The organism is Pararhodobacter zhoushanensis, assembly GCF_003990445.1.
Classification (GTDB): Bacteria; Pseudomonadota; Alphaproteobacteria; order Rhodobacterales; family Rhodobacteraceae; genus Pararhodobacter; species Pararhodobacter zhoushanensis.
Genome location: NZ_REEZ01000003.1, coordinates 282,635 through 507,805 on the forward strand (window position 1 = coordinate 282,635; position 225,171 = coordinate 507,805).

Here is a 225,171-nt window from a genome sequence, read left to right on the forward strand (position 1 = left end):
CCATTTTCTGTCTGAAAATATCCACGGGAGGAGTCCAGAGGAGGGGGCGTGCCCCCTCCTCTGGCGGGGGAGCGCGAGGGGCGCGCAGCCCCTCGCATTCCCCGGTCTCAGTCCATCCCGCGGGTGATGGTCCTGGGCGACAACAGCCCGCGCTGGATGGCAATCACCACGACCGCGATGACCAGCCCGCCCAGATCGGTCATCCAGCCGCCCTTGATCATCCCCAGCGCGCCGATCAGGGTGATCACCCGCAACACGGTGTTCAGCCGTCCGAACATCCAGCCCTGCACCGCCGAGGCCATCATGTAGATGCCGAACAACGCCGTGACAAAGACGTGCAGGATGTCGATCCATTCGCCCTGCATCAGCATCTCGGACGAATAGAAGAACATGAACGGCACGACAAAGGCAGCGAGGCCGAACTTGAAGCTTTCGACCGAGGTCTTCATCGGATCCGATTGCGCAATCGCGGCGCCGGCATAAGCGGCCAGCGCCACCGGGGGGGTAATGGCCGAGATCACCGCGTAGTAGAAGATGAAGAAGTGGGCGGTCAGCGGATCGATCCCCATGCGGATCAGGCCCGGCGCGATCACCGCAGCCGCCACGGCATAGGCCGCCGTTGTCGGCATCCCCATACCAAGGATGATCGCCACCAGCATGGCAAACATCATGCCAACCAGTTGGCTTTGCCCCGCAAGGCTCAGCAACAGCGACGAGAAGCGGGTGCCGATCCCGGTCAGCGCGATGACGCCGACGATGACCCCGGCTGCCGCACAGACGGCGACCATCTGCAGCGCCATACGGGCGGCGATCTCGAGACCCCAGAAGATCTCTTTGATGCCCATCTTGGTCGGGGTCAGCCAGCTGACCATTGCCGCCGCTGCCATTGACAACGTGCCTGCGCGGATCACCGAATAGCCCATGAACAGCGCGCCGATCAGGATGATGATCGGGATGAACAGGAACACCCGTTTCAGCATCAGTCGGAACGAGGGAAGCTGGTCGCGCGGCAGGCCCTTCATGTTGTGCTTCAGCGCTTCCTTGTCGACCATGAAATAGACCGACACGAAATACAGGATCGCCGGGATCAGCGCCGCGATGGCGATGTCGCGGTAGGGGATGGCGGTGATTTCCGACATGATGAACGCACCGGCGCCCATGATCGGCGGCATGATCTGCCCGCCGGTCGACGCCGCAGCCTCGACCGAAGCTGCCGTTTGCGGCCTGTAGCCGACCTTCTTCATCAGCGGGATGGTCAGCGAGCCCGTCGCCACGACGTTACCCGCCGAGGTGCCGTTAATCATCCCCATAAGCCCCGAGGCGAACACCGCCACCTTGGCCGGACCGCCCCGTGAGCCACCGGCGGCGGCGAAGGCGAAGTTGACGAAATACTCACCGACCCGCGACGCCTGCAGGAAGGCGGCAAAGGCGATGAACAGGATGATATAGGTCGACGAGATCGAGGTGGTGGGCCCGAGGATGCCGTTATCGGTATAGATAAAGGCGAAGAACCGCGCCGGTGCATAGCCGTTGTGGAACAACACGCCCGGCAGCCACGGTCCGAGGAAACCATAGGCGATGAACACCGCGACGATGATCACCAGTGCCAGGCCTGCCAGCCGCCGGGTCAGTTCCAGAATCAGCACGATCCCGGCGATCGAGGCCCACATATCATTGGGATGCGGAAAGACCTGAGCGCGGATGCGCAGGAAATCGGCGTGGAGGATAATGTAGAGCGCGACGATCACCGCAGCCAGCGACAGTAGGTTGTCGGCCCAGCTCAGCGTCGTGCGGCGGCGGGTCGGGGCGCTCCACGAGGCCCCCAGCGCCAGCAGCGTACCGCCGATCAGCGGATAGCCAAAGGTGAAGAGGTGTTTGGTCGCCGGTGCGCCCGTGGTCACCAGATCACCCATGATCCACATTGCCGCCAGTTGCCCGCCAGCCACGGCCAGCAGCACGGCCGCGCCGAGCGTCAGGGCGCGTTCGGTCACGCTGAGCGACGCATCCGCGCCGGTGTCGGGCAGCCCGCGCGCGGCGTAGAGCACAAAGCCAAGCGCCAGACCGCCACCGACGTGGATCAGGCGGTACACCCAGGGTTCCAGCGGGTAGACGTTCATCACGAAGATATGGAAGCTGGTATACAGCACGCAGAGCGCTGCCATAGCCAGGCCCAGATTGCCGCCGAAGACGCGCTGGTTGGACGAGATTACCTCATCATCGACCCCTTCAGCGATGGTCTCGGATGCGATTTCAGGTTCGGCCGCAGTGGCCGCAAGCTTGGTTGTCGACATGGGAATCCCTCCGCCCCTTATCAAAAAGGCCGGGGCAGTTGTTCTGCTCCCGGCCCCATGGTGTCTGGCTGCCGATCAGCCGCGCAGGTTTTCGGGGATCTCGATCCCGTGCTCTTGATAGTAGCGCACGGCTCCGGGGTGGAACGGCATGAAGGTGTTGTTCAGCACGTTGTCCATGATGGTTTCCGCAGCGGCACGGTGGATTTCCATCATGCGGTCGGGGTTCTCCATCACCAGCTTGACGATCTCATAGGCCAGGCTTTCCGGCATCGAGGCGTTGGCGATGGCGTAGTTCCACATCGAAACCGACTGCTGGTCATAGTCGTGACCGGGGTAGGTGCCCGCCGGGATGTTCAGCGGTGCGACTTCGGGATGAGCGGCCAGCAGGGTGGCCAGTTCGGATTCGGTGAAACCGAACATGCGCACGTCAGCCTCGGCTGCCAGCTGCGAGAAGGCCGAGATCGGCACACCGGCAGCAAAGGCGAAGGCGTCGATCAGACCGTCTTTCAGCTGACCGGCAGCATCGGCAGCCCCGGCGTTCGACACGTTGGCGTCAACGCCCAGCGTCTCCAGGAAGCGCGGCCAGTAGGTGCCGGGCGTGCCGCCCGCCGGGCCGACCGAGACGCGACGACCAGCCAGTTCGGTGACCGAGGTGATGCCCGAGTTGGCCATCGTGATCACCTGGAACGGCGTCTGGTACATCGGGAACAGCGCGCGCAGGTCGTGGTGCTCCAGCCCCGGGGCCAGTTCGCTGCGGCCGGTCCAGGCTTCATACGCCGGGCCCATGGTGACCAGCCCGATGGCGTGGTCGCCCAGCTGCACCAGCGTTGCGTTCTGCACCGGGCCACCGGTCACTTCGCCCGAAGCGTTGATGCCGAGGGCTTCACCGATATAGCCCGCCAGACCGTTGCCATAGACGAAATACGTGCCGCCCTGGCTGGCCGTGCCGATGGTGATCGACTGCGGCCAGTCCGTGCGATCCTGAGCGACGGCGGGGGCGGCGGTAATCAGCGCGGCAGCGGCCAGCGCCGTGAACTTGAACAGACTCATGATAGTCCTCCCATGGACTTGGTTTGCTTTTGGCAGGCCCCGTCCGGCTCCTCAGACAGCCGGGGCATGCAGGCATCAGGCGGATCACCGGGGCGTGAAGCAAGCACGCGCAACGGCGCCGCGCGAAAAAAGCGCGGGTCATGAGCGGGAAATGGGTGGATTCCGACACATCGGGCCGGGGCGTGGGTGGAATCCCGCCCGTTGGCAGGGTCAGCCGTCGGTGAAGTGGCTCTTGTCGATGCCCAGCTTCTGCATCTTCTCATAGAGCGTTTTGCGCGACAGCCCGAGCGATTCATACACCTGCTTGAGCGTCCCGCCCGAGGCGATCAACGCCCGCACGATCTCGTCCCGCTCGAACGCCGCAACCCGGTCGGACAACCGGCTGCCCGGCGCGGGGCCGGTGTCCGGCAACTCGGACGGCGCTTCGATCCCCAGCCCCAGCGCGCTGCGCTCGGCGGCGTTGCGCAGCTCGCGCACATTGCCAGGCCAGTCGCGACCCAGCAGCGCCTCGACCAGCGCCGGGGTCGGCATTGTCGGCTCGACGCGGTGACGGCCTGCGGCCTCGGCCAGCAGGCGGGCGAACAGAAGCGGAATATCCTCGCGCCGGGCGGTCAGCGGCGGCACGGTCAGGCTGACCACGGCGAGGCGGTAGAACAGGTCGGCGCGGAAGTGCCCGGCCTCGACCTCGGCCTCCAGCGGACTGCGCGAGGTGGCGATGAAGCGGATATCGACCGGCCTTGCCTCATTCGCGCCAAGGGGCTGGATCGTGCGCTCCTGAATGACGCGCAACAGCTTGCCCTGCACCGCCAGCGGCATCGAGCCGATGTCATCCAGCAGCACCGTTCCCCCGCGCGCATGCTCGAACCGGCCATAGCGCGCCCGCATCGCGCCGGGAAACGCGCCCGGCTCGTGGCCGAACAGCTCGCTTTCGATTTGCGCTTCGGGCAGGGCGGCGCAGTCGATGGCGATGAAGGGCTTGGCTGCTCGCGCCGACAGATCGTGCAAGGCGCGTGCGACGATCTCCTTGCCGGTGCCGGTCGCTCCGGTGATCAGCACATCGGTTTCCGCCGGGCCGATCGTGCGCATCCGGCGACGCAGGTCGATCATCGCATTCGAGCGCCCGACCAGCCGTTGCTCCAGATCGTCCTTTTGCCCCGCCGCCGCGCGCAACACCCGGTTTTCCAGCACCAGCCGCCGGTAATCGAGCGCCCGCGCGCAGGTTTCGGCCAGTTGCGAGCCGGAGAATGGCTTCTCGATGAAGTCATGCGCCCCTTCGCGCATCGCCCGCACGGCCAGCTGCACATCCGAATGCCCGGTGATCAGGATCACCGGCACCTCGCGGTCGATGGCGTGGATCTGGTTCATCAGGCTGATGCCGTCGAGCCGCGGCATGCGAATGTCGGTCACGACGATGCCGGTGAAGCCAAAGCCGATCAGGGCGGGCACATCCTCGGGCTGGTCGGTATCGGTGACGTCGAACCCGGCCAGATCGAGGCTCTGCGCGGTGGACAGGCGCAGGTCGGGGTCGTCATCGACCAGCAGGATACGTCCGCGCGTCATCGGGCCTCGTGCGCCAGCGGCAGGGTCAGGGTGAACTCGGCGCCGCCTTCAGGGCGGTTGCGCACGGAGAGGGTGCCGCCGAAGTCATGCACGATATTATAGGATATCGACAAGCCCAGACCCAACCCCTTGCCGACCCCTTTGGTCGAGAAGAACGGATCAAAGATCCGCTCGACCAGCTGCGGTGCAACGCCCGGTCCGCTGTCGGCGATGGTCATCACGGCGGTGCCGCCTTGGGCGCGGGCGCGCAGGGTGATGCGGCGCTGATCGGTGGATTCGACGGCGTCGATGGCGTTGGACAGGATATTCACCAGGACCTGCTGCAAGCGCACCGGCCCGGCGCGTACCCAAAGCGGTGGCAGATCCAGTTGCAGATCGATGCGTTGCGCGCGCAGCCGCCAGCCGATGATCTCCTGCACCGCTGCCACGGCCTCGGGTAGCGAGACATCCGAGAGCTGCGCATTTGGCTTGCGGGCAAAGTTGCGCAGATGTTTGGACAGATCGCCCATCCGGCCGATCAGCGCCAGAATCCGCTCGATATTGCTCTTGGCATCCTCGATCCGGCCCCGCTCGATCAACAGCTGCGCGTTCTCGGCAAAGTTGCGGGCCGCGCCCAGCGGCTGGTTGAACTCGTGGCTCAGCGCCGCCGACATCTGCCCCAGCGCGGCCAGCTTGCCCGCCTGCACCAGATCGGCCTGCGTCGCGCGCAGCTGCGCTTCGGTCGCAGTGCGCTCGGCCACCTCGCCGGCCAGCTGGTGGTTGACCGAGGCCAGCTCGCGCGTGCGCTCCTCGACCCGGCGTTCCAGTTGCGCGCGCGCTTCGGATTGCAGCGCCATCCGCTCGCGCAGCCGGGCGCGGCGTTGCAGCACAATGACCGCGCCCAGCACGGCCAGCCCGGCCAGCAACCCGGCCAAGGCCAGCCGCGTCAGTGCCTGCTGACGCGCGGGCAGGGTGTTGATGAGCACCTGCACGGTCCAGTCGGCCTCGGGCATGCGCTCGGACAGGATGCGGTATTCGGCGCTGCCACCGGGTTGGCTGATCCGCCAGAGCGCGCCGCCGTCTGTGCCCGACAGCCGCGTCAACGGCAGCTCGCGCAGCACGCGGTCGGCGTAGCGCCGGGTGCTGCGCGTGCGCGCCAGACGTTCGGGCGTCAGCGGGCGGGTGGCACCAAAGGTCCAGTCGGGCTCGGTCGACATGAACACGATGTCTTCGGGATCGGTGACGATCACCTCGGTGCCCGAGCCGCGCCAGCCCTGCTCGATGGCGTCCAGATCCAGCTTGATCACCAGCACGCCCGCGATCTCGTCATCCACATACACCGGCGCGCCATAGTAATAGCCCCGCACCAGCGAGGTCGTCCCCAGCGCGTAAAAGCGCCCGTCGCCCTGGCTCAGAGCATCGGTGAAATAAGGACGATACGCGAAGTTGTGGCCGATGAAGCTGAGCGGCTGGTCGAAATTCGACGCCGCCAGCGTGTCACCGTCGAGGTTCATCACATAGATGTCGGTCGCCTGCAGCAGCCGTGCGGTGTCGCGCAGATAGAGATTGGCCGCCTGTACGCGGCCGGTATTGACCGGCGCGCGCAGCAAGGTGTGAAAAACCGGGTTCTGCGCCAGCAACCCCGGCAGCCGGTCAAAGCGGCGCAACTGCCCGTTCAGCGCCGCCACCGCCAGATTGAGTGTGCTTGTCCCGCGCTCGGTCAGTTCGGCCAGCGCCGCGCGGTGCAGCCGCTGATAGGCCAGCGAGCCCAGTCCCAGCGCCAGCATCATCGCCAGCACCCCCAGAACAGCCCAGACGCCAGTGCGGCTGGGCGCGGGACGCAAGAGGCTGGGGGCGGGTGCTTGGGTCATACGACCCTCTTAACACGCAAGATCCGCGCGCCCATAGTCCCATCATCTTGTTCCAAATACTCAAAACACCCCGGCGCAGTCTGCGCCCCGCCGGGGTGGGGCGCCTACTCGTTCGGACGCACCCGCGCCGCGGACTTATCGGCAAAGGCTGCCAGACGCCCCCGGCTGGCCGGCTGGGTGTTGACGATGCCCGCGACCACGGACTCCATATAGGCTGCATCCATCGCCGACATGTTCTGCAGATGGCTGATCGCCGAGCAGATGGCGAAGTTCGAGAGGGGCGGGTTGGAAATGGCGGCGCGGGCCAGCTCATAGGCCTTGGCCTCGCTGTCCTCGACCAGATATTGCGCAAGGCCGAGCGCGATGGCTTCCTCGCCCTGATAGACCCGACCGGTCAGCATCATGTCGATCATCCGCGCCTTGCCGACCAGATCGGCGACGCGGATCGTCGCCCCGCCGCCGGTGAAGAGGCCGCGCTGGCCTTCGGGCAGGGCGAAATAGGTGGTGGCATCCGCCACCCGGATATGCGCCGACGAGGCAAGTTCCAGCCCGCCGCCCACGACAGCGCCCTTGAGCGCGGCAATGACCGGCACGCCGCCGTATTCCATCTTGTTGAACGCCTCGTGCCAGCGCAGGCAGACATGCATGAACTCTTCCGGGCGGCGGTCTTCCTGATGGTGCTCGACCAGATCGAGCCCGGCGCAGAAATGCGTGCCTGCGGCCTTGAGCACCACCGCCCGCACGCCTGCGCGCGGCACGGCGGTGAAAATGTCGATCAGCTCATCCACCGTGGCGGCGTTGAGTGCATTGCGCTTGTCGGGCCGGTTCAGGGTGAGGGTGGCGATGCCCTCGGCATCGACCTCGAGCGTGGTAAAGGTGAGATCGAGGTCGTCGAGACGTTTCATAATGGTCCTCCGCGTTGCCCAAAAGGGTAGGGGGCACGCGCCGGGCTTGTCCAGCGGCGACGTTGCGTTCTGCCATGCCGCGGGTTTTCGTCCGGCCTGCTCTTGTGATTGCCGACCGGCTGCGGCATTTTGCAAGAAACTTCGGAGCCTTGCATGACCGACACCTTTCTGCGCATGACCCGCAACGGGACCACGGCGAGCGAAAGCCGCCCGGCGCCCGAGAAACTGGTCTCGGGCAACCCGATCCATACCAGCTGGGATATCGAGGATCGTGACGGTCTTTATGCGGGCCTGTGGCAATCCACCCCCGGCGCGTGGCGTGTCAGCTATGACGAGTGGGAATATTGTCACATTCTGGCGGGTCACTCTGTGCTGACCGACGCCGAAGGCACCCGCCACGAATTGCGCGCCGGTGACAGCATCATCCTGCGGCCCGGGTTCACGGGTGTGTGGGAAGTGGTGCAGACCACGCTCAAAAATTACGTGATCAAGGAGTGAGCAAGGCCGGGGGGCTGCCGCCCCCCGGGCCCCCTGCCCAGAGGAGGGGGCACGCCCCCTCCTCTGGACTCCTCCCGTGGATATTTGAGGACAGAAAATGCACGGGCGTTGGCGCTTTTCCTTTACAGGCGGGGTGCTATGTATCTTCTGACCCTTAGAACGGACGACCGATGACCCAGCGTTTTCGCCTGACCCTGGCCCAGCTGAACCCTACGGTGGGCGCGCTTGACGCCAATGCCCAGACCGCGCGCCGGGTGTGGGGCGAGGCCAAGGCGGCCGGGGCCGATATGGTCGCCTTCACCGAGATGTTCGTCACCGGCTATCAGACGCAGGATCTGGTGATGAAGCCCGCCTTTGCCCGCGCGGCAATGGCCGCGGTTGAGGCACTGGCGGCGGATTGTGCCGATGGCCCGGTGATCGGGATTGGCGGGCCGCTCTTGGACGGCGGGCAGCTTTATAACGTCTATTACATTCTCGACGGGGGGCGCATCGCGTCGGTGGTGAAGAAGCACCATTTGCCCAACGAGATGGTCTTTGACGAAAAGCGTCTGTTTACCCCCGCCGATATTTCCGGCCCCTACCGCGTCGGCCCGTTGCGCATCGGCACGCCGATCTGCGAGGATGCCTGGCACGAGGATGTCGCTGAGGCGCAGGCTGAAAGCGGCGCGCAGATCCTGCTGGTGCCCAATGGCTCGCCCTATTCGCGCGCCCGTCATGACACGCGGTTGGGGCTGATGGTCAGCCGGGTGGTCGAGACGGGGCTGCCGATGGTCTATCTGAACATGGTCGGCGGGCAGGATGATCAGGTGTTCGACGGCACCTCGTTCGTCCTGAATCCGGGAGGGCAGCTGACCCACCTCATGCCCGGTTTCCTTGAAACCATCACACATGTCGACTTTGTCGAAACCGCCGACGGCTGGCGTGCCGAAGACGGTGAGAAAACCCCGCTCGCAGATGACTGGGAGCGCGATTACCACGCGATGGTCACCGGAACGCGCGACTACCTGCACAAGTCGGGCTTCAAGCGTGTGCTGCTGGGGCTCTCGGGCGGCATCGATTCGGCGATCGTGGCGACGATTGCGGCGGATGCGCTGGGGCCACAGAATGTGCATTGCCTGATGCTGCCGTCGGAATACACCTCGGCCCATTCGCTGGAGGACGCCGCAGCGGTGGCCAAGGCGCTGGGCACGAAACTGGACACCGTGCCGATTTCCGGCGCGCGCGCCGCGGTGACCGAGGCTTTGGCACCGCTGTTTACCGGCCTCGCACCCGATGTGACCGAAGAAAACATCCAGTCCCGCCTGCGCGGGCTGCTGCTGATGGCGATCTCGAACAAGACGGGCGCGATGTTGCTGACCACCGGCAACAAATCGGAAATGGCCGTCGGCTATGCGACGATCTACGGCGACATGAACGGCGGCTACAACCCGATCAAGGATCTCTACAAGACCCGCGTGTTCGAGACGTGCCGCTGGCGCAACGCGAACCACCGCCCGTGGATGCTGGCCCCTGAAGGCACCGTCATCCCGCCGCGGGTCATCGACAAGCCGCCCTCGGCCGAGCTGCGCGAGGACCAGAAGGACGAAGACAGCCTGCCGCCCTATCCGGTGCTGGACGCGATATTGGAAGGGCTGGTCGAGCGCGAATGTTCGGTGGCCGATCTGGTTGCCGAAGGGTTTGAGCGCGAGACGATCAAGAAGGTCGAGCATCTGCTGATGATTTCCGAGTGGAAACGCTTCCAGTCCGCCCCCGGCACGCGCCTTACCACGCGCGCCTTCTGGCTGGATCGGCGCTATCCCATGGTAAACCGCTGGCGCGATCCGTCCTGATCTCTCCGATGCAATGCGGGGATTTTTACTAAAATTGTCCGCATTGCGCGCCACGCCCGCCTCAACTTTATGCCCCAAATATCCTCAGGGGGTGAGGCCGCAGGCCGAGGGGGCGGAACGGCCCCTTCCGGGCGGCGACCCGCAGCGCGGGTCGCCGCCCGGGTCGCCCAGGGGCCAGCGCCCGCTTCGGGCGCTTGTCCGGGGGCGAAACGCCCGCCCGCTCGGCCCAATCTGCCTTGTTTTCGGCAAGTTGATGTCGCGCAGGGCAAGTCCCGCTGCCATCGGGCTTTTCTTGTGCCCCCGTTGGCGCTATCCTCACGCGCAAAGATCCGCGCCTGTTTGATGGGCGACAAGGACAAGCACGGGCAAGGGCCATCCGGCCGGGATCCTGCGCATAAGGGGCATGAGGGCAGAATGGATCGAACAGTCAGCACCGCATTTCCGCGACTGGCCGCTACGCCGGTCTTGGCGTTAGCGGCTGCTCTGTCGCTGGGCGCCTGCCAGATGACGCAAGGCGCCGGCGACGGGGCCGCGATGACTAGCGGCGTGCCGCAGGCGTCTGGAAACAGTGAGCGGGTGATCGAGCGCGATGTCGAAGCGCCCGAGGTATTTCAAGTCGATGAAGCGGGTCTCTGGGACGGTCGTCCGTCGCTGGGCGGCGTCTGGGTCGCCCACCCGACAGCCCATGACCCCGAGCGCGTGCTGATCCGAAACACCACCACCGGCGCTACGGTGATCGGCGCGCTGTTCCGACGCGAACGCGAGAATCCCGGACCGCGCTTTCAGGTCTCGTCCGAAGCCGCGAACGCCTTAGGCATCCTGGCCGGTGCGCCCACCGATATCGAAGTGACCGCCCTGCGCCTGCAGCGCGTCGAAATGGAGATCGACCCGGCCCCCGAACCCGCCACCGCAGCGGGCGAGACGCTGGCCATTGCGCCGGTCACCACCGCGCAGGCACCTGCCACGGCGGCGCCGGTTCCGGCGGGCGCACCGCAAGGGCAGGTGGCGATCACCGACGCCGATGAAGCCCCGCGCCGGGGTCTGCGCGATCTGTTCCGTCGCCGCGCGCCTGATCCCGCGCCGGTTGCCATTGCGCAATCCACGCTGGCACCGGCTGCGGGCACCGCTGCCGCCGCCGCTCCGCAAGCCGCCGCCCCTGCATCCGAGCGTCGCGGTCTCTTCGGTCTGTTCCGCCGCCGCGAACCCGAACCTGCGCCCGACACCACGATGATCGCCTTGCCGGATGTCACCGGCACGCAGACCGCCGCAACCGCGCCGTTGCAGGCACCGGCCGCAGCCCCCGTGCAGCCCGCGCCGCGCATCGACCGGCCCTTCGTGCAGATCGGTATCTTCAGTGTCGAGCAGAACGCGATCAACGCCCGCGCGCAGATGCAGCAAGCGGGTCTGACGGCGGATATCCGGCGCGGTCAGGTGGGCGAGAACCAGTTCTGGCGCGTCGTCGTCGGCCCGGCCAGCACCACAACCGAGCGCGGCCAGATGCTGCAACGGGTTCGCGGGCTGGGATTCGCCGATGCTTACGCGGTTGTGCGCTGAGCGGGTTTGAAACCCGCCCCCAAATAACGCTACACTCGCGCGCGACGGTCGGCCCTGATGGGCCGGTCCCTCGTGTGCTTGCCTCAAGGAGACACCCATGCCGCTGATGCGCCTGTTGACCGCTTGCGTTGTCGTTATCGCCAGCGCGACAGCCAGCCTGGCCCAGTCGCCCTATGGCGGCCGCGCGCCGAACTTCTACATTTACGACTTCGGTTCGGGGCAGGTTCTGGCCCAACAGAATGCTGATATCCCGCTGCCGCCGGCGTCGATGTCCAAGCTGATGACTCTGGCCATGCTGTACGACGCCCTGTCCGAGGGCCGCGTGTCGCTGGATACCACGTGGAACGTGTCGACGCATGCGCATGAGATGGGCGGCTCGTCGATGTTCCTCGAAACCCGCGACCGCCCCACGACCGAGGATCTGATCCGCGGGCTGGCGGTTGTGTCGGGCAATGACGCCGCCGTTGCGATCGCCGAAGGTCTTGGTGGCACCGAGGCTGCCTTCGCGCAAATGGCGCAGCTGCGCGCCGAGCAGATCGGCATGACGCAGACGACGATTGCCAATGCTTCGGGCTGGCCCGATCCGCGCCACCGCATGAGCCTGCATGATCTCGGTGTTCTGGCGACCTACCTGATCGAGGATCACGCCGATCTCTATCATTATCTGGGCGAAACCGAATTTACCTGGAACGGCATCACCCAGCCCAATCGTGTGCCGCTGTTGGGCTCGGGGTCGGGCGTCGATGGGCTCAAGACCGGCCATACCGAAGAAGCCGGGTACTCGCTTGCCGGTTCGGCGCGTCAAGGCAGCCGCCGCATCGTTTATGTCTTTTCGGGCCTGAACAGCACCGCCGAGCGGGCCGAAGAATCCGAGCGCATCATCACCTGGGCCTTCCGCCAGTTCGTTGAGCGTGACGTGCTTGAAGAGGGGCAGGCCGTCGCACAGGCGGATGTCTGGATGGGCACCCAGTCCACCGTGTCGCTGGTCGCGTCAGCCGATCTGGCCGTGCTAGTTCCGGCGATCCAGCAAGGCGATATCGTCTCGCGGGTGGAGTACGACGGCCCGCTGGCAGCACCGATCGCGCAGGGTCAGGAAGTCGCGCAGCTGATCGTCGAGGTGCCGGGCCTGCCCAACCCCTTCACGCTGCCTCTTGTCGCCGGAGAGGCGGTGCCTGAGGGCGGCTTCATGCCCCGCATGCGCACCGCCGCTTTGATTCTGGGCGAAAATCTGGGTCTGGTCACGCCGTGACATCCGGACATCGCGGGGTGTTTGTCACGTTCGAAGGCATCGACGGCTCAGGCAAGTCGACGCAGGCGCGGCTGCTGGCCGATGCCTTGCGCGCTCAGGGCCGGGATGTGGTGCTGACGCGTGAGCCGGGCGGCTCGCCGGGGGCCGAGGAGATCCGCAGGCTGGTGCTGGAAGGCGATCCTGACCGCTGGTCCGCCGAGACCGAGATCCTGCTCTTCACCGCCGCCCGCCGCGACCATCTGGAACGCACCATCGAACCGGCGCTGGTCGCCGGGCAGGTGGTGGTCTGCGACCGTTTCGCCGACAGCACGCGGATGTATCAGGGCCTGTCACGGGGCGATCTGCGCGCGCTGGTGGATCAGCTGCACCGCCTGATGATCGCGCGCGAACCGGATCTGACCGTGCTCATCGACATGGACCCCGAGGTCGGCCTTGCCCGCGCCAAGGGACGGCACGGGACCGAGGAACGGTTTGAGGATTTCGGCCCCGCGCTGCAACGTCAGATGCGCGCCGGCTTTCTGGCGCTGGCCGCTGAATTCCCCGACCGGTTTCGCGTGATCGACGGCGCGCGTCCGCTGGACGCAGTCGCCGCCGACGTGCTGGCGACCGTCGGCGCTGCGTTGGATATGCCCGCGCATGGCTGAGGCGGCCGAACCCGACCGCATCGACGGCGCGCCGCATCCGCGCGATACGCGGAAGCTTTACGGGCAGGAGGATGCCGAGCAACGCTTTCTCGACGCCTTCGCTCAGGACCGGCTGCACCACGGCTGGCTGATCACCGGCCCGCGCGGCATCGGCAAGGCAACGTTGGCGTGGCGGCTGGCGCGGTTTCTGCTGGCCACCGAGCCGGGCGGCGGGCTGTTTGGCGCGCCGCAGTCATTGGATGTGGACCCCGACCACCCGGTCTCGCACCGCATCGCGGCGGGGTCTGAGTCTGGCCTGTTGCCGATCCGCCGTGCCGTTGACGACAAGACCGGCAAGCTGAAAACCCAGATCACCGTCGATGAAGTGCGCAAATTGCGCGACTTTTTCGGGCTGTCTTCGGCCGAAGGGGGCCGCCGTGTGGTCATCGTCGATGCCGCCGACGAGATGAACCCCAACGCCGCCAACGCCCTGCTCAAGCTGCTCGAAGAGCCGCCGGCGGGGGCGATGCTGCTTTTGGTCGCGCATCAACCCTCGCGTCTGTTGCCCACCATCCGCTCGCGCTGCCGCGAGCTGCGGCTGCATCCGCTGAACCCCGATGCCATGTCGCGCGCGCTGGAGCAGGCGCTCGGAGAGGTCACGCATGCCGAGGCTTTGGCCGAGCTTTCCGGCGGCTCGGTCGGCGAGGCGATCCGTGTGCTCAACGGCGGCGGGTTGGAGCTCTATGCAGCAATTGTGGACATTCTCTCGGATCTTCCCCGCCTCTCGCGGCCTGCCGTGTTGAAAATGTGCAATTCTCTTGGGGGCCGCGAAGCCGAACCCCGCTTCGATCTGACCGTCCGCCTGCTCGACCTTGCGCTAGCCCGTCTGGCCCGCGCCGGGGCCACGGGCCAGCCCCTGATCGAAGCCGTGCCGGGCGAAGCCGCGCTCGCCGCGCGTCTGTCGCCTGACGCCCGCGCCGCCCGCCGCTGGGCCGAGCTCGCCGCCGATCTGGGCGCCCGCGCCCGGGCAGGACGGGCCGTCAACCTTGACCCCGGCGCGCTGGTGCTGGATATGTTCCTGCGATTGGAATCCGCGGCGCTCAAGGCGGCGGGATGAACTTCCGGAACGCCCGATGACCTCACAGACCGCCCCCGAAATCGTCGACAGCCACACGCATCTCGACTTCCCCGAGTTCGACGGCGAGCACGACGCGCTGATCGAGCGCGCCCGCGCCGCGGGCGTGTCGCGCATGGTGTCGATCTGCACCAAGCTGGAACGCGAACCGATCGTGCGCGCGCTGGCCGAAAAGTACCCGGAAGTCTACTACGCTGCCGGGATCCATCCCATGTCGGCTGACAAGCAGCCGGTCGTCGCGGTCGAGACCCTCACCGCACTGGCCGCGCATCCCAAATTCGTCGCCATCGGCGAGACCGGGCTGGACTACCACTACACCCCCGAAAGCGCCGGTATCCAGCAAAAGAGCCTGCTGGTGCATATCGAGGCCGCGCGCCAGACCGGCCTGCCGCTGATCATCCATGCCCGCGACGCGGACGCGGATATGGCGCGCATCCTGACGGCCGAGCACCGCGCCGGAGCCTATAGCTGCGTGATGCATTGCTTCTCGTCCGGGCCGGAACTGGCGCAGGCGGCGCTCGATCTGGGCTTTTACCTGTCTGCGTCGGGCATCGCCGCCTTCCCGAAAAGCGCCGAAGTCCGCGAGATCCTTGCCGCCGCCCCGCTGGACCGGTTGCTTGTGGAAACCGACGCGCCCTATCTCGCGCCGCCACCGCACCGCGGACGGCGCAACGAGCCGTCCTATGTCGCCCTGACCGCCCGGATCGTCGCCGAGAAATTTGGCCTGAGCTACGAAGACTTCGCCCGCCAGACGACCGAGAATTTCGACCGGCTGTTCACCAAGGCGAGGGCCGCCTGATGGCCTTGCTGCGCGCCACCATTCTGGGCTGCGGCTCGTCCGGCGGCGTGCCGCGTCTGGGCGGCGAATGGGGCGCCTGCGATCCCACCAATCCGCGCAACCGCCGCCGCCGCTGCTCGCTTTTGGTCGAGCGGATCACGCAGGAGGGTACCACGCGCGTGCTGATCGACACCACGCCCGACATGCGTGAGCAATTGCTGGATACCGGCGTCGGTACGCTGGACGCGGTGGTCTACACCCACAGCCACGCCGACCACGTCCACGGCATCGACGATCTGCGCATGGTGGTGTTCAACACGCGCAAACGGCTGCCGGTCTGGGCCGACCACCCGACGCAGGACGCGCTGTTGTCACGCTTCGGCTATGCCTTCGTGCAGCCCGCCGGGTCTCCGTATCCGCCGATTCTGGACCTCAACACCATCGACGGGGATGTGACCATTTCCGGCGCGGGCGGTCCGCTGGTGCTGACGCCGTTCCGCGTCGACCATGGCAGCATGGACGCGCTGGGTTTCCGCATCGCGGGGCTGGCCTATCTGCCTGATGTGGTCCGCATCCCCGAGACAAGCTGGCCGGTGCTGAACGGGCTCGATTGCTGGATCCTCGATGCGCTGCGCTATAAACCGCATCCCACCCATGCGCATGTCGATCTGGCCCTCGAATGGATCGCGCAGGCAGCCCCCCGTCAGGCAGTGCTGACCAACATGCACGTCGATCTCGACTACGAGCGCCTTGCGGCCGAGACACCCGCGCATATCACGCCGGCCTATGACGGCATGGTGCTGGAGTTCCCCCTGTGAACCGGGGCCGGGTGAAGGTCTGACATGGAAGCGCTGATCCAGGTCATCCTGCCCGTGTTTCTGGTCGTCGGGCTGGGGTATCTGGCGGCCTGGGGCAAGGTGATCTCCGAGGCTGGCATCGAAGGGCTGATGAAATTCGCCCAGAGCTTTGCCATTCCCATCCTGTTGTTTCTGGCGTTGGCCCGGCTGGATCTTGGGTCGGGGTTCGACTGGCGGATGCTGGTCAGTTTCTACACGGGCGCGTTTTGCGGGTTTCTGGCAGGGCTCTTTGGTGCGCGGTTCCTGTTCAAACGCGACTGGGAAGATGCGGTTGCGGTCGGGTTCGTGTGCCTGTTCTCGAACTCGGTCCTTTTAGGCCTGGCGATCTCCGAGCGGGCCTATGGCAGCGACTCGCTGGCGCCGAACTATGCGATCATCGCCCTGCACGCGCCGTTTTGCTATCTGGTCGGCGTGCTGGTGATGGAGGGCGTGCGCGCGCGCGGCGCGGGGCTGACGCGCACGGCGGGGCGGGTGGTCAAGAGCCTTGCCACCAACCCGCTGGTCATCGGCATCGGCGCAGGTGTGCTGGTCAACCTGTCGGGACAGGCGCTGCCGGGCGTGATCGCGGATGCGGCCGGTCTGGTTGCGCGCGCCGGCCTGCCGGCGGCGCTGTTCGGGCTGGGTGGCGTGCTGTTTCGCTACCGGCCCGAGGGCGATCTGCGGCTGATCGCCTATGCAGTGGCGATATCGCTGGTGCTGCACCCGTCGATCACCTGGGTGCTGGGCCGGTTGCTTGATGTGCAGCCGGGCCCGTTCCGCTCGGCGGTGGTGACGGCAGGCATGGCACCGGGGGTGAATGCCTATCTCTTTGCGAATATGTACGGGCGTGCGCGTCGGGTGGCGGCCTCGACCGTGCTGATTGCAACGGGGCTGTGCATCTTTACCGCCTGGGGCTGGATGACGGCGCTGGGGTAGGGGGGCCTCGGCCCCCCTCTTTGGCTAAAGCCAAATTCACCCCCCGAGGATATTTGAAGAGCAAAGAGGGGCGTTAACCTTTCGTTAACCGCCATTTTCTGTCTTCAAATATCCTCAGGGGTGAGGCCCGGAACGGGCCGAGGGGGGCGAGCCCCCCTTTCAGCGGTTTTTCTCTTTGCGTCGGCCTGATTGGCGGCTTACAGATCAGATATGCGAATTCTTTTTCTGGGCGATGTGATGGGTCGGTCCGGTCGCCGTGCGGTGACCGAGCGGCTGGGTGCGCTGCGGCGCGATTGGGGTCTGGATTTCGTCGTGGTGAACGGCGAAAACGCGACATCGGGGATGGGGCTTTCCCCCGATCATGCCACGGCGCTGTTCGACGCCGGGGCGGATTGCGTGACGCTGGGCGATCACGCCTTCGACCAGAAGACGATGATGGGCCATATCGAAAACGAGCCCCGCCTGATCCGCGCGATCAATTTCTCCAAGATTGCGCCCGGTATCGGGGCGCGGGTTTTCCCGGCAACAGAGGGCAGGCAGGTTCTGGTGGCGCAGGTCATGGGCCAGGTCTTCATGAAGCGCCCCTTCGACGACCCGTTCAGCGCCATCGAGCCGGTCTTGCGCACCCACACTCTGGGCAGCCGGGTGCAGGCCGCAGTCATCGACGTCCATGCCGAAGCGACCAGCGAAAAGATGGCGATGGGCCACTGGTGCGACGGCCGCGCTTCGCTGGTGGTCGGCACGCATACCCATGTGCCCACGGGCGATGCGATGATCCTGAACGGCGGCACGGCCTATCAGACCGATGCGGGCATGTGCGGCGACTATGACAGCGTCATCGGCATGCAAAAGGACGAGCCGCTGCGGCGCTTCATCACCGGCATGCCCAAGGCCCGGTTCGAGCCTGCCGCGGGCGAGGCAACCCTGTCTGGCGTGTTCATCGAGACCGACGACCGCACCGGCAAGGCACTCAGCGTCACCATGGTGCGACAGGGGGGGCGTCTGGCGCCGTCGGGGCCCGCGCCGAAAGTCGCGACACCCGCTGTCGGGCAGGCCAAACCGTGACATCAGCCGTTGAGGCCGGGTCTGCACAGCCGATAATCGGTGAGGCTATTCTCGGCGCTCAACCTGTGATCACGCCGTCGCTCATGGGGCGCCCGAACGCATTCTCACTTGCCGGTTGCTTTCGGAACAGTGTTTATGCGCGGTAGACGTGCAGCGGCTGGTGCGCAGATGAAGTGGGCGGTGTTGGTGATGGACGAAGCATCGGTAATCCGCGGCAAAGGAGCGTCGCATGCTGGGTGTTGAGAGCCTCGCGGCCTGGTCGCCGGTTGTGTCGATCGTCATCATGCTGGGCATGCTGGCGATGTTCATTCGCGAAACCTATCCGGTTGAGGTGGTTGCCCTGTCGGGCGCCGCTTTGATGCTGATTCTGGGCATTGTTCCCGAGACGCGCGCGCTGGCCGTTTTCGCCAACCCCGCGCCCTGGACCATCGCTGCGATGTTCTTGATCGTCGGCGGGTTGGTGCGCACCGGCTCGCTCGATTTCCTGTCGCAGCGCGCGGTCAGTCACGCCGCCGATCATCCGCGCCTGACGCTGGTGGTGCTGACGATGACCGTTCTGGCGATGTCGGCCTTCGTCAACAACACGCCCATTGTCGTGGTGATGATCCCCATCTTCATGAAGCTGGCCAAAGCGATGGAGGTGGCACCATCAAAGCTGCTGATTCCGCTAAGCTATTTCTCGATTTTCGGCGGTACGATCACGCTGGTCGGCACCTCGACCAACCTGCTGGTCGATGGGGTGGCGCAGGCGGCCGGGATGGAGCCTTTCGGCATTTTCGAGATGTCGCTGGTCGGCATCGCCGTGGCTGTCGTGGGTGTGACCTATCTGGCGCTGGCCGGGCGCTGGTTGTTGCCCGAGCGCGATTCGATGGCCGCGCTGCTGGGCGACCGCGCGCCGATGAAGTTCTTCACCGAAGTGGCGATTCCCGAGGGTTCGGCGCTGGTTGGCAAGCGGCTGGAAGATGCCGATGTGTTCAGCCGGGGCGGCGCGCGGGTCATTGACGTGCTGCGTGGCGACGCCTCGTTGCGGCGGGCACTGGCGGATGTGGTGCTGGAGGCAGGCGACCGCGTGGTGCTGCGTACCCAGATGTCCGAGGTTCTGGGCTTGCAACAAAACCCCGAGCTGCGGCTGGTTAACCAGCTGAGCACCGTGCGCACCTCAACCGTCGAGGTGCTGATCACCCCCGGTTGCCGGATGATCGGCCGCTCGTTGGGCAACATGCGTCTGCGCCGTCGTTATGGCGTCTACCCGCTGGCCGTGCACCGGCGCAGCCAGAACATCGGGCGTCAACTTGACGATCTGGTGGTGCAGGTCGGCGACACGCTGCTGTTGGAAGGCGCGATGGAGGATATCCGCCGTCTGGCCACCGATATGGATCTGGTCGATGTGACCCAGCCGTCCGAGCGCGCCTATCGGCGCAGCCACGCGCCCATCGTTATCGGCGTGCTCGCCGGGGTGGTGGGGCTGTCTGCGCTGGGTGTGGCCTCGATCCAGATGCTGGCGCTGATCGGGGTGGTGATTGTGTTGCTCACCCGCTGCATCGACGCGGATGAGGCCTTCGGCTTTATCGAGGGCCGTCTGCTTGCGTTGATCTTCGGCATGCTGATCGTGGGCGCGGGGCTTGAGGCCTCGGGCGCGGTGCAGCTGCTGGTCGACGCGATTGCGCCGTATTTGCAAGACCTGCCGCATTGGGCGCTGCTGCTGGCGGTCTATACCCTTGCCGGTGTGCTGACCGAGGTGGTCTCCAATAACGCCGTTGCCGTTATCGTCACACCGGTGGCGATTGGTCTGGCGCATACGATGGGCGTCGACCCGCGTCCGCTGGTCATTGCGGTGATGTTCGCGGCCTCGGCGGCGTTTGCCACGCCGATCGGTTATCAGACCAACACGCTGGTTTATGGCCCCGGCGGCTATAGGTTCGCCGACTTCCTCAAGGTTGGCGTGCCGCTGAACGTCCTGATGGCGATCACCGTTTGCACCATCGTTCCGTGGATCTGGCCGCTCTGACGCTGTGGTAGGGGAGCGATTCGGCCTTGCACTCAAGGGCTGGGCGCGGCATGTCCGGAGATCATGCATAAGTTAAGCACCTCCTCGCCCGCGGTTCCGATCCTTGAAACGACGCCCACGGCGGTCCGCGGCGACAAGCCGGTCGCCGGGGTTTTGTGGATGATTGCCTCGGGGCTGTGCTTTGTCGGCCTGACTGCCGGGGTCAAGCATCTGGGGCAAGAGATCCCTGCCGCGCAATCGGCCTTTCTGCGGTATTTTCTGGGCCTGATCTTTCTGTTGCCGATGGTGAACACCATGCGGCGCGAGCCGATGACGCCCAGCCTGTGGCGTGCGTTTGGCTGGCGCGGGGCGATGCATACCATCGGCGTGATCCTGTGGTTCTATGCCATGACCCGCATCCCCTTGGCCGAGGTGTCGGCGATGGGCTATCTGAACCCGATCTGGATCTCGATTGGCGCGGTGCTGTTTCTGGGGGAGCGCATACGCCTTCGGCGGATCGTCGCCATCGTCATCGCCATTCTGGGCGCGCTGATCATCCTGCGGCCGGGCCTGCGAGAGTTGAACGCCGGGCATCTGGCGATGCTGGTCACGTCGCTGTTCTTCGCTGCCTCATATCTGATTGCCAAACGGCTGAGCGATCAGGTCTCGCCGACGATGATCGTTGGCATGCTCTCGATCACCGTTACCATCGGTTTGGCCCCGTTTGCCATCGCCGTGTGGGAGCCGATCACCTGGACGCAGGCCGGCTGGTTCCTGTTGCTGGCCGGTTTCGCCACGGCCGGGCATTACCTGATGACCTTTGCCTTTGCCGCCGCGCCGATCTCTGTCACGCAGCCGGTGACCGCGTTGCAATTGGTCTGGTCTGTCACGCTGGGCGCGCTGTTGTTCAGCGAGCCGGTCGACATGTGGGTGGTTGGCGGCGGCGGGATGATCGTTTCGGCGGTGATCTTCATCGCCTTTCGCGAGCACCAGTTGCGCCGTGCAGAAAAATCGGCCAGCGTTTCGACATGATCCTGCGCGTTCTCACCCTGCTGATGATGTTTGCCACGCCGCTCTGGGCGGCGTGCGAGGTGCCGGGCAGCCTCGGCATCTTGCGCACCGAGCTGCTGGTGCTGACCAATGCCGAGCGTGCCGGTCAGGGCCTTCCCGCCCTGCGCATGGATGCCCGCCTGACCGAGGCTGCCCAGACGCAGGCCTGCCGAATGGCCGACCGTGGGCGGTTGTCGCATCGCGGCAGCTGGTTCGCCGGCTTGGGACGACGGTTGCGGCGCGAGGATTATCCTTATGCCACGGCGGTCGAAAATACCGGCATGGGCCACCGCGATGCGCCGCAGATCATTCACGGTTGGATGGTCTCGCCCGAGCACCGGGTGAACATGCTCAACCCGGCGGTGCGCGACGCAGGCTATGGCGTCGCACGGGCCGGGGATGGCCAGTTGCACTGGTCGATGGTGGCCGCCGCGCAGCAGTGACAGCGGGGTAGGGTGCGTTTCAGCGCACCGAGCTTACGCCTCTTCCTCGCTCGCCGTCTCATCACCGCGCTTGGCGACCAGCGCCGCAACCGCGCTGGCATCGGTCAGCATCCCCACAACTTGCCCGCTCTCGGTCAGCAGAATGCGCCCTCTTGCGTCGCTCAGGCTGATCATCGCGTCGCGCAGCGGCGTGTTGGCGGGCAGGGTCAGGCCGGTCGGCGCCGGGCGCGGGGCTGGCACCATGGCATCGCGCGCGGTCAGCACGCCCAGCGGGTTCATATGCGCGACGAACTCCGCGACATAGGCATTCGCGGGCCGGGTGTAGATTTCGGCCGGGGTGCCGCACTGGATGATGCGCCCGCCTTCCATGATTGCGATGCGGTTGCCGATCTTGAACGCCTCGTCCAGATCATGACTGACAAAGATGATCGTGCGCTTCAGGCGTTGTTGCAGGTCCAGAAGCTCATCCTGCAGCCGGGTGCGGATCAAGGGGTCGAGCGCCGAGAACGGCTCGTCCATCAAGAGGATCGGCGCGTTGGTGGCAAAGGCGCGCGCCAGCCCGACGCGCTGCTGCATGCCGCCTGACAGCTCGCCGACCTTGCGCTCGGCCCATTGCGACAGGCCAACCAGCGCCAGTTGCTCGTCCACCCGGCGGTTGCGCTCGCGGCGCTTGATGCCCGCCAGCTCCAGCCCGAAGCCGACATTATCGCGCACGGTCCGCCACGGAAGCAGGCCGAACTGCTGGAACACCATCGCCACCGCATCGGTGCAGATCTGGCGTTGCACCTTGGCGCTGGCCTTCGGCACGCTGACCATATCCTTGCCGTCATGCACCAGCACATCACCCTGCACGATGGGGTTAAGCCCGTTCACCGCGCGCAAAAGCGTGGACTTGCCCGAACCGGACAGGCCCATCAGCACGAGGATCTCGCCCTCGGCCACGTCGAGCGAGCAATCATGCACGCCCAGAACCTGGCCCGTCTCTTTCTGGATATCGGCCCGCGACTGGCCGGTTTCCATCAGTGGGATCGCTTTCCAGGGGTTGTCACCGAACACGATCGAGACATGCTGGAACGACACCACGGTCTTGGGGCCAGCGTCTTCGACGGGGGCCTCGGGGGCTGCAACGGTATCGCTCATGCTTTTTTCCCCACGCGCAGCATCCGGTCCAGAATGATCGCCACCACGACAATCACCATGCCGCTTTCAAAGCCCAGCGAGGTGTTCACCGTGTTCAGTGCCCGCACCACCGGCACGCCCAGCCCGCGCGCGCCGACCAGCGCGGCGATGACGACCATGGACAGGGACAGCATGATGGTCTGGTTCAGGCCCGCCATGATCTGCGGATAGGCCGAGGGCAGCTCGACCTTCCACAACACCTGCCGCTTGGTGCCGCCAAAGGCCTGCGCGGCCTCCAACAGCGAGGGCGGGGTGCTGGAGATGCCCAGATAGGTCAGGCGGATCGGGGCAGGGACGACGAAGATCACCGTGGCGATCAGGCCGGGGACCATACCCAGACCGAAGAACACGATGGCCGGGATCAGATAGACAAAGGTCGGCAGCGTCTGCATCAGGTCCAGCACCGGCGCGATCCACGCGTAAAGCTTGGGCCGGTGCGCCACGGCGATGCCGATGGGCACCCCGATGCCCATGCAAACCAGACAGGCAGTCAGCACCAGCGTCAGGCTTTCGGCGGTCTGCTCCCAATAGCCCTGATCCAGAATGAACACGAAGCCGATCAGCACCAGCAGGCAGACCTTCCAGTTGCGCTGCAAGGTCCAGGCGAGCAGCACGAAACCGGCGATGATCAGCAGGCTATGACGCTCGGGCGTCCACCAGTCGAAATAGGGCTCATACCGGCGACCGCCGTCGAACCAGTTGATCCCCGGTGCCCGCAGCATGACGGCCAGAATGAGGTCAATGATCGCTTGCAGCACGGCGGACAGCCCGTCGAAGAACGACTCGGCCCCGGCCTGCACATAGTCAAAGCCGCGCTCGGCGGTGTCGCCGACGGGAAGACGCTCGTCGGTCAGGCCCAGCAGCCGTTGCGGCAGCCATTGCACGAACCAGACCAGCGCGAACACCGCCCAGATCACGAAATCATAGAGCGCAACGGCGATCCAGATAACCGCATTGACCACAGCCAGACCGGCTGCCTTGATCCATTCCACCAAAATCTTCCCCCACGCGCCGGGCTTTGCGCCCTGTTAATGCTTGGGGCCGGCGCAAGGCCGGCCCCAAATCCTGTCTTATCCTGCCAGCGCGGCGGTTACAGCCGCCATCGCATCGCCACCGTCGCGGGTGGTCACCCCCTCAAGCCACGGGCCCAGCACATCGGGATGCGCGGCCAGCCAGCTCGCGGCGGCCTCGTTCGGATCGGTGCCGTCGTTCAGGATCGCGCCCATGATCTCGTTTTCCATCGCCAGCGTGAACTCAAGGTTGTTCAGCAGCGTGCCGACATTCGGGCATTCACCGACATAGCCGGCGCGGGTGTTGGTATAGACCTCGGCCCCGCCATAGTTCGGGCCGAAATAGTCATCGCCCCCGGCCAGATAGGTCATGTCGAAATTGGCATTCATCGGGTGCGGTTCCCAGCCCAGGAACACCACCGGCTCGTCGCGGCGGTCGGCACGCTCGACCTGTGCCAGCATGCCCTGTTCCGAGCTTTCAATGACTTCAAAGCCGTCAAGGCTGAACGCGTCGGCGTCGATCATGTCCATGATCAGCCGGTTGCCGTCATTGCCCGGCTCGATGCCGTAAATACGGTCTTCCAGCGCTTCGGCATGCGTCGCGATGCTGGCGAAATCGGTGATCCCCAGCGCGGCACCGGCGGCGTTGGTGGCCAGCGTGTATTTCGCGCCCGAAAGGTTCATGCGCACCGTGTCGACGGTGCCTGCCTCACGGTAGGGGGCAATGTCGCCCTCCATCGTCGGCATCCAGTTGCCCAGAAACACGTCGATATCGCCCGAGGCCATCGAGGTATAGGTCACCGGCACCGACAGAACCGTCACTTCGGTCTCATAGCCCAACGCCTCAAGAATGGTCGAGGTGGCAGCGGTGGTGGCGGTGATGTCGGTCCAGCCGACATCGGAAAAGCGGACAACATCACAGTTGGCAAGCGCAGGGGCCGAGGCCAGCGCGAGGGTAGCTGTGGTCATGCTCAAACGGGTTAGGGACATAAGGTCACTCCTGTTGGCGGTTTTTGTTGATTGACGAGTCAATAAACGATCGTCTAGCACAGAATCAACAGTTTTTCGGGGGCGGGCTTGTCTCGCGCCGGTTGGAAGGGAACGAAACATGCCCAAGATCGGGATGGAGCCTATACGACGGGCATCGCTGATCAAGGCCACAATCGCCGAAATCGGCCATGTGGGATCGCTGGAGGTAACGGTCAGCCGGATCGCCAAGCGGGCAGGGATGTCCTCGGCGCTGGCGCACCATTATTTCGGCTCGAAAGAGGCGATGTTTCTGGCCGCGATGCGTCATGTGATGACCGTCTACGGTGCCGAAGTACGCGGCGCGCTGGCCGCTGCCGACAGCCCCGAGGCCCGCGCCAAGGCTGTCATCCGGGCGTCGTTCACCGGGGCGAACTTTCGCCGTGAGGTCGTCGCCGCGTGGCTCAATTTCTACGTGCTGGCGCAGGGCCGGCCCGAAGCCCGCCGTCTGCTCAGCATCTACCAGCGCCGCATGGTGTCGAACCTGACCCACGCGCTGCGTCCGCCGCTGGGCGACCGCGCCGTCGATGTCGCGCATTCCATCGCAGCGATGATCGACGGGGCCTATCTGCACGCGGCTCTGGGCGATGAAGAACAAGACGCCCGCCGGGTGAAGGCCCGGATCGAGGACTATCTGACATTGGCGTTGAAAGGGACCTGAGATGCGCGCACAACCCACGGCCAGCCATTTCATTGACGGCGAGTATGTCGAGGACACCACCGGCGCGCCCATCGAGTGCGTCTATGCCGCAACCGGCGAAATCGTCGCCCGGCTGCACGAGGCGACGCCCGCGCTGATCGACCGCGCGCTGGCCGCCGCTGCGCGCGCGCAGGCCGATTGGGCCGCGCTGCGTCCGGTCGAGCGGGGGCGCGTGCTGCACAAGGCCTCGCAGATCATCCGCGCGCGCAATCAGGAGCTTTCCGAGCTGGAAACGCTCGATACCGGCAAACCGATTCAGGAAACGCTGGTGGCCGATGCGACCTCGGGCGCAGATGCGCTGGAGTATTTCGCCGGGTTTGCCGCCACCGTGACCGGCCAGACCGTGCCCGTCGGCGGCGGCGATTTCGTCTATACCATCCGCGAGGCGCTCGGCGTCTGCGTCGGCATCGGCGCGTGGAACTACCCCACCCAGATCGCCTGCTGGAAAGCCGCCCCTGCGCTGGCCTTTGGCAATTCGATGGTCTTCAAGCCATCCGAAGTCACCCCTCTTGGCGCGCTGAAACTGGCCGAGATCCTGATGGAGGCCGGTGCCCCGGCGGGTCTGTTCAACGTCGTGCAGGGCCGTGGCTCTGTCGGTGCCGCATTGGTCACCGACCCGCGTGTGGCGAAAGTCTCACTCACAGGCTCGGTGCCCACGGGCCGCAAGGTCTATGCCGCCGCCGCGCAGGGCATCCGCCATGTGACGATGGAACTGGGCGGCAAGTCGCCGCTGGTGATCTTTGACGACGCCAGCCTTGAGGACGCCATCGGGGCCGCGATGCTGGGGAATTTCTATTCCACCGGGCAGATCTGCTCGAACGGCACGCGGGTGTTTGTGCAAAAGGGCCTCAAGCAGCGCTTCCTGTCGCGCCTCAAGGAACGTACCGAAACCATTCTGATCGGCGAACCGCTGGACCCCGAAACGCAGATGGGCCCAATGGTTACGGCTGATCAACTCGACAAGGTGATGGGCTATGTCGAGGCCGGTGTGGCCGAGGGCGCGACCCTGATCACCGGCGGTAAGCGGCTTGACCGGGCAGGCAACTACATGCAGCCCACGGTCTTTGCCGATGTCACCGACCAGATGACCATCGCGCGCGAGGAGATCTTTGGTCCGGTAATGGTCGTCCTCGATTTCGACACAGAGGACGAGGTTATCGCCCGCGCCAATGACACCGAATTCGGGCTGGCGGCGGGGGTCTTCACTTCGGATCTGGCCCGTGCGCTCCGGGTTGTCGCACAGCTGCAGGCAGGCACCTGCTGGATCAACACCTATAACCTGACCCCTGTGGAAGCCCCCTTTGGTGGCTCGAAACTGTCGGGCGTAGGTCGTGAAAACGGTCACGCCGCGCTGGAACACTACACGCAGGTGAAATCCGTCTATGTGGCCACCGGCCCCGTCGACGCGCCGTATTGAGAGACTGAGATGAACGCGGATTATGTGATCGTTGGGGCCGGGTCCGGCGGGTCGGCTGTTGCCTACCGGCTGGCCGAGGCCGGGCATTCGGTGCTGGTGATCGAGTTCGGCGGCTCGGACGCCGGGCCGTTCATCCAGATGCCGGGCGCGCTCAGCTATCCGATGAACATGAAACGCTACGACTGGGGGCTTGCCTCCGAGCCCGAGCCGGGTCTGGGCGGTCGCCGTCTGGCCACGCCGCGCGGCAAGGTGATCGGTGGATCGTCCAGCATCAACGGCATGGTCTATGTGCGCGGCCATGCGCGCGACTATGATCATTGGGAAGAGCAGGGCGCCGATGGCTGGGGCTTTGCTGATGTGTTGCCCTATTTCAAACGCATGGAGCATTGGCACGGCGGTCAGGACGCGGGCGGCGGTGACGAGTGGCGTGGCAGTGACGGCCCGCTGCACATCAGCCGTGGCAAGCGCGAAAACGTGCTGTTTGACGCGTTCATCGAGGCCGGGAAACAGGCGGGCTATCCCGTCACTCCCGACTATAACGGCCAGCAGCAAGAAGGCTTCGGCGCGATGGAGGCGACGATCTATCGCGGCGAGCGGTGGTCGGCGGCCAAGGCCTATCTGAAACCGGCGATGAAAACCGGGCGGGTGAAGCTGGTCAAAGGGCTGGCCGCGCGGGTGGTGATCGAGAATGGGCGCGCGACGGGCGTGACGCTGGTTGACGGGCGCACGGTGAGCGCGACGCGCGAGGTGATCCTTGCGGCCTCGTCCCTCAATACCCCTAAATTGTTGATGCTTTCCGGCATCGGCCCCGCCGCGCATCTGGCCGAGCATGGCATCGCGGTCATCGCTGACCGCCCCGGCGTCGGGTCGAACCTGCAGGACCATCTGGAACTGTATCTGCAATTCGCGACAAAAAAGCCGATCTCGCTATTCAAATACTGGAACCTCTGGGGCAAGGCTTGGGTCGGGGCGCAATGGCTGCTCATGGGGCGTGGGCCGGGGGCGTCGAACCAGTTCGAAAGCTGTGGCTTCATCCGCTCGGCGGCGGGCGTCGATTATCCCGACATCCAGTACCACTTCCTGCCCATAGCCGTGCGCTATGACGGCAAGGCGGTGGCCGAGGGGCACGGTTTCCAGACCCACGTCGGCCCGATGCGCTCGAAATCGCGCGGCACAGTGCGGCTGCGGTCGGCGGACCCGTCGGATAACCCGCTGATCCGCTTTAACTATATGTCCCACCCTGACGACTGGACCGAATTCCGCACGGCAATCCGCCTGACGCGTGAGATCATTGGCCAACCGGCGATGGCCCAGCACGTCAAGCACGAGATCCAGCCGGGAAGCGCCCTTCAGGACGATGACGCGCTGGATGCCTTCATCCGCGAGCACGCCGAATCGGCCTATCACCCCTGCGGCACGGCGCGCATGGGTCGGGCGGATGACCCGATGGCGGTGGTCGATCCCGAGGGTCGGGTGATCGGCGTCGACGGGCTGCGCGTGGCCGACAGCTCGATCTTTCCGCGCATCACCAATGGCAACCTGAACGGGCCGTCGATCCTGGTGGGTGAGAAGATCGCCGACCATATCTTGGGGCGCACGCCCTTGCCGGCGTCAAATCTTGAGCCGTGGATCAATCCCGACTGGCAGACGGCCCAGCGTTAAGGTTTCGTTAGGCTTTGTCTTGCGAGACCGGGGCCGGCCCTCTAAACGGGGGGCATGTTAAGGATTTGTTCACTCTTCATCCTCATGATGGCCAGCGCGGTTCACGCCGCTGACCGCCTCTCGATTGAGGGTGCGGCGCGGGTCATCGACGGCGACACGCTTGAAGTGGCGGGCACCCGCGTGCGCCTGTTCGGGATCGACGCGCCGGAACGCTCGCAAACCTGCGCGGGACCGCAGGGCGACTGGGATTGCGGTCGTTGGTCGGGCGAGGAACTGACGCGGTGGATCGGTGGGCGGACGGTCCGCTGCGACGGTGTGGAATGGGACCGGTATGAACGACTGGTGGCGCGCTGCGATGCGGGGCAGGGCGATCTGGGCGCGGCGATGGTGCAGGGCGGGGCGGCGATCGCCTATCGCGCCTATGCGCGCGACTATATCTATCCCGAACGTGCAGCGCGCTATCGCCGCCGCGGGGTCTGGCACAATGGCGGCGAGAATTTCACCACGCCTGCCGAATACCGCGCCGAAAGCCGGGCTGCGCAGGCGCAACCGCCGCAACGTGCTCCAGCGCACGGCGCCTGTGCGATCAAGGGCAATGTCTCGGCTAGCGGACGGGTTTATCATATACCCGGCCAACGCGACTATGAGCGCACGCGGATCGACGAGACCCGCGGCGAGCGCTGGTTTTGCACCGAAGACGAGGCCCGCGCCGCCGGTTGGCGCCGGGCTGCCCGCTGAAAGGCCTGAGTTTGGACGATCTGGAACACCGCGCCGCGCTGCCCGACACCCTGCGCCTGCTGCTGGATGACTACCCGCGCGACATTTGGGAAAGTCACCGCAATTTCGACGGGTTGACCCGCTTCTGGCTGGACCGGCACCAGGGGTTTCGCACCCTGCTGCCGATGTTGCAGGCCCATACCCGCACCATCATCGAGCGCGACGCCGAGCCGGACCCGCGGCGGCTGATCCAGCTGGCGGGGCAGTTGCTCAATGAGCTGCACGGCCACCACCAGATCGAGGATCACCATTATTTCCCGATGCTGATGCAGGCCGAACCCAAGCTGGAACACGGCTTTACCCTGCTCGACGCCGATCACCACACGCTGGATGCGCGGATCAAAGACCTTGCCGACCGCACCAACGCCGTGCTGCGCACCGTGCACGAAGGCCAGCCGCCGCGCGAAACCGCCGCCCTGCTGGACGAGGCGCTGACGCCCTTCGCCACGTTCCTCGACCGGCACCTGTCGGATGAGGAAGAGCTCGTCGTGCCGATTATCCTGCATCACGCGCTCAGCTTATGATCCAGATCAAGGGGGTGCCCGGGCTCACAGGCTAGACTCTGTCCGTAACGCAAGACGGAGAAGACCATGTCCCACACCCCTCACGAACTGGCTGAAGAGTTTCCCGGCGACGTCGAGAAAATGCACGCGCTGAAAGCGGAAGACGCGCATTTCGCCAAGCTGTTCGATGACTACCACGCGGTGAACAAAACCATCCACCGCGCCGAGACCAAGGTCGAGCCGATGGCGGAAGAGCACGAGGAAGCGCTGCGCAAACAGCGTCTGGCGCTCAAGGACGAGATCGCGGCAATGCTGCGCACCGCCAAGTAATCAAAGCGGAAACGTGATTAGCCTCGGGCCGCCCTTGGGGCGGCCCATTCGCTTAAAGCGTCTGCCCGGCAATCGCGTAGGGCAGCAATCCGCGCTTGTCTGGGTCGATCATCAACCCCTGTTCCAACGGCGGGATCGAGCGTTGGTGGCAATTGGGCCGCGCGCAAATTCGACAGGAAATACCAATCGGCTCAAACGCTTGCGGGTTGGTCAGGTCCATGTCATCGGCATAGGTCAGGGCCTCGGCATGGCGGATCTCGCAGCCCAGCCCGATGGCATAGCGCTGCACCGGCGCGCGGAACGAGCCGCCGGTCTTGGACACATCGCGCGCGAGACAAAAGTAGCGCACGCCGTCCGGCGTCTCGGCGAGTTGACGCAGGAAACGTCCGGGCGTCTCAAAGGCCTGATGGACATTCCACAGCGGGCAGGCCCCGCCGTAGCGCGCGAATTGCAAGCGGGTGGCCGAGTGGCGCTTGGTGATCGTCCCGGCCTGATCGACGCGCACAAAGAAGAACGGCACGCCCTTGGCGCCGGGGCGTTGCAACGTCGAGAGCCGGTGCGCGACCTGCTCATAGGACGCGCCGAACTGGTCGGCGAGCATTTCGATATCGTGGCGGGTCTCTTGTGCGGCGGCCTGAAAAGCTCGGTAGGGCAGCAGCGCAGCTCCGGCGAAGTAGTTGGCCAGCCCGACCTTGGCGATGTCGCGCGCTTCATCCGTCTGAAACCGGGCAAGATCCAGCGTGGCTTCGAGCAGGTCGTTCTGGGTCAGCAACGCGATCTGGTGCAGGATCTGAAAGCGGCGCGTGGGGCCAGCCGCCTTGGTTGAAATTGTGAGAATACGGCGCTGCGCATCGTAGCGGCGCAGCATGGGATCATCGGAAAACTGCAAGGCTACGCCTTTGCGCTCCAGCAGCTTTGCGGCTTTGGTTTCGATGCTGTCAGGACCTTGGGCAAAATGCTCGGCGGCACAGTCCACGGCGTCGATGTAGTTGTCGCAGTAATGGAAGAAGTCGCGCACCTCTTCCCAAGGGGCGGCGCGCAGGGTCCGGTCTTCGCGTCCCAACGCCTCGTCCAGCGAGGCAAGGCGCTCGTGCGTCTGCCGGTAGGCCCGGTGCAACGCCAGCAAGGCGCGCGCCACGCCCGGTGCGTTCGAGGCGACCAGCCGCAGGTCGGCGGCTGACGGGCTTGGGGCGGTGAAGACCGGATCCGCGAGGGCTTCGCGCAAATCGGAGACCATACGCTCGCTGTCGCCGGTGCTCAGCTCGGTCACATCGGTGCCGAACTCACGCGCCAGTGCCAGAACCACCGCGGTCGAGACCGGGCGGTTGTTGTTTTCCATCTGGTTGAGATAGGGCAGCGAGACGCCCAGACGCGCGGCAAATTCCTTTTGCGTCAGCTGCAGACGCGACCGGATTTCGCGCAGCTTGGCACCGGCATACAGTTTTTGCACGGCCATTCAGTCGCTCCCCCAGTTTGCAACAAGGGAAGGCTAGCTTTGCAAAGCCGCGCTGCCAAGCAGTATCAGAGGCCCAGCTGGCGATTGCGCCGGATGACCAGCAAGATCGCCAGGAACGAGCCGAGCAACGAGGCACCCATGATCACCAGAAGCGGCCAGGCACCGGTTTCTTCGGTCAGCCAGGCACCAGACAGGGCTGACAAGGCCGCGCCGCCGCCGATCATGATCGCCCCGCCAAGCCCGGCGGCCGTGCCCGCCAGTTGCGGACGAACCGACAACATCCCGGCGTTGGAGTTGGGCAGCACCAGCCCATTGCCCACGCCGACCAGCAGGAAGGGAACAAAGAAGCCCGCCGCACCGCCCCAGCCCGTGGCAACACACAGCGCCTGAAGGGCGATGCCGCCGGCCATGGCTAAGTTGCCCAGCACGATCATGCGAATGACCCCCATCCGGGTGGAATACCGCCCCGACAGGTAGTTGCCCAGGCCATAGCCCAGGCCGGTGGTGCCGAAATACATCCCCAGCTCGCTGGCGCTGAGGCCATAGAGCACGGTGCCAATGAACGGCGCGCCGCCCAGATAGGCGAAGAACACGCCCGAGGCGAAGGCGGTACACAGCACAAAACCCCAGAAGCGTGGCGAGGTCAGCAGCTCGGGATAGTCGCGCATCTGTTCGCGAAAGCTGGTTTCCTTGCGCACCATGGTTTCGCCCAGATCGGCCCAGGTCAGCCATGTGACCATGACACCCAGCACGGCCAGCAGCGCAAAACTGGCCTTCCAGCCAAACACCTCGTCCAGCGCGCCGCCGATGATCGGGCCGATCATCGGGACGATCGACATGCCCAGCGTGACATAGGCGATCATCGAGGCTGCCTTGTCCTCGTCCACCATGTCGCGGACGATTGCCCGGCTCAGCGCCATGGAGGTGGCGACAGCGGCCTGCAGCATACGGAAAACAAGGAAGATTGCCGCATTGGGCGCAACCAGCGTGCCAAAGCTGGCGATCACGAAGATCACCAGCGACACCAGCAGGATATTGCGGCGGCCATAGCGGTCCGACAGCGGCCCGATGGCCAGCTGCAACAGGGCGCTGAAGCCCAGATACACCGAGACCGACAGCTGCATCAGCCGATAGTCGGTGTTGAAATACTCGGCCATGTTCGGCAGCGAGGGCAGGAACACGTTCATCGACAGGGCCGAAACCCCGGAGAGAAGGATCAGTGTTGCCAGATGCGGGGGAGAGTTTCTGTCCAGAAACTTGGGCGTGGAACCATTCATTTCACAAGCGTATTGTTGCACGCGTGCGGTGTCCATAGCTGCGATGCGGCTGTGTCCACTTTGTGGGCGATTGTTGCCCGCCCTCTGGTGTGCGTGCAGGCGTTGCTGCCCGGGTCGCTCAAGCTGCGAACCGGGCAGCTGCCTGTCTCACCGTGCCCGGCGCCAGCGCTTCAGCGGCGCGATCATCTGGGAGGCAACGATGGCAATCGTGGCCAGCAGCAGCCCGGCGCTGATCGGGCGGGTGACGAAGGTCAGGTAGTCGCCGCTGGCGAGCATCAGCGAGCGGCGGAAGTTTTCCTCGATCATCGGGCCCAGCACGATGCCCAGAACCAGCGGTGCGGTGGGGAACTTCAGGATGCGCAGCACATAGCCCAGCACACCGAAGCCCAGCAGCTGATAGATGTCGAACACCGACAGATGCACCGAGTAGGTGCCGATCACGATCAGCACGATGATGCCGGGATAAAGCAGCTTGTAAGGGATGCGCAGCAGGCTGACCCAGATCCCGATCAGCGGGATGTTGAAGATCACCAGCAGCAGGTTGCCGATCCAGAAGCTGGCGATCAGGCCCCAGAAGACCTCGGGCGTGTCGTTCAGCAGGCCGGGGCCGGGCTGGATGCCGTGCACGATCATCGCCCCCAGCATCAGCGCCATCACCGCATCGCCCGGAACGCCCAGGGTGAGGGTGGGAATAAAGGCGGTCTGGGCGGCGGCGTTGTTGGCCGCTTCGGGCCCTGCGACGCCTTCGACCGCGCCCTGACCCATCTGCGCACGGTTGCGCGCGACCTTGCGCTCGGTCGCGTAGGAAAAGAACGATGCGACGGTCGAGCCGGTGCCGGGCAATGCGCCAAAGAACGACCCGATCGCCGAGCCGCGCCAGATCGCCGGCAGGCTGTCGCGTATCTCGCGCCCCGTCGGGATCATCGAGCGCAGCGAGATCTTTTGTGCCAGCGGTGAGCCGCGCTCGCCCTTGCCGATATTGGCAAGGATCTCGGACAGACCGAACAGACCCATGGCCGAGGCGACCAGACTGATGCCGTCGACCAGTTCCATGTTGCCATAGGTAAAGCGCATGGTGCCCGAGATCGTGTCCAGACCGACGATACCCAGCGCCAGCCCCAGCACCACCATCGCCAGACCCTTGACCGCCGAACCTTCCGAGAGGGTGGATGCAGCGACAAGGCCCAGAGTCATCAGCATGAAGTATTCCTGCGAGCCGAATTGCAACGCAAGCTCGGCCAGCGAGGGGGCAAAGGCCGACATCAGCAGGATGCCGATAGACCCGCCGATGAACGACGCCACCGCCGACAGGAACAGCGCCGCCCCGGCGCGACCGTTGCGGGTCATCTCGTAGCCGTCCAGACAGACCACGGCGGACGAGGCAGTGCCGGGCAGCCGCAACAGGATTGACGCGACCGAGCCGCCATATTGCGCGCCGTAGTAGATGCCCGACAGCATCACCAGCGCGTTTGTCGGGGTGGTGTAATAGGTCAACGGCAGCAGCATCGAGATGGCGGCGAGGGGGCCGACACCGGGGAGCACGCCAATGAACATCCCGATGGAAACGCCCATGAAGCACCATGTCAGCGTTGAGAGCGAAAAGGCGACACCGAAGCCCAGGATCAGATTGTCGATCATCCGCGATCTCCGGGGTACATCTGCAATTGCAGGTTCAGGCCGAAGCGGAACACCAGCCAGACCATCGCCACCAGCACCAAAGCCAGCACCAGCACGCTCACCGGTTTGCGCCCGCTTTCAGCCAGTGCAGCCAGCACCACCAGCGCGACAATCGCCACGGCGGCGCCGGTTATGGGCAGCAGCAGGCCAAACACCGCCACGCTGGCAATGATCAGGCCAACCGGGCGCAGCGGGCCGGTGTCGATGGGCTCGTCGTCGGTGCGGGCATTGAGCAGCAGGATCGCGGCAAACAGCACAAACAGCCCGGTCAGGATCCACGGGAAATAGCCCGGTCCCATCATCCGCGCGCTGCCCAGTCGCAGGCTTGAGGCCTGCAAGCCGGTGATCAGCGCGCAGATCAGCAAGAGCGCCGCGCCGACACGATCCCGCGTGAGCAGCGCTGCGATCCGGTTTTGCGTCGGGGGTGAGGGCTGCGTCATGGCTGGGAACCTCCTGTCAGCGCCCGTTGAACACGGGCTTGCGCTTGTCCTTGAAGGCCGCCAGCGCGTCGGCGGCGTCTTGCGAGTTCAGCACCGTATCGACGCGCGACATCAGCTCATACTGTGTCTGCATCGGCGCGTCGCCCACCGCATCCAGCGCCATCCGCTTGAGCATCGTCACCACCAGCGGCGCATTCGCTGCGATCCCGGCTGCGAGCTTGCGCGCCTCGACCACGTGCTGGCCGGCAGGGACCAGCCGGTTGGCCAGCCCGACGGCATAGGCGCGCTCGGCGGTGAGGGGCTCGCCGGTCATCATCATCTCAAGCGCCAGCCGCAGGGGCATGCGCCGCGCAAGGATCGACACCGCGCCTTTGGCGACACCGACCTTGGCCTCGGGGTAGATCAGGCTGGCATCGTCGGTCATCACCACCAGATCGCACATCTGGGTCAGCACGACACCCGCGCCAATGACCTTGCCCGACAGCGCGGCGATGATCGGCTTGTCGCAGCGAAAGCCCAGTTCGGGCACGCCTTGCCAGAAATGTTCGGGCGGATCGTTCAGATCGGCCCCGGCGCAAAACACGTCATTGCTGACCGATTTCAGGATCGCCACGCGGGCGTCACCGGCGGCGAATGTGTCAAAGCAGGTGCGCAGATCGCGGAACATCGCGGCGGTCAGCGCATTCTTCTTTTCCGGGCGGCGTAGGGTGATTTCGACGATGCCATCGGCCTCGTCGTAGTCGATATTGTCAAACTGCATCGGGTCGCCTGTCAGATCAAAAAGGCCCCGCCAGCGCGGGCGGGGCCTGAGGGTGTCACTCGATCGAGATGCCAGCAGCGTCGCGGATCGCGCCGAAGGTGGTCAGGCCATCCGCAACAGCGGCGTCGGTTTCAGCCGGATCGCGGAACTGAGGCAGCAGGCCCATGCGCAGCACTTGCTCGCGGTACGCATCCGAAGCGACCAGTTCCGCCAGCGGTGCGGCCATCGCCTCCAGCATTTCGGGGTCGGTGCCATCGGGGGCGAAGACGCCGAACCAGCCGGTGATCGCCACATCCAGACCCTGCTCGCGGGCCGTGGGCATGTCGGGCAGGTTGGGGTGACGCTCGGCGGTCAGGGTGGCGATGATACGCAGATGGTCGGCGTCGGATTGCGTCGCGGCGACCGGGTCGGCGAGGAATTCAACCTCGCCCGACATCACGGCGGCCATCGCGTTGTTCGAACCCTGATAGGGGATATGCGTGGCATCGACGCCTGCGGCCATCAGGATCATCTCGGTGGTGAATTGCCCCATCGAGCCGACACCGGCGGTGCCGAACTTGGCCTCGTGATCGCCCAGATAGGCGATGAAGTCGTTCATGTTCTGGATCGGCAGATCGGCGTTCACGGCCAGAAAACTGGCGGCATCGGCGACGGTGGCGATGCCGGTAAAGTCGGCCTGCGGGTCATAGCTGACCGCCGGGTTGATCAGCGGCTGGATCACCTGCGTGGCGTTGTTGCCGAAGAAGATCGTGTAGCCGTCACCCTCGGCCTGCGCGGCCTGGGTTGCACCGACGACGCCGCCTGCACCGGGCCGGTTTTCCACGACGACCGGTTGGCCAACAGCAGCCGAGATCGCCTCGGCGGCAGCGCGGGCCAGAATGTCGGTGGTGCCGCCCGGATTGTACGGCACGATCATGGTGATCGGGTGATCCGGCCACTCGGCCAGAGCGGCGGTTGCGGTGATCGACAGGCTCAAGGCCAGCGCCGACGTAAAGGTCTTGTTCATGGTGTCCTCCCGTATGCACGCCCAATGGGGCGCTGTCCTCCCAGACGACTCAAAGGCTAGCACGCGGGAATTTGTCTCGCAATAAATGAATGGGTTCTGAATAATGGAACAAATCCCAATCCTGATCACATTGACGCTCGGCCCGGCTACCGCCTATCGTGAGGCGCGGGATACAGGGCGGATCATGGACAGCACACTTCTGAAAGGTCTGGATATTTTCGAGCGCGCGGTGAATGCCGAGCGCCCGGTGACGGTCTCGGAACTGGCCCGGGCCATGGGCCTGCCGAAAAGCAATATCCACCGCACTTTGACCACACTGACCGCTGCAGGCTACCTGCAACACGACCCGGTCGAGCGGCACTACACCCCGTCGCTCAAGCCGGTGATCCTGGGCCAGCAGGTCGCGGCGCGCTATCCGTTCCGCGCGTCGCTGATGCCGCATCTTGAGGCGCTGGCCGCCGAGACCGGCGAAACTGCCGCCTTCGCGCTGCCGATGGCGGCGGGGATGGTGTTTCTGGCCCACGCCCTGCCGGGCCGTTCGCTGGCCGCTGTCCTGCCCGAGAACGCACGCTATGATCCCGGCGATACCGCCTTTGGTCAGGCGCTTGAGCCGGGCGCGGGGCATGCCCTGCGCCCCGATCACCCCGAGCGCCACACGTTCGAGTTGGCGATCCCGCTGGCCGAAGGGGGATTGCCCGCGCTGGGCGCTATCGGGCTGGTGGGTCCGGCCAGCCGCTATGACGCGGACAAGGTTCCGGCCCAGCTGTCGGCGCTGATCGCCGCGCGCGCGCGGGCGATGGCGCAGGCCGAGCCGGTGGCGTCATGATCAAATCCGTCGAAAAAGCCTTTCGCGTGCTGGAATCCATGTCGCTGGCCGATGGCCCGCTGCGGCTGAGCGACATCGCGCGGATGAACGATATGACCCGCTCGAACGCCTTCCATCTGCTGCAAACGCTGCAAGAGCTGGACTATGTGCGGCAGGTCGAGGACAGCACGCTCTATGAGCTGACCCTGAAAACCTTTGAGGTCGGCGCGCGGGCGGTATCGCGCAACTCGCTGATTTCGGTGGCGCATCCCGAGCTGGTGCGGCTGTCCGACAAGGTGCCCGAGAATGTCATGCTCAACACCCGCGACGGGTTGATGAATCTGGTGGCCGACCGGATCGAAAGCCGCTCGGTGGTGCGCACGCTGGCCCATCTGGGCGCGCGCACGCCGTTGCAGCTGGTGTCGGGCGGCAAGGTTCAGCTGGCCTATGGGCCCGAGTCGCTGCTGGCCAAGGTCTGCGCCAATCTGGTCGCGGTGACCGAGCTGTCGGTGACGGATCCGGTCGTGCTGCGCGCGCAGCTGGCGCAGATCCGCGAGCAAGGCTACGCCGTCGCCATCGGCGAGGTGAACGAGGCCGCCAAGGGCGTATCCTGCCCCCTGCGCAACCGGCATGGCGATGTGGTCGCTGCCGTCAGCATCTCAGGCCCGATGGACCGGCTGGGCAACGACCTGATCGCGCATTACGTGGCGCTTTTGCGCGAAACGATCCTCTTGATCGAGGCCGCCTGGGCCGATGGCTGGCGCGGTCAGTCCAGCGTGGCGCGACCGTCGAGCGCATAGGCACCCTGCGGCGTGGCGCGCAGCGGGTTGACCTCAAGATCCACCAGCGCCTCGCCCAGATCGGCGGCCAGCCACGAGATCCGGCTGATCGCCTGACACAGCGACGCCAGATCCGCCGGGGCCTGCCCGCGCACCCCCGCCAGCAGCGGCCAGATGCGCAGGCGGCGCAGCATGGCTTCAGCTTCGAGAGGGGTCACAGGGGCGCTGGCCTGTGTGACGTCCTTGAGCAGCTCGACATGGATGCCCCCCGCGCCGACGACCAGCTGCGGGCCAAAGTCCGGCTCGTTGGTTACGCCGACGATCAGCTCAGTACCCGCGCCGATCATCTGCTGTACGTCGATGCGAAGGGCAGTGCCCGGCGCGGCCTGCGCGATCGCCCCGGCGATCGTGGCGAAGGCGGTGCGCACGGCATCGGCGCTGTCCAGACCCACCTGCACCAGCCCCAGATCGGATTTATGCACCACGCCGTCGGCCACGCCTTTGAGCACCACGGGATAGCCAATCGTCTCTGCCGCTGACACCGCGTCATCGGGCGTTGCACAGGGGGTCGCTTGCGGCACGGCAACGCCGTAGCCGGAGAGCAGGGTTTTGACCTCCGGCTCGGTCAGGAACCCACTGCGGGGCGCGTCAGGCACGACCAGTTCGGCAGGGCGCTCGGTTGCCGCCTCGCGGATACCCGTCTGCGCATCGCGCAGCGCAAAGGCGGTGCTCATCACCCGGAGCGCATCGTCAATGCGCGCCACAACGGGAACGCCCGCGGCCAGAAACATCTGGCGCAGGTCTTCGGCAAAGCGCGAGGTGTTGAGCACCACCAGCACCGGCTTTTCCTGCCGTTTCCACACATCAATGAGCGCCTGTGCGGTTTGCGGCATCAGCGGCTGGGGCGTGAGCACATAGGCGAGCAGCGCGACGCCCGGGTCATCATGGACCGCGTGGATCCCGCGCTCGAAAATGCCGAACTCAAGATCGCCGGTATGCGCGCCCAGATCCAACGGGTTGTTCTGATGCGCGCGTTGGAAGTCGGCGTCCATGCGTGCGCGCGTCACCTCGGCATAGCTGGCGACCGGCAGACCTGCCAGATCCATCCGGTCAGCCAGCACCGCGCCGCCACCGCCCGAGCTGCACACAACGCCGATGCCCCCGGGCCCCATCGCGGGCGCGCGGTCCAGAATACCGGCGACAAGGATCATGCTGTCGGGATCGTCCATCACCTGAATGCCCGTCTCGCGGCACAGGGTCTCGAAGGCACTGAACGACCCGGCCAGCGACGAGGTATGCGAATGCGCCAGCGTCGAGCCTGCATCCGTGCGCCCGGCTTTGACCGCCAGCAGGATCTTGCCCGCCGCACGGGCGCGCAGAGCAAGTGCGCGCAGGCGGGATGGGGATTTGACGCCCTCGATATAGAGGCAGATCACCTTGGTCGCGGGATCGGCAATGAAGCCCTCAAGGAAGTCGCACAGCTCAAGATCGGCCTGATTGCCGATGCTGACCATGCCCGCCAGCCCGACGCCGTGGTCATGCGACTGCACATAGAGTGAGCCCATCAGCGCGCCCGACTGGCTGATCAGTGACACGCCACCGTGGCGGAACGGCCCCGAATAGCGCAGCGTCGGGGTGGACGAGAGCGCCAGATTGATCGACGGCAGGATGAAACCCATGCAGTTGGGGCCGACCAACCGCATGTTGTAACGCTTGGCAATGGCGACGATCTCGGCCTCAAGTGCCGCACCCTCGGCCCCGAATTCGGCCATCTTGGCGGTGACGACGACGCAGACCCCGACACCGGCCTTGCCGCATTCCTCGATCATCGCCGCCAGCTTGGGCGCTGGAACGGCGACGAGCGCCAGATCCGGGGCCTCGGGCAGATCCATGATCGACGGATAGCAGGTCAGCCCCAGCACGCTCTCGCGGCGCGGGTTGATCGGGAAGATGCGACCTTTGTAACCGTGATCGACGATGTGGTGCAAAAAGCGGCCGCCGAATTTGGCGTAATCCTCGGTGGCGCCGATCAGAGCGATGGACTGCGGGGCGATGACCCGGTCGATGCCAATGGGCTGTGTGCGCGTCATGTCGAGCCTCCCCGCTCAATTGTTCCGCATATTGGAACGACGTCCAATGATACGAAATATTTGACCGACGCCACGCCGGTGTCAAGCACCGACGTGACAGGCGGGCGGGTCCCGCTGCGGAGCGCAGCAAGGTAAAGTCGTGACGGAAGGGGAGGTTTAGTGGTGCAGCAGCTTGCCCAGAAACTCGCGGCTGCGCTCGTGCTCGGGGTGGTCGAAGAAGGCAGCGGGCGGGGCGACCTCAAGGATCTGGCCGCGGTCCATGAACACCACGCGGTCGGCGACTTGCCGGGCAAAGCCCATCTCATGCGTGACGCAGATCATGGTCATGCCATCCTCGGCCAGACCGACCATGGTGTCGAGCACCTCTTGCACCATCTCGGGGTCCAGCGCCGAGGTGGGTTCGTCGAACAGCATCAGCCGGGGCTTCATGCACAAGGCCCGCGCGATGGCGACGCGCTGCTGCTGGCCGCCCGACAGCTGGCCAGGCAGCTTGTCAGCCTGATCGGCGATACGCACGCGGTCCAGCAGTTCGCGGGCATAGGATTCGGCCTGCGCGCGGGGCTGTTTGAGGCTGCGCATCGGCGCGAGGGTGCAGTTGTCCAGCACGCTCATATGCGGGAACAGGTTGAAATGCTGGAACACCATGCCGACCTGCCGGCGGATCGATTCTGTCTGGCGCGCGCCTTTTTCGGTCACGCCCTCCAGCACAATCGACCCCTGCTCGAACTGCTCGATCCGGTTGATGCAGCGGATCAGCGTCGATTTGCCCGAGCCGGACGGCCCGCAGACCACGATCCGCTCACCGCTGGCCACGCTCAGATCGACGTCGCGCAGGGCGTGATACTCGCCGAACCATTTGTTCAGCCCGGTGATGGTCAGCAGCGGTTGCGTCATGGGCGAGGGCCCCTTGTTCAGTTAGTCGCGCCGCGCGCGAGATCACGCTCAAGCCGGGCGCTGTAGCGCGACAACGAGAAGCAAAAGACGAAATAGATCAGCGCGGCAAAAAGATAGACTTCAATCCCGGCATTCTGCCAGAGCGGATCGGACACCGCCCGCTTGGCCGCCGTCATCAGATCGAAGATGCCGACAACCACCACGATCGAAGTCGCCTTGAAGAAGCCGATGAAGATGTTGACGATGCCGGGAATGACCATCCGCAGGGCTTGCGGCAGGATCACGTCGCGCATGGTCTGGGCGTAGTTGAGCGACAGCGCGGCGGCGGCCTCGTACTGGCCCGCCGGGATGGCTTGCAACCCGCCGCGAATGACCTCGGCCAGATAGGCCGCGCCGAACAGGGTAAAGGCGATCAGCACGCGCAGCAGTTTCGAGATTTGCCAATCGGCGGGCAGAAACAACGGCATCATCACGCTGGCCATGAACAGCACCACCAGCAGCGGCACGCCCCGCGCAAATTCGATCAGCCCGACCGAGGCCGCTTGCAGCATCGGCAATTTGCGCTGCTGCCGTGCCAGCGCCAACAGGATCGCCACGGGAAACGCCATGCCCAGCCCCAGCGTGGACAGGATCAGCGTCACCGGCAGGCCGCCCCATTGGTCATCGGTGACCGATGACAGGCCGAACACACCACCGCGCATCAGCACGATCACGGCCCCCAGAAACACCACCCAGATCAGCGCCAGCGAGGGCCGCCACAACCGGCGTTGCACCGACAACACGTAGAGCACGATCATCAGCACGCAGGCCACGGCCGGGCGCCATTGCTCGGCATAGGGATAGACGCCGAACAGGATCAGCCGCAGCTTGTCGCCGATCACCGCCCAGCACGCGCCAGTCACGCCGGGGGTGCGGCAGGCGTCGCTGGGGGACAGCTCAGCTGTGCCGGTGAACACCGCGTCGAGCAGCGCCCAGTTCAGCAGGTGCCAGCCCGCGAAGGCCAGCAGCGCCAGCATGCCCAGCGTCGCCAGCGTCGCACCGGGGGAATAGAACAGATCCTCGCGCAACCGGTCGTGCCATTGGCGCGGGTCCTGCGGGGCAGGGCGCGGGGTGGCGATGGTGGGGGCAAGAAAGCGGGTCATGTGCGGCTCGCCCAGGCCGTGCGGGTGTTGAGGAAGTTCATCAGGGCGCTGAAGGCCAGCGAGACCACGACAAAGAACGCTGCCAGCACCGCCATCACCTCAACCGCTTGGCCCGTGTCAAACAGCACTGTGTTGCCGATGCCGACGATCTCCTGATAGCCGATCACTACCGCCAGAGAGCTGTTCTTGATCACGCCAATGTATTCGTTCGACAGCGCGGGCAATGCCACCCGGATCGCCTGCGGATAGATCACCGAGCGGCGCACGGTGCGCAGGGGCAGGGCCAGCGCTTCGGTCGCTTCCCACTGGCCGCGCGGCACGGACTGGATCGCGCCCCGGATGATCTCGCCCAGAAAGGTCGCGGTGTAGAGGGTCAGCGCGGCGACAATCGCGATCAGCTCGGGTGACAGCGACCAGCCGCCATTGACGCGGAACCCGGCGACAGCCGGCGTCACCATCTCGGGCGCGCGGCCCAGCAGCAGCCAGGGCAGCGCCATCGCGGCCAGCGTCAGCAACACGAAGACCAACGCGCCCGGATGCCATCGCCCGCCGTGCCGCCGCCAGCGGGCGACGCCCAGCGCGGCGAGCACGCCGGTCAGGGCCGAAGCGAGCCAGAGCATGTCGGGCGCGGGATAGGGCAGAAAGAAGCCCCGGTTGGTGATCAGCGCGCCCATGAAGGGCGCGGTTTCACGCGGCCCGGGCAGGGACAGGGCGACGGCGTAGCACAGCGAGATATGGATCAGCACCGGCACATTGCGCACCAGCTCGATATAGCCCAGACACACGCCGCGCAGCAGCCGGTTGCGTGACAGGCGACCCAGCCCAAGGCCAAGGCCCAGCACCGTTGCCAGCACGATGACCAGCGCGGAAATCTTGAGGGTGTTGAGCCCCCCGGCAATCAGTGCAAGCGCATTGCTGTTCACGCCGGGCGTAAAGGTAAAGGGCGCGTTGGCGATGGCCGTGCGCGCCGGTTCAAACAGAAAGCCAAAGCCGGTTTCGATACCACGGGCGCGCAATTCGGCGCCCGTGATCGCAAAGAGCCAGAACAAGAGCAGCCCGACCGCCGCGAAAACAACTGCTTGCGCGCTTGCTACACGAAGCTTGCTGTGGGATCGGGACTGCGTCATGTCCTGTTTCGCTCAGCGCATCGGGTAGGGGTATTGCTGCCCGCCGTCACGCGCCAGACGGTTCGCGCCCCGGTCTGCACCCGACTGGCCAAAGCTGCGCTCCCACATCTCGCCATAGTTGCCGACCTGCGCGATGATGTCATGCGCCCAGTTGGGCTGCAGCCCCGACGCCTGACCCAGCGTGCCGTCGAGCCCGAGGAAGCGGCGGATGGCCGGGCTGGCCGAGGCGTCAAAACTGTCGACGTTTTCCGAGGTGATCCCCAGCGCCTCGGCGTTCACCATGGCGATATGGGCGTAGCGCGCGATGTCGTACCAGACCGGATCGCCCTTGCGCACCGCGCCGCTGAGCGGCTCGTTGCTGATGATCTCGGGCAGCACGACGTAGTTGGCGCTGTTCTCACCCAGCGAAGCGCGGAAGCTGATCAGCGCCGACTGGTCGATCATGTAGACATCACAGCGGCCGGCAAGGAAGGCCGCGCGCAGTTCCTGGCCTTCGGCGAAGAGCACCGGGGTGAACTCCATCCCGTTGGACGAGAAGAAATCACGCGCGGTCACTTCGCCCGGCCCCTGGATCGAGCAGACATTCGCGCCGTCCAGCTCCATCGCCGAGCTGACACCCAGCGCGGTCGGAACCAGAAAGCCGGTGCCGTCGAAATAGTTGACCGAGGTCATCTGCACGCCCGAATCCGTCTCACGCGACATGGTCCAGGTCAGCTGCGCGAAGAGCAGATCGACTTCGCCGGTCTGCAGCGCGGTCAGGCGCTGCGAGGGCACCAGTGGCACCCAGCGCACGGCATTGGCATCGCCCAGAACGGCAGCGGCCACAGCGCGGCACGAGTCCGCATCCATGCCCTGCATCACGCCCTGTGAATCGGGCAGCGAGAAGCCGAAGCTGCTGCCGATCACGCCGCAGGCCAGCTCGCCGCGTTCGCGCACGGCGTCCAGCGTGGGCGAGCCTTCTTGCGCAGCAGCGGTGCTGACCGACGCCAGAAGTGCCGCCCCGGCAAGCCCGTAGATCCCGGCGCGGTGGTAGGTGGTGGTAACTTTCATTGAGTGATCCCTCCCGAATGAGGCCTTCAGCGCGGCGGGTGCCGTGACTGAGGGCGTGTTGGACTCTTCGTCAAGTTTCTACATTTTGTCGAAAGTTCACATGGAATTTCACATCCGTCAACAAAAATTCAACAAATCGACCAATGCGGTCGGGTAACTTCACCCTTTGTCGAGATAGTTGTAGATCGTGTGCCGGGTGACCCCCAGCCGCTCGGCTGCCATTTCGACGCTGGAGCGCACCAGAAACAGCCCGCGATCATTCATCAGCCGCACCGCCTGCGCGCGCTCGTCTTTGGTCAACGCGCCAGTGGTCGCGGCGACGCTGGCGATGCTCTCTTCGATGATGCTGTGCACCATCACATCGACCGAGGGGCTTTCGTCGGGCTTCGGCGCAGGCTCGTCTATCGGGGCAAACAACCCTTCGATCAGCCCGCGCAATTGCAGCAGCCGGCTGCGGTCGGCATTGGCGCAGAGCGCGGCAAAGGCGCGGCCGTCCTGATTGCGAAACATCAGGCTGAGCGAGTCCAGCTCGCGCCCGTCGGGCAGGCGGGTGCGGTAATCGGCGACGACGGTGCAGGCCTCATTCGCGTCGCCATTCTCGATCAGCGCTTTCAGCCCCTTGTCGTCGAATGGCCCTGAAAAGATCGCACTGCCCACGCCACGGCCGCTGATCCGGCCATTGGCGATGGCGACGACCGAACTGTCTGGATGGGACAGATCATGCAGCACCAGCTCCAGATCGGGGCCGAGCAGCGCGCCGGTATGGTTGACCACCCATTTCAGGGTCGACAGGACAAGGGCGCATTCACGCGGGGTCGAGGGTACAATCACAGGGCCGGGCCTTTGTTGCAGGGTCATGGGGTCATCGCAACGATCATAGACACTTCCACGGGTAAGTTCATCGGCAATGCGGGGGTGGCGACCGCGGCGCGGGCGTGGCGTCCGGCATCGCCCAGAATGGCGACCAGCAGCTCTGAGGCCCCGTTGATCACCAGATGCTGGCTGAAGAAACCGGGGGCCGAGGCGACATAGCCGGTCAGGTTGAGAACCGCCTCGATCCGCGACAGTTCGCCGATCTCGGCCTTGATTGCCGCCAGCGCGTTCAGGGCGGTCAGGTGCGCGGCCTCGATCCCCTGTTCCAGCGTCACGTCTTCGCCCAGCCGCCCGGTGATTGTGGGCGCGCCGTCCCTGATCGGGCCTTGGCCGGACAGATAGAGCAACCCGTTATGCACCCGCGCCGGGACATACGCAGCCAGCGGCCCCTGTGCCATGGGCAAGGTCAGGCCCAAGGCGGCGAGCGTGTCTTCAGGGGTCATGGCTGGTTTCCTGCGATGGCGATCAGGGCCGCGCAGCAGGCGTCGAGATCGGCTTGGGTATTGTAGATATGCGGCGCGATCCGCAGCAGCGCGCCACGCGCGCTGAGCTTGATGCCGCGTTTGGCCAGATCGGCGGCCCAGCGTTCGGGGTCGAGCACCTTGACGGCGACCAGCCCGGCAGCGGCATCGCGGGGGGTGACCACCTCGAAACCGGCGGCACGCAGCTGATCCGCCAGCGTGCGTTGCAACAGGGCCACCCGCTCGAAGATCGCCTCCCAGCCAAGGCCGGTCAGATATTTCAACGCCGCCTCAAGCGCGGCAAGGCCGGGGTAGTTCACATGCGAGGGTTGCAGCAGTTTCGAGGGCGCAAGATTGGCATAGCCGCGCTGCTGCGGTGCCATCTGGGCACGCAGCAAGGGTGAGGTCACGCTCAGGCCCAGCCCGAAACCGGCCATCGTCCATTTGAAGAACGAGGTGACGTAGAGATCGGCCAGCGCCGCATCGACCGGCACCGCGCCAACCGCGTGCACGCCGTCCACCACCAGCACCACGCCCGCCGTGCGGCAGGCTGTGGACAGCGCGGCCAGATCGACCCGCGTGCCGGTTTCCCAATGCACATGCGACACGGCGACATAGCGCGCGCCAGGCAGGGCGGCGATCAGCCGGGCCGTTCGGTCGCGCTCATCGGGAATGTCGATCAGATCCAGCACCGCGCCGCGCGCGTCCAGCCCCTGCGCGACCGCCAGCACCGAAGGGAATTCGTCCGCCGCCAGCACCACCCGGTCGCCAGCCGCCACTGGCACCGCCTGCATCGCGCGGTTCAGCACGTCGGTGCTGCCGGAACCGAAATCGAGCCAGTCAGGCGAGACGCCGAGCAGCGCCGCCAGCTCGCCCTCAACCCGGGTGCGCATCGCCATCCATTCGGGGCGTCCGTCAAAGCCCCGGCTCTGCATCTCGTCATAGAAACGCGCCGCGGCGGCACCGGTGCCGGGCGCGGCCAGCCCGGTCGCGCCGCTGTCGAGATAGGTGCACTGCGCCAGATAGGGGAAATCCCGGCGCAGTGCCGCGATGGTTGAGTCGTTGAACATTTGTCCCCCTTGCCCTGAGCAGGCCTTGGGGGACAGATTTACACAGACCGTAGAGTAAATCTACAGAAAGTAGATGTCGGCTTCAGAGGTCGAGCATCCGGGGCAGGGCGCTGAGAATTTCCGGCCCGTCCTTGCGCAGTACGACGATCTCTTCCAGCCGCACGCCAAAGCGCCCGGCCAGATAGATCCCCGGCTCGATCGAGAACACATTGCCCTCTTCCAGCACGGTTTCGCTGGTCGCCGTGATATAAGGGCCTTCGTGCACGTCGATGCCCAACCCGTGACCGGTGCGGTGCACAAATTTGGGACCATAGCCCGCCGCCTCGATCACACCACGCGCGGCGGCGTCAACCTCGCGCGCCTTGACGCCCGGACGCGCCGCCGCCATCGCTGCCTTGACCGCGTGATCCACCGTGGCGCGGATCGTGCGGTATTCGTCAGGCTCGGTGCCGAACCAGAAACTGCGCGTCATGTCCGAGGGATAGCCGCCGATCCGGCAGCCGGTGTCGATCAGCACGGCCATGTTGTCTTCGAGCACCGCATCGCTGGTGTGGTGATGCGGGAAGGCGCCGTTCGCGCCAAAGCCGATGATGGTAAACTCGGGCTGTGCGCCATGGGCCTTATAGTAGTCGTGGATGATCGCCTGCACGTCACGCTCGGTCATGCCGACTTTCAGCTGCGCCATCGCGGCGCGCACTGCGTCATCGTTCAGCCGGGCCGAGGCGATCAGGGCCTCGACTTCGGCGGCGTCCTTGTGGCCGCGCAACCGGCCCACAGTGTCAGCAGTGAACCGGCGGCGCGGGCTGTCGAGCGCATCGAGCACCAGAAGCGCGAAGTCGGCGCGCATGGTTTCGTCCAGCACGACCGACAGGCCGGGCCGGGTTGCGCCCGCCTGGGTCAGGATGTCGGTCAGTGCCTGCGCGGGGCCATCGGCATCGCCCCAGCTGTGGAAAGGCAGCGCGGTGTTCTGGCGGGCGGCGTCTGCATTCAGCGCGGGCATCAGGAACCCGGCGTAGTCCTGCGACACGATCACCAGCACCGGGCGCTCATCGCCATGCGGGTCAACGCCGGTGAGCCACAGCATATGGCTCGACGGCCCCAGAATGCACAGGTCGGTGTCGGTCTTGGCCATCTCGGCGCGCAGAGCGCGCAGGCGGGTGTCGTGGATGCTCATGGGGGCCTCATTCGTGGAACGGGAAGGGCCGCCCGCACGGGTGGCGGGCGGCCCGGAAAGCGTCAGCGCGGGGCCGGGTTATTCGGCTTTTTCGACCAGACGGTAGTAAACGAAGTCCGAGGTCGCGCCATTCACATAACCGGTGACGTCATGCGCCATCGCGACCTGATACGCCGCCTGGAACATGATGACGATGGGCGAGTTTTCCTGCACCTGACGCTGCAGGTCCAGATACATCTCCTGACGCGCTGCCGGGTCTGCTTCGGTCAGCGCGGCCGTGGTCAGGTCGTTCATTTCCTGCGGCACGGCCCACGAGTTGCGCCAGGTGGTCGTGGCAGCATAGGCGTCCTGGCTGTTGTCGCTGTTATAGGCGAAGGCCTTGGCGTTCGAATGCGGGTCCATGAAGTCCGGGCCCCAATAGAGCAGCATCGCCTGATGGCTGCGCTCGCGGTAGCGGGTGATGACCTGGCTGCCGCTGCCCGGCAGGATTTCAAAGTTGATCCCGGCTTCGGCAAAGCTGGCCTGCAGCGATTGCGCCATATCGGTGAAGGGCGCGGCGTTGATCACATCCAGCGTGACGGTGATCGGCAGGTCCACACCGGCGTCGGACAGGATCTGCTCGGCACGCTCGGGGTCATAAGTATAGGGCGTGTCGTTCAGCGCGCCGGGGAAACCATTGGGCCAGAACGCCTGATGCACTTCCATCTGACCGGCGAGGAAGCTGTCGACCATGCCCTCATAGTTCACCAGATAGCGGGCGGCCTGCCACACGGCGGGGTTGGTCAGCTGTTCGTCGGCTTGGTTGAACGACAGGAAGTGGACGGCGGCCTGCGGGAAGGTTTCGACCGTCAGGGCGTCGGTGTCCAGACCGGCGATCTGGTCGGGCGTCAGGTTGCGCGCCATGTCGACGTCGCCCTGTTCCAGCAGCAGCTGCTGCGTGGCGGATTCCGAGACGTGGCGAATGATCACGCTGTCAATTGCCGGGGCGCCGTTGAAATAGGCGTCATTGGCTTGCAGACGGATCAGTTCAGCCGGGCGGAACATGCGCAGCGAGAACGGGCCGGTGCCGGCCGAGTTCGCGTTGAGCCAGGCGTTGCCCAGATCGTCGCCCTCAGCGTGCTCCATCACCGTCACTTCGTCAACGATGGACGCCGGACGCGCGGCCAGCACGTTCATCACGAAGGCAGGCGAGAAATCACCGGCGTAGCGGATGGTCACGGTGCCGTCGCCGGCGGTGATCATCTCGGCCACGTTTTCGGGCGTCCAGCCCAGCTGGGTCAGGATGAAGGCGGGCGTCAGGTTCAGCTGAACCACGCGCGACAGCGAGAAGACGACATCCTCGGGGCGGACCGGGTTGCCCGAGTGGAACGTCACCCCGTCACGCAGGGTGAAGGTGATGGTCTTGGCCTCGGCGTCGATCTCCCACGACGACGCAAGGCCGGGGGCCAGCGTGGTGGTGTCGGCGGCGTCATATTGCACCAGACGGTCATAGACGTTGGTGACCAGCTCACCCGAGGTGAACTCATAGGCCTGCGCCGGGTCGATGGCGACGATATCGTCGATGTTCTGGGCAACGACCAGCGTGTCGGCGGGCGTATCGGCCAGCGCGGGCAGGGGCATGGCCAGCACTGCGGCAAGCAGGGCGGGGCGGATAAGGGACATCAGGATAACCTCCGGGGTTGGGTCAGGTGTTGATATTGGCCGGGATCATTTCCGGCAGGCGAGACGACCGCCCGCTCTGCAAGACCGACAGTGTGCCGGTCCACAGGATGCGTGCAGGTGCATCGGTCGTATTGGCCCAGGAATGGGGGGTCGAGCCGCTGTAATGCAGGCTGTCCCCCGTCCTGAGGGTGAAGGTTTCGCCACCCAGCATCTGGGTGACCGCACCTTCTAGGATGAAGATGATCTCTTCGCCCTCATGCGAGGTGACTTCGGATTCAAAGCCCGGCGGGACGTGCAGTATGTAGGACGACAGCCCGGCACCCGGAAAGCTGGCGCCAAGCGTCTCGTATCCCAGCGCCGAGGTGTCGATGGAGAATTGCGGCCGCTCACCGGCGCGGGTCAGCTGATCGGCGGGGCGGGTTGCGCCGATGAAATGCTCCAGTCCCACGTCCAATCCCTGCGCGATCTGCGCCAGCGTGCCCAGCGACGGCGTGGCCAGCCCGCGCTCGACCTGACTGAGGAAACCGGGCGACAAACCGGCCTCGTCGCAGAGCGCCTGCAGGGTCAGGCCCAGCTGCTTGCGCCGCCGCCTGATATGCGCGCCAAGGTTCGGGTCGGTCTTGGGTTTGGGTCGGGCCATAGGGATTCGCTGTGTCCGTCCATCAAAATTTTTTTGATTTAAGCAAAGTTTTTTGCTAGAGCCAAGAAAATTGTTGCACGCTTTGCTGGAAACTGCCGACAGTCACCGGACGCTTTCAGACCCAGCGATCCAGAACAGGAGCCCCATGAAACCTCAACGCAGAGGCCCGTCCGCATGGTCCCGTCACCTTCGATCCGTGCTTGGATTCGCGGTGATTCTGGCGCTCACCTTTCTGGGCTTGCTGGCCATCACGTTCTTCATTGGCCGCATCATTCCGATTGATCCGGTGCTCGCCGTTGTCGGCGACCGCGCCACCAACGCCCAGTACGAGGCCGCGCGCATCGCCATGGGGCTGGACCAGCCGCTGCCGATGCAGTTCATCGCCTATGTCGGCGACGTGTTCAGCGGCGATCTGGGGCGCTCGGTCTCGACCAACCGCGAGGTTTCGACCGACCTGATCCGCGTGTTCCCGGCCACGCTGGAAATGGCGACCATCGGCATCATCATCGGCGTGCTGTTGGGTGTGCCGCTGGGTGTGCTGGCAGCGATCAAGCGCGGAAAGATCACCGACCAGCTGATCCGGGTGTTTGCGCTGTTGGGCTATTCGGTGCCCGCCTTCTGGCTGGGGCTTGTCGGTCTGGCGCTGTTCTATGCGGGTCTGGGCTGGGTTGCCGGACCGGGGCGCGTGGACATCTATTATGAGGGGCTGGTCGATCCGGTCACCGGCCTGTTGCTGGTCGACAGTCTGCTGGCGGGCGAGCCGGAGGTTTTCTTCAGCGCCCTGTCGCACATCATCCTGCCCGCCACGATCCTTGGCTTCTTCTCGCTCGCCTATATCGCGCGGATGACGCGCAGCTTCATGCTGGACCAGTTGGGGCAGGAATACGTCACCACCGCACGGGTCAAGGGTGTGTCGGAATGGCGGGTGATCTGGGTGCATGCTTTCGGCACAATCCGTGTGCCGCTGATTACCGTGATCGGCCTCAGCTATGCCGCCCTGCTCGAAGGCTCGGTGATGATCGAGACGGTGTTCAGCTGGCCCGGCATCGGCAACTACCTGACCACGGCGCTGTTCAACGCGGACATGAACGCCGTGCTCGGTGCGACGCTGGTCATCGGGGCGGTGTTCATCGTCATCAACAAACTGTCGGACGTGCTCTACCGCGTCCTTGATCCGCGGAGCCGCTCATGACCCTGACAACCTGGTTGACGGATGATGCCCCGGCCTCGCGCCTGCAGGCCAATCTGGGCCGCGCCTATGACGTGACCCGCCGCTTGCTGCGCAACCCGCTGGCGGCGCTGGGCGTGGCGATCCTGACCGTGCTGATCGTCTGCGCTGCCTTCGCGCCGTGGATCGCGCCCTATTCGCCCATCGGGCAGGATCTGGGCGCGCGGCTGATGCCGCCCTCGGCAACCAACTGGATGGGCACGGACGAGCTGGGCCGCGATATCTTTTCCCGGGTCGTGCATGGCGCGCGCCTGACGCTGCTGATCGTCGGTATGGTCGCGGTGATCTCGGCGCCCTTGGGTCTGATCCTTGGCGCGGTGTCGGGCTATTTCGGTGGCTGGACGGACCGGGTGCTGATGGGGATCACCGACGTGTTCTTGTCGATGCCCAAACTGATCCTTGCGCTGGCCTTTGTCGCCGCTCTGGGGCCGGGGATCGAAAACGCGATCATCGCCATCGCGATCACCGCCTGGCCACCCTATGCCCGCCTCGCGCGGGCCGAGACGCTGACTTTCCGCAACTCTGAATTCGTGCAGGCCGTGCGGCTGGCCGGGGCAAGCCATATGCGCGTCATCGGGCTGCACATCCTGCCGCTGTGCACCTCGTCCACCATCATCCGCGTGACGCTGGACATGGCCGGGATCATCCTGACCGCTGCCGGTCTGGGCTTTCTGGGCCTTGGTGCGCAGCCGCCACTGCCGGAATGGGGTGCGATGATCTCGCGCGGGCGCAGTTTCATTCTGGATCAATGGTGGGTCGCCACCATGCCGGGCTTTGCCATCATTCTGGTGTCGCTGGGTTTTTGCTTTCTGGGTGACGGGCTGCGCGACGTGCTGGACCCCAAGAGCGGGGATAAATCATGAGCGCGCCGCTGCTTGAGGTCGAAAACCTCACCGTCACCTTTCCCACCCCCAGTGGGCCGGTCAATGTGGTCGATGGCGTCAGCCTGACGCTGGGAACCGAGCGGCTGGGCATCGTGGGCGAAAGCGGCTCGGGCAAGTCGATGACCGGCCGCGCGATCCTTGGCCTGATCCGCCCGCCGGGGCGCGTGACGGCGGACAAGCTGGCGTTCGAGGGCACCGAGCTGCAAAGCCTGAGCGCCCGCCAGATGCGCAAGATCCGCGGCGCGCGGATCTCGATGGTGATGCAGGATCCGAAATTCTCGCTCAACCCGGTGATGACCGTGGGCCGCCAGATCGCCGAAGCCCTGCGCACGCACGAAAACCTGCCGCGCCGCGATGTGAAGGCGCGGGTGGCCGAGATGCTGCACTCGGTGCGCATCACCGATCCTGAGCGGGTCATGGGCCTGTACCCGCACGAGGTATCCGGCGGCATGGGGCAGCGCATCATGATCGCCATGATGCTGATCCCCCGCCCGCGCATCCTGATCGCGGACGAGCCAACCAGCGCGCTGGATGTGTCCGTGCAGGGGCAGGTGCTGGACCTGATCGACGATCTGGTGCGCGACAACGGCATGGGTCTGCTGCTCGTCAGCCACGATCTGCATCTGGTCGGACGCTATTGCGACCGGGTGATGGTGATGAACGCCGGGCGCGTGGTCGAAACGCTGGACGCCAGGAACCTGCACGCCGCCCAGCACCCTTACACCAAGGGCCTGCTCGCCGCCGTCCCCCGGATGAACGAAACGCGCGAGGTTCTGCCGACCCTCGACCGCAGCCAATGGGCCGCCACATGACCGCGATCCACCTTCAAGACCTCGACATCTACTACGGCGAAAGCCGCGCTGTGCAGGGGGTTAACCTCGACGTCGCCTCGGGCGAGAGCTTTGCGCTGGTCGGCGAAAGCGGCTCGGGCAAGTCCACGATCCTCAAGGCGATCATGGGGCTGGCCCCGGACTGGACCGGCACCATCGAAGTGGACGGCGCAGCCCGCAGCCACGGCACCGACCGCGCATTTTCGGCGCATTGCCAGATGGTGTTTCAAGACCCTTACGGCTCTCTCCACCCGCGCAAGACCATCGACGCGGCGCTGGCCGAGCCGCTCTTGATCCACGGCAAGCCCAACCGCGACAAACGGGTGGTCGAGCTGCTGGCCGAAGTGGGCCTCGACGCGCGCTTCCGCTTCCGTTTTCCGCACCAGCTGTCGGGCGGTCAGCGTCAGCGCGTCGCCATCGCGCGCGCTCTGGCGCTTGAGCCCAAACTTCTCTTGCTGGATGAACCCACCAGCGCGCTGGATGTGTCCATTCAGGCCGAGATCCTGAACCTTCTCAAACGGCTGCGGCGCGAGCGGGGGCTGACCTATCTGATGGTCACGCACAACCTGCCCGTCGTGTCTTTCATGTGCGACCGGCTGGCGGTGATGCGCCACGGCAAGATTGTCGAGACCGCTGACGTCGCCACCCTGCGCTCGGGCCAGTTCGACAGTGCCTATGCGCGCGACCTCTATCGCCTGAGCGAACCTGACCAAACGGAGCAGACCCCATGACCCCCACCGCCACTTTCACCGCCGCTCTTGAACAGGCGACCACCCGGACCGAGGCCTTCGAGGCGCTGGGCCGTCTGGTTGCCGACACGCTGGGCATCAAGCTGGTCACCGTGATGACCATGGACTTCACCGCCGGTGTCGCGCGGCGCGCCTATACCAGCCATCCGGTTGAATACCCGGTGTCGGGTGACAAGCCGATCCGCCGCGATGGGTGGTTCGATCAGGTGCATGGCCGTGGCCAGCCTTTCGTCGCCAACACCATCGAGGACATCGCGAAGGTGTTCCCCGACGCCGACACGATTGCCTCGCTTGGCTGTGCCTCGGTGGTGAATATTCCGGTGCGCGTACAGGGGCAGATCCTTGGTACGCTGAACATGCTGGACGTTGCTGGCTATTTTGACCCGGCCACCGTCGCCCGCTGCGAAGAACTGCTGCGCCTGCCGGCGACGGCGTGCTTCCTGCTGCCCGCCTGATGCGCTGAGCCGCGCGGGGCAGGGGGAAGCCTTGCCCCGCGGCGATGAAACTTTGCTGATTTGCAATTCGCATCTTCACATCTGCGGTGTCTTTGCAAATTTTCTTGTTTTTCCTTCCCTTGCTGCGCGTGCAAACGTAGATTGCGTCTCACATCCGAGGAGGCGTTGATGAAGGACATTCTGCAAGAGCTTGAGACCCGTCGCCAGACCGCCCGTATGGGCGGTGGTCAGCGGCGCATCGACGCGCAGCATGCCAAGGGCAAGCTCACCGCGCGCGAGCGGATCGAGCTGCTGCTCGACGAGGACTCTTTCGAAGAGTTCGACATGTTCGTCGCCCATCGCTGCACCGATTTCGACATGCAGCAGGACCGGCCCGCCGGGGATGGCGTGGTGACGGGGTGGGGCACGGTTAATGGCCGCATGGTCTATGTCTTCAGTCAGGATTTCACCGTCTTTGGTGGCTCGCTTTCGGAAACCCACGCGCAAAAGATCTGCAAGATCATGGATATGGCGATCCAGAACGGCGCGCCGGTCATCGGGTTGAACGACTCGGGCGGCGCGCGCATTCAGGAAGGCGTGGCCTCGCTTGCCGGCTATGCCGACGTGTTCCAGCGCAACATCATGGCCTCGGGCGTGGTGCCGCAGATCAGCGTGATCATGGGGCCCTGTGCCGGTGGCGCGGTCTACAGCCCGGCGATGACCGACTTCATCTTCATGGTGCGCGACAGCTCGTATATGTTCGTGACCGGCCCCGATGTGGTCAAGACGGTGACGAACGAGATCGTCACCGCGGAAGAGCTGGGTGGGGCCTCGACCCACACCCGGAAGTCTTCGGTTGCCGATGGCGCGTTCGAGAATGACGTCGAGGCGCTGGCCGAAGTGCGCCGTCTGATCGACTTCCTGCCGCTCAACAATCGCGAAAAAGCGCCGGTCCGTCCGTTCTTTGACGATCAGAACCGCATCGAAGCCAGCCTCGACACGCTGATCCCCGACAATCCCAACACGCCCTATGACATGAAGGAGCTGATCCTCAAAGTCGCGGACGAGGGGGATTTTTACGAGATCCAGGCCGATTTCGCCAAGAACATCATCACCGGCTTCATCCGCATCGAAGGTCAGAGCGTCGGCGTCGTGGCCAACCAGCCGATGGTGCTGGCCGGGTGCCTGGACATAGACTCCAGCCGCAAGGCCGCGCGCTTTGTGCGTTTTTGCGACGCGTTCGAAATCCCGATCCTGACGCTGGTCGACGTGCCCGGCTTCCTGCCCGGCACCGGCCAGGAATTCGGCGGGGTTATCAAGCACGGCGCGAAGCTGCTCTTTGCCTATGGTGAAGCGACGGTGCCGAAAGTCACGGTGATCACGCGCAAAGCCTATGGCGGCGCCTATGACGTCATGGCCTCCAAACATCTGCGCGGGGATTTCAACTATGCCTGGCCCACCGCCGAGATCGCGGTGATGGGGGCCAAGGGCGCGGTCGAGATCCTTTACCGCAGCGAATTGGCCGACAAAGACAAGATCGCAGCGCGCACCAAGGACTATGAGGATCGCTTCGCGAACCCCTTTGTCGCGGCCGAGAAAGGCTTTATCGACGAGGTGATCCAGCCCCGTTCGACCCGCCGCCGTGTCGCCCGTGCCTTTGCCAGTCTGCGCAATAAAAAGCTGACAAATCCCTGGAAAAAGCACGACAACATCCCGCTTTGACGGCGGGATGGCCTTACCAGCGGCTGCTATATTCCCGCTGGTTTGCGCTAGATGTTGTTTTTTGAACCCTGTCTCACCCGCGCCTTGGTGCGCCAAAACCACAGAACGCCTTGCAAGCCCCCATGTTTGAACACAAAAACTGGATTTGGCCCTTTGGATGGGTTATGGTCGCGAACAGCGCAACCGCCGTGGTTTGTGCAAATAAGAGCATCCGGCGCTTGGGGGCTTCCCGGCGACCGGACCGAAACGAGAGCAGGAGTAACGCATGTCCAAGTTTACCATCGCCGCCTTCGCGGGCGTCGTCGGCCTGTCGTTCCTGGCCGGTTGCAACCAGAACCGCCAAGAAGAATTCGTCATGGTCGAGCCCGCGCCCGAGCCGATTTACGTCGAGCCGGTCACGCCGAAATACCGTTGATTTCACGCCTTCGGGCGTAATGCGCCGGGCGGGGCCGCTTTTGGCCCCGCCCGTTCGCGTCCTGAACACTCTGTCCGCAATTCACATGGGGGGTGCCTCGTGCTGAAGCATCGCGGTTTTCCCGGGCGTTTGCCCAGCACCGACTTCCAATTCACCATCCGACGCGCCAACGTCAAGGAAGGGGCCTCGCCCCTGATCGAGCGCAAGCGCTTCAAGGATCGCCGCCCCGCAGACCGGCGGGCCGACACCGGCTTTATGGCAGCACTTTGGGAGCATTTCGGCGAAGAGCCGTTCGAGCGTGGCAATCTGGACGCCGGACGTCTGTCGTGGCTGTTTGGCCGCGAGGTCGTGCCCGCCGAAGATCCCTTCGATCCCAAAAGCTATGAAGCCCTGCTCCGGATCAACGTCGAGCAGGCGCGCATCTCTTTCCCCGAAATCTTCGACGAGGACGCCGAAGACTTCGACTGGGAGGATGACGACGAATGATCATCATCGCTGTGCACACACTTTTGGGGGCCCTGACGGGGCAGGGGGACTGAGCATGTTCAAGAAAATCCTGATCGCCAACCGGGGTGAAATCGCCTGCCGGGTCATCAAGTCGGCGCAGAAGATGGGCATCAAGACCGTCGCGATCTATTCGGACGCCGACCGCAATGCCTTGCATGTGAAGATGGCCGACGAGGCCATCCACATCGGCCCGTCGCCCGCCAACCAGTCCTATATCGTCATCGACAAGGTGATGGAGGCGGTGCGCAAATCGGGTGCCGAGGCCGTGCATCCGGGCTACGGCTTTCTGTCCGAGAACATGAAATTCGCCGAGGCGCTGGAGAAAGAGGGCGTGGTTTTCGTCGGCCCCCCCAGCCCCGCGATCGAGGCGATGGGCGACAAGATCACCTCGAAGAAACTGGCGATGGAAGCCGGGGTCAGCACGGTGCCGGGCTATATGGGCCTGATCGCCGATGCCGAAGAAGCCGTGACGATCTCGAACCAGATCGGTTATCCGGTGATGATCAAGGCCAGCGCCGGCGGCGGCGGCAAGGGCATGCGCATCGCGTGGTCCGAGTCCGAGGTCAAGGAAGGCTTTGAGTCCTCAAAGAACGAAGCGGCCAACAGCTTTGGCGATGACCGGATTTTCATCGAGAAATTCGTGACGCAACCGCGTCACATCGAAATTCAGGTGCTGGCCGACAAGCACGGCAACACCGTCTATCTGCACGAGCGCGAATGCTCGATCCAGCGCCGCAACCAGAAAGTCATCGAAGAGGCGCCCTCGCCGTTCCTCGATGAAGCGACCCGCAAGGCGATGGGCGAGCAGGCCTGCGCGCTGGCCAGAGCTGTGGGCTATACCAGCGCCGGGACGGTGGAATTCATCGTCGATGGTGAGCGGAATTTCTATTTCCTTGAGATGAACACCCGCCTGCAGGTAGAACATCCGGTGACCGAGCTGATCACCGGCGTGGATCTTGTCGAACAGATGATCCGCGTCGCGAATGGTGAGGAACTGCCGTTCAAACAGGAAGATCTGAAGATCAACGGCTGGGCGATGGAAAGCCGCCTTTACGCTGAAGACCCCTACCGCAACTTCCTGCCCTCGATCGGTCGCCTGACCCGCTATCGCCCGCCGGTTGAGGGTGCGACCCCGCGCGGCGGCATCGTGCGCAACGATACCGGCGTGTTCGAGGGTGGCGAGATCTCGATGTACTACGACCCGATGATCGCCAAGCTGTGCACCTGGGGCAAGGACCGCGCCTCGGCCATCGAGGAAATGAGCCTGGCGCTGGACACGTTCGAGGTTGAGGGCATCGGCCACAATCTGCCGTTCTGCTCGGCTGTGATGGACCACCCGCGCTTTGTCTCGGGCGAGATCACCACCGCCTTTATCGCCGAGGAATTCCCCGAAGGCTTCACCGGTGTGGCCTTGCCCGACGCCATGCTGCGCCGGGTTGCGGCAGCGGCGGCGGCTATGAACCGTGTGGGTGAAATCCGCCGCACGCGCATCTCGGGCCGGATGGACAACCACGAGCGGCATGTCGGTGACGATTGGGTGGTGACGCTGCAAGGTGTTGATTTCCCGGTCGCAATCAACGCCGACAAGGGCGGCGCGACCATCGCCTTTGCCGATGGTCAGGCAATGCGGGTTGAATCGGACTGGGTGCCGGGTCAGCAGCTGGCGCGCGTGCTGGTGGATGGCACGCCTCTGGTGCTCAAGGTCGGGCGGATCAGCGGCGGCTTCCGTCTGCGGCTGCGCGGCGCGGACCTGAAGGTGCATGTGCGCACCCCGCGTCAGGCCGAACTGGCGCGCCTGATGCCCGAAAAGCAGCCCGCCGATACCTCGAAACTGCTGCTCTGCCCGATGCCTGGCCTGATCGTCAAACTGAACGTGGCTGAGGGCGAAGAGGTGTTCGAGGGGCAGGCGCTGTGCACCGTCGAGGCGATGAAGATGGAAAACATCCTGCGTGCCGAGAAGAAGGGCATCATCAAGAAGATCAACGCCACCGTCGGCGGCTCGATGGCCGTGGACGACGTGATCATGGAGTTCGAGTGACCGCCAGCCCCGCCCCTTACCGGCCTGCCGGCCGGCGTTCGAGCATTTCGTCGCGCCGCAGCGGGAAGTGGTCGATGGCCGAGGCAATCTCGCGCACGCTGCGCGGGGCGGGGCGGCGTTGCTTGATCTCGCCGTCTTTCTCGATGATGGCCAGCATGAACCCGTGCGGCCGCAGCCGCAGCCGCAACGGGCTGCCCGACGCGCGGTCGCTGTCGAACATCACGACCACGTCGCGCAGCGCCAGCTCGGCGGCCCGTTCGCGGATGTCGCGCATCTGGCGCTGGAACGCGGGGTCGTTGGGCGTGTCGGCCAAGACGGCGACGATGCGCGCTTCCCACAGGAAACTCTCGGGGTCGATCCCGGCCGCGTCGAGAATGCGCAGCTCTGCCACCGGCGCTTCGGTGTCGAGCGCAAGGTCTGACGGCGTGGGGGTGATCAGCACCTCTTGCGCAAAGACGGGTGCGGCGGTGAGGCTCAACAGCAGCGCGTACAAGGCAAATTTCATCGGCGGCGGGTCTCCCTTCCGCTCTGATATAGGCGTTCGCGCCGACAATACACCCGTGACCGAACCGATTTCGCCCCGGCCCCTGTCGGCGGCGGCCTGACGAACCAAAGGAACGCACCATGTCCCACAACGACAAGATGGCCGCTTGGGAAGCGCTGGCGGCGAAAGAGCTCAAGGGCAAGCCCGTTGAGGATCTGACCTGGAACACGCTTGAGGGCATTCCGGTCAAGCCGCTCTATACCGAGGCCGATCTTGAGGGGCTTGAGCACCTCGGCTCGACCCCCGGGTCCGCCCCCTTCACGCGCGGCCCGCGCGCCACGATGTATGCCGGGCGTCCGTGGACGATCCGGCAGTACGCGGGCTTCTCGACGGCTGAGGAATCCAACAACTTCTACCGCAAAGCGCTGGCCGCCGGGCAGCAGGGCGTCTCGGTCGCCTTCGATCTGGCGACGCACCGCGGCTATGACAGCGACCATCCGCGCGTTGAGGGCGATGTCGGCAAGGCCGGGGTGGCGATTGACAGCGTCGAGGACATGAAGATCCTGTTCGACGGCATCCCGCTGGATAAGGTCAGCGTGTCGATGACGATGAACGGCGCGGTGATCCCGATTCTGGCGAATTTCATCGTGACGGGCGAAGAACAGGGCGTGGACCGCAAGTTGCTGTCGGGGACCATTCAGAACGACGTTCTGAAAGAGTTCATGGTCCGCAACACCTATATCTATCCGCCCGAGCCCTCGATGCGGATCATCGCGGATATCATCGAATACACCGCCGCCGAGATGCCCAAGTTCAACTCGATCTCGATTTCCGGCTATCACATGCAGGAAGCCGGGGCCAATCTGGTGCAGGAGCTGGCCTTCACGCTGGCTGACGGTCGCGAATACGTCCGCACGGCGATTGCACGCGGGATGGATGTGGATGCCTTCGCCGGGCGGCTGTCGTTCTTCTTTGCCATCGGCATGAACTTCTTCATGGAAGCATCCAAGCTGCGGGCCGCGCGGCTGCTGTGGCACCGGATCATGACCGAGTTCGGTGCCAAGAAACCCGGCTCGCTGATGCTGCGCACCCATTGCCAGACCTCGGGCGTGTCGCTGCAAGAGCAAGACCCCTACAACAACGTGGTGCGCACCGCCTATGAGGCGATGGCGGCGGCACTGGGGGGGACGCAGTCGCTGCACACCAACGCGCTGGATGAAGCTATCGCGCTGCCCACCGAATTCAGCGCCCGGATCGCCCGCAACACGCAGTTGATCCTGCAGGAAGAAACCGGCGTTACCCGCGTCGTCGATCCTCTGGCCGGTTCGTACTATGTTGAAAAACTGACAGCCGACCTGGCTGAAGCCGCGTGGGAACTGATCTGCGAGGTTGAAGAACTGGGAGGCATGACCAAGGCCGTCGCCAGCGGCATGCCCAAGCTCAGGATCGAGGAATCCGCCGCGCGGCGTCAGGCGATGATCGACCGGGGCGAAGAGGTGATCGTCGGGGTCAACAAATACCGGCTGGGTAAGGAAGACCCGATCGACATTCTGGACATCGACAACGTCAAGGTGCGCGACGGGCAGATCACCCGTCTCGCCGCCATGCGCGCCAGCCGTGACGAAGCCGCCTGTCAGGCCGCTCTGGCCGAGGTCGAGCGTCGGGCCAAAGAGGGTGGCAACCTGCTGGCCGCCGCCGTCGATGCCGCCCGGGCACGGGCCAGCGTAGGGGAAATCAGCATGAGCATGGAAAAGGTGTTTGGCCGTCACCGCGCCGAGGTGAAGACCCTCGCCGGTGTCTACGGTGCCGCCTATGAGGGCGACGACGGTTTCGCCGCCATCCAGCGCGACGTCGAGGCCTTCGCCGAGGACGAAGGCCGCCGCCCGCGCATGCTGGTGGTCAAGATGGGGCAGGACGGCCACGACCGGGGCGCCAAGGTCATCGCCACCGCCTTTGCCGATATCGGCTTTGACGTCGATGTGGGGCCGCTGTTCCAGACCCCCGAAGAAGCCGCACAGGATGCGATCGACAATGACGTGCACGTCATTGGAATCAGCTCTCAGGCGGCGGGGCACAAAACCCTTGCTCCCAAGCTGATCGCCGCGCTCAAGGCGGCCGGTGCGGGCGATATTCTGGTGATCTGCGGCGGGGTGATTCCCCATCAGGACTATGAATTCCTGTATCAGAACGGGGTTAAGGCCATTTTCGGCCCGGGAACCAACATTCCGAACGCGGCTCGCGACATCCTTCACTTGATCAGACAGGCGCGTTCCTGATAGGCAAGGGCACGAACCTGCGACATTTGGTTGCAACCCCGGGGAGGGGGGAGCGACCCCAAGGGGCGGTCAGGAGGATGACCGCCCCTTTCTTTATGCGCCGACCCCGCGCAGACTGCCGGTGCAGCACGTAGGGAGTTCTCATGACATCGAAACGACCCGTGATCGCCGCCTCGATGGCTTTAGGCATGCTCTGGTCGCTGGGGCTGGTCTGGCTGGGCCGCGGGCCGGGCGATCCGGTCAACAGCATCGCCTTGGGGCTGATGCCCGGCGGGCTGATCATGGCCGCGATGATCGGGCGGCTGGCGCAGCGGCGTTTCTTTGACGACGCGATCATTGACGGCCAACCCTTTGCCACCGGCTCAGGAGCCGAAATCGACCAGCGCGTCCTGAGTAACACCGCCGAGCAACTGGTGCTTGCCGCCGCGCTCTGGCCCTTTGCGGGTTGGGTGCTGGGCTGGGGCTTGCTGCCCGTGCTGGGCGTCAGTTTTGCTCTGACGCGGGTGCTGTTCTGGCTGGGGTATCACCTGTCACCCCCCTTGCGGGGCCTCGGTTTTGCCGCCAGTTTCTACCCCAGCGTGGTGGCCGTGCTCTGGGCACTGGTCGCGCTGTCCTGAGGACTCCTATGGCACTCTTCGATCATCTCGCCGTCGCTTGTGGCTCGCTTGCGGCGGACGCTCCGACCATCGAGGCCCTGCTCGGCGTCCCATTGGAGCCGGGCGGCAAGCATGCCCAGATGGGCACGCATAACCGGCTGTTATCGCTGGGCGAGGGGGAATATTTCGAGCTGATCGCCATCGACCCCGAGGGTCAGACCCCCGACCGCCCGCGCTGGTTTGCGATGGACAGTTTCGACGGCCCGCCCGCCGTGCGCAACTGGATCCTGCGCTGTGACGACATGGCCGAGACATTGGCACAGGCGCCAATGGGCACCGGCACGCCGGTCCCGTTTCGCCGCGACGCGCTGACCTGGGAATTTGCCCTGCCAGACAGCGGCGTGCTGCCCTTCGACAATTGCGCCCCGGCGCTGATCGCCTGGGGGCCGGGTGTGCCGCATCCGAGCACACGCCTGCCTGATCGCGGTGTGCGGCTGGTGGCGCTGACGCTCAGCCACCCGCGCGCCTCGGTCTTGCAGGCGGCGCTGGCACCGCTGATCGACGATCCTCGGGTCACAGTGATTACGGGGGCGCCGGGGATCTCGGCGACCTTCGATACACCAAGTGGGCGCAAGACGCTGTGATGATCCGGCCCGCCGTTCCCGGCGATGCGCCGGCCATCGCGGGTTTCTGGAACCCGTTGATTCGCGACACAGTGGTGACCTTTTCGCCGCTTGAACGCTCGCCCGACGAGATCATCGCGATGATCACACAGAAGCAGGTCTTTGTCGTCGCCGACCCGGGCGACGGCCCGGTGGGTTTTGCCACCTACGCGCAATTCCGCAGCGGTCCCGGCTATGCCTTTGCGCAGGAACACACCATCATCCTGTCGCCTCAAGCCAACGGCAAGGGCGTGGGCCGGGCGCTGATGGCGGCGATCGAGGGGATCGCGCGCGACCACGGCCACCGTGCCATGATCGCCGGGGTCAGTGGCTCGAACCCGGCAGGCATCGCGTTTCACGCGGCGATTGGCTATTTGGAGGTCGGCCGCCTGCCGCAGGTCGGCTGGAAACTGGGCAGCTGGCACGATCTTGTGCTGATGCAGAAAATGTTGTGATCGTCGCATGTTCAAACCGCGCGCGCGCGGCTAGAATGATCGCATGTCACTCTGGACCCGGATCACCGATGCAATTGAGGCTCTGCGCACGGGCGAACCGCTCAGCGCCGTGTTTGACCGCCTGCGCCAGCGCCCTGAGCGCACGGTCGCCTTTACCATCGGTGTGATCGCGCTGGGGGCCAAGCTGGCCAAGGCTGACGGCACCGTCACAAAGGGTGAGGTCGCGGCTTTCCGCGCCGTGTTCACCATCCCGCCCGAAGATGAACCCAGCGCCGCCCGCGTCTTCAATCTGGCGCGGCAGGACGTGGCCGGGTTTGACGCCTATGCGCGCAAGATCGCCGGGCTCTTTCCGCCGGATGATCCGGTGCTGCGCGATCTGATGGAGGGGCTGTTCCACATCGCGCTGGCCGATGGGGATTTCCATCCGGCCGAGGATGCGTTCCTGCGCGAGGTTGCCGGCATCTTCGGGCTGGGTGAGGCGTATTATCGCTCGATGCAGGCGCGGTTTGTGCCGGGTGCCAGCCCCGACCCACTGGATCTGCTGGAACTGCCACAGGATGCCACGCTGGATCAGGCCCGCGCCGCGTTCCGGCGCATGGTGCGCGAAACACACCCCGATCAGCTGCGCGCGCGGGGGGTGCCGGACGAAGCGGTGCGTCTGGCCGAAGAGCGGCTCAAGGCGCTCAACAGCGCCTGGGAAGAGGTGCAGCAACGACACGCGGCCTGAAGGGGAGGGGATCATGCACACACGCGCGATGATACTGGCACTGCTGGTCAGTCTGGGCACACCGGCCGTGGCGCAGGAGGCGGACGAACCCGGGCGGCTGGATCAGCTGTTTTCCGACATGCTGGGTGCGATTGACCCGTGGATGCGTGAACTGAGCGCTATGCTGGGCGATCTGTCCGGCTGGCACGCGCCCGAGGTGCTGCCCAACGGCGATATTCTCATCCGCCGCCGGCACGAGGATCAAGCGCCTTCAGAGCCTTCCGTCGAGGGTTCGGACGGCAGCTTGGAGCTGTGATTGCGCGCAACGCGCAGGTTGGTGGTCACGCCCAAGGTCTTGGCCAATGCCGCAAAGCGCTGTGCGGCAACCTCGCCGAAGAGATCCTTGCGCTCGGGTTGCAGGATCAGCTCCAGCACCTTTTTCTTGGGGAAGTAGCGTAGCTCACCTGCCGCTTGCGGTCCGGCCAGCGAGAACATCGCGCCAAAGCGCATGGCCTTGCCCAGCATGATCGCGTGGCGGATTTCTTCTTCGTCCAACAGAGTCAGCAACGGCGTGATCCGGCTGTCCGCGCCCGGCGATTTATAGCGGTTCATCAGCGCCAGACCTAAGTAGACCCGGCCCTTGTGATCCAGCCCGCCCAGATTGGCCCGCGTCGCCGTGTCAAAACAGCTTTCCGACCGGTAATCGGGGTGCGCGCGCCAATTCACATCATGCAGCAGGCAGGCCGCTTTGATCAGGCGCAGCCGCTCGTCCGAGACATTGCGGTACAGCGGCATCAGGAATTCATACAGCGCACGCCCAAAGCCCGGCATCCGCGCGTTGGTCGATTCCAGATGGCGACCGGCCTCGATCAACGGATCGCGGGCGCGCAACTCGTCGGGCATCTGTTCGAACAGGATGCCTTCACGGATGCCATAGCTTGAAATGAAGATCTCTTTGGGCCGGAAGATCGTCAGCATCTGGCGCAGCACCACTGTCGCCAATGGCACCAGCGCGATGCGCTCGGGTGAGGTGCCGGTCTTGTTGCGCAGGGTTTTCAGATCCTGCGTCGCCAGCCAGTCGATGGTCTTGCGGATCGACTTGGGCGTCATCTGGTATTCATGCAGCACGGTCAGCGGATAGCCGCGCCGCTCCATGTCCAGCCGGGCGAGGGCCCGCCACGACCCGCCGACCAGATAGAGCGCGTGGTGATCGGCGCCGACCTCTTCGCGCAGCTGTTTCAGCGTCTTGGAAATATGGTCGTGCAGACCCTTCTTGCCACCGGTGACCTGTTGCAGCCGGAACGGCCCCAGCGCCGAACTGACACGGCGGCCCACGGTGTTGTCGCCGATCTCGGCCAGCTCCATCGACGAGCCGCCGATGTCGCACACCAGCCCCCGTGCGCCGGGCCAGCCCAGCAGCACGCCCTGCGCCGACAGCCGGGCCTCTTCGGTGCCGGGGATGATCATCATCTCGATGCCGGTGGCGGCCTCGACCTCGGCCTTGAAGTCTTCGCCGTCCTCGGCCTCGCGCACGGCGGCGGTGGCCACCACCGTCATGCTGGTCAGCGCCATGTCGTCGGCCAGCAGTGCAAAGCGCTTGATCGCCGCCAGCGCGCGGGCGCGGCCTTCGGCGTTCAGGCGTCCGGTATCGGTTAGCCCACGGCCCAGACCGCACAGGATCTTTTCGTTGAAGAAATACGCAGGCGAGCGGGCAGCACCGTCAAACACCACCATCCGCACCGAGTTCGAGCCCACGTCGATCACCCCCACCCGGTCAAGGTGGCGCATGGCGTCATCGTCAAACAGGGGTGTCCCGCCGAAATAGCCACGGACGGGGGTCGGGGTGGTCATGGGTTCGTTACCGTCTTCCATGGCCTTCCTCTTCGATCTGGGGCGGCTGCTTGCATTTAGTCGGCGCTGCGGCGCGGCGTCAACCGCGCCTTCCGACATTCCTACCGCGTCAGTCAGATCCAAAGGGGTCACTCGGGCCCATGCGCCAATTCGGGAACGTCATGCGCCCCGGCCGAGCCGCGACCAGAAAGCGACGGGTTCTCCATGAAGAAGCGGTGACAGCTGAACATCGGCCGATCCTCGGCCCCGACATCCGGCGTGGCGCGCAGATAGCGGCCGTTGCCGTCCAGTATCCAGCTTTGTGCCTCGTCAAAATTGTTCGCGGCCATGATCTGACTGACGATCTGCGCCTTCACCGTGGCGTTCTTGATCTCGACCAGCGTCTCGACCCGGCGCAGCAGGTTGCGCCCCATCCAGTCCGCCGAGGACATGAAGACCCGCGCGTGTTCCGACGGTAGCCCGTGGCCCGAGCCGAAACAAACGATTCGCGAGTGCTCAAGGAAGCGGCCAACGATGGACTTGACCCTGATGTTTTCCGAAAAGCCCTTGATGCCGGGCCGGATCGCACAGATCCCGCGGATCACCAGACTGATCTGCACCCCCGCCTGACCCGCCGCATAAAGCGCGTCGATGACGTCAGGATCGACGACCGAGTTCATCTTGGCCCAGATCTGCGCAGGCCGTCCGGCGCGGGCGTGATCGGCCTCGCGCGCGATCAGCTCGATCAAACGGTCTTTCAGCGAGATCGGCGAAATCGCCAGATTCTCCAGCATCTCGGGCTGCGCATAGCCGCTCAGATAGTTGAACACCCGCGCCGCGTCGCGCCCCAGTGCGGGCTCACAGGTGAACAGGCTGAGGTCGGTGTAGATGCGCGCGGTGATCGGGTGATAGTTGCCCGTGCCCCAGTGCGTATAGGTGACCAGCTTGTCCCCTTCACGCCGGACCACCGCCGAAATCTTGGCGTGGGTCTTGTAGTGGATGAAGCCGTAAACGACATGCGCGCCCGCCCGTTCCAGACGGCGCGACTGGCGGATGTTGGCAGCCTCGTCAAAGCGGGCTTTCAGCTCGACAAAGGCGGTGACGGATTTGCCTGCCTCGGCCGCTTCGCACAGCGCGTCAACGATCGGGCTGTCGCGCGACGTGCGGTAGAGCGTCTGCTTGATCGCCAGCACGTTGGGGTCGATGGCGGCCTGCTTGAGGAAGCGCACCACCATATCGAACGTCTCGTAGGGGTGGTGCAGCAGCATGTCCTTTTGGCGAATCGCCGCGAACATGTCGCCGTCGTGGTCCTGGACACGCTCGGGCACGCGCGGGCTGAACGGCGGCCATTGCAGATCGCGCCGCCCGTCGACCACCAGTTCCTTGACGTCGGACATGCCGACCAGCCCGTCCAGTTCGATCACCTCATCGGGGGTGACACCCAGTTCATGCATGATCAGCGCGCGGAGCGACGGTTCGGCCCCGGCGGTCAGGGTCATGCGGACCACTTCGCCCCGGCGGCGGCGTTTGAGCGCGACCTCGAACTCGCGCACCAGATCCTCGGCCTCTTCCTCGACCTCCATGTCCGAATCGCGCAGCACGCGGAAGGCACAGGAATTACGGACGACATAGCCGGGGAAAAGGGCGTGCAACTGGTCGAGCAGCAGCTCTTCCAGTGGCAAGAAGCGGTAGGCCAGCCCCTCGGCGGGCAGGCGGATGAACCGGTCGATCTGCTGCGGCACCGGCAGCAGGGCGCTGCGGCGCAACCCGTCGGCCTTGCGCTCGATGGTCAGGGCCAGACAGAAACCGGCGTTCGGGATGAACGGGAAGGGGTGCGCCGGGTCGATGGCCAGCGGCGAGAGCATCGGGAAGACATTGGACAGGAAATATTCGTCCAGAAAGGTCCGATCCTGCGGCGTCAGCGCCTGCCGGTCGAGGATGAACATGTTCTCCTCTTCCAGCTTGGCGCGCAGCACGCCGAAGGTTTCCTGCTGGTTGGACAGCAGTTGCCGCGCGTCCTCGTTGATCTGGTCGAGTTGTTCTTGCGGCGTCAGGCCATCGGTCGAGGGCGTGGTGTTGCCCGCCCGGTACAGCTCGCGCAGGCCCGCGACGCGGACGGTATAGAACTCGTCCAGATTGGTCGCCGAGATCGACAGGAACCGCACCCGTTCCAGCAGCGGCACGCGGGGGTTTGACGCCTCATCCAGCACCCGCCAGTTGAACGCGACCCAGGACAGCTCACGGTTGAAAAACCGCGCAGGCGAGGCCGGGTCAAACCCCTCAGGAGGGTCGATCGGATCGGGGAACGGGCCGTGGAGGAAATCTGAGGTGCTCATAACGCTCCGATATCCCGGAATTGCGACAGTTTGGTGATGGTCGCTCATGATGCCGCGTCTGGGTCGGGATTGTCGAGATCCTCGGCCAGAACTTGTCGCGCAAGATCACGGGTGATGCGGCGCTTGGTTTGCAGCCCCAGCCGGTCAAGCCGGGCGACAACGTCACCGGCAGCGGCCAGAGAGCGCTCCATCCGGCTGAGTAGGAAGTCGATCAGCGCAGGCTCGACCCGCAACTGGCGGTCGGTGAACAGTTTGACCAGCACGGCGGCCAGCAGCCCCTCATCCGGTTCGGCCAGCGCTGGATGCGCGGCGGCGGACAGACGCGAGACCAGATCGGGCAGCAGCAGACCCCAGTCGCGCACCGGCACCGGCGCGGTCAGCAACAATTGCCCCTTGCCGCGCAAGTGGTTGACCAGATGGAAAAGCGCCTCTTCGCCCGGTGTTTGCGCCAGTTTCTGGGCGTCGTCGATCACCACGCAGCGAGGGGCTTCTTCGGACAGAAGGGCGGGCAGTGTATCGACCAGCGTCTCGGGTGTCTGCCAATGGGCGCCAACCCGCGCGGCCCAGACATGGGCCAGATGCGTCTTGCCCGAACCGGGGGGGCCGATCAGCACGGTCAGCCCGGCGGGCAATCCGCGCGGGTCGTCCAGCGCCGCCAGCGCGGTCGCGTTCGAGGGCGCGACAAGGAAATCCTCGCGCCCCATGGCCGCCGCGCTGGGCAGCGCGAGCGACAGTTGTTCGACGGGTTTAACCACGGGGATCGGGCTGATCCGCTACGCGCGGTGCGCTGACACGGACGTTGCGCCGACCGGCGGATTCGGTGCCCTCATAAAGCGAGCTTTCCTGATACACCTCGGTGGCATGGCGTACCATGACGCCGATGGCGGCAGCGACCGGTACAGCGACCAGCATGCCGACAAAGCCAAACAGCGCGCCAAACACGCTGAGGGCCAGAATCAGCCAGACCGGGTGCAAGCCTACCGATTTGCCCACCAGTTTGGGCGTCAGCACGTTGCCCTCGATCGCCTGCCCGCCAATATAGACCGCGGCGACAAGTCCGACCTGCACCCAATCGCCCCAGAACTGCACCAGCCCCAGACCCAGCGCCAGCGTGCCGCCGACCAGCGCGCCGACATAGGGGATGAAGGTGATCAGCCCGGTGATCGCCCCGATCACCAGCCCGAATTGCAGCCCCACCAGCCCCAGTCCGACGGCGTAGTAAACGCCCATGACCAGACAGACGGTGCCCATCCCGCGCACGAAAGCGGCGACGGTACGGTCGATTTCCGAGGCCAGACGCCGGATCACCGGGGCGTGGTCACGTGGCAGAAGTTCGTCGATGCGCGCGACCATATGGTCCCAGTCGAGCAACATGTAGAACGCTACCACCGGCACCACGACAATCAGCAGCACGATGTTGAGCACCGAGGCCGCCGAGCCCAGAATCGCCTGCGCCAGTTCACCGCCGCGCGACTGAACCGCTTCGCCCAGCGAGGCCAGCGACTGACGCAGGGTCGAATTCTCGTCCATCAGCGACGGGAAACGATCGGTCAGCAGATCGGTCAGCTGGGTTGTCCGCTCGGGGATCGAGGTGAACAGCGCCTGCAACTGCTGCGCCAGCGTCGGTACGATCAGCAGGATGCCGAGCACGAAGATCAGCGTCGCGCCCAGCGAGATGGTCACCGTCGCAGCGGTACGCCCCATGCCCAGCCTTTCCAGCCGGTCAGCGACCGGATCAAGGAAATAGGCCAGCGTCATGCCCAGCACGAAGGGCAGCAGCACATCGCCCAGAAACCAGAGCACCAACACCAGAAGGGCCGCAAAGACCCCCCAGAACTGCAACTGGCGTCGGACAGGCAGGGCCATGGATCAGATCTGCTTTTCCGGCATGCGCACGACCAGACCCTCAAGCGCGGGGGTCACCTTGATCTGGCAGGTCAGGCGCGACAGGCGCTGGTCGGGCTCGAAGGCGAAATCGAGCATGTCCTCTTCCATCGGGTCCTTGGCCGGCAGCTTCTCGACCCAGGACTCGTCGACATAAACGTGGCAGGTCGAGCAGGCGCAGGCCCCGCCGCAATCGGCCTCGATCCCCTTGACGCCATTGTCGCGCGCGCCTTCCATGACCGTCAGGCCGACGGGGACGTCCACGACATGCTCGGTGCCGTCGAATTCCAGATAGGTGATCTTGACCATAGGTGCCTCGTTCGTCCGTCGTGTGAAGGGGTCGCGTGTGGTTTGGTTCCGTTCCGACATAAGGCACGCGCCGGGCTTTTACCAGACATGCGCGCCGGGCGCTTCGCCGCAAAATCGTGCGGCAAGCGCCCGCTGCCCGCCGTTTCCTTGCCCGGAAAATGCCCGCTTTCAGCGGCAGATTGGGGGCAACAATAGAAACAATGCGCCGAATCGGTGCCCGGGGTCTCATGACACGCCTTGTCCTCCCTCTCATCTTGTCTCTTGCGCTGGCAGCCTGCCAGTCGACGCCTGTCCAACCCGAAGCCCAACGCGCCGAGGTCACGCCGCTGATCGGTCAGACGCTGACCCCGCCGGATGGCGCCTGCTGGGCGAATGACCGCATTCCCGCCGTGACCGAAACCGTGCTGGTGCCGGTGGCCGGCCGCGAGGGCGTTCATCCGCAAGAGCGGCTGGTTCATCCGGCCGAAGATCGCCTCTTCGCCGTGCCGTGTCCCGAGCAGATCGACACCGACATGATCGCGTCCTTGCAGCGTGCGCTGGCGGCACGGGGGCATTACGCCGGACCGATCACCGGCGAATGGGACAGCGAGACCTCGCAGGCCGTGCGCCGGATGCAGGCGCCGCAGGGGCTGGATAGTGGTGTGCTGTCGCTACAGGCGGCGCAGATGCTGGGGTTGGTGACGGTGTCGCGCGCGAATATGTGAGGGCGCGTGTCGGGGGGCTGCCGCCCCCCGACCCCCCTGCCCAAAGGGAGGAGCACGCTCCCCCCTTTGGAAGCCCCCCGTGGATATTTTTCAGACAGATGATGGGCGCAGCGGCAGGCTGCGCTTTTGGCGTTCAGCGCCAGAGGTGGGCGTAGCTGGCGAAGGCGCCTTGCAGTTTGGCCATCGCCCGCAGGCGGGGCGAACGGCGGCCGGTTTGGCCGCTGGCGAGGCGCTCGACGGCCAGTTCGGGCGCGCAGGGTTGGCGGGTCAGCGGGTCGAGATACCGCGGGTAGGCGATCAGCGCGGCATGGGTGAGGCGGGTCAGGTCAGGGCGAGGGAAGACGCTGGTGCGGCGTTCGGGCACGGTGCCACGGTCGTCGGTCAGGCCCCAGCCTGCGTAAAACGGTGCGCCAAGGGTGGTGACGGGGATGCCGCGCAGCAGGGCCTCGAAGCCAAGGCCCGAGGTGAGGGTCCAGACCCGGTCGGCGAGGGTAAGGGCGGATTGGGCGTCGGTATGGTTCAGGACCAGATCGGCGAGCGTTTCTGCGTCGTCCACCGTGCCGGGGCGCAAGCCCGCCTCGACATCGGGGTGGGGTTTGTAGAGCACGATGGCTTGGGGAGAGGCATCGCGCACCGCTTGCAGAAGCGCGCGGTTGGTGCGGATGTCGGTGGTGCCGAGGCGGATCGAGGCGTCATCCTCGACCTGACCGGGGACAAGGATCACCGGCGCGTCCGGGTGCGCGGCGCGCAGGGCGGCGACCTGGGCCGCGGTGTCTGACGACGCGGGGGAGAGGTTGTATTTCGTCACGCCGCTGGCCAGAATCGCGGCACGCAGCCGGTCGGCCCGCTCGGCGCCGCCGGGCGGCAGGGGCGCAGCGATCAGCGCTTCAAGGCGGCTCTCGCGCGTGGGATCGTAGTAAATGCCGCGATCATCGACGGCCAGCGACAGCGGCGGGACCAGATCGGCCCCCAACCCGCGCGAGCGCAGAAAGCCATCCTCGATGCGCAAGCCGTTGAAATCGGCAGGGGCGGTTGAGGCCCAGGCAAGCGTCGCGCCCTCATCACCAAAGCGCACCGGTGTCTCGCGGCCAAAGAACGCCTGAATCGCCCCACGCTTCCAGCGCCGCATGCCGCGGGCGATATGACCCTTGCGGTCCTGACGGTAGGCGGTGAGGCGGGCCTCCATCTGGTCGACGACCTCTTCGAAGGCGCAAAGCCGGTCGCGCAGCGGGTCGTACCAGAGCGGATACTCCAGCATCGCCAGCGCGAACAGCTGGGTGCGGGTCAAGACGCGTTGGCGGCGCGGCACGGGGTTTTCATCGGCGCTCAGCCCCCAGCCCGCGTAGAAGGGCGCACCAAAGACTCGTGGCCGGTGGCCTGCGAGGATCGCCTCGAACCCGACCTGAGAGGCGACAGTGTACACAGCCACGGCCCCTTCCAGCAGCGACCAGGGTGAATGGGGGCCGTCGACGAACGACACAAAGCCCTGCGCATCCTTGGCGCTGTAATAGCCGGGACGCGCGCCCGCCATGCTTTCGGGGTGGGCGCGGATCAGGATGCGCGCGCCGGGGTTTTCCTCTTGCGCGATGATCAGCATTTCGCGGAACAGCCGCTCGGCGGGTTGCGGCGCGCCGTGGGTGAGCGAGGCATCGCTGCGCACCTGATCGATGATCAGCACATAGCCCGGTTCCGGCGCGGGCAGGGCGAGGTCATGGGTGTTGTATTTTGACAAATGCAGCGCGCGCAGCCGGTCGATGCCGGTGCGGGCCCGGGCGATCAGCGCGCCGTCGTCCAGCGGGTGTGATGCCAGAAGGCGTTCCAGATCAGAGGGTTGTGCAGGGTCGTAGTGCATCCCGGCGCGGTCCAGCAGCAGACCCATCGGCGGCTCGCCGCGCAAACGGCCCGGGTTGATCGAGCGGATCCAGGCGTCCTCGATGCGCCACAGAGGCGCGCCCGAGCGCGCGGCGAGGGCTTCGGCCCGGTGCGCGCGCGGGCTGTGGCCCCAGGCGAGCACGGCGTCTTCCGCACGGGGCCAGCCCAGACGCGGGCGCGCAGCGGCCAGCTCAAGAATACGGCGGATGCGGCGGGCCTGAGCCGACGGCCCCAGAAATCCGCCGCTGGCGGCGAGCAGGCGTCCGGCAAAAGGAGAGGGGTCAGTAACCATGGCGAACCGGGCGCGCCACCAAGGGCGCGCCCGCTGCGATCACGGGGAGGTCGCGTCATTATACGCCGACACCGCCGATCCGGTCAGGCTGAGCGAACCGGACAGGGCTGCGATCTGACGGTTCCAGGTCACCGCCGAGGCTTCGGTGACATAAAGCGTGTCGCCATCGCGAATCTCGAAATCGCGGGCCAGGAACATGCCGTTGGGTGCCGTCAGGTCCAGAACATAGGTGATGCGCTGATCCCCCACGAGACCCTGCTGACCCAGCACGTTGCGCGCAATTTCCGCCGGTTCGTCGCGGAACACGAAAACGCCGGTCGGATCTGCGCGGGTGGCGTCCAGACCGCCGACCTGTGCCAATGCTTCGATCGCGGTGATGGTCGGTTGGTCGAAGGTGATCAGCGCCTGCGATCCGGTCGCGCCCAGCACGGTAAAGCGGCGGTTGTCGGCATCGACCGAAATCCGGTCGCCGCCGCGCATGGCAATGTCCAGTTCGGGGTGGGCGAAAAGATCGCTCAACCAGACGCGGTCGGTAATGCCGCCGCGCGCGACGGTGACAACGGCAGTTTCGCTTGGCACGCTGATGCCGCCCGCCGAAGCGATCATCGCCGTCAGGCGCAGGTTGGGCCGCGCGATGGGATAGACGCCCTGCGCACCCACGCGCCCGATGACGCTGACGGTTGCGCCATCGCCTGCGGTGCGGCTGACATAGACCTGCGGATCGGGCGTCTGCTGGTCGAGCTGGCGCGCGATGGCCGAACGCAGGGCTTCGGGCGACTGGCCCGAGGCGCGGACGCGACCGGCGAAGGGCACGTAAATATAGCCCTGATCGTCGACCTGCAGCTCGGTCAGCCGCGCACCGGGGGTGTCGGCCGAGGTCAGCAGACCTTCGGGCACGTTTTCGAACACAGTGACAGAGACGGTATCGCCGGTGCGGATGGTGTCGCCCGCAAGAACGCGTGCTGACCGCAACGCATCCGAAAAGCCAAGCGACAAGGGGACGTTGGCGGCACGGTTCACGCGGTCACCGACGGCGACGATATAGGCGTTGCCTTCGCGCAGGACCGAACCTGCGAAAATCTCGTTCATGCTGGGCCCGGGACGCGGTATGCCGCAGGCGCTGAGGCCCGCCACAAACACACCGAGCGCCAGCGCTGATGCGCGGCGATAATGTCTGACAGTCACTGCTCGGGCTCCTTTGGTGGATCTGCCTCAAGTTTTTTACGCAAGTATAGACAGAGATACAGAAATTTCCAAGTGGGATGTCGCGGACCCCGGCAGAGCACGCGCCGTAGTGGCGCAAGCGGTTCTCGGACAGTTCGCGCGTGACAGTTGTACGGCGCAGAGCAACGGCGCGGTGTAGCAAGATGAGGGGGGCTGAGCGCCGACAACAGCCCGGATGTTGTGGCTGGAGCCATGCGGCAATGGACTGACATTGGATGTCAGACGTTCTTCAGGGCACCAGCCGCAGGTGTTGCCGCGGAGCCGCACGTCCCGCGATCAGGGCGCTGTACGGGTCTTCCGGCGACAGGATCAGATCGACCACCTGCCGCAGCAACTGACGTCGCCCGGCTGCCGAATAGAATCCACCGGGAAGCTGCGATGTCTCCAGCAGGAACCGGCGATAGTCGCGATAGGCTTTCAGATCGGGCCGGGTCGGATGGGCAAAGAATTCAGGGAGTGGCTGGGTCGAGACGAACTCGGGCTTGTCATAGACGGCGCTGCCAAACACCTTGAGCGGCATGCCCCGCCAGAGCACCTGCTGGGCGGCGGTCGAGTTCACCGTCACGGCCGAACGCGCATGGTTGAGCAGTGCGGCCAGCTTGCCGCCCCGGATGAAATGCACCCGCTCCGCGACACCTGCCACAGCCGCCAGCCGCGCGATATCCGCTTTGAGCCGTGTGCGCCCGTCTTCCAGCGGGTGTGCCTTGAACACCAGATGATGATGCTGGGGCGCCCCACTGGCAAAGCCCTGAATCGCCATCTCCAGAAACTCGGTCATCGTGCGAAACGGGGAGTGCTGTTGGAAGCTCGCGTCATGCTCTAGCTGCAACAGGGCCAGATGATAGGGGAAGCCGCCAGTCCGCACGCGCCGGGTCGCCAGGCGGCGCTCGATGGCGTGGAAGGGCATGGCGATCAACCGGTTGAGGTGCAGGCGGAATTCCTGCGTGACACTCAATGCACGGTGCGGGCGGAAGCCGCGGTAGGCACCATTGGCCAGCAAGAGCCGCGCGTGATAGGCAAAGCCGTAGAAAACATGGTGCCGCATGTCGCCCCAATGCGCAGGCGCATCGATCAGGTCGGTTTCGCAGGCCTCAAGCGCATGGCGCATTTCGGGGATCGACAGGTCCATCAGCCGCGAATGCCCGTTCGAGCCGCCGCGCTCATAGCTGACCCACCAGGGGCGCAGATAGCCTTCTTCGAACACATGCACGGTGATGCCGCGCGTCTGGGCGCGGGCGACCGCCTCGGCATGGATAAAGCGCGTGTCGCCGTAGAGCACCAGATCGGTGATGGCGAGATTGTCAAAATGGGTTTCAACGGCTGCAGGCCAATCCTCTTGGCGGCCGGTATAGGGGATGTAGCCCTGCCGCCCCCAATAGGCCTGATCCCCCCGGTTGAAGCCGACGCGCCAAACCTCAGCCCCCGCCCGGCGCAACATCGCGCCCAGCTGGTTGAAAAACGGACCATGCGGCCCCTGCAAAAACAGGAAGCGCCGGTCATCGCCGGTCGTTCTGATCATAGGTTGGCCCGCCTGCTGCCCGTGGGGTGTTCCCCTTTTGCGAAAAGGATGCCAGAGATTGAGCCAAGCATAAAGCCCGAAGGTGACCAAAGCGTGGCCTCTCGGGCGTCGGATCGGGGAAATACGCTCATGTTTACAGGCATTGTAACGGATATTGGCCAAATCCTGGCGCTGGAAGAGCGCGGCGACCTGCGCGCGCGCATCGGTACGCGCTATGATGTCGAGGGCATCGACATTGGTGCCTCCATCGCCTGCGACGGGGTCTGCCTGACCGTTGTGGCACTGGGTACAACACCGCAGAACTGGTTCGACGTAGATATCTCGGCCGAGACGGTGAGCAAGACAGCCATCGGACCCAACAGCTGGGCCGCCGGAAAACGCGTCAATCTGGAACGCGCGCTGAAGGTGGGCGATGAGTTGGGCGGGCATATCGTGTCCGGCCATGTCGACGGGGTTGCCGAGGTGGTCGGTATGGCGCGCGAGGGCGATAGCACCCGCGTCACCTTCCGCGCCCCCGAGGCACTGGCGCGCTTTATCGCACCCAAAGGCTCGGTGGCGCTGAACGGTACGTCGCTGACGGTAAACGAGGTGAACGGGCGCGAGTTCGGCATCAACCTGATCCCGCACACGCAAGAGGTGACGACCTGGGGCGATGTGGTCGTTGGCGACGCGATTAACCTCGAGATCGACACACTGGCCCGCTACGTTGCCCGCATGCGCGACTGGGACGCCTCGCTCTGACCTGAGCGACCGCGCGGAGAGCCCTGCGGGCTCAAGCCTTTGCGTGCGTTTGAGGGGCGCTGCCCCTCTGGCGCGTGCCGCGCCATTCACCCCGGGATATTTAGCGAGCAAAGAGCGGCGTTAACGACGGGTTAACCGCGCTTTCTTTGCTCTTCAAATATCCTCGGGGGGTGAATTCGCTGAAAGCGAAGAGGGGGGCGGAAAGCCCCCCTTCTTCTTTCCATGCAAAAAGGCCCCGCGCGAGGGCGGGGCCTTTTGTTTGTGTCAGCCGATCAGCTCTTGGCGAGGTCGCGCAGCACATAGTGCAGCACGCCGCCATGCTTGACGTAGTCGACTTCGATTTCGGTATCGATCCGGCATTTCAGTTCGATCGTTTTGACCGTGCCATCCGCGAAGGTGATCGTGCAGGGCACCGTCGACAGCGGTTTGATGTCGTCGGACAGGCCTTCGATGCTCACCACTTCCTTGCCGGTCAGGCCCAGCGATTTGCGGGTGTCGCCGCCGGTGAACTCGAACGGGATCACGCCCATGCCAACGAGGTTCGAGCGGTGAATACGCTCGAAGCTTTCGGCGATCACGGCCTTGACGCCCAGGAGATTGGTGCCTTTGGCCGCCCAGTCGCGCGACGAGCCTGCGCCGTATTCGATGCCGCCGAAGATCACCAGCGGGGTGCCGGCGTCCATATAGGCCATCGCAGCGTCGTAGATCGAGGTTTGTGCCCCGTCCGGCCCGTTGGTGTAGCCGCCCTCGACGCCGTCCAGCATCTCGTTCTTGATGCGGATATTGGCGAAGGTGCCGCGCATCATGACTTCATGGTTGCCGCGACGCGAGCCGTAGCTGTTGAAGTCTTTCACCGCGACCTGACGTTCGGTCAGGTATTGGCCAGCCGGGGTCGTCGCCTTGAACGAGCCTGCGGGCGAGATGTGGTCGGTGGTGATCATGTCGCCCAGCACCGCCAGCACGCGCGCATCGGTGATCGGGGCGATATGCCCTTTCTCGGCCGACATGCCGCGGAAATACGGCGGGTTCTGGATGTAGGTCGAGGTCGGCGGCCAGTCGTAGGTTTCACCGCCCGAGACTTCCACGGCCTGCCATTTGGCATCGCCCTTGAACACATCCGCGTATTTCTCGAGGAAGGCTTCGCGGGTCACGACCCGGTCGACCAGTTCAGCGATCTCGGCATCGGTCGGCCAGATGTCTTTCAGATAGACATCCTTGCCATCCGGCGTCTGCGCCAGCGGTTCGGTGGTCAGGTCGATGTTCATGTCACCGGCCAGTGCATAGGCCACGACCAGCGGCGGCGAGGCCAGGTAGTTGGCGCGCACGTCGGGCGAGATGCGCCCTTCGAAGTTGCGGTTACCCGACAGCACCGAGGTCGCGATCAGGTCGTTGTCGTTGATCGCTTTCGAGATCTCGGGCTGCAGGGGGCCCGAGTTGCCGATGCAGGTGGTGCAGCCAAAGCCGACGATGTTGAAGCCGACGGCGTCGAGGTCTTCCTGAAGGTTGGCCGCTTTCAGGTATTGCTCGACAACCTGCGAGCCGGGGGCCAGCGAGGTTTTGACCCAAGGCTTGCGGTTCAGGCCCAGAGCGCGCGCCTTGCGCGCCACCAGACCGGCGCCGATCAGCACATAGGGGTTCGAGGTGTTGGTGCACGAGGTGATCGAAGCGATCACCACCGAGCCGTCACGGATCGCGTAATCCTCGCCCTCAACCGCGGCGGTTTTGCGGATGTCGACAGGTTTGGTCGCGACCGGGCCCTCATCGGCCATGTCCTTGGCCGCTTCGGTGATGTCGATGCCGCGGTAGCCGGCGACGACTTTCTCGAACTCTTCAGCCGAGGCGGTCAGCGCAACATAGTCCTGCGGGCGCTTGGGGCCCGAGATCGCGGGGACGATGGTGTCCATGTCCAGCGACAGGGTCGACGAGTAGATCGGCGCATAATCCGCGCCGCGCCAGAAGCCGTTCTCTTTGGCATAGGCTTCGACCAGCGCGATGCGGTCCTCGTCCCGGCCGGTCTGACGCATGTAGCGCAGGGTCTCGGCGTCGATCGGGAAGAAGCCGCAGGTGGCGCCGTATTCCGGGGCCATGTTGGCGATCGTCGCACGCTGGGCCAGCGGCAGATTGTCCAGACCTTCGCCGTAGAATTCGACGAATTTGCCGACAACGCCGTGTTTGCGCAGCATTTGCACGACTTTCAGCACCAGATCGGTGCCGGTGGTGCCTTCCATCATGCGGCCGGTCAGCTTGAAGCCGACGACCTCGGGGATCAGCATCGACACGGGCTGGCCGAGCATCGCGGCCTCAGCCTCGATCCCGCCGACGCCCCAGCCCAGAACGGCCATGCCGTTGACCATGGTGGTGTGGCTGTCGGTGCCGACCAGCGTATCGGGATAGGCGACCTGCTCGCCGTTCTGGTCCTTGTCGGTCCAGACGGTCTGCGCGAGGTACTCAAGGTTCACCTGGTGGCAGATGCCGGTGCCGGGGGGCACAACGCGGAAGTTTTCAAACGCGGTCTGGCCCCATTTCAAGAACTCATAACGCTCCATGTTGCGCTCGTATTCCAGATCGACGTTGCGCTGGAAGGCGCGGGGCGTGCCGAACTCGTCGATCATCACCGAGTGGTCAATGACCAGATCGACGGGGACCAGCGGGTTGATTTTCTGGGCGTCGCCGCCGAGGCCCTTGATGCCGTCGCGCATGGCGGCAAGGTCAACCACGGCGGGAACGCCGGTGAAGTCCTGCATCAGCACGCGGGCGGGGCGATAGGCGATCTCGCGCGCGCTTTTGCCGCCGTTGTCGGCCCAGTCAGAGAACGCTTTGACGTCATCGACCGAGACGGTGAAACCGCCATCTTCGAAGCGCAGCATGTTTTCCAGAACGACTTTCAGCGAAGCGGGAAGCTTGCTGAAGTCACCCAGGCCAGCGGCCTGAGCGGCGGGGATCGAGTAATACGCAATCGATTGACCGCCAACAGTCAGCGTCTTGCGCGTCTTGGCGGTGTCTTTTCCGACGAATACAGTCATTGGGGGAGGCTCCCTTCGGGTCAAGAGGGGTTTGGCTGAGGCTGCTCATGCCTTATCTGGCCCCGTCGATCAAGGGGGTGAGGGTGTTTTTGTATACCATTGTGCACAAAAAGATCCTGACGACCGGGGCGCAAGACCACCCCGACGGGACGCAGGGCAGGGCGCGAAACCCCGTCCTTGAAAGGGTATCGGGCGGTCTCCGGGTCACGCATCGTTGCCGAGCTGTCACAAGGCGGTGTAACGCAGCGCCAGGCGGTTGCCGTCGCTTGCACCTCGGCGCATTTGCCGGTTGAGTAGCCACAAGTTGCAGGAGTGGGGAATGACGCTGATCGCACGGATGCGGACAGGCATCGGATCGCGGACCAGAAACGGATCGATGCGCGCAGGCTTGGTCGGCGCGCGCCGGGTCTGTGGCTCGGCGGCGCTGGCTGTTGTTCTGGCCTCGGGCGCTGTGGCGCAGGGCACGCCGACAACCACGGTCGATCATCCTGTTCTGCTTGAGCTTTATACCGCGCAGGGCTGCGCCTCGTGCCCGCCCGCCGATGAGATGATGCTGGAGCTGGCCGGTCGCGACGATGTCGTCGCCCTGTCGCTGCACGTGGATTACTGGGATTATATCGGCTGGGCCGATACCTTCGCGCAGCGCGCCTATACCGAACGTCAGCAGCGCTATGCCCGCCGGTATGGCCACTCGACCATCTACACGCCGCAGGTGGTCATCAACGGCACGCAGATCATGGAAGGCTATCTTGTGATGCAGGTGATGGATGCCATCACCGCGCAGCGGGATGATCAGGCCGAGGTCTCGCTGACCCTTGCGCGCACCGAGGATGGCGCGTTGCAGATCACGGCCACGCCGACCAGTGCCGCCGCACCGCAGATCGCCATGGCCTCGCGCCGCTCGGCGATCACCGGGATGCAGACCAATACGGTTGTCGGCACGCTCAGCATGGGTGGCTCGGCGCAGGCCGGGTCGGAAGCACCGGGCGCGGTGCCGGCGCCACGACCGGCTGTCGGCCCCTACACGGTGCAGCTGGTGCGGTATCATCCGATGGAAACCGTCGATATCCGCGGCGGTGAAAACGCCGGTCGCGTGGCGCAATACGCCAATATCGTCACCAGTTGGGAACCCGTGTCGAGCTGGGACATGCTCTCGCCGCTCAGCCTGACGGTGCCGCTGGAAGGGGATGACCCCGCTGTGGTGATCATTCAGGAAAGCGGGCAGGGCGAGGTCATGGCGACGGCGCGCATCCGCTGATCGTCAGGCGGTGTGCCGCCAACGGCGGTGAACCCAGAACCATTGCCCCGGATGCGCACGCACCTTGGCCGAGACGCTGTCATTGATCGCTTGCGTCATGGTCACCGCGTCGCTGTGCGGGACCGGCTCTTCGACCTCGACCGTGAAGGTCAGCCCGTCAGGGTTGCGCGTTGCATAGAGCGGCACAAGCAGTGCGTTGTATTTCAGCGCCATCTTGGCCGCCGAGGTGGCGCTCGCGGCGGGCTTGCCCAGAAAATCCAGCATTTCGCCATGGGCCATGTGCTGGTCGCCCAGAAACCCCAGCATCCCGCCCGATTTCACAAAGCGGATCATCGCGCCCAGCCCTTCATTGCCGCGCGGAAACAGGGGGGTGGCAATGCTTTCGATGGTCGCGACGTACCGCTTGTTCGCCGCCGGGTTCGAAAGCGGCCGGTAAAGGCCCCCAACGCGAAAGCCACGTGCCGTCAGACCTGCGCGCAGCACGTCATAATTGCCGTAATGCGCCGAGGCCAGAATCACCGGGCGACCCTCGGCATGGGCCTGATCCAGCGCCGCCAGACCGGGGCCACTGATGGGTTGGGTGGCGACAAAGCGGGCGAACTCGGCGCCTGAATGCAGTTCGATCAGCGAACGGCCAAAGTTATCGGCCACGTCGCGGCAGATCTGTTTGACCTGCGCCTGCGGCATGTCGGGAAACACATAGGCCAGATTGGCCTTGATCCGCCGATTCATCGCCAGCGGTCCCAGAATGGTCCGGCTGAACCAACCCATCGCGGGGATACGCCGCCGGTAGGGCAGCACCAGAATTGCACGGAAGATTGCCGCCTCTGCCCGGTCTTCGACCCAATGGCGAAACGAAAGGCGGGCGGGGGCGGGGGCATCTGACATGCGCTCGTATCTAGTCACGGGGCGCGGCTGTGTCCAGCACGCCCGCCGCCGCGTCACGGATGCGAGCCCTTGCGGCGGTTGTGCCACCAGATCCACTGCTCGGGGTTCGCGCGGACCTGCGCCGCGAAAGCGTCGTTCAGCGCCTGCGTCATCGTCTCGGCGTCCGACGCGGGCACTGGTGCGTCGATTTGCACGCGAAAGCCCGGCTTGCCGGGCGTGCGGATGCCCCAGATCGGCACCAGCAGCGCATCATAGCGCAGCGCCATCTCGGCCATGGACAGCACGGTGCGGGTGGGTTGGCCGAGGAAGTCGAGCATCACCCCCTGCGGGCGGTCCAGATCGCACAGGATGCCCAGCATCCCGCCTCCGCGCAGAAATTTCACCAACCGCCGCAGGCCTTCGCCGGTATCGGGAAACATCGGCGCGCCCGAGGCCGAGACGGCCTCGACGTAGCGGGCATTCAGGGCAGGGCTGCCCAGTTCCTTGAAGTAACCGCCAATGGCAAAACCGCGCGCGATCAGCGCCAGCCGCCAGGCGTCGTAATTGCCAAAATGCGCCGAGACGAGAATCACCGGGCGGCCCTGCGCATGGGCTTCATCCAGCGCGGCCAGACCGGGGCCTTCCAGCGGCAGGGTGGCGGCAAGGGCGGCAAGGTCGGGGCCGGACAGAACCTCGGTGATCATCCGCGCCATCGAGCCGGGGACTTCACGCGCGATGCGCTGTACCTCGGCCTCGGGCAGATCGGGGCGGAAATGGTGCACAGCCTGCGCGACACGGTGCGGCATCGCGCCAAAGCGGCCGATCACGGTGCGCCCCAGCCAGCCCGCAAGCCGCACGCGCAATCCGAAGGGCAGGCGCATCAGCAGGCCCACCAGCGCCAGCGTGGCGCGGTCGCGCGGCGTTACGCGCCGGGGAGTGGGGGGTGGGTTCTGCGTCATACCGGGTGCGCCAATGAAAAACGCGGCCGATCCGGGTGGGGAACGGCCGCGCGATCATAGCGTCAGGGGTCTTGCGGCAGCAAGGCCGCCTGACCTCAGACCGCTTCGCTGATGAATTTCACCGCGTCGCCAAAGGTCTGGATGTTCTCGGCCGCGTCATCGGGGATCTCGATGCCGAACTCTTCTTCGAAGGCCATGACCAGCTCGACGGTGTCGAGGCTGTCAGCGCCCAGATCGTCGATGAACGACGCGTTCTCGGTGATCTTGTCTTCCTCGACGCCGAGATGTTCGACCACAATCTTCTTAACGCGATCAGCGATATCGCTCATGTTCTGTCCTCGTTTTCGTTCGGCGGAACCCGCCCTGATGTTGAATTGGCTCTCGCAAGCTGTGACGGCCGCGACGGCGAACAAGGCGGCGGGCCGGACCAGCACGGGCAGGCCCCGGCTCAATCAGCGCCGCCTATAGCACAAGCCGGCAGATAGGCAAACGCTTTCCCTCACCGCGTTGTGAGCCCTTTCCGGTGCCCTGCGAGACTCTAGTTGGGGTTGAAAACCGTGGATTTCAACGGCTGGGGGTGGAGTCCCGCCACCCCCTAACGCTGCCTGTCATCCTGCGCTTTGCAGGCCCGGCTGTCGAGGGTGAGTCTGTGACCCGCCCCGGCGTCACAGCATCGCCATTCCGCCGTTCACATGAATCGTGCTCCCGGTAACATAGGCTGCCTCGGGCGAGGCGAGATAGAGCACCGCTGCCGCGATTTCCTCGGGCGTGCCCATACGACCTGCGGGGATCTGGCCGTTGATCTTGGCTTTCTGGTCGTCGGTCAGCTTGTCGGTCATCGGCGTGGCGATAAAGCCCGGCGCGACGGCATTGGCGGTGATGTTGCGCGAGGCGACTTCAGCCGCGATCGACTTGGTCATGCCGATCATGCCGGCCTTGGACGCGGCATAGTTGACCTGACCCGCGTTACCCGTGGCGCCGACGATGGAGGAAATATTCACGATCCGACCCCAGCGCGCCTTCATCATCGGGCGCATGACCGCGCGGCACAGGCGCATGGTGGCGGTCAGGTTCACGTCCAGCACCGAGGCCCACTCGTCATCCGACATGCGCATGAAGAGCTGATCGCGGGTGATGCCAGCGTTGTTGACCAGAATATCCAGCCCGCCCATCGCCTCGATGGCGGCTTTCGGCAGGGCTTCGACCGCTGCCGGGTCGGACAGGTTGCACGGCAGCACATAGGCGCGCTCGCCCAGTTCGGCGGCCAGTGCCTGCAGCGGCTCTTCGCGCGTGCCCGAGAGGCCGACAGTGGCCCCGGCGGCATGCAGCGCGCGGGCGATGGCGGCGCCGATGCCGCCCGAAGCGCCAGTGATCAGGGCGCGTTTGCCGCTGAGGTCGAACATGGGATATCCTTTCGTCGTTGCGTCGGTGCCGGCCGGGCAGGGGGCCAGCCCCCTCTTGGCCATGCGGCCAATTCACCCCCGGCGTACTGGGGGCAAGGTGAGGGGCAAAGCCGGGGTGCCCGGACGTTGGGCCCGGTTTTAGCAGTCCGCCGGGCGGCACGCCAGCGGGCAGGGTTCCGCCACCCATTGCGGTCGGGCTTTTCCCGACGCTAAACAATGTATATGTCGCAAAGCGAAGCCCTAGTCGGAGGATGACAGATGCGCCGAGTCGTGGTGACGGGTCTGGGAATGGTGACACCGCTGGCCTGCGGGGTCGAAGAGACCTGGAAACGCTTGATTGCCGGGCAATCAGGTGCCGGGACAATCACCCGTTTTGACGCCAGTCATCTGGCGACGACTTACGCATGCGAAATTCCGCGCGGCGACGGCACTGACGGCACGTTCAATCCCGATGACTGGATGCAGCCCAAAGAGCAACGCAAGGTCGATGATTTCATCCTGTACGGCATGGCCGCCGCGACCATGGCCGTACGCGACTCAGGCTGGGAGCCCGAGGATGAAGAAGGCCGCTTGCGGACCGGCGTGATGATCGGTTCGGGTATCGGCGGTCTTTCGACGATTGCCGAAACAGCGCTGCTGATCAAAGAGCGCGGCCCCAAGCGGGTCTCGCCGTTTTTCATCCCCGGTGCTCTGATCAACCTGATCTCGGGCCATGTCAGCATCCGTTACGGGTTCAAGGGCCCGAACCACTCTGTCGTCACCGCCTGTTCGACCGGCGCGCATGCCATCGGCGATGCGTCCCGGCTGATCATGCTGGGTGACGCGGATGTGATGGTCGCTGGCGGGGCTGAATCCCCGATCAGCGAGATCGGCATCGCAGGTTTCAACGCCTGCAAGGCGCTGTCGACCAAACGCGGCGAATCGCCCGAAACCGCCAGCCGTCCCTATGACGCCGACCGCGACGGCTTCGTCATGGGTGAGGGCGCGGGCATCGTTGTGCTTGAGGAATACGAGCACGCCAAGGCGCGCGGCGCGAAGATTTACGCCGAGATCCTGGGCTATGGCCTGTCGGGTGACGCGTATCACATCACCGCCCCGGCCGAGGATGGCGACGGCGCGTTCCGCAGCATGAAAGCCGCGCTTGAGCGTGCTGGGGTCACCCCGGCGCAGGTGGACTACATCAACGCGCATGGCACCAGCACAATGGCCGACACCATCGAGCTGGCCGCCGTTGAGCGCCTGTTGGGCGACGCGGCGGAAAAGGCGACGATGTCGTCCACCAAATCCGCCATCGGGCACCTGTTGGGCGCTGCAGGCGCGGTCGAGGCGATCTTCTGCATTCTGGCGCTGCGCGACCAGATCGCCCCGCCGACGATCAATCTGGACAATCCCGCCGTGGCTCCACGTCTGGATCTGGTGGCCAACACCGCGCGTGAGCGCAAGATCGACATCGTTCTGTCGAACTCGTTCGGCTTTGGTGGCACCAACGCAAGCCTTGTGATGGGCAAGGTCCGCCCCTGATGTGGAAGCACGTCGTTGCGAATGTCTTCACGCTGCTGATCGTGGCGTTTGTCGTGCTGGGCGGTGTCGTGGCCATGGGGCAGCGCGCCTTTGTCGCGCAGGGCCCGTTGACCGAGGCAATCTGCCTGCGCGTCGATCAGGGGGCAAACCTGCGCACAGTAGCGGCCTCGCTTGACGCGCAAGAGGCCGTCAGCAGCCCGATGATCTTCCGCATCGGCGCTCAGTACGACGGGCGCGACGGGCGGTTGCGGTTTGGCTCGTATCTGGTGCCCGCCGGGGCGTCGATGGATGAGATCCTCGACATCGTGACGCGCGGCGGGGCCTCGACCTGCGGGACCGAGGTGGTGCTGCGTATCGGTGTGACACAGGTCAGCTATCTGGTGCGCGAGCTGGACCCGGCGACCAACCGCTTCGAAGAGGCGGTGACGCTGCCGCTGGAAACCGAAGAGTTTCCTGCCGAATATCAGACGGTTGCCAACCTGCCCGACACCCGCTTCCGCATCACCGTGGCTGAGGGCGCGACCAGCTGGCAGATCTGGAACGCGCTGACCAACGCCGAATTCCTTGAGGGGACGATCCCCGAGGTTCCGGCCGAGGGCGTGCTGTCCCCCGACAGCTACGAGGTCCGGCGCGGGGCTGACCGGGCGGCGCTGATCGCCGATATGGAAGAGCGTCAGGCGGGGATTCTGGCGACGGCGTGGGAAAACCGGGTCGAAGGCCTGCCCTTCGAAACGCCCGGGGAAGCGCTGATCCTTGCTTCGATCGTGGAAAAGGAAACCGGTGTGCCCGAAGAGCGGCGCGTGGTGGCCAGCGTGTTCCTGAACCGTCTGGCCGTGCCGATGCGGCTGCAGACAGACCCGACGGTGATCTATGGCATCACGCTGGGCCAGCGGGTGCTGGGACGCGGGTTGCGCCGGTCCGAGCTGAACGCGGACACGCCGTATAACACCTACCGCATCGACGGCTTGCCGCCGACACCCATCGCCAACCCGGGCCGCGCCAGCATCGAGGCGGTGCTGAACCCCGAGACGACGGACTACATCTACTTTGTTGCCGATGGCTCGGGCGGGCATGCCTTTGCGGTGACGCTGGCCGAGCATAACGACAACGTCGCGCGCTGGCGGCGGTTGGAAGCGGAGACGGATAACTAAACTTTTAGCGACTATCCCGGTGCCGCTGTTGCGGCCCCGGATTGACTTTTTGCACGCTAAAGTGTAGTAGTTATCGCACGCTGGAAGAAATGAACAACGGCCCGGGTCCTCCCCGGGCCGTTTTCGTTTTGCTCGCACGGGCAGCGAAACAGCGGAACGTAGCTATGACAGACGGGAAGACCCCTCAGGGGGAAGACCCGCCGCGGCACTTGGTGGCGCAGGCGGAACGGCAGCTGGCTGCCTGCGGTGCAGAGCTGGATGCGGTCATCGAAAGTATCAAGGCAGGGGATCTGGGACCGGCGCGCGATCTTGCGTCGGCGATGGCCGCCCTGCGCAAGGCATTGGAGGCAGTGTTCAGTGAACGCGCAAAACTTGAAAAGATCACCGAGCAGTCAGGAGCCCGAGACGGAGAGCTGGATCTCGCCGCTGCAGGCGCCGAGGTGCGACGCCGAATGGCTTGCCTGCGCACCGCGCAGTCTGCGCGAGGCGTTTCTGGCGGGGCTGAGTGACAGCGCCCTTACCGCGCTGCCCTGGCTCTTCGACTTCTGGGCACTGCCCCATCAGCGCGCGCCTGAAGGCGCGTGGCGCACATGGGTGTGCATGGGCGGGCGCGGCGCGGGCAAGACCCGCGCCGGGGCCGAATGGGTGCGCGCGCAGGTCGAAGGGGCAGGCCCGCGCGACCCGGGTGTGGCGCGGCGGGTGGCGCTGGTCGGCGAGACGCTGGATCAGGTGCGCGAGGTGATGATCTTTGGTGAAAGCGGGATCATGGCCTGCTCGCCGCCCGACCGCCGCCCGAAATGGGAGGCCACGCGCAAGCGGCTGGTCTGGCCGAACGGGGCGGTGGCGCAAAGCGTCTCGGCGCATGCGCCCGAGTCGTTGCGCGGGCCGCAATTCGACGCGGCCTGGGCGGATGAGCTGGGCAAGTGGAAGAAATCCGAAGAGGTCTGGGACCAGCTGCAATTCGCCCTGCGGCTGGGCGACGACCCGCGCTGCGTCGTCACCACCACACCACGCGCGCAAGGGGTGCTCAAGGAGGTGCTGGGCCTACCCTCGACCACGGTGACCCGTGCGCCCACCACCGCCAACCGCGCCTTTCTGGCCGCGTCTTTTCTGACCGAGGTCGAGGCGCGCTATGGCGGCTCGCATCTGGGCCGGCAAGAGCTGGAAGGGCAGCTGTTGGAAGATGCCGAGGGCACGCTGTTTCCCGTCTCGTTGCTGGCCGGATGCCGGGCCGAGCGGCTGCCCGCATTCTCCCGCGTCGTGGTGGCCGTCGACCCGGCAGTCAGCGCCGGGCCACGCTCGGACCTGTGCGGGATCGTCGTGGTCGGGGCGATGACGAAAGGCCCGGTCAAAGACTGGCGCGCGGTGGTGCTGGAGGACGCCAGCATCCGCGCCACCAGCCCGACGCAATGGGCCGAGGCCGCGATTGCCGCGATGGACCGCCACGGGGCCGACCGGCTGGTCGCCGAGGTCAATCAGGGCGGCAATCTGGTGGAAAGCGTGCTGCGCAGCGTGGACCCGCTGGTGCCGGTGACGCAGGTGCATGCGACCGCCAACAAGAAGGCGCGGGCCGAGCCGGTGGCGGCGCTCTACGAGCAGGGGCGGGTCAGGCATGTTGCCGGTCTGGCCAAGCTGGAAGAGCAGATGGCGCTGATGACCACCAAGGGCTTTCAGGGCAAGGGCAGCCCCGACCGGCTGGACGCGCTGGTCTGGGCGCTGCACGCGCTGATGCTGGAACCGGCCAGCAGGGCGCGGCGGGTGCCCAGCGTGCGCTCGGTCTGAGAGACGAAAAAGGGGGCCATCGGCCCCCTTTCTTGATCAGCTTTTCGGACGGAACGGCTTGCCGCCGGGACCACCCGAGCCTGACGGCTTGCCACCGAAGGGCTTGCCACCCGGTTTCCCGGTCGGCTTGCCGGCAGGCTTGCGCGCCGGCGGCTTGCCCAGACGGGCCGAGGGGTTGCGCGCGGCATCGGGGTCGATGCGCGGGCGGGCAGGCTTGGCGCTGTCACCCGCCGGACGCGGGGTGTATTTCGCCGTGCGCGGCGCACCTTCGCCCGCAGCAGCACGCGGCTTGCGCGGACGCTCGCCATCGGCATCCGCCGAGCGGGGCTTGTAACCCTCTCCAGCGGCCGCACGCGGCTTGTAGGGGCGATCACCATCGGCGCTGCGGGGCTTGTAGCCATCCTCGCGCGGGGCGCGGGCCTTGTAGGGCCTGTCGCTGTTCTCGCCAGCGGCGCGTGGCTTATAGGCCGGACGGTCGCTTTTCTCGCCCGCAGCGGCGCGGGGTTTGTAGGCGGGACGCTCTGAACCTTCGCCAGCCGCACGCGGCTTGTAGGCCGGGCGATCCGAGTCATCGCGCGGCGCGCGGGCTTTGTAGGCCGGACGTTCGGCATCGTCGCGCGGCGGGCGCGGGGTGTAGGCCGGACGTTCGCCGTCCTCACGCGGGGCGCGCGGCTTGTAGGCGCGCTCGCCGTCTTCGCGCGGCGCACGGGCCTTGAACGGGCGGTCACCTTCCGGGCGCGGACGCGGGGCAGGGCGGTCGCCTTCCGCCGGAGCCTCGGCGGGTTCCACCGGGATTTCCTGCTCAAGCGAGCGGGCTTCTCCCAGCGCGTTCCAGAACCGCTCGGCGCAATCGTCATGCAGCTGGGCCAGCGTGTAATCCGGGTAGATGCGGATCGCACCGATGTCGGCTTTGGTCAGATCGCCGTTACGGCACAGCATCGGCAGCAGCCAGCGGGCTTCGGCGCGACCCGTGTGGCCAACACCCAGACGCACCCAGAAGCTGCGCTCGAACTCGGTCCGGGCGCGCGGCTTGGCACCATCCGCCGACACGGCAACGACATCCTCAGGGGCCGAACGGGCGGCGAAATAGAAGCGCGAGACGGCAGCGGCCAGCTCACGCGAGCTGAAACGCTCGGTCAGCATGGTGATGATGGGCATCTCGTCGGCCTGCTCGGCAGCGCCCAGAATGGGGTCGGTCAGCAGACGTTCGGTATCGCGGGCCGAGACTTCGGCGGCCGTCGGGGCCGAAGCCCATTCGGCATCCAGCGCGGCCATGTTCAGCAGGCGCTCGGTCTTGCGGCGGGCCGAAGACGGCACGATCAGCACGCTGACCCCCTTGCGCCCGGCGCGTCCGGTACGGCCCGAACGGTGCAGAAGGGTTTCCTTGTTAGACGGCAAATCGGCGTGGATCACCAGTTCAAGACCGGGCAGGTCGATGCCGCGCGCCGCCACGTCGGTGGCCACACAAACGCGGGCACGCCCGTCGCGCATTGCTTGCAGGGCGCGCGAACGCTCTTCCTGCGCCAGCTCGCCCGACAGCGGCACAACCGAGAAACCACGGTTCAGCAGGCGGGCGGTCAGGTGGTTCACGGCCACACGCGTCTTGCAGAACACCAGCGCATTGGGCGCCTCGTAATAGCGAAGCACGTTGACGATGGCGCGCTCGGATTCCTCGGCCGCAACCATCAGCGCGCGGTACGAGATATCGCCATGCGCTTCGCGTGAGGTTTCGGTGGCAATGCGGTGCGCGTCGCGCTGATAGGTGCGGGCCAGACGCTCGATCTCGGGGCGGACCGTCGCCGAGAACAGCAGCGTGCGGCGCTCTTCGGGGGCGGCTTTCAGGATGAATTCCAGATCCTCGCGGAAGCCCAGATCCAGCATCTCGTCCGCTTCGTCCAGCACAGCGGTGGTCAGCGTGGTCAGATCCAGCGCGCCGCGCTCAATATGGTCGCGCAGACGGCCGGGGGTGCCGACGACGATATGCGCGCCCCGCTCCAGCGCCCGGCGCTCGGACCGGGCGTCCATGCCGCCAACGCAGCTGGCGATCACGGCACCGGCTTCGGCATAGAGCCATTCCAGTTCGCGGCGGACTTGCAGGGCCAGTTCGCGCGTCGGCGCGATGACCAGCGCGCGCGCGGTGTCGGGCGGGGGCAGCATGCCGCCATCGTCAAGCATGTTGTCGGCCATCGCCAGACCAAAGGCCACCGTCTTGCCCGACCCGGTTTGAGCCGAGACCAACAGGTCTTTGCCCGCGACAGAGGGGTCCACCACAGCCGCTTGCACCGGCGTCAGAGCTTCGTAGCCTTTTTCGGCCAGGGCACGGGCGAGCGGTGCGGGAAGGGGGGGAAGAGCGGCGGTCATGTGGCGGTATCCTTGAAACACAAGCCGCCCCCATACGCTCCGAGGGCGGCGCTGTATAGGGTAAGAATAGCAAGACATGCACAGGACGGCTATGCCAGAACGCCGCAAGAGAGGTGTGAATGACGGTTGATTACAAAGCAAGACTGAAAAGAGTCTACGCGGCAATTCACGATGACCCGGCGCGCGAGCACTCGCTCGATGAGCTGGCTGACGTCGCGGCGCTGTCACGGTTCCACTTTCACCGGGTCTTTGCGGCGATGACGGGCGAGACAGTGTCAGAGGCCGTTCGCCGCGTCCGCCTGAACCGCGCGGCGCATGCGCTGGCGCGCAGCGATGCGCCGGTGGCCGCTGTGGGGCGGGCCTGTGGCTATCCGAATGCCGCCAGTTTCACCCGTGCGTTTCGGGCGGCGTATGGCGTCGCACCCGGCGAATTCCGCAAGGCGGGGCAGGCGCTGCCGCTCAAACTCAGAACCATTGGCCAAGGAGGACACAGCATGTTTCCAGTCACCATCACCAACGAGGCCCCGCGCCGGGCCATCGGTCTGCCGCACGCGGGCCCTTACATGCAGATCGGGGCGGCCTATGATCAGCTGAGCGCCGAGCTGGCCTCTCTGGATTTATGGCCTCAGACGCGCGGTTTGGTGGGCGTTTATTTCGATGACCCGTCGATTGTCGCACCCGAAGCGCTGCGCAGTTTCGCCGGCGTGATCGTCGATGCGGACCTGCCACTGCCCGCTGGTTTGGATGAACTGGCGATTGCCGGGGGCCGCTATGCGCGCATGGCGTTCAAGGGGCCTTATACCGGCTTCGGTCTGGCGTATGAGTGGCTCTTTGGCGACTGGCTGGCGGCAAGCGGCGAGGCGATGCGCGACGCGCCGTCGTGGGAGTTCTACCTCAACACGCCGATGAACACCGCGCCCGAGGATCTGCGCACCGACATCCTGCTGCCGCTCGAGGACCGGGCATGAGCAAAGACCCGCTGTTGACTGGCAAGCCCGGTGTCATCCAGCGCGTTCAGGTGCCGCCGCTGCGCTTTTTCGCCATCGACGGGCAGGGCGCGCCGGGTGGAGACGTCTATGGCACCGCCGTGGCCGCACTCTATGGTCTGGCCTATGGCGCGCGGTTTGCGGGCAAGGCATTGGGCCACGACGAGAAGGTCGGCCCGCTTGAGGGGCTGTGGTGGGCTGATAATATGGCGGCGTTTCTGACCGGCGACCGGGCGGTGTGGCGCTGGACGATGATGATCCGCGCACCGGACTGGCTGGATGACGCCGTCTTGACGCAGTTGCGCGCGGCGGCGATTGCCAAGCGGCGCAAGGACAAGCCCGAGGTGGCAGACGCGCTGGCCGAGGTGACGCTTGAAGTCGTGGACGAGGGGGAGTGCCTGCAGGCCCTGCATCTGGGCGCTTATGCGGACGAGGCCCCACTGATCGCCCGCATGCACGCGCAAGCTGCGGAGCAGGGGTTCGCTCTGCACGGGCAGCATCACGAGATCTACCTGTCCGACCCCAACCGCACCGCGCCCGAGAAGCTGAAGACGATTATCCGGCAGCCGGTGAGAGCGAAGAGTTAGACTCTTTAAACATCCTGAGCGCTGGTTCTCGCTGTAAGAGCGAAATTTCTATCAATTTTCCAACATTGCAAAAATGTCAGACCTAAGTACCCGTTAACGGAAGACGCGCGCCAGTTGCCCGGCGCGCGTCCCTCCTCCGTAGCCCGCCAGCCCTCCCCGGCTTCGGGCCTCGGTACCTCTGTCCCGAGCTTAACCGCGTGCGATCAGCTCGGATTGTTTCACGATCACTTCGGCCTGCTTCATCGACGCGATGTCGATCAGCTTGCCCTTGTAGGTCGTCGCACCCTGACCGTTGGCCTTGGCCTCTTCCATCGCGGCCAGAATGGCGCGGGCATCGGCGACGGCCTCGTCGGACGGGGTGAAAACTTCGTTGGCCAGCGCGACCTGCTTGGGGTGGATCGCCCATTTGCCGACCATGCCCAGCGTCGCCGAGCGGCGCGCCTGCGCGCGGAACCCGTCATCATCGCTGAAATCGCCGAACGGCCCGTCAACCGGCAGCACGCCATGCGTCCGGCAGGCGGCGACGATGGCGGCTTGCGCCCAGTGCCAGGGATCGGACCAGTATTTCGCCCCCTCGCGTGCCATGTAATAGTTTTCCTGCGTGCCGCCGATGCCGGTGGTCTGCATCCCCATCGAGGCGGCGAAATCCGCAGCACCGAGGCTCATCGCCTGCAGGCGCGGGGACGAAGCCGCGATCTCTTCGACATGGGCAATGCCCGCTGCGCTCTCAATAATCACCTCAAGGCTGATCGGCTTGGTGCGGCCCTTGGCGCGCTCAACAGCCGTCACCAGCGCATCGACCGCATAAACATCAGCGGCGCAACCGACCTTGGGGATCATGATCTGGTCCAGCCGGTCGCTGGCCTGCTCCAGCAGGTCGACGACGTCCTTGTACCAATAGGGCGTGTCCAGCCCGTTGATGCGCACGCTGAGGTACTTGGTGTTCCAGTCCACGTCATGCGTGGCCTGAATGATGTTGGCCCGCGCGCTGTCCTTGTCCGACGGCGCAACCGAATCCTCAAGGTCCAGATTGATCACGTCCGCCGCCGATGCCGCCATTTTCTCGAACAGCGCAGTCCGTGAGCCGGGGCCAAAAAGTTGGCAGCGGTTGGGACGGGCGGGCGAGGGGGGCTGGATGCGAAAGGACATGCAGTTCCTTGAGTAAGGATATTACGTTTGACTCGGGGTGGTGGATATAATGTTGCGCACCTATGCGCAAGGGGGATTCTGCACCTGCGAGGTGCGATGCTGCCTGCGCAGCACGCGCGACATCGGTTCGATTGACCGAGCGACGCAAGCGGGTCTATGCGGTGAGGCGCTCAGCGAGAGGATCTGCGATGACCCAAGCCACCGTATCACCTGTGAACCAGAAAATCCGCGTGTGGATTTCCCGCGGTGTGGCTCTGGCCTGCATCCCCTTCATCGCTTTCATGCAGTCAGCTTGGTCAGACACCCTGGTGCAGCCGGTGTTCGAGGTTGTCGGCGCGCTGGTCGTTGTTGCGGCGGTGCTCGGGCGGTTCTGGTCGATCCTCTACATCGGCGGGCGCAAGAACAATCAGGTCGTGCAGGACGGCCCCTATTCGATGTGCCGTCATCCCCTGTATCTGAGCACGACAATCGGCGCGATCGGGCTGGGGTTGATGCTGGGATCTTTCGTGCTGGCGGCCTTGCTCGGGGGCGTGGCCTTTGTGATCCTGAGCATGACGGCGGCGCGAGAAGAGACTTTCCTGCGCGCCGAATTTGCACCGGCCTATGATCTTTATGCCCAGCGGGTGCCTCGGATCTGGCCGAAGCCGTCGATGTTCCAGACACCGGTTGAGGTGACCTTCGACGCTTTGGTCCTTCGCCGCAACCTCGCCGATGCGTTGGGTTTTCTGGCGCTGATCCCGCTGGCCGAGCTGATGGAAACGCTGCGCGAGAGTGGCGTTCTGGGCAGTTTCATCCTTCCTTGAAGGCAGGCTGCACGTTTCTTCTGCCGTATTGCTGAAAGATCGAACAATCTTCGATAACAGCCGCCATATTGACGCAAGAAATCAAAGACATTCGCCGCGCCTCGCTGCATTCTTCGATGAACCTGCGCGATGGAGTCCGCTATGATCGAAACCCCGTATCTGCTGTTTCTGGGCGACGCGCCCGACATGTTGGCCGCCAAGGTCGCGCAAGGCATCAAGGACTGGCGCCCTGAATACGCGCTGGGTCAGCTGCGGCTGGACGGCTGCAAGGCCGATATGGGCCTGCCCGACATGACGCTGGCCGAAGCCAAGGCGGCCGGCGTGAAAACGGTGGTTATCGGCGTTGCCAACCGCGGCGGGGTTATCAGTCAGACGTGGAAAAAGGTGCTGGTCGAGGCGCTGGAAGAGGGCTTCGATCTGGCCTCGGGCCTGCATAACCTGCTGCGCGACGAGGCCGATCTGGCCGCTGTCGCCAAAGCCACCGGCCGCACCCTGCATGACGTGCGCATCCCGTCGGTGAAATATCCCATCGCCAACGGGGAAAAGCGGACCGGCAAGCGCCTGCTGGCCGTTGGCACCGACTGCTCGGTCGGCAAGATGTACACCGCGCTGTGCATGGAAAAGGAAATGCGCGAGCGGGGCATGAAGGCCAGCTTCCGGGCGACCGGCCAGACCGGCATCCTGATCACCGGCGGCGGCGTGCCGCTGGATGCGGTGATCGCCGACTTCATGGCGGGCTCGATCGAGTATCTCACGCCGGACAACGACCCCGACCATTGGGATCTGATCGAGGGGCAGGGCAGCCTGTTCCACGTCAGCTATTCCGGCGTGACGCTGGCGCTGGTGCATGGCGGCCAGCCCGACGCGCTGGTGATCTGCCACGAGCCGACCCGCGCGCATATGCGCGGTCTGCCGGGCTATCAGTTGCCCAGCATCGAAGCGGTGCGCGATGTGGCGCTGACGCTGGCGCGGGTGGCGAACCCGGCCTGTGTGGCGGTGGGTGTGTCGGTGAACACGCAGCATATGTCGGACGCCGAGGCCAAGGCCTATCTGGCCGAGGTCGAGGCGCGTGTCGGGCTGCCAGCGACGGACCCGTTCCGCTATGGCGCGGCCAAGCTGGTGGACGCGCTCGAGGGGATCTGAGGGCAGCGTCGGGGGGCTGCTCGCCCCCCGAACCCCCTCGCCAAAGGGGAGCGCACGCGCCCCCCTTTGGAAACCCCCCGTGGATATTTTTAGACAGATGATGAGGGTGCGCATGATCACCGTGACCGCAGAGAGCTTTCGACTGGCCGAGGTGTTCACCATCTCGCGCGGGTCGCGGACCGAGGCGAAAGTGCTGACGGTGCGGGTGGAGCGCAACGGCATGGTCGGCTGGGGCGAATGCGTGCCCTATGCGCGCTATGGCGAGTCGCTAGAGTCGGTGGCGGCTCAGGTTGACGGCCTGCCTGCCGGGATCGACCGGGTGGCGTTGCAGGATGCGCTTCCAGCGGGGGCGGCGCGCAACGCGGTGGATTGTGCGCTGTGGGATCTTGAGGCGAAGGCGGCGGGCAAGCGGGTCTGGCAACTGGCCGGGCTGGCCGCGCCGGGGCCGATGATCACCTGTTTCACCCTGTCGCTGGGCTCACCCGAGAGCATGCAGGCGGCGGCGGCGCGGCATGCGCATCGGCCGGTGCTGAAGATCAAGCTGGGCACGCCGGATGACATGGCACGGCTGGAGGCGGTGCGCGCGGGCGCACCCAAATCGCGCATTGTGGTGGATGCGAATGAGGGCTGGTCGGCCGAGGTTTACACCGAGCTGGCACCGCATCTGCTGCGTCTGGGCGTGGCGATGGTCGAGCAGCCGATGCCTGCGGGCAAGGATGACCTGCTGGCCGAGATCGCGCGGCCGCTGCCCGTTTGCGCGGACGAGAGTTGCCATGACCGGGGCTCGCTGCCTGACCTCAAAGGCAAGTATGACATGGTGAACATCAAGCTCGACAAGACCGGCGGCTTGACCGAGGCGCTGGCGCTGCGCGCCGCCGCGCAGGCAGAAGGGTACCGCGTGATGGTGGGGTGCATGGTCGGCACCTCGCTGGCGATGGCACCGGCGGTGTTGGTGGCGCAGGGGGTTGAGGTGGTCGATCTGGACGGCCCGCTGCTGCTGGCCGAGGATCGCGTGCCGCCGCTGGCTTATGACGAGGCCGGTGTGCACCCCTCGACGGCGGAGCTTTGGGGCTGATGCGGATCGCGGCGCTGGCCGACATTCACGGCAACGCCGATGCGTTGCGCGCGGTGCTGGCGGATCTGACGGGGCAGGGGGCGAACCGGGTCGTCGTGCTGGGCGATCACTTCAGCGGACCGCTGGCGGCGGGTGAGACCTGGGCGCTGCTGGCGGCGCGGCCTGATCTGGAGTCCCTGCGCGGCAACCACGACCGCACTCTGCTGGAGACCCCGCGCGCGGCGATGGGGCGGTCGGACAGCGCCGCCTATGACGAGCTGGACGCGGACGCGCTGGACTGGCTGGCCAGTCTGCCGCAGACGCTGCGCTTTGCCGATGTGTTTTGCTGTCATGGCACCCCCGCCAGCGACGAGACCTATCTGTGCGAGCGTATCACGCCCGATGGCGGCGTCGCGCAGCGGGATGCACCGACCATCGCCCGGTTGCTGGCCGGGATCGAGGCCAAGCTCATCCTGTGCGCCCATTCGCATCTGCCGCGCGCCCTGCGCCTGCCGGACGGGCGGCAGGTGGTGAACCCCGGTAGCGTCGGCTGTCCGGCCTACACCGATGCCGAACCGGTGCCGCATGCCGTCGAGGCCGGTTTCCCCGAGGCGAGCTATGCGCTGCTCGACCAGACGCCCGGCGGCTGGGACGTGACGTTCCGCCGCGTGCCCTATGACAGCCGCCGTATGGCCGCGCGTGCCACGGCGCAGGGCCGTGATGAGTGGGCAAGCGCGGTGAAGACCGGCTGGATCACCGCGTGATCCCCTCTTGACGGGGCGACCCGCAAAACCGATGAAACCCGAAACCTGCTGCCAAGAAACCCTCTGACGGAGAAGACCCCATGACCCGCACTGTTTACGTCAACGGCGACTACCTGCCCGAGGATCAGGCGCGGGTCTCGATCTTCGACCGTGCCTTTCTGATGGCCGATGGCGTCTACGAGGTCACCTCGGTGCTGGGTGGCAAGCTGATCGACTTCGACGGCCACCTCAAGCGTCTGGCCCGCTCCTTGGGCGAGCTGGAGATCCGCAACCCGCTGAGCGCCGACGAATGGCTGGCGATCCACCGCGAGCTGGTCACGGTGAACGAGATCACGGATGGCATGATCTACCTGCAGGTCACCCGGGGCGCCCCCGGCGACCGCGATTTCGCCTGGCCGGACCCCGAGACCTGCCCGCCGACGGTGGTGCTGTTCACCCAGTCAAAGCCCGGTCTGGCGGAGAGCCCGGCGGCCAAGGTCGGCATGAAGGTGATCTCGATCCCCGATGTCCGCTGGGGCCGCCGCGACATCAAGACCGTGCAGCTGCTCTACCCGTCGATGGGCAAGATGATGGCCAAGAAAGCGGGCTGCGACGACGCGTGGCTGGTCGAGGACGGGTTTGTCACCGAAGGCACCTCGAACAACACCTATATCGTCAAGGGCAACAGCATTATCACCCGCGAGCTGTCGCATGACATCCTGCACGGGATCACCCGCGCCGCCGTGCTGCGCTTCGCGCGTGAGGCGCAGATGGAAGTGATCGAGCGCCCCTTCACCATCGCCGAAGCACAGGAAGCCGACGAGGCGTTCATCACCTCGGCCTCGGCCTTTGTGATGCCGGTGATCGAGATTGACGGCGCGGTGCTGGGCGATGGCAAGCCGGGCAAGGTGGCGGCGCGGATGCGCGAGATTTACCTCGACGAAATGCGCAAGGCGGCGATCTGAACCGCCGGGGTTAGAAGGCCCACGGATTTCTGCCGGCGACGCGCAGCTCGAGCGCGTCGTCCGGCAGGCTGGAGGTGCCCTGCACCACCAGCACCGGCTGGCCGTCGACCAGCACCCGCACCTGATTGTTGGCCGCGTCTTCCTCGATTGTGACCTCAGGCTCCGGATAGGTGATCGAGGGATCGTTGGAATCCACCGTGTTGTAGCCGATGGTTACGGCCACACTTTCGCCGCTCTCATAGTCGGTGATCAGGTTCGGTGCAAAATCTGGGGGCAAGCCATTGCCGACGCCGATGCGCGCGATGAAATGATCGGTGCCCTCGCCGCCGGTCAGGGTGTCGCCGTCCAGTGTGTCGTCGCCCTCGCCGCCGTCGGCGATCAGGGCCGTGATCGTATCATTTCCCGCGCCGCCCTCGGCGTAATAGCTGTCCAGGATCAGGTCGTCTCCGTCCCCGCCGTAGACCTCGTCGCCGTTCAGCGTATCGTTCCCGGTGCCGCCGAACACCGTCCCCTCGCCGCGGGTATCGATATCGACGCCGAAGCTGGTGGCGGAAGCATCGACTGATCCGACAATTTCAAAGGCTTCGAAATTCTCGAAGGAGGCGATGTTGCCGTCGGCATCGCTCGCAACGCCGGATCCGCTGTCATCGATCACCATCGAAAGCGGGCCGTTGCCAAAGAGATGCAGGCTATCCACGTCCTCGCCACCGTCGAGGAACAGGTCGTCGATGAGTTCGACACTGATCAAATCGTCACCGCTGCCGCTGTGGACCTGATGCGCACCCGCTGTGAGATAGAGCGCATCACTCCCGGCGCCGGTGTTGATCTGGAGGGCGATGTCCTCGCGGTGATATTCGACAACGTCATGGCCGGACCCCAGTGCATAGCGTTCGAATCCGTCCAACAGGACAGCGCGTTCGAAATGCGGGCTGGTGGCAAGGAAGTTTGTATTTCCTTCGGCATAGAGATGCATCGCTTGCGTCATGCCCGAGGCGTCGAGCAGGTCGCCCTCGGTCTCGCCGCCGTCGCCGCCGGAGAGTTCCGAGCGTTCCAGCAGCGGGCGACCGCCGTCGGGGTTGTCGACGGTGCGCATCTCGAAATCGTCGGATAGGGTGATCGTGTCGTCGCCCTCGCCGCCGTCCAGCGTGTTGATCCCAAGGCCCTGTTCGAGCAGGTCATTGCCCGCGCCGCCCCGCAAATCGTCGTCGCCGTCCCCACCCAACAACCAGTCGTCGCCATCGCCCCCGATCAGCGTGTCGTCCCCTCCGCCGCCAGCCAGCGTGTCATTGCCGCCCAGCCCGTCGATCAGGTCAGCACCGTCAGTGCCGGTCAGGCTGTCGTCGCCGTCGGTGGGGTCGACGGGGGGCTCGACCGGATCGGAATCGGCGTTCCCGCCGCTTCCAAAGGCGAAGGCGAGGCCGAAGAGAAGTGCGACAAGGGCGAAGGTCATGGGGAGCTCCGGATTGTTATGGCTGGGCCACCGCCGTCCTTAGGCTGGCGTGGCGTAGACGACCACCTGCGAGACATCGAAGTTCGCGGGTGCCTGAAGCTGCATCACCACAGTGCCGTTGATGGTGATCGACACATCGCCTGTGTCGGGATCTGTGCGTGTATCCAGGACGAGGTCAGGGGCCGGTTCGGGGGTATCCGAGTCGCTGGTGTTATACACGACGGTGAGTCTCAGCGTGTCTTCGCTGCCGTCGTAGTCGGTGACGGTGACTTCTGACAGCGTGGGGGTGATATTGTCGCTGTCGAGATAGATCTCCGTCCCGAATGCGTCCGTGCCGTCGCCGCCGGTCATGAACGTGCCGTCCTGACCGAACAGAAAATCGTTGCCGTCGCCGCCCTCAAGGCTGCTGGCGCCCCAGCTCGTCAGATGATCATCCCCTGCGCCGCCCTGCAACAGTGAGCCTTCAGCGTCATCGCCAGCGCTGTAAAGCCCCAAAACGTCGTCCCCCTCACCCCCGATCAGGGTCGAGTCGAACCAGCCTTCCAGCCTGTCGTTGCCCAGTCCGCCATCCATCAGGTGCCCGCCGATGAAAGTGTCGTCGCCGCCGCCGCCGAGTATGGTCGTGTCGCCGTAGGTGTCGGCCTGCGGGTTTCCTTCTTGCGGCCTGATGGTAATGCGGACGCCTTCGTTCAGGGCGGTGGCGTCGATACTGTGGTCACCCGGTCTGAGGGTATAGTTTTCGATATTCTCGAAGGTCACCACACCGTCGTCACCCCTGATGGTGCCGGAATTAGGCGTCTCAAGCGTCAGCGCCACAGTCTGCCGCTCGTCAATACTCAGCCTGTCGCTGCCCTCGCCGCCGTCGATGATACCATCCCCAAAGCCGCGGGTCAGGTAGAGCAAATCCGCGCCGTCGCCCCCGAGCATCGTGTCGGAGCCGCCGCCCGAGGTCAGCGTATCGCGGCCCTCGCCGCCTTCGAGCCAGTCGTTTCCGGCGCCGCCGTTCAGGGTATCATCGCCTTCGCCGCCAAAGAGCCGGTCGTCGCCGGGCCCGCCCTGCAGCTCGTCATCGCCTGCGCCGCCGTCAAGCTCGTCGTTGCCCTCGCCGCCGCGCAACCAGTCGTCGCCGTCGCCACCGATCAGCGTGTCGTCCCCGTCGCCGCCAGCCAGCGTGTCATCGCCGCCCAACCCGTCGATCAGGTCCGCGTCGCTGGTGCCGTTCAGGCTGTCGTTGCCTTCCGTCGGCCCTTCGTCGGGGTCGGTGGGGTCCACCGGGTCGGTGGCATCGGTCTGACCGCCCATTCCCAGAGTCAGGGCAAGGGCAAGCAACATAAAAGCGTAGATCATGGCACACTCCGGTTGTACGACACGGCGATGGTGGTTGCCGCAAAACGGCGATCATGTGGGCTGCAAGAGACAATCAGCACATCGGTGGCGAGGTTGGTCACACCCTCAAGCGCCATCGCGTGTTGGACGCGGACCCTGATGAGGGTCTGCTTGGTGTCGGGGTCGTCGATCATATCGCCACCAGGCAGAGAGTCGCCGCCGCACCGTCAGACACGCCGGTCATGCCGACCGACGGGGCAGGGGCGCGCAAAACAACGGCAGCAATCATCTCAAACTCCACACTATTCAGGTCGCGGCCATCAAGGCCTTTGGCTATTCGGGTCGGATGTCGTTGGCCAAGACCGACACGGTGAACGCGCCCTCTGGCAGGCTGTCGGTGCCTTGCAGGATCACAACCGGCTGGCCATCGGCCAGAATGCGGACCTCATGGGCAACGCTGTCTTGTTCGATGGTGATCACAGGCTCTGGGTGAGAGACGGTGTAATCCTCGGTGTCCTGCTCGTTATAGTGCAGGACCATGGTCACGCTCTCACCCGGCTCGAAATCGGTGATCACCAGCGGATCGTTGGGCGCGTAGCCGTCACGCATCGTGCGGTTGATGGTGAAGCTGTCAGTGCCCTCACCGCCGGTCATCCGGTCGGTGATCTGGCTGGCGAAAAGCGTGTCATCGCCCGCACCGCCGTCCAGGACCGTCCCGCGCAGCACGTCATCGCCATCGCCGCCGAACACATCGCCCCCCGCGAGTGTGTCGTCGCCGGTGCCGCCAAGGACCGTGGTCGCGCCCGTGATCTCGACGCCGAAGCCAGTGGCCGAGGCATCGGCCCTAGCGCCCATCACATCGAAGCGTTCCATGTTGGCGAAATGCAGCGTGCCGCCCTGCGTGTCGGTCAATACGCCCGAGCCGGTGGCGTCAACGACCAGCGCAGCCAGCGCGTGCCCCTCGTCGCTATTGACCTCCAGCAGATCGCGTCCGTCGCCGCCGTCGATGAACATACCCTCATCCAACGCGTCGCTCGCCCAGATCGACAGGTCGTCATCGCCGTCGCCCAGATTGACCTGATGGGCCGCGTTCGTCAGAGAGACCAGATCGCGCCCTGCGCCGGTATCAACCGCGACCCCGCGTTCCCAGAGGTCCATCTCGACCACATCCATGCCCGACCCCAGCGCATAGCGCTCGAACCCGTCCAGCGTCACCGCGCGATCCGACAGCGGTGACGTGCCGGCGTAAGCATTGGTTTGGCCGATATAGAGGTGCAGGTTCTCGCTCATGCCCGAGGCGTCGAACAGATCGCCATCGCCCTCACCGCCGTCGAGCAAGGATTGCTCGAACCCGCTGATGTTGCCGTTCGCGTCATAGAGCGTGAGGGCGTCGAAGCCGTCATTCAGCACCAGCGTATCATTGCCGTCGCCGCCGTGAACCTCGTTGATGCCCGCGCCGCCATCCAGCCAGTCGTCGCCGCCGTCGCCCATCAGGGTGTCGTCGCCAGCGCCTCCGATGATCGAGTCATTGCCGTCAAGGCCCTGAACCAGATCATTGCCGTCGCCAGTCTGGAGTGCGTCATCGCCATCGGTGCCGGTGATGTCTTCGTCGGTCTCGACGGAATCAGAGTCGCCGCCATTCAGGGAAACGGCGAGAACAAGGGCGAGAAACGCAAACGCAATAACCATCGGGAACTCGGAACTACACACCACACAGTTGCAGAATTGAGGACATTGCGCGCTTGAGTCAATTTAATTCAACATTATGAAATTGCGTTGCAAAATGCGATTGGAAGGCTGCAGCGGAAATTGTTTCCCTTGTGGAAACTGGATGGCCAAAGTTGGATAATTGTCGCGCGAAAGCCTCGAATCCCGGTGCGTCCGGCAACCGCTGTCCCCGCAAGACCCGCTTTTCGCCCGCGCATTAAAAAACGCGAAGGCGCTTGCGCTGCCTCCGCGTTTTGTCGTGATCGTGGCTGAGGGGCGTCAGGCCGCCGCTTGAGTCCAGCTTACCTGCAGGTCGGTATTGGCATCGAAGGTGGTCGTGCCATTCAACGTGGCCCACAATTGACCGCCGACATAGACGTTGACCAGATTGTTCTCGGCGTCGGTTTCGGTGGTCACGTCGGGCGCGGTGTCGCCGGTATGCTCGATGTTCAGCACCAGCGTATCGGTGCCAGACACGAAGTCGGTCACCACCAGAGTGTCGCCGCTGTCAGTGTCCGAAAAGCGCTCGTCCAGTTGGACGACATCCGCGCCGCTGCCAGTGGTTACAGTGTCCAGACGATCGGCAAGCAGCGTGTCGTCGCCGATGCCGCCATCCATCGAATCCGCGCCCGCGCCGCCGTCCAGACTGTCGTTACCGGCGTCGCCCATCAGCGTGTCAGCACCCGCGCCGCCCAGCAGCACGTCGTTCCAGTCGCCGCCGCTCAGGCTGTCGTTGCCGTCACCGCCGTCCAGCAGGTCCCGTCCGGTGCCGCCCAGAAGCGTGTCATCGCCGTTGCCGCCATACAGCGAATCGTCGCCCGCGCCGCCGTCCAGCAGGTCATAGCCGGCTTCGCCGAACAGCCGGTCATTTCCCTGACCCCCGTTCAGCGTGTCCATGCCATTGCCGCCATAGAGCGAATCCCAGCCGTTGCCGCCGTCGAGCGAGTCATCCCAGTCGCCGCCATACAGCGTGTCGGCACCGTCGCCCCCGTCCAGCGTGTCGCGGCCACCTTCACCCCACAGCAGGTCATTGCCTGCGCCGCCCAGAACCGAGTCGTCGCCACGCTCGCCGCGCAGGAAGTCATCGCCGTCGCCGCCGTCCACGGTGTCGTTGCCAGAGCCTGCGTTCACCTCGTCCTGACCGGCGCCGGCAGAGAGGTCGTCGTTACCGCCAAAGCCATTGATCAGATCATCGCCGTCGGTGCCGATCAGCGTGTCGTCGTCATTGGTGCCGTCCAGACTGTCAACGGTGTCGACTTCGCCACTATCGCTTCCCGTACTGCTCAGTCCCAGAACAACCGCGAGTAAGAGGAAAACACCGATGTAAGCCATTGAACACTCCAAGCGTTGCAGCGGCAGCGGGGGCTACCGTTATAAAATGGGACGTTAATCTTTCGTTAACCATTGGGATCGCGGCCGTAAGGTCAAGTGATTCCATGGATATACAACCGTAAGGGCATGTGCGCGCCCAAACGGGCATCTCCAATAGCATCAAATTGATCCTATTGTTGCGAAAATGGAAACGATTCGGGCTGTGCGCTGCAAGCGTCGGAAAAGCCGTGCAAAATGCGCGGCTCATCCAGCCTTTGCGGCGTCAGTCCTTCTTGCCCACATTGGCAGCAAAGCTCTGTTCGAACGCCTTGAGCTGATCGCCGGTCGCTTCGGCCTGATGCTGAGCGCGCCAGTCGTCATACGGCATGCCGTAGACCACTTCGCGCGCCTGCTCCTTGTTCAGCGCGATGCCTTCCCCGGCGGCGGCCTCGCCATACCAGCGGCTCAGACAGTTGCGACAGAACCCGGCAAGGTTCATCAGGTCGATGTTCTGCGCATCGGGGCGGTCCTGCATCAGATGCTGGATCAACCGACGATAGGTGGCGGCTTCAATGCGGGTGCGGGTGGCGTCGTCCATGAGGGCCTCGCGAGGTTGCAGATGGTTGACCAAGACCTGTGCTCTTCTCTGCATGGGGTCAAGCCGTCCAGCCCCGGGTGCGCTGCGTGCCTATTCATCCGGCAGAGACAGTATTTCGCGTTAGCGATACCGGTATTGCCCGCGGCACGGTTGCCGCTTGGTCATAATTGGGCGATACCAAGTGAAATTGACCCGTTTGAACGGGACTGGCTTTCAGAAAAGGACGCGCCATGCGCCGCAACCGCAATGTCAAGATCGTGGCCACGCTGGGCCCCGCGTCATCCGATCTCGCAACGATCCGCGCCTTGTTCGAGGCCGGAGCCGATGTGTTCCGCCTGAACATGAGCCACGGCACGCATGATGAAATCGCCGCCCGCCACGCCATCGTGCGTCAGGTTGAGCGTGAAGCAGGCCGCCCCATCGCGCTGCTGGCTGACCTGCAGGGGCCCAAGCTGCGCGTCGGCACCTTCGCGGTCACCTCGGTCGAGCTGGAAGAGGGCCAGAAGTTCCGCTTCGACCTCGACTCGGCGGAAGGCAACCACCAGCGCGTGACCCTGCCGCATCCCGAAATCTTCGCCGCGCTCGAACCCGGCGCGCGGTTGCTGGTCAATGACGGCAAGATCTGTCTGGTCGTCGATGACTGTGGCGCTGATTATGCCAATTGCACCGTGACCGTGGGCGGCGTCATCTCGAATCGCAAGGGCGTGAACGTGCCAGACGTCGTACTGCCGCTGCGCGCGCTGTCTGACAAGGACCGCGCCGATCTGGAATTCGTCTGCGAACTGGGCGTGGACTGGCTGGCGCTCAGCTTTGTGCAACGCCCCGAAGATGTGACCGAAGCCCGCGAACTGGCCAAGGGCCGTGCGGCAATCCTTGCCAAGATCGAGAAACCCGCCGCCGTCAAAGCCTTCGATGCCATTGCCGAAGTCAGCGACGGCGTGATGGTTGCGCGCGGCGATCTGGGGGTCGAGCTGCCGGTGCATTCGGTTCCGCCGATCCAGAAACGCCTTGTCCGCCGCGCCCGCGCCCTGGCCAAGCCGGTGATCGTGGCCACACAGATGCTGGAATCGATGATCGAAAGCCCGATGCCGACCCGGGCAGAGGTGTCCGACGTGGCCACGGCGATCTATGAAGGCGCCGATGCCGTCATGCTCTCGGCGGAATCGGCGGCGGGGAACTACCCGGTCGAGGCCGTGCGCACCATGCACAACGTCGCGCTGTCGGTTGAAGGCGACACCACCTATCGTCAGGTCATCGCGGCCTTCCGCACATATGAGCGCGTCTCGGTCGCTGATGCGATTGTCTCTGCCGCGCGCGAGATCGCGGAATCGACCGACATCAAGGCGATCTGCTGCTTCACCGACTCGGGCACCACGGCGATCAAGGTCGCCCGCGAGCGCCCGCAGGTGCCGATTCTGGCGCTCAGCCCGTCGATGCAGACCCTGCGCCGTCTGTGCCTTGTCTGGGGGGTGATCTGTGTCGAAACCGGCACCGTCGACCGCTTCAAATCAGCCGTGGTCAATGCGGCCCGCGCGGTGCGCGAACTGGGTATGGGCACAACGACGGATCAGATCGTGGTCACGGCGGGCGTGCCGTTCAACGTGCCGGGTACGACGAATATCCTGCGCGTCGCGCCCTGCGATGAGCGCTTGATTTACCGGGCCGAGGCGGATTGACTCGGGGGCCACAGGAGGCCCCCCCGTATGGACCGCGATCTGCTCTTTCTCACCGGCCTGATCTTTTTGCCGCTCGCTTTCGTGGCGCTTGTATCGGCTTGGGCCGACCGGCGCTTTCCGACGGCGGCGCTTGTCCTGACGGTGATCGGGGTCGGCGTGGCAGGCTGGGCCTATGCAACCAATCCGGGGGGCTACGACTGGCGTGGCCTCCCGGATCTGGCGGTCGAAACCGTCGCGCGCTACTGGCGGCGCTGATCAGCCCTTGGTGCGCGGCACAGGCCGGTCGATGACCGCCAGCGTCATGCGCGAGATGCACACCAGCTTGCCTGCTTCGTCAGTGATGTGGGTTTCCCAGACCTGACTGCGCTTGCCGATATGGATCGGGCGGGTGATGCCGGTGACCCAGCCGCCGAGGCCCGGACGCAGGTGGTTGGCGTTGATCTCCTGACCAACGACGCTTTGCGCGGCAGCGTCGATGACGAAATTCCCCGCCCAGGAGGCCAGCGTCTCGGCCAGCAGGACCGAGGCACCGCCGTGCAGGATGCCCGCCGGTTGCTTGGTGCGCTCGTCTACCGGCATGCGGCCGACCAGATAGTCGGGGCCGGCTTCGGTGATCTCGATTCCCATATGCGCGTTCGCGGTGCCCTGACCGTAACGGTTGGCCATCTCGATGGTGAAAGGTGTCTTCCAGATGCCGGCAGGGGCGGGGGTCTCGGTCATGGCGTGTCTCCGGTTTTGGTCTGGAAGTGCCCCTGCGGGTGCGCTAGGGCAAGTCCCTGGCAGAGATGACCCTGCGTCGGGACGTATTCTGGCGCGAATGGTGCTCATTGGCCTGCCAGCCCTTGCCAAGCCTTTGAACGCGCGGTAATGGGCAGCCTTCTTAAGCCCGCGTGGCCGGCCAGTGTGGCATGCCGAGTCGCGCGTTATCACCGCTCGAATAGACAGGAGACGGAAATGCCCAAGATGAAGACCAAATCAGCCGCGAAAAAGCGGTTCAAGGTCACCGCGACCGGTAAGATCAAATCGGCCCAGGCAGGCAAGCGCCACGGCATGATCAAGCGGACGACCAAGTTTATCCGTGACGCGCGGGGCACCATGGTGCTGAGCGAGCCGGATACGAAGATCGTCAAGTCCTACATGCCCTACGCTCGCTGAGGAGACCAGACATATGGCACGCGTCAAATCCGGTAAGGTCACCCACGCCCGTCACCGCAAGGTCGTCAAGGCAGCAGCTGGCTATTACAGCGCACGCTCGCGCAACTTCCGTACGGCGACCCAGGCGGTCGACAAAGCGAACCAATACGCAACCCGCGACCGCAAGACCCGCAAGCGCAACTTCCGCGCCCTGTGGATCCAGCGGATCAACGCGGCTTGCCGCGCCATCGATCCGGCGCTGACCTACTCGCGCTTCATCAACCTGCTGGCTCTGTCCGGGATCGAAGTGGACCGCAAGGTTCTGGCCGATCTCGCCGTGCATGAGCCCGAAGCCTTCGGCCAGATCGTGGCTCAGGCGCAGGCAGCGCAGGCCTGATCCTTTCACGGATCGGTTGAGAGTTCAGACAGGGCCGTCCTTCGGGGCGGCCCTTTCGCATGGGGGTGAGCGGGCAGGGGGGGGCTTTCTGCCCCCCTCTTCGGCTGTCGCCGAATTCACCCCCCGAGGATATTTAAGGACAGATGATGGCGCGCTCAGAAGGGCTTTGAGAGATGCCTTGAGCCGGGCAGGCCGAAGCGCATCGGCCAGTCGGCGGCTTTGGTGATGCCGATGCGGGGGCCGGTCAGCCAGGTCTGGGGCGGGTTCAGCGCAAGGTGGAAGTCCGGCGGGCCGAAGGCGCGGGCGTCATCGTCGCCGGTGATGCCGAGGGCCTGCGCGAGCATGCCGGGGCCTTTGCACAGCGCCTTTGCCGGGCCGCGGCGGGCCTGCATGGCGGGGAGGCCGCTCAGCGGCTCGAGCGCACGGATCAGGACGGCGTGGCCGGGCAGGCCGACGACGTTGAGGCACCAGTGCAGCCCATAGATCCGATAGACATAGGCGTGACCGGCGGGGCCGAACATGGCCGCGTTGCGGCGCGTGGGGCCGGGGAACGAGTGCGAGGCGGGGTCGTCGGGGGCGTAGGCCTCGGTCTCGGTGATACGGCCTGCGCAGCCGCGCACGGTGAGGACGGCACCCAGCAGGCGCGGGGCGAGCCGGGCGGCGGGAAGGGCGAAGCTCACCGCAACAGGGCGGCGACCTGACGCTTTTGCGGCCGCGTCCGGTGCTCGACCACGTAGATGCCCTGCCAGCTGCCCAGGGCGAGCGATCCGGTGATCACCGGGATCTGCAGGCTGACCGGCAGGTGGGCGGCCTTGATATGGGCGGGCATGTCATCAGGGCCCTCAAGCGTGTGGGTGATCCAGCGCATCGACGGGTCATTTGCCGGCGGCACCAGCCGGTTCAGCCATGTCTTGAGGTCGCGCTGAACGTCGGGATCGGCGTTCTCCTGGATCAGCAGACTGGCCGAGGTGTGGCGGATGAAGAGGGTCAGCAGGGCTTCGTCCACGGTCTGGCGGGCGAGCCATTGGGTGATCTGCGGGGTGATCTCGTAAAGACCGGGGCCCTGAGTTTGCAGGGTGAATTGGCTGTGCATGATGCGGCCCAGCCTAGCGGGTTTGCCCTGCGTCGGGAAGGGGGCGCAGAGGGGCTGTCCCACGATGGGACATTTTCCTGCGCGTTGTATTTCAGCGGGTTGCGGGGCACGATTTACCAATTGTTAGGGTTTGGCCGGGCAGGCGCGGGGTTTTGCACCCGACACAGCCCTTGATCCGCGTGCAAAACAACCGCAGCGTGGGGCCTGCCGCCGCAGGGGCGGCGCGCAGGCAGGGAGAGCGCCATGCATATCGGTCTGATCGGCGGCATCGGCCCTGCCGCGACGGTGGTCTATTACGAGCGGCTGGTGGCGGCGTTTCGCGCGCGCGGGCGGGTGCTGGAACTGACCATCGCGCAGGCCGACGTGCAGGTGCTGGCGCGCAACGCCGAGGTTGACGACCGCGCGGCGCAGGCTGCCGTCTATGCAAGGCATCTGGCGCAGCTGAAGGGGGCGGGGGCGGATTTCGGCACGATCACCTCGATCGGCGGGCATTTCTGCTATGCCGAGACCGAAGCGATCAGCCCCCTGCCGCTGGTCAGCGCGATTGCGCCGGTCGATGCCGGGCTGGCGGCGCGCGGCCTGCGCTGCGTCGGCGTGCTGGGGACGCGGCAGGTGACGGGATCGCTGCTTTATGGCCAGTTGGTGCAGACGCAGGCGCTGGCCCCGGCCGAGATCGAGGCGGTGCACAGCGCTTATGTCGGCATGGCGACCTCGGGCGCGTGCACGCCGGACGCGCGGGCGCTGCTGTTCGACGAAGGCGCGCGGATGATCGAGCAAGGGGCCGAGGCGGTGCTGCTGGCGGGGACCGATCTGGGGCTGGCGTTTGACGGGTATGATCCGGGCTATCCGGTGATCGACGCGCTCGATCTGCATGTGGCGCATCTGGTGGCTCTGGCGATGGGGTGAGGGGGCAACCGATGGACGGCAGGAGGGGAGTGTCGGGGTGAACCCCGACCTACGCGGTGGTGCGCTATGAATGCACACCCTACGGCTCGCTAACGGGAGACCTGACAACACGTCACAAAGGTTGGATAACGGCAGCCCGGCGTTAGCGCCGGGCAGCGCCCGACCCGCCCAGTCACGCAGGACCCGTGCCCGTGGCACGACGGCGGGAGCAGTCGCTCCAATCCTACGTGTCGGGCGCTGGCCTATTTGGGGGAGAAGGTGCGTAATGGATGTGCGCTTAGTTATGCCTAGCGCGTAAGCAGTAGTTCATCTTCGCAGACGCACAAAAAATTTTCAATTTCGTGAGGAGACAACCTTGCTAACTCAGGTAGGAAGTCGGAACTCGGCAAATAGCGCACTTTGATTTTCCGTGGCTTTTTCCTGATATGGACGAAAAAGTTCTTGGCACCACCAAGAGCGCCTCGTTGGACAAAAACGTCATTTGGGGAAACCTTGAGAAACGCACCGATCCTCAAAGCGGTGTCGTAGATCATCAATGGACCTACGTCAGGCACGCCTCCAATGGCCTTAGATACGATGCCATAGAGCTGCAAAAAATCTGTTGCGTCTTGCAAGATAAGTTCGTTAGCGCTTAGTTTATCGAAAACTGAAGTAATTGCAGTTTTCGGTAAGCGGTATTGGTGCGGATGCTTGATGTTTGGGCCTTCAAAATCCGCTCTGGATGCCCGAGCAATTGCTTCTCGAATGTCTGGCGCGCTTGAATAATGAGCTAAGTGACTCCGAAGTTTCGGACGGTGGTGAGATAAATAACCAATAATTAGTGCATCTAATGTAGCCACTGCGGACGCTTTCCTATAGCTGACAAGTCTGCCCTTTCGGGCACTAATTCATTGAAGATCCCGCACGGTGCTGAGATCATTTTTACATTCGGATCGATGACCTTGCGACGCGCGTTGGTCAAAATCCTGCAAAAACATTGGCACATCACTAGAAAGTCTGGCTGGCTTAATTGACCGTGATCTCGCATAGCATGCCAATAGCAACGCGCATGCACAAGGTGCTTTTCTTGCGGGCACGAACGTGCACAATATGTGCTTAGCAGGGTCACCAAGTTGCAGTAAGAGCCCGGAAGCAAGCAACAGAACGGGTACTATTTCGGCGGCAATTGTACGGACGAGCGATCATCTGGCTCGTCGAATTAACCCTGCGCGCAAAAGCTGCTAAGGCCTCAGCCCTTCCGCCGCGCCAGCAGCGGCGCGATGAACGCAATCACGGCGTTCGCGTTGGCGAGCGTGTGCAGGTTGGTCATCAGCTCGCCCGAGCTGTCGTTCACGTCACACTCGAAGCGGCGTTCGACGTCGGTTTGGTCGCAGAGGCCGGTGTCGAAGCATGGGCCGCGGAAGATCCAGCGCAGGTGGTCGCGGGCGCCGAGGAAGCCGAAGGGGCAGTCGGCGTATTTGCGCGAGACCGGGCGGGCGGCGAGGTAGATGGCCGACAGCGGCCCCCGGCTGAGCGGGTAGACGAAGACCCCGCGCGTCGAGTCGCACCACGCCATGAGGCGCTCAAAGGCGGCGAGAGCGTCTTCGCTCTCGATCCGCCCCTGAACGCGCTCGATGTGATAGCGGTCCTGTTCCGAGGTATTCACTGGTCCAGGAAGCTCCGCAGCTTGCGCGAGCGCGAGGGGTGCTTGAGCTTGCGCAGGGCCTTGGCCTCGATCTGACGGATGCGTTCGCGGGTGACCGAGAACTGCTGACCGACCTCTTCGAGCGTGTGGTCGGTGTTCATGCCGATACCAAAGCGCATGCGCAGGACGCGTTCCTCACGCGGGGTGAGGGACGAGAGCACCCGCGTTGTCGTCTCGCGCAGGTTCTCCTGAATGGCAGAGTCCAGCGGCAGAACGGCGTTCTTGTCCTCGATGAAATCGCCAAGCTGGCTGTCTTCCTCGTCGCCAATCGGCGTTTCGAGCGAGATCGGTTCCTTGGCGATTTTCAGGACCTTGCGGACCTTGTCGAGCGGCATCTGCAGCTTTTCGGCCAGTTCCTCGGGCGAGGGTTCGCGGCCGATTTCGTGCAGGATCTGGCGCGAGGTGCGCACCAGCTTGTTCATCGTCTCGATCATGTGGACCGGGATGCGGATGGTCCGCGCCTGGTCGGCGATCGAGCGGGTGATGGCCTGACGGATCCACCAGGTTGCGTAGGTCGAGAACTTGTAGCCGCGGCGGTATTCGAACTTGTCGACGGCCTTCATCAGGCCGATGTTGCCTTCCTGGATGAGATCCAGGAATTGCAGACCGCGGTTGGTGTATTTCTTGGCAATCGAGATCACCAGACGCAGGTTCGCCTCGACCATTTCCTTCTTGGCCTGACGCGCTTCGCGCTCGCCCTTCTGGACCTGAGACACGATGCGGCGGAATTCCGAGATGTCGACGCCAACGTAGCGCCCGACCTCGGCCATATCCTCGCGCAGTTCGACGACCTTGTCGCCGAACTTGTCGAAGATGGTCTGCCAGCCGCGACCCTTGGCTTTCGCCATGCGGTCGCACCAGGTCGGGTCCAGCTCATACCCGCGGTATTCGTCGATGAATTCGCGGCGGTTGATGCGGGCCTGATCGGCCAGTTTGACCATGGCCGAGTCGATGGTCATGATCTTCTTGTTGATGCCGTAGAGCTGGTCGATCAGCGCTTCGATCCGGTTGTTGTGCAGGTGAAGCGAGTTCACCAGCACGACGATTTCCGAACGCAGCTTCTGGTAGGCGGTCTCTTCCGAGGCCGAGAAGCGGGCCTGTTCCTGCAGGGTGGCCTGCATGCGCTGCTGCTGCATCTGTTCGAGCAGATCATAGTCATGGGCGATCTGGTCGAGCGTTTCGAGCACGCGCGGCTTGAGCGAGGCTTCCATCGCGGCCAGCGACATGCTGGTCTGGTCGTACTCGTCGTCGTCGTCGTCATTGTTCGACAGCGGGTTGCCGTCGGCATCCATCTCGGGATCGGCGCGGCGGGCAGGACGTTCGGACGTGGTGCCATCGGCGTTGAGGCTGTTGACGACGGGCTCGTCATCTTCATCCTCAAGCGAGTTGCCGAAGGTTGCTTCAAGGTCGATGACCTCGCGCAGCAGCACTTCTTCGGTCAGCAGTTCGTCGCGCCAGATGATGATGGCCTGAAAGGTCAGCGGGCTTTCGCACAGCCCGGCAATCATCGTGTTGCGCCCGGCCTCGATGCGCTTGGCGATGGCGATTTCGCCCTCGCGGCTCAGCAGTTCGACCGAGCCCATCTCGCGCAGGTACATGCGCACCGGATCGTCGGTGCGATCCAGCGTTTCACTGGTCGAGGCGGCGACGACAACATCGGTCGTCCCCGACGCGGTGACGTCGGGCACCGAGGGGCCTTCGCCCTCTTCGGTTTCTTCTTCCTCGACGACGTTGATGCCCATTTCCGAGAGCATCGACATCACGTCTTCAATTTGTTCCGACGAAACCTGATCCGGGGGCATCACCTGATTGAGTTGCTCATAGGTGATGAAACCGCGTTCACGCGCAGCTGCGATCATGCGCCGGACCGAAGCCTGGCTCATGTCGAGCGTGAATTCGTTTTCCTGGTCTTCGGGTTTCGCGTCGTCGTTATCTTTGGCGACCATGGTTCCTCCGGCAGGGGGCGCGGCGTGATTCGTGTTGGTCCAGAGATAGCGTTCCGATGGGCCGAATCACAGGGGTATCGGTTAAATTCAGTGAGTCGCGGGGCGAATCACCTCTAAGTTGGTCCGTCTCGTCGCTTTTTCTTCAGCCAGATCTGCGAATCGAGCATGGATTGAAGCTGTGCAGACAGGCTGGCGCGGTCTTCGCCCAGGTCTGTGGCTGATTCGCCCAGATCGCCGCGACCCGCGCGATCCATCCGGGCCGAGGCATCGCCCAGCCGGTAGGTCAGCGTTTCATCGGCGATCCGGTCGACATCGGCGGTCAGTTCCGCCAGCTCGCGGCGCAGGGCGCGGCGGCTGCGCAGGATCTGGAAATCCTCGGCCAGACAGCGGCGCACGAAGTCGGGTTCGGCCTGGCTGCGCAGCATCGGTGCAATCGAGACATGCGGCTGGGCGCGCAGGTCGCTGAGGGTATTGCCCGCGCGGGCGGCGAGGGTTTCGGCGTCTGGCTGGGGCTCTTCCTGCGCGGCCCGCAGCAGGATGGTCTGCAACGCGCGGTGTTCATCCCGGCGGAAATCCATCTCGACCAGACGGTCGTCGAACTCGATCAGCAGGGCAGGGTGGGCAAAGAGCACAGCGAGGATCAGCGCCTCGCGCAGTTCCTCATCCGCGCCCTCATTGCCCCCGGCAAGGACCGAGCCACGGGTGCCGGGCAGCGGCAGGCCCGGCGGGGCCTTGCCTTTGCCCTTGCCGTAACCGCCTGAACCGTAGGACTGGCGGAAACCGGACTGAAACGGGCCGGCCTTGTCGGCAAAGAGCGTGCGGCGTTGCTGGCGGAATTCTTCGGAATAATGCTCGCGCAGATTGGCGTCGGTGATGCGGTCCAGAAGCGCGCGCAGTCGCTGATCGAGAGCGGCGCGGCGTTCGGGGCTGTCAAAGACATGGCCCTGAATTTCGGCCTCCCACAGCAGCTTGGCCATGGGGACGGCCTTGTCGATCACCGCTTTCATCGCGCCGGGTCCGCCGGATTTGATCAGATCGTCCGGGTCTTGCCCGCCCGGCAGCAGCGCAAAACGCAGGCTTTGCCCGGCGCTGATCAGCGGCAGCGCCAGATTGGCCACGCGAAGCCCGGCGCGCAGGCCCGCAGCATCGCCGTCCAGCGCGATGATCGGCTCGTCATGCAGGCGCCAGATCAGGCGCAACTGGTCTTCGGTCACGGCGGTGCCCAAGGGAGCGACGGCGCTCTCAAACCCCGCGCCGACCAGCGCGATGACGTCCATATAGCCCTCGGCCACGATCAGCGGGCCGGTCTTGCCTGCGGCGGCACGGGCAGGGCCCATGTTGAACAGGTTGCGGCCCTTGTCGAACAGCGGGGTTTCGGGCGAGTTCAGGTACTTGGCACGCGCGTTCTCGGCCATGGCGCGCCCGCCGAAGGCGATGGCGCGGCCACGGGCGTCACGGATGGGGAACATGATCCGGCCGCGGAAGCGGTCGAAGGGCGCGCCGCCATCGTCGGGCTTGGCGCAGAGCCCGGCTTCTATGATCGCCTCGGGCTTCACGCCCGCCTGCGTCAGATGGTGGAACAGAACCTGCCGCTGATCGGGGGCAAAGCCGATCTCCCAACGCTCACGCTGGGCTTCGGACAGGCCCCGGCGGTCGAGATAGGCGCGGGCCTCGGCGGCCTGCGAGCCCATGAGCTGGATGCGGTAGAAGCGCACGGCTTTTTCCATGACCTCGGCCAGCGCGCCGCGCTTGTCGTCACGCTGCTGCGCGCCGGGGTCGCGTTCAGGCATGGGCAGGCCCGCCTCACGCGCCAGCGCCTCGACCGCTTCCATGAAGCTGAGGTTCTGGGTTTCCTGCAGGAAGCTCAGCGCGTCACCTTTGGCCTGACAGCCGAAGCAATAGTAGAACCCCTTGCGGTCATCGACGTGGAACGAGGCGTTCTTTTCGTGGTGGAACGGGCAGGGAGCCCAGAAGTCGCCCTTGCCCTGATTGGATTTGCGCAGATCCCAGGTCACAGCACGGCCGACAACCTGCGCGATGGAGACGCGGTTGCGCAGTTCGTCAAGAAATCCGGGTGGCAAGGACATGGACGGGGGCGATTCCGGGGCTGGGACGGGGGCGAGAGGAGTCAGATATAGGGCGCAGGGGGCCGATGCGCTACTGTTGGGCGATCACGATCGGTGATTCAGCGGGCTGGGTGCGCGGGCTGGGCGGGAAAGGGCCGCCCAAGACGAAAACAGGGGCCCGAGGGCCCCCGTCTTGATCACAGTGCAGACGCCGTTATTCGGCAGCGTCGGGGGCAGCTGCAGGCTGGTCACCGGCAGTGTCGGGCTTGTCGGCGGCGACACGCGGTTTGCGGGCACGGCGCGGCTTGGGGGCGGGCTTTGCGGCCTCGTCCGTGGTCTCAGCCGCAGGCTGGGGCGCGGGGGCCACAGCATCAGGGGCCGGCGTGGGCGCGGGAGCTTGCTTGGCCTCAGGCTGGGTCTGTGCGCGCGATTCCGGCGTTTCCACCAGCATCGAGTCGCCGTCCGACGGCGTGCCCTCTTCGCGCGGATCGCCCGAGTCGCGCTTGCTGCGGCGCTCGTCGAAACGCTTGTTGCGGCGCTCTTTCCACTCAGGGCGCGGCGCGTCGGACTTCTCAGTGCGGGGCTGATCCGAGCGGGCATCGGCGCGCGGCTCGGAGCGGTTGTCGCCCCGGTTGTCGTCGCGGTTATCCGACCGGTTGTCGGCGCGATTGTCCTGACGGTTATCGTTCCGGCTGTCGCTCTGGCGGTCGCCGTCGCTATCGCCATCGGCACGACGGTTCTGGCCACTGTGCTGGCCGTTCCCGTTGTTGTTGCCGTTGTTGTTGTTCTGGCCGTTGTTCTGGCCATTGCCGTTCTGGCCGTTCTGACCATTGTTCGGCTGGTTCTGACGCTGCTCGGCCTCGCGGTTCATCTCGGCCTGCGCTTCGTTCAGCATGCGCGTGTAATGCTCGGCATGCTGCAGGAAGTTCTCAGCCGCGACGCGGTCGCCCGACAGCTGCGCATCGCGCGCCAGCAGGGCGTATTTGTCGATGATCTGCTGGGGGGTGCCACGCACCTTCCCCTCAGGCCCCGAGCTGTCAAAAACGCGGTTGATGATATTGCCCAGCGAGCGCGGACGATTCTGTTTGGATCGCGAACGTTTGTTCGATGGTCTCATGAAAGCGGGTTCCGGCCTTGGTCGGGACGTTAGACCCACAGGCGGCACCAGGAGCGGCGCGACAGGGTCAGGCTGTCTGAATGATTGAGCGGCGTGGATCGGCGATCGAGGCGCGAACAGCACCGGCTCTGCTTCGACTAATCACGCCACTTTGGTCTAGACAAGTCCGAATGTGTGAAAAACCTGCTAAGTTCTGCGTGTTTTCGCTAAAACGTGGCTGAAAAAGCATAAATCCGCCGGGTGGGGCGGGGTTATTCCGGGTTCTGCGCGCTCACCACCCGGTCGCGGCCATCGAGGTCGGGCAAGATTCGCACGGCCTGCAGACCGGCGCCGGCGAAGAGTTCCGCGACCTGGGCACCCTGCGTCGGCCCGATCTCGACCATCAGGCGACCACCGGGGGTCAGGCGGCTCGGCGCGTCACGGGCGATGGCGCGGTAGGGGGCGAGCCCATCGCCGCCGGGGGTCAGCGCCATGCGCGGCTCGTGCAGCACTTCGGGCGAGAGGGCGGTCATCTCGGCCTCGGCGATATAGGGCGGGTTCGAGACGATGAGGTCAAAGCGGCCCTCAACGCTGGCGAACCAGTCCGAGAGAGCGAAGCGGGCGCGGGGGGTGAGGGCCAGCGCCTGAGCATTGGCTTGCGCGACGGTCAGGGCGGCGGGCGAGAGGTCGGTGGCAAGGCCGGTGGCCAGGGGGCGTTCGGCCAGCAGGGTCAGCAGGATCGCGCCCGAACCGGTGCCCAGATCGAGCACGCGGGTGAAGGGGCGGCTCAGCGCCTCGGCGATCAGCGTTTCGGTTTCGGGGCGCGGGTCGAGCACATCGGGGGTGACGCGGAAGGAGCGGCCCCAGAACAGCCGCTGGCCGGTGATATGGCTGACCGGGTGACGGGCGGCGCGGCGGGCGAGGGCGTCGGCGTAGCGGGCGCTGGCGTCCGGTGTGAGCGTATCGGCCAGGTGCAGCGTCACGCGGTCAGGCGCGATGCCCATCGCGTGGGCCAGCAGCAGACGGGCGTCGCGGGTGGGGTCGGGTACGCCTGCTGCGGCGAGTTGCGCGACGGCGGCGCGGAGGGCCTCGGCGGCACTCATTGCTCCAGCTCGGCCAGTCGGTCGGCCTGATCCTGCGCAATCAGCGGCTCGATCACCGGGTCCAGATCGCCGGCGACGATCTGCGCCAGCGCGTAGAGCGTCAGGTTGATGCGGTGGTCGGTCAGGCGGCCTTGCGGGAAGTTATAGGTGCGGATGCGTTCCGAGCGGTCGCCCGACCCGACCTGCGCCTTGCGGTCGGCGGCGCGGGCATCTTCCTGCCGGCGGCGCTCAAGGTCGAACAACCGGGCGCGCAGCACCTCCATCGCCAGCGCGCGGTTGCGGTGCTGGGATTTCTCGGAACTGGTGACGATGATGCCGGTGGGGATATGGGTGATGCGCACGGCGGAATCGGTGGTGTTGACGTGCTGACCGCCGGCGCCCGAGGCGCGCATGGTGTCGATGCGCAGATCGCTGTCGGGGATGTCTAGATCGACCTCGGACGCTTCAGGCAACACGGCGACGGTCGCAGCCGAGGTGTGGATGCGCCCGCCGGATTCGGTGACGGGCACGCGCTGGACGCGGTGGACGCCGGATTCGAACTTGAGCCGGGCGAAGACGCCTTCGCCCACAACCCGCATGACGGCTTCGCGCAGGCCGCCCAGCTCGGTCTCGGCGAAGGCGATCATCTCGCAGCGCCAGCCGCGGGTGTCGGCATAGCGCTGGTACATGCGCAGCAAGTCGGCGGCGAAAAGCGCAGCCTCATCGCCGCCGGTGCCGGGGCGGATCTCCAGAATAGCGGGGCGCTCGTCGGCGATGTCCTTGGGCAGAAGCGCGCGCTTGAGCTCGGCCTCCAGCGCGGGCAGGCGCTGGTCGAGCGCGGTGAGCTCGTCTTGCGCGAGAGCCCTCATTTCGGGGTCTGCAAGCATAGCCTCAGCCTCGACCCGCTGCGCCTGCGCGCCGTGCCATTCGGCGATGGCGGCGGTGACGGGCTTGAGCTCCTGATACTCGCGCCCCAGATCGGCCAGACGCGACGGATCGGCCCCGGCGGCGAGCTGTGCTTCGAGATACTCGAAACGGCGGGTGATCTGGTCAAGGGTGTCTTTGGGCAGCATGAAGCGGATGTGCCGGTGCGGGGCGGTTACGTCAAGGGGGAGCGGCGCTCGGCCCCATTGAGGGGCCTCGCGCCGCGCCGGGCTGCCGCCCGGACCCGCTCGGGAGGATTTTCCATCCTCCCGAACCCTCCTGGAGGATATTTTCAGACAGAAAATGGTGGTTAACGATCGGTTAACCGCACTTTCTTTGCTCTTCAAATATCCTCAGGGGGTGAGGCCCGGCACGGGCCGAGGGGGCAGAATGCCCCCTGCGGCGCCGCAAGGCGGCGCGTGGGTCGCGTGAGGGCGGGACGGCGCAAGCCGTTCTGGCCGAAGGCGAAACCCCTCGCTCGTTTATTGCAGGTACGGCATCGGGTCGACGCTTTCAAAGCCTTCGCGGACCTCGAAATGCAGGAAGGACGGATCGCCGCCACGCACGGTAGCGATGGTCTGGCCACGGGTCACGCGGTCACCGCGGGCGACGCGGATATCGTCGATGTTGGCGTAGACCGTCAGCAGGTTATTGTCATGCCGGATCACCAGGATCGGCACCTGATCGGTGTCCTGGGTGATGGCTGCAACCGTGCCAGCCGCCGCTGCGGTCACCGATGTGCCCGCAGGGGCGCCGATGCCGATGCCGTCGTTGCGCCCCTGAGCATAGGCGCGGATGATGCGGCCCTGCACAGGCATCGCCAGACGCGAGGTTTGCGTGCGCTGGCTGCCCATGTCGGCGACCGGCGGCTGAGGCGTGGTGGTGCCCTGACCGGCCGGTGTCGGGTTGGTGTTCGTCGGCAGTGGCGTGGTGGCCGAGGGCGGCACCGGGGTGGGTGAGCCCATGCCGGGTTGCGATGTCGTCGCCGGCGCCGTCTCGGTGGCGGGCAGCGCCACGGGCGTCGGGGTGGTGACGCCCGTGGCGTTCAGCGGTGCGCCCGCGACAGCCGCCGTTTGCGTGACCGGGATCACCAGAATCTGGCCTTCGCGCACGCTCATATCCGCAGGCAGGCCGTTCCAGTCGGCCAGCGAGCGCGGGGTGATGCTGTAGAGACGCGCGATGGTAAAGGCGCTTTCGCCGCGCTCGACCGTGTGGCGCAGCGGTTCGCTGCCTGCCGGGGTCATGGGGGCCAGCGGCGTGGCGGTTATGGAGTCCGTGGCGTCACCGACGCGCGAGGGCAGCACCAGCAGCTCGCCGCCGCGCAGGGCGGTATCGGGGGAGATGGCGTTATGCCGGGCCAGCGTGGCCGCATCCAGCCCCAGTCGGGCGGCGATGTCGCCGACGCTTTCACCGCGCTGCGCCACCGCGACCTGATAGCCCGGGTACGAGATCACGCCGCGTGCATCCGGTGCAGGCCGCGAGCCGGTGGCGTCGCGGGCGGCGTCCGAGGTCGAGAACCGGTCCGACGGCCGCAGGTCCCAGTCGAGGGTCGAGCTGGAGCCGCAAGCGGCCAGCACGAGGCTGGCGGACGCAAGAAGCGTCAGGGTGCGGGTTGCACGGATCGGGGTTTTGCCGGAGGTGCCCAAGTCTTGTCTGCTCATTCTGTCCACGCCGTTTCTTGTCCCGTCTGCAACCAGACATCCGGCATGCGCGGGGCTTTCGCCTTTTATAGCTGAAAAATAGGGGTGATACACCCCATCACCACAACGTGTAGTGGATTTTCGCTGAGGATATCGTGAGGAACGCCCTCTTCCACCACGGTTCAGTCCTTGGCCATGCCTTCCAGCAGCGGCACGAAGCGCACCGGGCGCAGTTCTTCATAGTCAAAGCCGCTGTCGAGCTTGCGCACTTTGATCAGGCTTTGCACGGCGTCCGACTGGCCCACCGGCACGATCATGATCCCTCCGACGCGCAGTTGCGCCAGCAAGGGGCCGGGCGGGTCTTCGGCGGCGGCGGTGACGATGATGCGGTCAAACGGTGCCTGATCGGGCAAACCGAAGCTGCCATCCGAGGCAATCGCGGTAATATTGTGCAGATCCAGACGGTTAAACGCCGCGCGCGCTTCACTGATCAGGGCGCGGTGACGCTCAACCGTATAGACCCGGCGGGCCAGCTGGCTGAGGATTGCCGCCTGATAGCCCGAGCCCGTGCCGACCTCGAGCACCTTGTCGCGAGCGTTCACTTCCAGCGCTTCGGTCATCAGGGCGACGATCGACGGCTGCGAGATGGTCTGCCCGCAGGCGATGGGCAGTGGCGTGTCTTCATAGGCGCGCTCGGCAAAGATGCCGGTGACAAAGGCGCCCCGGTCGATCTTTTCCATCGCGCGCAGCACAGCCGGGTCGGTCACGCCGCGCGAACGCAGCGTGTAGATGAAGCGCATGATTTGCTCAGCGCGTTCGGCGTCTGTCATTCGAGTCGCTCGCGCAGCAGGTCGAGCGTGTCATGTGCCGTCAGATCGCAGCGCATCGGCGTGATCGACACCCAGCCGTCCAGATTTGCTGCCGCATCGGTGCCGGGCTTGGTGGCGACGTTTTGCGGGCCGCCCTTGATCCACAGGAACTTGCGGCCCGAGGGCGAGATATGCGGCTCGACCCCGAACGAGGTATTCTTGCGAAAACCCTGCGCTGCGACCTTCATGCCCTTGACCTCATCGGCGGGAACCGGCGGGAAGTTGACGTTATAGAAGACGCGGTAATCTTCCTCTTCCCACACAGCCTTGTCGATCAGTGCCCGCACGACCGAGACGCCATGCGCCACGGCGGGTTCAAACATCCCGCCGTCCATGTCCTGCGAACGCGGGCCGATGTATTGTGACAGCGCGATGGCCTTCAGGCCTTGCAGAGCAGCCTCCATCGCGCCGCCGATGGTGCCAGAGTAGAGCGTGTTCTCGGCCGAGTTGTTGCCCCGGTTCACCCCAGACAGCACCAGATCAGGCCGCGCCCCGTCGAGCACGTCGAAGATCCCCGCCAGCACGCAGTCGGCGGGGCTGCCCTCGGCCGCGTAGCGACGCTCGCCCAGTTTGGCGATCATCATCGGATGGGTATAGCTGATCTTGTGGGCGACGCCCGATTGCTCAAAGGCCGGGGCGACGGTCCAGACCTCACCGCCGGGTCCGGCGATTTCGGCTGCGATCGCCTCGATCACCTTGAGTCCGGGGGCGTTGATGCCGTCGTCGTTGGTCACGAGAATGCGCATGGATCGCCTTTCCTTTTGTCGGGTTCTGCTTAGTGCAGGCCGGGACAAGCGGCAAGACAGAGGCGTGGCTCAAGCCGCGAACAAGGCGCAAAGCGTTGAAAAGGGCGGTATTGCGGTCACAGTTGCGGGCGCGCGCGCGATGTCGTGATGGTGCGCGCGCTATCGCGATGCCCGCTTTCGTGCAAGATTGCCTGGACCCGTATTCATGAAAGGACCGTTTATGCGACTGACTGCACTGACGTTGTTTGCCGTCACGGCGCTGGGCGCGATGCCTGCTCTTGCCGACGAAGTTTGGGACACGAATATGGGCGAGATCGCCTGGGAAGAGTCGCGCGGCGACGACGCCATCTTGCGTCTGGGGGACGGCGACGGCCTGTTGCGCCTGTTCGTGCCGGGGCTGGCGCGCGACACGATGGGGGGCCGCGGCTCGTATACCGGCGTGTGGGTCGCAGCCGAAAGCGACACGGCCTGCGTGACCGAAATGGTCGATCCGCTGGGCGGCAAGTCGGCATTCTGGGGCACCTTCACAATCACCTTTGTGAACGACGGTTTCCCGTCCGATTTCGCCGGGGTTTACGGCACCTGTCTGGATACGCCGTCGATGCCGGTGCAGGCACACGCCCGCGTCGGCAACTGACCGAGCTTTGCCGGTCAGCGACAAACCTATGTCGCGGATAAACGCGCAGCCCTGCGTGTCTGTGCCAGCCTGAGGGCGGGCAAGCACGGAGGGCGCGATGCGCTACGCTTTCATCGGACTGGGAAAACTGGGCGGCCATCTGGCGGCTTCGCTCGCCGGGGCGGGGCTGTCGCTGGTCGTTCATGACCGCGACGCCGGGCTGCGCGCGCGGTTCGATGCCTTGGGTGTGGACTGGGCCGATACGCCGGCGCAAGCGGTGCAAGGCGCGGATGCAGTGATCACCTGCCTGCCGTCGCCCGTGGTCAGCGAAGCGGTGCTGGAACAGATCCTGCCCGCGATGCGCCCCGGTGCCGACTGGATCGAGATGTCCACGCTGGGCCGCGAGGACGTGCTCCGGCTGGCGGCGCGGGCGCAGAATGCGGGGATGGGCGTGCTCGAATGCCCGGTGACCGGCGGCGTGCATCTGGCGGCGCGGGCCGAGATCACGGTGCTGGTGGGCGGTGAGGCGGCGCAGTTCGCGCGCCACCGCCTGGCGCTTGAGGCGTTGGGCAACCGGATTTTCCATATGGGACCGCTGGGTTCGGCGGCGTTGATCAAAGTGATCACCAACATGCTGGCCTTCATCCATCTGGTCGCGGATGGCGAGGCGCTGATGCTGGCCAAGCGCGGCGGGCTGGATCTGAAAACCGCGTGGGAGGCGATCGCGGCGTCATCTGGCAGCAGTTTCGTGCATGAAACCGAGGGCCAGCTGATCCTGAACGGCAGCTATGACATAGCCTTCACCATGGATCTGGCGCTCAAGGATCTGGGCTTTGCCATGCAGTTTGGCCGGGCCTTCGGTGTGCCGCTGGATCTGGCCTCGATGACCGAGCAGACCTTTGTGAAAGGGCGCGCGGCCTATGGCGGCGGGGCGCAATCGACGCAGATCGTCAAGCTGCTGGAGGACGCGCTGGGCACCGATCTGCGCGCTGCCGGGTTCCCGGCGCGGCTGGAGTAACGCTTATTCCGCCGCCGAGCGCCGTTCGTCCAGCGCCTGCCGTACGGCAGTGCGCTGGCCGCGCGCGACAGGGATGATCTGTCCGTCGATGGTGGTCACTTCCATCCCGCCGCCCTCGGTCCGGGTGAGATCGCAGACGTGGTCCAGATTGACCCACCACGAGCGATGAACGCGCATGCCCTTGAACGGGATCAAGTCCCGCTCGGCATCCGACAGCCGCAACAGCACGGTTGTGGTGCCAAGCGCGGTGGTGACTTCGACATAATGGTCTTGCGCGCGCAGGCTGATCAGATCGCGTCCCAGGGACTGGGGCAATTTTTCAAACAGCAGGGGCACCGGTGTCTCGCGGCTGTCGCCGCGCTCCGGGGAATGCGGCGCTGTGGCCAGCTGCAGCGGCGGATGCGGCGAATGTGCGGCTTCGACCGCGTGATCCTGCACCGTTTCCAGCCGGGCCGAGGCGTCGCGCGCCCTTTGCTGGGTGCGGCGCGTCGCGGCGAAAAAGCCGTTGGTGGTCAGGTGGATGGCAACAAGCGGGACCGAGACAAAGGGAAACAGACTCCAGAATCCACCCGAGGGAGGGGCCCCGCTGGTGATCAGGTTTGCCAGATAAACCAGGCTCATGACGGGCAGGATGCCCAGATTTGCGGTGATCAGCGCCGGAACGAACCAGGGCAGCCCCCAGCGTTGGTTGAGCGCGTTCGAAATGGTCGTCAGCGAGGCCATCAACAGCGTGGCGAAGAGCCCGGTCAACCCCCAGAACACCAGCCGATCGAATAGCGCAAAGCGTTCGAGCGTGTAGAACGGCCCTGAAAGTGTGACGACGACAATCCCGCCAACGAGCACGGTCCAGAAAGAGCGACGGCTGAATAAGGCGCGGATCTCGTGCAGGGCATGGCGCAAAGCCGAGTGCGTCGCACGGGTGTTTGAGGCGGTTTCAGGTGGGCTCTTGTCCTCCGGCATGGTTTTACATCCCCCATAGGTTGCTGAAATACAAGGGTTTTGCAGAAGCAGACGGCAGAACTTCGCCTAAAGTAGTATGATTTTATCGATAAATCAGGCTTATTAATCCGATTGCACCTTTAGGGGGTGTAATTTCCATAGTGGCAACCTGTAGTTGATTTGTTGATGCGGTCATGTGACGGGCGCGGGACACGGGCAGCGATTTCGCAGTCGTCGGGTTTAGGAGCCTTAGGTTTGCGCCTCGCGCCAGCGTGACAGGATCATGCGGGCGGTCATCAGGTCGAGATGCGCGCCGCCGCCGTTCTTGAACACGGTGATGTCCTGCGGACCGCGGCGTCCCGCGCTGCCAGCTGCAAGATCGTGGAAATCACCCAGTACATCGGTCTCTGTGATCGCGCCGCTGGCCAGTGGGATCATCAACTCGCCGATATGTCCCAGCGTCGTCGCCCGGCTGTCGACGAAAAGCCGCCCGCGTTGCAGGGCTTCGTCATCGGCTTCGCGCATGGTGGGGGTATAGGCGCCGATCAGGTCCAGATGCTGACCGGGGCGCAGCCACGCGCCGTGGAGCAACGGATCCGTGGCCATGGTGCAGGTGCTGACAATATCGGCGGCACTGACGGCGGCAGGCAGATCGGTTGTGGCGCGGACACCCTGATAGCGGGCGGCGAGCGCCTGCGCGGACTCGGGCCGGCGGGACCACAGGGTGATGGCAAGATCGGGTTTCCAGGCGCGATAGGCCTCGATCAATGAGGCCGCGACGGTGCCTGCGCCGACGATCAGAAGGCTTTGCGCGTCAGGCCGCGCCAGCAGCCGCGCGCCCAGAAGCGAGTCGCCGGCGGTCTTCCATTTGGTAATCAGGGCGTTGTCGATCACCGCCTCGATCGCGCCGGTCTGATCGTCAAACACCAGCATCGCGCCCTGCACGCTGGGCAGGCCCTTGGCGGCATTGCCGGGGAAGACAGACACTGATTTCACGCCCAACCCCATGCCGTCGATCCAGGCGGCGCGGGAGAGCAGCCGATCTGCTCCGCGCTCCATCAGCACGTCTTTGATCTGGGCCGGGGCGCGGCGGTGGGCGTCAAGGATCGCATCGCCCAGCGCCATCCAGTCGAGCAGGGGTTCAACCGCTTCAAGGGTCAGGACAGGGATCATGCGCGCCTCCATTTCGCAACAGGGTGAAGCGGGGGAGGGGGCGTGTCAACTCTCGCACATATGTTGGAAAAGGAAGGGTCTGGAGAGAGCGCAGTTTCAGGGCGCCGCCAGGCCTGCGGACCTCCAGATGTCAGGCGTTTGAATGCCTGATATTCTGACGCTCGCTGCTTTATTGGCCGGTGTGGGCGTGCGAGCAGCTGCTGGGTATCGGGTTTAAGTCGCTTCGATACACAGCGCGGTCATGGCGCGAGCCGGTCTTCAAAACGGGAATGTTGGAAAACTGACAGTCAGCGCTTTGGACCTTTGGTCGGCGCGAAGTCGATGCACAGCGATTTCATCTCGATCCCGGACAGCATCTGCTGGGTGCAGTGGCAGAACGACTCGTCCGAGTCGGCAGCGTCGCAATGCCCGCAGTCACCGCATTGTCCAAAGGTCGGGGCCGAGCGTCGCTTGGCCAGCGCGACGCCAAGGGTGGTGATCGTGTCGGTCAGCGCCTCGCGTTGCGGCTCGGGCAGCGCGCGGATGCATTCGATCAGATCGCTGAGCGGATCGGCGCAAAGCTTGGCACGCCCGGTTTCGGTCACTTCGATCAGCGCTGAGCGGCGGTCGCTTTCATGGACCCGCTTCTCCAACAATCCCATCGCGATCAGCGATTTGACCGTCTGCGAGGCGGTCCCGCGCGTGGTGGCGTTGAATTCGGAAAAGCCCGACGGGGTGCGCGAAAACCGGTTGGCGCTGGCGAAGTAGCGCAGCGCCGTCCATTGCGCGGGTGTCAGGCTGGGATCCGCCGCCGAGCCATGCACGAGGCGTGCCAGATGCACCAACAATTCGGCCGTGTGACACGGGGCCGAAATGAAGTCGGGGCTGACAGTCCGGGACTTGAAGGCAAAGGGTTCGCTCATGAGGGCTGAGGTAATGTCGCCTTGGTTTGTTGACAAGGGGGACGGCGGCTTGACAACCACGGACCCAGATAGTAGCGTAACAACATCAAATGAATTCGACCCGCTATTATCTGGGCCGCAAAAGGACAATCGTCATGGGTTTCCAGGATCCGCATATCCGTCGCTATGTTCGTGCTTCGATGGCCGAGGAGATCCTCAGCGCCGAGCTTGAGACCGAGCTGGCCGTCGCGTGGCGCGATCATCAGGATGAGTCCGCGTTGCACCGGCTTATTCAGGCCTATGCGCGTCTTGCGGTGTCCTTCGCTGGCCGGTTCAAGCGCTATGACGTGCCCTATGAGGATCTGATCCAGCAGGGTAATCTGGGCCTGATGCGGGCGGCGGAGAAGTTCGATCCCGAAAATGGATCTCGCTTCTCGACCTATGCCGCCTGGTGGATCCGTGCGTCAATGCAGGACTATGTGATGCGCAACTGGTCGCTGGTGCGGACCGGGACCAATGCGACGCAGAAAAAGCTGTTCTTCCATCTGCGCCGCGCGATGCAGAAACACGCCCGCGATGAGAGCGACGAGCCGCTGTCGGTTCGCGTGGCGCGGGAGCTTGAGGTCTCGGTCGAGCATGTCGAGGCGATGATGGGCCGCATGGCTGGCCCCGATCTGTCGCTGGACGCGCCGCAGTCGTCGGACGAGGACGGGCGGTCCTGGGTCGATACGATCGAGGATCAGGACGTCGCGACCGAGGCCGACGTGGTCGAGAAGCTGGACGGTCAGCACCGCCGCAAGGTGCTGTATTCCGCCGTGGAACAGCTGCCCGAACGCGAGCGCCGCATCGTCGCCGCCCGCCATCTGTCGGAAGACCCTGCGACGCTGAGCGATCTGGGTCTGGCGATGGGCATCTCGAAAGAGCGGGTGCGTCAGCTGGAAGAACGCGCGCTGTCGCGGTTGACGGCGCTGGTCCAGTCGGCGAGCACGATCCAGGCTTAGGCCCTTGTTTCGCCACACGGTTCCCGTGTTTCTGCTTAGGTGTTAAGGATAGGTTAAATCCTGTATGATGCCTTTGTTCCTGAAACGGGTACGGTATGACCGAGAGCGACCAGAATGAGGCCCGCCTGAAAACAATGCGCGACGCTCCTTCGGGGGCGCTGCGCACGCTCTTTGTGCATCAGATCTGGCTGTGGCGCTGGTCGGGGCTGGTCGTGGGGCTGTTGCTGGCGATCCTGATCGCTTTCATGACCCTGACACCGCTGCCTGCGCCCAACCTTCTGACGGGTGGCATCGACAAAGTGTATCACTTTGTCGCTTTCGCCACGCTGATCTTTCCCGTCATCGTAACCGATTCGCGCCGCTGGGTCTGGGCTGTGCCGCTGGCGATTGCCTATGGCGGCGCGATTGAGCTGATCCAGCCCTATGTCGGCCGCGGGGCGGAATGGCTGGATTTCGGTGCGGATATCACCGGCGTTCTGGCCGGGGCAGCGCTGGCCGAGTTGCTGCATGACCGCATTCGCGACAAGTTCTTTGCCGTCGATGCACCGCTGGAAACAGGTGATGAAGCGGCCAGTGAAGCGCTGCGCCTGGAAGCGATGCGCACCGAACTGATGGACGAGCTGCGCGAGGTCTTGCGCGAGGAGTTGAAGGGGCTGAACCGCGAACAACCTTCGGCCTCAGCCGCGTCAGAGCCGCGTTCCGAAGAGGAACGCGGCTTGCCTCGTCACTGATCAGGCAGACGTCACTGATCGGGTTTCAGGCGGAAGCGCTGGATCTTGCCCGTCTGCGTCTTGGGCAGGCTTTCGGTAAACACCACCCGGCGCGGGTACTTGTACGGCGCTATCACAGCCTTCACATGATCCTGCAGGCGTTTGACGCAGGCGGCGTCGGGTTCGACCCCTTGCGTCAGCACCACATGCGCCTCGACCACCTGACCGCGATCCGCGTCGGGTACGCCGATCACAGCGCATTCCAGCACATCGGCATGGGCCAGCAGGGCGGCTTCGACCTCGGGGCCCGCAATGTTGTAACCGGCCGAGATGATCATGTCGTCCGAGCGGGCGGCGAAGTGGAAATAGCCCTTGTCGTCACGCCAGAAGCTGTCGCCGGTCAGGTTCCAGCCGTCTTTGACATAGACCTGCTGGCGCTCGGGATCGTCCATGTAGCGGCAGCCGATGGGGCCGCGCACGGCCAGACGGCCGACCTCGCCATCGGGGACGGGCTGCATGTCGGGGCCGACAATGCGCGCCTCATAGCCGGTGACCGGGCGACCGGTGCAGGCGGCCTGACTGTCGTCAAAGCGGTTGGTGACGAAGATATGCAGCATCTCGGTCGCGCCGATCCCGTCCAGCATCGGCTTGCCGGTCTTGGCTTTCCATTCGTCATAGACCGGGCCGGGCAGGGTCTCGCCCGCCGAAACGGCAGCGCGCAGGCTGCTGAGGTCAGCGCCTTCCTCCATCGCCTTGAGCATGACGCGGTAGGCGGTGGGCGCAGTGAAGCAGACGGTGGCGCGGTATTTCTGGATGATCTCGATCATCGAGGGCGGCGAGGCGTTTTCCAAAAGCACGGCGGTGGCGCCAAAGCGCAGCGGGAAGATGGCCAGACCGCCAAGGCCGAAGGTGAAGGCCAGCGGCGGCGAGCCGACAAAAACGTCGTCCGCAGTCACCCCCAGAACTTCCTTGGCGTAGCCATCAGCGATGATCAGCAAGTCGCGGTGGAAATGCATCGTTGCCTTGGGCGTGCCGGTGGTGCCGCTGGTGAAACCCAGCAGGGCCACATCGTCGCGCCCGGTCTCAACCGCCTTGTAGCGCACCGATTTCGACAGCGCGACGCGGTCGAGTTCGGCATCGTGATTGGCGGTGCCATCAAAGCCGACGACGGTTTTCAGCGTGGCCGAGGTCTTGGCGCAGGCCGTCATCTCATCCATCAGGCGCGTGTCGCACAGCGCGTGGGTAATCTGCGCCTTGTCGACGATGGCGGACAGCTCGCCTGCGCGCAGCATCGGCATGGTGTTGACCACCACCGCGCCCGCCTTGGTCGCCGCCAGCCAGCAGGCGACCATCGCCGGGTTGTTGGCCGAGCGGATCAGCACCCGGTTGCCGGGCTTCACACCGTAATCTTCTACCAGCGCATGCGCGATGCGGTTGGTCCAGTCGCTGAGTTCCTTGTAGGTGCGCCCCCGGCCATTGCCGATCAGCGCGGTGTGGTCGCCGAAACCCTTCTCGACCATGCGGTCGGTCAGCTCGACGGCGGCATTGAGCCGCTCGGGGTAGGGAAAACCGCCCAGCAGCAGGTCTGGCCAGAGGTCAGCGGGCGGCAGGTTGTCTCTGGCGAAAGTGTCGGTATGTGCGCTGGGGCCCAGCATTGAGGTAACTCCCTGGTTACGCGGTCTTTATGCCGCTTCAGTCTGGAATAACGGCGGTGGCTTCGATCTCGACCAGAGCGCGGTCTTCGACCAGCGCCACGACCTGCACGAGGGCCATCGCCGGATAGCTGCGGCCCATGTGTTTGCGGTAGACCCGGCCCAGATCCGACAGCGCGTCCAGATAGGCGCGCTTGTCGGTGACAAACCAGGTCAGACGGGTGACATGCTCGGGGCCCGCGCCGCCCTCAGCCAGCACGGCGACGATATTGGCCAGCGCCTGATCGACCTGGCCCAGAAAATCATCGGTCTCGAATTCCTGATCGGCGTTCCAGCCGATCATGCCGCCCAGAAACAGCGTCTTGCCGCGCGCGGCGATGCCATTGGAATAGCCCGGCGTGGCTTTCCAGCCTTTCGGGTGAAGGATGTCGTGAATGCTCATAGGGCACCTCCCAATACCTGTCGCGCGATGACCACGCGTTGAACGTCGCTCGCGCCCTCGTAGATCCGCAGCGCGCGGATCTCGCGGTAGAGGCTTTCGACCATTTCTCCGTGGCGCACCCCGTCGCCGCCGAACAGCTGCACGGCGGTGTCGATGACCTTTTGCGCGGTCTCGGTGGCGTGCAGCTTGGCCATCGCGGCTTCGCGCGTGATGCGCGGCGCGCCCATGTCGCGGGTCCACGCCGCGCGGTAGACCAGCAGGGCCGAGGCGTCGATGCCCAGCGCCATGTCGGCGATGTGGCCCTGCACCATCTGCAGGTCGCTCAGCGGCGCACCCTGCACCCGGCGCGATTGCACCCGCGCCAGTGCCTCATCCAGCGCGCGGCGCGCAAAGCCGAGTGCTGCGGCGCCAACCGAGGGGCGGAAGACGTCGAGCACGGCCATCGCCTGCGCGAAGCCTTTGCCGGCGGTGCCGATCAGCGCCGAGTCGGGCAGGAACGCGTCGGTCAGACGGAAATGGGCGAGCGGGTGGGGCGCGATAACCTCGATCCGGCTGACGATCTCGAAGCCCGGCGTGTCGGCGGGCAAAAGGAAGGCCGACAGCCCGCGTGCGCCCGGCGCTTCGCCGGTGCGGGCGAAAAGCACATAGAGATCGGCAATCCCGCCATTCGAGATATAGGTCTTCTCGCCGTTGATCTTCCAACCCCCGGCGACCTTCTCGGCGCTCATCGCGGTCGCCGCGACGTCCGACCCCGAGCCCGGCTCGGTCAGCGCAAAGGCCGAGACCGCCGTGCCGCTGCGGGTCTTGTCCAGCCAAGTGCGCTGCTCGGGCGAGCCAAAGAGGCTGATCGCCCCCATCCCCAATCCCTGCATCGCAAAGGCGAAATCCGCCAGCCCGTCATGCCTCGCCAAGGTCTCGCGCGACAGGCAAAGTATGCGCAGATCAAAGACCTCGCCCGCCGCCAGCCCCGTCGGCTTCAGGAAACCGGCCTTGCCCATATCGGCGACCAGCGCCCGGCAGGCACCATCCACGTCCGAATGATCCACCGGCAGGTTCAGCGCGCACCAGCCATCCAGCGCCTGCGCCCATTCGCGATGCCGTTCCTCAAAAAACGGCCAGTCCAGAAAACTACGATCCGCCATATCATCTTGCCTCAAATACGCACGGGGGGATTTTCAAGGGGGGCGCGTGCGCTCCCCTTGAAGCAGGGGGTCCGGGGGGCGGCAGCCCCCCGGTGCCCCCTCAATTCCCCTCGAACACCGGTTTCTGTTTTGCCGCAAACGCATGATACGCCCGCGCGAAATCCTGCGTTTTCATGCAGATCGCCTGCGCCTGCGCTTCGGCCTCGATCGCTTGTTCCAGCCCCATCGACCATTCGTGGTTCAGCTGGGTCTTGGTCATCATATGCGCGAAATTCGGCCCCGCGGCGATGCGGCGGGCCATCTCGGCGGCGGCGGCTTCCAGTGCGTCACTGTCGTGCAACGCGTTCCAGAAGCCCCAGGCGTGGCCCTCGTCGGCCTTCATCGACCGTCCGGTATAGAGCAGTTCGGCCGCGCGGCCTTGGCCGATGATGCGGGGCAGGATCGCGCAGGCGCCCATGTCAGCCCCGGCCAGACCCACGCGGGTGAAGAGGAAGGCGCAGGTGGCCTGCGGCGTGGCGATGCGCAGATCGGCGGCCATCGCCAAGATCGCCCCGGCCCCGGCGCAGACGCCGTCCACCGCCGCGATCACCGGCTTGCCACAGGCGATGATCGCCTTGACCAGATCGCCGGTCATGCGGGTAAAGGCCAGCAGTTCGGGCATCTCCATCGCCACCAGCGGGCCGATGATTTCATGCACATCGCCGCCCGAGCAGAAATTCCCGCCGTTCGGGGCCAGCACGACCACATCCACATCGTCGGCATAGGGCAGGGCGCGGAAGGTGTCGCGCAGTTCGGCGTAGCTGTCGAAGGTCAGCGGGTTCTTGCGCTCGGGCCGCATCAGGCGGATCGTGGCGACCCGGTCCTCGACGGACCAGAGGAAATGCTGCGGTTTGAGGTCAGCGAGCTGGGTCATGTGGGCTCCTTGTCGGCAACGGCATGGGCCGGGGTGTGGGACGGATCGGCGTCGGGAAGGGCGCGGCGCAGGATGTCTCGCAGGCTGTCGAGATCGGCCTCGGTCAGATGTTCGAGCAGACCGTCGAGCCGTTCCTCATGTCCCGTGGCCATGGATTGAAACGCAACCGTACCCGCATCGGTCAGCGCGACATGCACCGTGCGGCGGTCGCCCGGTGCCGGCGTGCGGCGCGCAAAGCCGTCCTTCTCCAGCCGGTCCACCACCGCCGTGGCATTGCCGTTCGATACCAGCAGCATGCGCGAGAGTTCGGACATGGTGACATCACCGTGCTGGCGATAGAGCGCGGCCATCACGTCAAAGCGCGGCAGCGTGGTGTCATGGGCCGTGCGCAGATAGTCGCGCAGATCCGCCTCGACGCTGCGGGTCAGCCGCAGCAGGCGGATCCAGGTGCGCAGGCGGCGTTTGGACAGCGCGCTCATATTTCTCCTCCGGTGACGGACAGGGCGTGACCGTTGATCATTGAGGCACCGGGCGACGCCAGAAACAGCGCGGCTGCAGCCACCTCGGAAACGTCGATCATGCGTTTCATCGGGTTGTCGGCGACGAGTTGCGCCTCGGCTTCGGCGCGGGTCAGGCCATAGCGGTTCTGGACCGCCTCGACGGCGACCTGTGCCAGCGGCGTGTCCACGAATCCCGGACAGATCGCGTTGCAGGTGATGCCCCGCTTGGCCACATCGAGCGCGACCGAGCGCACCAGCCCGATCACCCCATGTTTGGCCGCCGCATAGGCCGGGATCGTCGCCCCGCCCTTGAGCCCGGCGACCGAGGCCATGGCGATCAGCCGCCCGCCCGGCGCCATGCCGGCGCGCAAAGCCTCGCGGAAGGTCAGGAAAGTGCCGGTCAGGTTCACCGCCAGTGTGGCATTCCATTGCGCCAGCGTGACCGATTTCAGCCCGCCAGCCGGGCCGCCGCCCGCATTGGCGACAACCACGTCAAACGGTGTGGCGAACAGTGCTGTGACCGCGTCCTCATCGGTCACATCGGCGGCGAGGCAGGTCATGCCCCGCCCGGCGTCGGTCTCGGCCAGTGCTTCGAGCCCACGTCCGGTGATGGTTACCGCGTCGCCCTGATCGGCAAAGGCACGCGCAACCTCGCGCCCGATGCCCGAGCCACCGCCGGTGATCAGCACCCGCCTTGGTGTCACGGCACTGCTCATGCCCGGATCGCGTCCTGCTGCGCGCGCTCGGCCAGACGGCGGGCCTGATCCGCGCCCGCCAGATAGGGCTGCGGCCATTGTGTGCCGGTGTCGCCCAACGCCACGGCGGCGTGCAGGGTCCAGTAGGGATCGGCCAGATGCGGACGGGCAAGGCAGACAAGGTCCGCACGCCCGGCCATCAGGATCGAGTTGACGTGATCGGTCTCGAAGATGTTGCCGACGGCCATGGTGGCGATGCCGGTCTCGTTGCGGATGCGGTCCGAGAACGGGGTCTGGAACATGCGGCCATAGACCGGCTTGGCGTCGGTCGTGGTCTGACCGGCAGAGACGTCGATGATATCCGCGCCAGCGGCGTGGAACATCCGGGCGATTTCAACCGCGTCGTCGGGGGTGACGCCATCGTCGCCAACCCAGTCGTTGGCCGAGATCCGCACCGACATCGGTTTGTTCGCAGGCCAGACCGCGCGCATGGCGGTGAAGACCTCGAGCGGATAGCGCATGCGGTTTTCCAGGCTGCCGCCGTATTCGTCCGAGCGGATGTTCGAAGTCGGCGAGATGAAGGCCGAGATCAGGTAGCCGTGGGCGGCGTGGAACTCGATCATGTCGAAGCCCGCGCGCTCGGCCATCTGCGCCGAGGCGACGAACTGGTCGCGCACCATGTCCATATCGGCGCGGGTCATCGCACGCGGAATGGCGTTAGCGGGCGACCACGGCAGGGGCGAGGGGTTCATGATTTCCCAGTTGCCGCTGTCGAGCGGCACATCGGTGCCTTCCCAGCCCAGCTTGGTCGAGCCTTTGCGGCCCGAGTGACCGATCTGGCAGCAGATCTTCGCGTGCGTTTCGGCATGCACGAAGCTGGTCAGGCGTTTCCACGCGGCCTCGTGTTCCGGCGCATACAGGCCGGGGCAGCCGGGGGTGATGCGCCCTTGGGGCGAGACGCAGGTCATTTCGGTATAGACCAGCCCCGCGCCACCCTTGGCGCGCTCGGCATAGTGGCTGAAGTGCCAGTCCGTCGGGCAGCCATCCACGGCCTTGTATTGTGCCATCGGCGAGACGACGACGCGGTTGGCAAGCGTCATGTCGCGCAAGCGGTAGGGGGCGAACATTGGCGCGCGGCCCGGTTGGCCTCCGGCTTGCTCCTGAAACCAGTCCTCGGCCCCGCGCAGCCATTTGGGATCGCGCAGGCGCAGGTTCTCGTGGCTGATGCGCTGCGAGCGGGTGAGCAGCGAATAGGCGAACTGCGGGGCGGGCATGTCAAGGTAACGCTCGACTTCCTCGAACCATTCCAGCGAGTTGCGCGCTGCGGACTGCAAGCGCAGCACCTCAACCCGGCGCTCTTCCTGATAACGCTTGAAGGCGCCCTCAAGGGTGGGTTCGGAATGCAGGTAATCGGCCAGCGCGATGGCGCTGTCAAAAGCCAGACGCGAGCCCGAGCCGATCGAGAAGTGGCCGGTGGCCGCCGCATCGCCCATCAGCACGACGTTCTCGTGATACCACGTCTCGCAGATTACGCGGGGGAACTGCATCCACACCGCCGAGCCGCGCAGGTGTTCGGCGTTCGACATCAGCGCGTGACCATCCAGATGCTCGGCAAAGATCTCGCGGCAGGTCTCGACGATTGCTTCCTTGGACATGCCCTCAAAGCCCCAGCGGTCCCACGTCTCGGGCAGGCATTCGACGATGAAAGTCGCGGTCTGGTCGTCGAACTGGTAGATATGCGCCCAGACCCAGCCATGCTTGGTCTTCTCGAAGATGAAGGTGAAGGCGTCGTTGAATTTCTGATGCGTACCCAGCCAGACGAACTTGCATTTGCGCATGTCGATGTCGGGTTGGAAGACGTCGGCATATTCGGTGCGGACACGCGAGTTGATGCCGTCGCAGGCGACAACGATGTCGTAATCCTTGCGGTAGCTTTCGGCGGAGGCGAATTCGGTCTCAAACTGCAGATCGACGCCCAGTTCGCGGGCGCGCTGCTGCAGGATGATCAGCATCTGCTTGCGGCCGATCCCGGCAAAGCCATGACCCCCCGAGACATTGCGCTGGCCCTGATGGACCACGGCGATGTCGTCCCAATAGGCAAAGTGATCGCGGATCGCGTCGGTCGAGGTGGGATCGTTCTTCTGCATGCGGGTCAGCGCGTCATCTGACAGCACAACGCCCCAGCCAAACGTGTCATTGGCGCGGTTGCGTTCCAGCACCGTGACCTGGTGCGAAGGGTCGCGCAGCTTCATCGAAATTGCGAAATAGAGGCCCGCAGGGCCGCCGCCAAGGCACAGAATTTTCATCGATCAGGTCTCCCTCTTCACCCAGAGCGTGACATTTCGAACTTTAAATTTCAAGCTTAAAATGAATCGGCGCCGCAGAGGGCCCTCTGGCCGGAAAAGCCCTTGGTTTGCAGGTCAGACGCGGGGGAGGGTGCCCAGCAGCAGCGGCCCGATATGCACATCGCCATTGAGTACTGAAAGCGGTGCTTCGATGGTATCGCCCGACTCGCCCACCGCCATCGCGGCCAGCGTCTCAGACAGCAGCCCGTGGTATTCCGGCGTCAGCAGCCCGGCGTCGCGGGCGCGTTCCAGCAAGAGGCGCCAGCCGGTGACGGTCAGCGTCACATCGCCCGACAGCATGCCGTCGTCGCCGGGGGTCAGGCGACCGGCGGCCAGAATGTCGTACTCGGGCGATTTGATCCGCCCGCCGGTCAGCGTGACGCGGGTCAGGCGCGGCTCGGGGCCGTCAAAGAGGTGGCGGTCGAGGGGGCGGTCGAATTCCAGCTCGGCATCGGCGCGCAGGACCTCGAAGCGCCGGGGCCACAGGCCCTCGGGGTCGATTTGCGTCATCAGGCCGGGATCGGGGAAGACGTTCTCGGCCAGAACGGCCAGCTCGTGCTCGTTCCCGGCAACGCGGCGGGTGGCGAAGCGCAAGGCGTCAAAGCTGTGCGTGCTCTGGTCAAGCTGCAGGTCCAGATCGCGCCCGACCAGCGTGAAGCGGTCGAGCGGCAGGTCCAGCCCGGCCTCCATCTGCAGCGAGGCGCGCAGGTCGCTGCTGTGCAGCGTCGCCTGAACGCCATTGGCGCTGATCGCCTGATCATGGGCAAAGACCGCGACCAGATGGTTCAGGCGGTAGGTCAGCGCAAAGAGCTGCACGAAAGGCGCGGTCCACTCGACCCTGTCCACCGCGAGGCGGGGCTGGTCGAGCGTGACGTCAAAGCGGTTGGGAAAGCCCTGAATGTGATGCGCTTCGGCGGACACTTCGGGTACATGGGCCAGTCCGTTGGTGATCGCACGGTCCAGCGCGCGCATACCGATGAACCAATAGCCACACCAGGCTGCAGTTGCCAAGACGGCCAGCACCGTCAATGCCTTGATCGCTCGCATCCCTGGTCCCCGTTGCTTTTTGCTGCCCTTGCTGTGTACATGCCCGGCAACGGCGCTGCCAGACCTGCTGCGCTCACAAAAGGCCCATGATGCAGTCGCTCTGGATATTCGGATACGGATCGCTGGTGTGGAACCCCGGTTTCGCGTGGTCCTCACGTCAGTTGGCACAATTGGCGGGGTTTCGCCGGTCGTTCTGCATGCTGTCGATCCACCACCGCGGGACCGAGGAAAAGCCGGGACTGGTGCTGGCACTGGACGCCGCGGAAGACGCCAGTTGCAACGGCGTCGCGTTCGAGGTGTCAGGCGAGATTGCCGATGAGACGCTCGAGTATCTGCGGGCGCGCGAGCTGATCTCGGCGGCGTATCTGGAGCGGGTCGAGACGCTGAGCCTTGAAGACGGGCGGCAGGTTCAGGCCGTGGTCTATGTGATCGACCGCGCGCATTGGCAATATTGCGGCGCGCTGACGCTGGAAGATCAGGCGCAGCGCATCGCCGGGGCTGTCGGCGGGCGCGGGCCCAACAGTGAATATCTGCACCAGACAGCGGCGCATCTTGCCGCGCTGGGCTTGCCGGATGACGAGCTGGAATGGCTGTCTTCTCGCGTGAAGGTGTTACAAGCGACGTAGTTCTATATTGGCAAATCCTTGCCAGACCTCTAGATTTTGTGGGGACACAAGCAGGTGGCACGAATGGCGAGACCGTTGAGAGCAGGGGCTCTGGGACCGATTGACCGGGTCCAGTTCACCCCGCCGTTGCGCCAGCTTACCCTGATGGTGATCTCGCTGGCGCTGGTCAGCGCGGGCGTGTCGTTCGCCTATCCGCGCGTCTCGGGGATCTTTCTGGCTAACGTCTGGCTGAACGGCTTTATCGCGCTGGTCTTTGTGATCGGCGTGTTCGCGACGATCTGGCAGACGTCGCAGCTGTTTTCTTCCGTGCGCTGGATCGGCGGCTTTGTGGCGGGGACGCCGGGCCACCAGATCACCATCGCCCCGCGTCTGCTGGCACCGCTGGCGTCCTTGCTGCGCTCGCATGGGACCGGCGGGCATATCTCGGCCACTTCGGCGCGTTCTATTCTGGAATCGGTGGGCACCCGGATCGAAGAAGAGCGTGACATCACGCGCTATCTGGTCAACCTGCTGATTTTCCTTGGCCTTTTGGGCACGTTCTATGGCCTTGCCACCTCGGTTCCCGCTGTGGTCGAAACCATCCGCTCGCTCGCCCCGCAAGAGGGGGAAAGCGCGCTGAACGGGTTTGGCCGGTTGATGACCGGGCTTGAGGCGCAGATGGGCGGGATGGGGACGGCGTTCTCGTCATCCTTGCTGGGTCTGGCCGGATCGCTGGTTGTCGGCATTCTGGAACTCTTCGCCAGTCAGGCGCAGAACCGCTTCTACCGCCAGCTTGAGGAATGGCTGTCCTCGATCACCCGTCTGGGCACGGCGCAAGGCGACGGTGAAGGCGGCGAAGGGCTGGGCATGATTGCCGAAGTTCTCGACAGTCTGGCCGAACAGATGGAAGGCATGCGCGAGCTGCAATCGCAGGCCGAGGCCGGACGCGCGCAGCTGGACGGGGCGCTGGAAACACTGGCCGGCGCCGTGTCGCGACTGGCGGACCGGGGGCAAAACGACGGGGCGACAGGCCGCGCCTTGCAACAGCTGGCCGAGGGCCAAGAGCGTCTGATCGCACTGATCGAGCGTCAGGGCGCGACCGAAGACGAGCCGCATATCGAGGCTGAGACGCGGATGCGCCTGCGCTCGATGGACGTGCAACTGGTTCGGATCCTTGAGGAACTCTCGGCCGGGCGGCAAGAAGCGATGGCCGATCTGCGCGGCGATCTGGCCAGCCTGACGCAAGCGGTGCGCATGCTCAACCGGCAGCAGCCGCCCAGCGTCGGATACGAGGACAATTACTGATGGGACTGTCCCGGCGCGGCGGCGGGCAGCGGTTCTCGGCCTCGATCTGGCCGGGATTCGTCGATGCGATGACGGCGCTGTTGCTGGTGCTGATGTTCGTGCTGTCGATCTTTCTGATCGTGCAAAGCGTGCTGCGCGAGACGATCACCACGCAGGACCACGAGCTTGAGGGGCTGACCGCGCAGGTTGCCAGCCTGACCGACGCGCTGGGCCTGTCGCGCACCCGCGTCGGGGCCTTGCAAGGGCAGGTGGCGGGTCTGAACAGCGATCTTGAGGCGCTGCGCGACACGGCTCGGCAGCAAGAGGCGTCGATTGCCGCGCTGGGCCGCGAGCTGACCGCGCGCGAGACGGATCTTGAGACCGCGCGCACGCAGATCACCAGCTTTGAAGCGCAGGTCGCCGCGCTGATTGCACAGCGCACGGATCTGACCGAGCAGCTGGCAAGCACCGAGGCACGTCGCGACGAATTGCTCAGCGAATCCGAAGCTTTGAACGCGGCGCTGGCCCGCTCACGCGATGAGATGGACGCGCAGGTCGAGGCCGCGCGACTGGCTGCCGCCGAACGCGAAGCGGTCGAGGCGGCGTTGGCCGACATGCGGACGCGGGCAGAAACCGGTGAGGCCTCGCTGGCCGAAATGCTGGCGCGCCTGACCGAGACCGAGGCGGCGCGCACGGCGGCGACGGCCGCGCTGGATGCGACGTCCGAGCAACTGGCCCTGTTGCGCACCCAGCAGGCCGAGACCCTGACGCAGTTGCAACAGACCCAGACTGCGCGCGACGACGCCCTGCGCCTGCAACAGAGCGCGGCGGCGACGCTGGCTGAACGCGAAGCGGCGCTGGCCAGTCTGGCGGCGCAAAGCGAGACACAGGCGGCGCGAATTGCCGAGCTGGATGCGACCCTGAGCGACAGCGAGCTTGCCCGGCAGCAGGCCTTGGCCGAGCTGGCGGCGCTGGACGAGACCACGCAGACGCGGATCGCCGATTTGGAAGCCTCGCTCAGCGACGCCGATCTGGCGCGGCAGCGGGCGCTGGCTGAGCTGGCGACGTTGGACGAGGCCACGCAGGCGCGGATTGCCGAGCTGGAAGCCTCGCTCAGCGATGCCGAGCTGGCACGGCAGCAGGCGCTGGCAGATCTTGCCACGCTGGATGACACCACGCGCGCGCAGGTTTCTGCCCTGGAGGCGGCGCTGTCGGATGAGCAGATCGCGCGGCAGCAGGCGCTGGCCGATCTTGCCGCGCTGGATACGGCGACGCAGGCGCGAGTTGCCGCGCTTGAGGCCAGCCTGAGCGACGCCGATCTGGCGCGCCAGCAGGCCTTGGCGGATCTGGCCAGCCTCGATGCGCAAACTCAGGCGCGGATCGCCGAACTTGAGGCGAGTCTCTCTGCCACCGATCTGGCGCGGCAGCAAGCGCTGGCCCAGCTTGCCACGCTGGATGACACGACCCGGGCGCGCATCGCCGCGCTGGAAACGCAACTCAGCGACAGTGATCTGGCCCGGCAGCAGGCGCTGGCCGATCTGGCCACGCTGGATGCGGCGACCCGGGCGCGGGTGGCCGATCTTGAGGGCCAACTCAGCGACTCCGACGTGGCGCGGCAACTGGCGCTGGCGCAACTGGCGCAGGCCCGCGACACGCTGGGGACCGATCTGGACGAAGCCGAGCGCGCCCGTCTGGCCGAGGCGGCTGCAGCCGAAGCGCTGCGTCAACGGCTGGCCGGGGTGCAGGAAACGCTGGATGAGGCCGAGCGCGACCGCCTCGCGCAGCGCGCTGCCGCCGAAGCGCTGCGCGAGCGGCTGGCCGGGGCCGATGCCGAACTGACCGCGATGACCATGGCACTGGAGGCGCAGCGCCAGCGGGCCGAGGAAACGCTGACCCTGCTCGCTGCCGCGCAGGCGGCGCGGGACGAGGCGCAGACCGCGCGCGATCAGCAACTGACCGAATCCGAAACCCGCAATGCCCTGCTGCAACTGGCCCAGCAACAGCTGAGCGACGCCGAGAGCGCCTCAACCGAAGATCAGCGCCGGCTGGCGTTGCTCAACGAACAGGTTGCGCAATTGCAGCGACAGGTGGCCGGGCTGCAGGATCTGCTGGGAGAATCGCGCGCGCGGGAAACCACGGCAAGCACGCAGATCGAATCGCTGGGCTCGGACCTGAACTCGGCCTTGGCCCGCGTCGCCGCAGAAGAGCGCCGACGGGCAGAGCTGGAAGAGGCCGAGCGCCGCAGGCTTGAGGCCGAAGCACAGCGTCTTGAGCGGTATCGTTCTGAATTCTTTGGCCAAATGCGCGACATTATCGGCGGGCGCGAGGGCGTGCAGATCGTCGGGGACCGTTTTGTGTTCCAGTCCGAAGTGCTGTTCGAGCAGGGCTCGGCGGATCTGTCGGCGGCCGGTCAGGCGCAGATTGCCAATGTCGGGCTGATCCTGCTGGACGCCGCGCGCGAGATCCCGGACTCGATCGACTGGGTGCTGCGCGTCGATGGCCATACCGATGACGCGGCGATCCGTCCGGGCGGGCGCTATGCCTCGAACTGGGAACTGAGCCAGGCGCGCGCGCTGTCGGTGGTGCTGTATCTGATCGACGCGCTGGGCTTCCCGCCCGAGCGGCTGGCGGCGACCGGGTTTGGCGAATACCGGCCCGTCGTGCCGGGCTCTTCGCCCGAGGCGCGGGCGGCCAACCGGCGGATTGAACTGAAACTGACAGAGCGCTGAACGCGGCCTGCGATGGGGCAGGGCGTGCGCGATCGGGGGGTGTGAGTGATCACTCACTCACAAACCCCCGGAGTTGCCCCCATGTCCTTTATCGCCTCTGCCCTGCGCGAGCGGCCGATCCTGCGCGGCGCGCTGATCGTCCCCTCGGTCATCGCGCTGATCTTCTCGCTGTTCAACCTCTCGGCCGCGCCCGACCCGGCGGCGCTGGCCAGCCACATCACCATCGCTACCGTTAACCATGATGCCGGTCTGCCGTTTCCCCCCATCAATGTCGCCGAGCGGATGATCAGCGGTCTGTCGCAGCGTCTGCCGATGCCTCTGCAGACCTATGGCAGCGACGCCGAGGCCCGCGCCGCGCTTGAAGGCGAAGACGTGCAGGCGGTGTTAATCTTCCCGCAAGAGTTTTCGCTTAGCGTGTCAGGCAGCGACCCGGTGCCGCTGACCCTGATCACCTCGGGCAGTCTGACCATGGCCGTGTCGCAGCTTACCGGCGCGTTGCCGGGGATGGTGGAATCCGGCGTGGCAGCGGCGGTGCAGTTGAATTGCCCCTAGATTTGTAGACGCCTTGCTTGGTAATTTTGGAAGCAAGGAGGACGCGATGTCCGGAGCTAGATTCACAGACGAGTTCAAGCGCGATGCAGTCGCTCAGGTCGATGAGAGAGGTTACCCGGTGCGCGCGGTGGCCGAGCGGCTGGGGGTCAGCACCAAGTCGATCTACACTTGGCAGAAGCAGTTTTCGCGGCCGGCGAAGGTGATCCAGGAGGTTGATGCCCAAGCCGACGAGATCCGCCGGCTGAAGCGCGATCTGGCGCGGGTGACGGAGGAGTGGGACATCTTAAAAAAGGCGACCGCATACTTCGCCAGGGAATCCCGGTGAGGTATGCGTTCATTGCGGAGAACCGGCTGATTTTTGCGGTCAGGGCCATTTGCCGGATGTTGCTGGTTCATCCTAGCGGCTTTTATGCGTGGTTGCGCGAACCCCTTTCCCCGCGGGCGCTGGAGGATCAGCGTCAAACCAAGCTCATCAAGACAGCTTGGAAGGAAAGTGGCGAGGTCTACGGATACCGCAAGTTGCCCCCTCTCGTTGATTGCGTCGCAATCAACGAGAGGGCAAGGGATGATCTGTGTGACCTTGGCGAAGACATCAGCCCCAACCGGGCTTGGCGTTTGGCACGTCTGGCGGGCATAAGGGCTCAGATTGGTTACAAAAAGAAGCCCGGATCTTACGGTGGCAGCCCGGCCGTCGTGGCCGACAATACGCTGAACCGGGAGTTCGATGTCGATGCTCCCGACCAGTTTTGGGTCACAGATATCACCTACATCCGCACCCACGAGGGGTTCCTGTATCTGGCGGTCGTGATTGATCTGTATTCCCGGCGCGTCATTGGCTGGTCAATGCAGGGCCGCACCTATGCCGATCTTCCGCTGCAAGCTCTGCTGATGGCCGTCTGGCGGCGCAAACCAAAGACCAAGGTCCACGTGCACTCCGACCAAGGTTCCCAGTTCACCGGCTACGAGTGGCAGGAGTTCCTCGATCAGCACAATCTGGTCCCCAGTATGAGCCGTCGCGGAAACTGCTGGGACAACGCTGTGGTGGAGAGCTTCTTCAACCTGCTCAAACGCGAACGGATCAGGCGCAAGAAATACAAAACCCGCGAAGAAGCCCGGCGCGACGTGTTCGATTACATCGAGTTCTTCTACAACCCACTGCGCAAACACGTTAGGAACGGCATGCTGTCACCGATTGCCTTCGAACAGCAGCAGAAACTGAAACTGCAAGGCGTCTAGGAAACTGGGGGCTATTCAAGTCGATCCGGCTGGCGATGGCACAGGGGCGGATGCCGGATATGGCGTCGCCCGTTGCGTTGACGGCTGAGACGGTGAACCCATCGGCGAACCCCGCCGCCCGGATCGCGCCATTCGTTGCGGGCTTCGCCACCGCGCTGGCGGCGATGGTCGGCGCGATCATCGGCTGGGTTGGGACGCGCGGCCTGGGCAGCCTGCGGGCCTTGCGGTTGCGGGTCATTTTTGCGGTCGTCGCCATGCCGGTCGCCGCGCTGGTGATGGCGTCCATCGTCACGGGCTTTGCTGGCGGCGCCTTTGTGGGCCTTTGGCTGGCGATCGCGCTTCTGGGGATCGCCTTTGGCTGGTTCGCGGCGGGGGCGCTTGCGCTGGTTGGCCCGGTCGCGCTGCTGGTACTGGTGCCGTTGGTCTTCTGGCAGGCGGTGCTCGGCGGCGCGCAGGTCCAGATGACCGCAGCCCCGGTCTGGCTGCACTGGCTGGCCCCGCTGGGCATCGACCAGATCGGTGCGCATTACCGCAGCCTGATCATCGCGGGCGGTCATCCGTTCCCCTGGGGGCTGGCGGCAGGCGCGGCGGTTCTGGGTTTGGGCATGCTGATCCTGCGCGCGTTGCTCGTGCGCGGCCGCATCCCTGTGACCGCATGAGTTCCGATCTGCCGACATCGACGGCCGCGATCCTCATCGCGATCGAGGCCGGGGAGGGACCCCTCGCACCCAAAAAAGCGCGCGGTGATCGAGGCGGCCTTGCTCTGCTTTGCCGAGCAGGGCTATGCGGCCACCTCGACCCGCGAGATCGCGCGCCGGGCAGGGGTGGCCGAGGCAACAATCTTCCGACATTTCGTGTCGAAATCCGACCTATTGCTGCGCATCGTCCGGCCATTGGCACAGCGGATCATCCTGCCTTCGATTGATGACTCCCGCGCGCTGATACTCGACGCGTCCGGCGATATCGAAGAGGTGATTCGCCGCGTCATGCTGTTGCGCCTTGCCTTCGCCGACGCGCACGCCCCGATTGTCCGCATCCTGCTCTAGGAACTGCCGGTGAACCCGGATGTTCAGGGCCTTATGCAGCACGGACCGGGCGCTTCGGTGATGGCGCTCGCCGAGGCGGTCATCGCGCAAGGGGTGACGGACGGCCAACTACGCCCGATCCCGGTGCGCCGGTTCCTGCGCCTCCTCGCCTCGTCCATCATCGGCTATTGGGTCACCCGCTCGATGATAGCGCCGGGCGACTGTGACGACGCGGCGGAAATCGACGCCATGGCCAAAACCCTCGCTCAGGGCCTGCGCCCCTGAGCCCCTCATCTGTCTGAAAATATCCTCGGGGGGTGAATTCGCTGCAAGCGAAGAGGGGGGCGGAAAGCCCCCCTGCCTTGCGCCGCGCGCAGCGTGGCGCCGGGTCGGGTGAGCGCGCCTCACCCGAAGGGTGCGGCGGGCGAGGCCGAAACCCCGCCCGCCCAGTGATCAGTCCGCGGTCAGCAACGGGGGCTTGGACCCTGCGATCCGCGCTTTCTCGGTCTCTTCGACTTCCAGCACGATCTTGTCGTCGCGCAGGACAACCCGGACCAGCCCGCCCTTGGTCAAGCGGCCAAACAGCAGCTCTTCCGCCAGCGGCTTCTTGACGTGTTCCTGGATCACACGGGCCAGCGGCCGCGCGCCCATTTTGTCGTCATAGCCCTTTTCACCCAGCCAGGCCGCCGCTTCGTCGCTCAACTCAAACACCACATTTCGGTCCATGAGTTGCGCTTCGAGTTGCAGCACGAACTTCTCGACCACTTTCATGATCGTCTGCTTGGCCAGCGGGCCGAAGCTGATCACCGCATCCAGACGGTTGCGGAACTCGGGCGTGAAGGTCCGCTCGATGGCGGCGGTATCCTCGCCCTCGCGGCGGTCGCGGCCAAAGCCGATGGCGGCTTTCGCCTGTTCCGAGGCCCCGGCGTTCGAGGTCATGATCAGGATCACGTTGCGGAAGTCCACTGTCCGGCCGTTGTGGTCGGTCAGCTTGCCGTGGTCCATGACCTGCAACAGGATGTTGTAGACATCCGGGTGGGCCTTTTCGATCTCGTCGAGCAGCAGCACGCAATGCGGATGCTGATCCACGCCATCGGTCAGCAGACCGCCCTGATCAAAGCCGACATAGCCCGGCGGGGCACCGATCAGGCGCGAGACGGCGTGTTTCTCCATGTATTCCGACATGTCGAAACGCAGAAGCTCGACCCCGAGCGAGGCCGACAATTGCTTGGCCACCTCGGTTTTACCCACGCCGGTCGGCCCTGCGAACAGGTAGTTGCCGATCGGTTTCTCAGGCTCGCGCAGACCCGCACGGGCCAGTTTGATCGCCGAGGACAGGGCGCTGATCGCCGAATCCTGTCCAAACACCACCCGCTTGAGCGCCGCTTCCAGATCGCGCAGCACTTCTGCGTCGTCCTTGGAGACGTTCTTGGTCGGAATGCGGGCGATCTTGGCCACGACGCCTTCGATCTCCTTGGGGGTGATCGTCTTGCGCCGTTTGCTGGCCGCAACCAGATGCTGCGCCGCGCCCGCTTCGTCGATCACGTCGATCGCCTTGTCGGGCAGTTTGCGGTCGTTGATATAGCGCGCCGACAACTCGACCGCGGTGCGGATCGCGTCATTGGTATAGCGCAGGTCGTGGTGCTTCTCGAAATACGGCTTCAGACCCATCAGGATCTTGACCGAATCCTCGACCGTGGGTTCGTTCACGTCGATCTTCTGGAACCGGCGCGACAGCGCGCGGTCCTTTTCAAAGTGCTGACGGAACTCTTTGTAGGTCGTCGAGCCCATGCAGCGCAGCTTGCCGCCCTGCAGGGCGGGCTTGAGCAGGTTCGAAGCATCCATCGCCCCGCCCGAGGTCGCACCCGCGCCGATCACCGTGTGGATCTCGTCGATGAAGAGCACGGCGTCTTCGTGTTCTTCCAGCTCTTTCATCACGGCTTTCAGCCGCTCTTCAAAGTCGCCACGATAGCGCGTGCCGGCCAGAAGCGAGCCCATGTCGAGCGAGTAGATGGTCGAGCCCGCCAGAATGTCGGGGGTTTCCCCGTCGACGATCTTCTTGGCCAGACCTTCGGCAATCGCGGTTTTGCCCACGCCGGGATCACCCACCAGCAGCGGGTTGTTCTTGCGGCGGCGGCAGAGCACCTGAATGCAGCGCTCAACCTCGGCGGCGCGGCCGATCAGCGGATCGACATCGCCCTTGCGCGATTTGGCGTTCAGGTCGACGCAATACTTGGCCAGCGCCGAATCCTTGGGGTCGGTCTTGGGTTGCTGAGGCTCGGCTGCCGGTTCATCGGCGCCCGAGACTGGGCGGGCCTCAGAATAGTCGGGGTTCTTGGCAACGCCATGCGCGATGAAATTCACCGCGTCGTAGCGGGTCATGTCCTGCTCTTGCAGGAAATACGCCGCGTTCGATTCGCGTTCGGCAAAGATGGCGACGAGCACATTGGCACCCGTAACCTCATTGCGTCCCGAACTTTGGACATGGATGGCCGCGCGCTGGATGACGCGCTGGAAAGCCGCGGTCGGAACCGCTTCAGAACCTTCGACGGTGGTGATCAGCGTCGCGAGGTCATCATCGATGAACTCTTCGAGCGTTTTTCGCAGATCTGTTACGTCGACGTTGCAGGCCTGCATGACGCGGGCGGCATCGGGTTCGTCGATAAGCGCGAGCAGCAGGTGCTCGAGCGTGGCAAGCTCGTGCCGGCGCGTGTTGGCCAAGGCCAGCGCACCGTGGATCGCCTGTTCAAGGGTCGCAGAAAACGAGGGCACGTCCTTGCTCCTTCACTTTGCGCGGCTTTCGCCGCTGGGGGCGGATCGACGGGGGAGCGTTCTGTCCCTGTTTCGATCCGGGTCACCGCAGGGTGGGTCCATGAGATTAAACTTTGGTTTTCCCGGCGGCGCTTCAAGTCTTTTCTGGTAGAGAATTGCGTCACATTTCAGTTTGCTGCCTTTTAGGGCGGCAGCGTGGGCGCCCCATGTAGACAATAAGGCGCCGCGATTCCGGGGTTTGCAATCACGCGTTGTTCTTCTGGCGGCGGATTTCAGCCAGAACGCGCCGGGGGTCTGCGCCGGGAACACCGGCGGCTTGCGCCACCGCGGGAAGGTGACAACGAAGATATGGGTTCAGCTGCTTCTCACTTTCAAGGGTCGTTCCGGTTGTCGGCAGGCCTTTGTCTGCCAACTGCTGCAACGCAACCTGCCGGGCGGCCAGCGCCGACGGCTCGGGCGCATACTGCGCCGCGAAAGTCAGGTTGGCACGGGCATAATCATGTCCCGAATAGATCCGGGTGTCATCGGGCAGGGCGGCGAAGGCAGCGATGGTGTCAAACATCTGGTCCGGCGTGCCTTCGAACAGCCGACCGCAGCCGTGGGTCATCAAGCTGTCGGCGGTGAACAGGGCCTTGAGCGCAGGATAGTAAAAGGCGACGTGGCCCACCGTGTGACCGGGCGCATCCATCACTTGCGCGCCACCGGGCAGCGTGTCGCCGGGAGCAAAGGCGTGGTCCAGCGGCGGCAGGCGGAGCGCATCCGCCGCCGCGCCGTAGACCTCGGCGGGGGCCTGGGCGAGGATATCGGCAACGCCATCAATATGGTCGTTGTGGTGGTGGGTGATCAGGATGCGCGTCAGCGTCCAGCCTTTGCCCTTGAGCGTGGCAAGGATTGGCGCGGCCTCGGGCGCGTCGATCAGTGTTGTTTCGCCACTGGCGGCATCATGGATCAAATAGGCGTAATTGTCGGCAAGGCAGCGAATGATCTCGATGGTCATGGCGTCTCCGTGGGGGTCAACGGCGGCACACACGGGCTTTGCAAAGCCGGTGCGATGGGGCAGGGTGCAGTTTGGCGCAGGCCGCTGCGGGGTTCAATGCATCTCGACGTGCATCAGTTGCGAGATTTCTATTACCGCAGTCAATTGGGGCGCGCGGTGCAAAAAGCTGTGCGCGATCGGGTGGTTGAGCGTTGGGGCGATGTGCGCGGCCTGTCGCTGGCGGGCTATGGCTTTGCCGTGCCGCTGCTGCGCCCGTTTCTGGGGCGGGCCGAGGGGATCATCGGTCTGATGCCCGGACCGCAGGGGGTCATGCACTGGCCCGCCGACGCATCCAACCATTCGGTTCTGTGTGACGAGGCCCGCTGGCCGCTGGCCAATGACAGCATTGACCGGCTGGCGCTGATGCATGGGCTGGAAACCAGCGATCACCCGCTGGCGCTGCTCGATGAGATGCACCGTGTGCTGTCGCCGCAGGGCAGGGCGCTGATCGTGGTGCCCAACCGGGGCGGCATGTGGGCGCGCTCGGATGCGACGCCGTTCGGCTTTGGCCGGCCCTATTCGCTGAGCCAGCTGGAACGGTTGATGGCCGAGGCCGGGTTCGTCTGCTCGGCGCATACCTCGGCGCTGTTCTTTCCGCCGTCGCCCAAGCGGTTCTGGCTGCGCTCGGCGCGCGGGCTGGAGAAGGCGGGCAAACGCTGGGGTGTCGAGCGTCTGGGCGGCGTGCTGATGGTCGAAGCCGTGCGCCGCGATACCGCCACCCCGCGCGGGTTGCCGGTCAAGGACCGCCGTCCGCTGCGGGTGCTTGAGGGGATACCCACCAGCGGTGCGCTGCCCGCGTGGCCGCGTGCCAAGGATGACGACCCGGCGCGCTGAGGGGGAAAAGCCAGTGTTCCGCCCTGCTTGGCAGGTCTGAATACGACCAGTCTGAGGCACGGACGGCCGCCCGAATCCGTCGCGCCCTCCCGGCTGTAGGGACGCCCGCCGAGAGGGGGCGAATCCGCCGTCAGGCACCCGGTTTGGCGGCTGCAACCCCCTGATGGGCTTGCTCAATCGCTACAAAGAGTCGCAGCGCTGCGCCCTGTGTGGCATGCCGGTCCAAATGTTGCCGCCAACGGTCACGTTTTAGCGACCAACCCGGTTGCGGGGTGGGCATTGCTCTGCTAGAGAACCGCCCAATTCATGACGCGCGTTCAAGCGCGGCAAACGGACCTGCGCCCTGCTCATTGGGGGGCTGTGTTTTCAGAACGAAAGGGTTGACGTGTCCGAACCTGCTTCGATTTCCACTGGCATCGCGAAACGCTATGCCACCGCGATCTTCGAACTGGCGAATGAAGGCTCGGCTCTGGCCGCGCTCGAAGCCGATGTCGACACGCTGGAAACCGCTCTGAACGAGAGCGCCGACCTGCGCGCGATGTTGACGTCGCCGGTCTACAGCCGCGATGACATGGGCAAGGCGATCACCGCCCTGGCCGACAAGATGTCGCTGTCGCAAACCATGCGCGGCGCGCTGGGCATGATGGCCCAGAACCGCCGCCTCTTTACGCTGCCGCAGCTGGTTATCGTGCTGCGTGAGCTGATTGCCGAAGCCAAGGGCGAAGTGACCGCTGATGTCACCTCGGCCACCGTGTTGACCAAGGCGCAGGCGGACCAACTGGCCGCGACGCTGAAGGCCAAGCTTGGCAAGACCGTGAAACTGAACGTCGCTGTTGATGAAAAGCTCATCGGCGGCCTGATTGTCAAAGTGGGCTCGAAGATGATCGACACGTCGATCCGTTCCAAGCTCGCTGCCCTCCAGAACACCATGAAAGAGGCCGGATAAATGGGTATCCAAGCAGCTGAGATCTCTGCGATCCTCAAGGAGCAGATCAAGAGCTTTGGCCAAGAGGTCGAAGTTACCGAAGTTGGTCGCGTTCTGTCGGTCGGGGACGGTATCGCCCGTGTGCACGGTCTGGACAATGTTCAGGCTGGTGAGATGGTCGAATTCCCCGGCGGTATCCGCGGGATGGCGCTGAACCTCGAGACCGACAACGTCGGTATCGTTATTTTCGGTGATGACCGTTCGATCAAAGAAGGTGACGTCGTCAAGCGCACCAAGTCCATCGTGGACGTTCCCGCAGGCCCCGGCCTGCTGGGTCGCGTCGTCGACGGTCTGGGCAACCCGCTGGATGGCAAGGGCCCGATCGAAGCCGCCGAGCGTCGCGTTGCCGACGTGAAAGCACCGGGCATCATTCCCCGGAAATCGGTGCACGAGCCGATGGCAACCGGCCTGAAATCGGTTGACGCCATGATCCCCGTTGGCCGTGGCCAGCGCGAGCTGATCATCGGTGACCGTCAGACCGGCAAGACCGCTGTGGCGCTGGACACCATCCTGAACCAGAAGTCGTACAACGAAGCCGCTGGCGACGACGAGAGCAAGAAACTGTATTGCGTCTATGTCGCGATCGGTCAGAAGCGCTCGACCGTGGCCCAGCTGGTGAAGAAGCTGGAAGAAGCCGGCGCGATGGAATACTCGATCGTGGTTGCTGCAACCGCGTCCGAGCCTGCCCCGCTGCAGTTCCTGGCCCCCTATGCCGCGACCGCGATGGCCGAATACTTCCGCGACAACGGCAAGCATGCCCTGATCATCTATGATGACCTTTCCAAGCAAGCCGTTGCGTATCGCCAGATGTCGCTGCTGCTGCGCCGCCCGCCCGGCCGTGAAGCCTACCCGGGCGACGTGTTCTACCTCCACTCGCGCCTGCTGGAACGTTCGGCCAAGCTGAACGAAGACAACGGCTCGGGCTCGCTGACCGCGCTGCCGATCATCGAAACCCAGGGCGGCGACGTGTCGGCGTTCATTCCGACCAACGTGATCTCGATCACCGACGGCCAGATCTTCCTGGAAACCGAACTGTTCTATCAGGGCATCCGTCCTGCTGTGAACACCGGTCTGTCGGTGTCGCGCGTGGGGTCGTCGGCTCAGACCAAGGCGATGTCCTCGGTTGCGGGTCCGGTGAAACTGTCGCTGGCTCAATACCGCGAAATGGCTGCCTTTGCGCAGTTCGGCTCGGACCTCGACGCCGCAACGCAAAAGCTGCTGAACCGTGGTGCGCGTCTGACCGAGCTGATGAAACAGCCGCAGTATTCGCCGCTGAGCAACGCCGAGATCGTCTGCGTCATCTACGCCGGTACGCAGGGCTATCTGGACAGCGTCGCGCTGAGCAACGTGAGCCGCTTCGAGAAAGAGCTGCTGTCGCATCTGCACAGCAAGCACGCGGATCTTCTTGCCGATATCACCAACAACGACCGCAAGGTCAAAGGCGAGCTGGAAGACAAGATCCGTGCCGCTCTGGATGAATTCGCGAAAGATTTCGCCTGAGGGCGGGAGGAGAGGAGTCGGTAGATGCCTAACCTCAAGGACCTGAAAAACAGGATCACGAGTGTCAAGAACACTCGCAAGATCACCAAGGCCATGCAGATGGTTGCGGCGGCCAAGCTCCGCCGTGCCCAGGAAGCTGCTGAAGCCGCACGGCCCTATGCCGCGCGGATGGAAGCTGTCGTGAACGGTCTGGCAACCTCGGTTGCCGGATCGGACAGCGCGCCCCGGCTTCTGGCCGGGACGGGCGATGACAAGGTGCATCTGCTGGTCGTGATGACCGGCGAGCGGGGCCTTTGCGGTGGCTTCAACTCGTCGATCGCCCGTCTGGCCCGTACCCGCATCCGCGAGCTGACGGCCCAGGGCAAGACGGTCAAGATCCTGACCGTTGGCAAAAAAGGCCGCGAGCAACTGCGCCGCGATTTCTCGGGTCTGATGATCGGCCATGTCGATCTGTCCGAGGTCAAGCGCATCGGCTACGGCAATGCGCGCTCGATCGCACAAGACGTGCTGTCGCGCTTTGACGCTGGCGAGTTCGACGTTGCGACGATCTTCTTCAGCCGCTTCCAGTCGGTGATGACGCAGATCCCGACGGCCCAGCAGGTCATTCCTGCGCCGGTGGGCGAGGCTGCTGACGTCGATACGGTCTACGATTACGAACCGTCGGAAGAGGCGATCCTGGCTGACCTGCTGCCGCGCGCTGTGGCAACGCAGATCTTCACCGCGCTGCTCGAGAACAACGCTTCGTTCAACGGTGCGCAGATGTCGGCGATGGACAACGCAACGCGCAACGCAGGCGAGATGATCGAGAAACTGACGATCGAGTACAACCGCTCGCGTCAGGCTGTGATCACCAACGAGCTTATTGAGATCATTTCGGGCGCCGAGGCGCTCTGAGGAACCGGAGAAACACAATGGCCACAGCGAAAGCCCAAGGCAAGATCACCCAGGTGATCGGCGCGGTTGTCGACGTTCAGTTCGAGGGTGACCTGCCCGCGATTCTGAACGCGCTGACCACGGAAAACAACGGCAAACCCCTGATCCTCGAGGTTGCGCAGCACCTCGGCGAGAACACCGTGCGCACCATCGCCATGGACGCCTCGGAAGGTCTGGTTCGCGGTCAGGCCGTGAGCGACACCGGCGCACCGATCTCGGTTCCCGTTGGCACCGCGACCCTCGGCCGCATCCTGAACGTCACCGGCGCGCCGGTGGACGAAAAGGGCCCGGTTGACGCCACGCAGACCCGCTCGATCCACGGCAAGGCCCCGGAATTTTCCGAGCAGTCGACTGCGACCGAGATCCTGGTTACCGGCATCAAGGTTATCGACCTGCTGGCCCCCTACACCAAGGGCGGCAAGATCGGCCTGTTCGGCGGTGCCGGCGTGGGCAAGACCGTTCTGATCATGGAACTCATCAACAACATCGCCAAAGTGCACTCGGGTGTGTCCGTGTTCGCCGGTGTTGGTGAGCGGACCCGTGAAGGGAACGACCTGTATCACGAGATGATCGAATCGGGCGTTATCAACATCGATAACCTGGCCGAGTCGAAAATCGCGCTGGTTTACGGTCAGATGAACGAGCCGCCGGGTGCGCGTATGCGTGTCGCTCTGTCGGGCCTGACGCTGGCCGAGCAGTTCCGCGATGACACCGGGTCGGACGTGCTGTTCTTCGTGGACAACATCTTCCGCTTCACGCAGGCCGGTTCGGAAGTGTCCGCTCTGCTGGGTCGTATCCCGTCCGCCGTGGGTTACCAGCCGACGCTGGCCACCGATATGGGCGCGATGCAGGAACGCATCACCTCGACCAAGAACGGTTCGATCACCTCGGTTCAGGCCGTGTACGTGCCCGCCGATGACTTGACCGACCCTGCACCGGCAACCTCGTTCGCCCACCTGGACGCAACGACGGTTCTGGACCGCGCGATCTCGGAAAAAGGCATCTACCCGGCTGTGGACCCGCTGGGTTCGAGCTCGCGTCTGCTGGATCCGCTGATCATCGGTGACGAGCACTATTCGGTGGCGACCTCGGTGCAGCGCGTGCTGCAGCGCTACAAGTCGCTGCAGGATATCATCGCCATCCTCGGCATGGACGAACTGAGCGAAGAAGACAAAGTGACCGTGGCCCGCGCCCGGAAACTGGAGCGCTTCCTGTCGCAGCCGTTCGACGTGGCGAAAGTGTTCACCGGTTCGGACGGGGTTCAGGTTCCGCTCGAGAAGACCATCGCCTCGTTCAAGGCTGTGGTTGCGGGCGAATACGATCACCTGCCGGAAGCAGCCTTCTACATGGTCGGTGACATCGACGAAGCGATCGCCAAGGCGCAGCGCCTCGCCGCCGCCGCCTGATCTGACGCGCAAAGGAGGCCCTCATGGCCGATACGATGCAGTTTGACCTCGTCTCGCCCGAGCGGAAACTTCTTTCCGCTCAGGCCAGCGAAGTGCAGATCCCCGGCGCTGACGGTGAACTGACGGCGATGCCCGGTCATACGCCGATGATCACCACCCTGCGGCCCGGTTTGCTGAAGGTGACGGTGAACGGTCAGGTGACCGAATTCGCCGTGACCGGCGGCTTTGCCGAGATCTCGCCTGAGGGCGTCTCGGTTCTGGCCGAGCGCTCGCTGCCGAAGCCGGAAGTGACGCAGCCGGTGCTGGATGAATGGGTTGCCGAGGCGCACAAGGCGCATAAGGAAGCCCACCACACCGTGGTTGACGATGCGGCGCAGATGTTGGCCGACATGGTCGCCATGGGCACACATATCGGGCTGGACCCGAACGTGCCGAACTTCTGATCTGCTTTCAATTTGGGAAGGGGCCTCGCGATTGCGGGGCCCTTTTCGTTTGCGCAGCGGGGCGGGTTTCGCCCTTGGCCGAGACGGCTGTCGCCGCCGCGCCCTCGGACGACCGGGCAGGGGGGCGTTGCCCCCCTCTGCGGCTGGCGCCGCATTCACCCCCCAGGATATTTAGAGCATAAAGTTGGTGCGGCGTTGACAGGGCTGGGACTGTGGCGCTAAAGCGCGGCATGGTATCCGGCACCTGCCGCCTGCGGACGAAAGTCACGGTGAAGCCCGGCTTGGACGATCTACTCACCCTCGATGCATTTCGCTGGTGGGCAATGCAGGCGCCCCTCCGATCTGGAATGCCTCATCTGTGAGGAGTGAGCGATGCCGTCTGCGCGCGCTGTCCAAAATTCATTTCTGACCGCCCCGATCGGGCGGGTGTTTGTCCGCAATGCTGTGCCGATGACTCTGGTCATGGCGATGAACGGCTTGCTGACGGTGGTCGATGCGGTCTTTCTGGGCCGCTTTGTCGGACCCGAGGCTCTGGCGGCCGTCAGTCTGGCGTTTCCGGCGGTGATGGTCACCATTGCGCTGTCCAGTCTGGTGTCAGGCGGGATGGCGAGCCTTTATGCGCGGGCGCTGGGGGCCGGAAGGTACGGCGACGCCGGCAAGGTCTTTGCACAGGCGCATGGGTTGGCGCTGATGGTCGCGGCGCTGTTGATCGCCGGGTTCGTGCTGGCTGGGTCGGCTGTGCTGGGCTGGCTGTCCGGCGGGCAGGGCGCGATTGCGGCGCAGGCGGGTGTGTATCTGCAGATCCTGATCTGGGGCACGCCGGTGCAGTTTCTGCTGGGCCTGCACGCTGATGCGTTGCGCAGCGAGGGACGCGCCGGGTTGATGGCGCTCTTGTCGCTGGGGGTGACGCTGGCCAATATCGCGTTGAACTATGGGCTGATTGTTCAGCTTGAGTGGGGCGTTGCGGGGTCGGCCTGGGGCACGGTGGTGGCGCAGGGGGCGGGGCTGGGCCTGTTGGTCGGGTTCCGTCTGCGGGCTGCTTGGGTGGTGCCGCTGTCGGCGCTGGTGCGGCACGGTTGGGTGCGCGGATGGGGCCGGTTGCTGGAACTGGGTGCGCCGGTGAGCCTGAGCTTTCTGGGCATGGCGCTGGTCTCGGGTACGGTGATAGCGGTGCTGGCGGGCGCCCCTGAGGCAGGGGTGACGATTGCGGCGTACGGCGTGACGACGCGGCTGCTCAGCTTCGCCTTCCTGCCGCAGATGGCGATCGCGCTGGCGACGCAGAGCATCGTTGGCAACAACCACGGGGCCGGGCTGCACGCGCGCGCCGCGGGTACCCTGCGGTTGGCGATGATTGTGGCCGGGGTCTATTGCCTTGGGGTTGAGCTGGTTCTGCTGGGCGCGAGCGGCTGGATCGGTTTGGCTTTCGTCGACGATACCGGCGTCGTGGCGCAGGTAAGCGCTATCCTGCGGGTTCAGATACTGCTCTATGCGGCCTCGGGTCCGGTGCTGGTGCTGGCGCTGTACTTTCAGGCGGTGGGCCTGCCGGGACGGACGGCGGCGCTGACGCTGGTGAAGCCGTTCCTGCTCAGCCCGGTGCTGGTCGTCGCTCTGGCGGCGGCGTTCGGGCCCGGCGCGCTCTGGGCGGCGTTTCCGGTGGGCGATGCGGTGGTTATCGCGCTGGCTCTAGGGCTGTGGTCCAGCGGTCTCGCCACTCGGGGCACCGCATGACCTCGTTAACCTTAACGCAAGCCAAGGCGCTGGCCCGAGCGCTCAGGCAGACGATGGCTGCGCAGGGTCAGACGATCAGCCATGCCGCCGCGTTGGAGCATATCGCGCATCAGAACGGCGCGCGGGACTGGAACACGCTGCATGCGCGCCTGACGCAAGCTCTTGAGATGCCCTTTGCCCCGGGTGACCGGGTTGAGGGTGCCTATCTCGGGATTGCCTTTACCGGCACGCTCCGGGCGATCGCGCGAAAAGGTGACGGCTTCCGTGTGCAGATCCGCTTTGATGCGCTCATCGACACGGTACGGTTCGACAGCTTCTCCAACCTGCGCAGACAGGTGCAGAGCGTTATTGACCGAACAGGGCGATCGCCCGCCCTTACCTCGAACGGCGTACCTCAGCTGGTCATCCGCCGCGCGCCGTGATCATTTTCTGTCTGATAAATATCCACGGGAGGAGTCCAGAGGAGGGGGCGTGCCCCCTCCTCTGGGCAGGGGGTCCGGGGGGCGGCAGCCCCCCGGCTTTCCCGCTCAGATCGGCGAATACAGGCCTTCGTAGATCGGCGTCAGCGTTTCCATGTCGAACAGCGACGAGACCGAGGTGCCGTTCCAGGTGTTCAGGATCGCCTGCGCGAACATCGGGGCGGTCGGCACGATGCGGATATTGGATGTGGCCTTCACCGCTTCGGTTGCTTCGATGGAATCGGTGATCACCAGCGACTTCATCACCGAATTGCGGATCCGCTCGACCGCAGGGCCCGACAGCACGCCGTGGGTGATGTAGGAATGCACTTCTGTAGCGCCGGCTTCCATCAGCACTTCCGCCGCTTTGCACAGCGTGCCGGCCGTGTCGCAGATGTCGTCGACGATGATGCAGGTCTTGCCGCGCACATCGCCGATCACCGTCATCTCGGCAATCTCGCCGGGTTTCTCGCGGCGCTTGTCGACGATCGACAGCGGGGCGTTGATCCGCTTGGCCAGTTCGCGGGCGCGGGCCACGCCGCCAACGTCGGGCGAGACCACCATCACATCGGCCATCCGGTCGCGGAACGTATGCATCACGTCGAGCGCAAAGATCGGCGCGGCGTAGAGGTTGTCGACCGGCATGTCGAAGAAACCCTGAATCTGCGTGGCGTGCAAATCCAGGGTGAGAACGCGGTCGATACCCGCCTGCGCGATGAGATTGGCCACCAGCTTGGCCGAGATCGGCGTGCGGGCCTTGGTGCGGCGGTCCTGACGGGCGTAGCCGAAATAGGGGATCACGGCGGTGATCCGCGCCGCGGACGAGCGCTTGAGCGCGTCGGCGATGATCAGGAGTTCCATCAGGTTGTCGTTCGCGGGCCGCGAGGTCGACTGGATGATGAACATATCCTCGCCGCGGACATTCTCGTAGACCTCGACGAAGATCTCCTGATCGTTGAACCGTTCGACACGGGCGTCGACGAGGTTGACGCTCATCCCCCGGTGCAGCGACATGCGCCGCGCGATGGCTTTGGCCAAGGGTTTGTTGGCATTGCCAGAGATGAGTTTCGGTTCTGTCATGGCAGGCATCTGCAACCTCGAAGGGGCGGGGATTCGGGATGTTGACACCGCTTATCACCCCGATAGGGTCTTGCAAACCCGAGGATCCAGGAGCGCGCACGCGATGCGACAGATTGATTACTACCTGACTGTCATTTCACCCTGGACCTATCTGGTGGGCAAGCGCGCAGCCGAGGTTGCGGCGCGGCATGGCGCTGTCCTGCGGTACAAACCGGTTGATCCTTCGGCCTTGTTCGCGCGCACCGGCGGGGTCGCGTTGCCGGATCGGCATGAGAGCCGTCAGGAGTATCGTCTGCAAGAACTGCGCCGTCAGTCGGCCAAGCGCGGCATGCCGCTGACGCTGAAACCCGCGTTTTTCCCCACCAACCCGGCGCCAGCTGCCTATGCGATCATTGCCGCGCAAGAGGCCGGGGGCGGAGATCTGCACGGGTTGGTGCAATCGCTTTGCGCGGCCTGCTGGGCTGAGGAAAAGAACGTGGCCGATGACGCGGTGATCACCGACTGCCTGAAGCGGGCCGGGTTCAATCCGGGGCTGACGATGTCCGGCCTGATGCTGGGGGCGGATCTGTATGGCAAATATCTGGAAGAGGCGCGGCTGGCCGGGGTGTTCGGCTTTCCGTTCTTCATCGTGGATGGCGAGCGCTTCTGGGGACAGGACCGGATCGAGGATCTGGACCTGTTTCTGGCCGGCAAGCTGTGACGCAGGCGGCCAGCGTGGACGGGATCCACAGCAGGCGGTTGGGTCAGCCTGACGGTCAAGCGGCGGTTCTGGCCCATTGCTTTCTGGGCTACAGCGGCACTTGGGCGCGTATGATCGATCGTCTGGCCGATCCGCTGGACGCGCTGGCGCTGGACATGCCCGGCCACGGACGCAGCGCCATGCCGGTCGATCCCGGTGATTTTCACGCACTCGTCGCCGCGGCAATCACCGCGCATGTTACGCGGCCGTCTTTGCTGATCGGGCATTCCTTCGGGGCTGCCTCGATGTTGCGGCATGCGTTGCATCATCCCGACACCGCGCAGGGGATGGTGTTGATCGAACCGGTGTTCTTTGCCGCCGCCGAGAACACCGACCTGGACGCCTATGTGCGCGGGCGGCAGCCGCTGCAGGACGCCTTTGATGCCGGGGATTGGCCTGCTGCTGTGCGGCTGTTTCTGAGTCAGAACGTCGGCTCGCCCGATTACGACACGCTGGCCGATCACGCGCGGGCGCTGATGGAGGCACAGATAAAGCTGGTCGCGGCGGGCGAGGCCGGGCTGATCCAGGACAGCGGCGGGTTGCTGGCGCCGGGAATGATGGAGCGTTTCGAGGCGCCCGTTTTGTTGATCGTCGGCAGTGAAACGACACAAATCTTTCACGCAACTGTGCAAGGGCTGCAGCGACGTTTGCCGCGCGCCGAGATCGCGGTGGTCGACGGGGCAGGGCATATGGTGCCGATCAGCCATGCGGCACAGACAGCAGCGGTGATAGATGAGTGGCGCGCACGCACGCGGTGATACGAAGAAAAGCCCCGCGTCCTGTGGGACGCGGGGCTTTTCTGCGGTGCGCCCCAAACGGGGCGTCAGAGCGTTCAGGCGGCTTCGGCCTGCGTTGCGGCCATGCGGCGCTCGCTTTCTTCGCGCGACAGAGCAACCGAGGTGCGCACACCAGCGGCAACAAAGTTCATCAGGCCCGACACGACACGCTCGTTGGGGTCGATACCGGCGCAGCTCAGCACTTCACGGCCATCACGCGAGCGTGCCCAACGGGCGATCTGCTCGGGACCATTGCCGTATTTCTTGTCATCAGCGATCGCATCATCCAGCGCAGCCAGTACGACTGCAGCGAACAGTTTGCGCGCCCGCGTACCCTGCTCATGGTTGTACGCCGTGGCGTCCACGGAATCGAACATTATACCGTCCTTATTCTTGCTCTTGCATTTTTTGGCGTCCGCCTCTCTACCTGTATCAGCATGCGATTCGCTACCGATCTGTTGCATGCCCGCCATGCGTATAAAGCATGGCTGTGCAAAACCCCTAGCTTTATTTGGTTGGCTTGCGCGGTTCCACTGCGCAAGATATAGGCTTGGCCAAGACGATCTCAACGATTTCCTAAGAGTTTTCTCATGGCCAAGATCAACGGTAACGAAATCCGCCCCGGCAACATCCTTGAACATGACAACGGCCTTTGGGCTGCGGTCAAGGTCAGCCACGTCAAGCCGGGCAAGGGCGGTGCCTTTGCTCAGGTCGAGCTGAAGAACCTGCGCGACGGTCGCAAGCTGAACGAGCGTTTCCGTTCGGCTGACAAGGTTGAACAAGTGCGTCTGGACCAGAAGGACCAGCAGTTCCTGTTCGAGACCGACGGCATGCTGACTTTCATGGACAGCGAAAGCTTCGAGCAGATCGAACTGCCCGCCGACCTGCTGGGCGACCGCCGTCCGTTCCTGCAAGACGGCATGACCGTCACCATCGAATACTATGGTGAAGAAGCCCTGAACGTGTCGCTGCCGCAAAAGGTGACCTGCACGATCGTCGAGACCGAGCCGGTCGTCAAAGGCCAGACTGCCGCCAACAGCTTCAAGCCCGCTCTGCTGGACAACGGTGTGCGCATCACCGTGCCGCCGTTCGTCGGGCAAGATGAGCGCATCATCGTGAACACCGAGACGTTCGAGTACTCGGAACGCGCTTGAGCCATGCTGCGCGCCGCACTCTTTTCCTCGGTGGTGCTGGTCAGCGCGACGTTGGCCGGCTGCACCATGGGTGAGTCCGCCTCGCCTGAGGGCGCGTGGCGCGTGGTTGCGCTGGACGGCACCAGTATCGAGCCGGCGGATGACGTGACGCTGACGTTGCAGGACGGGCAGGCCAGCGGCCGCTCGGGCTGCAACCGCTATAACGGCAGCTATACCTTGGATGACGGCTTCGCCTTCGGTGCGCTGGCGTCAACGCGGATGGCGTGCCGGGGTCGCGGCGGTGAGATAGAGGCGCAGTTCAACACAATCGTCGATCAGGTGAACGGTTGGCGGTTGGACAATGGCGTGCTCGAACTGCTCGACGGCGAGCGTGCCGTGCTGCGCGCCGTTCTCGAACCCTGAGCCCGGGCGGCCCGCCATGCTGGACCGCCACCTGCGCCCCCTCATCGACCCACCGCTGAACCGGATCGGCGTCTGGCTGGCCCGCGCCGGGTTCGGCGCGGATAGCGTGACGCTGATCGGGCTGGCTTTTGGCCTTGGGGCAGCACTGGCGATCGGTGCGGGGTGGTTCGGGTGGGGGCTGGGCCTGATCTTGGCTTCCCGGTTAGCAGATGGGCTGGACGGGGCCGTCGCCCGCGCGACTCGGCCCAGCGATCTGGGCGGTTATTACGACATTCTCGCCGATTTCGGGTTTTACGCCGCCATCCCGCTGGGCTTCGTCTGGCTGGACCCCGCCGCCAACGGGTTGGCCGGGGCGGCGCTGCTGGGGGCATTCTATGTCAACGCGGCCTCGTTTCTTGGCTTTGCGATCCTGGCGGCCAAGCACAATCTGAGCACCGAAGCGCGCGGCAAGAAGTCGTGGTATCACGCGGGCGGTCTGCTGGAGGGCAGCGAGACCATCGCGTTCTTTGTCACCTTCTGTTTGTTCCCGGCGGCCTTTGCGGCTGTCGCCTGGGCCTTTGCGGTGCTTTGTCTGGTGACCGCGCTGGCCCGCGTTGCCTCAGCCGCTGCGCAGTTCCGCGATCAGGGCTGAACCACGCGCTCCAGCAGCGCCGGGTTATAGCCATTGCGTTTGAGCACCGCCTCGGCGTGTTCCATCAGCTCGGCGCTGGGGTGGGGGTCGCGCGACAGCACCCAGCCGTATTTGCGCCCCGGTTCGCCGACCACGGCAAGGTGATAGTCAGGCGTTACGTCCAGTACCCAATAGTCGCCGCGAATGAACGGTAGGTATTTCACAAACCCCACCTTCAGCTGACCCGGCCCTGCCACAACGGCTTTGCCTGTCACCCCGTCCTCTGGCCCGTTGAGCGAGCCTTTGCGGCATCGGTTCTCGACCGTGACGCTGCCGTCGGGGTTCAGGGTGTAGGTGGCCGTCGTGGCGTAGCAGTTGCGCTCGAACCGGTTGGGGTAATGCGCCAGCGCGTACCACAGGCCCGCATAGCGCGGCAGGTCCAGATCCTGAACGCTGCGGATCGGGGCCTTTGGGTCGCCATGGCGGTCTTGCTGCGGTTTGGTTGCGGTGATGCCCATCGCGAACAGGGCAGTGGAAAGCGTGGTGCGCATGGCGGGCCTCTTGGTTCGCAGGGCAGGTCGGGCGTGTCGTCACCAAAGCAAAGCGCTGATGCGGGGAAGGGGTTCGGCAGGGCAAGCTCACGAATGCGTGAGCTTAACTAGACGACCGGTCTATTACTCCTTAGATGCCGATCATGACCGAACAAACCAAATCAGATCAGACCCGACACAAGATCCTGGAAACAGGCCGCCGCCTTGTGGTGAAGCACGGCTTCGGCGGCGTTGGCCTGTCGCGGATCCTGACCGAGAGTGCGGTGCCCAAGGGCTCGTTCTACTACTACTTCGCCTCGAAAGAGGCGTTCGGTGAGGCGCTGTTGCAGGACTATGTCGACGGCTACCTGACCCGCATCGACGCGCTGATCGGTGGTCCCGGGTCCGCCGGTGCCAAGCTGACCAGTTTCTGGAATGCCTGGCTGGCCCATTCGGGCACCGAAGGCATCGCCACGCAATGTCTGGTGGTCAAACTGGGGGCCGAGGTGGCGGACCTGTCTGACGCCATGCGCCAGATCCTGAACGACGGGGTGGGCCAGTTCGTCCAGCGCCTCGCCACCCTGCTGCGGGCGGGGGCCGAGGACGGCTCGGTTCGGGTTTTCGACGAGCCCGAGGCCACGGCCCAGACCCTTTACGCAACATGGCTGGGGGCCGCCATTCTGGCGAAACTCGCCCAAAACCAAACCCCTCTGCAGCGTGCGCTGGCCGAAACGACCCGCATGCTCGCCCCCCAACCGACTTCCTGAAAGGAATATCCCATGAAAGCTGCCCTGCATGACGTCTTCGGCGAACCGGCCGAGGTTCTGGTCACCCGCGACGTCGCGAAGCCCGCGCCGGCCAAAGGCGAGGTTCTGGTCAAGATGACCCTCTCGCCGATCCACAACCACGATCTGTGGACCATCCGTGGCAACTACGGCTACAAACCGCCGCTGCCCGCGGCGATCGGTGGATCTGAGGCACTGGGCACCGTTGAAGCGGTGGGCGAGGGCGTCGATGCGGCGCTGATCGGCAAGCGCGTGGCCGTCGGCGGCCTGCACGGCGCCTGGGCCGAGTATTTCGCGGTCCCCGCCGCTGGCGTCTTGCCACTGCCGGACGCGATTTCCGACGTAGCAGGCGCGCAGCTGATCGCCATGCCGTTCAGCGCCCTGTCGCTGCTGGAGACGCTGAAGGCCAGGAAAGGCGACTGGATCATCCAGACCGCGGCCAATGGCGCAGTCGGCAAGATCATGGTCACGCTGGCCAAGGCGCGCGGCATCAACCTGCTGAACCTCGTGCGCCGGGCCGAGGCGGTCGGGGAACTGACGGCACTGGGGGCCGAGCATGTGCTGTCGACCTCGGACGCAGATTGGAAAACGACCGCGCGCGCGATCATCGGGACGGCAGGGGCCACCTCTGCGATCGACTCGGTCGGCGGCGACATTGCCGGCGATCTGGTCGACCTGCTGGGAATGGATGGCGAGCTGGTGGTGTTCGGGACTGCGACCGGTGCCGTGATGCCGCTGTCTTCGGGCGCGCTGATCATGAAGCACATCACGATCAAGGGCTTCTGGGGGTCACGCGTCAGCCAGCAGATGGCACCCGAAGAACGGGTTCGCCTGATCACCGAACTGGTGACCCTGGCCGCCAGCGGGCAGCTGGTGCTGACCGACGGCGGGGTCTATCCGCTGGAACAGATCACCGACGCGGTGAAAGCTGCCCTGACACCGGGGCGCGCCGGCAAGGTCATGCTGCGCGCCTGAGCGTGCGTTGAGGAGGGCCACACCTGTTGCTTGTGGCCCTCGCGGCGCTAAAGGCGCGGCAGCACAGCCGCGGTGCCCCGGCCTGTCTTTCGTCGCCCCCGGCGAACCATAAACGGGGGACGGCGAGGCGGCAGGACGGGCCGGAAGCCAGCAGGCACGCCGAACGCGACCGGCGCACCGCCGCAAGGCCTGAGCGTATTGCGCGTCAGGCACTGCACTCACCGCACCAGCATTTCCTCATCGCAGACCACATCGAGTTGGCGTTGGTACTCGGCATCGACACCAAACCGGGGTGAGTCCTCTTCAATGCGGATCTGTTCCGTCCGTCCGACAAGAACCGCGCGGAAAACCTCCATCACATGGGCAACACCTTCAGGTCGGATCGATCGAAGATCCGCCTCATAATAGGCACCGCGGTTGAACGATCCCGTGATGATCTCGTATGATGGGAAATAGAAGACATTCGGAAAATTCTGCGCCAGATCACCAGCCACCGACCGCAAAACCGATTTTGAATACGTGGTGGCGGTCAGCGCGTCCGTATCGCTATAGGTTGCGATCAACGGAACCGGAGAAACAGTCAAAACAACGCGGGCGTTCTTGTTTACCCTGCCAAGGCGGACAAGAAACTCAGTCATTTCAGCTGAAACTGCAGTGTAACCAGAGTTGACGAATTCATAGTGCTTGGGATCTATTTGATCACTGACAGCGCCCGGAGCCACCGGAAACGCGGCGCCGTCGCGTCGGTCTACCCAGCCCTCTGTCAAGCCCATCGTAAACACGAATACGTCCAGATTTTCAAACATCTCCCTGACGCAAGCCATATGTGTCGCGCGTTCGGCTTCTACGGCTTCAGGGCTTTCAAAAACCTGCCCGAAATTTGGTCTGAAAGGATCGACAAACCCATCCTTTACAGGCCATGCCGTGTCAAAAGGAACGAATTCACCATACGCCCGTTTAATAAGCTGCAATAGTTGCCGACTTGAGTAGATATTGCCAAAGCGTGCCGAAAAAAGTCCGTATCCGCGCGCTGTTGCTATGTCTTCGGGCATGCCCGAAGGCGCCTTTTCGGACACATAGTAGTCAAGCCCGTCGGCTACCATCGCGCGAGCCACATGCTGTGCAAAGCAGCTTCCAGCCGTCGCAACGCGGGCTTCAGGCCAAATTATTGCCGTGGCATCGCCAATCGGACGCACCTCATGTGATGCGGGGCGTGCGACCGCCTGTTTCCAGAACGCGCGCGCGGGCTGACTGCGATAGGGGTTTTCTGCCTTTTCCAGAGGTGGCCGGTCTCTCCAGCGGAGCAGTGCGCTGTCAAACTGTGCGTTGGAGGCGTCGCTGTAAGTAACTGTATCACCTAGCTTTGATAGCCTTGTGTAGCAAAAATCGACAAAATCAGCGCAGCTGACAAGCTTTGAACCTAGTTTTCTAAGATGGTTCGGGTTTGTCAGGGCATTGCGGACATTCGGGTGGTTCATCTGCGGCGATGCGGCGTAGTCCTGCAACGGGTCAGGACAAAAGCTTGAGAGGTTCTCTTGCAGCACTATCCCCGCTTTTCTTTTCAGGACGTTCCGAAACATATCCTCCACAACAAAGAGTTTTGGATGATTGCCCGTATAAAAAAACGGGCCTTGAGCGTACCATTTTGCGTATAGTTGTTCAATTTCCGGTATATAGGGCGCCAAGGTTCGAATGAGATTATTTCTTGCTCGTTCCAAGGCCTGGGGATAGCCCATCAGATCGCAAAATTCAGGCGAGTATAGTGCCACGGCCTCGTCACGGCTTAAACTGTGACGAAACGCCCCTACAGCGATCCGCGATAGCTCGATAACCGTGCCGTTGCCAAAAGTGACCCCGCCCAGTTCATCATCGGGGGTGAACCCATTAAAAAAGAGAGGTGGTATAGTAATAAGATTGGGCTTATCCGCCAATGCGGCGACAAAGGTTGGACGGTTCCGGATCGTTTCGTGCGCAACGATCAGGTCATACTGCTTGACGCGATCAGGCGACAAATCTTCAGGGTTGATCTGACTGAACCTGTGGGCCGTGACATCAGTGAACCCTGCTGCCCGCAGAAGCGCAGCACAGGAGACGACCTGACAATTTCCGACTAGCAAAACCTTCTTTGCGCCGAGCCTGCCTTCTTGCGCGTTTCAACAGACAGCGACACTACAATTTTCAGCTTTCCAAAGTGTAACGTTCACCGGAAAGAACGATCAGTTTATCACATTTTCTTACATTGTAACGGCGTTGTTGCGCAATTCATGCCCGAGGCATGAGACCCCCTTTCCCTCATTCAGCTTTAGGTGTTTAGTCGCGCGCCTTGCCATCAGGGTCATGCCGGTCCGTCCGGCGCGGCAGTCACATCTCTGCCAGATCGATCAACGCGAGAAGCTTGAGAGTGTTGCCGAAATAATCTCCGTCCTCGATGGGAATGGCGACCATGGCGGCCCAGAGGGCGTCCATCCAGGCCTGATCTGCCTCCGGATTGCCGCTGCCGGCAATCGCACCGGCTGCGAACATGGAGATCCAGCCGGGCTCTCCTGTCCACCGGCCGTCCGGGGGGATGTTACCATCCAGCCGGTAGGTCGAGGCGATCCGGGACGGGTCCCCGCCGGTTGCCGTGCGGATCCACGCATTGATCCGTCGCAGGTGATCGGCGGCACGCGGATCGTGGCTGATCCGGTAATCGGCGGCCAACCGATAAGGGTAGCGCAGGGCATTCCACGAATAGAACCCGTCGTAGTCCCCTTCGAGAAACCCTGCTGCGGCCGGGCGCGGATCGGCGGGCATTCCGACCATGAAATCCGGTACGAGGCCAGTGCCTTGGGCGTAGGTCTCGGAAATCCTGCCCCAGACGTCATAGCCGGTGCTCCGGATCTCAGTCCACCGGGACGCATCCGAACCGGGTGCGGCTGCAAAGACGGAAAAGTTGTAAGGCATGAAGTCCGAGGACCGGGACGCCACGTCATAGATCTCATAGTTCGCCCAGTCGCCCAGTTTGACAAGATCATGGCGGGTGATCTCGCGGTCGAGAATGGCCGCCCGCACCTCGGCGGCGTCTTCGGCATAGCCGCCCCATGTCTGCTGCGCCAATTGCAGCGCTAGGGCGATGTCGATGTCACCGTCGCTGGCCGTCGTCTCGCCTTCGGGCGCGTCCCTGCAATCGCGGGTCTGGTTCCACGCCATCAGGCCAGGGCCGCTTTCGGCGGGATGTGCCCGGAAATAGGCAAGCATCTCGTCGAAAAGCGGTCTTGCCTCGCTGTCCCGATCCGCCATTCTGACGAGGGCGAGCATGCCATAACCATGGGCCTCAGATACGGTGAGCGTATTGGGCACGCTATCGCCGTAGGTCGGGTTGCCGTCGCCTGCAATGTCGACATAGGCGCCGCCGCAGCCCTCATGCAGATAGACGTCTTTCCAGTCCTGCCAGAACCGGTCCAGCGCGGCCCGGCGTTGGGCTGTGCCGGCGGCAGGATAGATGACCGATGCCGCTGCTGGCGCAACGGCGGCGGGAGGGCTGGCGGCGACTTTGGCTCCGCTGGCGACCAGGACGGAAAATGCAAGGATCGCGTAACCCGATGTCGACCAGATGCGCATCATTTGGCATATCCTCCTGTTGTCGGCACCGAAGGTGGATCGGTCGCGCCGAGGGCCTTTGGCTTCACTTGGGAACCGCGCGATTCCAACGTCTCCGATCGGGCCGTCGCAGACCGTCCTGTCCAGATTTCCAGGGCACCCCCGGTTTCACGTCACGTTGCTGGTTGGAGTGGCGCGCTGCAAGTCATTTCTGCTGAAGCGGCGGGCCGGTCGGCCCGTCCCACGGACCTCGCCACGCCAAGACTCAATCTGTGGAGAGCCTACGAGCGATTCGCTGATCCTCGCGGCTTTGGCAGAGGTGAAGTCCCGTTTCGACCAGCAAGGGGGTATTCTGTTCTTCTGCAGCGAATGACCGCTCTCCGCCGATTCTGTGGAAAAACACCCGTTCGCGACCGCAGCAAATAGCGATCTGAAGAGTGCGCAAGCGCCTTTCTGATCAGGCTTTTCGTGTTTGCTGCGGTGCAGGAAGGATCTTGGCTAGTTTGCGGAGGTTTTGGGCGGTGGCGGCGAGGAGGAATTCGTCATTTGCGCCGCACGGCCCACGTAATCGTAGTCGTCCCAGCCCGAGAATGCGTTTGAGGTGGGCGAAGAGCATTTCGACCTTCTTTCTGAGCTTCATCGCGGTCTGGTATTCTTCGGTCTTAGCCAGATCCCTGGCGACCTGACGCGCATCTTCGTGCTCTTCGCGGGTGATCTTGCGCGCATCAGCGTTGGGGCAGCATTTTTGCTTGGACGGGCAGACCTGGCAGACTTGTTTCAAGGCGCGATAGCGGGCTGTACCCTTGCCCGTCGGTCCCCGGTTCGGATCAGAGTAATTCCGGCGGAACTGCTTGAGCGCGTGACCTTCGGGGCAGATATATTGATCATTCTCTGCATCCCAGTCGAAATCTGTGCGTGTCCAGGTGCCATCGGGGCGTCCGGCCTTGTCGATCACCGGGATGTAAGGATCGATCTTGCGCTCCACGAGCCAGCCGAGCATTGGGCCTGAACCATAGGCTGTGTCGGCGATCATCCAGTCAGGGACCAAGCCGAACTTTTCTTTCACCCGCGTCAGCATGGTTTTTGTCGATCCAACCTCGGCTTGCCGGATGGAGCGTGTGGGTTCCACATCCAAGATGACACCGTGATCCGTGTCGATGAGATAATTGTCGGAATAGCTAAAGAATGCAGGGCCTTTGCGGGCTGCTGTCCACTGACTGGCGGGATCGGAATGCGAGGCGAACTTGGGTTGGACATCGCTCGCCGCGCCGAAGGCTGCCTCGTCGAGCGTGTCGAGATACTCTCGTACTGCGCGGGGTGCATCTACGGCATTGATGGACGACGCATCCCATTCTTCCTTCGGTGTTGAGTTTTGCTTGTTCGCATCGGCTTCGATCAGACTGGCATCGACTGCCATGCGCTGACCGCTGGCGAGACCTTCCTCGATACAGCGGGCGACGGTCGTCTCGAACAGGTGTCGCAGAAGTTCGCTGTCGCGAAAACGCCCATGCCGGTTCTTGGAAAACGTTGAATGATCCGGGATCCTGTCGGTCAGGTCGAGGCGGCAAAACCAGCGATACGCGAGGTTCAGATGTACCTCCTCGCAGAGCCGCCGCTCAGACCGGATGCCGAAGCAATATCCGACCAGCAACATGCGGATCAGTAGTTCAGGATCGACGGAAGGGCGGCCCGTGTGGCTGTAGAAATCTGCCAGATAGGCGCGAGCGCTGCTCAGGTCGACGAAACGATCAATGGATCGCAGCAGGTGATCTTGTGGGACATGATCTTCCAGCGAAAACTCGTAAAACAGTGCCGCCTGCGCTTCTTGCCTCGGTCCCAACATCGCCAAATCCCACCCACAATACGGGAATTGAATCAGTAGTTCAGGCCGCAATCAAGGAAGAGTTTTTCAACAAAATACGCCCTTTGCGTCACTCCTCCTTGAGCAAGGCTGCATAGGCGGCGCTGTCCAGCGCTGCCGCCAGTACAGCATCGACCTCCTCAAGGTAGCTTTCCCACATCGGCTTGCCGTCAAGGCGCGCGTCCGCAGGGAGGTCATGCAACTTGCAAAGTGCGCATGCGGCTCGTTCTCTTGGGGGACGTTGTTTCTTTGCTATGACTGATCATCGCTGCTTCCCCGCAAATTCGGCAAGGACTACTGTTACGGATCAGCGCGATAATCGCGTGCATGTTCGCGAGCTGGTTGAGGCGGTCCCGTTGTGGGCGAAGCCTATAATTTTCAATGCGATATCCCGAACATGCACGCGGGTAGGGTAACTTGCGCGCTCGCGTGCATGTTCCGATTTTTGTGACCGAGGCCGTTTGCTCACAAAACCCTTTGAAATCAGGCTTCAAACCGCGTTAAGGGGAGTTGCGCGCAGAGTGCCTTGAGCATGAAAGATGGGTTTTTCGCGGAGTTTCTGCAAGTTTTCCAGAGCGGCATTCAAGCCTCGCGGGCTACCAGCAAGTGTCTGAAAACCCTAGCGGATATCGCCTATTTTCGGCTGTTATCACCTGTTCCCGCTTTTCTGCAAGAATTGGTGTCAACGCACACGCACACTCACTTCAAACCTTGTCCACAGGAAAATTTCCTTTACAGGGTTTCGGTTTTCCACCACCATATCTAGTAATGACGGCGAGACCAAACCGCCGCACCTTGCCAAGGCCCGCAGTCATAGTGGGTCAGGCGTCCGTTGAGGCTAGAACAGAGAAAGCCAGGACATGCCCCTGTCCGAGGACCATCTACTGACGGATGAGATCCACCCGATCGACATCGTCGAGACTCTGGCCGAACATCACGCATGGGAATTCGATAGGGTCGGTGACGACCAGATCGCCATGGCGGTTGAGGGCCAGTGGCGCAGCTATTCGCTCACCCTTGCCTGGTCGGGCGGGGATGAGACCCTGCGCCTGATCTGCACGTTCGAGATGGAGCCACCCGCCGAGCGGATGGCCGATTTTTACGAGATCCTTAACCACGCCAATGATCTGTGCTGGTCCGGCGGGTTTACCTATTGGCCCGCGCAGACGCTGCTGGTGTGGCGCTATGGCCTGCTGCTCAGCGGTGGCCAGATCGCGGCCAGCGAGCAGATCGACCAGATGATCCTGAGTGCTGTCGCGGCTTGCGAGCGGTTCTATCCTGCCTTTCAGCTGGTCGCCTGGGCGGATCGCAGCCCTGAGGATGCGCTGAAGCTGGCGATCAGCCAGGCCTACGGTCACGCCTGACCCCGATCCCGATCAGGGGCTTTCCCCGGTGCCGCGCCCTCGTTAGGGTGCGGGCAAAACACGGGGGTGACCTATGGATATGAGCGATATTGCAGCGCGCGGGCTGGTGCTGCTGGGCTGCGGCAAGATGGGCTCGGCCTTGCTGGAGGGCTGGCTCAAGGACGGGCTGCCTGCCGCGTCGGTGCATGTGATCGAACCCAACCCGTCTGACTGGCTGAAGACCACGGGCGTTGCGCTGAACCGCCCGCTGCCGGCGGCACCGGCGATGGCGTTGCTGGCGGTCAAGCCGCAGATGATGGGGGCGGCGTTGCCGTCGTTGCAGGCCTTGGGGGGCGGGGACACGGTGTTTGTGTCGATCGCTGCCGGTACGTCGTTGAAAGCCATCGAGGATACGCTGGGGGCGGGCACGCCCGTGGTTCGGGTGATGCCCAACACGCCTGCCGCCGTGGGCCGGGGGATCAGCGCGCTGATCGGCAATGCTCGTGTCAGTGCCGATGCGCTGGATCTGGCGCGGCAGTTGATGGCGGCGGTCGGCGAAACGGTGATGCTGGAGAGCGAATCGCAGATTGATGCGGTGACCGGCGTGTCTGGCTCAGGGCCTGCCTATGTCTTCCATCTGATCGAGGCCTTGGCGGCGGCGGGTGTGGCCGAGGGGCTGCCCGAAGACATGGCCATGAAGCTTGCGCGGGCGACGGTCTGCGGGGCAGGGGAGCTGGCCCAACAGTCGGACCAGAGCGCCTCGCAGCTGCGTATCAACGTGACCTCGCCGGGCGGGACGACCGCCGCTGCGCTGGCGGTGTTGATGAATGAAACGGACGGCTTTCCGGCGCTGCTCAAGCGCGGGGTGAAGGCGGCGACGGATCGTTCGCGGGAGCTGGGGCAGTGAGCGCCAGTTTTGAGGATTTTCAGAAGCTCGACATCCGCGTCGGCACGGTGACTGCGGTTGAGGACTTCCCACAGGCGCGCAAGCCGGCGTGGAAGCTGACGGTGGATTTCGGGCCTGAGGTGGGCGTGAAACGCTCGTCCGCCCAGATCACCGAGCATTACGCGCCCGCGGATCTGATCGGCCGTCAGGTCATGGGCGTGGTCAATTTCCCGCCGCGCCAGATCGGCCCGTTCCTGTCCGAGGTGCTGGTGCTCGGGCTCTATGATGACGACGGCGCGGTGGTGGTGATCGGCCCCGAACGCAGCGTTCCCAATGGCGCGAGGATGTGCTGATGAAACTCTATCTTTCCCGGCCCTTGCCCGACCCGGTCGTCGCGGCTGCGCGCGCCGAGTTTGACGTGACGATGCGCGAGTCGAATGCGCCCCTGACCCCGGCCGAGATGGTCGCCGCCCTGCTGGAATATGACGTGGTGCTGCCCACCCTTGGCGACCGCTTCCAGCCGCCGATCTTTGCCGCCGCACCCGAACCGCGCGCCCGGCTGCTGGCCAATTTCGGTGTGGGCTATAACCACATCGACGTCGCGGCGGCCAAGGCTGCCGGGATCGCCGTGACCAACACGCCGGGCGCGGTGACCGACGCCACCGCTGACATCGCCCTGACGCTGGTGCTGATGAGCGCGCGGCGGGCGGGCGAGGGCGAGCGGCTGGTGCGCTCGGGCCAATGGGAGGGCTGGCATCCGACGCAGATGCTGGGCCTGCACCTGTCGGGCAAGACACTGGGCGTGGTGGGCATGGGCCGCATCGGGCAGGCGATTGCCAAGCGCGCGCATCATGGCTTCGGTATGCAGATCGCCTATGTGACCCGCACGCCCAAAGATCTGCCGGATCTGCCCGGCGCGCAGGCGGTGGGTAGCCTGAGCGCGTTGATGGAGCTGGCGGATGTGGTGGTGATCGCCGTTCCGGCCTCGCCGCAAACGCATCACCTGATCGACGCCGCTGCGCTGGAGGCCATGCAGCCGCACGCGCATCTGATCAACATTGCCCGGGGCGATATCGTTGACGAGGCAGCGCTGATCGCGGCGCTGCAAGAGGGGCGCATCGCCGGGGCAGGGCTGGATGTCTACGAGTTTGAACCCGCGGTGCCCGAGGCTCTGCGCGTTATGGAGAACGTGACGCTTCTGCCGCATCTGGGCACGGCAGCGCTGGAAGTGCGCACGCAAATGGGGCTGATGGCGGTGGAAAACTGCATCGCGTTCAAGCACAACAAAACGCTGCCAAATGCCGTCTGACGTGAAATCCACGCTCAGGGCGCTGGGGCTGGCGTTGCTCAACGCGACGCTGCTGTTGGTGGTTGCCGCGCTGGTCGCGGCAGCGGTTCTGGTCTGGCAGATGCGCGGGCTGGCCGAGGATGTGCGCGGCGGCGTACAGGCCGAGCTGGTGGCGATCCAGACGCAGGTGCAGACCACGCGCGACACCGCGCGTGAGACACTTGCGGTGTTGCAGGACGCGCGCAGCACTGCGCCGGAACTGGCCGAGGCGCGGGCGCGTCTGGGCGCGCTGGTGGCCCGGCTCGATACGCTCGAAGCGCCCTTGGACGCGGACGCAGGTCCGCTGTGGCGGCAGGTTGCGCGCGCGGTATTCGAGACGCTGGCGCAGAACCTGTCGCCCCGCGCCATCGCACCGCGACAATAGACCCACTGGTGTATGGTCGGAAAAAGCTTACATTGCGGGTCAACAGGAGGCCTTACCCATGTCCATGATGCCCGATCCCGATGATGGTATTCCGCGTCTCGTGCGGCTTTACATCAAACAGGTAGCCTACGGTTTTGTGCTGTCGGCGGTGTTTGTCGGCATGCTTCTGGGCTTCAATGTCGCCAATCTGCGCCACCTGATGTTTGCCACAGATGGGGGCTGGATCGCCGGCCTCATGCTGTTTTTCTTCAACGGACTGGTTTTCGCCGGGGTGCAATTCGCCATCGCCATCATGCGCATGGCCGATCCCGAGGATAAAGGCCCCAAGGGCGGGCACCGCGCGCCTGTGCGTCAGGGCCAGCTGATCCCGATTCGCATTCGCGCTGACGACCGGCGCTAAGCGCCCGGTCGGACGGTTGGGAAGGGTGGCGGGCCCGCAGCAACCGTTTCTGGTGAGATTTCCCGAGAGCCTGAGGTTATCAGGTGGGCGCCAGATACCAAGGCCAGGACCATGGCAGAGCCAGCTCCCTCGGAAGTGCTTATCGGCCACTGGAAAAATGCCGTCGACGTGAAGAGCAGAACCCGCCGCCCTTACATCTAGGGCGGCGTTCTGGTTTCATCAAGGCCCGTCGGTGATCAAGGCCCGTTGATTGTCAACGACTGTCGATCATCAAGGCCTGTGAGCGGCCATCGGCAGTCAGCAGCGTCGTCTTGCGCTTGGTGAAAATCACGATGATCCCGACAACCACCGCAACACTTAGCGCCCGGTGCTACGCGCTTGCCATCGGGGCAAGCTGTGCAGGCCCAGTTCCAGCGCATAGATCGTCGCATAATCCGACGATTTGAGAGCTCTACGGATCCCTTCGATTCTCGCCTCTTGCTGTCGTTGTTACGCGCGATTGCGTCACCGAGCGCGGCATCAAGTTTCGGGCGGTATGACGGGCTCTCCCACTGGGGATGAGGTCTGGACAGCGCGTGTTCTTGGTTTATTCTTGCGTTCATGACCGACGATCTGCTCCTTCCCGGCCAAAGGCTTGCACGTGGCGTGTGCCGCCTGCTGCGCAGTCATGACTTCGCCACGCTGGAAGAGGTCGTGCCGCGCCCCGGGCTGCGCGTCGACGTGATGGCGCTGGGGCCAAAGGGCGAGATCTGGGTGGTCGAGTGCAAGTCGAGCCGCGCCGATTTCATGGCGGATCACAAGTGGCAGGGCTATCTGGAGTGGTGCGACCGCTTCTTTTGGGCGGTGACGACAGATTTCCCGGTTGAATTGCTGCCGGAAGGGGCGGGGCTGATCATCGCCGATGATTACAGCGGTGAGATCGTCTCGATGGGGCCGCTGGATGCGCTGCCCGGCGCGCGGCGCAAGGCGCTGACGCTGAAGTTCGCGCGGATGGCGGCGCTCAGGCATCACGGGTTGCGCGATCCCCGGGTTTAGGGAGTTGGTGGCGTAACCGTCTGCTGTGCAACGTAAAACGCCCCGCCGAAGGGGCAGGGCGCTTCTACTGACACGCGGCAGTGATTACTCGTCTGCCTCGTGGGATTCGGTTGCATCATCAGCGACGTCAGGCGAGACGCTTGCCAGATAGGCCCACATATCCTCGGCCCCCGAGGTCATGCGAAAGCTCATCCCCGAGCGCGCGCCGGATTCGCCCAGATGCGAGCGCAGGAAGGCGGTCGGATCGGCGACGTATTCGACGAACAGCTCTTCGGTCCAGACCGCGCCCTCTTCCGTTGCAGCGAATTCGAGCAGCGGCGCGCTGTAGCGGAAGCCCTCTTGCGAGGCGACAGCGCGGCCCGGCAGGCCGTACAGGTTCGGCCCGGTGCGGCCGCCGCGCTGGATGGTGGTGCCGTCAGCATCGGTGATCGCGTGGCAGCTCCGGCAGCTGCGCCACAGGCCTTCACCGGCTTCTGCGTCGCCTTCAGCAAAGGACGGAGTCGCACCCAGCGCAAGCAGCGCGGCGGCGGACAGGGTCAGGGCTTTCATCATACGATTTCACTCCGGCTAAAAGGGTCGGGGGCTATGAGCGGTCAGGGCGACCCCTCGCAATGGTTTCTTACCGCTTTATAGGGGGGCTGTGGGGCCGCGGTCTAGGGATTGCAGCGATTTGTCACAGTCCTGTCAGCCGTCAGGCCTTGAGCCGGAAGCCGCGCGTGATCCAGATCCAGGCCAGCACCGCCAGCGCCAGCGCCGCGGCGAACGTCACGCCGAGGCCCAGCACCGGGTTGGTGTCAGACGTGCCCAGATAGGCAAAGCGCGCACCGTCGATCAGGTAGAAGAACGGGTTAAGATGGCTGGCAGCGGCCATCGCCGGAGGCATCGAGGCCGAAGAATAGAACGTGCCGGACAGGAACGACAGCGGCGTTACGACAAAGTTGGTGAAGGCAGCGATCTGGTCGAATTTGTTGGCCAGAATGCCTGCGACCAGCCCCAATCCGCCGAGCAAGCCGCCGCCGGTGATGGTGATCGCCAGCAGCCAGACCGGATGCGCGGGCCAGACGCCCAGCACGAACCCCACCGCCAGCACGATCACCACCGACACCAGCAGGCCGCGCGCGATGCCGCCCGCCAGATAACCCGCGACGATTTCGGCCGGGGACAGCGGCGGCATCAGCGTGTCGACGATATTGCCCATGACTTTGGCCCCCACGATGGACGAGGAGGTGTTGGCGAAAGCGTTCTGGATGACCGACATCATCAGGATGCCGGGGACAAGGAAATGCAGGAACGGCACGCCCATCACCGGCGCGCGGCCCGACATTGCCAGCGAAAAGACGCCCAGAAACAGCCCCGCCGTGACCAGCGGTGCGGCGACGGTCTGCTGCCAGACGGCCAGAAAGCGCATGATCTCGCGCTTGGCGAGCGTGAGCGTACCCAGCCAGTTGAAACGCCCGAACCGGCGCGCGCCCATTTCGCGCAACGCGGTGATCCGGGCGGCCTCGGGGGCCGCGTTGGGCAGGTCTGTGCTGGTCATGATAGGGCTCCGGTCTAATAAACGTGCAGGCAAACAAAAGGGGCGGGGCTTGTCCTCGCCGTCGCCTGCTTGTATCTCACCGTCTCCAAGATAGAATAGGGGCGATCGGCGGCCAGTCCCGCGTGCGCGTTTGCACGCTGAAGCCGCCCAAAATTCTTGTGGAGCGTCACGGATGTCCTGGACCGACGAGCGGGTCGAATTGCTCAAGACAATGTGGGCCGAGGGCAAATCGGCCTCGCAGATCGCAAAAGAGCTGGGCTCGGTGACGCGCAATGCGGTCATCGGCAAGGTTCACCGGCTGGGTCTGTCCAGCCGCACGGGCGATGCCTCGGCTGCGGCCCCGGCCGCTGCGGAAACCGCAGCCCCGGCCGCTGCGCCCGAAAAAACGCCCGAACCCGCCGCGCGGGTCGAGCCTGCTCCGGCGCCTGAGCCCGAGCCTGCGGCCAAGCCCGAGCCGGTCGCGGCCAAGCCCGCCGCCGCCGTGCCGCCGCCGACGTCGGGCGTGTCGATCGGTGTGACGCCGGTCGCGCTGCCGGGCCGCCGGCAGATTGTGCCCGCCGGTCAGCCGCTGCCGCCGCAGCCCTCGGCCAACGAGATTTCGCCCGAGGCACTGGCCTCGGTGCGCGAAGTGGAAAAGACCGCGCGCAAGCTGTCGCTGATGGAACTGACCGAGCGGACCTGCAAATGGCCCATCGGCGATCCGGCGACGGAAGAGTTCTGGTTCTGCGGTCTGCCCTCGGTTGCGGGTAAGCCGTATTGCGAGGCGCATGTCTCGGTCGCGTTCCAGCCGATGCAGGCGCGCCGCGACCGTCGTCGTTGAACCAACAGCGTTAAGCGCAGTGGAAACGCAAAAAGGGGCCTCGCGGCCCCTTTTTTCATGCCCGGCGGGCTGCGATTACATCGAGAAGCTGATCCCGCAACCGCAGCTGGACGCCGCATTGGGGTTTTCGATCACGAACCGTGCCCCGATCAGCTCTTCGGTGAAATCAATCACCGCGTTGTCCAGAAAGGGCAGGGACACGGGGTCGATGACCACCTGTTGTCCCTTGGCGGCCAGCACGAGGTCATCCTCGGCCGGGGCGTCAAGGGTGATCTCATATTGAAAGCCCGAACACCCCCCGCCCGACACGGCGATGCGCAGGACCTGGTCCTGACCGGCGTTTTCAGCGATCTCGGCGAGGCGCGCAAAGGCGCGATCTGTGACGCGGGGGGGCAGTTTCATGGCGGATCAGCGTTTTCCTGTTATGCAAGTGTAGATATAAGCAGGCTAAAGGCGTGCGGCAAGCGCACCCGGCAAGTAGGACGATATGACCGACAAGGCCCCCTTCGCTGCAGACCCCACGCAAAGCCGTGGGCGGCTGCACCGTGAGACGATCTCGACCTTCCGCTCACCCTTTCAGCGCGACCGGGACCGGATCATCCATTCCAGCGCCTTCCGGCGGCTCAAGCACAAGACGCAGGTGTTTATCGAGCATGAGGGCGATTATTACCGCACCCGCCTGACCCATTCCATCGAGGTGGCGCAGGTGGCGCGCACGCTGGCGGGGTCGCTGGGGCTGAACACCGATCTGGCCGAGGCCATCGCGCTGGCGCATGATCTGGGTCACACGCCCTTCGGCCACACCGGCGAAGACGCGCTGTCCGAGCTGATGGAGCCGTACGGCGGCTTTGACCACAACGCGCAGGCGCTCAGGATCGTCACCGCGTTGGAGCGGCACTATGCTGATTTCGACGGGCTGAACCTGAGCTGGGAGACGCTGGAAGGCATCGCCAAGCACAACGGTCCGATCATCCTGCCCGATGGCACGCCCAAGAAAGGCCAGATCCCGGCGGCGTTGGCCGAATACAACGCCCAGCACGACCTGTGGCTGCACACGCATGCCAGCGCCGAGGCGCAGGTCGCGGCGATTGCCGATGACGTGGCCTATAACCACCACGATCTGCACGACGGTCTGCGCTCGGGCCTGTTCACCGAGGAAGACCTGATGGAGCTGCCGATCACCGGCCCCGCCTTTGCCGAGGTCGACGCGCTCTATCCCGGTCTGGACAAGATGCGTCGCCGGCATGAAGCGCTGCGCCGCGTGTTTGGCGTGATGGTCGAGGATGTGATCGCCGTCGCCCACCACCGGCTTGAAGCGGCGCAGCCCAAGGATGCCGATGCGATCCGCTTTCTGGGTACGACGATCATCCGCTTTTCCGACAAGCTGTTTCGCGAACTGAAGGTGATCCGCCAGTTCCTGTTCACCCGCATGTACCGCGCCCCCCGCGTGGTGGCGATGCGGGCCGAGGTGACGGAGGTGGTGCGCGATCTCTTCACGCTGTTCATACAGGATCCAGCCCGTCTGCCGGACGAGTGGCGCGACGACGTGGCGCGGGCGCGTGATGAGGCGGCGTTGGGGCGGATCGTGGCGGATTACGTGGCGGGCATGACCGACCGTTTCGCGCTGCAAGAGCATTCGCGGCTGCTGGGCTCGGATATGGTGCGCTTTACCCGGTATATCGTCTCGGGCTGAGCCTTCTGCTGCAGGGCAGCATTTTTGGCCCTTGCTTTGTTACGGACCAATATTATATCGGTCCGTAACAAAGGAACTCCCGTGCCGACTCAAACCTCCCCTGTTCTTGCTCTGCTCATCGACACCGCGCGCGTGATGCGCAGCGAGTTCAGCAGACGCGCGCGTGATCACAAGCTCAGCCTGCTGCAATGGCGCACTTTGGGTGTGCTGGCCCGGCAGGACGGGATGACCCAGTCGGTGCTTGCCGCGCGGATCGAGGTCAGCCCGATGACGATGAGCGACACCATCGACCGGCTGGAAAAGCACGGCTATGTCCGGCGCGAACCCGATCCGACCGACAGCCGCGCCAAGCTGGTCCTGCTGACCCCCGCCGCCCTGCCGATCATCGAGGAAATGCGACTGGTCGCGCAGCACATGATGGCGCGCGCGCTCACCGGGATCGAGCCCGACGAGAGCGAGACGCTGGTCCGGCTGCTGGGCCAGATCATGAGCAACCTTGAAACCGCCGCCCCCTGCGAAGCCGCCGTCAATGAATGATGAAGCCATGAGCCCCAAAGATACCACCGCTGCCTTCGACCCGTCGCAGGCCGACACCACGCCCGCGACCGCCCCCGCCAAACCGGCCCGCAAGCGCAGCCGCCGGGTGCTGATGCTGTCCGTGCCCTTGTTGCTGGCGCTGGGCGGCGGCTACGCGTGGCTGTCCGGCGGGCGCTACGAGACGACCGATAACGCTTATGTCCGGCAGGCGATCCTGCCGGTCAGCGCCGATGTGTCTGGCCGCATCACCGAGGTGGTCGCGGTCGAGAACCAGCATGTCGAGGCCGGGGATATCCTGTTTCGCATCGACGACGAACCCTACCGCATCGCGCTGGATCAGGCCGACGCGGCGCTGGCCGCCGCGCGGCTGGGGGCCGAGCAGCTGCGCTCGGCGCTGGTCACCGCGCAGGGACGGCTGGATGCGGCACGGCAGGTTCAGGCGCTGCGCGAGCATGAATTCGAGCGTCAGACCGAACTGGAAACACGCGGTGTGATCTCGAACACGGCGCTCGATTCCGCCTCATTGACTGTACAATCGGCGGAAAACGATGTGACGCTGGCCGCGCTGGCCGTCACCCAGGCCGCCGCCGCGCTGGGCGGCGATCCTGAGCGCGAGATTGACACCATGCCCTCGGTGCGCGCCGCCATCTCGGCCCGCGAAGCTGCCGAGCGGGCGCTGGCGCATACGGTGATCCGCGCCCCGGCTTCCGGTGTGGTCAGCCAGACGGCCAGCCTGAACATCGGTCAGTACATCAGCACCGGCACGATGGTGGCCAGTCTGGTCGAATCTGACACCTCGTGGATCGAGGCGAATTTCAAGGAAACGCAGGTCGGCGCGCTGATACCCGGGCAGCCGGTGACGGTGACGCTGGACGCCTATTCCGGGCTGGAGTTGCGCGGCACGGTGCAGAGCATCGGCGCTGCGACCGGCTCGCAATTCTCGCTGATCCCGGCACAGAACGCGACCGGCAACTGGGTCAAGGTCGTGCAGCGCGTGCCCGTGCGTATCCGGTTGGAGAGCAACTCGGACCACCCGCTGCGCGGGGGGCTGAGCGCCGGGGTCTCGGTCGATACCGGGGCCAGCCGCTACGACCGGCTCAACCTTGCCCATCTGCTGCCATGACCGCCGCTGTCTCGCGCCCGAACCTCGAAGTCGCGCATCGCGGCTGGCTGACGGTCGCGATCATGCTGGCGACGATCATGCAGGTGCTCGACACCACCATCGCCAATGTCGCGCTGCCGCATATGACCGCCAGCCTCGGGGCCAGTCAGGAAGAAATCACCTGGGTTCTGACCTCGTATATCGTCGCCTCGGCCATCGCCACGCCGCTGACCGGCTGGCTGGTGGACCGTCTGGGCGCGCGGCTCTTGTTCCTGATCGCTATCGCCGGTTTCACCGCCTCGTCCCTGCTGTGTGGTATTGCCACGGGGCTTGAGGAAATGGTCATGTTCCGCGTCATGCAGGGCCTGTTCGGCGCCGTGCTCAGCCCGCTGGCGCAGAGCACCATTCTGGACATCAACCCGCGCGAGCGTATGGGGCAGGCCATGGCCGTTTACGGCGCGGGCATCATGCTGGGGCCGATTGTCGGCCCGACGCTGGGCGGCTGGCTGACCGAGGATTTCGGCTGGCGCTATGTGTTTCTGGTCAACCTGCCCATCGGCATTCTGGCACTGCTGGGCGTCGCCGCCTTCATGCCCAAAACCCCGACGCGCACCCGGCGCTTTGACTTCTTCGGCTTTGCCATGCTGGGGCTGGCGATTGGCGCGTTGCAGCTGATGCTGGACCGCGGGCAGGCCGTCGGCTGGCTCGGCTCGCCCGAGACATGGATCTATATCGGCCTGTCGATCAGTGGCTTGTGGGTGTTCATCGTCCACTGCCTGACGGCGGACGAGCCGTTCATCGACCTGCGCATGTTCGCCGACCGTAACTTCTCCATGGGGCTCTTGTTCATCTTCGTCATCGGCCTGACGCTGTTCTCGGGCCTCGCGCTGCTGCCGCCGCTGCTGCAAAATCTGCTGGGCTATCCTGTGATCACCACCGGCATCGCCATGGCCCCGCGCGGGATCGGCACGATGCTGTCGATGATCGTCGTGGGTCGGCTGATGGGCAAGGTGGACCCGCGCCTGCTGGTGACTTTCGGCATGGCGCTGACCATCGGCGCTTTCTGGATGATGACTGGCTATGACACGATGATGGATGTCTGGCCGATCGTCTGGTCGGGCGTGATGCAGGGCTTTGGCTTGGGTTTTGTGTTCGTGCCCTTCTCGACGCTGACCTTCGCCACGCTGTCGGCCAAGTACCGCAGCGATGGCACCTCGATGTTCGCGCTGGTGCGTAACGTGGGCTCGGGGTTGGGGATTTCCATCGTGACCTCGGTGCTGGCGCGGATGATCGCGACCAACCACGAGGAACTCGCCTCGCGCCTTGGCGCGGACTCGCAGGCCGTGCATCAGCTGGTGCCGGGCCTGCTGCAGGGCAATCTGACGGTGGCGGCGCAGGTGGACGGGCTGGTGACGCAACAGGCCGCGATGATCGCCTATGTCGACAATTTCCTGCTGATGCTGATCTTCACCGCCTGCGCTCTGCCGATCGTTTTCCTGCTCAGGGTGAACACCGACAAGGCCGCAGCGCCGTCTTTGCCCCCGTCCGAGCACTAAACAAGGCGTTCGGCGAGTTGACCTTCGCCGCCGCCGTGGTAGTGCAGGGGCAACAAAGGACGACGATATGAACCTGTTCAACGATATTCGCGTGCTGGTGGTCGAGTGTCTCGGCGCGATGGCCAGCGAGGGCTTTCTGCCCGCAGGACTGGAAACCGCAGCGGTGACGGTCGAGCCGCCCCGCGATGCGGCGCATGGCGATATGGCGACCAATGCGGCGATGGTGCTGGCCAAGCCCTCGGGCCTGAAACCGCGCGAGATCGCTGACGCGCTGGCGAGCCGCCTCTCGGCGGACCCGCGCATCGCGGCGGTCGAGGTGGCAGGGCCGGGCTTTCTGAACCTGCGGCTGGTGCCCTCGGCCTGGCAGGCGATTGTCGGTTCGGCGCTGGGCGCGGGCACGGATTTCGGTCGCGCAACCTTGGGCAAGGGCCAGAAGGTCAACGTCGAATTCGTCAGCGCCAACCCGACCGGCCCGATGCATGTCGGCCATACGCGCGGCGCCGTGGTCGGGGATGCGCTAGCCAGCCTGCTGGATTTCGCGGGCTACGACGTGACGCGCGAATATTACATCAACGACGGCGGCGCGCAGGTCGATGTGCTGGCGCGCTCGGCCTTTGAACGCTACCGCGAGGCGAACGGCCTCAGCCCCGAGATCGCCGAGGGGCTCTATCCCGGCGACTACCTGATCCCGGTGGGCGAGGCGCTCAAGGAGCAATACGGCGACCGCTTCCTGACCGCGCCCGAAGCCGACTGGCTGCCGATTTTCCGTGAGTTCTCCACCCAGGCGATGATGGAGATGATCCGGGGCGATCTGGAAGCGCTGGGCGTCAAGATGGACGTCTATTCCAGCGAAAAGGCGCTCTACGGCACCGGCAAGATCGAAGCGGCCATCGACACGCTGCGCGGCATGGGCCTGATCTATGAAGGCGTGCTGGAGCCGCCGAAGGGCAAGACGCTGGACGATTGGGAGCCGCGCGAACAGACACTGTTCAAATCGACCGCGCATGGCGACGACGTGGACCGCCCGGTCAAGAAATCCGACGGTGGCTGGACCTATTTCGCCCCCGACATCGCGTATCACTACGACAAGGTGCAGCGCGGCTTCGATCTGCTGATCGACATTCTGGGCGCGGACCATGGCGGCTATGTCAAGCGGATGAAGGCCGCCGTTTCGGCGCTGTCCGAGGGCCGCGTGCCGCTGGATATCAAGCTTATCCAGCTGGTGAAGCTTTACAAGAACGGCGAGCCGTTCAAGATGTCCAAGCGGGCAGGGACGTTTGTCACCCTGCGCGACGTGGTCGACGAGGTGGGCGCCGATGTGACCCGTTTCGTCATGCTGACCCGCAAGAACGATGCCGCGCTCGATTTCGACTTTGCCAAGGTGCAGGAGCAATCGCGCGACAACCCGGTCTGGTACGTGCAATACGCCAGCGCCCGCGTCGCCTCGGTGCTGCGCAAAGCCGCTGCGGCCGGGATCGACACCTCGGACGCCGCGCTGGCACAGGCCGATCTGGCCGCACTGGACCACCCGGCCGAGATCGCGCTGATCCGAAAGATGGCCGATTGGCCGCGTCAGGTCGAAATCGCCGCCCGCGCGCATGAGCCGCACCGCGTCGCCGGATACCTTGGAGAGCTGGCTGCAGACCTGCATGGCCACTGGAATAAGGGCAATGACGAGCCCGGCTTGCGCTTCGTGCAGGACGATCCGGCCACAATGGCGAGCAAAATCGCTCTGGCACGCGCCGTGGGCGTTGTTATTTCTGCGGGTCTTGCTATCCTTGGCGTCACCCCCGTCGAGGAAATGCGCTGAACTACAGGCCAGCGCGCGGGCAGGGGCGTTCGTGAAAGCGGGCGTGTATTGAACGTAGGCCAAGACCGGGACCAACCCGGCGGGTTTGTGAGGCGAGCATGGCACAAGGCTATTATGAGGGGCAGTATGCCCCGCAGCCCGGACGGATTCCGTCCGGCGATCCCTACGCGGCCCAACCGGGCCGCATGGGGCGGATGGTCAATCTGGCAGGTGCAGCGCTTTCTGTGGCGCTGCTGTGCGGGGTGGGTGTTTGGTCCTACCGCTTGATGGTGCGCGATGTGACCGGTGTGCCGGTGATCCGCGCGCTGGCCGGTCCCGCCCGTCAATCGCCCGAAGATCCCGGTGGCCGTCAGGCGGCGTATCAGGGTCTTGCCGTCAATACCGTCGCGGCAGAGGGCGGCGCGGCAAGCGCCGCGCAGACCATCGCGTTGGCACCGCAATCGCTGGATCTGTCGGCCGAGGATCGCTCGGCTGAGGTGATGACCGCGCGCGGTTCGCCGATCACCGCGCCCGGTGCGGTGCAGGTCGCGGCTCCGGCCCCGGTTGCTGCCCCCAACGCCGCGCCGGTGTCGATCACGCAGGCTGCCGCGTCGCAAAATCTGCAGATCATTCCCGCCTCGGCCCCAGGCGTGTCGCGCTCACCCTATCCCCGGGCGCGCAACGCCACGGTCGTCGCCAGCGCCGCCTCCCGCCCGGTGGCCGCCGTTCAGGCCGTGGCGCAGGCCCCGCTCAGCGGGGGCACCGACGCGCAGGCAGAGGCCCTGTTGCAAGAATTGGTCACCCGTCTCAGCACCAGCCCGGTGACCGAGGTTGACCCGGACACGCTGGCCCCCGGCACCCGTCTGGTGCAGCTTGGCGTCTACGACGACGAGGCCGCCGCGCGGGGCGCATGGGAGGCGATCAACGAGCGTTTCCCCAGTTTCCTTGAAAGCCGGGGTCGGATCATCGAGCCTGCCACCTCGGGCGGGCGGGTGTTCTACCGTCTGCGTGCCGCCGGTTTCTCGGACGAGCCCGAAGCGCGGCGCTTCTGCACCATGCTGATGGCCGAGAGCGTCGATTGTATCCCGACGCTGATCCGCTGAGCCGCGCATGACCGGCGCCACGATCCTGGGCTGTGCCGGGCCGGTGTTGAGCACCACCGAGGCCGCGTTCTTTCGCGATGCCGACCCGTGGGGCTTTATCCTCTTCAAGCGCAACGTCGAAAGCGCCGCGCAGCTGCGCGCGCTGACGGCGGCGCTGCGTGAGACCGTGGGCCGTGACGCGCCGGTGTTCATGGACCAAGAGGGCGGAACCGTCGCCCGTCTGCGCGCGCCGCTGGCCCGCAGCTGGGATGATGCCAACGTACAGGCGGGTGGGGCTGAGGCCGTGCGCCTGCGCCACCGGCTGATGGCGGCAGAGCTGCGCGCCTGCGGTGTCGATGGCAATTGCGCGCCGGTGATTGATGTGGCGGGGCCCGAGACACACCCCTTCCTGCAACGCCGCATCTGGTCATCGGACCCGGCTGAGGTTGCGGTGCTGGCGCACGCGGCGGCTGAGGGGCTGCTGGCGGGCGGCGTGTTGCCGGTGATCAAGCACCTGCCGGGCCACGGCGCGGCCAATGCCGATACGCATCTGGAACTGGCGCGCTGCAAAACCCCGCTGGCGGCCTTGGAAACGCATGATTTCGTGCCGGTCCGCGCGCTGGCCGACCTGCCGCTGGGTATGACCGGCCATATGGTGATCGAGGCGCTCGATCCCGACACGCCCGCGACCCTTTCGCCCGTCGTTCTACGCTATCTGCGCGAGAGCTTGGGCTTTGACGGGTTGCTGATGACCGATGATCTGAACATGAACGCGCTGGGCGGCACCTTGCCTGACCGCGCGGCGAAGGCCATCGCGGCGGGTTGCGATATCGTGCTGCATTGCTCGGGCGAGATGGGCGAAATGCCGGGCGTCGTGGCGGCCTCTGGAACGCTGAGTGCCAAGGCAGCGATCCGCGCCGCCCGGGCGCTTGCCGCGCGCCGCGCGCCAGCCGCGATTGACATTGCCGCCGCCACCGCCGATTTTGAGCGCCTCAGCAACGCAAGGGCCTGATGCGCAATGAGTGACGCCGAGGCGACGCAGAGCGGTGACTCGGTTGCCGCCCGCCTCGAAGACGAGGCGTTGATCGTCGATGTCGACGGCTATGAAGGGCCGCTCGACCTGCTGCTGACCCTGTCGCGCCGCCAGAAAGTCGACCTGCGCCGCATCTCGGTGCTGCAACTGGCCGAGCAATACCTGCGCTTTGTCGAAGCCGCGCGCGCGCTCAGGATCGAGCTGGCGGCGGATTATCTGGTGATGGCAGCATGGCTCGCCTTCCTGAAATCGCGCCTGCTGCTGCCGCCCGACCCGTCCGAGGAAGGCCCCAGCGCCGAAGACCTTGCCGCGCATCTGGCGTTCCAGCTGGAACGTCTGGAAGCCATGCGCGAGGCCTCGGGGCGCCTGATGGGCCGCGACCGGCTGGGGCGCGAGTTCTTTGCCCGCGGAGAGCCGGAAACCCACGCCATCGAAAAACGCACCCAGCACACGGCAACGCTGCTGGAACTGGTGCAGGCCTATGCCCGCCTGCGCACCCGCGACGAATTTCGCCCCTATGCGTTCGATCGCACCGATGTCTACCCGCTGGAACTGGCGCTTGAGCGGTTGCGTGGCATGATCGGCGAGGCGATCAACTGGTCGGATCTGGCGGGTTTCCTGCCGCCCGGCTGGCGCGCTGCCGGTGGGCGGCGGCGCTCGGCGCTGGCCTCGACCTTTGCGGCGTCGCTGGAAATGGCGAAACAGGGGCAACTGGAAATCCAACAGGGTGAGACTTTCGCACCAATCCGGGTGCGGTTGCGCCCGCAGGGGGATCGATGACCGACGAAACCGACCTCGACGATGACGACGCCCCCGGCCTGTTCCCGGTGCCGCCGATTGCCGAGCAAGAGCGCATGATCGAAGCGATCCTCTTTGCCAGCGCCGAGCCGGTGACCGCGGCCGAGTTGACGCGCCGGCTGCCCGAGGGTTCCGATGTGGGCGAGGCGCTGGTGCATCTGCGCTCGCGCTATGCCGGGCGCGGGGTGCATCTGGTGCGGGTGGGTAGCGGCTGGGCAATGCGCACGGCCCCCGATCTGGGCTGGCTGATGCGCACCGAGCAGGTCGAAACCCGCCGCCTGAGCCGCGCGGCCATCGAGACACTGGCAATCATCGCCTATCACCAGCCGGTGACGCGGGCCGAGATCGAGGAAATTCGCGGTGTGTCGCTTTCGCGCGGCACGATTGATCAGCTGATGGAGCTCGACTGGATCCGCTTTGGCCGTCGCCGCATGACACCGGGCCGTCCGCTGACCTTTGTAGTCACCGACGGGTTCCTCGACCATTTCGGGCTGGAAACCCCGCGCGATCTGCCGGGCGTCAAGGAACTGCGCGAAGCCGGGCTGCTCGACAGCCGTGGCATGCCGGGCCAGCAACGCAGCAGTGAGGACGAGGACGAGGAAAATCCCGGCCAGACCGAGCTGTTCGAAGATTGATGAAAGGCAAGGGAACTGCGGCCAATCTTGTACCCTAGGGGCCTGTTTCCCAGCGGTTTTCCGCTGGGTAACGTTTCCGTGTCTCGCGTCCGTGATCATTTCGTGGAACCGATAGGCGACCTGTGCGTTTGCCCGGGGAACGCCATTTAGGAGACATTCTATGAAAGCTTTGATGATCGCCGCTGCTGTCGGCACCCTTACCCTTGGTGCGTGCACCATGAGCTCGAACGAGCGCACCGCCGTGGGTGGTCTTGCTGGCGCTGCCGGTGGTCTGCTGCTGGCTGATGCGTTCGATGCGAATGACAACTGGACCATCGTTGCTGCTCTGGGCGGCGCTGCTGCTGGCGCTCTGGTCGCGCGTAACTCGGCGCAGGGCGATTGCGCCTATGCGGATGGCCGCGGCGGTTACTACCGCGCTGCTTGCCCGTGATCTGACATTGCGTGATCTGTCAGCCTGACTGACCGGCGCCCCTCGTCTGGTCAGAACAGGCTGAGTTGATCACCCGCGCGCGGCGGCTTGCGGAATTGTCCGCAGTCGAGGTCTTTGCTGGCCTCGGCATAGCCAAGCCGCGCGCGGGTTTTTCGTATGCGCTGCGCGAGCAGGTCGGCATAGGGACCGGCCCCCCGAAAGCGGCTGTGGAAATTGCTGTCATTATCCTGACCGCCGCGCATCTCGTGTAGCAGTTTCATCACCTTCACGGCGTGGTTGGGCCGTTTGCGCTCCAGCCAGTCCTGAAACAACGGGCTGACCTCACGCGGCAAGCGGATCAGACCCCAGCGCGCGGTATCCGCCCCGGCCTCGCGCGCGGCTGTCAGGATTTTCTCTACTTCATGATCGGTCAGGCCTGGAATGATCGGCGCCATCATCAGCCGCACCGGAATTCCCGCCGCCCGTAGAGCCCGCATCATGCCCAGTCGCCGCTCAGGCGTGGGCGCGCGCGGTTCCATGTCGCGCGCCAGGACCGGGTCGAGCGTGGTGATGCTGATCCCCACCTCGCAAAGGTTCAGCGCTGCCATCGCCGACAGGATATCCATGTCGCGTTCGATCAGCGCGCCGCGTGTGGTGATCATCACCGGATGCCGCCAGTCGTGCAGCACCTCCAGCACCGACCGGGTGATGCGGTATTGTGCCTCGATCGGTTGCCACAGGTCGGTGTTGGTGCCCATCGCCATCGGACGCACCACATAGCCCTTCTTGCCCAACTCACGCTCCAGTACCTTGGCCGTGGTCGGGCGCGCGATCAGCCGGGTCTCGAAATCCAGCCCCGGCGACAGGCCCAGATAGCCATGCGAGGGGCGGGCGAAGCAATAGATGCACCCATGCTCGCAGCCCCGATAGCTGTTGATCGCCCGGTCAAAGCTCAGATCCGGCGACTGGTTCCACGAGATCACGCTGCGCGGCTGCTCGATACTGACCTCGCGCCTGAGCAGGCGCTCCTCCTCGGGGATGTCCCAGCCGTCATGCTCCCAGCTGCGCGTATGCTTGTCGAAGCGGGTGGCCGGTTGCGCCATCGTCGCGCGGGCGGGGGCACGCAGCGTGGGGTCCGTGGGGGGCAAGGCGGAAGGGGGGCGCGACATGAGTCTGATGATGAACAGATCATGAACAATTTTCAAGGGAGGCTGGATAACAAAGCCTTGCTGTCGCCTTTCAATCGGAGCATGTCGGGAATGGATCAGTCGCGGCAGGGCTTCTGCCGCATTCAGGCTTTAAGTCACTCTTGCGAGGAAACGCCCCATGGCCGATGAAGACGACATCATCCTGTCTGACCTCTCCGACGACGAACTTGTCGCGCAGATGGGCGATGACCTCTATGACGGTCTCAAGGAAGAGATCGAAGAGGCCGTCAACATCCTGCTCGAGCGCAAGTGGACGCCTTACGACATCCTGACCAAATCGCTGGTCGCCGGGATGAAGATCGTCGGCGACGACTTCCGCGATGGCATCCTGTTCGTGCCCGAAGTGCTGCTGGCCGCCAACGCGATGAAGGCGGGGATGTTCATTCTCAAGCCGCTGCTGGTGGAAACCGGCGCACCGCGCATGGGCAAGATGGTGATCGGCACGGTCAAGGGCGACATCCACGACATCGGCAAGAACCTTGTCGCGATGATGATGGAAGGCGCCGGATTCGAGGTGGTCGATCTGGGCATCAACAACCCGGTCGAGAAATACATCGACGCCGCGCTGGCCGAGAATGCCGATATCATCGGCATGTCGGCGCTGCTGACCACGACGATGCCCTATATGAAGGTGATTATCGACACGCTCAAGGAAAAGGGCCTGCGCGAGGATTATATCATCCTGTGCGGCGGCGCGCCCCTGAACGAAGAATTCGGCCGCGCCATCGGGGCGGACGCCTATTGCCGCGATGCCGCCGTTGCGGTGGAAACCGCCAAGACGCTGGTCGCCCGCAAGCATAACCAGGGCGCTGCACGCGCCTGAAACGGTTGCTGCGGTGGAAAGAAAGGCCCTCACTTTGCGGTGGGGGCCTTTGTCATTCGTCGCCATGCGCGGGGTGTCCTAACGCGCGAAACGCGCGACAGGGGGCTCGGCGCTGCGTCCAAGATAAATCAGACGCCGCCCCGGGATCGCGACGATGACCCCGGCGTACCCGGCCTGCGTCGCCTGCGCGCTGAACCCGGCATAGCTGTATCCCGGCGCGTTGGGTTGCGCGGCATGGATCGCCGCCTCGAGCGCTGCGGTGTCGAAGACCTCGGCCACAGCAGCGGTCAGCGCACGCAGCATGGGGGGAAATCCATCGTGCCGTCATAGGCCGCGTCCATCGCGCCGGTCCGTTTGTTCGGGGGGAGCGGGCTAAATCAACGGAGGTGCCGGTCAGGCCGTGCCGGATGACAAGCGCCTTGATCAACTGGTCGAGGGTGGCTTTCTCGGTTGCGTCCAGCACGTCGAAGAACGCGGTGTCATTGGCGTCGGTGATAGCGGCAAGGAGCGGCACTACCGCCCGTCCGGTCGCGATCAGGTCCAGCAAATGCCCCCCGCTAGTCGACAGGATGGTCTGCGCGGGTCAGCAGACCCTTGGACTGCAGGCGGTCGGAAAGTTTTCTGATCGCACCCTTGGTCAGGCCCATCCGCGCCGCCCGGTCCGAGGGGACGATGGCAGGCCCGTCATAGAGGAGACGCAGCAGCGCCCATTCCGCGACCGTCACCCCCTGATCCGCAAGCCTGCGGGCAAAGCCCTGCGACACAGCGTTCGAAGCGGCGCGCTTTCAATAGCCAAGATGATCGTTCGGGGCAGAAACCGGAATCACGGTTCCTTTGTGGTTAACCACGGCGCTGGTCTCGAAAGGCTTCCTGCTCAACCACGAAACCCGTCCCCGAAACGAGAAGGCCCCCGCCGAAGGCGAGGGCCATGGCGGCACCATATCACAGGTCAGTCGTCACTCGCCTCGGCGACTGGCTTGCCGTTCAGTGCACCATCAGCCATTCCGGCGATGCCGCCCTCCATCGACAGGCCCAGTTCCTCACCCAGCTTGCGCAGCGCGGGCATCTGCACGGCCATGCCCATGATGGAATCCAGCGCCTGATTGACCACCGGTTTCTCGCCACCGGCGCCGGTCATGCCGCCGCCGTTCTGGCCACCCAGCCCGCCAACGTAGTGGATCTTGATCGAGTCGATCTTTTCCACCGGCTTGACCATCTGCGCCATGATCTCGGGGAAGGCTTCCAGCCGCGCGAGGTCGATTTTCATCTGCACGATGGCCGGAGACAGGGCATTGTCGGCCTCGGTGATCGCGCGGCGACCCTCAGCCTCGGCCAGCATATCCAGCTTCTTGGCCTCAGCCCGGATGGTGATGGCGTCAGCGTCAGCCCGCGCTTCCTCACGCCGCGCTTCGGCCCGATCCTGCGCCGCTTCGCGCTCGGCCTGCGCGGCAACCCGGACGCGGGTCGAGTCGCGCTCGGCCTCGCGCTGGGCTTCGATCAGGGCGATCTGCTTGGCCCGTTCGGCCTCGGCCACCTGCCGCGCCGTGGTGACCGATTCCATCGCCTTGGTCGCCTCGGCCCGCGCCAGATCGGCCGAGGCCCGCGCTCGGCTTTCCTCTTCCGACTTCTTGGCAACGATGATCTGGCGTTCCTGATCCGCCACTTCCAGCTCGCGTTCGGAACTGATCTCGGCATCGCGCAGCGTGCGCTCGCGCTCGATCTCGCGCGAGCGGATCGATTCCTCGCGCGCGATCCGTGCGCGTTCGCGTTCGCGGGCCGAGTTCTCGTTATCCGTCGCCGTTTGCGCCTCTTGCAGGGCGCGCAGGGTGGCGATGCGCTGGGTCTGCTCGATGCGGGCCTGTTCCTCGTCCTGCTCGATCACCAGCTTCTGGCGCTGCGCCTCCATCGCCGCGCGGCGCACCGAAACCTCGGCGTCGGCGTCGATCTGGGCGCGCTCTTTCTTCGAGGTGGCGATCACCTCGGCCAGCCGCCGCATCCCCACCGCGTTGAAGGCGTTGTTCTCATCGAGCGCCTCGAACGGCGTCTGGTCGAGTGCTGTCAGCGAGACGGATTCCAGCGACAAACCGTTCTTGAGCAGATCCTCGGACACCGCGTTCTGCACTTCCTGCACAAAGATCGAGCGGTTCTCGTGCAGCTCATCCATCGTCATCTGTGCCGCGACCGAGCGCAGGCCGTCAATCAGCTTGCCCTCGATCATCTCGCGCAGCTGATCGACGTCAAAGATGCGCTGACCCAGCGTCTGCGCGGCGCGCGCGATGCCCTCGTCGGTCGGACTAACCGAGACATAAAACTCAACCCCGACATCGACGCGCATGCGGTCCTTGGTGATCAGCGCGGCCTCATTGTTGCGCTGCACTTCCAGCCGCAGGGTCTTCATGTTGACCGGGCTGACCTCATGCAGCAGCGGAATGACGATGGTGCCGCCGTCCATGATGACCCGCTTTCCGCCCGCGCCGGTCTTGACCAGACTGATCTCACGCGTGGCGCGGCGATAAAGGCGGCCCAGAACAAGGCCCAGCAGAACGAGAAAGGCCAGAATGGCCCCGACAATGATTAAGAGCGATGTGAATGGCATGGGAACTCCTGAACAAAAGCGGTGTTGGAAATCACTCCACGGGCAGCAGGCGATACAGCCCCAGCCGATGGTCACGCAGCACCAGAACGGTGCTGCCCTGAACAAGACGGGCCCCGTCTTCAAGCGGTTCGGCGCGTAGATAATGGGGGTTGCCGTGGCGGTCGGTAACGCGCACTTCGGCGGGGCGGCCGCGCTCGGCGGTGCCTTGGGTAATGACGCCGCGACGTCGGCCAAGGGTTGCTTCAGAGACCGATTGTGTTTCGTCTTGGGGGATCAGCCGGGCAAAAAACCCGCCAAAGCCCCGCGCAAAGGCGCCGCCCGCGACCAGAGCCGGGATCGCCGCCAGCCAGCCGGGCAGGGCGCTGCCCAGCGTGCTCAAAAGGACCGATTGCAGCAGGACACCGCTGACACCAAAGCCCAGCAGGGCAGAGGCCAGCCAGATCATGAAGGGCGTCTTGCCCAGACCGAGCACCGATGACACGCCCGACACGTCAGCGGGTTCGCCATGCCCGAAACCGTCGGGGGAAAGATCGGGCGCATCGAGATCCGGAAGGTCGAGTTCGGGTGCGTCAAGCTCGGCCCCGCCCGCAAAGATCGAGCCGCCGACAAGCGAGAGTGCCAGTTCAAGCGCCAGCAATCCCACCAACAGCGCCAGCGCAACGCTGAACGGTGCCAGCGACCCGGACAGTAGAAATTCCAGCACAGCGAACCTCCTCCGCCGCTACATCCTTGCGTTGAAAGATAAGAGCTAATTCCACAGACACAAGAAAATCCCGGCGCAAATCACCCCGTTGAGAGCGGGGAAGGTGGGCCTTCAGCCCCCCTCGGCCCCAAGGGGCCTCACCCCCCGAGGATATTTGGCGAGCAAAGAAAGCGCGGTTTACCTTTTGTTAACCGGCATCATCTGTCCAGAAATATCCTCGGGGGGTGAATTCGGCGTCAGCCGAAGAGGGGGGCAGAAGGCCCCCCTTGCGGCGTGTTCAGCGGTTGAAAGGGTCGGACGGATAGCCGACGCCGGTCAGGCTCAACCCCTGCGGGGGTGACACCGGCCCGCAGGCTGCCCGGTCGCGTGCGGCGAGGGAGTCGGCCACGCGTTCGGAGGGCCAGGCGCCTGCGCCGACCCGTTCGAGCGTGCCGACAATCGAGCGGACCTGATTGTGCAGAAAACTGCGCGCGCGCAGGTGGAAGCGGAACTCGCGGCCCGCCGGATAGTCGACCTCTTCGATGGAGATTTCATCGAGGGACTTCACCGGCGATTTCGCCTGACACAGGCTGGCGCGGAAGGTGGTGAAATCATGCGTGCCGATCAGCGCCGCAGCCCCTTGGCGCATAGCCTCAAGATCCAGCGGCTGACGCACCTGCCAGACGCGGCCCGCGTCGATCACCACCGGCGCGCGGCGCGAGACCACGCGGAAGGTGTAGCGCCGCTCGCGGGCAGAGAAGCGGGCGTGGAAGTCCTCATCCACAAGGGCGCAGGCGGTCACCGCGACCGGGTGCGGCTTGAGGTGATAGTTCACCGCCTCTTGCAGCCGGTAGGGCGTCCAGGGGCGGGTCAGATCGGCATGGGCGACCTGTCCTGTCGCATGAACCCCGGTGTCTGTGCGCCCGGCGGCAGCGATGCGCGGCTCGGCGGGTTCGATCTTGCCAATTGCTTCCTCTATGGCCTGCTGCACCGTCGGTTGGCTATCCTGCCGCTGCCAGCCGTTGAACGGTGCACCAAAGTATTCGATGAGAAAGGCGTAGCGGGGCATCGGCGGCTCGTGGGTTAGCGGGGGAAGGGGGGCCTTGCCCCCCCTCTTGGCCTGACGGCCAATTCACCCCCCAGGATATTTAAGGACAGATGATAAGCGGTCAGGCGGTTTGGGCGTGGATCGCACTCAGGCCGGTTCGGTAGTCGGGGTAGAGCAGGCTAACGCCCAGCTCGGGGCCAAGGCGGTTTGAGCGCAGGCGTTTGTTTTCGGCGTAAAAGCTGCGGGCCATGGGCGAGAGGTCAGCGCTCTCGAAATCGACCAGCGGGGGCGGGGTGATGCCCAGAAGCCCGGCGGCGAAAGTGGTGACATCGGCCATGGGCGCGGGTTCGTTGTCGGACAGGATCAGCGGCCCGGCAAGCCGGGCTTGTGCTGTGGCGGCGGCGATGCGGCCCAGATCGGTGACATGGATGCGGTTGAACACCTGCCCCGCCTTCACCACCCGGTGGGCGCGTCCCGCCCTCAGCGCGTCCAGCGCCGAGCGGCCCGGGCCGTAGATCCCGGCGATCCGCAGCAGCGCCAGCGGCACGCCGCGCGCGTCGGCAAAGGCTTGCCAGTCGCGCTCGGCCTGCTGGCGGGCGAAGCCGCGCTCGGTCGTGGGCTGCTCGGGGGCGCTTTCGTCGATCCACGCACCGTCTGCGTCGCCATAAAGGCTGGTGGCCGAGGCGTAGCCGATCCATTCGAGCCGGGGCGCGGGCAGGTCGCGCAGCACGGGCAGCACCGGGTCGCTGTCGCCCGGTGACACCCATGAGATCACATGCGTCGCCTGCGCCAGCGCCTGCGCCGCCTGATCGGGCCACAGCACTGCCGCCCCGGCCTTGCGCGACGTGCCCAGCACCCGCCAGTCCGGCCCCAGCGCGGCCTCGGTTGCGTGGCCGGAATATCCGTGCCCAATGGAGAGAAGCGTGTTCATAGCCTGCACCTAACGGTCAGTTGCGCAGCTCGGCAAGGGGGTGCCCTTCAAAACCGTCGCCGCGATGCCTATTGTGTGACCGACACAACCCCGGAGCCGCCCCCTTGATCAACGCCATCGCCGGACGGATCGCCCAATCCATCGAGACCGTCGGTGACACGGTGTCCGAGGCGTTCTTCGAGCCCGTCCTGCGGCTGGGCGTCACCGGTCTGAGCCGGGCGGGCAAGACTGTCTTCATCACCGCGCTGGTGCATAATCTGATGGAACCGGGCCGCATGCAGCGCCTGCGCGCCGTGCAGCGCGGGTTGATCCGGGGCGCTTACTTGCAGCCGCAGCCGGACATGACCCTGCCGCGCTTCGACTATGAGGCGCATCTGGCCTCGCTCACCGGCGACAGCCCGCGCTGGCCGGATGGCACGCGGGCGGTCAGCGAGCTGCGGTTGTCGTTCCGGCTGGATCGGACCGGGCTGCTCGGCGGCCTTGGCGGGCCGCGCAAGCTGCATCTGGATATTGTCGATTATCCCGGCGAATGGCTGCTCGATCTGGGTCTGATGGGCAAGACCTATGCCGACTGGTCGGCCGAGGTGCTCGCCCGTCTGCCGCTGCGCACCGAGGCGGCGGCGTTCCGCGCGGCGCTGGACGGCGTCGATCCGCAGGCCAAACACGATGAGAGTCAGGCACAGGAACTGGCGCGGCTGTTCACCGGCTATCTGACGCAGGCGCGCGAGAATGGCTGGTCCGACTGTACGCCCGGGCGGTTCCTGCTGCCCGGCGATCTGGCAGGCTCGCCCGTGCTGACCTTCGCGCCCCTTCCGGGGGCCGAGGGCAGGCGCGGCAGCCTGTGGCGCGAGATGGCGCGGCGGTTCGAGGGCTATAAGACGCAAGTCATCCGCCCGTTCTTTGAGACGCATTTCGCCCGCATCGACCGGCAGGTGGTGCTGATCGACGTGTTGGAGGCCGTGCACCGTGGCCCGATGGCGCTGGAGGATCAGCGCCGGGCGATGGCCGAGGTGCTGGCGAGCTTTCGCCCCGGTGCCAACGGGTTCTTCTCATCCCTGCTTAGAGGCAAGCGCGTCGAGAAAATCCTCTTCGCCGCGACCAAGGCCGACCATCTGCACCACAGCCAGCACCCCCGCCTGACCGCACTGGCCGAGGCGATGCTGCGCGAGGCGCGCGACCGGGCGCGGTTCTCGGGCGCCGAGACGGTGGCGATGTCCATCGCCGCCCTGCGCGCCACGGTCGAGGAAACCCGCAGCCACGGCGGGCAAGAGATCGACACCGTGCGCGGGCGGCTGATCGATGGGCGGCAGGCGGCGGTCAATGCCGGGATGCTTCCCGAAGACCCCGCGCGGCTGCTGGCCCCGGCGCGCGAAGGCGCGCAGAAATGGCTGCAGGGCGATTACGGCGTGATGCATTTCGCGCCGCCGGTGCTGAGCCGGTCGCCGGGCATGGGGTTGCCGCATATCCGGCTGGATTCGGCGGCGGAATTCCTGATCGGCGACAAGCTGATCTGAGGGGGCAGAGATGAGCGACCACCGACCGATCCTGATCGAACTCGACGCTAGCGAGCCGCCTGTCGATGTGGGCGCGGCCCCCGAGATTGACGCGCCCGACGGCCACGCCATGCAGATGGCGGTGGCAGGGATGGCGCGTGGCGGCTCGGGGCCGGGGCGCTGGGCGCTTTGGGCGGGCTCGGCGCTGGTCTCGCTGGTACTGGGCGTCGCGGCCTATGATTTTGCGGCGCGGCTGGTCGAGCGGGTGCCGGTGCTGGGCTATCTGGCGGCTGTGCTCTCGGCGGTGCTGCTGCTGGCACTGCTCCTGTGGGCCGGGCGCGAGGCGCTGGGCTATCGGCGCGTCCGACGGCTGGATGCGCTGCGCGGCCGGGCGGAACTGGCGCTGGGCAGCGGTGATCTGGCCGAGGCGCGGGCGGTGGCGGCGTCAGTGGCGGGCCTCTACAACGCGGCAGACCCGACGCTTGAGGCGCTCGATGCCGAGGCGGTGATCGAGGGGGCCGAGGCGCATCTGCTCATCGGGCTGGATGCCCGCGCGCAGATGGAAATCCAGAACGCGGCGCGGCAGGTGGCGATGGCGACGGCGCTGATCCCGCTGGCCTTTGCCGATGTCGCAGCGGCCCTGACCGCCAATTTGCGCATGATCCGGCGGATCGCCGAAATCTATGGCGGCAGGCCGGGCGCGTTCGGTAACTGGCGGCTGGCGCGCTCGGTCGCGGTGCATCTGATGGCGACGGGCGTGGTGGCGGTGGGCGATGACCTGATCGGCTCGGTCGCCGGGGGCGGGCTTTTGTCCAAACTCTCACGCCGCTTTGGCGAGGGGGTGGTGAACGGCGCGCTGACGGCGCGGGTCGGGCTGGCGGCGATGGAGCTGTGCCGTCCGCTGCCCTTCCGCATGGGGCGCAAGCCCTCGGTCAGCGTGGTGACGGCGACGGCGCTCAAGGGGCTGTTTGATCGCGGATAGGCCGGGACTTGTTGCGCGTTTGCAAGGATACTATCGCACACCGCGCCTGAGGGCCGGTGCGGCGTTTGTGACGCTTTTCTTGCACCCGGGGATGGTCCTTAGTGGCCAAAATCCCTTGCGAGACAGCGATCTGCCATGCCCCCGATCCAGGACCACCCGCTGCGCTACGCGCTGACCAACGAGCTGCATGCCCGCCCGTCGCCGGTGATCCCGGTGCCCGCCACAGCGGTGTTTCTGGCGCTGAAACCGGCACAGGACGCGGCGGCGCGGGACCGGGAGGCGGACCGCGCGCATCTTCTGGACCTGCTCGACCGGCATGGCGCGGCGCATCCGGCGCCCGAGGCGACGCATCATGCGACCATGGCCGGGCGTCACGGGGTGAAATGGGAGAACCACACCGAGTTCACCACCTGGGTCGGCTTTTCCGACACGCTGACGGACCGGCCGTTTGATCCGGCGTCCTTCGATGTGTTTCCCGCCGACTGGCTGGACAAGGCACCAGGGGTGCGGGTGACCTCGATCCTGTTCCGTATCGAGGAAATGCCGCTGATCGACGGGGCCTGCGATACCCCCGCGCTGCGCCGCAAGCTGGACGACTGGTTCGTCGGCGAAAGCCTGGCAGTGGCCTTCGTGCTGGACGAGGCGGCCATCGTCGCATCCGATTTCCGCATTGATCCGGCGGGCCATGTGCGCATGGCGATCTTTGCGCGTCCGGGGACCGGGGCGCAACGGGTCGGGCGCGTGGTGCAGCGGCTGTGCGAGGTCGAGATGTACCGCGCGATGTCGATGCTGGGTCTGGCCCGCGCGCGGCGGGTGAATGGCGAGATGGCGGTGCTGGAGCGGCGGTTGTCCGAGCTTCAGGCCGAGATGGGCGGCGGGGCGAGCCGGGCGGAGTCGGTGCTGGACGGGCTGATGGGGGTCTCGGGCGAGCTGGAGCGGCTTGAGATGGCCTCGTCCTTCCGGTTCGGCGCGACACGGGCCTATGAGGCGATCGTGCATGACCGCATCGGCGTGCTGCGCGAGACGCGGTTTGACGGGCGGCAAACCCTGGCGGAATTCATGCGCCGCCGCTGGGATCCGGCGATGCGGACGGTGAAGGCAGCGGAGAGCAGGCTGGCGCTGTTGTCGGAACGTGCGATGCGGGCGGGGCGGCTGTTGTCGACTCAGGTGGAGGTGGCGCGCTCGGCGCAGAGCCAGGCGCTGCTGCAGAGCATGGACCGGCGGGCGGATCTGCAGCTGCGGCTGCAGCACACGGTCGAGGGGCTGTCAGTGGTGGCGATCAGTTATTACGCGGTCGGGTTGCTGGCCAATGTGGTGCTGCCGCTGGCCGAGCCGGTGGGGCTGCACAAGACCGGTGTGGCGGCGATGCTGACGCCGCTGGTGGTAGGCGCTGTCTGGCTGGGGCTGCGGCGGATCCGGTCGCGGCTGCATTGAGCGGGGTGACGGGGGCGCGGCGGGACGCAAGGCCCCGCCGCGCCCCCGCCTGTGTTGCGCAGGGCGTGCGCCCTGCTTGGGGGGCGCTGCCCCCCATCGCGCTGCGCGCGTCCCCCCGGGATATATAACGAGCAAAGAGGCGCTCTGTCAGACAGTCATCTTTGCGAGATTCGCATGGGTTGAATGGACTGATGGGGGCGCTGCCCTACCACTTTTCCGCCAAGACGCAGGCTGCGACGGCTTCGGCGCGGGCGCGGTCGGTGGCGTCTTCGGGGCCGGTATGGCCGGGCCGGAAGCGCAGGCGGAAGGCAGAGAGGCGCAGAGCGGCGGCCACATCAGGGTAGCCGATGGCGTCGAGGGATGTTTTCAGCGGGACGTCCGGGTCACCCGTCGTGGCGGGCCAGAGTGCCAGACCTTGCCGGGCGAGTCGCTGCCAGTCGAAGCGCGGGCCGGGGTCGATCTTGCGGGCAGGGGCCATGTCGGAATGGGCAATCACGCCCGAGGGCGGGATGGACCAGCGGGCGAGGATGCCGGACAGAAGCGCTTCGAGCCGCGCCATCAGCGGCGCGGAGAAGGGGGTCTGGCCGTCATTATCCAGCTCGATGCCGATGGAACGCGAGTTCACATCGACACGCCCTTGCCACGCGCCTGCGCCCGCGTGCCAGGCGCGCAGGGGTTCGTCCACCAACTGCCAAAGCTGCCCGTCGCGGCCGATCAGGTAATGCGCCGAAACCTCGGCGGCGGGATCGCACAGGCGGTCCAAGGCCGCTTGGGCCGAGCGCATTTCGGTGAAGTGGATCACGACAAGGTCGGGCCGCAACCCGTTGCGGCGCGGCCCGAAATTCGGCGAGGGGTGTCTGATCATCTCAGCGGCTGGCGAGGGCCTGACGCAGCGGGGTGGGATCCCACCAGCAGGCGTAGCCGTCGCCATCGGGGTCAAGGTTGTTGCGGTCGCGCTCGGGTCCGCCATCGGCAAGGAAGGCGGATTGCGCAGCATCCTGATTGCGGTATTGCAGGCAGGCATTTTCCCAGCGCGACCAACGCAAGGGATTGATCCGGCGGTAAACTTCCGTCCCCGGCGCATGAGAGACGCTGAGTGCGTAGGCGACGATATTGGGGCCGCCGTGCTCAGAAGGCGCGGGCACCGAGTCGACCTCGATCACCTGATACTGGGCGCGCTGGCGGGCCAGGCGTTCGCGGTCGCTGGCGATGGTTTCGCGGGCCGAGACGGCCTGGAAACTCTGCTCATCGGACACGCCGGGGCGGGCGGTATCGCCCGCTTCAAAGGCAGGGGTCGTGCCAAAGCCTGCGCCAGTGTGCACCGTGCGAAGCGCGGCGTCTTGCGGTTGTGGCGCGGGTTGCGGAGCCGGTTGCCGCGCGGCGGTCTGCATCGGTGCGGCCAAGGGAGCGGCGGCGACAGGGGCGAGGGTCTGCGTGTTGATCGGCGCGACGGTAGGGGCCGGTTGGCCGAAGGGCGCAGCCACCGTTTGCACCGGGCGCGCGCGTTGCGGCACGGCATCCAGCGTCGACGGCGCGGCGGATGGCATGGCGCTTGGCGGCAGGATCGCGGGCTGCGCCACCTCGGGCGGGACGGAATAGGGCGCGGAACTGCTGCGGGCGGACTCGCGCTCGTGCAAATACCGTTGGTAATTGCCGAACCCGACGCCGTTGGTCATGGTCGCATAGCTGTCAGGGCCAGCGGAGCAACCCGCCAGACCCAGCAGGGCCAAAGGGCCTGCCAGTGCCAAAATCCGCATATCTGCCTCTGCTCGGTTCTTCTTTTTTGAGCAGATTACCACCATTTTCCGGGTTTGGAAACAAATCCGGCAGCGGACTCAAGAACATGCGCGGTGTTGAGCAAGTCGGCCTCACCCCAGGGCTTGCCGATCAGCTGCAGGCCCAGCGGCAACCCGCGCGTGTCCAGACCCGTCGGCAGTGCGATACCGGGCAGACCGGCAAGGTTCACGGTCACGGTGAACACGTCGTTGAGGTACATCGCGACCGGGTCCGCATCGGCCATTTCGCCCAAGCCAAAGGCGGCCGAGGGGGTGGCCGGGGTCAGGATGCAGTCGACGCCAGCCGCGAAGGCCTCGTCAAAGTCGCGCTTGATCAGCGCGCGGACGCGGCGGGCGCGGTTGTAATAGGCGTCATAGAACCCGGCGGACAGCACATAGGTGCCGACCATTATGCGGCGCTGCACCTCGGGGCCGAAGCCTTCGGCGCGGGTTTTCTCGTACATCTCGGTGATGCCGTCGCCGGCCGACAGCGTGGCGCGGTGGCCATAGCGCACGCCGTCATAGCGCGCGAGGTTCGACGAGGCTTCAGCGGGCGCGATGACGTAATAGGCGGGCAGGGCGTATTTGGTATGCGGCAGCGAGATATCGACGATCTTTGCGCCTGCGTCCTTGAGCATCGCAGTGCCGTCGTCCCACAGCTTGGCGATCTCGGTCGGCATGCCATCCATGCGGTATTCACGCGGAATGCCGATGGTCTGGCCGCGGATGTCTCCGGTCAGCGCGGCCTCGAAATCGGGCACGGCGATGTCGGCGCTGGTAGAATCCTTGGCGTCATGGCCCGCCATCGCGCCCAGCATGATCGCCGCGTCGCGCACGGTTTTGGTCATCGGCCCGGCCTGATCCAGCGACGAGGCGAAGGCGACCACGCCCCAGCGCGAGCAGCGGCCATAGGTCGGCTTGATGCCCACGGTGCCGGTGAAGGCGGCGGGCTGGCGGATCGAGCCGCCGGTATCGGTGCCGGTGGCCCCGAGGCACAGGTCAGCGGCCACTGCCGCGGCCGAGCCGCCCGAGGAACCGCCGGGGGTCAGCGGGGTGGCATCATCGCCGCGCCGCCACGGGTTGACCGCATTGCCGTAGCTTGAGGATTCGTTGGACGAGCCCATGGCGAATTCGTCCATGTTCAGCTTGCCCAACATGACCGCGCCCGCGTCGCGCAGCTGGCCCGAGACGGTCGATTCATACTCGGGCACGAAACCCTTGAGGATGTTCGACGCCGCCTGTGACGGCACGCCCGCCGTGCAGAAGAGATCCTTGATGCCAACCGGGATGCCGCACATCGCAGGCGCATCGCCCGCTTGCAGCCGCGCATCGGCGGCGGCGGCGCGTTCGAGCGCGATGTCGGGCGTGTGGTGCACAAAGGCGTTCAGCGCCCCGGCGCCGTCGATGGCGCTCAGGCAGGCCTGCGTCAGCTCGACCGAGGTGACGTCACGGCTGCGCAGACGGTCGCGGGCCTCGGCGATGGTCAGGGTATTGAGGGTCATTCCACCACCTTCGGCACGGCAAAGAAACCCTCGCGGGCATCGGGAGCATTCGACAGGATCTTGGCCTGCATGTTGCCGTCGGTCACGACGTCCTGACGGCGTTTCAACCGCATCGGCGTGACCGAGGTCATCGGTTCGATGCCTTCGACGTCAACTTCGTTGAGCTGCTCCATGAAAGTCAGGATGCCGGACAGCTGGTCGGCCAGCTGCGGCAGGTTCTCTTCGGGCACACGAATGCGGGCGAGTTTCGCCACGCGGCGCGCGGTCTCGATGTCGATGGTGGACATGGGTTTCTCCGGCAGGAACGGGGCCGGTTTAGCCGCGCCGGGCGCGGGGTGCAAGCGCGTGGGTGCGCTTGCGGTTTGTTTCAGGGCGGGGCGGCGCGAAAGGGCTAGTGGAACGTCGCCTTGCCTGCGTGCCGGAGCGCTCAGCGGCCCTGCGCCAGCCGCAGCTCCAGCCGCCGCAGCGCCAGCAGCACGCGGTTGGCCTGCATCACCGGCATCAGCGCCATTTTCAGCTGCGTCGCAACGATCGCCAGCGTCGCGGCGCTGAGCCCCCATTTGAGCGCGGCCACGGCCTCGGTGGCGGTGTAGAAATGCCAGCCGGCCCAGACGGCGGCGACAAACATCACCACTTGCACGACCATCACCACCCAGGTGGTCCAGCCCGTGCGGCCCCCAAAGATGCTGAAGGCCAGTGCGAAATAGCCGGGGTCTACGGGGGCGGTGTCGTCGTCGGCCAGTGCCTCGGCGATCATGCGGTCCAGGTTATCCATTGTCGTCTCCTTCCAACAACGCCCTCAGCCGGGCGCGGGCATGCATGAGCCGGGTCTTGACCGTGCCCGGCGGGATGTCGAGGGCCTGAGCGACTTCAGCGACGCTCAAACCTTCAAGGTAAAACAGCGCCAGCGCGGCGCGCTGATGCGGGGGCAGTGCGGCGATTGCTGCCTGCAAGGCACCTGTTTCGACCGACCCATCGGGGCCTGCGGTATCAACGGGTTGCGCCTGCGCGAAGCCGTCATCGGCCTGACGCCGCCTGAGCTTGCGCCGCAGATCCCGGGCCGCTGTCCGCGTCACGATGCGCAACGCGAAGGCGATGAACGCACCCTCATCGCGCAGACCGGGCAGGGCGCGGGCAAGGGCGATCCACGCGTCCTGCACAATGTCGCGCGCCGTCTCGGCATCATCACACAGCCGACGCGCGTGGGCGCGCAGCACCGGATCGCACAGCCGCACCAGTGCCGCAAAGTCACCGGCGCGCCCCAGCCGTGCGCCGGCGGCGTGATAGGCGATCAGGGCTTTGCGTTTTTCCTGCGACATGCAGTCGGTCCTTGGGGTTCGCTATAGAGTGCCTCGGCCAACCGGTTCGGTTCACAGCCCGCGCAAAAAAAACCTCGGTCTTTTCCCGCGCGGCGCTTTGGTGCATATCATGGCGCGATCCAGACCTGAGGACGACCATGCACGACATCCGCGCCATCCGCGAGAACCCGCAAGCCTTTGACGCCGCCCTGGCCCGCCGTGGGCTGGCACCGCTCTCGGCCGGGCTGTTGGCCCTGGACGAAGCGCGCCGGGCCAAGATCCTTGCCGCCGAAACCGCGCAGGCCGAGCAGAACCGCGCGTCCAAGGAAGTCGGCGCGGCCAAGGCCAAGGGCGATGACGCCGAATTCGAGCGCCTGCGCGCGCTTGTGGCCGAGAAAAAGGCCGAGATCTCGCGGCTGGGTGTAGAGGCGGGCGAGGAAGACGCCAAGCTGACAGCCGCGCTCGAGGTCATCCCGAACCTGCCGCTGGACGTGGTGCCCGACGGCAAGGACGAGGCCGACAACGTCGAAATCCGGCGCTGGGGCACCCCACGCGCGCTGGACTTCGCACCGGTCGAGCATTTCGACATCGCGGGCGTCAAGCCCGGCCTTGATCTGGCGACGGCGGCCAAGCTGTCCGGCTCGCGCTTTATGGTGCTCAAGGGCGCCGTGGCCCGCGTCCACCGGGCGCTGGCGCAGTTCATGATCGACACGCATACGACCGAGCATGACCTGCTGGAATGCTGGACCCCGGTTCTGGTCAAGCCCGAGGCGATGTATGGCACCGGCAACCTGCCCAAATTCGCCGAGGACAGCTACGAGACGACCAACGGCTGGTGGCTGATCCCCACCTCGGAAGTCACCATGACCAACTTCGCCGCCGGTGAGATCCTCGACGGGGCCGCGCTGCCAGTGCGCATGACGGCGCATACCCATTGCTTCCGCTCCGAGGCGGGCTCGGCGGGCAAGGATACGACCGGCATCCTGCGCCAGCACCAGTTCGAGAAGGTCGAAATGGTCACCCTGTGCCACCCCGACGAGGCACTGGCCGAGCACGAGCGCATGACCGCCTGCGCGCAGGCGATTCTGGAAAAGCTGGAACTGCCTTACCGCACGGTCGTGCTGTGTACCGGCGACATGGGCTTTGGCAGCCAGAAAACCCATGACATCGAAGTGTGGTTGCCGGGGCAGAACACCTACCGCGAGATTTCGTCCTGCTCGACCTGCGGCCAGTTTCAGGCCCGCCGGATGAACGGCCGCTTCCGGCCTGAGGGCGGCGGCAAGCCCGAATTTCTGGCGACGCTGAACGGGTCGGGTCTGGCGGTCGGGCGCTGCCTGATCGCGGTGCTGGAGAATGGCCAGCAGGCCGACGGCTCGGTCACTCTGCCCGCCGCGCTGCATCCGTGGCTGGGCGGCAAGACGCGAATCACGGCTGAGGGTGCGCTGGCTTAAGCGGCGCAGGGCGGGGGGGGCTGCCGCCCCCCCCGCACCCCCCTGCCCAAAGGGGGTTTTCCACCCCCTTTGGAAACCCCCAAGGATATTGAGAGACAGAAAATGATAACACCCCGCTCCAGCTGGAACGGGGTGCCATTTCCTGTCACGGTCATCGGCATCCCTGCCTGTACCGCTCCATCACTCTCGACGTAAAACCTTGCGTTAAGGTTAACGCGCGCCGGCATTTTCTGTCTGGAAATATCCTCGGGGGGTGAATTCGGCTTTAGCCGAAGAGGGGGGCCGAGGCCCCCTTACCCCGTGTGCCGCTCGAACAGGTGCAGGGTTCTGGCGAGGAAGTCGTCGCGGACCTCCGGGCGTTCCATCAACAGCTCGTGCCTGGCGCCGGGGTAGTCGATCAACGCCGCGCCGGGCCAGCCGTCTGCGCGGTGTCGGATCGCCGGGTGGGCGACGATGGTGTCGTCGCTGCCCAAGCCAAAGAGGGCGGGCACCGCAGGGGCGGGCAGGGGAGCGAGCGCGGCAATTTCGCGCAGCGCGGCGCCCATCCAGCGCAGCGACGGGCCGCCGAGGCTGAGGCGCGCATCCCCCAGGACCTGCGCCTTCATGCGGTCGAACTGCGCGCGGTCGGTGGTCAGGTTGTTGTCGTCGAAACCCATGCTGGTGAGGCCGTAGGTCGGGCCGGTGGTCGGCGCATAGCCGGTGTCGGCCCCGACCAAGCGCGCAAGGGGTGTCACAAAGCGCAGCAAGGCAGCCTGCACCGGAGGCAAGGGCAGCCCCAGCATCGGCGCGCTGAAGGCCACGGCGGGCGGGGTCTTGCCGCGCATCAGCCCGCGCAGGGCGATGCAGCCGCCCATGGAATGCGCGATCCAGGGCAGGGGACCGGGTGCCAGCGTACCGGCCACCGCCAGCACTGCGTCGAGATCGCGCTGGAACTCGGCGAAGTCGCCGATATGGCCGCAAAGCGGATCGCTCAGCGCGCGATCGGCCAGCCCCTGACCGCGCCAGTCGACGACCAGCGCGCCCCAGCCCGCTGCGCCCAGGTCGCGCACCAGTTCGCCGTATTTCTCGATGTATTCCGTGCGGCCCGGCAGGATCAGCACATGCCGCGCGCCGGGCCAATGTGCCAGCCGGATCTGCACCCCGTCCGCCGCCTTCACCCAATACGCGCGCCCGCCATCGGGGGCGCCGCACTCGGCCAGCGGGGCGGGGGTCAGACCGGCCATCGCACGTTCAGCCCAGAACCGAGGCCAGCTTCATCGCGTCGCTCATCGAGCCGTCGATCTTCAGCTTGCCCTGCATGAAGGCCATCGTCGGGTTGATGTCGCCGTTCATCATGCCCTCGAACGTCTCGGCCGAGGCGGTCAGCGTGACGTCGGCTTCATCATCGCCCGCGCGCACACCGGCGTTGTCGAGAATGATCGAGCCCTCGTCTGCAATGACGAATTTCGCCGAGCCGTCAAAGCTGGAGACCTTGGCGGACAGGGCCTCGACGGCTTTTTCGATGATGTCGCTCATGTGTTCGTATCCTGATCGTGATCGCTGGGTAGGGACGCGCTGTCCGGGACCCCTCGCCTTTTGCCGAGGGTGCGCTATTCTGGCCAGTATGAAGCAGCGGCTCTCCTTCCTCAATCCTGTCGTGGCGGCAACATTTACGTTAACGTCAATAGCGCTGGCGTGGCCGGTTTTCGCACAACAAGATCGCACCGAGATGACGGTTTTGCTGCAGCAACTGGCCGATCCCGACGAGGAAGGCTGGATGCGCGTCGAGCGTCAGGTGCTGCGCGCATGGTCGCAATCGGGCTCGGCCACCATCGATTATCTGTTCCAGCGCGGCCAGACCGCCTTGCAGGCCGGGCAGGCCGATGAAGCGATCGACCATTTCAGCGCGGTGATCGACTATGATCCCGAATTTGCCGAGGCGTGGAATGGCCGCGCGACAGCGTATTTCCTGGCCAACCGGATGGGGCAGTCGCTGGCGGATATCGAGCAGGTGCTGCGCCTCAACCCGCACCACTTTGGCGCATTGGCCGGCTTGGCGATGATTCTCGAATCGCTGGAGCGGCCCGAGGATGCGCTGGCCGCCTATGAAGCCTCCCTCGCCATCAACCCGCACCAGCAGAACGTGATTGACGCTGTTGCGCGGCTCGCGCTTGCCTCGGCCGGGCAGGCGCTTTAGGTCGTCGGGCGCAGGCAACCGCCGCAGAGGCATTTCCGTATGAACAGCAAGGGCCGGGTGACTGCGGTATTGGGACCCACCAACACCGGCAAGACCCATTACGCCATCGAGAGAATGCTGGGCCATCGCACCGGCGTCATCGGCCTGCCGCTGCGCCTTTTGGCGCGCGAGGTTTATGACCGCATCGTTGCGCTGCGCGGCCCGTCGGTGGTGGCGCTGGTCACCGGCGAAGAGCGCATCGTTCCCGAGCGTACCCAGTATTGGGTCTGTACGACCGAAGCGATGCCCTTGGAGATCGGCGCGGATTTCATCGCGATTGATGAGATCCAGCTCTGTGCGGATCCCGACCGGGGGCATGTCTTCACTGACCGGCTGCTGAATGCGCGCGGGCTCTTGGAGACGCTGTTTCTGGGGTCGGACACCATGCGCGGCGCGATTGCCGCGCTGGTGCCGGGCGCGCAATTCGTGCGGCGCGAGCGGTTGTCGACGCTGACTTATTCCGGGTCCAAGAAAATCGCCCGGATGCCCGCGCGCTCGGCCATCGTCGCGTTCTCGGTCGAAAACGTCTACGCCATCGCCGAGCTGATCCGTCGCCAGAAGGGCGGTTGCGCCATCGTCATGGGCGCGCTCAGCCCCCGGACGCGGAATGCGCAGGTGGATCTCTATCAGAATGGCGATGTGGATTATCTGGTGGCGACCGATGCGATTGGCATGGGGTTGAACCTTGATATTCGCCATGTCGCCTTTGCCGGCACGTCGAAATTCGACGGTCGGCGGATGCGGCAGCTGAATCCGGACGAGCTTGCGCAGATCGCCGGGCGGGCAGGCCGGCACACGGCCGAGGGCAGCTTTGGCGTGACCGGAGAAGCGCGGCCGCTGCATCCTGAGGTTGTTGAGGCGATCGAGACACACCGTTTCCTGCCGATCCGCAAACTCCACTGGCGCAATACCCGGCTGGAGTTTGGCACGGCAGACCGGCTGATCAGTAGCCTTGAGCAGCATACACAGGACGAATGGCTGACCCGTGTGCGCGAGGCCGACGACCTCATGGCGCTGAAATCCTTGGCGGCGACGCCAGAGGTTTCGGCACGCATCCGCCATGCCAAGGATGTTCGCCTGCTGTGGGACATTTGCCGTATTCCCGATTTCCGCGGAATCTCGCATACTGAGCACACCAGCCTGCTGGCGCGGCTCTTCGAGTTCGTGCATGACGGCGGTCGCATACCGACCGACTGGCTGGCGCGGGCGATCAAGGGTATCGACCGGGTCGAAGGCGACATTGATACCTTGTCGCGAAGATTGGCCTTTATCCGGACGTGGACCTATGTTGCACAACGTGCAGGATGGGTTGATGACGAAAGCCATTGGCGCGGCGAGACTCGCGCTGTAGAAGACCGGCTGTCAGATGCGCTGCACGCGCGTCTGACCGCAGCATTTGTTGACCGGCGCACCAGTGTGTTGTTGCGGCGGTTGAACCAGAAGGAGAGCCTTGTGGCCGAGGTGAATGACAAGGGCGAAGTGACGGTCGAGGGCGAGTTCATCGGCCGTCTTGAAGGATTCCGGTTCCGTCAGGACAAGACGGAGTCCACCGAAGAGGCGCGCACGTTGCGCCAGGCCGCTGTGGCGGCTCTCGCCCCGGCGTTCAATCTGCGCGCGGACAAGTTCTATAACGCGCCCGATACCGAGATGGACTTCACCGAGCAGGGTGGCCTGATGTGGGGCGCCGAAGCGGTGGGCAAGCTGGTCGCGGGTTCGGACCCGCTGCGCCCGCAGGTTGTGGCCTTCGTCGATGACGAAGCCGGCACCGACGTTGCCGACAAGGTGCGTCGCCGCTTGCAGCATTTCATCGACCGCAAGGTTTCGGCGCTGTTCGAGCCGCTGTCGAACCTGCAGCGGGATGAGACGCTGTCGGGCATGGCGCGCGGCTTTGCGTTCCGGCTGGTCGAAAGCTTGGGTGTCCTGCCGCGCGAAGGCGTGGCCGAGGATGTGAAAGCGCTGGATCAGGAATCGCGCGGCATGCTGCGCAAGCATGGCGTGCGTTTCGGTCAGTTCACCATCTTCCTGCCCGCGCTCTTGAAACCCGCACCGACCCGTCTGCGTCTGGTTCTGTGGTCGCTGGCGCAGGGGCTGGATACCTTCCCTGAAAGCCCGCCGCCGGGTCTGGTGACGATCCCCAACATCCCCGATGTGCCGGTCGAGCATTACACCCTGTCGGGCTATCGCCCTGCCGGGTCGCGCGCGATCCGCATTGATATGCTGGAACGTCTGGCCGATCTGGTCCGCACCCGTGACGCCCGTGCCGGGTTCGAGGCGGCGGCAGAGATGCTGTCGATCACCGGCATGACGCTGGAGCAATTCGCCGATCTGATGCAGGGTCTGGGCTATGCCGCCGAGCGCGGCGAGCGCGTCAAGCAGCGTCCGGCGCCCAGCTCTGAGGCTACCGCCGAAGAGATCGCGGCGAAAGCCAAGGCGCAAGCCGACGCCTCGCATATCATCGTCGAAGAGGCCGAAGCTCCTGCCGCCGATGAGCCGGTGGCTGAGGGTGAGGCTCAGGCCGAAGCCGCCGCTCCGGCGGTCGCGCCCGAAGAGATGGAGGTGTTCTACACCTTCCGCTGGTCGCCCCGTCCGCGTCCGGCCCGCAACGATGGGCAACGCCGTGGTCCCCGCCGGGACCAAGGCCGCGATCAGGGCGCACCGCAGGGTCAGCCGCGCGATGCCGCTGCGCCGCAGGGCGAGCGTGCCCCGCGCGAAAAGCGTGACGGCGACGCTCCGCGGGGGGATCGTCCGCGTCGTGACGGCAAGCCTCAGGGTGAGCGGAACGACCGGTCCAAGGGCGGCAAGCCCGGTGGGAAGTTCGGTGGCAAGCGGGACGGCGAGCGCGATCAGCGCCGCGACAACCAGCAGCCGCGCAGCTTCACCTCGGGCCCCGAGCGCAAGCGTGACAAGATCGACCCTGACAACCCCTTCGCCGCCGCGTTGATGGGGCTGAAGGACAAGAAGTGAGCGCGGATACGGGCCTTCGCTTAGGCGAGGGCCCGATTCGGCTGGACAAATGGCTGTGGCACGCGCGGTTCTTCAAATCGCGCAGCCTCGCCGCCGGGGCCTGCGGCGGCTCGATGCGGGTCAATGGCCAGCCGGTGTCCAAGCCCTCGACCGCGGTCAAACACGGCGATGTGCTGACCTTCGCACAGGGCCATCAGGTCCGCGTGGTTCGGATTCTGGCCCCCGGCCTGCGGCGCGGTCCCGCGCCTGAGGCGCAGGCGCTTTATGACGATCTCACGCCACCACCCACAGCCGAGGACATCGCTGCCCGTGCCGCCGAGCGCGCCAGCCGTCCGCACGCCGATCAGGGCGGGCGACCCACCGGCAAGGCGCGCCGCACGCTGGATGCTTTGCGGGGCGGTGAGGGCTGACTGCGCGCGATCAACGGTCAGATCGCGGTTGCTTTGCCGCAACTTGCCCGACCTGCCTTGATTGATCGTCCCAAGGACGTTAAGTCCGCATCGAGTTAACTGCGAGATCAGCCATGACCTATGTCGTGATCGACAACTGCATTGCCTGCAAGTACACCGACTGCGTCGAGGTCTGCCCCGTCGACTGCTTCTACGAGGGTGAAAATTTCCTCGTTATCCACCCGGATGAATGCATCGACTGCGGTGTCTGCGAGCCGGAATGCCCGGCGGACGCGATTCGCCCGGATACCGAGCCGGGGCTGGAAAGCTGGGTCGAACTGAACCGCAAATATGCCGAGGTCTGGCCGGTGATCACCCAGCGCCGCGAACCTCTGCCCGACGCGCCAGATCGCGACGGTGAAGCCGACAAGCTGTCCAAATACTTCTCGGAAAAGCCGGGCGAGGGCAGCTGACGTAACGGAATGCAGGTGCAGCGCATGATGGCGCTCACAGTCACGCTGCTGTGCAGCGGGCGTTTTATTACGTGCTTTGATTCGGACCATTTTTGTGTTACAAGAGTGCCACAACAATGATCTGCCCGGCATCCGCAGTGCTGCTCGCCTGTGCGATGTTTTTTTTGGCCTCAGTGATTGATCCGGCGGGAAACGACGTTTCCCGTGGGTGTCTCTGTCGCTGAAAACCGGCCCAACTTGAGGAAGCCCAGCATGAGCAAGACCCGCAAGGCCGAATTCCGCCCGAACGAGTTTGTTGTCTACCCGGCCCATGGGGTCGGCCAGATCGTCTCGATCGAAGAGCGTGAAATCGCCGGGATGCAGCTCGAACTTTTCGTCATCTCGTTCGAAAAGGACAAGATGACGCTGCGCGTGCCGACCGACAAGGCGACAGCCGTTGGTATGCGCTCGCTCAGCTCGCCCGACATCGTGTCCAAGGCTCTGGCCACTCTTAAAGGCAAAGCCCGCGTCAAGCGTGCCATGTGGTCGCGCCGCGCGCAGGAATATGAGCAAAAGATCAACTCGGGCGACCTGCTGGCCATCGCCGAAGTCGTGCGCGACCTGCACCGCACCGACGACCAGCGCGAGCAGTCTTACTCGGAGCGTCAGCTCTACGAGGCCGCGCTTGAGCGTCTGACCCGCGAAGTCGCTGCCGTTTCGGGCATCGACGAAGCCGGGGCCGCCAAGCAGGTCGGTGAAGTGCTGGTCGCCCGCGCGGCCTGATTTCTCGGCGCTTTAAAGGCTGATGATTGATTTCCACACCCCGGGCACAGCCTGGGGTGTTTGCGTTTGTGCCGTGTAACGGCCGCAAAACAACGCGGATTGCAGGCCGGACTTGCCAGCCGAGGTGTGACTGCACTATAGCCTGCCCGATCACGATTATCGGAGACGACCATGGCAGGCCACTCAAAATGGGCCAACATCCAGCATCGCAAGGGCCGGCAGGATGCTGCGCGCTCGAAGATGTTCTCGAAGTTCTCGAAGGAAATCACCGTCGCTGCCAAGATGGGCGACCCTGACCCCGACAAGAACCCGCGCCTGCGGCTGGCGGTCAAGGAAGCCAAATCGCAGTCGATGCCCAAGGATAACATCGAACGCGCGATCAAGAAGGCGATTGGCGGCGACGCCGACGCCTATGAAGAAATCCGCTATGAGGGCTATGGCCCCAATGGCGTGGCGGTGATCGTCGAGACGATGACCGACAACCGCAACCGCACGGCGTCCAACGTGCGCTCGGTCTTTGCCAAGAACGGTGGCAATCTGGGTGAAACCGGCTCGGTCGGGTTCATGTTCGACCGGATGGGGCAGATCGTTTACCCCGCCAAGGTCGGCAGTGTCGATGCGGTGATGGAAGCCGCGATCGAGGCCGGGGCGTCGGATGTGGAAAGCTCGGAAGACGAGCACGTCATCTGGTGCGAGTTCGAGGACGTGAACGAGGTCTCGACCGCGCTGGAGGCCGCTTTGGGCGAGTCGGAGTCGACCAAGCTGGTCTGGAAGCCGCAGACCACGACCGAGCTGGATCTGGACGGCATGCAGAAGCTGATGAAGCTGATCGACGCGCTGGAAGACGACGATGACGTGCAGACCGTCACGGCGAATTTCGAGGCGTCGGACGAGGTGATGGAACAGCTCTGAGCTGGTTCTGACAGCGCTGGACGGGAAGAAGGGGGGCCTTGCCCCCCTCTTTGCTGCGCAAATTCACCCCCCAGGATATTTATCGACAGATGATGGGGTCAGCGTTTCGACGCCAGCGTGAAGCGGGTGTCGTTGCCGGTTCCGGTGATGGTGATCTGGGGTAGCTTGCTGGCGAGATATTTCGCCCACGGGGTGTTTGGTGCTGCGCGCGCGAGGTTGCTGGCCTTGAGATGCTTGCCGAGCGTCAGCGGCGTTTGTGGGGCTTTTGTGATGAGCGCGAGGATCTCGGCATCAAGGGCAGACAGGGCGGCGGTTGGGGGTGTCTGAGTTCTTGAGGTCACACGCAAGAGCGTGGTGTCGCCGGAACCGGTGATCGCAAAATCAGCGATCTTGGCGCGAAGAAAACTGCGCCAGCGGGGGTATCCGTCAGGCAGTGTATGGCCTGCGGCCCGCATCGCATGCCCGAAGGCGGCAGGATCCATTGGCGATCTCAGGAGCAGGGTGCGGGCGGCTTGTGCAATCGCAGCCTCGGATTGCGCATCAGGTCTGGCAGGTTGACGGGGCGGAGCGGGTTTCTGGTCGGGCGCCGTGAGGCAGGCTGTGGCGCTACAGGCGCGCAGAAACGCGTCGGGCACTTTGGCACCGGCAAGCCCCAGCACCGGAAAGCCGCGGGCGCGCAGGGATTGGGCGAGGGGGGCGAAGTCGCGGTCATTGCTGGCCAGCGCGAAGCCGTCGACTGAACCGGAATAGCTGAGCTCCACGGCCTCGATCGCCAGCAGCATGTCGGTGACATTCTTGCCCGAATGCGCGTGCATCAGCCGGAAGTCAGGCCGTTCATGCCACGCGCCCAGTCGGCGCGCGTCGCCATAGACGCGCAGAACCGTCAAGGTTCCCAGATTGCGGGCCAGTGACAGAATCCTGTCAGCCTGCGCGGCGGCGATATTCTCGCCATCAACCAGCAGGGCGACGGCCTGACAGCGGGCGGCGGCCGGCACCGCACGATTGGGGGAAAAATCCATGAACCCTCGCAAAGCAACAAGAGCCGCAACCCTGCCGTGCACGAATGGCGAAAGTGAGGCGCATCATGGGCTTGACCCTGCGACATCAAGGCCGCAGGTAAAGGGCAACAGCAAAGCGGAGACTGCCATGAAGACGCGCAAACTGGGATCGTCGGGGATCGAGGTTTCGGCCATCGGCTATGGGGCAATGTCCTTTGCCGATTTCTACGGGCCGACCGATGAAGCGGCCTCGCATGCCATTCTGGACATGATGCGCGAGCGGGGGGTGACGCATTTCGACACCTCGAACGTCTATGGCATGGGCCGGTCCGAGCGCTGGATGGGCAGCTATCTGGCCAGGAACCCCGGCGCGCGCAGTGAGTTCGTCATCGCCACCAAGGCCGCGATCAGCCGCGATGCCGAGGGCAAGCGCTTGATCGACAACAGTGCCGCGCATCTGGAAGCCGAGCTGGACAAGAGCCTTGAGAAGCTGGGCGTGGACCATGTGGACCTGTTCTACGTCCACCGCCGCGAGGCGGATCGCCCGATTGAAGAGGTGGCTGAGACGCTGGCGAAGCTGCGCGCCTCGGGCAAGACGCGCGCTGTCGGGTTTTCCGAGATTGCGCCGGCCTCCCTGCGCCGGGCTGCGGCGGTGACGCCGATTGATGCGGTGCAGTCCGAGTACAGCCTGCAGACCCGCGCGCCCGAACTGGGGCTGGTGCAGACCTGCGCCGAGCTGGGCACGTCGCTGGTGGCCTTCTCGCCGGTGGGGCGGTCGATGCTGACGGATAACCCGGTGCGGCCGGACCGGATCGGCGACATTGCGTTCCTGCACAGCAATCCGCGCTTTGTGGGTGAGAATTTGGTGGCGAACCTGAAGATCACCGACGCCTTCCGCGCCTTGGCCGCCGAGATGGGCGAACCGGCGGCGGCGCTGGCGAACGCATGGCTGCTCACGCGGGGCGAGCATATCCTGCCGATCCCCGGCACCCGCTCGACCGCGCATTTTGCCGAATGCCTGCGCGGGGCCGAGATCATGCTGTCGGCCGAGGCGCTGGCGCGGATCGACGCGGTGCTGCCGGTAGGCTGGGCGCATGGTGACCGCTATGACGTCACGCAATGGATCGGGCCCGAGCGCTTCTGCTGAGCGCGCTTGCGCGGCGCGCGGCCCTGCGCTAGGGCTGCGCGCATGACACGGGTAACGCGCATTTCCAACACTTGGTGGCTGGCCTCCTGACAAGGCGGCTTGCGACACAGGTTTTGAAACCTATCCTGTCACGACAAGGCCGCCGCCATGGGCGGCCTTTTGCATGAATGCTTCCCCTTCGGCGGCGGTCTCTTATCCCCAAGGAGAGACCATGACCAAACCCGTTATCCTGACCGGCGACCGCACGACTGGCCCGTTGCACATTGGCCATTATGCCGGATCGCTGAAAAGCCGGCTTGAGATGCAAGACAGCCACGAGCAGTTCCTGTTGCTGGCCGACACGCAGGCGCTGACCGACAACGCCAATGACCCCGACAAGGTGCGCCGCAGCGTGCTGGAGGTGGCGCTCGATTATCTGGCGGTGGGGATTGATCCGGCGAAATCCACGATCTGCTTGCAATCGCACCTGCCCGCACTGGCCGAATTGTCGATGCTGTATCTGAACTTCGTCACCGTCGCCCGGCTGGAGCGCAATCCGACGATCAAGGACGAGATCCGCGCGCGGGGCTTTGGCCGCGATATTCCGGCGGGGTTCCTGTGTTACCCGGCGGCGCAGGCCGCTGACATCACCGGCTTTCGCGCCACGGTGGTGCCGGTGGGTGAAGATCAGGCCCCGCTGATCGAGCAGACCAACGAGATCGTGCGCCGGGTGAATGCGGTGGCGGGCCAATCGGTGCTGCCCGAGGCGCGGGCGGTGATCCCAAAGGCCGGGCGGTTGCCGGGGATAGACGGCAAGGCGAAGATGTCGAAGTCGGGCGGCAACGCGATTGCGCTGTCGGCCTCGCCAGACCAGATCGCGGCGGCGGTCAGGGCGATGTTCACCGATCCGGGGCATCTGAGGGTGAGCGATCCGGGTCGGGTGGAGGGGAATGTGGTGTTCACCTATCTCGACGCGTTCGACGAGGACCACACTGAGGTCGCGGCGCTCAAAGAGCAGTATCAGCGCGGCGGTTTGGGCGATGGGGTGATAAAGCGGCGGCTGGACGGGGTCTTGCAGGCTCTGATCGGACCGATCCGTGACCGGCGGGCGGAGCTGGCGCGCGATCCGGGCTATGTGCTCGACGTGATCCGGCAGGGGACCGAAGTGGCGCGGGCGCGCACGCAGGACACGCACCGCGCGTTGGTTCAGGCGCTGGGGTTGTTCCGATTGTGAGCCGGGGCAGGGGCGCGGATGCCGCGCCCCCCCTTTGCGTCAGGCGGTCTCGGCCATCTTGTCGCGCAGCAAACGGCGCAGGATCTTGCCCGAGGCAGATTTCGGGATCGCGTCCACCACCTCAAGCCGCTTGATCTGCTTGTAATGCGACACCTGCGGGTCGAGGAACGCCTGAACCTCGGCCAGACTGGGCGCGCTGGCCGATACGATAAACGCCATCGGTACTTCACCGGCATCCGCATCCTGTACGCCGATCACCGCGGCGTCCGTGATCGCCGGGTGGGTGAGCAAAAGCGCCTCCAGCTCGGCCGGGGCAACCTGGAACCCTTTGACCTTGATCAGCTCTTTCAATCGGTCGGTGATGAACAGATAGCCGTCGTCATCGAAATGCCCGATGTCGCCGGTGCGCAGCCAACCGTCGACGATGGTCTCGGCGGTGGCTTTGGGGTTGCCCAGATACCCTTTCATCACCTGCGGCCCTTTCACCCAGATCTCACCATCCTCGCCGGTGGGCAGATCGCGCAGCGTGACGGGATCGACAATGCGGCACTGGGTGTTGGGGATCGTCACGCCCGACGCCCCGGCGCGCCCCTTGCCGCGCGGGGTGATGTGGGTCACCGGGCTGGCCTCGGTCATGCCATAACCTTGCGTCGCGGCGGTGTTCAGACGGGTGCCCATGGCCTCGGCCACATCGGCACCCAAAGGCGCGGCGGCAGAGTTGACCTGAACCAGTGTCGACAGATCAAAACGCTCAACGATGGGGTGCTTGGCCAGCGCCAGCGCCACCGGCGGGACGATCCACATGCGCGGTGTGCGGTGGGTCTGGCACAGGGTCAGGAACTGCTCCAGATCGAAACGCGGCACGGTGACGAGCGTCCCGCCTGACCCGAGATAGAAGTTCATCAGAACCTGCAACCCGTAGATATGGAAGAACGGCAGGAAGGCGACGGTGTGCTCGCGCTCGACCAGCGGGGCCAGGGCCAGCGACTGCGCCATGTTCACGCTCAGGTTGCGATGGGTCAGCATCACGCCCTTGGGCAACCCTGTGGTGCCCGAGGAATAGGGCAGGCAGACGAGATGGTCGTCCAGATCGACAGGCGCCTGTTCGGCCAGCGGCTGGCCCATGAAGGCGGCAAGACCGCGCGTTTCGCCGACATCCGGGCCGATCAGGATGATTTCCCGAACCCGCGTGCCCGCGACCGCTGCCTTGGCCGTGTCGAGGAAAGGCGCAATGGTCACCAGCAGCTCGGCCCCTGCGTCGATCAGCTGATGACGCAGCTCGGGCGCTGTGTAGGTCGGGTTAACCGTGGTCACCGTGCCGCCCGCCCAGGCGACGGCGTGAAAGACGGTGCAGAACTCGGGGATATTGGGGGCCATCAGCGCGACGCAGCCGCCCGGCGCATAGCCGCGCGCGGTCAGCCCGCCTGCCAGTGCCTTGACGCCGCTCATAAACTGCGCGCCGGTGACGGCACGGCCGGTCGGGCCGTCGATCAGTACGGTGGCCTCGGGGTCTATCCCTTCGAAAACGTACTCGGTGATGCTGATGTCGCGGATCGCTACATCCGGGTACGGGCTAGTATAGATGGTCATGGTGGTTCCTCCCTCGGCGGGCAGCTTAGCAGCAAGCGGGCTTGTGCCTAGTCCTGCCGGGGCAGGGCTCACGCAGTCGGGAAGGGGTGTTTGTCAGCCGCGCCGCAGCGGGAACAAGCGCCGCAAGGCCGGGTTGCGCAGCCAGAGCCCGGCCCACATCAGCGCGCCCAGATAGATGCCGAACAGCGTGTGGCTGGCAAGGGGCGAGCCCGCGCGCAACTGGGTGGTGATCGCGCCGCCAAGGATCGCCATCATCAAAACCGCACCCAGAACGCTGGTGGGGGGCCACAGATAGAGCAGGGTGCAGAGCAGTTCGAGCCCGCCGATCAGCAGTACCGGCGCATCGGGCCAGCCCAGATCGGTCAGTGTCTGCGTGGCCACGGGCAGGCCCAGCAGCTTGGGCGCGACCGAGGCCCCCAGCATGAACAGCGCAAACAGCGACGAGAGCACCCATCCCCCCCCGGTTCAAAGTGGATTCGCGCATTTCGACCCCCTTGTTCGCCGCGCCGATACGGCGCGCAAGCCGCCTGAGGCCGTCAAGGGACTCCGGACCCCGCAAAACAAGGCCGGAACGCTTGCCAGCCGGCCACATTCGGTCTATAGCCCGCCCCATCCCGAGGCGAGCTTGCAACGGGCGTCCGTTCTGGCGCCCGCTTTCGGCTTTCTTGAACGGGCAGGATAAGACCGGCGGAGCCAACCGTCTGGCCAGTGAAACAGACCCAAAGGAACTGACATACATGAGCGCTAACAGCATGGCTGAATTCGAAGCTCTTCTTGAAGAGAGCTTTGAAATTGACACCCCCTCTGAAGGGACGGTTGTCAAAGGCAGGGTCATCGCCATCGAGGCGGGCCAAGCCATTATCGACGTGGGCTACAAGATGGAAGGTCGCGTCGACCTGAAAGAATTCGCAAACCCGGGCGAAGCCCCCGAGGTTGAAGTCGGCGACGAAGTCGAGGTTTACCTCGAGCGCGTCGAAAACGCCCGTGGCGAAGCCGTTGTGAGCCGTGAGAAGGCCCGCCGCGAAGCCGCCTGGGACCGTCTGGAAAAAGCTTACGAAAAAGAAGAACGTGTCGAAGGCGCGATCTTTGGCCGCGTCAAGGGTGGCTTCACCGTCGATCTGGGCGGTGCTGTTGCGTTCCTGCCCGGCAGCCAGGTCGATGTGCGCCCCGTGCGCGATGCCGGCCCGCTGATGGGTCTGAAGCAGCCGTTCCAGATCCTGAAAATGGACCGTCGCCGTGGCAACATCGTTGTCTCGCGCCGCGCCATTCTGGAAGAGAGCCGCGCCGAACAGCGTGCTGAAGTCATCGGCAAACTGGCCGAAGGTCAGGTGCTGGATGGTGTCGTCAAGAACATCACCGAATACGGTGCCTTCGTTGACCTCGGCGGCGTTGATGGCCTGCTGCACGTCACCGATATGGCCTGGCGCCGCATCAACCACCCGTCCGAAGTCCTGTCGATCGGCCAGAGCCTCAAGGTTCAGGTCATCAAGATCAACAAGGAAACCCACCGCATCAGCCTGGGCATCAAGCAGCTGCAAGCCGATCCGTGGGATTCGGTCGAGGCCAGCTATCCTCTGGCGTCGGTCCACAAAGGCCGCGTGACCAACATCACCGATTACGGCGCGTTCGTCGAGCTGGAGCCGGGTGTCGAAGGTCTGGTCCACGTCTCGGAAATGAGCTGGACCAAGAAGAACGTGCACCCCGGCAAGATCGTCTCGACCTCGCAAGAAGTCGAAGTCATGGTGCTGGAAATCGACAGCGCCAAGCGCCGCGTGTCGCTGGGCCTCAAGCAGACCCAACGCAACCCGTGGGAAGTGTTTGCTGAATCGCACCCCGCTGGCTCGGGTATCGAAGGCGAAGTCAAGAACATCACCGAATTCGGTCTGTTCATCGGCCTCGACGGCGATATCGACGGCATGGTCCACCTTTCGGACCTGTCGTGGGATCAGCGCGGCGAAGAAGCCATCCAGCAGTACCGCAAGGGTGACGTGGTGCAGGCCGCCGTTCTGGAAGTCGACGTCGAGCGCGAGCGTATCTCGCTGTCGATCAAGGCTCTGGGCGCCGACACCTTCTCGGAAGCCGTTGACGGCGTGAAGCGCGGCTCGATCATCACGGTCGAAGTCACGATGATCGAAGAGGGCGGCATCGAGGTCGACTACAACGGCATGAAGTCCTTCATCCGTCGTTCGGACCTTGCCCGTGACCGCGTCGACCAGCGTCCTGAGCGCTTCGGCGTCGGCGACAAGCTGGACGTGCGTGTGACCTCGGTTGATTCGAAGACCCGCAAGCTGGGCCTGTCGATCAAAGCCCGCGAGATCGCCGAAGAGAAAGAAGCCGTGGAACAGTACGGCTCGTCGGATGCCGGTGCGTCGCTGGGCGACATCCTCGGCGCCGCTCTGCGCGACCGCACCTAAGCTTCGGTTGCCAGAACAAGCACAGGGCTCCGCGAAAGCGGGGCCCTTCGCTTTTTTGGGAAACGATTCGCGACGCAACGTCACAAAAGCGACAGCGCTCTGCGGGCCAAATGCCTGCCAAACGAGATTTGACGGCGCAAACATGCGGATTCGTGCAGTTTTCGTTGTGTGTGTGTTTGAAAGTCCTATAGTCGACAAGACTTCGCGGTGTCCTGAAAAGGCATCATTTTTTCAACTATGTGCCACCTGGGGGGGAGGCAATGATCCGTTCAGAGCTGATCCAGAAACTAGCCGAAGCCAACCCGCACCTCTACCAGCGGGACGTTGAGCGAATTGTTAACACCTTTTTTGACGAGATCATCGAGGCGCTCTCGCGCGGCGAACGGGTCGAGTTGCGCGGTTTTGGCGCATTCTCGGTCAAACAAAGAGATGCGAGGGTTGGGCGTAATCCGCGGACCGGCGACACCGTCGAGGTCGAGGAAAAATGCGTCCCCTTCTTTAAGACCGGCAAGCTGTTGCGTGACCGGCTGAACGGGCTGGAGCCCTGATCTGACCTTATGAAATACCTACGCTACGCTTTTCTTGCCATCATCCTGCTGCTCTGTGTCACCGTGGCGCTGGCCAACCGTGACCCGGTGACGCTGGCCCTGTGGCCGGACACCGTAACCGCATTCATCGGGTTTGGTTATTCGCTGACCTTGCCGCTGTTTGTGATCGTCGGGCTGGCAGTCGGGCTGGGTCTGGTGCTGGGCCTGATCTGGGAATGGCTGCGCGAGCGTGGCCAGCGGGTCGAGGGCAAGAAGGCGCAAAAAGAACTGGCGCGGGTCAATGCGGGCACCACGCCCGCCGCGCCAGCCAACACCACCAGCACTGCGCCGCGCGATCAGGTTCTGGCGATCCTTGACGACAAGGACACATGAGTCCGCGATGTCTGCGAACGTTCGAGTGAAGATCTGCGGCCTGACCCGGCCGCAGGACATTGACGCCGTGGTTGCAGCGCAGGCCGCCTATGGCGGTCTGGTGTTCTTCCCCAAATCCCCCCGCGCGGTGAGCATCGCACAAGCGCGCGACCTGTCGCTGGCGTCCCCGGTCGGGCTGGCGCGTGTCGGGCTGTTCGTCAATCCTGACGACGCGCTGCTGGATGCTGTACTGGCCGAAGTCCCGCTGGATATTCTTCAACTGCACGGCACAGAATCGCCCGGGCGCGTGTCCGAATTGCGGGCTCGTCACGGGTTGCCGGTGATGAAGGCGGTCGGCGTCGCCGGGCCCGAGGATCTGGGCGCGCTGACGACTTACGGCAGCGTGGCCGACATGCTGCTGGTCGATGCCAAACCGCCGCGCGATGCCGTCCTGCCGGGCGGCAACGGTCTGGCGTTTGACTGGCGCCTGATCGCCGGTCGGCGCTGGCCGGTGCCGTGGATGCTGGCCGGGGGGCTGACGCCAGACAATGTGCGCGAGGCGATTTTGCTCACCGGGGCGACGCAGGTCGATGTCTCGTCGGGCGTTGAAAGCGCGCCGGGCGTCAAGGACGCCGACGCGATTGCCCGCTTCACCGCAGCCGCCAAAGGCTGAGGCGCGCGGGCATCGCGGCGCAGGCGTCAGCGCGTCGGAACGATCGCCAGATCGCGGATCTCACCGTCGACGCCTTGCAGTTCCCACGACTGCGTCACCGCGCCGGTCTCAAGATCCACGACATTGAGCGCGCCATTCGCCGCCAGCCACGCGGTGTTTTCCCCCTCGACTGAGCTTGCAATGTCAAAGCCGATGAGCCCCGACAGCTGTTCGCCCAGCATCCCGATCACAACATTGGTGCCATCATTGGGTGGGCTCTGCATCAGGAGTGCGCTCATCTCGGTGTCGATGTTGTACATCGCCGTCTCGGACGGGCGACCAACGCTGTTGATATAGGCGCTGCCCACGACCATCGGCGTCTGGGTGTTGTGCTCTCCCTGCGGGTCGAAGCTGAGCGGCCCGTCCATCTCGACCGCGCCCGACGTCAGATCGACGCGTTGGTTGACCGTGCCGGACATGAAGCGCAACGCATCGGCTTGCGGGTTGATCTCGACGATCACCGGCACGCCGTCTTCGATTGGCAGGCGCTCGTTCACGTTGACGATGGTGCTGATTCGGCCGGTGCGCCAGTCGATGTTGACCACTTGCCAGTCATTGGTCACGCCGATCAGCTGCTCGGTATTGGGCCGCCAGTCGATGCCCAACAGCCGACCCGAGGTCAGCTCGACCGTGTCGGTAACCGTTGCGGTTGTTGTGTTGATCACCACCAACGTGCTGTCGCCGGTCAGGCCAATGGCGGTCTGCGCAGAGGCTGCAGTGCCCGCCACAAGCGCGGCGGTCGAGAGTGTCAGGATCAAACGCATGGGAAACCTCATCAGAGTGGGCTGGCTGCCGCGTACCGGCGCCTTGCCAAACCAACGGGGGAGGCGTGTTAGGGTTTCAACACGCGGTGATCACAGACCTGTGACCGGGCGGTCTTTCGCTGCCTCATCAAGCGATGCATCGGGAACGCGGGGTGTCATGACGAGCGTGCCGACAAGGCCCACGGTGATCGAGGCCGTGGCGACCGAGCCGCTGGCTTGCGTGCTGCGTGCCGGAGACGCCGCCAGCGCCCCCTGCGCGAGCAGAGCGATGAAGGGGAGGACGAGAAGGCGGTGGGCCATGAGGGACTCCAGAGTGCGGGGCCGTCTTGCGCGGGTTACAGGTGATAACGCGCGCGTGTTCAGATAGTTTCACGCAGCTGTGAAGTTTTTCCGGCGCTCGGCGGAATATTCGCCGAAAAGATGGCCGCGGGGGTGAAAAGAGTTACGGGACGAGGGGTTGAACCCGGTCCGTGCGGCGCTACCGTGGCCCCCATGACGCAAGACCGGAAAAAAGGCCCGGTGCAAGGCCCTGAAGGGGAACGCCCGTCGCGGCGGTTGTCATCTGTTGTGATCGTTCTCGTTGGGGTCGGGGTGACGGCGGGCGGGTTGGTTGCCTATTGCAGCCTCGAACAGGCACGCAGCCCTCCCGCGCTGGACGCCGCGCTGCGCAGCGCGCTCAGCACCTGCGATGCCGATGGTGTGCGCCGTGCCCTGTCGCGCGGTGCCGATCCCAACGTCAGCCCCTTTGTCAGCGCCGCCGCGCCGCAAGCAGACATCCCTGCCGTGCGCCCGCTCGCAGGGACAAGCCGACGGCCTGTTATGGCGTTTGGCTCGTGCCCCACGCCTGCCGTGCTGCAAGCGATGGTTGATGGAGGGGCCGATCTGACTCCGGACCTGCGACGACTGGCTGACCGCGCCATGCGTCCGCCGCGTCCGCAGGTTATCGCCTGGCTGCTTGACAACGGGTTGTCGGCGCAGACCCGATGGCCCAACGCGGAAGGGTGGGAAACCCTGTGCCACCGCGCGGCGCGCAGTGCGCAGGCCGAGGTGTTGCGCGTCGTTCTGGACGCGGGTGCCGATCCCAACGGCCGAGACAGCGGCGGGCTGACGCCACTGGCGCGCTTGCGTCACGACATGGCGCGGGCGCTCGCGAACCGTGGACGTCCGCAAAGCACCCGCGACCCCGGTAATCTGGCAAATGACCCCGATGAGCGCTTTGCGGATGTCATTGCCATGTTGCAGGAGGCAGGCGGAACAGAGTAGGCAGAGACAAGCCACGAGGGGGATCCCCATGCCTGATGACCTGAAAAATTCCTTTATGAGCGGCCCCGATGATGCGGGGCGGTTCGGTATCTTTGGCGGACGTTTCGTCTCGGAAACGCTGATGCCGCTGATCCTTGAACTTGAAGAGCGCTACGAGTTCGCCAAGACCGACCCGAGCTTCTGGGCCGAGATGGACGATCTGTGGAAAAACTACGTGGGTCGCCCCTCGCCACTGTATCTGGCACAGCGCCTGACCGATGAGCTGGGCGGGGCCAAGGTTTACCTCAAGCGCGAAGAGCTGAACCACACCGGCGCGCACAAGATCAACAACGTGCTGGGCCAGATCATTCTGGCGCGGCGCATGGGCAAGACCCGGATCATCGCCGAAACCGGCGCGGGCCAGCACGGCGTGGCCACGGCCACGGTCTGCGCCAAGTTCGGGCTGAAATGCATCGTCTATATGGGCGCCACCGACGTCGAGCGTCAGGCCCCCAACGTGTTCCGGATGCGCCTGCTGGGGGCCGAGGTGATCCCCGTCACCAGCGGTCGCGGCACGCTGAAAGACGCGATGAACGACGCGCTGCGCGATTGGGTGACCAATGTGCGCGACACGTTCTATTGCATCGGCACGGTCGCCGGGCCGCACCCGTACCCGGCGATGGTGCGCGATTTCCAGTCGATCATCGGCAAGGAAACCCGCTGGCAGCTGGAAGAGCAGGAAGGCGTTGGTCGTCTGCCTGACACCATCGTCGCCTGTGTCGGCGGTGGCTCGAACGCGATGGGGCTGTTCCACCCGTTCCTCGATGACGAATCGGTGCGTATCATCGGGGTCGAGGCCGGCGGCCACGGCGTCGACGACCGCATGGAGCATTGCGCCTCGCTGACCGGCGGGCGCCCCGGCGTGCTGCACGGCAACCGGACGTATCTGTTGCAGGACGCGGACGGTCAGATCCTTGAGGGGCACTCGATTTCGGCGGGCCTCGATTATCCCGGCATCGGGCCGGAACATTCGTGGCTGCACGATATCGGCCGGGCCGAGTATGTGT

Annotated in this window: 221 protein-coding genes and 1 other RNA gene (1 of these 222 running past the window's edge); 118 read left to right on the plus strand and 104 right to left on the minus strand. The window is 65.0% G+C overall.

Going from position 1 to position 225,171, the window contains the following annotated elements:
- Nucleotides 1-107: 107 nt before the first annotated feature.
- The 5 genes from EAE28_RS09515 to EAE28_RS09535 form a co-directional block, all read right to left on the minus strand.
- The gene (locus EAE28_RS09515) at nt 108-2,291 is read right to left on the minus strand and encodes a TRAP transporter permease (RefSeq protein WP_127105614.1); all 2,184 of its coding nucleotides are present in this window, start codon (nt 2,289-2,291) and stop codon (nt 108-110) included.
- Between the two features lie 75 nt (nt 2,292-2,366).
- Complete coding sequence (locus EAE28_RS09520; protein ID WP_127105615.1) at nt 2,367-3,341, minus strand: TAXI family TRAP transporter solute-binding subunit; 975 nt, start codon at nt 3,339-3,341, stop codon at nt 2,367-2,369.
- A 210-nt stretch (nt 3,342-3,551) separates the two neighbouring features.
- Complete coding sequence (locus EAE28_RS09525; protein WP_127105616.1) at nt 3,552-4,901, minus strand: sigma-54-dependent transcriptional regulator; 1,350 nt, start codon at nt 4,899-4,901, stop codon at nt 3,552-3,554.
- Nucleotides 4,898-6,751: a sensor histidine kinase gene (locus tag EAE28_RS09530; protein ID WP_127105617.1), complete on the minus strand. Its 1,854-nt coding sequence runs from the start codon at nt 6,749-6,751 to the stop codon at nt 4,898-4,900. Before EAE28_RS09530 ends, EAE28_RS09525 begins: the two co-directional genes overlap by 4 nt.
- A gap of 104 nt (nt 6,752-6,855) precedes the next feature.
- Nucleotides 6,856-7,656 (minus strand): crotonase/enoyl-CoA hydratase family protein, encoded by an 801-nt coding sequence (locus EAE28_RS09535; protein WP_127105618.1) that lies wholly within the window; start codon nt 7,654-7,656, stop codon nt 6,856-6,858.
- Nucleotides 7,657-7,809: 153 nt separating this feature from the next.
- On the opposite strand from EAE28_RS09535, the gene EAE28_RS09540 reads away from it, so the two are divergent.
- From EAE28_RS09540 to EAE28_RS09600, 13 genes are all read left to right on the plus strand, one after another.
- Nucleotides 7,810-8,154, plus strand: coding sequence for a cupin domain-containing protein (locus EAE28_RS09540; RefSeq protein WP_127105619.1), 345 nt, complete (start codon nt 7,810-7,812; stop codon nt 8,152-8,154).
- Between the two features lie 170 nt (nt 8,155-8,324).
- Entirely contained in the window at nt 8,325-9,983 is a 1,659-nt protein-coding gene (locus EAE28_RS09545; protein ID WP_127105620.1) for an NAD+ synthase, read from the plus strand.
- Between the two features lie 414 nt (nt 9,984-10,397).
- A complete protein-coding gene (locus EAE28_RS09550) occupies nt 10,398-11,537 on the plus strand; it encodes an SPOR domain-containing protein (protein ID WP_127105621.1) in 1,140 nt (379 codons plus the stop codon).
- A gap of 97 nt (nt 11,538-11,634) precedes the next feature.
- A complete protein-coding gene (locus EAE28_RS09555; protein WP_127105622.1) occupies nt 11,635-12,786 on the plus strand; it encodes a D-alanyl-D-alanine carboxypeptidase family protein in 1,152 nt (383 codons plus the stop codon).
- The gene (gene tmk, locus EAE28_RS09560) at nt 12,783-13,430 is read left to right on the plus strand and encodes a dTMP kinase (protein WP_127105623.1); all 648 of its coding nucleotides are present in this window, start codon (nt 12,783-12,785) and stop codon (nt 13,428-13,430) included. The genes EAE28_RS09555 and tmk overlap by 4 nt, the downstream gene beginning before the upstream one ends.
- A complete protein-coding gene (locus EAE28_RS09565; RefSeq protein WP_127105624.1) occupies nt 13,423-14,526 on the plus strand; it encodes a DNA polymerase III subunit delta' in 1,104 nt (367 codons plus the stop codon). Before tmk ends, EAE28_RS09565 begins: the two co-directional genes overlap by 8 nt.
- Before the next feature lie 16 nt (nt 14,527-14,542).
- Entirely contained in the window at nt 14,543-15,343 is an 801-nt protein-coding gene (locus EAE28_RS09570) for a TatD family hydrolase (protein WP_127105625.1), read from the plus strand.
- Complete coding sequence (locus tag EAE28_RS09575) at nt 15,343-16,140, plus strand: MBL fold metallo-hydrolase (RefSeq protein WP_127105626.1); 798 nt, start codon at nt 15,343-15,345, stop codon at nt 16,138-16,140. Before EAE28_RS09570 ends, EAE28_RS09575 begins: the two co-directional genes overlap by 1 nt.
- A gap of 24 nt (nt 16,141-16,164) precedes the next feature.
- Entirely contained in the window at nt 16,165-17,094 is a 930-nt protein-coding gene (locus tag EAE28_RS09580; RefSeq protein ID WP_127105627.1) for an AEC family transporter, read from the plus strand.
- A gap of 210 nt (nt 17,095-17,304) precedes the next feature.
- Entirely contained in the window at nt 17,305-18,159 is an 855-nt protein-coding gene (locus tag EAE28_RS09585) for a TIGR00282 family metallophosphoesterase (RefSeq protein WP_127105628.1), read from the plus strand.
- 229 nt (nt 18,160-18,388) lie between these two features.
- On the plus strand, nt 18,389-20,167 hold the full coding sequence (locus tag EAE28_RS09590) for an SLC13 family permease (RefSeq protein WP_127105629.1): 1,779 nt from the start codon (nt 18,389-18,391) through the stop codon (nt 20,165-20,167).
- Nucleotides 20,168-20,230: 63 nt separating this feature from the next.
- Nucleotides 20,231-21,178 carry an EamA family transporter gene (locus EAE28_RS09595; protein WP_164736597.1) on the plus strand — a complete coding sequence of 316 codons (948 nt, stop codon included), beginning with the start codon at nt 20,231-20,233 and terminating at the stop codon, nt 21,176-21,178.
- Complete coding sequence (locus EAE28_RS09600) at nt 21,175-21,639, plus strand: CAP domain-containing protein (RefSeq protein ID WP_127105630.1); 465 nt, start codon at nt 21,175-21,177, stop codon at nt 21,637-21,639. Before EAE28_RS09595 ends, EAE28_RS09600 begins: the two co-directional genes overlap by 4 nt.
- 33 nt (nt 21,640-21,672) lie before the next feature.
- Here the strand turns inward: EAE28_RS09600 and choV are convergent, their stop codons facing one another.
- The 3 genes from choV to choX all read right to left on the minus strand — a co-directional run bounded on the left by choV (nt 21,673) and on the right by choX (nt 24,818).
- Nucleotides 21,673-22,779 (minus strand): choline ABC transporter ATP-binding protein, encoded by a 1,107-nt coding sequence (choV, locus tag EAE28_RS09605; protein WP_127105631.1) that lies wholly within the window; start codon nt 22,777-22,779, stop codon nt 21,673-21,675.
- On the minus strand, nt 22,776-23,810 hold the full coding sequence (gene choW, locus EAE28_RS09610; protein WP_425466766.1) for a choline ABC transporter permease subunit: 1,035 nt from the start codon (nt 23,808-23,810) through the stop codon (nt 22,776-22,778). Before choW ends, choV begins: the two co-directional genes overlap by 4 nt.
- 78 nt (nt 23,811-23,888) lie before the next feature.
- On the minus strand, nt 23,889-24,818 hold the full coding sequence (gene choX / locus EAE28_RS09615; RefSeq protein WP_127105632.1) for a choline ABC transporter substrate-binding protein: 930 nt from the start codon (nt 24,816-24,818) through the stop codon (nt 23,889-23,891).
- A 118-nt stretch (nt 24,819-24,936) separates the two neighbouring features.
- On the opposite strand from choX, the gene betI reads away from it, so the two are divergent.
- From betI to EAE28_RS09645, 6 genes are all read left to right on the plus strand, one after another.
- Nucleotides 24,937-25,515, plus strand: a complete 579-nt coding sequence (gene betI / locus EAE28_RS09620) for a choline-binding transcriptional repressor BetI (RefSeq protein ID WP_127105633.1) — start codon at nt 24,937-24,939, stop codon at nt 25,513-25,515.
- 1 nt (nt 25,516) lies between these two features.
- Nucleotides 25,517-26,971, plus strand: coding sequence for a betaine-aldehyde dehydrogenase (gene betB / locus EAE28_RS09625; RefSeq protein ID WP_127105634.1), 1,455 nt, complete (start codon nt 25,517-25,519; stop codon nt 26,969-26,971).
- A gap of 9 nt (nt 26,972-26,980) precedes the next feature.
- Nucleotides 26,981-28,633 (plus strand): choline dehydrogenase, encoded by a 1,653-nt coding sequence (gene betA, locus EAE28_RS09630; RefSeq protein ID WP_127105635.1) that lies wholly within the window; start codon nt 26,981-26,983, stop codon nt 28,631-28,633.
- A gap of 87 nt (nt 28,634-28,720) precedes the next feature.
- Nucleotides 28,721-29,371 (plus strand): thermonuclease family protein, encoded by a 651-nt coding sequence (locus tag EAE28_RS09635; protein ID WP_342773087.1) that lies wholly within the window; start codon nt 28,721-28,723, stop codon nt 29,369-29,371.
- Between the two features lie 11 nt (nt 29,372-29,382).
- Complete coding sequence (locus tag EAE28_RS09640; RefSeq protein ID WP_164736598.1) at nt 29,383-29,934, plus strand: hemerythrin domain-containing protein; 552 nt, start codon at nt 29,383-29,385, stop codon at nt 29,932-29,934.
- A gap of 66 nt (nt 29,935-30,000) precedes the next feature.
- Nucleotides 30,001-30,243, plus strand: coding sequence for an HP1242/YdcH family protein (locus EAE28_RS09645; protein ID WP_127105638.1), 243 nt, complete (start codon nt 30,001-30,003; stop codon nt 30,241-30,243).
- A 52-nt stretch (nt 30,244-30,295) separates the two neighbouring features.
- Here the strand turns inward: EAE28_RS09645 and EAE28_RS09650 are convergent, their stop codons facing one another.
- From EAE28_RS09650 to EAE28_RS09675, 6 genes are all read right to left on the minus strand, one after another.
- Complete coding sequence (locus tag EAE28_RS09650; RefSeq protein ID WP_127105639.1) at nt 30,296-31,699, minus strand: helix-turn-helix domain-containing protein; 1,404 nt, start codon at nt 31,697-31,699, stop codon at nt 30,296-30,298.
- 65 nt (nt 31,700-31,764) lie between these two features.
- Nucleotides 31,765-32,976, minus strand: coding sequence for a multidrug effflux MFS transporter (locus EAE28_RS09655; protein WP_127105640.1), 1,212 nt, complete (start codon nt 32,974-32,976; stop codon nt 31,765-31,767).
- 147 nt (nt 32,977-33,123) lie between these two features.
- The gene (locus tag EAE28_RS09660) at nt 33,124-34,614 is read right to left on the minus strand and encodes a tripartite tricarboxylate transporter permease (RefSeq protein WP_127105641.1); all 1,491 of its coding nucleotides are present in this window, start codon (nt 34,612-34,614) and stop codon (nt 33,124-33,126) included.
- The gene (locus EAE28_RS09665) at nt 34,611-35,093 is read right to left on the minus strand and encodes a tripartite tricarboxylate transporter TctB family protein (protein WP_127105642.1); all 483 of its coding nucleotides are present in this window, start codon (nt 35,091-35,093) and stop codon (nt 34,611-34,613) included. Before EAE28_RS09665 ends, EAE28_RS09660 begins: the two co-directional genes overlap by 4 nt.
- Nucleotides 35,094-35,109: 16 nt before the next feature.
- Nucleotides 35,110-35,853 (minus strand): enoyl-CoA hydratase/isomerase family protein, encoded by a 744-nt coding sequence (locus EAE28_RS09670; protein WP_127105643.1) that lies wholly within the window; start codon nt 35,851-35,853, stop codon nt 35,110-35,112.
- A gap of 55 nt (nt 35,854-35,908) precedes the next feature.
- Entirely contained in the window at nt 35,909-36,859 is a 951-nt protein-coding gene (locus tag EAE28_RS09675) for a Bug family tripartite tricarboxylate transporter substrate binding protein (RefSeq protein ID WP_127105644.1), read from the minus strand.
- Between the two features lie 184 nt (nt 36,860-37,043).
- Between EAE28_RS09675 and EAE28_RS09680 the strand changes: the two genes are divergently transcribed.
- Both EAE28_RS09680 and EAE28_RS09685 read left to right on the plus strand, forming a co-directional pair.
- The gene (locus EAE28_RS09680; protein WP_164736599.1) at nt 37,044-37,685 is read left to right on the plus strand and encodes an IclR family transcriptional regulator; all 642 of its coding nucleotides are present in this window, start codon (nt 37,044-37,046) and stop codon (nt 37,683-37,685) included.
- A complete protein-coding gene (locus EAE28_RS09685) occupies nt 37,682-38,464 on the plus strand; it encodes an IclR family transcriptional regulator (RefSeq protein WP_127105646.1) in 783 nt (260 codons plus the stop codon). Before EAE28_RS09680 ends, EAE28_RS09685 begins: the two co-directional genes overlap by 4 nt.
- Here the strand turns inward: EAE28_RS09685 and EAE28_RS09690 are convergent.
- From EAE28_RS09690 to EAE28_RS09740, 11 genes are all read right to left on the minus strand, one after another.
- The gene (locus EAE28_RS09690; RefSeq protein ID WP_127105647.1) at nt 38,431-40,533 is read right to left on the minus strand and encodes an acetate--CoA ligase family protein; all 2,103 of its coding nucleotides are present in this window, start codon (nt 40,531-40,533) and stop codon (nt 38,431-38,433) included. The genes EAE28_RS09685 and EAE28_RS09690 overlap by 34 nt on opposite strands.
- Nucleotides 40,534-40,689: 156 nt before the next feature.
- On the minus strand, nt 40,690-41,427 hold the full coding sequence (locus EAE28_RS09695; protein ID WP_127105648.1) for an amino acid ABC transporter ATP-binding protein: 738 nt from the start codon (nt 41,425-41,427) through the stop codon (nt 40,690-40,692).
- A 17-nt stretch (nt 41,428-41,444) separates the two neighbouring features.
- Nucleotides 41,445-42,569, minus strand: a complete 1,125-nt coding sequence (locus EAE28_RS09700) for an amino acid ABC transporter permease (RefSeq protein WP_127105649.1) — start codon at nt 42,567-42,569, stop codon at nt 41,445-41,447.
- Nucleotides 42,566-43,696: an ABC transporter permease subunit gene (locus EAE28_RS09705; RefSeq protein WP_127105650.1), complete on the minus strand. Its 1,131-nt coding sequence runs from the start codon at nt 43,694-43,696 to the stop codon at nt 42,566-42,568. The genes EAE28_RS09700 and EAE28_RS09705 overlap by 4 nt, the downstream gene beginning before the upstream one ends.
- A gap of 12 nt (nt 43,697-43,708) precedes the next feature.
- Complete coding sequence (locus EAE28_RS09710) at nt 43,709-44,746, minus strand: amino acid ABC transporter substrate-binding protein (protein WP_127105651.1); 1,038 nt, start codon at nt 44,744-44,746, stop codon at nt 43,709-43,711.
- Nucleotides 44,747-44,905: 159 nt separating this feature from the next.
- Nucleotides 44,906-45,604: a helix-turn-helix transcriptional regulator gene (locus tag EAE28_RS09715; protein ID WP_127105652.1), complete on the minus strand. Its 699-nt coding sequence runs from the start codon at nt 45,602-45,604 to the stop codon at nt 44,906-44,908.
- The gene (locus EAE28_RS09720) at nt 45,601-46,062 is read right to left on the minus strand and encodes a RidA family protein (protein WP_127105653.1); all 462 of its coding nucleotides are present in this window, start codon (nt 46,060-46,062) and stop codon (nt 45,601-45,603) included. Before EAE28_RS09720 ends, EAE28_RS09715 begins: the two co-directional genes overlap by 4 nt.
- The gene (locus EAE28_RS09725) at nt 46,059-47,150 is read right to left on the minus strand and encodes an aminotransferase class V-fold PLP-dependent enzyme (protein WP_127105654.1); all 1,092 of its coding nucleotides are present in this window, start codon (nt 47,148-47,150) and stop codon (nt 46,059-46,061) included. The genes EAE28_RS09720 and EAE28_RS09725 overlap by 4 nt, the downstream gene beginning before the upstream one ends.
- An 82-nt stretch (nt 47,151-47,232) precedes the next feature.
- Nucleotides 47,233-48,324, minus strand: coding sequence for a M24 family metallopeptidase (locus tag EAE28_RS09730; protein WP_127105655.1), 1,092 nt, complete (start codon nt 48,322-48,324; stop codon nt 47,233-47,235).
- 78 nt (nt 48,325-48,402) lie between these two features.
- Nucleotides 48,403-49,986 (minus strand): ABC transporter substrate-binding protein, encoded by a 1,584-nt coding sequence (locus EAE28_RS09735; RefSeq protein WP_127105656.1) that lies wholly within the window; start codon nt 49,984-49,986, stop codon nt 48,403-48,405.
- 22 nt (nt 49,987-50,008) lie between these two features.
- Entirely contained in the window at nt 50,009-50,626 is a 618-nt protein-coding gene (locus EAE28_RS09740; RefSeq protein ID WP_127105657.1) for a helix-turn-helix domain-containing protein, read from the minus strand.
- Between the two features lie 145 nt (nt 50,627-50,771).
- Here EAE28_RS09740 and EAE28_RS09745 point away from each other — a divergent pair, with 145 nt between their 5' ends.
- From EAE28_RS09745 to EAE28_RS09780, 9 genes are all read left to right on the plus strand, one after another.
- A complete protein-coding gene (locus tag EAE28_RS09745) occupies nt 50,772-51,818 on the plus strand; it encodes an ABC transporter permease (RefSeq protein ID WP_127105658.1) in 1,047 nt (348 codons plus the stop codon).
- Nucleotides 51,815-52,717 (plus strand): ABC transporter permease, encoded by a 903-nt coding sequence (locus EAE28_RS09750; RefSeq protein ID WP_127105659.1) that lies wholly within the window; start codon nt 51,815-51,817, stop codon nt 52,715-52,717. The genes EAE28_RS09745 and EAE28_RS09750 overlap by 4 nt, the downstream gene beginning before the upstream one ends.
- Nucleotides 52,711-53,550, plus strand: coding sequence for an ABC transporter ATP-binding protein (locus EAE28_RS09755; protein WP_246022330.1), 840 nt, complete (start codon nt 52,711-52,713; stop codon nt 53,548-53,550). The genes EAE28_RS09750 and EAE28_RS09755 overlap by 7 nt, the downstream gene beginning before the upstream one ends.
- Entirely contained in the window at nt 53,547-54,299 is a 753-nt protein-coding gene (locus EAE28_RS09760) for an ABC transporter ATP-binding protein (RefSeq protein ID WP_127105661.1), read from the plus strand. Before EAE28_RS09755 ends, EAE28_RS09760 begins: the two co-directional genes overlap by 4 nt.
- Nucleotides 54,296-54,772 (plus strand): GAF domain-containing protein, encoded by a 477-nt coding sequence (locus tag EAE28_RS09765; RefSeq protein ID WP_127105662.1) that lies wholly within the window; start codon nt 54,296-54,298, stop codon nt 54,770-54,772. Before EAE28_RS09760 ends, EAE28_RS09765 begins: the two co-directional genes overlap by 4 nt.
- Before the next feature lie 168 nt (nt 54,773-54,940).
- Nucleotides 54,941-56,473 (plus strand): acyl-CoA carboxylase subunit beta, encoded by a 1,533-nt coding sequence (locus tag EAE28_RS09770; RefSeq protein ID WP_127105663.1) that lies wholly within the window; start codon nt 54,941-54,943, stop codon nt 56,471-56,473.
- 265 nt (nt 56,474-56,738) lie between these two features.
- Nucleotides 56,739-56,888 carry a hypothetical protein gene (locus EAE28_RS23715; protein WP_164736600.1) on the plus strand — a complete coding sequence of 50 codons (150 nt, stop codon included), beginning with the start codon at nt 56,739-56,741 and terminating at the stop codon, nt 56,886-56,888.
- A 99-nt stretch (nt 56,889-56,987) separates the two neighbouring features.
- The gene (locus EAE28_RS09775) at nt 56,988-57,374 is read left to right on the plus strand and encodes a hypothetical protein (RefSeq protein WP_127105664.1); all 387 of its coding nucleotides are present in this window, start codon (nt 56,988-56,990) and stop codon (nt 57,372-57,374) included.
- Nucleotides 57,375-57,429: 55 nt separating this feature from the next.
- On the plus strand, nt 57,430-59,433 hold the full coding sequence (locus tag EAE28_RS09780; protein WP_127105665.1) for an acetyl-CoA carboxylase biotin carboxylase subunit: 2,004 nt from the start codon (nt 57,430-57,432) through the stop codon (nt 59,431-59,433).
- Between the two features lie 16 nt (nt 59,434-59,449).
- On the opposite strand, the gene EAE28_RS09785 is transcribed toward EAE28_RS09780, so the two are convergent.
- A complete protein-coding gene (locus EAE28_RS09785) occupies nt 59,450-59,938 on the minus strand; it encodes a DUF4174 domain-containing protein (RefSeq protein ID WP_127105666.1) in 489 nt (162 codons plus the stop codon).
- A 119-nt stretch (nt 59,939-60,057) separates the two neighbouring features.
- On the opposite strand from EAE28_RS09785, the gene scpA reads away from it, so the two are divergent.
- The 6 genes from scpA (at nt 60,058) to EAE28_RS09815 (ending at nt 64,928) form a co-directional block, all read left to right on the plus strand.
- Nucleotides 60,058-62,193, plus strand: coding sequence for a methylmalonyl-CoA mutase (gene scpA, locus EAE28_RS09790; protein ID WP_127105667.1), 2,136 nt, complete (start codon nt 60,058-60,060; stop codon nt 62,191-62,193).
- A gap of 143 nt (nt 62,194-62,336) precedes the next feature.
- The gene (locus tag EAE28_RS09795; RefSeq protein WP_127105668.1) at nt 62,337-62,810 is read left to right on the plus strand and encodes an MAPEG family protein; all 474 of its coding nucleotides are present in this window, start codon (nt 62,337-62,339) and stop codon (nt 62,808-62,810) included.
- 8 nt (nt 62,811-62,818) lie between these two features.
- Nucleotides 62,819-63,433 carry a VOC family protein gene (locus EAE28_RS09800; protein ID WP_127105669.1) on the plus strand — a complete coding sequence of 205 codons (615 nt, stop codon included), beginning with the start codon at nt 62,819-62,821 and terminating at the stop codon, nt 63,431-63,433.
- The gene (locus tag EAE28_RS09805; protein WP_127105670.1) at nt 63,433-63,906 is read left to right on the plus strand and encodes a GNAT family N-acetyltransferase; all 474 of its coding nucleotides are present in this window, start codon (nt 63,433-63,435) and stop codon (nt 63,904-63,906) included. The genes EAE28_RS09800 and EAE28_RS09805 overlap by 1 nt, the downstream gene beginning before the upstream one ends.
- Nucleotides 63,907-63,949: 43 nt before the next feature.
- A complete protein-coding gene (locus EAE28_RS09810) occupies nt 63,950-64,633 on the plus strand; it encodes a molecular chaperone DjiA (RefSeq protein ID WP_127105671.1) in 684 nt (227 codons plus the stop codon).
- A 13-nt stretch (nt 64,634-64,646) separates the two neighbouring features.
- Nucleotides 64,647-64,928 (plus strand): hypothetical protein, encoded by a 282-nt coding sequence (locus tag EAE28_RS09815; RefSeq protein ID WP_127105672.1) that lies wholly within the window; start codon nt 64,647-64,649, stop codon nt 64,926-64,928.
- Here the strand turns inward: EAE28_RS09815 and EAE28_RS09820 are convergent.
- The 5 genes from EAE28_RS09820 to EAE28_RS09840 form a co-directional block, all read right to left on the minus strand.
- On the minus strand, nt 64,874-66,484 hold the full coding sequence (locus tag EAE28_RS09820) for a Ppx/GppA family phosphatase (protein WP_425466767.1): 1,611 nt from the start codon (nt 66,482-66,484) through the stop codon (nt 64,874-64,876). The genes EAE28_RS09815 and EAE28_RS09820 overlap by 55 nt on opposite strands.
- A 107-nt stretch (nt 66,485-66,591) precedes the next feature.
- A complete protein-coding gene (locus EAE28_RS09825; protein ID WP_127105674.1) occupies nt 66,592-68,778 on the minus strand; it encodes an RNA degradosome polyphosphate kinase in 2,187 nt (728 codons plus the stop codon).
- A gap of 44 nt (nt 68,779-68,822) precedes the next feature.
- Nucleotides 68,823-69,533: an HdaA/DnaA family protein gene (locus EAE28_RS09830; protein WP_246022324.1), complete on the minus strand. Its 711-nt coding sequence runs from the start codon at nt 69,531-69,533 to the stop codon at nt 68,823-68,825.
- Nucleotides 69,526-70,644 carry an AI-2E family transporter gene (locus EAE28_RS09835; protein ID WP_127105675.1) on the minus strand — a complete coding sequence of 373 codons (1,119 nt, stop codon included), beginning with the start codon at nt 70,642-70,644 and terminating at the stop codon, nt 69,526-69,528. The genes EAE28_RS09830 and EAE28_RS09835 overlap by 8 nt, the downstream gene beginning before the upstream one ends.
- Nucleotides 70,645-70,647: 3 nt before the next feature.
- A complete protein-coding gene (locus EAE28_RS09840) occupies nt 70,648-70,971 on the minus strand; it encodes a 2Fe-2S iron-sulfur cluster-binding protein (protein WP_127105676.1) in 324 nt (107 codons plus the stop codon).
- Nucleotides 70,972-71,198: 227 nt separating this feature from the next.
- Here EAE28_RS09840 and EAE28_RS09845 point away from each other — a divergent pair, with 227 nt between their 5' ends.
- Nucleotides 71,199-71,675: a peptidoglycan-binding domain-containing protein gene (locus EAE28_RS09845; RefSeq protein ID WP_246022325.1), complete on the plus strand. Its 477-nt coding sequence runs from the start codon at nt 71,199-71,201 to the stop codon at nt 71,673-71,675.
- A 133-nt stretch (nt 71,676-71,808) separates the two neighbouring features.
- Here EAE28_RS09845 and EAE28_RS09850 read toward each other — a convergent pair whose 3' ends face one another.
- The 3 genes from EAE28_RS09850 to EAE28_RS09860 all read right to left on the minus strand — a co-directional run bounded on the left by EAE28_RS09850 (nt 71,809) and on the right by EAE28_RS09860 (nt 76,582).
- On the minus strand, nt 71,809-73,839 hold the full coding sequence (locus EAE28_RS09850) for a capsular polysaccharide biosynthesis protein (protein ID WP_127105678.1): 2,031 nt from the start codon (nt 73,837-73,839) through the stop codon (nt 71,809-71,811).
- A gap of 39 nt (nt 73,840-73,878) precedes the next feature.
- Complete coding sequence (locus EAE28_RS09855) at nt 73,879-74,928, minus strand: polysaccharide biosynthesis/export family protein (protein ID WP_127106004.1); 1,050 nt, start codon at nt 74,926-74,928, stop codon at nt 73,879-73,881.
- A 364-nt stretch (nt 74,929-75,292) separates the two neighbouring features.
- Nucleotides 75,293-76,582: a capsule biosynthesis protein gene (locus tag EAE28_RS09860; protein ID WP_127105679.1), complete on the minus strand. Its 1,290-nt coding sequence runs from the start codon at nt 76,580-76,582 to the stop codon at nt 75,293-75,295.
- A gap of 129 nt (nt 76,583-76,711) precedes the next feature.
- Between EAE28_RS09860 and EAE28_RS09865 the strand changes: the two genes are divergently transcribed.
- A complete protein-coding gene (locus EAE28_RS09865; RefSeq protein ID WP_127105680.1) occupies nt 76,712-77,323 on the plus strand; it encodes a riboflavin synthase in 612 nt (203 codons plus the stop codon).
- Nucleotides 77,324-77,595: 272 nt separating this feature from the next.
- On the opposite strand, the gene acnA is transcribed toward EAE28_RS09865, so the two are convergent.
- Nucleotides 77,596-80,346: an aconitate hydratase AcnA gene (gene acnA, locus EAE28_RS09870; RefSeq protein ID WP_127105681.1), complete on the minus strand. Its 2,751-nt coding sequence runs from the start codon at nt 80,344-80,346 to the stop codon at nt 77,596-77,598.
- 319 nt (nt 80,347-80,665) lie between these two features.
- Here acnA and EAE28_RS23720 point away from each other — a divergent pair, with 319 nt between their 5' ends.
- Entirely contained in the window at nt 80,666-81,604 is a 939-nt protein-coding gene (locus EAE28_RS23720; protein WP_164736601.1) for a DUF1223 domain-containing protein, read from the plus strand.
- A 3-nt stretch (nt 81,605-81,607) separates the two neighbouring features.
- Here the strand turns inward: EAE28_RS23720 and EAE28_RS09880 are convergent, their stop codons facing one another.
- From EAE28_RS09880 to fabG, 4 genes are all read right to left on the minus strand, one after another.
- On the minus strand, nt 81,608-82,492 hold the full coding sequence (locus EAE28_RS09880) for a lysophospholipid acyltransferase family protein (RefSeq protein ID WP_127105682.1): 885 nt from the start codon (nt 82,490-82,492) through the stop codon (nt 81,608-81,610).
- A gap of 53 nt (nt 82,493-82,545) precedes the next feature.
- Nucleotides 82,546-83,430, minus strand: a complete 885-nt coding sequence (locus EAE28_RS09885) for a lysophospholipid acyltransferase family protein (protein ID WP_127105683.1) — start codon at nt 83,428-83,430, stop codon at nt 82,546-82,548.
- Between the two features lie 95 nt (nt 83,431-83,525).
- Nucleotides 83,526-83,759: an acyl carrier protein gene (locus EAE28_RS09890; RefSeq protein ID WP_068304285.1), complete on the minus strand. Its 234-nt coding sequence runs from the start codon at nt 83,757-83,759 to the stop codon at nt 83,526-83,528.
- A 336-nt stretch (nt 83,760-84,095) separates the two neighbouring features.
- The gene (fabG, locus tag EAE28_RS09895) at nt 84,096-84,833 is read right to left on the minus strand and encodes a 3-oxoacyl-[acyl-carrier-protein] reductase (RefSeq protein WP_127105684.1); all 738 of its coding nucleotides are present in this window, start codon (nt 84,831-84,833) and stop codon (nt 84,096-84,098) included.
- Nucleotides 84,834-85,091: 258 nt separating this feature from the next.
- Here fabG and fabF point away from each other — a divergent pair, with 258 nt between their 5' ends.
- The 3 genes from fabF to EAE28_RS09910 all read left to right on the plus strand — a co-directional run bounded on the left by fabF (nt 85,092) and on the right by EAE28_RS09910 (nt 89,287).
- On the plus strand, nt 85,092-86,354 hold the full coding sequence (gene fabF, locus EAE28_RS09900) for a beta-ketoacyl-ACP synthase II (RefSeq protein ID WP_127105685.1): 1,263 nt from the start codon (nt 85,092-85,094) through the stop codon (nt 86,352-86,354).
- A complete protein-coding gene (mltG, locus tag EAE28_RS09905) occupies nt 86,354-87,505 on the plus strand; it encodes an endolytic transglycosylase MltG (RefSeq protein WP_127105686.1) in 1,152 nt (383 codons plus the stop codon). Before fabF ends, mltG begins: the two co-directional genes overlap by 1 nt.
- Before the next feature lie 426 nt (nt 87,506-87,931).
- Complete coding sequence (locus EAE28_RS09910; protein WP_425466771.1) at nt 87,932-89,287, plus strand: DNA-packaging protein; 1,356 nt, start codon at nt 87,932-87,934, stop codon at nt 89,285-89,287.
- A 36-nt stretch (nt 89,288-89,323) separates the two neighbouring features.
- Here the strand turns inward: EAE28_RS09910 and EAE28_RS09915 are convergent, their stop codons facing one another.
- Nucleotides 89,324-91,648: a DEAD/DEAH box helicase gene (locus tag EAE28_RS09915; protein ID WP_127105688.1), complete on the minus strand. Its 2,325-nt coding sequence runs from the start codon at nt 91,646-91,648 to the stop codon at nt 89,324-89,326.
- Between the two features lie 119 nt (nt 91,649-91,767).
- Between EAE28_RS09915 and EAE28_RS09920 the strand changes: the two genes are divergently transcribed.
- Entirely contained in the window at nt 91,768-92,616 is an 849-nt protein-coding gene (locus tag EAE28_RS09920; RefSeq protein WP_127105689.1) for an AraC family transcriptional regulator, read from the plus strand.
- Nucleotides 92,613-93,221 (plus strand): GyrI-like domain-containing protein, encoded by a 609-nt coding sequence (locus tag EAE28_RS09925; protein WP_127105690.1) that lies wholly within the window; start codon nt 92,613-92,615, stop codon nt 93,219-93,221. Before EAE28_RS09920 ends, EAE28_RS09925 begins: the two co-directional genes overlap by 4 nt.
- A gap of 189 nt (nt 93,222-93,410) precedes the next feature.
- Here EAE28_RS09925 and EAE28_RS09930 read toward each other — a convergent pair whose 3' ends face one another.
- On the minus strand, nt 93,411-94,370 hold the full coding sequence (locus tag EAE28_RS09930) for an L-malyl-CoA/beta-methylmalyl-CoA lyase (protein ID WP_127105691.1): 960 nt from the start codon (nt 94,368-94,370) through the stop codon (nt 93,411-93,413).
- A 188-nt stretch (nt 94,371-94,558) separates the two neighbouring features.
- Between EAE28_RS09930 and EAE28_RS09935 the strand changes: the two genes are divergently transcribed.
- The 5 genes from EAE28_RS09935 to EAE28_RS09955 all read left to right on the plus strand — a co-directional run bounded on the left by EAE28_RS09935 (nt 94,559) and on the right by EAE28_RS09955 (nt 99,078).
- Nucleotides 94,559-95,173 (plus strand): methyltransferase family protein, encoded by a 615-nt coding sequence (locus EAE28_RS09935; RefSeq protein WP_127105692.1) that lies wholly within the window; start codon nt 94,559-94,561, stop codon nt 95,171-95,173.
- 141 nt (nt 95,174-95,314) lie between these two features.
- Complete coding sequence (dgcN, locus tag EAE28_RS09940) at nt 95,315-96,316, plus strand: N-acetyltransferase DgcN (RefSeq protein ID WP_127105693.1); 1,002 nt, start codon at nt 95,315-95,317, stop codon at nt 96,314-96,316.
- Between the two features lie 112 nt (nt 96,317-96,428).
- On the plus strand, nt 96,429-97,391 hold the full coding sequence (gene dgcA, locus EAE28_RS09945) for an N-acetyl-D-Glu racemase DgcA (protein WP_127105694.1): 963 nt from the start codon (nt 96,429-96,431) through the stop codon (nt 97,389-97,391).
- Nucleotides 97,391-98,134: a metallophosphoesterase family protein gene (locus EAE28_RS09950; protein ID WP_127105695.1), complete on the plus strand. Its 744-nt coding sequence runs from the start codon at nt 97,391-97,393 to the stop codon at nt 98,132-98,134. The genes dgcA and EAE28_RS09950 overlap by 1 nt, the downstream gene beginning before the upstream one ends.
- A gap of 80 nt (nt 98,135-98,214) precedes the next feature.
- The gene (locus EAE28_RS09955; RefSeq protein WP_127105696.1) at nt 98,215-99,078 is read left to right on the plus strand and encodes a D-amino-acid transaminase; all 864 of its coding nucleotides are present in this window, start codon (nt 98,215-98,217) and stop codon (nt 99,076-99,078) included.
- A gap of 10 nt (nt 99,079-99,088) precedes the next feature.
- On the opposite strand, the gene EAE28_RS24350 is transcribed toward EAE28_RS09955, so the two are convergent.
- The 6 genes from EAE28_RS24350 to EAE28_RS09980 all read right to left on the minus strand — a co-directional run bounded on the left by EAE28_RS24350 (nt 99,089) and on the right by EAE28_RS09980 (nt 105,470).
- Nucleotides 99,089-100,528: a calcium-binding protein gene (locus tag EAE28_RS24350; protein ID WP_127105697.1), complete on the minus strand. Its 1,440-nt coding sequence runs from the start codon at nt 100,526-100,528 to the stop codon at nt 99,089-99,091.
- 39 nt (nt 100,529-100,567) lie between these two features.
- Nucleotides 100,568-101,875 carry a calcium-binding protein gene (locus tag EAE28_RS09965; protein WP_127105698.1) on the minus strand — a complete coding sequence of 436 codons (1,308 nt, stop codon included), beginning with the start codon at nt 101,873-101,875 and terminating at the stop codon, nt 100,568-100,570.
- A complete protein-coding gene (locus EAE28_RS23725) occupies nt 101,872-102,048 on the minus strand; it encodes a hypothetical protein (RefSeq protein ID WP_164736602.1) in 177 nt (58 codons plus the stop codon). The genes EAE28_RS09965 and EAE28_RS23725 overlap by 4 nt, the downstream gene beginning before the upstream one ends.
- Before the next feature lie 139 nt (nt 102,049-102,187).
- Nucleotides 102,188-103,543, minus strand: a complete 1,356-nt coding sequence (locus EAE28_RS09970) for a calcium-binding protein (RefSeq protein WP_164736603.1) — start codon at nt 103,541-103,543, stop codon at nt 102,188-102,190.
- 297 nt (nt 103,544-103,840) lie between these two features.
- Nucleotides 103,841-104,893 carry a calcium-binding protein gene (locus tag EAE28_RS24355; protein ID WP_127105700.1) on the minus strand — a complete coding sequence of 351 codons (1,053 nt, stop codon included), beginning with the start codon at nt 104,891-104,893 and terminating at the stop codon, nt 103,841-103,843.
- A 262-nt stretch (nt 104,894-105,155) separates the two neighbouring features.
- A complete protein-coding gene (locus EAE28_RS09980) occupies nt 105,156-105,470 on the minus strand; it encodes a DUF1244 domain-containing protein (protein WP_127105701.1) in 315 nt (104 codons plus the stop codon).
- Between the two features lie 230 nt (nt 105,471-105,700).
- On the opposite strand from EAE28_RS09980, the gene pyk reads away from it, so the two are divergent.
- Both pyk and EAE28_RS09990 read left to right on the plus strand, forming a co-directional pair.
- On the plus strand, nt 105,701-107,146 hold the full coding sequence (pyk, locus tag EAE28_RS09985; RefSeq protein WP_127105702.1) for a pyruvate kinase: 1,446 nt from the start codon (nt 105,701-105,703) through the stop codon (nt 107,144-107,146).
- Between the two features lie 27 nt (nt 107,147-107,173).
- The gene (locus EAE28_RS09990; RefSeq protein WP_127105703.1) at nt 107,174-107,401 is read left to right on the plus strand and encodes a hypothetical protein; all 228 of its coding nucleotides are present in this window, start codon (nt 107,174-107,176) and stop codon (nt 107,399-107,401) included.
- On the opposite strand, the gene EAE28_RS09995 is transcribed toward EAE28_RS09990, so the two are convergent.
- Nucleotides 107,402-107,866 carry a hotdog fold thioesterase gene (locus tag EAE28_RS09995; protein WP_127105704.1) on the minus strand — a complete coding sequence of 155 codons (465 nt, stop codon included), beginning with the start codon at nt 107,864-107,866 and terminating at the stop codon, nt 107,402-107,404. It lies immediately after the preceding gene.
- A 234-nt stretch (nt 107,867-108,100) separates the two neighbouring features.
- Between EAE28_RS09995 and rpmI the strand changes: the two genes are divergently transcribed.
- Both rpmI and rplT read left to right on the plus strand, forming a co-directional pair.
- Complete coding sequence (rpmI, locus tag EAE28_RS10000; protein ID WP_127105705.1) at nt 108,101-108,301, plus strand: 50S ribosomal protein L35; 201 nt, start codon at nt 108,101-108,103, stop codon at nt 108,299-108,301.
- Between the two features lie 13 nt (nt 108,302-108,314).
- Entirely contained in the window at nt 108,315-108,677 is a 363-nt protein-coding gene (gene rplT / locus EAE28_RS10005; protein WP_127105706.1) for a 50S ribosomal protein L20, read from the plus strand.
- A 155-nt stretch (nt 108,678-108,832) separates the two neighbouring features.
- Here rplT and EAE28_RS10010 read toward each other — a convergent pair whose 3' ends face one another.
- On the minus strand, nt 108,833-109,357 hold the full coding sequence (locus EAE28_RS10010) for a DNA-3-methyladenine glycosylase (protein ID WP_127105707.1): 525 nt from the start codon (nt 109,355-109,357) through the stop codon (nt 108,833-108,835).
- Entirely contained in the window at nt 109,354-109,770 is a 417-nt protein-coding gene (locus tag EAE28_RS10015) for a secondary thiamine-phosphate synthase enzyme YjbQ (protein ID WP_127105708.1), read from the minus strand. The genes EAE28_RS10010 and EAE28_RS10015 overlap by 4 nt, the downstream gene beginning before the upstream one ends.
- Nucleotides 109,771-110,013: 243 nt before the next feature.
- Between EAE28_RS10015 and EAE28_RS10020 the strand changes: the two genes are divergently transcribed.
- Nucleotides 110,014-110,676 (plus strand): aspartate/glutamate racemase family protein, encoded by a 663-nt coding sequence (locus EAE28_RS10020; RefSeq protein WP_127105709.1) that lies wholly within the window; start codon nt 110,014-110,016, stop codon nt 110,674-110,676.
- 287 nt (nt 110,677-110,963) lie between these two features.
- Here the strand turns inward: EAE28_RS10020 and EAE28_RS10025 are convergent, their stop codons facing one another.
- The 10 genes from EAE28_RS10025 to surE all read right to left on the minus strand — a co-directional run bounded on the left by EAE28_RS10025 (nt 110,964) and on the right by surE (nt 122,729).
- The gene (locus tag EAE28_RS10025) at nt 110,964-111,515 is read right to left on the minus strand and encodes a hypothetical protein (protein ID WP_127105710.1); all 552 of its coding nucleotides are present in this window, start codon (nt 111,513-111,515) and stop codon (nt 110,964-110,966) included.
- 389 nt (nt 111,516-111,904) lie between these two features.
- The gene (locus tag EAE28_RS10030; protein ID WP_127105711.1) at nt 111,905-112,321 is read right to left on the minus strand and encodes a hypothetical protein; all 417 of its coding nucleotides are present in this window, start codon (nt 112,319-112,321) and stop codon (nt 111,905-111,907) included.
- The gene (gene rpoD / locus EAE28_RS10035) at nt 112,318-114,306 is read right to left on the minus strand and encodes an RNA polymerase sigma factor RpoD (protein ID WP_127105713.1); all 1,989 of its coding nucleotides are present in this window, start codon (nt 114,304-114,306) and stop codon (nt 112,318-112,320) included. The genes EAE28_RS10030 and rpoD overlap by 4 nt, the downstream gene beginning before the upstream one ends.
- 113 nt (nt 114,307-114,419) lie before the next feature.
- Entirely contained in the window at nt 114,420-116,393 is a 1,974-nt protein-coding gene (gene dnaG, locus EAE28_RS10040) for a DNA primase (protein ID WP_127105715.1), read from the minus strand.
- A 193-nt stretch (nt 116,394-116,586) separates the two neighbouring features.
- Nucleotides 116,587-117,489: a DUF4167 domain-containing protein gene (locus tag EAE28_RS10045; protein WP_127105717.1), complete on the minus strand. Its 903-nt coding sequence runs from the start codon at nt 117,487-117,489 to the stop codon at nt 116,587-116,589.
- Between the two features lie 251 nt (nt 117,490-117,740).
- A complete protein-coding gene (gene prmC / locus EAE28_RS10050; protein WP_127105719.1) occupies nt 117,741-118,571 on the minus strand; it encodes a peptide chain release factor N(5)-glutamine methyltransferase in 831 nt (276 codons plus the stop codon).
- Nucleotides 118,568-119,623, minus strand: coding sequence for a peptide chain release factor 1 (gene prfA, locus EAE28_RS10055; RefSeq protein WP_127105721.1), 1,056 nt, complete (start codon nt 119,621-119,623; stop codon nt 118,568-118,570). The genes prmC and prfA overlap by 4 nt, the downstream gene beginning before the upstream one ends.
- 333 nt (nt 119,624-119,956) lie before the next feature.
- A complete protein-coding gene (locus EAE28_RS10060; RefSeq protein ID WP_127105723.1) occupies nt 119,957-121,135 on the minus strand; it encodes a peptidoglycan DD-metalloendopeptidase family protein in 1,179 nt (392 codons plus the stop codon).
- A gap of 161 nt (nt 121,136-121,296) precedes the next feature.
- On the minus strand, nt 121,297-121,944 hold the full coding sequence (locus EAE28_RS10065; RefSeq protein WP_127105725.1) for a protein-L-isoaspartate(D-aspartate) O-methyltransferase: 648 nt from the start codon (nt 121,942-121,944) through the stop codon (nt 121,297-121,299).
- On the minus strand, nt 121,941-122,729 hold the full coding sequence (gene surE / locus EAE28_RS10070) for a 5'/3'-nucleotidase SurE (protein WP_127105727.1): 789 nt from the start codon (nt 122,727-122,729) through the stop codon (nt 121,941-121,943). The genes EAE28_RS10065 and surE overlap by 4 nt, the downstream gene beginning before the upstream one ends.
- Before the next feature lie 220 nt (nt 122,730-122,949).
- Between surE and EAE28_RS10075 the strand changes: the two genes are divergently transcribed.
- Entirely contained in the window at nt 122,950-123,366 is a 417-nt protein-coding gene (locus tag EAE28_RS10075) for a hypothetical protein (RefSeq protein WP_127105729.1), read from the plus strand.
- Nucleotides 123,367-123,463: 97 nt separating this feature from the next.
- Nucleotides 123,464-124,363 (plus strand): NAD(P)-dependent oxidoreductase, encoded by a 900-nt coding sequence (locus EAE28_RS10080; RefSeq protein ID WP_127105731.1) that lies wholly within the window; start codon nt 123,464-123,466, stop codon nt 124,361-124,363.
- Nucleotides 124,364-124,366: 3 nt separating this feature from the next.
- Here the strand turns inward: EAE28_RS10080 and EAE28_RS10085 are convergent, their stop codons facing one another.
- The 3 genes from EAE28_RS10085 to EAE28_RS10095 form a co-directional block, all read right to left on the minus strand.
- A complete protein-coding gene (locus tag EAE28_RS10085) occupies nt 124,367-125,323 on the minus strand; it encodes a LytTR family DNA-binding domain-containing protein (RefSeq protein ID WP_246022326.1) in 957 nt (318 codons plus the stop codon).
- Between the two features lie 228 nt (nt 125,324-125,551).
- Complete coding sequence (locus EAE28_RS10090; protein WP_127105733.1) at nt 125,552-126,475, minus strand: ornithine cyclodeaminase family protein; 924 nt, start codon at nt 126,473-126,475, stop codon at nt 125,552-125,554.
- Nucleotides 126,476-126,762: 287 nt separating this feature from the next.
- Nucleotides 126,763-127,377: a MarR family winged helix-turn-helix transcriptional regulator gene (locus tag EAE28_RS10095; protein ID WP_127105735.1), complete on the minus strand. Its 615-nt coding sequence runs from the start codon at nt 127,375-127,377 to the stop codon at nt 126,763-126,765.
- Between the two features lie 134 nt (nt 127,378-127,511).
- Between EAE28_RS10095 and EAE28_RS10100 the strand changes: the two genes are divergently transcribed.
- Together EAE28_RS10100 and EAE28_RS10105 are read left to right on the plus strand one after the other, a co-directional pair.
- Nucleotides 127,512-128,357 (plus strand): RNA polymerase factor sigma-32, encoded by an 846-nt coding sequence (locus EAE28_RS10100; RefSeq protein WP_127105737.1) that lies wholly within the window; start codon nt 127,512-127,514, stop codon nt 128,355-128,357.
- Nucleotides 128,358-128,452: 95 nt separating this feature from the next.
- Complete coding sequence (locus tag EAE28_RS10105) at nt 128,453-129,088, plus strand: VanZ family protein (RefSeq protein ID WP_127105739.1); 636 nt, start codon at nt 128,453-128,455, stop codon at nt 129,086-129,088.
- A gap of 11 nt (nt 129,089-129,099) precedes the next feature.
- On the opposite strand, the gene EAE28_RS10110 is transcribed toward EAE28_RS10105, so the two are convergent.
- The 8 genes from EAE28_RS10110 to EAE28_RS10145 all read right to left on the minus strand — a co-directional run bounded on the left by EAE28_RS10110 (nt 129,100) and on the right by EAE28_RS10145 (nt 137,803).
- Complete coding sequence (locus EAE28_RS10110) at nt 129,100-130,722, minus strand: AMP-binding protein (RefSeq protein WP_127105741.1); 1,623 nt, start codon at nt 130,720-130,722, stop codon at nt 129,100-129,102.
- A 37-nt stretch (nt 130,723-130,759) separates the two neighbouring features.
- Entirely contained in the window at nt 130,760-131,161 is a 402-nt protein-coding gene (locus EAE28_RS10115; RefSeq protein ID WP_127105743.1) for a RidA family protein, read from the minus strand.
- On the minus strand, nt 131,158-132,303 hold the full coding sequence (locus EAE28_RS10120) for an acyl-CoA dehydrogenase family protein (protein ID WP_127105745.1): 1,146 nt from the start codon (nt 132,301-132,303) through the stop codon (nt 131,158-131,160). Before EAE28_RS10120 ends, EAE28_RS10115 begins: the two co-directional genes overlap by 4 nt.
- A gap of 100 nt (nt 132,304-132,403) precedes the next feature.
- On the minus strand, nt 132,404-133,216 hold the full coding sequence (locus EAE28_RS10125; RefSeq protein WP_127105747.1) for an enoyl-CoA hydratase family protein: 813 nt from the start codon (nt 133,214-133,216) through the stop codon (nt 132,404-132,406).
- A complete protein-coding gene (locus tag EAE28_RS10130) occupies nt 133,213-133,695 on the minus strand; it encodes a MarR family winged helix-turn-helix transcriptional regulator (RefSeq protein WP_127105749.1) in 483 nt (160 codons plus the stop codon). Before EAE28_RS10130 ends, EAE28_RS10125 begins: the two co-directional genes overlap by 4 nt.
- On the minus strand, nt 133,692-134,432 hold the full coding sequence (locus EAE28_RS10135; RefSeq protein ID WP_127105751.1) for an SDR family NAD(P)-dependent oxidoreductase: 741 nt from the start codon (nt 134,430-134,432) through the stop codon (nt 133,692-133,694). The genes EAE28_RS10130 and EAE28_RS10135 overlap by 4 nt, the downstream gene beginning before the upstream one ends.
- Nucleotides 134,429-136,717, minus strand: a complete 2,289-nt coding sequence (locus tag EAE28_RS10140) for a bifunctional salicylyl-CoA 5-hydroxylase/oxidoreductase (RefSeq protein WP_127105753.1) — start codon at nt 136,715-136,717, stop codon at nt 134,429-134,431. Before EAE28_RS10140 ends, EAE28_RS10135 begins: the two co-directional genes overlap by 4 nt.
- A gap of 114 nt (nt 136,718-136,831) precedes the next feature.
- Entirely contained in the window at nt 136,832-137,803 is a 972-nt protein-coding gene (locus EAE28_RS10145) for a DUF2125 domain-containing protein (RefSeq protein WP_127105755.1), read from the minus strand.
- Nucleotides 137,804-137,892: 89 nt separating this feature from the next.
- Here EAE28_RS10145 and EAE28_RS10150 point away from each other — a divergent pair, with 89 nt between their 5' ends.
- From EAE28_RS10150 to EAE28_RS10185, 8 genes are all read left to right on the plus strand, one after another.
- Entirely contained in the window at nt 137,893-138,429 is a 537-nt protein-coding gene (locus tag EAE28_RS10150) for a gamma-glutamylcyclotransferase (protein ID WP_127106008.1), read from the plus strand.
- A 63-nt stretch (nt 138,430-138,492) separates the two neighbouring features.
- Entirely contained in the window at nt 138,493-139,713 is a 1,221-nt protein-coding gene (locus tag EAE28_RS10155) for a biopolymer transporter ExbB (RefSeq protein ID WP_127105757.1), read from the plus strand.
- Nucleotides 139,713-142,421: a peptidoglycan -binding protein gene (locus EAE28_RS10160; protein ID WP_127105759.1), complete on the plus strand. Its 2,709-nt coding sequence runs from the start codon at nt 139,713-139,715 to the stop codon at nt 142,419-142,421. The genes EAE28_RS10155 and EAE28_RS10160 overlap by 1 nt, the downstream gene beginning before the upstream one ends.
- Nucleotides 142,422-142,502: 81 nt before the next feature.
- Nucleotides 142,503-142,973 carry a YhgE/Pip domain-containing protein gene (locus tag EAE28_RS10165; protein ID WP_127105761.1) on the plus strand — a complete coding sequence of 157 codons (471 nt, stop codon included), beginning with the start codon at nt 142,503-142,505 and terminating at the stop codon, nt 142,971-142,973.
- A 46-nt stretch (nt 142,974-143,019) separates the two neighbouring features.
- Nucleotides 143,020-144,209 (plus strand): IS3 family transposase gene (locus EAE28_RS10170; RefSeq protein ID WP_127105763.1). Its coding sequence is split into 2 segments (ribosomal slippage): nt 143,020-143,269 and nt 143,269-144,209, totalling 1,191 coding nucleotides; the frame shifts between segments, so codons are not numbered across the junction.
- Nucleotides 144,210-144,268: 59 nt separating this feature from the next.
- Nucleotides 144,269-144,868, plus strand: a complete 600-nt coding sequence (locus EAE28_RS10175; RefSeq protein WP_127105765.1) for a hypothetical protein — start codon at nt 144,269-144,271, stop codon at nt 144,866-144,868.
- An 84-nt stretch (nt 144,869-144,952) separates the two neighbouring features.
- Nucleotides 144,953-145,255 carry a TetR/AcrR family transcriptional regulator gene (locus EAE28_RS10180; RefSeq protein ID WP_164736604.1) on the plus strand — a complete coding sequence of 101 codons (303 nt, stop codon included), beginning with the start codon at nt 144,953-144,955 and terminating at the stop codon, nt 145,253-145,255.
- 9 nt (nt 145,256-145,264) lie between these two features.
- On the plus strand, nt 145,265-145,519 hold the full coding sequence (locus tag EAE28_RS10185; RefSeq protein WP_127105769.1) for a hypothetical protein: 255 nt from the start codon (nt 145,265-145,267) through the stop codon (nt 145,517-145,519).
- 168 nt (nt 145,520-145,687) lie between these two features.
- Here EAE28_RS10185 and clpA read toward each other — a convergent pair whose 3' ends face one another.
- Together clpA and gloB are read right to left on the minus strand one after the other, a co-directional pair.
- The gene (gene clpA, locus EAE28_RS10190) at nt 145,688-148,006 is read right to left on the minus strand and encodes an ATP-dependent Clp protease ATP-binding subunit ClpA (RefSeq protein ID WP_127105771.1); all 2,319 of its coding nucleotides are present in this window, start codon (nt 148,004-148,006) and stop codon (nt 145,688-145,690) included.
- 244 nt (nt 148,007-148,250) lie between these two features.
- Nucleotides 148,251-149,003, minus strand: a complete 753-nt coding sequence (gene gloB, locus EAE28_RS10195) for a hydroxyacylglutathione hydrolase (RefSeq protein ID WP_127105773.1) — start codon at nt 149,001-149,003, stop codon at nt 148,251-148,253.
- Between the two features lie 156 nt (nt 149,004-149,159).
- Between gloB and EAE28_RS10200 the strand changes: the two genes are divergently transcribed.
- The 8 genes from EAE28_RS10200 (at nt 149,160) to EAE28_RS10235 (ending at nt 157,293) form a co-directional block, all read left to right on the plus strand.
- Nucleotides 149,160-149,876 carry a class I SAM-dependent methyltransferase gene (locus EAE28_RS10200; RefSeq protein WP_342773088.1) on the plus strand — a complete coding sequence of 239 codons (717 nt, stop codon included), beginning with the start codon at nt 149,160-149,162 and terminating at the stop codon, nt 149,874-149,876.
- 385 nt (nt 149,877-150,261) lie between these two features.
- Nucleotides 150,262-150,822 (plus strand): F0F1 ATP synthase subunit delta, encoded by a 561-nt coding sequence (locus EAE28_RS10205; protein WP_127105777.1) that lies wholly within the window; start codon nt 150,262-150,264, stop codon nt 150,820-150,822.
- The gene (atpA, locus tag EAE28_RS10210) at nt 150,823-152,361 is read left to right on the plus strand and encodes a F0F1 ATP synthase subunit alpha (protein WP_127105779.1); all 1,539 of its coding nucleotides are present in this window, start codon (nt 150,823-150,825) and stop codon (nt 152,359-152,361) included.
- 24 nt (nt 152,362-152,385) lie between these two features.
- Entirely contained in the window at nt 152,386-153,255 is an 870-nt protein-coding gene (locus EAE28_RS10215; protein WP_127105781.1) for a F0F1 ATP synthase subunit gamma, read from the plus strand.
- 17 nt (nt 153,256-153,272) lie between these two features.
- Nucleotides 153,273-154,700, plus strand: a complete 1,428-nt coding sequence (gene atpD, locus EAE28_RS10220) for a F0F1 ATP synthase subunit beta (protein WP_127105783.1) — start codon at nt 153,273-153,275, stop codon at nt 154,698-154,700.
- 23 nt (nt 154,701-154,723) lie between these two features.
- Complete coding sequence (locus EAE28_RS10225; protein WP_127105785.1) at nt 154,724-155,143, plus strand: F0F1 ATP synthase subunit epsilon; 420 nt, start codon at nt 154,724-154,726, stop codon at nt 155,141-155,143.
- A gap of 372 nt (nt 155,144-155,515) precedes the next feature.
- The gene (locus tag EAE28_RS10230) at nt 155,516-156,871 is read left to right on the plus strand and encodes an MATE family efflux transporter (RefSeq protein ID WP_127105787.1); all 1,356 of its coding nucleotides are present in this window, start codon (nt 155,516-155,518) and stop codon (nt 156,869-156,871) included.
- Nucleotides 156,868-157,293 (plus strand): glyoxalase superfamily protein, encoded by a 426-nt coding sequence (locus EAE28_RS10235; RefSeq protein WP_127105789.1) that lies wholly within the window; start codon nt 156,868-156,870, stop codon nt 157,291-157,293. The genes EAE28_RS10230 and EAE28_RS10235 overlap by 4 nt, the downstream gene beginning before the upstream one ends.
- A 105-nt stretch (nt 157,294-157,398) precedes the next feature.
- Here the strand turns inward: EAE28_RS10235 and EAE28_RS10240 are convergent, their stop codons facing one another.
- Nucleotides 157,399-158,418, minus strand: coding sequence for a ribose-phosphate pyrophosphokinase (locus EAE28_RS10240; RefSeq protein WP_127105790.1), 1,020 nt, complete (start codon nt 158,416-158,418; stop codon nt 157,399-157,401).
- A 94-nt stretch (nt 158,419-158,512) separates the two neighbouring features.
- Here EAE28_RS10240 and EAE28_RS10245 point away from each other — a divergent pair, with 94 nt between their 5' ends.
- Both EAE28_RS10245 and EAE28_RS10250 read left to right on the plus strand, forming a co-directional pair.
- Complete coding sequence (locus EAE28_RS10245) at nt 158,513-159,109, plus strand: 2-hydroxychromene-2-carboxylate isomerase (protein WP_127105792.1); 597 nt, start codon at nt 158,513-158,515, stop codon at nt 159,107-159,109.
- A 14-nt stretch (nt 159,110-159,123) separates the two neighbouring features.
- Nucleotides 159,124-159,906 carry an alpha/beta fold hydrolase gene (locus tag EAE28_RS10250; protein WP_164736605.1) on the plus strand — a complete coding sequence of 261 codons (783 nt, stop codon included), beginning with the start codon at nt 159,124-159,126 and terminating at the stop codon, nt 159,904-159,906.
- Nucleotides 159,907-159,980: 74 nt separating this feature from the next.
- Here EAE28_RS10250 and EAE28_RS10255 read toward each other — a convergent pair whose 3' ends face one another.
- Nucleotides 159,981-160,301, minus strand: a complete 321-nt coding sequence (locus tag EAE28_RS10255) for a DUF6280 family protein (protein ID WP_127105796.1) — start codon at nt 160,299-160,301, stop codon at nt 159,981-159,983.
- Nucleotides 160,302-160,514: 213 nt separating this feature from the next.
- Between EAE28_RS10255 and efp the strand changes: the two genes are divergently transcribed.
- The 3 genes from efp to EAE28_RS10270 are packed head-to-tail and all read left to right on the plus strand — an operon-like array spanning nt 160,515 to nt 162,111.
- Nucleotides 160,515-161,078, plus strand: a complete 564-nt coding sequence (gene efp, locus EAE28_RS10260; RefSeq protein ID WP_127105798.1) for an elongation factor P — start codon at nt 160,515-160,517, stop codon at nt 161,076-161,078.
- 3 nt (nt 161,079-161,081) lie between these two features.
- Nucleotides 161,082-161,480, plus strand: a complete 399-nt coding sequence (locus EAE28_RS10265) for an META domain-containing protein (protein WP_127105800.1) — start codon at nt 161,082-161,084, stop codon at nt 161,478-161,480.
- A gap of 16 nt (nt 161,481-161,496) precedes the next feature.
- On the plus strand, nt 161,497-162,111 hold the full coding sequence (locus EAE28_RS10270; RefSeq protein WP_127105802.1) for a CDP-alcohol phosphatidyltransferase family protein: 615 nt from the start codon (nt 161,497-161,499) through the stop codon (nt 162,109-162,111).
- On the opposite strand, the gene EAE28_RS10275 is transcribed toward EAE28_RS10270, so the two are convergent.
- Entirely contained in the window at nt 162,102-162,641 is a 540-nt protein-coding gene (locus EAE28_RS10275) for a lipocalin family protein (protein WP_127105804.1), read from the minus strand. The genes EAE28_RS10270 and EAE28_RS10275 overlap by 10 nt on opposite strands.
- Before the next feature lie 143 nt (nt 162,642-162,784).
- Between EAE28_RS10275 and EAE28_RS10280 the strand changes: the two genes are divergently transcribed.
- Both EAE28_RS10280 and EAE28_RS10285 read left to right on the plus strand, forming a co-directional pair.
- Nucleotides 162,785-163,387, plus strand: a complete 603-nt coding sequence (locus tag EAE28_RS10280; RefSeq protein WP_127105806.1) for a TetR/AcrR family transcriptional regulator — start codon at nt 162,785-162,787, stop codon at nt 163,385-163,387.
- 12 nt (nt 163,388-163,399) lie between these two features.
- Nucleotides 163,400-164,380, plus strand: a complete 981-nt coding sequence (locus EAE28_RS10285; protein ID WP_127105808.1) for a zinc-binding dehydrogenase — start codon at nt 163,400-163,402, stop codon at nt 164,378-164,380.
- 218 nt (nt 164,381-164,598) lie between these two features.
- On the opposite strand, the gene EAE28_RS10290 is transcribed toward EAE28_RS10285, so the two are convergent.
- The 4 genes from EAE28_RS10290 to EAE28_RS24360 form a co-directional block, all read right to left on the minus strand.
- Nucleotides 164,599-166,497, minus strand: coding sequence for a GSCFA domain-containing protein (locus EAE28_RS10290; protein WP_164736606.1), 1,899 nt, complete (start codon nt 166,495-166,497; stop codon nt 164,599-164,601).
- 244 nt (nt 166,498-166,741) lie between these two features.
- Nucleotides 166,742-167,983: a glycosyl hydrolase family 8 gene (locus tag EAE28_RS10295; protein ID WP_127105812.1), complete on the minus strand. Its 1,242-nt coding sequence runs from the start codon at nt 167,981-167,983 to the stop codon at nt 166,742-166,744.
- A 433-nt stretch (nt 167,984-168,416) separates the two neighbouring features.
- Nucleotides 168,417-169,802: a transposase gene (locus EAE28_RS10300; protein WP_127105814.1), complete on the minus strand. Its 1,386-nt coding sequence runs from the start codon at nt 169,800-169,802 to the stop codon at nt 168,417-168,419.
- Nucleotides 169,803-169,890: 88 nt separating this feature from the next.
- Nucleotides 169,891-170,022: a hypothetical protein gene (locus EAE28_RS24360; protein ID WP_281279594.1), complete on the minus strand. Its 132-nt coding sequence runs from the start codon at nt 170,020-170,022 to the stop codon at nt 169,891-169,893.
- 658 nt (nt 170,023-170,680) lie between these two features.
- On the opposite strand from EAE28_RS24360, the gene EAE28_RS10305 reads away from it, so the two are divergent.
- From EAE28_RS10305 to EAE28_RS10330, 6 genes are all read left to right on the plus strand, one after another.
- A complete protein-coding gene (locus EAE28_RS10305; RefSeq protein ID WP_127105816.1) occupies nt 170,681-171,184 on the plus strand; it encodes a type III secretion system chaperone family protein in 504 nt (167 codons plus the stop codon).
- A 73-nt stretch (nt 171,185-171,257) separates the two neighbouring features.
- Complete coding sequence (proC, locus tag EAE28_RS10310) at nt 171,258-172,070, plus strand: pyrroline-5-carboxylate reductase (RefSeq protein ID WP_127105818.1); 813 nt, start codon at nt 171,258-171,260, stop codon at nt 172,068-172,070.
- Nucleotides 172,067-172,402: a tRNA-binding protein gene (locus EAE28_RS10315; RefSeq protein WP_127105820.1), complete on the plus strand. Its 336-nt coding sequence runs from the start codon at nt 172,067-172,069 to the stop codon at nt 172,400-172,402. The genes proC and EAE28_RS10315 overlap by 4 nt, the downstream gene beginning before the upstream one ends.
- Complete coding sequence (locus EAE28_RS10320; protein ID WP_127105822.1) at nt 172,402-173,358, plus strand: 2-hydroxyacid dehydrogenase; 957 nt, start codon at nt 172,402-172,404, stop codon at nt 173,356-173,358. Before EAE28_RS10315 ends, EAE28_RS10320 begins: the two co-directional genes overlap by 1 nt.
- Nucleotides 173,348-173,761, plus strand: coding sequence for a CobD/CbiB family protein (locus EAE28_RS10325; protein ID WP_127105824.1), 414 nt, complete (start codon nt 173,348-173,350; stop codon nt 173,759-173,761). The genes EAE28_RS10320 and EAE28_RS10325 overlap by 11 nt, the downstream gene beginning before the upstream one ends.
- An 88-nt stretch (nt 173,762-173,849) precedes the next feature.
- Complete coding sequence (locus tag EAE28_RS10330) at nt 173,850-174,161, plus strand: hypothetical protein (RefSeq protein ID WP_127106010.1); 312 nt, start codon at nt 173,850-173,852, stop codon at nt 174,159-174,161.
- 27 nt (nt 174,162-174,188) lie between these two features.
- Here the strand turns inward: EAE28_RS10330 and ssrS are convergent.
- A non-coding RNA gene (gene ssrS / locus EAE28_RS24430) (6S RNA) lies at nt 174,189-174,346 on the minus strand.
- 415 nt (nt 174,347-174,761) lie between these two features.
- Here ssrS and EAE28_RS10335 point away from each other — a divergent pair.
- Nucleotides 174,762-175,196, plus strand: a complete 435-nt coding sequence (locus EAE28_RS10335; RefSeq protein ID WP_127105826.1) for an MmcB family DNA repair protein — start codon at nt 174,762-174,764, stop codon at nt 175,194-175,196.
- An 84-nt stretch (nt 175,197-175,280) separates the two neighbouring features.
- On the opposite strand, the gene EAE28_RS10340 is transcribed toward EAE28_RS10335, so the two are convergent.
- The gene (locus EAE28_RS10340) at nt 175,281-175,748 is read right to left on the minus strand and encodes a c-type cytochrome (RefSeq protein WP_127105828.1); all 468 of its coding nucleotides are present in this window, start codon (nt 175,746-175,748) and stop codon (nt 175,281-175,283) included.
- A 139-nt stretch (nt 175,749-175,887) separates the two neighbouring features.
- Entirely contained in the window at nt 175,888-176,733 is an 846-nt protein-coding gene (locus tag EAE28_RS10345; RefSeq protein WP_425466768.1) for an ABC transporter permease, read from the minus strand.
- A 172-nt stretch (nt 176,734-176,905) separates the two neighbouring features.
- Here EAE28_RS10345 and EAE28_RS10350 point away from each other — a divergent pair, with 172 nt between their 5' ends.
- Complete coding sequence (locus EAE28_RS10350) at nt 176,906-177,553, plus strand: GcrA family cell cycle regulator (RefSeq protein ID WP_127105830.1); 648 nt, start codon at nt 176,906-176,908, stop codon at nt 177,551-177,553.
- A 75-nt stretch (nt 177,554-177,628) separates the two neighbouring features.
- Here the strand turns inward: EAE28_RS10350 and EAE28_RS10355 are convergent, their stop codons facing one another.
- Nucleotides 177,629-177,955, minus strand: a complete 327-nt coding sequence (locus EAE28_RS10355; RefSeq protein WP_127105832.1) for a HesB/IscA family protein — start codon at nt 177,953-177,955, stop codon at nt 177,629-177,631.
- An 85-nt stretch (nt 177,956-178,040) separates the two neighbouring features.
- Here EAE28_RS10355 and EAE28_RS10360 point away from each other — a divergent pair, with 85 nt between their 5' ends.
- The 10 genes from EAE28_RS10360 to EAE28_RS10405 all read left to right on the plus strand — a co-directional run bounded on the left by EAE28_RS10360 (nt 178,041) and on the right by EAE28_RS10405 (nt 188,208).
- Nucleotides 178,041-179,246 carry a deoxyguanosinetriphosphate triphosphohydrolase gene (locus tag EAE28_RS10360; protein WP_127105834.1) on the plus strand — a complete coding sequence of 402 codons (1,206 nt, stop codon included), beginning with the start codon at nt 178,041-178,043 and terminating at the stop codon, nt 179,244-179,246.
- Nucleotides 179,247-179,327: 81 nt separating this feature from the next.
- On the plus strand, nt 179,328-179,783 hold the full coding sequence (locus EAE28_RS10365; protein ID WP_127105836.1) for a MarR family winged helix-turn-helix transcriptional regulator: 456 nt from the start codon (nt 179,328-179,330) through the stop codon (nt 179,781-179,783).
- Nucleotides 179,784-179,790: 7 nt separating this feature from the next.
- The gene (locus EAE28_RS10370) at nt 179,791-180,906 is read left to right on the plus strand and encodes an HlyD family secretion protein (RefSeq protein ID WP_127105838.1); all 1,116 of its coding nucleotides are present in this window, start codon (nt 179,791-179,793) and stop codon (nt 180,904-180,906) included.
- Entirely contained in the window at nt 180,903-182,441 is a 1,539-nt protein-coding gene (locus tag EAE28_RS10375) for a DHA2 family efflux MFS transporter permease subunit (RefSeq protein ID WP_127105840.1), read from the plus strand. Before EAE28_RS10370 ends, EAE28_RS10375 begins: the two co-directional genes overlap by 4 nt.
- A gap of 67 nt (nt 182,442-182,508) precedes the next feature.
- Nucleotides 182,509-184,251: an arginine--tRNA ligase gene (argS, locus tag EAE28_RS10380; protein ID WP_127105842.1), complete on the plus strand. Its 1,743-nt coding sequence runs from the start codon at nt 182,509-182,511 to the stop codon at nt 184,249-184,251.
- A gap of 98 nt (nt 184,252-184,349) precedes the next feature.
- Complete coding sequence (locus tag EAE28_RS10385) at nt 184,350-185,333, plus strand: SPOR domain-containing protein (RefSeq protein WP_127105844.1); 984 nt, start codon at nt 184,350-184,352, stop codon at nt 185,331-185,333.
- A gap of 7 nt (nt 185,334-185,340) precedes the next feature.
- Nucleotides 185,341-186,324, plus strand: a complete 984-nt coding sequence (locus EAE28_RS10390) for a glycoside hydrolase family 3 N-terminal domain-containing protein (RefSeq protein ID WP_127105846.1) — start codon at nt 185,341-185,343, stop codon at nt 186,322-186,324.
- A gap of 6 nt (nt 186,325-186,330) precedes the next feature.
- Nucleotides 186,331-187,125 carry a segregation and condensation protein A gene (locus tag EAE28_RS10395; protein WP_127105848.1) on the plus strand — a complete coding sequence of 265 codons (795 nt, stop codon included), beginning with the start codon at nt 186,331-186,333 and terminating at the stop codon, nt 187,123-187,125.
- Nucleotides 187,122-187,778: an SMC-Scp complex subunit ScpB gene (scpB, locus tag EAE28_RS10400; protein WP_127105849.1), complete on the plus strand. Its 657-nt coding sequence runs from the start codon at nt 187,122-187,124 to the stop codon at nt 187,776-187,778. The genes EAE28_RS10395 and scpB overlap by 4 nt, the downstream gene beginning before the upstream one ends.
- Before the next feature lie 160 nt (nt 187,779-187,938).
- Nucleotides 187,939-188,208, plus strand: coding sequence for a glycine zipper 2TM domain-containing protein (locus EAE28_RS10405; protein ID WP_127105851.1), 270 nt, complete (start codon nt 187,939-187,941; stop codon nt 188,206-188,208).
- A gap of 50 nt (nt 188,209-188,258) precedes the next feature.
- Here EAE28_RS10405 and EAE28_RS10410 read toward each other — a convergent pair whose 3' ends face one another.
- The gene (locus EAE28_RS10410; protein WP_425466769.1) at nt 188,259-189,356 is read right to left on the minus strand and encodes a PA0069 family radical SAM protein; all 1,098 of its coding nucleotides are present in this window, start codon (nt 189,354-189,356) and stop codon (nt 188,259-188,261) included.
- 157 nt (nt 189,357-189,513) lie between these two features.
- Between EAE28_RS10410 and EAE28_RS10415 the strand changes: the two genes are divergently transcribed.
- On the plus strand, nt 189,514-190,218 hold the full coding sequence (locus EAE28_RS10415) for a corrinoid protein (RefSeq protein WP_127105853.1): 705 nt from the start codon (nt 189,514-189,516) through the stop codon (nt 190,216-190,218).
- A gap of 78 nt (nt 190,219-190,296) precedes the next feature.
- On the opposite strand, the gene EAE28_RS24035 is transcribed toward EAE28_RS10415, so the two are convergent.
- The 6 genes from EAE28_RS24035 to EAE28_RS10440 all read right to left on the minus strand — a co-directional run bounded on the left by EAE28_RS24035 (nt 190,297) and on the right by EAE28_RS10440 (nt 195,475).
- Nucleotides 190,297-190,521, minus strand: a complete 225-nt coding sequence (locus tag EAE28_RS24035; protein WP_220443914.1) for a hypothetical protein — start codon at nt 190,519-190,521, stop codon at nt 190,297-190,299.
- A gap of 254 nt (nt 190,522-190,775) precedes the next feature.
- Nucleotides 190,776-190,943: a MarR family transcriptional regulator gene (locus tag EAE28_RS24040; RefSeq protein WP_220443915.1), complete on the minus strand. Its 168-nt coding sequence runs from the start codon at nt 190,941-190,943 to the stop codon at nt 190,776-190,778.
- A 224-nt stretch (nt 190,944-191,167) separates the two neighbouring features.
- Nucleotides 191,168-192,814: a flotillin family protein gene (locus EAE28_RS10425; protein ID WP_127105854.1), complete on the minus strand. Its 1,647-nt coding sequence runs from the start codon at nt 192,812-192,814 to the stop codon at nt 191,168-191,170.
- 31 nt (nt 192,815-192,845) lie between these two features.
- Complete coding sequence (locus EAE28_RS10430) at nt 192,846-193,517, minus strand: OB-fold-containig protein (RefSeq protein WP_127105855.1); 672 nt, start codon at nt 193,515-193,517, stop codon at nt 192,846-192,848.
- Between the two features lie 277 nt (nt 193,518-193,794).
- The gene (gene truA, locus EAE28_RS10435; RefSeq protein ID WP_127105856.1) at nt 193,795-194,565 is read right to left on the minus strand and encodes a tRNA pseudouridine(38-40) synthase TruA; all 771 of its coding nucleotides are present in this window, start codon (nt 194,563-194,565) and stop codon (nt 193,795-193,797) included.
- Between the two features lie 100 nt (nt 194,566-194,665).
- Nucleotides 194,666-195,475, minus strand: a complete 810-nt coding sequence (locus EAE28_RS10440; protein WP_127105858.1) for a Rossmann-fold NAD(P)-binding domain-containing protein — start codon at nt 195,473-195,475, stop codon at nt 194,666-194,668.
- A gap of 104 nt (nt 195,476-195,579) precedes the next feature.
- Between EAE28_RS10440 and EAE28_RS10445 the strand changes: the two genes are divergently transcribed.
- The 3 genes from EAE28_RS10445 (at nt 195,580) to EAE28_RS10455 (ending at nt 199,384) form a co-directional block, all read left to right on the plus strand.
- Nucleotides 195,580-196,989 carry a YcjX family GTP-binding protein gene (locus EAE28_RS10445; protein ID WP_246022327.1) on the plus strand — a complete coding sequence of 470 codons (1,410 nt, stop codon included), beginning with the start codon at nt 195,580-195,582 and terminating at the stop codon, nt 196,987-196,989.
- A 10-nt stretch (nt 196,990-196,999) separates the two neighbouring features.
- Nucleotides 197,000-197,950 (plus strand): YcjF family protein, encoded by a 951-nt coding sequence (locus tag EAE28_RS10450; protein WP_127105860.1) that lies wholly within the window; start codon nt 197,000-197,002, stop codon nt 197,948-197,950.
- Between the two features lie 135 nt (nt 197,951-198,085).
- Entirely contained in the window at nt 198,086-199,384 is a 1,299-nt protein-coding gene (locus tag EAE28_RS10455) for a DUF3422 family protein (RefSeq protein WP_127105862.1), read from the plus strand.
- Nucleotides 199,385-199,589: 205 nt separating this feature from the next.
- Here EAE28_RS10455 and EAE28_RS10460 read toward each other — a convergent pair whose 3' ends face one another.
- The 6 genes from EAE28_RS10460 to EAE28_RS10485 form a co-directional block, all read right to left on the minus strand.
- Nucleotides 199,590-200,249, minus strand: coding sequence for an N-acetylmuramoyl-L-alanine amidase (locus tag EAE28_RS10460; RefSeq protein ID WP_127105864.1), 660 nt, complete (start codon nt 200,247-200,249; stop codon nt 199,590-199,592).
- A gap of 1 nt (nt 200,250) precedes the next feature.
- On the minus strand, nt 200,251-201,141 hold the full coding sequence (locus tag EAE28_RS10465; protein ID WP_127105866.1) for a hypothetical protein: 891 nt from the start codon (nt 201,139-201,141) through the stop codon (nt 200,251-200,253).
- Between the two features lie 35 nt (nt 201,142-201,176).
- The gene (gatA, locus tag EAE28_RS10470) at nt 201,177-202,661 is read right to left on the minus strand and encodes an Asp-tRNA(Asn)/Glu-tRNA(Gln) amidotransferase subunit GatA (RefSeq protein ID WP_127105868.1); all 1,485 of its coding nucleotides are present in this window, start codon (nt 202,659-202,661) and stop codon (nt 201,177-201,179) included.
- Nucleotides 202,658-202,948, minus strand: coding sequence for an Asp-tRNA(Asn)/Glu-tRNA(Gln) amidotransferase subunit GatC (gene gatC, locus EAE28_RS10475; protein ID WP_127105870.1), 291 nt, complete (start codon nt 202,946-202,948; stop codon nt 202,658-202,660). The genes gatA and gatC overlap by 4 nt, the downstream gene beginning before the upstream one ends.
- A 140-nt stretch (nt 202,949-203,088) precedes the next feature.
- On the minus strand, nt 203,089-203,436 hold the full coding sequence (locus EAE28_RS10480; RefSeq protein WP_127105872.1) for a DUF6768 family protein: 348 nt from the start codon (nt 203,434-203,436) through the stop codon (nt 203,089-203,091).
- Complete coding sequence (locus EAE28_RS10485; protein WP_127105874.1) at nt 203,429-203,980, minus strand: RNA polymerase sigma factor; 552 nt, start codon at nt 203,978-203,980, stop codon at nt 203,429-203,431. The genes EAE28_RS10480 and EAE28_RS10485 overlap by 8 nt, the downstream gene beginning before the upstream one ends.
- A gap of 137 nt (nt 203,981-204,117) precedes the next feature.
- On the opposite strand from EAE28_RS10485, the gene serS reads away from it, so the two are divergent.
- Nucleotides 204,118-205,410 carry a serine--tRNA ligase gene (serS, locus tag EAE28_RS10490; protein WP_127105876.1) on the plus strand — a complete coding sequence of 431 codons (1,293 nt, stop codon included), beginning with the start codon at nt 204,118-204,120 and terminating at the stop codon, nt 205,408-205,410.
- A 293-nt stretch (nt 205,411-205,703) separates the two neighbouring features.
- Here the strand turns inward: serS and EAE28_RS10495 are convergent, their stop codons facing one another.
- Both EAE28_RS10495 and EAE28_RS10500 read right to left on the minus strand, forming a co-directional pair.
- Entirely contained in the window at nt 205,704-206,633 is a 930-nt protein-coding gene (locus EAE28_RS10495; RefSeq protein WP_127105878.1) for an alpha/beta hydrolase, read from the minus strand.
- 7 nt (nt 206,634-206,640) lie between these two features.
- The gene (locus tag EAE28_RS10500; RefSeq protein WP_127105880.1) at nt 206,641-206,925 is read right to left on the minus strand and encodes an SCP2 sterol-binding domain-containing protein; all 285 of its coding nucleotides are present in this window, start codon (nt 206,923-206,925) and stop codon (nt 206,641-206,643) included.
- Between the two features lie 193 nt (nt 206,926-207,118).
- On the opposite strand from EAE28_RS10500, the gene EAE28_RS10505 reads away from it, so the two are divergent.
- The 6 genes from EAE28_RS10505 (at nt 207,119) to EAE28_RS10530 (ending at nt 213,125) form a co-directional block, all read left to right on the plus strand.
- Nucleotides 207,119-207,586 (plus strand): tetratricopeptide repeat protein, encoded by a 468-nt coding sequence (locus EAE28_RS10505; RefSeq protein ID WP_127105882.1) that lies wholly within the window; start codon nt 207,119-207,121, stop codon nt 207,584-207,586.
- Nucleotides 207,587-207,625: 39 nt separating this feature from the next.
- On the plus strand, nt 207,626-210,589 hold the full coding sequence (locus EAE28_RS10510; RefSeq protein ID WP_127105884.1) for a helicase-related protein: 2,964 nt from the start codon (nt 207,626-207,628) through the stop codon (nt 210,587-210,589).
- Entirely contained in the window at nt 210,586-210,999 is a 414-nt protein-coding gene (locus EAE28_RS10515) for an RNA-binding S4 domain-containing protein (RefSeq protein WP_181954486.1), read from the plus strand. The genes EAE28_RS10510 and EAE28_RS10515 overlap by 4 nt, the downstream gene beginning before the upstream one ends.
- A gap of 113 nt (nt 211,000-211,112) precedes the next feature.
- Entirely contained in the window at nt 211,113-211,451 is a 339-nt protein-coding gene (gene fdxA, locus EAE28_RS10520) for a ferredoxin FdxA (protein ID WP_127105886.1), read from the plus strand.
- Between the two features lie 252 nt (nt 211,452-211,703).
- On the plus strand, nt 211,704-212,213 hold the full coding sequence (locus EAE28_RS10525; RefSeq protein WP_127105888.1) for a CarD family transcriptional regulator: 510 nt from the start codon (nt 211,704-211,706) through the stop codon (nt 212,211-212,213).
- Between the two features lie 171 nt (nt 212,214-212,384).
- Complete coding sequence (locus EAE28_RS10530; protein WP_127105891.1) at nt 212,385-213,125, plus strand: YebC/PmpR family DNA-binding transcriptional regulator; 741 nt, start codon at nt 212,385-212,387, stop codon at nt 213,123-213,125.
- Between the two features lie 98 nt (nt 213,126-213,223).
- On the opposite strand, the gene EAE28_RS10535 is transcribed toward EAE28_RS10530, so the two are convergent.
- Nucleotides 213,224-214,144: an NYN domain-containing protein gene (locus EAE28_RS10535; protein ID WP_127105893.1), complete on the minus strand. Its 921-nt coding sequence runs from the start codon at nt 214,142-214,144 to the stop codon at nt 213,224-213,226.
- A 127-nt stretch (nt 214,145-214,271) separates the two neighbouring features.
- On the opposite strand from EAE28_RS10535, the gene EAE28_RS10540 reads away from it, so the two are divergent.
- Nucleotides 214,272-215,270, plus strand: a complete 999-nt coding sequence (locus EAE28_RS10540; protein ID WP_127105895.1) for an aldo/keto reductase — start codon at nt 214,272-214,274, stop codon at nt 215,268-215,270.
- 211 nt (nt 215,271-215,481) lie between these two features.
- A complete protein-coding gene (trpS, locus tag EAE28_RS10545; protein WP_127105896.1) occupies nt 215,482-216,483 on the plus strand; it encodes a tryptophan--tRNA ligase in 1,002 nt (333 codons plus the stop codon).
- A gap of 39 nt (nt 216,484-216,522) precedes the next feature.
- On the opposite strand, the gene EAE28_RS10550 is transcribed toward trpS, so the two are convergent.
- On the minus strand, nt 216,523-218,073 hold the full coding sequence (locus EAE28_RS10550) for an AMP-binding protein (RefSeq protein WP_127105898.1): 1,551 nt from the start codon (nt 218,071-218,073) through the stop codon (nt 216,523-216,525).
- 93 nt (nt 218,074-218,166) lie between these two features.
- Complete coding sequence (locus EAE28_RS10555) at nt 218,167-218,523, minus strand: DoxX family protein (protein ID WP_246022328.1); 357 nt, start codon at nt 218,521-218,523, stop codon at nt 218,167-218,169.
- A 287-nt stretch (nt 218,524-218,810) separates the two neighbouring features.
- On the opposite strand from EAE28_RS10555, the gene rpsA reads away from it, so the two are divergent.
- The 4 genes from rpsA (at nt 218,811) to EAE28_RS10575 (ending at nt 222,059) form a co-directional block, all read left to right on the plus strand.
- Nucleotides 218,811-220,487 carry a 30S ribosomal protein S1 gene (rpsA, locus tag EAE28_RS10560; protein WP_127105900.1) on the plus strand — a complete coding sequence of 559 codons (1,677 nt, stop codon included), beginning with the start codon at nt 218,811-218,813 and terminating at the stop codon, nt 220,485-220,487.
- 260 nt (nt 220,488-220,747) lie between these two features.
- Nucleotides 220,748-221,035, plus strand: coding sequence for an integration host factor subunit beta (gene ihfB / locus EAE28_RS10565; RefSeq protein ID WP_127105902.1), 288 nt, complete (start codon nt 220,748-220,750; stop codon nt 221,033-221,035).
- 9 nt (nt 221,036-221,044) lie between these two features.
- A complete protein-coding gene (locus EAE28_RS10570) occupies nt 221,045-221,407 on the plus strand; it encodes a lipopolysaccharide assembly protein LapA domain-containing protein (RefSeq protein WP_127105904.1) in 363 nt (120 codons plus the stop codon).
- 7 nt (nt 221,408-221,414) lie between these two features.
- Nucleotides 221,415-222,059: a phosphoribosylanthranilate isomerase gene (locus tag EAE28_RS10575; protein ID WP_127105906.1), complete on the plus strand. Its 645-nt coding sequence runs from the start codon at nt 221,415-221,417 to the stop codon at nt 222,057-222,059.
- Between the two features lie 26 nt (nt 222,060-222,085).
- Here EAE28_RS10575 and EAE28_RS10580 read toward each other — a convergent pair whose 3' ends face one another.
- Both EAE28_RS10580 and EAE28_RS10585 read right to left on the minus strand, forming a co-directional pair.
- On the minus strand, nt 222,086-222,862 hold the full coding sequence (locus EAE28_RS10580; protein WP_127105908.1) for a DUF4394 domain-containing protein: 777 nt from the start codon (nt 222,860-222,862) through the stop codon (nt 222,086-222,088).
- Nucleotides 222,863-222,952: 90 nt separating this feature from the next.
- A complete protein-coding gene (locus EAE28_RS10585; RefSeq protein ID WP_127105910.1) occupies nt 222,953-223,162 on the minus strand; it encodes a hypothetical protein in 210 nt (69 codons plus the stop codon).
- 267 nt (nt 223,163-223,429) lie between these two features.
- Between EAE28_RS10585 and EAE28_RS10590 the strand changes: the two genes are divergently transcribed.
- Entirely contained in the window at nt 223,430-224,125 is a 696-nt protein-coding gene (locus EAE28_RS10590; protein WP_164736607.1) for an ankyrin repeat domain-containing protein, read from the plus strand.
- A 28-nt stretch (nt 224,126-224,153) separates the two neighbouring features.
- Nucleotides 224,154-225,171 carry the 5' portion of a tryptophan synthase subunit beta gene (trpB, locus tag EAE28_RS10595; protein ID WP_127105914.1) on the plus strand. The gene runs 215 nt beyond the window's last position, so 1,018 of the gene's 1,233 nt are visible here — the first part of the coding sequence; it begins with the start codon at nt 224,154-224,156; its stop codon lies beyond the right edge, outside the window.

Bases quoted from the DNA above. Each gene is read 5' to 3' on its own strand.
- EAE28_RS09515 (WP_127105614.1), bottom strand. From the start codon at position 2,291: ATGTCGACAACCAAGCTTGCGGCCACTGCGGCCGAACCTGAAATCGCA.
- EAE28_RS09520 (WP_127105615.1), bottom strand. From the start codon at position 3,341: ATGAGTCTGTTCAAGTTCACGGCGCTGGCCGCTGCCGCGCTGATTACC.
- EAE28_RS09525 (WP_127105616.1), bottom strand. From the start codon at position 4,901: ATGACGCGCGGACGTATCCTGCTGGTCGATGACGACCCCGACCTGCGC.
- EAE28_RS09530 (WP_127105617.1), bottom strand. From the start codon at position 6,751: ATGACCCAAGCACCCGCCCCCAGCCTCTTGCGTCCCGCGCCCAGCCGC.
- EAE28_RS09535 (WP_127105618.1), bottom strand. From the start codon at position 7,656: ATGAAACGTCTCGACGACCTCGATCTCACCTTTACCACGCTCGAGGTC.
- EAE28_RS09540 (WP_127105619.1), top strand. From the start codon at position 7,810: ATGACCGACACCTTTCTGCGCATGACCCGCAACGGGACCACGGCGAGC.
- EAE28_RS09545 (WP_127105620.1), top strand. From the start codon at position 8,325: ATGACCCAGCGTTTTCGCCTGACCCTGGCCCAGCTGAACCCTACGGTG.
- EAE28_RS09550 (WP_127105621.1), top strand. From the start codon at position 10,398: ATGGATCGAACAGTCAGCACCGCATTTCCGCGACTGGCCGCTACGCCG.
- EAE28_RS09555 (WP_127105622.1), top strand. From the start codon at position 11,635: ATGCCGCTGATGCGCCTGTTGACCGCTTGCGTTGTCGTTATCGCCAGC.
- EAE28_RS09565 (WP_127105624.1), top strand. From the start codon at position 13,423: ATGGCTGAGGCGGCCGAACCCGACCGCATCGACGGCGCGCCGCATCCG.
- EAE28_RS09570 (WP_127105625.1), top strand. From the start codon at position 14,543: ATGACCTCACAGACCGCCCCCGAAATCGTCGACAGCCACACGCATCTC.
- EAE28_RS09575 (WP_127105626.1), top strand. From the start codon at position 15,343: ATGGCCTTGCTGCGCGCCACCATTCTGGGCTGCGGCTCGTCCGGCGGC.
- EAE28_RS09580 (WP_127105627.1), top strand. From the start codon at position 16,165: ATGGAAGCGCTGATCCAGGTCATCCTGCCCGTGTTTCTGGTCGTCGGG.
- EAE28_RS09585 (WP_127105628.1), top strand. From the start codon at position 17,305: ATGCGAATTCTTTTTCTGGGCGATGTGATGGGTCGGTCCGGTCGCCGT.
- EAE28_RS09590 (WP_127105629.1), top strand. From the start codon at position 18,389: ATGCTGGGTGTTGAGAGCCTCGCGGCCTGGTCGCCGGTTGTGTCGATC.
- EAE28_RS09595 (WP_164736597.1), top strand. From the start codon at position 20,231: ATGCATAAGTTAAGCACCTCCTCGCCCGCGGTTCCGATCCTTGAAACG.
- EAE28_RS09600 (WP_127105630.1), top strand. From the start codon at position 21,175: ATGATCCTGCGCGTTCTCACCCTGCTGATGATGTTTGCCACGCCGCTC.
- choV (WP_127105631.1), bottom strand. From the start codon at position 22,779: ATGAGCGATACCGTTGCAGCCCCCGAGGCCCCCGTCGAAGACGCTGGC.
- choX (WP_127105632.1), bottom strand. From the start codon at position 24,818: ATGTCCCTAACCCGTTTGAGCATGACCACAGCTACCCTCGCGCTGGCC.
- betI (WP_127105633.1), top strand. From the start codon at position 24,937: ATGCCCAAGATCGGGATGGAGCCTATACGACGGGCATCGCTGATCAAG.
- betB (WP_127105634.1), top strand. From the start codon at position 25,517: ATGCGCGCACAACCCACGGCCAGCCATTTCATTGACGGCGAGTATGTC.
- betA (WP_127105635.1), top strand. From the start codon at position 26,981: ATGAACGCGGATTATGTGATCGTTGGGGCCGGGTCCGGCGGGTCGGCT.
- EAE28_RS09635 (WP_342773087.1), top strand. From the start codon at position 28,721: ATGGCCAGCGCGGTTCACGCCGCTGACCGCCTCTCGATTGAGGGTGCG.
- EAE28_RS09645 (WP_127105638.1), top strand. From the start codon at position 30,001: ATGTCCCACACCCCTCACGAACTGGCTGAAGAGTTTCCCGGCGACGTC.
- EAE28_RS09650 (WP_127105639.1), bottom strand. From the start codon at position 31,699: ATGGCCGTGCAAAAACTGTATGCCGGTGCCAAGCTGCGCGAAATCCGG.
- EAE28_RS09655 (WP_127105640.1), bottom strand. From the start codon at position 32,976: ATGAATGGTTCCACGCCCAAGTTTCTGGACAGAAACTCTCCCCCGCAT.
- EAE28_RS09660 (WP_127105641.1), bottom strand. From the start codon at position 34,614: ATGATCGACAATCTGATCCTGGGCTTCGGTGTCGCCTTTTCGCTCTCA.
- EAE28_RS09665 (WP_127105642.1), bottom strand. From the start codon at position 35,093: ATGACGCAGCCCTCACCCCCGACGCAAAACCGGATCGCAGCGCTGCTC.
- EAE28_RS09670 (WP_127105643.1), bottom strand. From the start codon at position 35,853: ATGCAGTTTGACAATATCGACTACGACGAGGCCGATGGCATCGTCGAA.
- EAE28_RS09675 (WP_127105644.1), bottom strand. From the start codon at position 36,859: ATGAACAAGACCTTTACGTCGGCGCTGGCCTTGAGCCTGTCGATCACC.
- EAE28_RS09680 (WP_164736599.1), top strand. From the start codon at position 37,044: ATGGACAGCACACTTCTGAAAGGTCTGGATATTTTCGAGCGCGCGGTG.
- EAE28_RS09685 (WP_127105646.1), top strand. From the start codon at position 37,682: ATGATCAAATCCGTCGAAAAAGCCTTTCGCGTGCTGGAATCCATGTCG.
- EAE28_RS09690 (WP_127105647.1), bottom strand. From the start codon at position 40,533: ATGACGCGCACACAGCCCATTGGCATCGACCGGGTCATCGCCCCGCAG.
- EAE28_RS09695 (WP_127105648.1), bottom strand. From the start codon at position 41,427: ATGACGCAACCGCTGCTGACCATCACCGGGCTGAACAAATGGTTCGGC.
- EAE28_RS09700 (WP_127105649.1), bottom strand. From the start codon at position 42,569: ATGACCCGCTTTCTTGCCCCCACCATCGCCACCCCGCGCCCTGCCCCG.
- EAE28_RS09705 (WP_127105650.1), bottom strand. From the start codon at position 43,696: ATGACGCAGTCCCGATCCCACAGCAAGCTTCGTGTAGCAAGCGCGCAA.
- EAE28_RS09710 (WP_127105651.1), bottom strand. From the start codon at position 44,746: ATGAAAGTTACCACCACCTACCACCGCGCCGGGATCTACGGGCTTGCC.
- EAE28_RS09715 (WP_127105652.1), bottom strand. From the start codon at position 45,604: ATGACCCTGCAACAAAGGCCCGGCCCTGTGATTGTACCCTCGACCCCG.
- EAE28_RS09720 (WP_127105653.1), bottom strand. From the start codon at position 46,062: ATGACCCCTGAAGACACGCTCGCCGCCTTGGGCCTGACCTTGCCCATG.
- EAE28_RS09725 (WP_127105654.1), bottom strand. From the start codon at position 47,150: ATGTTCAACGACTCAACCATCGCGGCACTGCGCCGGGATTTCCCCTAT.
- EAE28_RS09730 (WP_127105655.1), bottom strand. From the start codon at position 48,324: ATGAGCATCCACGACACCCGCCTGCGCGCTCTGCGCGCCGAGATGGCC.
- EAE28_RS09735 (WP_127105656.1), bottom strand. From the start codon at position 49,986: ATGTCCCTTATCCGCCCCGCCCTGCTTGCCGCAGTGCTGGCCATGCCC.
- EAE28_RS09740 (WP_127105657.1), bottom strand. From the start codon at position 50,626: ATGGCCCGACCCAAACCCAAGACCGACCCGAACCTTGGCGCGCATATC.
- EAE28_RS09745 (WP_127105658.1), top strand. From the start codon at position 50,772: ATGAAACCTCAACGCAGAGGCCCGTCCGCATGGTCCCGTCACCTTCGA.
- EAE28_RS09750 (WP_127105659.1), top strand. From the start codon at position 51,815: ATGACCCTGACAACCTGGTTGACGGATGATGCCCCGGCCTCGCGCCTG.
- EAE28_RS09760 (WP_127105661.1), top strand. From the start codon at position 53,547: ATGACCGCGATCCACCTTCAAGACCTCGACATCTACTACGGCGAAAGC.
- EAE28_RS09765 (WP_127105662.1), top strand. From the start codon at position 54,296: ATGACCCCCACCGCCACTTTCACCGCCGCTCTTGAACAGGCGACCACC.
- EAE28_RS09770 (WP_127105663.1), top strand. From the start codon at position 54,941: ATGAAGGACATTCTGCAAGAGCTTGAGACCCGTCGCCAGACCGCCCGT.
- EAE28_RS23715 (WP_164736600.1), top strand. From the start codon at position 56,739: ATGTCCAAGTTTACCATCGCCGCCTTCGCGGGCGTCGTCGGCCTGTCG.
- EAE28_RS09780 (WP_127105665.1), top strand. From the start codon at position 57,430: ATGTTCAAGAAAATCCTGATCGCCAACCGGGGTGAAATCGCCTGCCGG.
- EAE28_RS09785 (WP_127105666.1), bottom strand. From the start codon at position 59,938: ATGAAATTTGCCTTGTACGCGCTGCTGTTGAGCCTCACCGCCGCACCC.
- scpA (WP_127105667.1), top strand. From the start codon at position 60,058: ATGTCCCACAACGACAAGATGGCCGCTTGGGAAGCGCTGGCGGCGAAA.
- EAE28_RS09795 (WP_127105668.1), top strand. From the start codon at position 62,337: ATGACATCGAAACGACCCGTGATCGCCGCCTCGATGGCTTTAGGCATG.
- EAE28_RS09800 (WP_127105669.1), top strand. From the start codon at position 62,819: ATGGCACTCTTCGATCATCTCGCCGTCGCTTGTGGCTCGCTTGCGGCG.
- EAE28_RS09805 (WP_127105670.1), top strand. From the start codon at position 63,433: ATGATCCGGCCCGCCGTTCCCGGCGATGCGCCGGCCATCGCGGGTTTC.
- EAE28_RS09810 (WP_127105671.1), top strand. From the start codon at position 63,950: ATGTCACTCTGGACCCGGATCACCGATGCAATTGAGGCTCTGCGCACG.
- EAE28_RS09815 (WP_127105672.1), top strand. From the start codon at position 64,647: ATGCACACACGCGCGATGATACTGGCACTGCTGGTCAGTCTGGGCACA.
- EAE28_RS09820 (WP_425466767.1), bottom strand. From the start codon at position 66,484: ATGGAAGACGGTAACGAACCCATGACCACCCCGACCCCCGTCCGTGGC.
- EAE28_RS09825 (WP_127105674.1), bottom strand. From the start codon at position 68,778: ATGAGCACCTCAGATTTCCTCCACGGCCCGTTCCCCGATCCGATCGAC.
- EAE28_RS09835 (WP_127105675.1), bottom strand. From the start codon at position 70,644: ATGGCCCTGCCTGTCCGACGCCAGTTGCAGTTCTGGGGGGTCTTTGCG.
- EAE28_RS09840 (WP_127105676.1), bottom strand. From the start codon at position 70,971: ATGGTCAAGATCACCTATCTGGAATTCGACGGCACCGAGCATGTCGTG.
- EAE28_RS09845 (WP_246022325.1), top strand. From the start codon at position 71,199: ATGACACGCCTTGTCCTCCCTCTCATCTTGTCTCTTGCGCTGGCAGCC.
- EAE28_RS09850 (WP_127105678.1), bottom strand. From the start codon at position 73,839: ATGGTTACTGACCCCTCTCCTTTTGCCGGACGCCTGCTCGCCGCCAGC.
- EAE28_RS09855 (WP_127106004.1), bottom strand. From the start codon at position 74,928: ATGAACGAGATTTTCGCAGGTTCGGTCCTGCGCGAAGGCAACGCCTAT.
- EAE28_RS09860 (WP_127105679.1), bottom strand. From the start codon at position 76,582: ATGATCAGAACGACCGGCGATGACCGGCGCTTCCTGTTTTTGCAGGGG.
- EAE28_RS09865 (WP_127105680.1), top strand. From the start codon at position 76,712: ATGTTTACAGGCATTGTAACGGATATTGGCCAAATCCTGGCGCTGGAA.
- acnA (WP_127105681.1), bottom strand. From the start codon at position 80,346: ATGACTGTATTCGTCGGAAAAGACACCGCCAAGACGCGCAAGACGCTG.
- EAE28_RS23720 (WP_164736601.1), top strand. From the start codon at position 80,666: ATGACGCTGATCGCACGGATGCGGACAGGCATCGGATCGCGGACCAGA.
- EAE28_RS09880 (WP_127105682.1), bottom strand. From the start codon at position 82,492: ATGTCAGATGCCCCCGCCCCCGCCCGCCTTTCGTTTCGCCATTGGGTC.
- EAE28_RS09885 (WP_127105683.1), bottom strand. From the start codon at position 83,430: ATGACGCAGAACCCACCCCCCACTCCCCGGCGCGTAACGCCGCGCGAC.
- EAE28_RS09890 (WP_068304285.1), bottom strand. From the start codon at position 83,759: ATGAGCGATATCGCTGATCGCGTTAAGAAGATTGTGGTCGAACATCTC.
- fabG (WP_127105684.1), bottom strand. From the start codon at position 84,833: ATGTTCGACCTCAGCGGCAAACGCGCCCTGATCACTGGCGCTTCGGGC.
- fabF (WP_127105685.1), top strand. From the start codon at position 85,092: ATGCGCCGAGTCGTGGTGACGGGTCTGGGAATGGTGACACCGCTGGCC.
- mltG (WP_127105686.1), top strand. From the start codon at position 86,354: ATGTGGAAGCACGTCGTTGCGAATGTCTTCACGCTGCTGATCGTGGCG.
- EAE28_RS09915 (WP_127105688.1), bottom strand. From the start codon at position 91,648: ATGACCGCCGCTCTTCCCCCCCTTCCCGCACCGCTCGCCCGTGCCCTG.
- EAE28_RS09920 (WP_127105689.1), top strand. From the start codon at position 91,768: ATGACGGTTGATTACAAAGCAAGACTGAAAAGAGTCTACGCGGCAATT.
- EAE28_RS09925 (WP_127105690.1), top strand. From the start codon at position 92,613: ATGAGCAAAGACCCGCTGTTGACTGGCAAGCCCGGTGTCATCCAGCGC.
- EAE28_RS09930 (WP_127105691.1), bottom strand. From the start codon at position 94,370: ATGTCCTTTCGCATCCAGCCCCCCTCGCCCGCCCGTCCCAACCGCTGC.
- EAE28_RS09935 (WP_127105692.1), top strand. From the start codon at position 94,559: ATGACCCAAGCCACCGTATCACCTGTGAACCAGAAAATCCGCGTGTGG.
- dgcN (WP_127105693.1), top strand. From the start codon at position 95,315: ATGATCGAAACCCCGTATCTGCTGTTTCTGGGCGACGCGCCCGACATG.
- dgcA (WP_127105694.1), top strand. From the start codon at position 96,429: ATGATCACCGTGACCGCAGAGAGCTTTCGACTGGCCGAGGTGTTCACC.
- EAE28_RS09950 (WP_127105695.1), top strand. From the start codon at position 97,391: ATGCGGATCGCGGCGCTGGCCGACATTCACGGCAACGCCGATGCGTTG.
- EAE28_RS09955 (WP_127105696.1), top strand. From the start codon at position 98,215: ATGACCCGCACTGTTTACGTCAACGGCGACTACCTGCCCGAGGATCAG.
- EAE28_RS24350 (WP_127105697.1), bottom strand. From the start codon at position 100,528: ATGACCTTCGCCCTTGTCGCACTTCTCTTCGGCCTCGCCTTCGCCTTT.
- EAE28_RS09965 (WP_127105698.1), bottom strand. From the start codon at position 101,875: ATGATCTACGCTTTTATGTTGCTTGCCCTTGCCCTGACTCTGGGAATG.
- EAE28_RS23725 (WP_164736602.1), bottom strand. From the start codon at position 102,048: ATGATCGACGACCCCGACACCAAGCAGACCCTCATCAGGGTCCGCGTC.
- EAE28_RS09970 (WP_164736603.1), bottom strand. From the start codon at position 103,543: ATGGTTATTGCGTTTGCGTTTCTCGCCCTTGTTCTCGCCGTTTCCCTG.
- EAE28_RS24355 (WP_127105700.1), bottom strand. From the start codon at position 104,893: ATGGCTTACATCGGTGTTTTCCTCTTACTCGCGGTTGTTCTGGGACTG.
- EAE28_RS09980 (WP_127105701.1), bottom strand. From the start codon at position 105,470: ATGGACGACGCCACCCGCACCCGCATTGAAGCCGCCACCTATCGTCGG.
- pyk (WP_127105702.1), top strand. From the start codon at position 105,701: ATGCGCCGCAACCGCAATGTCAAGATCGTGGCCACGCTGGGCCCCGCG.
- EAE28_RS09990 (WP_127105703.1), top strand. From the start codon at position 107,174: ATGGACCGCGATCTGCTCTTTCTCACCGGCCTGATCTTTTTGCCGCTC.
- EAE28_RS09995 (WP_127105704.1), bottom strand. From the start codon at position 107,866: ATGACCGAGACCCCCGCCCCTGCCGGCATCTGGAAGACACCTTTCACC.
- rpmI (WP_127105705.1), top strand. From the start codon at position 108,101: ATGCCCAAGATGAAGACCAAATCAGCCGCGAAAAAGCGGTTCAAGGTC.
- rplT (WP_127105706.1), top strand. From the start codon at position 108,315: ATGGCACGCGTCAAATCCGGTAAGGTCACCCACGCCCGTCACCGCAAG.
- EAE28_RS10015 (WP_127105708.1), bottom strand. From the start codon at position 109,770: ATGCACAGCCAATTCACCCTGCAAACTCAGGGCCCCGGTCTTTACGAG.
- EAE28_RS10020 (WP_127105709.1), top strand. From the start codon at position 110,014: ATGCATATCGGTCTGATCGGCGGCATCGGCCCTGCCGCGACGGTGGTC.
- rpoD (WP_127105713.1), bottom strand. From the start codon at position 114,306: ATGGTCGCCAAAGATAACGACGACGCGAAACCCGAAGACCAGGAAAAC.
- dnaG (WP_127105715.1), bottom strand. From the start codon at position 116,393: ATGTCCTTGCCACCCGGATTTCTTGACGAACTGCGCAACCGCGTCTCC.
- EAE28_RS10045 (WP_127105717.1), bottom strand. From the start codon at position 117,489: ATGAGACCATCGAACAAACGTTCGCGATCCAAACAGAATCGTCCGCGC.
- prmC (WP_127105719.1), bottom strand. From the start codon at position 118,571: ATGAGTGCCGCCGAGGCCCTCCGCGCCGCCGTCGCGCAACTCGCCGCA.
- prfA (WP_127105721.1), bottom strand. From the start codon at position 119,623: ATGCTGCCCAAAGACACCCTTGACCAGATCACCCGCCGTTTCGAGTAT.
- EAE28_RS10060 (WP_127105723.1), bottom strand. From the start codon at position 121,135: ATGAGCAGACAAGACTTGGGCACCTCCGGCAAAACCCCGATCCGTGCA.
- EAE28_RS10065 (WP_127105725.1), bottom strand. From the start codon at position 121,944: ATGACAGACGCCGAACGCGCTGAGCAAATCATGCGCTTCATCTACACG.
- surE (WP_127105727.1), bottom strand. From the start codon at position 122,729: ATGCGCATTCTCGTGACCAACGACGACGGCATCAACGCCCCCGGACTC.
- EAE28_RS10075 (WP_127105729.1), top strand. From the start codon at position 122,950: ATGCGACTGACTGCACTGACGTTGTTTGCCGTCACGGCGCTGGGCGCG.
- EAE28_RS10080 (WP_127105731.1), top strand. From the start codon at position 123,464: ATGCGCTACGCTTTCATCGGACTGGGAAAACTGGGCGGCCATCTGGCG.
- EAE28_RS10085 (WP_246022326.1), bottom strand. From the start codon at position 125,323: ATGCCGGAGGACAAGAGCCCACCTGAAACCGCCTCAAACACCCGTGCG.
- EAE28_RS10090 (WP_127105733.1), bottom strand. From the start codon at position 126,475: ATGATCCCTGTCCTGACCCTTGAAGCGGTTGAACCCCTGCTCGACTGG.
- EAE28_RS10095 (WP_127105735.1), bottom strand. From the start codon at position 127,377: ATGAGCGAACCCTTTGCCTTCAAGTCCCGGACTGTCAGCCCCGACTTC.
- EAE28_RS10100 (WP_127105737.1), top strand. From the start codon at position 127,512: ATGGGTTTCCAGGATCCGCATATCCGTCGCTATGTTCGTGCTTCGATG.
- EAE28_RS10105 (WP_127105739.1), top strand. From the start codon at position 128,453: ATGACCGAGAGCGACCAGAATGAGGCCCGCCTGAAAACAATGCGCGAC.
- EAE28_RS10110 (WP_127105741.1), bottom strand. From the start codon at position 130,722: ATGCTGGGCCCCAGCGCACATACCGACACTTTCGCCAGAGACAACCTG.
- EAE28_RS10115 (WP_127105743.1), bottom strand. From the start codon at position 131,161: ATGAGCATTCACGACATCCTTCACCCGAAAGGCTGGAAAGCCACGCCG.
- EAE28_RS10120 (WP_127105745.1), bottom strand. From the start codon at position 132,303: ATGGCGGATCGTAGTTTTCTGGACTGGCCGTTTTTTGAGGAACGGCAT.
- EAE28_RS10125 (WP_127105747.1), bottom strand. From the start codon at position 133,216: ATGACCCAGCTCGCTGACCTCAAACCGCAGCATTTCCTCTGGTCCGTC.
- EAE28_RS10130 (WP_127105749.1), bottom strand. From the start codon at position 133,695: ATGAGCGCGCTGTCCAAACGCCGCCTGCGCACCTGGATCCGCCTGCTG.
- EAE28_RS10135 (WP_127105751.1), bottom strand. From the start codon at position 134,432: ATGAGCAGTGCCGTGACACCAAGGCGGGTGCTGATCACCGGCGGTGGC.
- EAE28_RS10140 (WP_127105753.1), bottom strand. From the start codon at position 136,717: ATGAAAATTCTGTGCCTTGGCGGCGGCCCTGCGGGCCTCTATTTCGCA.
- EAE28_RS10145 (WP_127105755.1), bottom strand. From the start codon at position 137,803: ATGCGAGCGATCAAGGCATTGACGGTGCTGGCCGTCTTGGCAACTGCA.
- EAE28_RS10150 (WP_127106008.1), top strand. From the start codon at position 137,893: ATGCAGTCGCTCTGGATATTCGGATACGGATCGCTGGTGTGGAACCCC.
- EAE28_RS10155 (WP_127105757.1), top strand. From the start codon at position 138,493: ATGGCGAGACCGTTGAGAGCAGGGGCTCTGGGACCGATTGACCGGGTC.
- EAE28_RS10160 (WP_127105759.1), top strand. From the start codon at position 139,713: ATGGGACTGTCCCGGCGCGGCGGCGGGCAGCGGTTCTCGGCCTCGATC.
- EAE28_RS10165 (WP_127105761.1), top strand. From the start codon at position 142,503: ATGTCCTTTATCGCCTCTGCCCTGCGCGAGCGGCCGATCCTGCGCGGC.
- EAE28_RS10175 (WP_127105765.1), top strand. From the start codon at position 144,269: ATGGCGTCGCCCGTTGCGTTGACGGCTGAGACGGTGAACCCATCGGCG.
- gloB (WP_127105773.1), bottom strand. From the start codon at position 149,003: ATGACCATCGAGATCATTCGCTGCCTTGCCGACAATTACGCCTATTTG.
- atpA (WP_127105779.1), top strand. From the start codon at position 150,823: ATGGGTATCCAAGCAGCTGAGATCTCTGCGATCCTCAAGGAGCAGATC.
- EAE28_RS10215 (WP_127105781.1), top strand. From the start codon at position 152,386: ATGCCTAACCTCAAGGACCTGAAAAACAGGATCACGAGTGTCAAGAAC.
- atpD (WP_127105783.1), top strand. From the start codon at position 153,273: ATGGCCACAGCGAAAGCCCAAGGCAAGATCACCCAGGTGATCGGCGCG.
- EAE28_RS10225 (WP_127105785.1), top strand. From the start codon at position 154,724: ATGGCCGATACGATGCAGTTTGACCTCGTCTCGCCCGAGCGGAAACTT.
- EAE28_RS10230 (WP_127105787.1), top strand. From the start codon at position 155,516: ATGCCGTCTGCGCGCGCTGTCCAAAATTCATTTCTGACCGCCCCGATC.
- EAE28_RS10235 (WP_127105789.1), top strand. From the start codon at position 156,868: ATGACCTCGTTAACCTTAACGCAAGCCAAGGCGCTGGCCCGAGCGCTC.
- EAE28_RS10240 (WP_127105790.1), bottom strand. From the start codon at position 158,418: ATGCCTGCCATGACAGAACCGAAACTCATCTCTGGCAATGCCAACAAA.
- EAE28_RS10245 (WP_127105792.1), top strand. From the start codon at position 158,513: ATGCGACAGATTGATTACTACCTGACTGTCATTTCACCCTGGACCTAT.
- EAE28_RS10255 (WP_127105796.1), bottom strand. From the start codon at position 160,301: ATGTTCGATTCCGTGGACGCCACGGCGTACAACCATGAGCAGGGTACG.
- efp (WP_127105798.1), top strand. From the start codon at position 160,515: ATGGCCAAGATCAACGGTAACGAAATCCGCCCCGGCAACATCCTTGAA.
- EAE28_RS10265 (WP_127105800.1), top strand. From the start codon at position 161,082: ATGCTGCGCGCCGCACTCTTTTCCTCGGTGGTGCTGGTCAGCGCGACG.
- EAE28_RS10270 (WP_127105802.1), top strand. From the start codon at position 161,497: ATGCTGGACCGCCACCTGCGCCCCCTCATCGACCCACCGCTGAACCGG.
- EAE28_RS10275 (WP_127105804.1), bottom strand. From the start codon at position 162,641: ATGCGCACCACGCTTTCCACTGCCCTGTTCGCGATGGGCATCACCGCA.
- EAE28_RS10280 (WP_127105806.1), top strand. From the start codon at position 162,785: ATGACCGAACAAACCAAATCAGATCAGACCCGACACAAGATCCTGGAA.
- EAE28_RS10285 (WP_127105808.1), top strand. From the start codon at position 163,400: ATGAAAGCTGCCCTGCATGACGTCTTCGGCGAACCGGCCGAGGTTCTG.
- EAE28_RS10295 (WP_127105812.1), bottom strand. From the start codon at position 167,983: ATGATGCGCATCTGGTCGACATCGGGTTACGCGATCCTTGCATTTTCC.
- EAE28_RS10300 (WP_127105814.1), bottom strand. From the start codon at position 169,802: ATGTTGGGACCGAGGCAAGAAGCGCAGGCGGCACTGTTTTACGAGTTT.
- EAE28_RS10305 (WP_127105816.1), top strand. From the start codon at position 170,681: ATGCCCCTGTCCGAGGACCATCTACTGACGGATGAGATCCACCCGATC.
- proC (WP_127105818.1), top strand. From the start codon at position 171,258: ATGGATATGAGCGATATTGCAGCGCGCGGGCTGGTGCTGCTGGGCTGC.
- EAE28_RS10320 (WP_127105822.1), top strand. From the start codon at position 172,402: ATGAAACTCTATCTTTCCCGGCCCTTGCCCGACCCGGTCGTCGCGGCT.
- EAE28_RS10325 (WP_127105824.1), top strand. From the start codon at position 173,348: ATGCCGTCTGACGTGAAATCCACGCTCAGGGCGCTGGGGCTGGCGTTG.
- EAE28_RS10335 (WP_127105826.1), top strand. From the start codon at position 174,762: ATGACCGACGATCTGCTCCTTCCCGGCCAAAGGCTTGCACGTGGCGTG.
- EAE28_RS10340 (WP_127105828.1), bottom strand. From the start codon at position 175,748: ATGATGAAAGCCCTGACCCTGTCCGCCGCCGCGCTGCTTGCGCTGGGT.
- EAE28_RS10345 (WP_425466768.1), bottom strand. From the start codon at position 176,733: ATGACCAGCACAGACCTGCCCAACGCGGCCCCCGAGGCCGCCCGGATC.
- EAE28_RS10350 (WP_127105830.1), top strand. From the start codon at position 176,906: ATGTCCTGGACCGACGAGCGGGTCGAATTGCTCAAGACAATGTGGGCC.
- EAE28_RS10355 (WP_127105832.1), bottom strand. From the start codon at position 177,955: ATGAAACTGCCCCCCCGCGTCACAGATCGCGCCTTTGCGCGCCTCGCC.
- EAE28_RS10360 (WP_127105834.1), top strand. From the start codon at position 178,041: ATGACCGACAAGGCCCCCTTCGCTGCAGACCCCACGCAAAGCCGTGGG.
- EAE28_RS10370 (WP_127105838.1), top strand. From the start codon at position 179,791: ATGAGCCCCAAAGATACCACCGCTGCCTTCGACCCGTCGCAGGCCGAC.
- EAE28_RS10375 (WP_127105840.1), top strand. From the start codon at position 180,903: ATGACCGCCGCTGTCTCGCGCCCGAACCTCGAAGTCGCGCATCGCGGC.
- argS (WP_127105842.1), top strand. From the start codon at position 182,509: ATGAACCTGTTCAACGATATTCGCGTGCTGGTGGTCGAGTGTCTCGGC.
- EAE28_RS10385 (WP_127105844.1), top strand. From the start codon at position 184,350: ATGGCACAAGGCTATTATGAGGGGCAGTATGCCCCGCAGCCCGGACGG.
- EAE28_RS10390 (WP_127105846.1), top strand. From the start codon at position 185,341: ATGACCGGCGCCACGATCCTGGGCTGTGCCGGGCCGGTGTTGAGCACC.
- EAE28_RS10395 (WP_127105848.1), top strand. From the start codon at position 186,331: ATGAGTGACGCCGAGGCGACGCAGAGCGGTGACTCGGTTGCCGCCCGC.
- scpB (WP_127105849.1), top strand. From the start codon at position 187,122: ATGACCGACGAAACCGACCTCGACGATGACGACGCCCCCGGCCTGTTC.
- EAE28_RS10405 (WP_127105851.1), top strand. From the start codon at position 187,939: ATGAAAGCTTTGATGATCGCCGCTGCTGTCGGCACCCTTACCCTTGGT.
- EAE28_RS10410 (WP_425466769.1), bottom strand. From the start codon at position 189,356: ATGTCGCGCCCCCCTTCCGCCTTGCCCCCCACGGACCCCACGCTGCGT.
- EAE28_RS10415 (WP_127105853.1), top strand. From the start codon at position 189,514: ATGGCCGATGAAGACGACATCATCCTGTCTGACCTCTCCGACGACGAA.
- EAE28_RS24035 (WP_220443914.1), bottom strand. From the start codon at position 190,521: ATGCTGCGTGCGCTGACCGCTGCTGTGGCCGAGGTCTTCGACACCGCA.
- EAE28_RS10425 (WP_127105854.1), bottom strand. From the start codon at position 192,814: ATGCCATTCACATCGCTCTTAATCATTGTCGGGGCCATTCTGGCCTTT.
- truA (WP_127105856.1), bottom strand. From the start codon at position 194,565: ATGCCCCGCTACGCCTTTCTCATCGAATACTTTGGTGCACCGTTCAAC.
- EAE28_RS10440 (WP_127105858.1), bottom strand. From the start codon at position 195,475: ATGAACACGCTTCTCTCCATTGGGCACGGATATTCCGGCCACGCAACC.
- EAE28_RS10450 (WP_127105860.1), top strand. From the start codon at position 197,000: ATGAGCGACCACCGACCGATCCTGATCGAACTCGACGCTAGCGAGCCG.
- EAE28_RS10455 (WP_127105862.1), top strand. From the start codon at position 198,086: ATGCCCCCGATCCAGGACCACCCGCTGCGCTACGCGCTGACCAACGAG.
- EAE28_RS10460 (WP_127105864.1), bottom strand. From the start codon at position 200,249: ATGATCAGACACCCCTCGCCGAATTTCGGGCCGCGCCGCAACGGGTTG.
- EAE28_RS10465 (WP_127105866.1), bottom strand. From the start codon at position 201,141: ATGCGGATTTTGGCACTGGCAGGCCCTTTGGCCCTGCTGGGTCTGGCG.
- gatA (WP_127105868.1), bottom strand. From the start codon at position 202,661: ATGACCCTCAATACCCTGACCATCGCCGAGGCCCGCGACCGTCTGCGC.
- gatC (WP_127105870.1), bottom strand. From the start codon at position 202,948: ATGTCCACCATCGACATCGAGACCGCGCGCCGCGTGGCGAAACTCGCC.
- EAE28_RS10480 (WP_127105872.1), bottom strand. From the start codon at position 203,436: ATGGATAACCTGGACCGCATGATCGCCGAGGCACTGGCCGACGACGAC.
- EAE28_RS10485 (WP_127105874.1), bottom strand. From the start codon at position 203,980: ATGTCGCAGGAAAAACGCAAAGCCCTGATCGCCTATCACGCCGCCGGC.
- serS (WP_127105876.1), top strand. From the start codon at position 204,118: ATGCACGACATCCGCGCCATCCGCGAGAACCCGCAAGCCTTTGACGCC.
- EAE28_RS10495 (WP_127105878.1), bottom strand. From the start codon at position 206,633: ATGGCCGGTCTGACCCCCGCCCCGCTGGCCGAGTGCGGCGCCCCCGAT.
- EAE28_RS10500 (WP_127105880.1), bottom strand. From the start codon at position 206,925: ATGAGCGACATCATCGAAAAAGCCGTCGAGGCCCTGTCCGCCAAGGTC.
- EAE28_RS10505 (WP_127105882.1), top strand. From the start codon at position 207,119: ATGACGGTTTTGCTGCAGCAACTGGCCGATCCCGACGAGGAAGGCTGG.
- EAE28_RS10510 (WP_127105884.1), top strand. From the start codon at position 207,626: ATGAACAGCAAGGGCCGGGTGACTGCGGTATTGGGACCCACCAACACC.
- fdxA (WP_127105886.1), top strand. From the start codon at position 211,113: ATGACCTATGTCGTGATCGACAACTGCATTGCCTGCAAGTACACCGAC.
- EAE28_RS10525 (WP_127105888.1), top strand. From the start codon at position 211,704: ATGAGCAAGACCCGCAAGGCCGAATTCCGCCCGAACGAGTTTGTTGTC.
- EAE28_RS10530 (WP_127105891.1), top strand. From the start codon at position 212,385: ATGGCAGGCCACTCAAAATGGGCCAACATCCAGCATCGCAAGGGCCGG.
- EAE28_RS10535 (WP_127105893.1), bottom strand. From the start codon at position 214,144: ATGGATTTTTCCCCCAATCGTGCGGTGCCGGCCGCCGCCCGCTGTCAG.
- EAE28_RS10540 (WP_127105895.1), top strand. From the start codon at position 214,272: ATGAAGACGCGCAAACTGGGATCGTCGGGGATCGAGGTTTCGGCCATC.
- trpS (WP_127105896.1), top strand. From the start codon at position 215,482: ATGACCAAACCCGTTATCCTGACCGGCGACCGCACGACTGGCCCGTTG.
- EAE28_RS10550 (WP_127105898.1), bottom strand. From the start codon at position 218,073: ATGACCATCTATACTAGCCCGTACCCGGATGTAGCGATCCGCGACATC.
- rpsA (WP_127105900.1), top strand. From the start codon at position 218,811: ATGAGCGCTAACAGCATGGCTGAATTCGAAGCTCTTCTTGAAGAGAGC.
- ihfB (WP_127105902.1), top strand. From the start codon at position 220,748: ATGATCCGTTCAGAGCTGATCCAGAAACTAGCCGAAGCCAACCCGCAC.
- EAE28_RS10570 (WP_127105904.1), top strand. From the start codon at position 221,045: ATGAAATACCTACGCTACGCTTTTCTTGCCATCATCCTGCTGCTCTGT.
- EAE28_RS10575 (WP_127105906.1), top strand. From the start codon at position 221,415: ATGTCTGCGAACGTTCGAGTGAAGATCTGCGGCCTGACCCGGCCGCAG.
- EAE28_RS10580 (WP_127105908.1), bottom strand. From the start codon at position 222,862: ATGCGTTTGATCCTGACACTCTCGACCGCCGCGCTTGTGGCGGGCACT.
- EAE28_RS10585 (WP_127105910.1), bottom strand. From the start codon at position 223,162: ATGGCCCACCGCCTTCTCGTCCTCCCCTTCATCGCTCTGCTCGCGCAG.